General features: G+C 67.9%; 195 protein-coding genes, 3 rRNA genes and 7 pseudogenes (2 of these 205 only partly in view). 106 read left to right on the forward strand and 99 right to left on the reverse strand.

Translation table 11 applies throughout. From position 1 onward, the window contains the following. The 3 genes in view from BKK81_RS09955 to BKK81_RS09965 are tightly spaced (at most 15 nt apart) and all read right to left on the reverse strand, a layout consistent with a single transcriptional unit that may run on beyond the window. Positions 1-182, reverse strand: partial view of a DHA2 family efflux MFS transporter permease subunit gene (locus BKK81_RS09955; RefSeq protein WP_083384035.1) — the 5' end (the start) only. Its footprint begins 1474 nt before the window's first position; 182 of the gene's 1656 nt are visible here — the first part of the coding sequence; it begins with the start codon at positions 180-182; its stop codon lies off the left edge, out of view. Beyond that, entirely contained in the window at positions 179-1300 is a 1122-nt protein-coding gene (locus BKK81_RS09960; protein ID WP_071012512.1) for an HlyD family secretion protein, read from the reverse strand. Before BKK81_RS09960 ends, BKK81_RS09955 begins: the two co-directional genes overlap by 4 nt. A gap of 15 nt (positions 1301-1315) precedes the next feature. Next, a complete protein-coding gene (locus tag BKK81_RS09965) occupies positions 1316-1885 on the reverse strand; it encodes a winged helix-turn-helix transcriptional regulator (RefSeq protein ID WP_071012518.1) in 570 nt (189 codons plus the stop codon). Between the two features lie 129 nt (positions 1886-2014). Between BKK81_RS09965 and BKK81_RS09970 the strand changes: the two genes are divergently transcribed. Continuing rightward, positions 2015-3475: an efflux transporter outer membrane subunit gene (locus BKK81_RS09970; protein WP_071012520.1), complete on the forward strand. Its 1461-nt coding sequence runs from the start codon at positions 2015-2017 to the stop codon at positions 3473-3475. Positions 3476-3598: 123 nt separating this feature from the next. Here the strand turns inward: BKK81_RS09970 and BKK81_RS09975 are convergent, their stop codons facing one another. Then, a complete protein-coding gene (locus BKK81_RS09975; protein ID WP_071012522.1) occupies positions 3599-4399 on the reverse strand; it encodes an SDR family NAD(P)-dependent oxidoreductase in 801 nt (266 codons plus the stop codon). 123 nt (positions 4400-4522) lie between these two features. Here BKK81_RS09975 and BKK81_RS09980 point away from each other — a divergent pair, with 123 nt between their 5' ends. The 4 genes from BKK81_RS09980 (at position 4523) to BKK81_RS09995 (ending at position 10356) form a co-directional block, all read left to right on the forward strand. Beyond that, positions 4523-5485, forward strand: coding sequence for a GlxA family transcriptional regulator (locus tag BKK81_RS09980; protein ID WP_071016296.1), 963 nt, complete (start codon positions 4523-4525; stop codon positions 5483-5485). Between the two features lie 220 nt (positions 5486-5705). Then, positions 5706-7433 (forward strand): diguanylate cyclase domain-containing protein, encoded by a 1728-nt coding sequence (locus BKK81_RS09985; RefSeq protein ID WP_071012523.1) that lies wholly within the window; start codon positions 5706-5708, stop codon positions 7431-7433. Positions 7434-7970: 537 nt separating this feature from the next. Then, the gene (locus BKK81_RS09990; protein ID WP_071012525.1) at positions 7971-9515 is read left to right on the forward strand and encodes a methyl-accepting chemotaxis protein; all 1545 of its coding nucleotides are present in this window, start codon (positions 7971-7973) and stop codon (positions 9513-9515) included. A 181-nt stretch (positions 9516-9696) separates the two neighbouring features. Further along, positions 9697-10356, forward strand: coding sequence for a response regulator transcription factor (locus BKK81_RS09995; protein WP_071012527.1), 660 nt, complete (start codon positions 9697-9699; stop codon positions 10354-10356). Here BKK81_RS09995 and BKK81_RS10000 read toward each other — a convergent pair. After that, positions 10323-12353: a sensor histidine kinase gene (locus BKK81_RS10000; protein WP_231907893.1), complete on the reverse strand. Its 2031-nt coding sequence runs from the start codon at positions 12351-12353 to the stop codon at positions 10323-10325. The two genes, BKK81_RS09995 and BKK81_RS10000, sit on opposite strands and share 34 nt — an antisense overlap. A gap of 298 nt (positions 12354-12651) precedes the next feature. Between BKK81_RS10000 and BKK81_RS34180 the strand changes: the two genes are divergently transcribed. Further along, on the forward strand, positions 12652-13710 hold the full coding sequence (locus tag BKK81_RS34180; RefSeq protein WP_156811195.1) for an EAL domain-containing protein: 1059 nt from the start codon (positions 12652-12654) through the stop codon (positions 13708-13710). Positions 13711-14038: 328 nt separating this feature from the next. Next, a complete protein-coding gene (locus BKK81_RS10010; RefSeq protein WP_071012528.1) occupies positions 14039-15004 on the forward strand; it encodes an SOS response-associated peptidase family protein in 966 nt (321 codons plus the stop codon). Positions 15005-15067: 63 nt separating this feature from the next. Here BKK81_RS10010 and BKK81_RS10015 read toward each other — a convergent pair whose 3' ends face one another. Continuing rightward, entirely contained in the window at positions 15068-15472 is a 405-nt protein-coding gene (locus BKK81_RS10015; RefSeq protein WP_071012530.1) for a hypothetical protein, read from the reverse strand. 237 nt (positions 15473-15709) lie between these two features. Between BKK81_RS10015 and BKK81_RS10020 the strand changes: the two genes are divergently transcribed. The 8 genes from BKK81_RS10020 (at position 15710) to BKK81_RS10055 (ending at position 23787) form a co-directional block, all read left to right on the forward strand. After that, the gene (locus tag BKK81_RS10020) at positions 15710-17101 is read left to right on the forward strand and encodes an MFS transporter (protein WP_071012532.1); all 1392 of its coding nucleotides are present in this window, start codon (positions 15710-15712) and stop codon (positions 17099-17101) included. Positions 17102-17291: 190 nt separating this feature from the next. After that, positions 17292-18140 carry a D-amino acid aminotransferase gene (locus tag BKK81_RS10025; RefSeq protein WP_071012534.1) on the forward strand — a complete coding sequence of 283 codons (849 nt, stop codon included), beginning with the start codon at positions 17292-17294 and terminating at the stop codon, positions 18138-18140. A gap of 131 nt (positions 18141-18271) precedes the next feature. Next, positions 18272-18778 carry a DUF1993 domain-containing protein gene (locus tag BKK81_RS10030; RefSeq protein WP_071012535.1) on the forward strand — a complete coding sequence of 169 codons (507 nt, stop codon included), beginning with the start codon at positions 18272-18274 and terminating at the stop codon, positions 18776-18778. 251 nt (positions 18779-19029) lie between these two features. Next, complete coding sequence (gene queE, locus BKK81_RS10035) at positions 19030-19665, forward strand: 7-carboxy-7-deazaguanine synthase (protein WP_071012537.1); 636 nt, start codon at positions 19030-19032, stop codon at positions 19663-19665. Between the two features lie 66 nt (positions 19666-19731). Further along, positions 19732-20208 (forward strand): 6-pyruvoyl trahydropterin synthase family protein, encoded by a 477-nt coding sequence (locus BKK81_RS10040; RefSeq protein WP_071012539.1) that lies wholly within the window; start codon positions 19732-19734, stop codon positions 20206-20208. A 12-nt stretch (positions 20209-20220) separates the two neighbouring features. After that, positions 20221-20865, forward strand: coding sequence for a tRNA adenosine(34) deaminase TadA (tadA, locus tag BKK81_RS10045; protein ID WP_083384038.1), 645 nt, complete (start codon positions 20221-20223; stop codon positions 20863-20865). An 80-nt stretch (positions 20866-20945) separates the two neighbouring features. After that, positions 20946-21908: a muramoyltetrapeptide carboxypeptidase gene (gene ldcA / locus BKK81_RS10050; protein WP_071012540.1), complete on the forward strand. Its 963-nt coding sequence runs from the start codon at positions 20946-20948 to the stop codon at positions 21906-21908. Between the two features lie 256 nt (positions 21909-22164). Continuing rightward, complete coding sequence (locus tag BKK81_RS10055) at positions 22165-23787, forward strand: ABC-F family ATPase (RefSeq protein WP_071016300.1); 1623 nt, start codon at positions 22165-22167, stop codon at positions 23785-23787. Between the two features lie 161 nt (positions 23788-23948). Here BKK81_RS10055 and BKK81_RS10060 read toward each other — a convergent pair whose 3' ends face one another. Further along, a complete protein-coding gene (locus BKK81_RS10060) occupies positions 23949-24509 on the reverse strand; it encodes a hypothetical protein (protein WP_071012542.1) in 561 nt (186 codons plus the stop codon). Between the two features lie 252 nt (positions 24510-24761). Here BKK81_RS10060 and BKK81_RS10065 point away from each other — a divergent pair, with 252 nt between their 5' ends. Both BKK81_RS10065 and BKK81_RS10070 read left to right on the forward strand, forming a co-directional pair. Then, on the forward strand, positions 24762-26195 hold the full coding sequence (locus tag BKK81_RS10065; RefSeq protein ID WP_071012543.1) for an aldehyde dehydrogenase family protein: 1434 nt from the start codon (positions 24762-24764) through the stop codon (positions 26193-26195). A 204-nt stretch (positions 26196-26399) separates the two neighbouring features. Beyond that, on the forward strand, positions 26400-28862 hold the full coding sequence (locus BKK81_RS10070) for a penicillin acylase family protein (RefSeq protein ID WP_071012545.1): 2463 nt from the start codon (positions 26400-26402) through the stop codon (positions 28860-28862). Positions 28863-28930: 68 nt separating this feature from the next. Here BKK81_RS10070 and BKK81_RS10075 read toward each other — a convergent pair whose 3' ends face one another. The 3 genes from BKK81_RS10075 to BKK81_RS10085 all read right to left on the reverse strand — a co-directional run bounded on the left by BKK81_RS10075 (position 28931) and on the right by BKK81_RS10085 (position 32079). Beyond that, entirely contained in the window at positions 28931-30355 is a 1425-nt protein-coding gene (locus BKK81_RS10075; protein WP_071012546.1) for an amidase, read from the reverse strand. A gap of 132 nt (positions 30356-30487) precedes the next feature. Further along, positions 30488-31522 carry a helix-turn-helix transcriptional regulator gene (locus tag BKK81_RS10080; RefSeq protein ID WP_071012548.1) on the reverse strand — a complete coding sequence of 345 codons (1035 nt, stop codon included), beginning with the start codon at positions 31520-31522 and terminating at the stop codon, positions 30488-30490. Between the two features lie 302 nt (positions 31523-31824). Next, positions 31825-32079 (reverse strand): DUF1289 domain-containing protein, encoded by a 255-nt coding sequence (locus BKK81_RS10085; RefSeq protein WP_071012550.1) that lies wholly within the window; start codon positions 32077-32079, stop codon positions 31825-31827. A 218-nt stretch (positions 32080-32297) separates the two neighbouring features. Here BKK81_RS10085 and BKK81_RS10090 point away from each other — a divergent pair, with 218 nt between their 5' ends. Beyond that, a complete protein-coding gene (locus BKK81_RS10090; RefSeq protein ID WP_071012552.1) occupies positions 32298-32753 on the forward strand; it encodes a PaaI family thioesterase in 456 nt (151 codons plus the stop codon). 369 nt (positions 32754-33122) lie between these two features. Here BKK81_RS10090 and BKK81_RS10095 read toward each other — a convergent pair whose 3' ends face one another. The 10 genes from BKK81_RS10095 to prpB form a co-directional block, all read right to left on the reverse strand. Then, on the reverse strand, positions 33123-34253 hold the full coding sequence (locus BKK81_RS10095; RefSeq protein ID WP_071012554.1) for an asparaginase: 1131 nt from the start codon (positions 34251-34253) through the stop codon (positions 33123-33125). Between the two features lie 541 nt (positions 34254-34794). Further along, positions 34795-35169, reverse strand: coding sequence for a hypothetical protein (locus BKK81_RS10100; protein WP_071012555.1), 375 nt, complete (start codon positions 35167-35169; stop codon positions 34795-34797). 36 nt (positions 35170-35205) lie between these two features. After that, positions 35206-35658 (reverse strand): hypothetical protein, encoded by a 453-nt coding sequence (locus BKK81_RS10105; RefSeq protein ID WP_071012557.1) that lies wholly within the window; start codon positions 35656-35658, stop codon positions 35206-35208. A gap of 138 nt (positions 35659-35796) precedes the next feature. After that, positions 35797-36249: a hypothetical protein gene (locus tag BKK81_RS10110; RefSeq protein ID WP_071012559.1), complete on the reverse strand. Its 453-nt coding sequence runs from the start codon at positions 36247-36249 to the stop codon at positions 35797-35799. Between the two features lie 143 nt (positions 36250-36392). Next, complete coding sequence (locus tag BKK81_RS35300) at positions 36393-36845, reverse strand: hypothetical protein (RefSeq protein WP_156811197.1); 453 nt, start codon at positions 36843-36845, stop codon at positions 36393-36395. Between the two features lie 12 nt (positions 36846-36857). After that, positions 36858-39182 (reverse strand): DUF6531 domain-containing protein, encoded by a 2325-nt coding sequence (locus BKK81_RS10120; protein ID WP_071012562.1) that lies wholly within the window; start codon positions 39180-39182, stop codon positions 36858-36860. 380 nt (positions 39183-39562) lie between these two features. Next, positions 39563-40753, reverse strand: a complete 1191-nt coding sequence (gene prpF, locus BKK81_RS10125; RefSeq protein WP_071012564.1) for a 2-methylaconitate cis-trans isomerase PrpF — start codon at positions 40751-40753, stop codon at positions 39563-39565. A 141-nt stretch (positions 40754-40894) separates the two neighbouring features. Further along, complete coding sequence (gene acnD, locus BKK81_RS10130) at positions 40895-43492, reverse strand: Fe/S-dependent 2-methylisocitrate dehydratase AcnD (RefSeq protein WP_071012566.1); 2598 nt, start codon at positions 43490-43492, stop codon at positions 40895-40897. A gap of 78 nt (positions 43493-43570) precedes the next feature. Then, positions 43571-44725 carry a bifunctional 2-methylcitrate synthase/citrate synthase gene (gene prpC, locus BKK81_RS10135; protein ID WP_071016301.1) on the reverse strand — a complete coding sequence of 385 codons (1155 nt, stop codon included), beginning with the start codon at positions 44723-44725 and terminating at the stop codon, positions 43571-43573. A 122-nt stretch (positions 44726-44847) separates the two neighbouring features. Then, positions 44848-45756, reverse strand: a complete 909-nt coding sequence (prpB, locus tag BKK81_RS10140) for a methylisocitrate lyase (RefSeq protein WP_071012567.1) — start codon at positions 45754-45756, stop codon at positions 44848-44850. Positions 45757-46040: 284 nt separating this feature from the next. Between prpB and prpR the strand changes: the two genes are divergently transcribed. Next, positions 46041-48068 carry a propionate catabolism operon regulatory protein PrpR gene (prpR, locus tag BKK81_RS10145; protein ID WP_083384216.1) on the forward strand — a complete coding sequence of 676 codons (2028 nt, stop codon included), beginning with the start codon at positions 46041-46043 and terminating at the stop codon, positions 48066-48068. A gap of 21 nt (positions 48069-48089) precedes the next feature. Here prpR and BKK81_RS10150 read toward each other — a convergent pair whose 3' ends face one another. Together BKK81_RS10150 and BKK81_RS10155 are read right to left on the reverse strand one after the other, a co-directional pair. Further along, positions 48090-49088: a cysteine synthase A gene (locus tag BKK81_RS10150; RefSeq protein WP_071012569.1), complete on the reverse strand. Its 999-nt coding sequence runs from the start codon at positions 49086-49088 to the stop codon at positions 48090-48092. A 147-nt stretch (positions 49089-49235) separates the two neighbouring features. Continuing rightward, positions 49236-49529 carry a putative quinol monooxygenase gene (locus tag BKK81_RS10155; protein WP_071012571.1) on the reverse strand — a complete coding sequence of 98 codons (294 nt, stop codon included), beginning with the start codon at positions 49527-49529 and terminating at the stop codon, positions 49236-49238. A gap of 482 nt (positions 49530-50011) precedes the next feature. On the opposite strand from BKK81_RS10155, the gene BKK81_RS10160 reads away from it, so the two are divergent. Both BKK81_RS10160 and BKK81_RS10165 read left to right on the forward strand, forming a co-directional pair. Beyond that, positions 50012-51247, forward strand: a complete 1236-nt coding sequence (locus BKK81_RS10160; RefSeq protein ID WP_071012573.1) for an HD-GYP domain-containing protein — start codon at positions 50012-50014, stop codon at positions 51245-51247. A 1153-nt stretch (positions 51248-52400) separates the two neighbouring features. Further along, positions 52401-52964 carry an XpsR family transcriptional regulator gene (locus BKK81_RS10165; protein ID WP_231907894.1) on the forward strand — a complete coding sequence of 188 codons (564 nt, stop codon included), beginning with the start codon at positions 52401-52403 and terminating at the stop codon, positions 52962-52964. Between the two features lie 57 nt (positions 52965-53021). Here BKK81_RS10165 and BKK81_RS10170 read toward each other — a convergent pair whose 3' ends face one another. From BKK81_RS10170 to BKK81_RS10180, 3 genes are all read right to left on the reverse strand, one after another. After that, on the reverse strand, positions 53022-53477 hold the full coding sequence (locus BKK81_RS10170; protein ID WP_071012576.1) for a universal stress protein: 456 nt from the start codon (positions 53475-53477) through the stop codon (positions 53022-53024). A gap of 157 nt (positions 53478-53634) precedes the next feature. Further along, positions 53635-54345 (reverse strand): acetoacetyl-CoA reductase, encoded by a 711-nt coding sequence (gene phbB, locus BKK81_RS10175; protein WP_071016304.1) that lies wholly within the window; start codon positions 54343-54345, stop codon positions 53635-53637. 34 nt (positions 54346-54379) lie between these two features. Further along, the gene (locus tag BKK81_RS10180; protein WP_071012578.1) at positions 54380-54901 is read right to left on the reverse strand and encodes a phasin family protein; all 522 of its coding nucleotides are present in this window, start codon (positions 54899-54901) and stop codon (positions 54380-54382) included. Positions 54902-55367: 466 nt separating this feature from the next. Here BKK81_RS10180 and BKK81_RS10185 point away from each other — a divergent pair, with 466 nt between their 5' ends. Further along, entirely contained in the window at positions 55368-55895 is a 528-nt protein-coding gene (locus tag BKK81_RS10185; protein WP_071012579.1) for a flavodoxin family protein, read from the forward strand. Between the two features lie 47 nt (positions 55896-55942). Next, positions 55943-57301 carry an MBL fold metallo-hydrolase RNA specificity domain-containing protein gene (locus BKK81_RS10190; RefSeq protein ID WP_071016306.1) on the forward strand — a complete coding sequence of 453 codons (1359 nt, stop codon included), beginning with the start codon at positions 55943-55945 and terminating at the stop codon, positions 57299-57301. On the opposite strand, the gene BKK81_RS10195 is transcribed toward BKK81_RS10190, so the two are convergent. Continuing rightward, on the reverse strand, positions 57286-58470 hold the full coding sequence (locus tag BKK81_RS10195; RefSeq protein WP_071012581.1) for a GGDEF domain-containing protein: 1185 nt from the start codon (positions 58468-58470) through the stop codon (positions 57286-57288). The two genes, BKK81_RS10190 and BKK81_RS10195, sit on opposite strands and share 16 nt — an antisense overlap. 310 nt (positions 58471-58780) lie before the next feature. Here BKK81_RS10195 and BKK81_RS35305 point away from each other — a divergent pair, with 310 nt between their 5' ends. The 13 genes and pseudogenes from BKK81_RS35305 to BKK81_RS10255 all read left to right on the forward strand — a co-directional run bounded on the left by BKK81_RS35305 (position 58781) and on the right by BKK81_RS10255 (position 76170). Next, on the forward strand, positions 58781-59017 hold the full coding sequence (locus BKK81_RS35305; RefSeq protein WP_071012582.1) for a hypothetical protein: 237 nt from the start codon (positions 58781-58783) through the stop codon (positions 59015-59017). 113 nt (positions 59018-59130) lie between these two features. Further along, positions 59131-59544, forward strand: a complete 414-nt coding sequence (locus BKK81_RS10205; protein WP_071012584.1) for a VOC family protein — start codon at positions 59131-59133, stop codon at positions 59542-59544. A gap of 673 nt (positions 59545-60217) precedes the next feature. Then, a complete protein-coding gene (locus BKK81_RS10210; protein ID WP_071012586.1) occupies positions 60218-61744 on the forward strand; it encodes a diguanylate cyclase in 1527 nt (508 codons plus the stop codon). A gap of 333 nt (positions 61745-62077) precedes the next feature. Next, the gene (locus tag BKK81_RS10215; protein WP_071012588.1) at positions 62078-63493 is read left to right on the forward strand and encodes a circularly permuted type 2 ATP-grasp protein; all 1416 of its coding nucleotides are present in this window, start codon (positions 62078-62080) and stop codon (positions 63491-63493) included. A 92-nt stretch (positions 63494-63585) separates the two neighbouring features. Then, positions 63586-64527, forward strand: coding sequence for an alpha-E domain-containing protein (locus BKK81_RS10220; RefSeq protein ID WP_071012590.1), 942 nt, complete (start codon positions 63586-63588; stop codon positions 64525-64527). A 9-nt stretch (positions 64528-64536) separates the two neighbouring features. Continuing rightward, positions 64537-65340, forward strand: a pseudogene (locus tag BKK81_RS10225) (transglutaminase family protein); the annotation flags it as partial. Next, a pseudogene (locus BKK81_RS36990) lies at positions 65332-65541 on the forward strand (transglutaminase family protein); the annotation flags it as partial. The pseudogenes BKK81_RS10225 and BKK81_RS36990, both read left to right, overlap by 9 nt. A gap of 172 nt (positions 65542-65713) precedes the next feature. Then, positions 65714-69178: a transglutaminase family protein gene (locus BKK81_RS10230; RefSeq protein WP_071012594.1), complete on the forward strand. Its 3465-nt coding sequence runs from the start codon at positions 65714-65716 to the stop codon at positions 69176-69178. Between the two features lie 175 nt (positions 69179-69353). Further along, entirely contained in the window at positions 69354-71999 is a 2646-nt protein-coding gene (locus BKK81_RS10235) for a circularly permuted type 2 ATP-grasp protein (RefSeq protein WP_071012596.1), read from the forward strand. Then, entirely contained in the window at positions 71990-73141 is a 1152-nt protein-coding gene (locus BKK81_RS10240) for a transglutaminase-like domain-containing protein (protein ID WP_083384041.1), read from the forward strand. The genes BKK81_RS10235 and BKK81_RS10240 overlap by 10 nt, the downstream gene beginning before the upstream one ends. Before the next feature lie 332 nt (positions 73142-73473). Further along, on the forward strand, positions 73474-74502 hold the full coding sequence (locus BKK81_RS10245) for a glycosyltransferase family 9 protein (RefSeq protein ID WP_071012598.1): 1029 nt from the start codon (positions 73474-73476) through the stop codon (positions 74500-74502). A 174-nt stretch (positions 74503-74676) separates the two neighbouring features. Then, positions 74677-75153 (forward strand): adenylyltransferase/cytidyltransferase family protein, encoded by a 477-nt coding sequence (locus BKK81_RS10250; RefSeq protein ID WP_071012600.1) that lies wholly within the window; start codon positions 74677-74679, stop codon positions 75151-75153. A gap of 12 nt (positions 75154-75165) precedes the next feature. After that, entirely contained in the window at positions 75166-76170 is a 1005-nt protein-coding gene (locus tag BKK81_RS10255; protein WP_156811199.1) for a hypothetical protein, read from the forward strand. A 65-nt stretch (positions 76171-76235) separates the two neighbouring features. Here the strand turns inward: BKK81_RS10255 and BKK81_RS10260 are convergent, their stop codons facing one another. Both BKK81_RS10260 and BKK81_RS10265 read right to left on the reverse strand, forming a co-directional pair. Continuing rightward, on the reverse strand, positions 76236-77309 hold the full coding sequence (locus BKK81_RS10260) for a hypothetical protein (protein WP_071012604.1): 1074 nt from the start codon (positions 77307-77309) through the stop codon (positions 76236-76238). 152 nt (positions 77310-77461) lie between these two features. After that, positions 77462-80245, reverse strand: coding sequence for an autotransporter outer membrane beta-barrel domain-containing protein (locus BKK81_RS10265; RefSeq protein WP_231907895.1), 2784 nt, complete (start codon positions 80243-80245; stop codon positions 77462-77464). Positions 80246-80554: 309 nt separating this feature from the next. On the opposite strand from BKK81_RS10265, the gene BKK81_RS10270 reads away from it, so the two are divergent. Then, on the forward strand, positions 80555-81439 hold the full coding sequence (locus BKK81_RS10270) for an alpha/beta hydrolase (RefSeq protein ID WP_231907896.1): 885 nt from the start codon (positions 80555-80557) through the stop codon (positions 81437-81439). A gap of 259 nt (positions 81440-81698) precedes the next feature. On the opposite strand, the gene BKK81_RS10275 is transcribed toward BKK81_RS10270, so the two are convergent. Beyond that, a complete protein-coding gene (locus BKK81_RS10275) occupies positions 81699-82643 on the reverse strand; it encodes a LysR family transcriptional regulator (RefSeq protein ID WP_231907897.1) in 945 nt (314 codons plus the stop codon). Between the two features lie 91 nt (positions 82644-82734). Here BKK81_RS10275 and BKK81_RS10280 point away from each other — a divergent pair, with 91 nt between their 5' ends. Then, positions 82735-83739 (forward strand): Bug family tripartite tricarboxylate transporter substrate binding protein, encoded by a 1005-nt coding sequence (locus BKK81_RS10280; RefSeq protein WP_071012609.1) that lies wholly within the window; start codon positions 82735-82737, stop codon positions 83737-83739. A 7-nt stretch (positions 83740-83746) separates the two neighbouring features. Then, positions 83747-84877: a CaiB/BaiF CoA transferase family protein gene (locus tag BKK81_RS10285; RefSeq protein ID WP_071012610.1), complete on the forward strand. Its 1131-nt coding sequence runs from the start codon at positions 83747-83749 to the stop codon at positions 84875-84877. A 127-nt stretch (positions 84878-85004) separates the two neighbouring features. Here BKK81_RS10285 and BKK81_RS10290 read toward each other — a convergent pair whose 3' ends face one another. After that, on the reverse strand, positions 85005-85802 hold the full coding sequence (locus BKK81_RS10290) for an AraC family transcriptional regulator (protein WP_071012612.1): 798 nt from the start codon (positions 85800-85802) through the stop codon (positions 85005-85007). A 317-nt stretch (positions 85803-86119) separates the two neighbouring features. Here BKK81_RS10290 and BKK81_RS10295 point away from each other — a divergent pair, with 317 nt between their 5' ends. The 3 genes from BKK81_RS10295 to BKK81_RS10305 all read left to right on the forward strand — a co-directional run bounded on the left by BKK81_RS10295 (position 86120) and on the right by BKK81_RS10305 (position 89939). Further along, a complete protein-coding gene (locus BKK81_RS10295; protein WP_071012614.1) occupies positions 86120-87799 on the forward strand; it encodes a 2-isopropylmalate synthase in 1680 nt (559 codons plus the stop codon). 168 nt (positions 87800-87967) lie between these two features. Continuing rightward, positions 87968-88780, forward strand: coding sequence for an AraC family transcriptional regulator (locus BKK81_RS10300; protein ID WP_071012615.1), 813 nt, complete (start codon positions 87968-87970; stop codon positions 88778-88780). Positions 88781-88904: 124 nt separating this feature from the next. Beyond that, complete coding sequence (locus BKK81_RS10305) at positions 88905-89939, forward strand: alpha/beta hydrolase family protein (RefSeq protein WP_071012617.1); 1035 nt, start codon at positions 88905-88907, stop codon at positions 89937-89939. Positions 89940-90213: 274 nt separating this feature from the next. Here BKK81_RS10305 and BKK81_RS36355 read toward each other — a convergent pair whose 3' ends face one another. The 3 genes from BKK81_RS36355 to BKK81_RS10315 form a co-directional block, all read right to left on the reverse strand. Continuing rightward, positions 90214-90402: a hypothetical protein gene (locus tag BKK81_RS36355; RefSeq protein ID WP_442873397.1), complete on the reverse strand. Its 189-nt coding sequence runs from the start codon at positions 90400-90402 to the stop codon at positions 90214-90216. Next, positions 90330-91307 (reverse strand): LLM class flavin-dependent oxidoreductase, encoded by a 978-nt coding sequence (locus BKK81_RS10310; RefSeq protein ID WP_442873377.1) that lies wholly within the window; start codon positions 91305-91307, stop codon positions 90330-90332. Before BKK81_RS10310 ends, BKK81_RS36355 begins: the two co-directional genes overlap by 73 nt. 201 nt (positions 91308-91508) lie before the next feature. Then, entirely contained in the window at positions 91509-92345 is an 837-nt protein-coding gene (locus BKK81_RS10315) for a hypothetical protein (protein ID WP_071012619.1), read from the reverse strand. Between the two features lie 330 nt (positions 92346-92675). Between BKK81_RS10315 and cydP the strand changes: the two genes are divergently transcribed. From cydP to BKK81_RS10335, 5 genes are all read left to right on the forward strand, one after another. Beyond that, positions 92676-92828, forward strand: a complete 153-nt coding sequence (cydP, locus tag BKK81_RS35980; protein ID WP_335582875.1) for a cytochrome oxidase putative small subunit CydP — start codon at positions 92676-92678, stop codon at positions 92826-92828. After that, positions 92825-94381 carry a cytochrome ubiquinol oxidase subunit I gene (locus BKK81_RS10320; RefSeq protein WP_071012620.1) on the forward strand — a complete coding sequence of 519 codons (1557 nt, stop codon included), beginning with the start codon at positions 92825-92827 and terminating at the stop codon, positions 94379-94381. The genes cydP and BKK81_RS10320 overlap by 4 nt, the downstream gene beginning before the upstream one ends. Positions 94382-94391: 10 nt before the next feature. Next, positions 94392-95534 carry a cytochrome d ubiquinol oxidase subunit II gene (gene cydB, locus BKK81_RS10325; protein ID WP_071012623.1) on the forward strand — a complete coding sequence of 381 codons (1143 nt, stop codon included), beginning with the start codon at positions 94392-94394 and terminating at the stop codon, positions 95532-95534. 123 nt (positions 95535-95657) lie between these two features. Next, positions 95658-95771: a cytochrome bd-I oxidase subunit CydX gene (cydX, locus tag BKK81_RS10330; protein ID WP_071012625.1), complete on the forward strand. Its 114-nt coding sequence runs from the start codon at positions 95658-95660 to the stop codon at positions 95769-95771. Continuing rightward, the gene (locus BKK81_RS10335) at positions 95768-96058 is read left to right on the forward strand and encodes a cyd operon YbgE family protein (protein ID WP_231907898.1); all 291 of its coding nucleotides are present in this window, start codon (positions 95768-95770) and stop codon (positions 96056-96058) included. The genes cydX and BKK81_RS10335 overlap by 4 nt, the downstream gene beginning before the upstream one ends. Positions 96059-96302: 244 nt before the next feature. Here the strand turns inward: BKK81_RS10335 and BKK81_RS10340 are convergent, their stop codons facing one another. Then, positions 96303-97229, reverse strand: coding sequence for a LysR family transcriptional regulator (locus tag BKK81_RS10340; protein ID WP_071012627.1), 927 nt, complete (start codon positions 97227-97229; stop codon positions 96303-96305). Between the two features lie 193 nt (positions 97230-97422). On the opposite strand from BKK81_RS10340, the gene BKK81_RS10345 reads away from it, so the two are divergent. The 5 genes from BKK81_RS10345 to BKK81_RS10365 all read left to right on the forward strand — a co-directional run bounded on the left by BKK81_RS10345 (position 97423) and on the right by BKK81_RS10365 (position 102087). Beyond that, positions 97423-97746, forward strand: coding sequence for a MoaF-related domain-containing protein (locus BKK81_RS10345; protein ID WP_071012628.1), 324 nt, complete (start codon positions 97423-97425; stop codon positions 97744-97746). A 13-nt stretch (positions 97747-97759) separates the two neighbouring features. After that, positions 97760-98728 (forward strand): LLM class oxidoreductase, encoded by a 969-nt coding sequence (locus tag BKK81_RS10350; RefSeq protein ID WP_071016312.1) that lies wholly within the window; start codon positions 97760-97762, stop codon positions 98726-98728. Positions 98729-98979: 251 nt separating this feature from the next. Further along, the gene (gene dkgB / locus BKK81_RS10355; protein ID WP_071012630.1) at positions 98980-99786 is read left to right on the forward strand and encodes a 2,5-didehydrogluconate reductase DkgB; all 807 of its coding nucleotides are present in this window, start codon (positions 98980-98982) and stop codon (positions 99784-99786) included. Positions 99787-99884: 98 nt separating this feature from the next. Beyond that, positions 99885-101000: an alkene reductase gene (locus tag BKK81_RS10360; RefSeq protein ID WP_071016314.1), complete on the forward strand. Its 1116-nt coding sequence runs from the start codon at positions 99885-99887 to the stop codon at positions 100998-101000. An 82-nt stretch (positions 101001-101082) separates the two neighbouring features. After that, a complete protein-coding gene (locus BKK81_RS10365; protein WP_071012633.1) occupies positions 101083-102087 on the forward strand; it encodes an aldo/keto reductase in 1005 nt (334 codons plus the stop codon). A 2-nt stretch (positions 102088-102089) separates the two neighbouring features. Here the strand turns inward: BKK81_RS10365 and BKK81_RS10370 are convergent, their stop codons facing one another. The 3 genes from BKK81_RS10370 to BKK81_RS10380 all read right to left on the reverse strand — a co-directional run bounded on the left by BKK81_RS10370 (position 102090) and on the right by BKK81_RS10380 (position 105229). After that, the gene (locus BKK81_RS10370; protein ID WP_083384044.1) at positions 102090-103190 is read right to left on the reverse strand and encodes a helix-turn-helix domain-containing protein; all 1101 of its coding nucleotides are present in this window, start codon (positions 103188-103190) and stop codon (positions 102090-102092) included. Between the two features lie 286 nt (positions 103191-103476). Beyond that, positions 103477-104586: an alkene reductase gene (locus tag BKK81_RS10375; protein ID WP_071012635.1), complete on the reverse strand. Its 1110-nt coding sequence runs from the start codon at positions 104584-104586 to the stop codon at positions 103477-103479. Positions 104587-104593: 7 nt separating this feature from the next. Beyond that, positions 104594-105229, reverse strand: coding sequence for a TetR/AcrR family transcriptional regulator (locus tag BKK81_RS10380; protein WP_071012637.1), 636 nt, complete (start codon positions 105227-105229; stop codon positions 104594-104596). A 491-nt stretch (positions 105230-105720) separates the two neighbouring features. On the opposite strand from BKK81_RS10380, the gene BKK81_RS35310 reads away from it, so the two are divergent. Beyond that, positions 105721-106101, forward strand: coding sequence for a hypothetical protein (locus tag BKK81_RS35310; RefSeq protein ID WP_156811201.1), 381 nt, complete (start codon positions 105721-105723; stop codon positions 106099-106101). A 50-nt stretch (positions 106102-106151) separates the two neighbouring features. On the opposite strand, the gene BKK81_RS10390 is transcribed toward BKK81_RS35310, so the two are convergent. The 3 genes from BKK81_RS10390 to BKK81_RS10400 form a co-directional block, all read right to left on the reverse strand. Next, entirely contained in the window at positions 106152-107117 is a 966-nt protein-coding gene (locus BKK81_RS10390; protein WP_071012641.1) for a helix-turn-helix transcriptional regulator, read from the reverse strand. 188 nt (positions 107118-107305) lie between these two features. Beyond that, positions 107306-108307 (reverse strand): Bug family tripartite tricarboxylate transporter substrate binding protein, encoded by a 1002-nt coding sequence (locus BKK81_RS10395; RefSeq protein ID WP_071012642.1) that lies wholly within the window; start codon positions 108305-108307, stop codon positions 107306-107308. 29 nt (positions 108308-108336) lie between these two features. After that, complete coding sequence (locus BKK81_RS10400) at positions 108337-109290, reverse strand: esterase (protein WP_231907899.1); 954 nt, start codon at positions 109288-109290, stop codon at positions 108337-108339. Between the two features lie 87 nt (positions 109291-109377). Here BKK81_RS10400 and BKK81_RS10405 point away from each other — a divergent pair, with 87 nt between their 5' ends. Beyond that, entirely contained in the window at positions 109378-110283 is a 906-nt protein-coding gene (locus BKK81_RS10405) for a LysR family transcriptional regulator (RefSeq protein ID WP_071016319.1), read from the forward strand. 123 nt (positions 110284-110406) lie between these two features. On the opposite strand, the gene BKK81_RS10410 is transcribed toward BKK81_RS10405, so the two are convergent. After that, a complete protein-coding gene (locus BKK81_RS10410) occupies positions 110407-111543 on the reverse strand; it encodes a GGDEF domain-containing protein (RefSeq protein WP_071012644.1) in 1137 nt (378 codons plus the stop codon). Next, positions 111527-112009, reverse strand: a complete 483-nt coding sequence (locus BKK81_RS35315; RefSeq protein ID WP_156811203.1) for a hypothetical protein — start codon at positions 112007-112009, stop codon at positions 111527-111529. The genes BKK81_RS10410 and BKK81_RS35315 overlap by 17 nt, the downstream gene beginning before the upstream one ends. 632 nt (positions 112010-112641) lie before the next feature. Between BKK81_RS35315 and BKK81_RS10415 the strand changes: the two genes are divergently transcribed. Together BKK81_RS10415 and BKK81_RS10420 are read left to right on the forward strand one after the other, a co-directional pair. Beyond that, on the forward strand, positions 112642-115707 hold the full coding sequence (locus BKK81_RS10415) for an acetoacetate--CoA ligase (RefSeq protein ID WP_071012646.1): 3066 nt from the start codon (positions 112642-112644) through the stop codon (positions 115705-115707). 107 nt (positions 115708-115814) lie between these two features. Beyond that, the gene (locus tag BKK81_RS10420) at positions 115815-116552 is read left to right on the forward strand and encodes a 4'-phosphopantetheinyl transferase family protein (protein WP_231907900.1); all 738 of its coding nucleotides are present in this window, start codon (positions 115815-115817) and stop codon (positions 116550-116552) included. A gap of 137 nt (positions 116553-116689) precedes the next feature. On the opposite strand, the gene BKK81_RS34200 is transcribed toward BKK81_RS10420, so the two are convergent. The 4 genes from BKK81_RS34200 to BKK81_RS10435 form a co-directional block, all read right to left on the reverse strand. Then, on the reverse strand, positions 116690-116953 hold the full coding sequence (locus BKK81_RS34200) for an Ada metal-binding domain-containing protein (protein ID WP_071036995.1): 264 nt from the start codon (positions 116951-116953) through the stop codon (positions 116690-116692). 18 nt (positions 116954-116971) lie between these two features. Continuing rightward, the gene (locus BKK81_RS10425; RefSeq protein ID WP_071016321.1) at positions 116972-117622 is read right to left on the reverse strand and encodes a DNA-3-methyladenine glycosylase family protein; all 651 of its coding nucleotides are present in this window, start codon (positions 117620-117622) and stop codon (positions 116972-116974) included. 2 nt (positions 117623-117624) lie between these two features. Beyond that, entirely contained in the window at positions 117625-118176 is a 552-nt protein-coding gene (locus tag BKK81_RS10430) for a methylated-DNA--[protein]-cysteine S-methyltransferase (protein WP_071016323.1), read from the reverse strand. 120 nt (positions 118177-118296) lie between these two features. Beyond that, positions 118297-119238, reverse strand: coding sequence for a LysR family transcriptional regulator (locus BKK81_RS10435; RefSeq protein WP_071012648.1), 942 nt, complete (start codon positions 119236-119238; stop codon positions 118297-118299). A gap of 137 nt (positions 119239-119375) precedes the next feature. Here BKK81_RS10435 and BKK81_RS10440 point away from each other — a divergent pair, with 137 nt between their 5' ends. Beyond that, the gene (locus BKK81_RS10440) at positions 119376-120593 is read left to right on the forward strand and encodes an FAD-dependent monooxygenase (RefSeq protein ID WP_071012649.1); all 1218 of its coding nucleotides are present in this window, start codon (positions 119376-119378) and stop codon (positions 120591-120593) included. Positions 120594-120776: 183 nt separating this feature from the next. Here BKK81_RS10440 and BKK81_RS10445 read toward each other — a convergent pair. The 3 genes and pseudogenes from BKK81_RS10445 to BKK81_RS35320 all read right to left on the reverse strand — a co-directional run. Next, positions 120777-121281, reverse strand: a pseudogene (locus BKK81_RS10445) (IS5/IS1182 family transposase); the annotation flags it as partial. 857 nt (positions 121282-122138) lie between these two features. Continuing rightward, entirely contained in the window at positions 122139-122570 is a 432-nt protein-coding gene (locus BKK81_RS10450) for a GNAT family N-acetyltransferase (RefSeq protein WP_071012651.1), read from the reverse strand. A 212-nt stretch (positions 122571-122782) separates the two neighbouring features. Beyond that, a pseudogene (locus tag BKK81_RS35320) lies at positions 122783-122908 on the reverse strand (ISNCY-like element ISCARN63 family transposase); the annotation flags it as partial. A 295-nt stretch (positions 122909-123203) separates the two neighbouring features. Here BKK81_RS35320 and BKK81_RS10455 point away from each other — a divergent pair. Together BKK81_RS10455 and BKK81_RS10460 are read left to right on the forward strand one after the other, a co-directional pair. Next, the gene (locus BKK81_RS10455) at positions 123204-123623 is read left to right on the forward strand and encodes a lipocalin-like domain-containing protein (RefSeq protein WP_197523905.1); all 420 of its coding nucleotides are present in this window, start codon (positions 123204-123206) and stop codon (positions 123621-123623) included. A 41-nt stretch (positions 123624-123664) separates the two neighbouring features. Then, a complete protein-coding gene (locus BKK81_RS10460) occupies positions 123665-124198 on the forward strand; it encodes a DUF2867 domain-containing protein (RefSeq protein WP_071012655.1) in 534 nt (177 codons plus the stop codon). Between the two features lie 93 nt (positions 124199-124291). Here the strand turns inward: BKK81_RS10460 and BKK81_RS36995 are convergent. Further along, a pseudogene (locus BKK81_RS36995) lies at positions 124292-124429 on the reverse strand (ISNCY family transposase); the annotation flags it as partial. A gap of 570 nt (positions 124430-124999) precedes the next feature. Here BKK81_RS36995 and BKK81_RS10465 point away from each other — a divergent pair. Next, a complete protein-coding gene (locus tag BKK81_RS10465; protein WP_083384048.1) occupies positions 125000-126859 on the forward strand; it encodes an amidohydrolase in 1860 nt (619 codons plus the stop codon). 249 nt (positions 126860-127108) lie between these two features. On the opposite strand, the pseudogene BKK81_RS36365 reads toward BKK81_RS10465, so the two are convergent. Both BKK81_RS36365 and BKK81_RS10470 read right to left on the reverse strand, forming a co-directional pair. Beyond that, positions 127109-127363: pseudogene (locus tag BKK81_RS36365) on the reverse strand (helix-turn-helix domain-containing protein); the annotation flags it as partial. 135 nt (positions 127364-127498) lie between these two features. Beyond that, positions 127499-127798: a hypothetical protein gene (locus BKK81_RS10470; RefSeq protein WP_071012657.1), complete on the reverse strand. Its 300-nt coding sequence runs from the start codon at positions 127796-127798 to the stop codon at positions 127499-127501. A gap of 300 nt (positions 127799-128098) precedes the next feature. Between BKK81_RS10470 and BKK81_RS10475 the strand changes: the two genes are divergently transcribed. The 9 genes from BKK81_RS10475 to BKK81_RS10510 all read left to right on the forward strand — a co-directional run bounded on the left by BKK81_RS10475 (position 128099) and on the right by BKK81_RS10510 (position 133934). Continuing rightward, positions 128099-129190, forward strand: coding sequence for a replication initiation factor domain-containing protein (locus BKK81_RS10475; protein WP_083384049.1), 1092 nt, complete (start codon positions 128099-128101; stop codon positions 129188-129190). Between the two features lie 3 nt (positions 129191-129193). Next, positions 129194-129502: a hypothetical protein gene (locus tag BKK81_RS10480; protein ID WP_071012659.1), complete on the forward strand. Its 309-nt coding sequence runs from the start codon at positions 129194-129196 to the stop codon at positions 129500-129502. Continuing rightward, positions 129499-129669: a hypothetical protein gene (locus BKK81_RS35330; RefSeq protein WP_156811215.1), complete on the forward strand. Its 171-nt coding sequence runs from the start codon at positions 129499-129501 to the stop codon at positions 129667-129669. The genes BKK81_RS10480 and BKK81_RS35330 overlap by 4 nt, the downstream gene beginning before the upstream one ends. A gap of 14 nt (positions 129670-129683) precedes the next feature. Then, positions 129684-129917 (forward strand): hypothetical protein, encoded by a 234-nt coding sequence (locus tag BKK81_RS10485; protein WP_156811217.1) that lies wholly within the window; start codon positions 129684-129686, stop codon positions 129915-129917. Positions 129918-129919: 2 nt separating this feature from the next. Further along, positions 129920-130135, forward strand: a complete 216-nt coding sequence (locus BKK81_RS10490; protein WP_071012663.1) for a hypothetical protein — start codon at positions 129920-129922, stop codon at positions 130133-130135. A 151-nt stretch (positions 130136-130286) separates the two neighbouring features. Then, positions 130287-131660: a hypothetical protein gene (locus tag BKK81_RS10495; protein WP_156811219.1), complete on the forward strand. Its 1374-nt coding sequence runs from the start codon at positions 130287-130289 to the stop codon at positions 131658-131660. Next, positions 131657-131980 (forward strand): DUF2523 domain-containing protein, encoded by a 324-nt coding sequence (locus BKK81_RS10500; RefSeq protein ID WP_071012666.1) that lies wholly within the window; start codon positions 131657-131659, stop codon positions 131978-131980. Before BKK81_RS10495 ends, BKK81_RS10500 begins: the two co-directional genes overlap by 4 nt. 4 nt (positions 131981-131984) lie before the next feature. Next, positions 131985-133187, forward strand: coding sequence for a zonular occludens toxin domain-containing protein (locus BKK81_RS10505; RefSeq protein ID WP_083384050.1), 1203 nt, complete (start codon positions 131985-131987; stop codon positions 133185-133187). 84 nt (positions 133188-133271) lie between these two features. Then, on the forward strand, positions 133272-133934 hold the full coding sequence (locus tag BKK81_RS10510) for a hypothetical protein (RefSeq protein WP_071012668.1): 663 nt from the start codon (positions 133272-133274) through the stop codon (positions 133932-133934). 637 nt (positions 133935-134571) lie between these two features. On the opposite strand, the gene BKK81_RS36895 is transcribed toward BKK81_RS10510, so the two are convergent. The 11 genes from BKK81_RS36895 to BKK81_RS10565 all read right to left on the reverse strand — a co-directional run bounded on the left by BKK81_RS36895 (position 134572) and on the right by BKK81_RS10565 (position 146334). Continuing rightward, positions 134572-134898: a hypothetical protein gene (locus BKK81_RS36895; RefSeq protein WP_197523906.1), complete on the reverse strand. Its 327-nt coding sequence runs from the start codon at positions 134896-134898 to the stop codon at positions 134572-134574. A 116-nt stretch (positions 134899-135014) separates the two neighbouring features. Continuing rightward, positions 135015-135878, reverse strand: coding sequence for an ABC transporter ATP-binding protein (locus BKK81_RS10520; protein WP_083384051.1), 864 nt, complete (start codon positions 135876-135878; stop codon positions 135015-135017). A 3-nt stretch (positions 135879-135881) separates the two neighbouring features. Further along, positions 135882-137249, reverse strand: a complete 1368-nt coding sequence (locus BKK81_RS10525) for an ABC transporter substrate-binding protein (RefSeq protein ID WP_071012671.1) — start codon at positions 137247-137249, stop codon at positions 135882-135884. A gap of 22 nt (positions 137250-137271) precedes the next feature. Then, positions 137272-138597, reverse strand: a complete 1326-nt coding sequence (locus BKK81_RS10530; protein ID WP_231907901.1) for an ABC transporter substrate-binding protein — start codon at positions 138595-138597, stop codon at positions 137272-137274. A 41-nt stretch (positions 138598-138638) separates the two neighbouring features. Continuing rightward, the gene (locus BKK81_RS10535) at positions 138639-139700 is read right to left on the reverse strand and encodes a branched-chain amino acid ABC transporter permease (RefSeq protein WP_071012673.1); all 1062 of its coding nucleotides are present in this window, start codon (positions 139698-139700) and stop codon (positions 138639-138641) included. 7 nt (positions 139701-139707) lie between these two features. Beyond that, positions 139708-140589 (reverse strand): branched-chain amino acid ABC transporter permease, encoded by an 882-nt coding sequence (locus tag BKK81_RS10540; RefSeq protein WP_071012674.1) that lies wholly within the window; start codon positions 140587-140589, stop codon positions 139708-139710. A 16-nt stretch (positions 140590-140605) separates the two neighbouring features. Beyond that, entirely contained in the window at positions 140606-141403 is a 798-nt protein-coding gene (locus tag BKK81_RS10545) for an ABC transporter ATP-binding protein (RefSeq protein ID WP_071012676.1), read from the reverse strand. Next, positions 141400-142350, reverse strand: a complete 951-nt coding sequence (locus BKK81_RS10550) for an AMP-binding protein (protein ID WP_071012678.1) — start codon at positions 142348-142350, stop codon at positions 141400-141402. Before BKK81_RS10550 ends, BKK81_RS10545 begins: the two co-directional genes overlap by 4 nt. A gap of 16 nt (positions 142351-142366) precedes the next feature. Further along, positions 142367-143563 carry an acyl-CoA dehydrogenase family protein gene (locus tag BKK81_RS10555; protein WP_071012679.1) on the reverse strand — a complete coding sequence of 399 codons (1197 nt, stop codon included), beginning with the start codon at positions 143561-143563 and terminating at the stop codon, positions 142367-142369. Then, positions 143560-144909, reverse strand: a complete 1350-nt coding sequence (locus BKK81_RS10560; RefSeq protein WP_071012681.1) for a styrene monooxygenase/indole monooxygenase family protein — start codon at positions 144907-144909, stop codon at positions 143560-143562. The genes BKK81_RS10555 and BKK81_RS10560 overlap by 4 nt, the downstream gene beginning before the upstream one ends. A 36-nt stretch (positions 144910-144945) precedes the next feature. Then, positions 144946-146334, reverse strand: coding sequence for an LLM class flavin-dependent oxidoreductase (locus BKK81_RS10565; protein ID WP_071012683.1), 1389 nt, complete (start codon positions 146332-146334; stop codon positions 144946-144948). 916 nt (positions 146335-147250) lie between these two features. Between BKK81_RS10565 and msuE the strand changes: the two genes are divergently transcribed. From msuE to ssuD, 11 genes are all read left to right on the forward strand, one after another. Next, a complete protein-coding gene (gene msuE, locus BKK81_RS10570) occupies positions 147251-147835 on the forward strand; it encodes an FMN reductase (RefSeq protein WP_071012685.1) in 585 nt (194 codons plus the stop codon). Positions 147836-147893: 58 nt separating this feature from the next. Continuing rightward, the gene (gene sfnG, locus BKK81_RS10575; RefSeq protein ID WP_071012686.1) at positions 147894-149006 is read left to right on the forward strand and encodes a dimethylsulfone monooxygenase SfnG; all 1113 of its coding nucleotides are present in this window, start codon (positions 147894-147896) and stop codon (positions 149004-149006) included. Between the two features lie 90 nt (positions 149007-149096). Continuing rightward, the gene (locus BKK81_RS10580; RefSeq protein ID WP_231907902.1) at positions 149097-150077 is read left to right on the forward strand and encodes an ABC transporter ATP-binding protein; all 981 of its coding nucleotides are present in this window, start codon (positions 149097-149099) and stop codon (positions 150075-150077) included. Beyond that, positions 150077-150973, forward strand: coding sequence for a branched-chain amino acid ABC transporter permease (locus tag BKK81_RS10585; protein WP_071012687.1), 897 nt, complete (start codon positions 150077-150079; stop codon positions 150971-150973). Before BKK81_RS10580 ends, BKK81_RS10585 begins: the two co-directional genes overlap by 1 nt. Positions 150974-150976: 3 nt before the next feature. Beyond that, entirely contained in the window at positions 150977-152050 is a 1074-nt protein-coding gene (locus BKK81_RS10590) for a branched-chain amino acid ABC transporter permease (protein WP_071012689.1), read from the forward strand. 64 nt (positions 152051-152114) lie between these two features. Beyond that, a complete protein-coding gene (locus tag BKK81_RS10595; RefSeq protein WP_071012691.1) occupies positions 152115-153446 on the forward strand; it encodes an ABC transporter substrate-binding protein in 1332 nt (443 codons plus the stop codon). Positions 153447-153515: 69 nt separating this feature from the next. Further along, on the forward strand, positions 153516-154802 hold the full coding sequence (locus BKK81_RS10600; RefSeq protein ID WP_071012692.1) for an acyl-CoA dehydrogenase family protein: 1287 nt from the start codon (positions 153516-153518) through the stop codon (positions 154800-154802). A gap of 11 nt (positions 154803-154813) precedes the next feature. After that, entirely contained in the window at positions 154814-155584 is a 771-nt protein-coding gene (locus BKK81_RS10605; protein ID WP_071012694.1) for an ABC transporter ATP-binding protein, read from the forward strand. 71 nt (positions 155585-155655) lie between these two features. Next, positions 155656-156837: an acyl-CoA dehydrogenase family protein gene (locus BKK81_RS10610; protein WP_071012695.1), complete on the forward strand. Its 1182-nt coding sequence runs from the start codon at positions 155656-155658 to the stop codon at positions 156835-156837. Between the two features lie 12 nt (positions 156838-156849). Continuing rightward, a complete protein-coding gene (locus tag BKK81_RS10615; RefSeq protein ID WP_071012697.1) occupies positions 156850-157989 on the forward strand; it encodes a sigma-54 interaction domain-containing protein in 1140 nt (379 codons plus the stop codon). Beyond that, positions 157986-159110, forward strand: a complete 1125-nt coding sequence (gene ssuD / locus BKK81_RS10620; protein WP_071012699.1) for an FMNH2-dependent alkanesulfonate monooxygenase — start codon at positions 157986-157988, stop codon at positions 159108-159110. The genes BKK81_RS10615 and ssuD overlap by 4 nt, the downstream gene beginning before the upstream one ends. A gap of 27 nt (positions 159111-159137) precedes the next feature. Here the strand turns inward: ssuD and BKK81_RS10625 are convergent, their stop codons facing one another. From BKK81_RS10625 to BKK81_RS10650, 7 genes are all read right to left on the reverse strand, one after another. Then, on the reverse strand, positions 159138-160400 hold the full coding sequence (locus BKK81_RS10625; protein ID WP_071012701.1) for an MFS transporter: 1263 nt from the start codon (positions 160398-160400) through the stop codon (positions 159138-159140). 1 nt (position 160401) lies between these two features. Beyond that, a complete protein-coding gene (locus tag BKK81_RS34210) occupies positions 160402-160707 on the reverse strand; it encodes a hypothetical protein (RefSeq protein ID WP_083384054.1) in 306 nt (101 codons plus the stop codon). Between the two features lie 71 nt (positions 160708-160778). Beyond that, positions 160779-161405, reverse strand: coding sequence for a LamG domain-containing protein (locus BKK81_RS10630; RefSeq protein ID WP_071012703.1), 627 nt, complete (start codon positions 161403-161405; stop codon positions 160779-160781). 21 nt (positions 161406-161426) lie between these two features. Then, on the reverse strand, positions 161427-161888 hold the full coding sequence (locus BKK81_RS10635; protein WP_071012704.1) for a chromate resistance protein ChrB domain-containing protein: 462 nt from the start codon (positions 161886-161888) through the stop codon (positions 161427-161429). Continuing rightward, entirely contained in the window at positions 161885-162235 is a 351-nt protein-coding gene (locus BKK81_RS10640; protein ID WP_071012706.1) for a hypothetical protein, read from the reverse strand. Before BKK81_RS10640 ends, BKK81_RS10635 begins: the two co-directional genes overlap by 4 nt. 18 nt (positions 162236-162253) lie before the next feature. Next, the gene (locus tag BKK81_RS10645; RefSeq protein WP_071012708.1) at positions 162254-163468 is read right to left on the reverse strand and encodes a chromate transporter; all 1215 of its coding nucleotides are present in this window, start codon (positions 163466-163468) and stop codon (positions 162254-162256) included. A gap of 456 nt (positions 163469-163924) precedes the next feature. Continuing rightward, complete coding sequence (locus tag BKK81_RS10650) at positions 163925-164305, reverse strand: cupin domain-containing protein (RefSeq protein WP_071012710.1); 381 nt, start codon at positions 164303-164305, stop codon at positions 163925-163927. A 141-nt stretch (positions 164306-164446) separates the two neighbouring features. Between BKK81_RS10650 and BKK81_RS10655 the strand changes: the two genes are divergently transcribed. Next, positions 164447-165337: a LysR family transcriptional regulator gene (locus tag BKK81_RS10655; RefSeq protein ID WP_071012712.1), complete on the forward strand. Its 891-nt coding sequence runs from the start codon at positions 164447-164449 to the stop codon at positions 165335-165337. Between the two features lie 353 nt (positions 165338-165690). Continuing rightward, entirely contained in the window at positions 165691-166242 is a 552-nt protein-coding gene (locus tag BKK81_RS10660) for a cytochrome b (protein WP_083384055.1), read from the forward strand. Positions 166243-166259: 17 nt separating this feature from the next. Here BKK81_RS10660 and BKK81_RS10665 read toward each other — a convergent pair whose 3' ends face one another. From BKK81_RS10665 to BKK81_RS36375, 3 genes and pseudogenes are all read right to left on the reverse strand, one after another. Further along, on the reverse strand, positions 166260-166865 hold the full coding sequence (locus BKK81_RS10665; protein ID WP_071012714.1) for an ABC-type transport auxiliary lipoprotein family protein: 606 nt from the start codon (positions 166863-166865) through the stop codon (positions 166260-166262). Continuing rightward, a complete protein-coding gene (locus tag BKK81_RS10670) occupies positions 166862-167686 on the reverse strand; it encodes an MlaD family protein (protein WP_071012716.1) in 825 nt (274 codons plus the stop codon). Before BKK81_RS10670 ends, BKK81_RS10665 begins: the two co-directional genes overlap by 4 nt. A gap of 22 nt (positions 167687-167708) precedes the next feature. Continuing rightward, positions 167709-167902 (reverse strand): annotated as a pseudogene (locus BKK81_RS36375) (hypothetical protein); the annotation flags it as partial. A 328-nt stretch (positions 167903-168230) separates the two neighbouring features. On the opposite strand from BKK81_RS36375, the gene BKK81_RS10675 reads away from it, so the two are divergent. The 5 genes from BKK81_RS10675 (at position 168231) to BKK81_RS10695 (ending at position 174072) form a co-directional block, all read left to right on the forward strand. After that, the gene (locus BKK81_RS10675; protein WP_071012719.1) at positions 168231-168686 is read left to right on the forward strand and encodes a CBS domain-containing protein; all 456 of its coding nucleotides are present in this window, start codon (positions 168231-168233) and stop codon (positions 168684-168686) included. Between the two features lie 420 nt (positions 168687-169106). Continuing rightward, on the forward strand, positions 169107-169403 hold the full coding sequence (locus BKK81_RS10680) for a YtcA family lipoprotein (RefSeq protein WP_071012721.1): 297 nt from the start codon (positions 169107-169109) through the stop codon (positions 169401-169403). Continuing rightward, positions 169400-170449, forward strand: coding sequence for a multidrug transporter subunit MdtN (gene mdtN, locus BKK81_RS10685; protein WP_071012723.1), 1050 nt, complete (start codon positions 169400-169402; stop codon positions 170447-170449). The genes BKK81_RS10680 and mdtN overlap by 4 nt, the downstream gene beginning before the upstream one ends. Further along, positions 170430-172490 (forward strand): FUSC family protein, encoded by a 2061-nt coding sequence (locus tag BKK81_RS10690; RefSeq protein ID WP_071012725.1) that lies wholly within the window; start codon positions 170430-170432, stop codon positions 172488-172490. Before mdtN ends, BKK81_RS10690 begins: the two co-directional genes overlap by 20 nt. Continuing rightward, positions 172477-174072, forward strand: a complete 1596-nt coding sequence (locus BKK81_RS10695; protein ID WP_071012727.1) for a TolC family protein — start codon at positions 172477-172479, stop codon at positions 174070-174072. Before BKK81_RS10690 ends, BKK81_RS10695 begins: the two co-directional genes overlap by 14 nt. A 124-nt stretch (positions 174073-174196) precedes the next feature. Here BKK81_RS10695 and BKK81_RS10700 read toward each other — a convergent pair whose 3' ends face one another. Next, positions 174197-174820: a TetR/AcrR family transcriptional regulator gene (locus tag BKK81_RS10700; protein ID WP_071012729.1), complete on the reverse strand. Its 624-nt coding sequence runs from the start codon at positions 174818-174820 to the stop codon at positions 174197-174199. 144 nt (positions 174821-174964) lie between these two features. Between BKK81_RS10700 and BKK81_RS10705 the strand changes: the two genes are divergently transcribed. Together BKK81_RS10705 and BKK81_RS10710 are read left to right on the forward strand one after the other, a co-directional pair. Then, positions 174965-176260 carry an NAD(P)/FAD-dependent oxidoreductase gene (locus BKK81_RS10705; protein ID WP_071012731.1) on the forward strand — a complete coding sequence of 432 codons (1296 nt, stop codon included), beginning with the start codon at positions 174965-174967 and terminating at the stop codon, positions 176258-176260. Then, positions 176257-177099: a DUF1365 domain-containing protein gene (locus tag BKK81_RS10710; protein ID WP_071012732.1), complete on the forward strand. Its 843-nt coding sequence runs from the start codon at positions 176257-176259 to the stop codon at positions 177097-177099. The genes BKK81_RS10705 and BKK81_RS10710 overlap by 4 nt, the downstream gene beginning before the upstream one ends. A 112-nt stretch (positions 177100-177211) precedes the next feature. On the opposite strand, the gene BKK81_RS10715 is transcribed toward BKK81_RS10710, so the two are convergent. Both BKK81_RS10715 and BKK81_RS10720 read right to left on the reverse strand, forming a co-directional pair. Further along, the gene (locus tag BKK81_RS10715; RefSeq protein ID WP_156811225.1) at positions 177212-177721 is read right to left on the reverse strand and encodes a chalcone isomerase family protein; all 510 of its coding nucleotides are present in this window, start codon (positions 177719-177721) and stop codon (positions 177212-177214) included. A gap of 55 nt (positions 177722-177776) precedes the next feature. Beyond that, complete coding sequence (locus BKK81_RS10720) at positions 177777-178340, reverse strand: lipocalin family protein (RefSeq protein ID WP_083384056.1); 564 nt, start codon at positions 178338-178340, stop codon at positions 177777-177779. 54 nt (positions 178341-178394) lie between these two features. Between BKK81_RS10720 and BKK81_RS10725 the strand changes: the two genes are divergently transcribed. Then, entirely contained in the window at positions 178395-178955 is a 561-nt protein-coding gene (locus tag BKK81_RS10725; protein ID WP_071012734.1) for a DUF2878 domain-containing protein, read from the forward strand. On the opposite strand, the gene BKK81_RS10730 is transcribed toward BKK81_RS10725, so the two are convergent. Genes BKK81_RS10730 through BKK81_RS10740 form a run of 3 tightly spaced genes read right to left on the reverse strand, consistent with a single transcriptional unit; the run spans position 178945 to position 182041 of the window. Next, a complete protein-coding gene (locus tag BKK81_RS10730; RefSeq protein WP_071012736.1) occupies positions 178945-180042 on the reverse strand; it encodes an SAM-dependent methyltransferase in 1098 nt (365 codons plus the stop codon). The two genes, BKK81_RS10725 and BKK81_RS10730, sit on opposite strands and share 11 nt — an antisense overlap. Next, positions 180039-180836: a DUF1295 domain-containing protein gene (locus BKK81_RS10735; protein WP_071012738.1), complete on the reverse strand. Its 798-nt coding sequence runs from the start codon at positions 180834-180836 to the stop codon at positions 180039-180041. Before BKK81_RS10735 ends, BKK81_RS10730 begins: the two co-directional genes overlap by 4 nt. A gap of 2 nt (positions 180837-180838) precedes the next feature. Further along, entirely contained in the window at positions 180839-182041 is a 1203-nt protein-coding gene (locus BKK81_RS10740; RefSeq protein WP_071012740.1) for an SAM-dependent methyltransferase, read from the reverse strand. Positions 182042-182553: 512 nt separating this feature from the next. On the opposite strand from BKK81_RS10740, the gene BKK81_RS10750 reads away from it, so the two are divergent. Then, entirely contained in the window at positions 182554-183519 is a 966-nt protein-coding gene (locus BKK81_RS10750) for a TIGR01777 family oxidoreductase (RefSeq protein ID WP_083384057.1), read from the forward strand. Between the two features lie 141 nt (positions 183520-183660). Here BKK81_RS10750 and BKK81_RS10755 read toward each other — a convergent pair whose 3' ends face one another. The 3 genes from BKK81_RS10755 to BKK81_RS10765 form a co-directional block, all read right to left on the reverse strand. Then, a complete protein-coding gene (locus tag BKK81_RS10755) occupies positions 183661-186798 on the reverse strand; it encodes an efflux RND transporter permease subunit (protein WP_071012743.1) in 3138 nt (1045 codons plus the stop codon). Further along, positions 186795-187934: an efflux RND transporter periplasmic adaptor subunit gene (locus tag BKK81_RS10760; protein WP_071012745.1), complete on the reverse strand. Its 1140-nt coding sequence runs from the start codon at positions 187932-187934 to the stop codon at positions 186795-186797. The genes BKK81_RS10755 and BKK81_RS10760 overlap by 4 nt, the downstream gene beginning before the upstream one ends. Positions 187935-188019: 85 nt before the next feature. After that, on the reverse strand, positions 188020-188634 hold the full coding sequence (locus BKK81_RS10765; RefSeq protein WP_071012747.1) for a TetR/AcrR family transcriptional regulator: 615 nt from the start codon (positions 188632-188634) through the stop codon (positions 188020-188022). 88 nt (positions 188635-188722) lie between these two features. Between BKK81_RS10765 and BKK81_RS10770 the strand changes: the two genes are divergently transcribed. Further along, on the forward strand, positions 188723-190183 hold the full coding sequence (locus tag BKK81_RS10770) for an efflux transporter outer membrane subunit (RefSeq protein WP_071016340.1): 1461 nt from the start codon (positions 188723-188725) through the stop codon (positions 190181-190183). A 121-nt stretch (positions 190184-190304) separates the two neighbouring features. On the opposite strand, the gene BKK81_RS10775 is transcribed toward BKK81_RS10770, so the two are convergent. The 10 genes from BKK81_RS10775 to BKK81_RS10820 form a co-directional block, all read right to left on the reverse strand. Continuing rightward, positions 190305-190679, reverse strand: a complete 375-nt coding sequence (locus BKK81_RS10775; RefSeq protein WP_071012749.1) for a calcium-binding protein — start codon at positions 190677-190679, stop codon at positions 190305-190307. Between the two features lie 283 nt (positions 190680-190962). Beyond that, a complete protein-coding gene (locus tag BKK81_RS10780) occupies positions 190963-192333 on the reverse strand; it encodes a M20/M25/M40 family metallo-hydrolase (protein WP_071012751.1) in 1371 nt (456 codons plus the stop codon). 187 nt (positions 192334-192520) lie between these two features. Continuing rightward, complete coding sequence (gene shc, locus BKK81_RS10785) at positions 192521-194530, reverse strand: squalene--hopene cyclase (RefSeq protein WP_083384058.1); 2010 nt, start codon at positions 194528-194530, stop codon at positions 192521-192523. Beyond that, positions 194527-195102, reverse strand: coding sequence for a TetR/AcrR family transcriptional regulator (locus BKK81_RS10790; RefSeq protein ID WP_071012753.1), 576 nt, complete (start codon positions 195100-195102; stop codon positions 194527-194529). Before BKK81_RS10790 ends, shc begins: the two co-directional genes overlap by 4 nt. Before the next feature lie 94 nt (positions 195103-195196). Beyond that, complete coding sequence (locus BKK81_RS10795; RefSeq protein ID WP_071012754.1) at positions 195197-195619, reverse strand: PaaI family thioesterase; 423 nt, start codon at positions 195617-195619, stop codon at positions 195197-195199. Between the two features lie 183 nt (positions 195620-195802). Further along, a 5S ribosomal RNA gene (gene rrf, locus BKK81_RS10800) occupies positions 195803-195916 on the reverse strand. 122 nt (positions 195917-196038) lie between these two features. Further along, a 23S ribosomal RNA gene (locus BKK81_RS10805) occupies positions 196039-198917 on the reverse strand. A gap of 329 nt (positions 198918-199246) precedes the next feature. Further along, positions 199247-200778, reverse strand: a 16S ribosomal RNA gene (locus BKK81_RS10810). Together the 16S, 23S and 5S rRNA genes form the textbook arrangement of a ribosomal RNA operon. An 864-nt stretch (positions 200779-201642) precedes the next feature. Continuing rightward, positions 201643-202212 carry a hemerythrin domain-containing protein gene (locus BKK81_RS10815; protein WP_071012756.1) on the reverse strand — a complete coding sequence of 190 codons (570 nt, stop codon included), beginning with the start codon at positions 202210-202212 and terminating at the stop codon, positions 201643-201645. A gap of 885 nt (positions 202213-203097) precedes the next feature. Continuing rightward, on the reverse strand, positions 203098-203316 hold the full coding sequence (locus BKK81_RS10820; protein ID WP_197523907.1) for a tripartite tricarboxylate transporter substrate-binding protein: 219 nt from the start codon (positions 203314-203316) through the stop codon (positions 203098-203100). Between the two features lie 122 nt (positions 203317-203438). Here BKK81_RS10820 and BKK81_RS10825 point away from each other — a divergent pair, with 122 nt between their 5' ends. Both BKK81_RS10825 and BKK81_RS10830 read left to right on the forward strand, forming a co-directional pair. Continuing rightward, positions 203439-203690: a GlsB/YeaQ/YmgE family stress response membrane protein gene (locus BKK81_RS10825; RefSeq protein WP_071012759.1), complete on the forward strand. Its 252-nt coding sequence runs from the start codon at positions 203439-203441 to the stop codon at positions 203688-203690. Positions 203691-203918: 228 nt separating this feature from the next. Continuing rightward, positions 203919-204200: a hypothetical protein gene (locus BKK81_RS10830; RefSeq protein WP_071016343.1), complete on the forward strand. Its 282-nt coding sequence runs from the start codon at positions 203919-203921 to the stop codon at positions 204198-204200. Positions 204201-204252: 52 nt separating this feature from the next. Here BKK81_RS10830 and BKK81_RS10835 read toward each other — a convergent pair whose 3' ends face one another. The 4 genes from BKK81_RS10835 to BKK81_RS10850 all read right to left on the reverse strand — a co-directional run bounded on the left by BKK81_RS10835 (position 204253) and on the right by BKK81_RS10850 (position 209920). After that, positions 204253-206226 carry a methyl-accepting chemotaxis protein gene (locus BKK81_RS10835; RefSeq protein ID WP_231907904.1) on the reverse strand — a complete coding sequence of 658 codons (1974 nt, stop codon included), beginning with the start codon at positions 206224-206226 and terminating at the stop codon, positions 204253-204255. A gap of 183 nt (positions 206227-206409) precedes the next feature. Continuing rightward, positions 206410-208242 (reverse strand): NAD(P)-binding protein, encoded by a 1833-nt coding sequence (locus BKK81_RS10840; RefSeq protein WP_071012762.1) that lies wholly within the window; start codon positions 208240-208242, stop codon positions 206410-206412. Between the two features lie 15 nt (positions 208243-208257). Then, positions 208258-209613 carry a cytochrome c gene (locus BKK81_RS10845; RefSeq protein WP_071012764.1) on the reverse strand — a complete coding sequence of 452 codons (1356 nt, stop codon included), beginning with the start codon at positions 209611-209613 and terminating at the stop codon, positions 208258-208260. Between the two features lie 121 nt (positions 209614-209734). Beyond that, on the reverse strand, positions 209735-209920 hold the full coding sequence (locus BKK81_RS10850; protein ID WP_071012766.1) for a DUF2970 domain-containing protein: 186 nt from the start codon (positions 209918-209920) through the stop codon (positions 209735-209737). 178 nt (positions 209921-210098) lie between these two features. On the opposite strand from BKK81_RS10850, the gene BKK81_RS10855 reads away from it, so the two are divergent. After that, the gene (locus tag BKK81_RS10855) at positions 210099-211508 is read left to right on the forward strand and encodes an aminotransferase-like domain-containing protein (RefSeq protein ID WP_071012768.1); all 1410 of its coding nucleotides are present in this window, start codon (positions 210099-210101) and stop codon (positions 211506-211508) included. A gap of 24 nt (positions 211509-211532) precedes the next feature. On the opposite strand, the gene BKK81_RS10860 is transcribed toward BKK81_RS10855, so the two are convergent. After that, positions 211533-213164 carry an ABC transporter permease/substrate-binding protein gene (locus tag BKK81_RS10860; RefSeq protein ID WP_231907906.1) on the reverse strand — a complete coding sequence of 544 codons (1632 nt, stop codon included), beginning with the start codon at positions 213162-213164 and terminating at the stop codon, positions 211533-211535. A gap of 232 nt (positions 213165-213396) precedes the next feature. On the opposite strand from BKK81_RS10860, the gene BKK81_RS10865 reads away from it, so the two are divergent. The 11 genes from BKK81_RS10865 (at position 213397) to sigJ (ending at position 226370) form a co-directional block, all read left to right on the forward strand. Further along, positions 213397-214413: a LysR family transcriptional regulator gene (locus BKK81_RS10865; RefSeq protein WP_071012770.1), complete on the forward strand. Its 1017-nt coding sequence runs from the start codon at positions 213397-213399 to the stop codon at positions 214411-214413. Beyond that, the gene (locus BKK81_RS10870; RefSeq protein WP_071012772.1) at positions 214410-215906 is read left to right on the forward strand and encodes a flavin-containing monooxygenase; all 1497 of its coding nucleotides are present in this window, start codon (positions 214410-214412) and stop codon (positions 215904-215906) included. The genes BKK81_RS10865 and BKK81_RS10870 overlap by 4 nt, the downstream gene beginning before the upstream one ends. Further along, complete coding sequence (locus BKK81_RS10875; RefSeq protein ID WP_071016348.1) at positions 215903-216877, forward strand: ABC transporter permease; 975 nt, start codon at positions 215903-215905, stop codon at positions 216875-216877. The genes BKK81_RS10870 and BKK81_RS10875 overlap by 4 nt, the downstream gene beginning before the upstream one ends. After that, the gene (locus BKK81_RS10880; protein ID WP_071012773.1) at positions 216874-217812 is read left to right on the forward strand and encodes an ABC transporter permease; all 939 of its coding nucleotides are present in this window, start codon (positions 216874-216876) and stop codon (positions 217810-217812) included. Before BKK81_RS10875 ends, BKK81_RS10880 begins: the two co-directional genes overlap by 4 nt. Then, positions 217809-218846, forward strand: coding sequence for an ABC transporter ATP-binding protein (locus tag BKK81_RS10885; protein WP_231907907.1), 1038 nt, complete (start codon positions 217809-217811; stop codon positions 218844-218846). Before BKK81_RS10880 ends, BKK81_RS10885 begins: the two co-directional genes overlap by 4 nt. Positions 218847-218902: 56 nt before the next feature. Next, positions 218903-219949 (forward strand): ABC transporter ATP-binding protein, encoded by a 1047-nt coding sequence (locus BKK81_RS10890; RefSeq protein WP_071016352.1) that lies wholly within the window; start codon positions 218903-218905, stop codon positions 219947-219949. 68 nt (positions 219950-220017) lie between these two features. Then, positions 220018-221610: an ABC transporter substrate-binding protein gene (locus tag BKK81_RS10895; RefSeq protein ID WP_071012775.1), complete on the forward strand. Its 1593-nt coding sequence runs from the start codon at positions 220018-220020 to the stop codon at positions 221608-221610. Next, positions 221607-222950, forward strand: a complete 1344-nt coding sequence (locus BKK81_RS10900; protein ID WP_071012776.1) for an acyl-CoA thioesterase/bile acid-CoA:amino acid N-acyltransferase family protein — start codon at positions 221607-221609, stop codon at positions 222948-222950. The genes BKK81_RS10895 and BKK81_RS10900 overlap by 4 nt, the downstream gene beginning before the upstream one ends. Before the next feature lie 56 nt (positions 222951-223006). Next, the gene (locus BKK81_RS34220; protein ID WP_083384060.1) at positions 223007-224176 is read left to right on the forward strand and encodes a CMD domain protein; all 1170 of its coding nucleotides are present in this window, start codon (positions 223007-223009) and stop codon (positions 224174-224176) included. Positions 224177-224370: 194 nt separating this feature from the next. Continuing rightward, positions 224371-225444 (forward strand): alpha/beta fold hydrolase, encoded by a 1074-nt coding sequence (locus BKK81_RS10910; RefSeq protein ID WP_197523908.1) that lies wholly within the window; start codon positions 224371-224373, stop codon positions 225442-225444. Beyond that, a complete protein-coding gene (sigJ, locus tag BKK81_RS10915; protein WP_071012780.1) occupies positions 225441-226370 on the forward strand; it encodes an RNA polymerase sigma factor SigJ in 930 nt (309 codons plus the stop codon). Before BKK81_RS10910 ends, sigJ begins: the two co-directional genes overlap by 4 nt. 13 nt (positions 226371-226383) lie before the next feature. Here sigJ and BKK81_RS10920 read toward each other — a convergent pair whose 3' ends face one another. Further along, positions 226384-226719, reverse strand: a complete 336-nt coding sequence (locus BKK81_RS10920; protein WP_071012782.1) for a cupin domain-containing protein — start codon at positions 226717-226719, stop codon at positions 226384-226386. Positions 226720-226774: 55 nt separating this feature from the next. Beyond that, on the reverse strand, positions 226775-230146 hold the 3' portion of the coding sequence (locus tag BKK81_RS36830; RefSeq protein WP_083384062.1) for a DNA translocase FtsK 4TM domain-containing protein. 600 nt of this gene lie beyond the right edge of the window; 3372 of the gene's 3972 nt are visible here — the last part of the coding sequence; the start codon falls outside the window, past its right edge; its stop codon occupies positions 226775-226777.

Consider the following 230146-nt stretch of genomic DNA (forward strand, 5'->3'; position numbering starts at 1 on the left):
ATGTCGAGCAGGGCGATGAACATGCCGACGCACATGGTGGCGAAGGCCAGCACCCTGGCGCTCAGCGGCATCTGCGCTGGCGAATGGGCGGGCAAGGGGGCCGGCGGGCGGGTCGGCGCGGTGGGCGGCACGGAGGCCGCCGCGCTGGGGTCGGCCGGCCCGGCGGTGACGGCGGCGCTCATGATTGGTCCGCCTCCTTGGCGGCCTGGGTGTCGATTTCCGCCACGACCGACAGGCCGGGGCGCAGCAGGCCGAGCCTGGCATCCGCATCGTCGAGCACGATGCGCACCGGAACGCGCTGCACGATCTTGGTGAAGTTGCCGGTGGCGTTCTCGGGCGGAAGCACGCTGAACTGGGCGCCGGTGGCCGGCGCCAGGCTCTCGACGCGGCCGTGGAAGACCTTGCCGGGCATCACGTCGGCGACGATGGTGGCGCGCATGCCGGGGCGCATGCGGGCGAGTTGTCCTTCCTTGAAGTTGGCGTCGATCCACAGGCCCCTGGCCGGGACGATCGACAACAGCTGGCTGCCGCTGGCGGCATAGGCGCCGACGCGCGCGCGGCGGTTGCCGATGGTGCCGTCGATGGGGGCGCGCAGTTCCGTGTACTGGAGGTTGAGGCGCGCCAGGTCGCGTTCGGCTGCGGCCTGTGCCAGCGCGGCTTGCGCCTGCTGCTTCTGCGTGGCGATCACCTCCAGCTGCCGCTGCGCGGCTTCGACGCTGGCCTTGGCCTTCTGGCTGTTGGCCAGCGACTGCTTGTAGTCGGCGTCGGCCTTCTGCGAGCTCTGCACCGACACCGCCGATTTCGCCACCAGGCTGGCATAGCGCGCCTGGTCGTCGCGCGAGCGGGCCGTCTCGGCGTCGGCGGCGGCCACGCCGGCCCTGGCTTCGGCGATCACGGCCTCCTGCAGCCTGGCGCGCGCATCCAGGTTGGCGAGCAGCGCCTGCTCGGAGGCCACGGCACCTTCGGCCTTGGCCAGCGCGGCGCGGTAGTCGCGATCGTCGATACGGGCCAGCAGGTCGCCGGCATGGACCTGCTGGTTGTCGGTCACCAGTACCGCCGCCAGGTAGCCGGGCACCTTGGCGGCGAGCAGGGTGACGTCGCCGCCCACATAGGCGTCGTCGGTGTCTTCGACGAAGCGCGCATGCGTCCACCAGTGGTAGCCGTATGCCGCCGCGGCCAAGGCGATCAGCGCGCCGCCGGCACGGACCGCCGCAGCCTTGCGGCCGAGCCGGGGCCTGGACACGGTGCCCTCCGAGGGGGCGCGGCTGGCTGTGTCGGCGACGCTGGTGGTGTTGCTCATGGCATTGCTCCGAGATTAGAGGGCGTCCGTGGCGGACGCCGCAGGGTTGACTTCATGGGCTTGTGCGTGCGCCGCCGCGCGGCCGGATGCCGGCAGCGGCGCCGTGGCCGGCGCGGCGAGACGCGCGGGCGGTGCCTCGCTGGCCGCCGGACCGGGCGCGATGCGGTGCCTGGCTTCGGTGATCCGTTCGCCGGTGTCGGCATCGATCAGCGCGACGCGCACGGGCCGCCCGCTGCTGAGCTCGACCAGCCGCATGGTTTCCCCGGCGCCGGGAAAGTGCCGGTTTCCCCAGGCCAGCAGTGTCAGCAGGACCGGGCGGAAATCGCGCCCGAGCTCGGTGAGCACATAGTCGTCGCGTGGCGGATGGGTGCTGTAGGGGCGCCGGACCATCAGCCCGTCGTCGACCAGGGCGTTCAGCCGGCGCGTCAGCATATTGGGCGCGATGCCCAGCGCCTTCTGGAAGGCATCGAAGCGGGTGGCGCCATAGAAGGCCTCGCGCAGGATCAGCACGCTCCATGCGTCGCCGACGCGCTCCATGCTGCGCGCCACGGGACACACGGCATTCCGGTGTGACTTTCTTTGCATGTTGCTCCTCGCTAAAAAGAGGTTGCTATCAACATGAAAGTTAGTCTAGGCTAGTAACTAGCATCGTGCAAGTAAATGTTGGGCAAGACCTGCCAGCGCCTTGCATGAGCCATCACGAAAGGAACCGAGATGTCGAACCCTGCTTTTCCTGTACCGGTCCGCCGTGCCGTGACGGTCGCCGCGGCGATGCTGGCGGCGCTTGGCCTGGCGGCGTGCGCCGTGGGCCCGGACTACCATGCGCCCCAGGCCGCCATGCCGGCGGCCTATGCGCACGCGGCCGCGCTGGCGCCGATCAATGCCGCGCGCGCGCCGGTTGCGCTCGATACCTGGTGGGACGGCTTCAACGACCGCGCGCTGTCGGCCATCGTGCAGCGCGCCCTGGCGCAGAACCTCGACCTGGCCGCCTCGGTGGCCCGGGTCGAGCAGGCACGCGCGGCCGCCCGGTTCGCGGGGGCGGCGCTGCTGCCGCAGGGGAGTGCGTACGGCGATGCCAGCAAGCAGCGACAGTCGCTGGAAAGCCCGCTGGGCAAGATCGGCAGCGCGCTGCCGGGCTACCAGCGCGGCCAGTCGCTTTATTCGCTGGGTGCCGCCGCGACGTGGGAGATCGATATCGCCGGCGGGCTGCGGCGCGGCGCCGAGGCCGCGGATGCGGAGCGCGAGGCCGCCGAGGCGAACCACCTCGGCGTGCGTATCCTGGTCGCCGCCGAAGCGGCGGATGCCTACTTCCGCGTGCGCGGCGCGCAGAACCGTATCGCCATCGCCCAGGCGCAGGTCAAGACCGACGAGCGGCTGCTGGAGCTGGTGCGGCTGCGCCTGGCCGATGGCATCGGTGCCGAGCGCGAGCAGGCGCAGGCCGAGGCCCGGCTGGCACAGACCCGCGTGACCATCCCGCCCCTGCAAAGGGAGCTGGAGACGCAGCTCAACCGCCTCGACGTCCTGATGGCCGCGCAGCCGGGAACCTACGCGGCGGAACTGCAGGCGTCGCCGGGCGACCCGGTGGTGCCGCAGCTGGCCCTGGCCCAGGGGCCGGCCAACCTGCTGCAGCGCCGTCCCGACGTGATCGCCGCGGAGCGCCGCCTGGCCGCCTCGAGCGCGCGCATCGGCGCAGCGGTCGCCGAGTACTACCCCAAGGTCTCCCTGTCGGCCCTGCTGGGCTTCGAGAGCCTGTCGGCCGGCAAGCTGCTGACGGCGCAGGCGTTCCAGCCGGCGGCCACGGCCGGGCTGCGCTGGCGCCTGTTCGACTTCGGCCGTGTCGACGCCGAGGTGGCGAGCGCCAAGGGCGCCTATGCCGAAGCCCTGGCCAACTATCGGAAGTCGATGCTGCAGGCGACGTCGGATGTCGAGGACGCCCTGATCGCGCTGACCCAGCTCGAGGCGCAGAGCCGGGAACTGGACCGGGAGGTCGGCGCGCACCAGCGCGCGCGTGACGCGTCGGAGGAAGCCTACAAGGGGGGAGCGGTCAGCCTCTACGAGGTGCTCGACGAGGACCGCCAGCTGCTCGCCTCGCGCGACCAGCTGGCCAAGGTGAAGGCGGACAACGCGCGCGCGGCGGTCGCGGCATTCCGGGCGCTGGGGGGCGGATGGTCCTGATGTGATCCCGGGGCGCTCCCGGGAATCGATCGCTCTGCCGCGGGGCACCCCGGCCATGTGCAGGGATGCCGCTTGCGGGCCGGAGATGCGGCCCGGCCCGGGCGTGGCGCGGCAGTGCCCGGCTCAACGCGTTTCGCGATACCTGTCCGCCGGGACGTCGCTGGACAGGTGCGTCGACATCGAGCGGCGCGCGGCTTCATAGGCCTCCCACTCTTCGACCGCATGCAGCGACGGGATCGTGACCAGCTCGCCGCGGTCGAATCCCGTCAAGGCCGCGTCGACCAGGTCAGAGGCCGACATGACGATCTCCTTGGGCAGGTGCGCCAGCGGCAGGCCCCCGGTCTCCCAGAAGTCGGTGGCCGTGGCGCCGGGGAGCACGGCCTGGACCCGCACGCCCTTGTCGGCGAGTTCGTGGTGCAGCGACTGGCTGAATGCGAGGACAAAGGCCTTGGTGCCGCCGTAGACACCATTGAGCGTCTCCGGCGCGATCGCGACGATGGAGGCGATATTGATGACGGCGCCCCTGCCGCGCGCGACGAAGGCCGGTACGGCGGCGTAGGTGAGGCGTGTGAGGGCGCTGACGTTCAGGTCGATCATGCGGCTCATGGCATCGGCATCGCTGTCGAGCAGCGGCGTATGCGTGCCGACGCCGGCATTGTTGACCAGCAGGGTCAGGCTGGCGTCCTGCCTGAGCTTGGCCTCGATGCGGGCCAGCGCGGCGCGGTCGTTGAGGTCGGCGTCGAGGATTTCGACGCTGCGGCGCGTCTGGTCGGTGATGCGGTCGGCGAGAGCCAGCAGGCGGTCGCGCTTGCGCGCAACCAGGATCAGGTCGTAGCCGCGACGGGCCAGCCGGTCCGCATAGACGGCGCCGATGCCGGACGAGGCGCCGGTGATGAGGGCGGTGCCGGGATGTGCTTGGGTCATGACGTCACTCCGTGGTGTGGTGGATGAAGGTGAAGACGGTGTGAGGGCATTGTGGACGCCGGCAGGAGAGACCGAAATGACGTATATAGGTAGGATTCAGGCCATGGCTTGGCGGAGGTGGGCATGCATCGGATCGGATTCCTGGTCAGCGAGGGCTTCCAGATCATGGCGCTGGCCCCGCAGTCGGTGTTCGAGTACGCGAACATCGTCGCGGGCGAGCCGTTCTATGCGCTGGAGAATTTCTCGGTTGCCGGCGGCGCGGTGCCGTCCTCGCTCGGCGTAGCGGTGGGGACCCGCTCGCTGCGTGGGCGCGTGGAAGTCGATACATGGATGGTGGCGGGGGTGAACGACCCGCTCCAATCCCCGGCGCCGCAGAAGATCCTCGATTTCCTGCGCAAGGCGGTTCATCGGGCCAGGCGTGTCGCGGGGATCTGTACCGGCGGCTTCGTGCTGGCCGAGGCGGGTTTGCTGGCGCAGCGCCGCGCCACCACGCATTGGGCGTTCGGGCGGGCATTGCAGCAGCGCTTTCCGGACATCCATGTGGAGCCGGACCGGATCTATATCGTCGACGGTCCGATCTGGACCTCGGCCGGCATGACGGCGGGGCTCGACCTGGCGCTGGCAATGGTGGAAAAGGACCTGGGCGCGGACGTGGCCCGCTCCGTCGCACACAAGCTCGTGATGCCGCAACGCCGCGCGGGCGGGCAGTCGCAGCATTCCGAGATGCTCGAGCTGGCGCCCAAGTCAGACCGCATCCAGAGCGCGCTGGACTATGCGCGCCGCAACCTGCACCGTCCGCTCACGGTGGAGGCGCTGGCCTCCAGCGTTCACTTGAGTCCGCGCCAGTTCAGCCGTGTCTTCACGCTGGAGACCGGCCAGTCGCCGGCCAAGGCCGTGGAGCGGCTGCGCCTGGAGGCAGCCCGGCTGATGATCGAACAGAGCCGCCATGCTCTCGAGGTGGTCGCGCGGGAGACCGGATTCCGCGATCGCCGCCATCTGCGCGAGGCCTTCATGCGGGGATTCGGCATGCCGCCGCAGGCGATCCGGCGCGACGCCCGCATCGACTCCCGGATCGATACCCGCTGAACCGCCCTGGCGCCTGGCGGGCTTGCCGCCGGCGCCCCGTCCGTGGCCCGGCCGGAGCGGCCGCCCCTGGGCGATGGAGCCGAAGCGGCGCCGCAGGAGAGGGGGCAGGCTCCCCGGGGTGGGGCACGGATTCGTGGAAGAATCCGCTGGCTTGGTCAATAATGTCTCCTCCTGGTGACATGTTCCGATCCGACCGGCCTCAACTCGACTCGAGCGCGCCATGCCCCTGCACAGCCTGCAATCGTTCGCCGACCTGCTCGACGAGTTGGACATCGCCTTCTGCCTGTTCGACTCCCAGGACGTGACGCGGGGCTGGAACCGGACCTTCCTGCGCTTCTTTCCCGAACACGACGGCAAGATCTTCGCCGGCGAGCATTACCGGCACAATCTGCGCCGCTTCTACTCGGCCCGTCTCGACGCAAGCGAACTCGACAAGGTCGACCTCTACGTGGAACGCGGCATCCTGCGCCACCAGTCGCAGACGCGCCCATTCCAGTTCGAGCACCGCGGGCGCGTGCTCAAGGTGGTGGCCCAGTCGATTCCGGATGTCGGCCGGGCACGCCTCTGGCGGGAAGTGGACTCCGGCACGTGCTACCGCACCGACCCTCCCCAGGGTGACCACGGCGGCTGGATCGAAGAACTGCCCGACGGTTTCTCGATCGAGGACGCGGCGGGCCGGCTGCTGCAGGCAAACAGCCGGTTCCGCGGTATCTACGGGCTGCCCGCGGGGGCGGAGGTGGAGGGCCGCACGCTCGAAGAGATCGTCACCGCGGCGTGGCGGGCGCAGGCTTCCCGGCGCCACGGGGCGGGCGAGGAGGCCGAACTGATCCGGGAGTGGAAACGCTTCGCGGGCGCGCCCTATGAGATTGCCTTGCCGCACGGGCGCTGGGTGCGCGTGATCGACGAACGGGCCGGCAATGGATGGATCAAGTCGGCCCATTTCGACATCACGGTGTTCAAGCAGCAGCAGGCCAGCCTGATCGCCTCCGAGCGCACCGCGCGCGATCGCGAAGCGCGCCTGCACGCCGTCATCGAGCAGTCGCCGTCCGGCGTCATGATCGTCGACCGCTACGGCCGCATCCTCGAGGCCAACCGGCTGCTGGCGTCGATGCTGGGCACCAGCGCGGCGATCCTGGGCGGCGATACCTTGTTCCGCTACCTGCACGAAGATGACCTGCAGCCGGCGCGGCGGGCCCTGGAGGCGATCGCGGCGGGCGAGCAGGCGACCTTCGAGCACGAAGGCCGTTTCCGTGCCGTGGACGGCACGTTTATCTGGGCCTTGAGCTCGATGGCGCCGCTGCAAACCCCTTCGATCGAAGGCATCGCCGCCATTGTCCAGGTGCAGGACATCCGCGCCCGCAAGCGCGCAGAAGCCGAACGCGACCAACTGCTGGCGCGCCTGGAGTACATGGCTTTCCATGACGCGCTGACCGGGCTGGCCAACCGCGCCCGCTTCGACGAGGCGCTCGAAGACCTCGATGCCCTCGATGCGCCCGCCGGCGGCGATGCCAGGGCGCATGCTATCTGCCTGATCGACCTCGACGGTTTCAAGCAGGTCAACGACGTCGGCGGGCATGGCGCCGGCGATGCGCTGCTGGCGGAGGTCGGCAGGGTCCTGCTGGCAGCGGAAGGGCGGCATGTGCTGCCGGCCCGGCTGGGCGGCGACGAGTTCGGCTTGCTGCTGGGTGCCGAGGCGGTGGCTGAGGCGCGCGCCATCATCGAGCGGATCCTGGCCGGCATTGACGCGGTCCGCATCGGCCGCGACGGCCGGGTCTTCTCGGTCAAGGCGAGCGCCGGCATGGCACTGTTCAGGCCCGGCAGCGATGTCAAGCAGGTGCTGCGCGACGCGGATGCCGCCTGCTACCGGGCCAAGCGCAACGGCGGGGGCGGCGTGGTGATGGCGGATCCGGTGCCGGCGGCGGCGCAGGGTGGCCTGCCGGCCCGCTGAGGGCGCGAGAGCGCGGACGGCCACGCGCCGCCGACGGGCGCCAGCCCTGTCCCGAAAGAAAAGAGCCGACCGGGTGACGCCGGTCGGCCCCGCGCAAATGCGCTTGGGAATGGCAGCGGTTACTGCACCGGTATTTCATCATCTCGCGAGGGGAATAGTTGCGCGAAACAGATGTGATGTTTCCCACTATTTCGACTCTTGCATTCTCTTCGTTCCCTGGGCCGGGTCGTGCCGGCGCCGCGCACCGGCTGCGTTCATTGCGAGTTCATTGCAAGTTCAGTGCGAATGCGCTTGTCAAATCGAGTGATCATCAGCATGGCATCGCATGCACATACTGTGATAACTCAATGTATTCATCGAGAGACAATGGGAGTGTGAAACTGCTCGCAAAATGCGCTGAATGTGCGTCGTTCTTTACACATCATCGTCTTTTTTCCGCATCCCCCTCATTGGTGGGGTGAGGGCTGGGGCAGGCCTGCCGTTAGCGCGCCCCAAGCTACCTCGTAGCGACCATTCATCCAGGGAAGGGAGAAGCGCATGCGCAATAACCAGCCAGTGACGCAGCACGAGTACGAGTTGCCGGACAACGCGACCCTGATGTCGACCACGGACGCCCACAGCCACATTGCCTACGCCAATGCCGCGTTCGTCGAGGTGAGCGGTTTTACCCGCGAAGAGCTGCAGGGCCAGCCGCACAATATCGTGCGCCATCCCGACATGCCCACGGAGGCCTTCGCCGACATGTGGGCCACGCTCAAGCGCGGCGAGCCGTGGACCGCGCTGGTCAAGAACCGGCGCAAGGACGGCGACTACTACTGGGTGCGCGCCAATGCGATGCCGGTGGTGCGCGATGGCCGGCCGGTGGGCTACCTGTCGGTGCGCACCAAGGCCTCGCGCGAGGAGATCGGTGCCGCCGAGGCCTGCTACCGCGATTTCCGCGAAGGCCGTGCCAAGGGCTGGCGCTTCCACAAGGGACTGGTGCTGCGCGCGGGCTGGCTGGGCTGCCTGTCGCTGCCGCGCACCCTGCCGGTGCGCTGGCGCATCCGGCTCGGCCTGGCCGGCGTGCTGCCCGTGTCGCTGGCCGGCGCGCTGGCGCTGGGCGCCGGCGGCACAACGCTCTGGGGCGGCGGCGCGGTGCTCGCCGGCGCGCTGGGGCTGGCTTCGCTGTGGCTGGAGGCGCAGGTCTCGCGGCCGCTCGAGCGCATGCTGACGCAGGCGCTGCGCGTGGCCTCGGGCGAGAGCCAGAAGGTCGAGCACATGGACCGTGTCGACGAGATCGGCATGGCGCTGCGCACCATCAGCCAGCTCGGCCTGATGTTCCGCTGGCTGATCGACGACGTCAGCGAGCAGGTGCTGAGCGTGCAGAGCGCGAGCGGGGAGATCGCCCAGCGCAACAGCGACATGAGCGCGCGCACCGGGCGCGCCGCGGCGAGCGTGCAGGACACGGTGTCGTCGATGACGCAGGTGACCGAGGCGGTCCGCAACAATGCCGAGACGGCGGCCCAGGCCAATGCCATCTCGGGCGACGTCAGCCAGGCGGCGGCCAAGGGCGGGCAGGCCATGTCCGAGGTGGTGGCGACGATGGACGAGATCTCGGGCAGCTCGCACCGTATCGCGGACATCATCGGCGTGATCGACGGCATTGCCTTCCAGACCAATATCCTGGCCTTGAATGCCGCGGTGGAGGCCGCGCGCGCCGGCGAGCAGGGGCGCGGCTTCGCGGTGGTGGCGGACGAGGTGCGCCGGCTGGCGCAGCGCAGCGCCGGGGCGGCCAAGGAAATCAAGGCCCTGATCGATGCCAGCGCCGGCAAGGTCGAGCAAGGCACCCGCATCGTGCACGATGCCGGCGCGACCATGGACGATCTGGTCAGGCAGGTGCAGCGCGTCTCCGACCTGATCGCGGAGATCAGCGCCTCCACGGCCGAACAGTCGAGCGGGGTAGGCCGGGTTGGCCAGGCGATCGGCGAGATCGACCAGGTCACCCAGCAGAATGCCGAACTGGTCGGGCAGGGCGCGCAGGCCGCGCAGGCGCTGCGGCAGCAGGCGAACCGGCTGGCGGAGGCGGTCGGGGTGTTCTGCTGAGCGTGGCGCGCGCGGCGGTGCCGGCCCGGGATTACAATGCCGCCCTGACGGAACGGGCGGCAGGGGCGCCGGAGCCGCCGCGCGCGGTACGCCGCCCGGCCGGCCCGGGTGCGTACGGCCGCGCCGCCCTGATGCCCACGGGTCCGGGACGGGCCGGTCTTTGTCCTTCCAGGATCCAGGTATGCGGACAATCCTCTTGCTCGAGGATGAGAGCGAATTGCGCGACGAAATCGCCGCCTTCCTGCAGAAACGGCAGTGGGCGGTGCTGCAGGCGGGCAGCCTGGCCGAATTCGCGCCCTTGTGCGAACAGGCCGACATCGCGGTGATCGATGCCATGCTGCCCGATGGCTCCGGCTTCGACGCGGTGCGGGCCTTGCGCCGCCAGCGGCCCGGTTGCGGCATCGTCATGCTGACGGCGCGCGGCGAGACCCACGACAAGCTGCAGGGCTTCGACGGCGGCGCCGACCATTACCTGGTCAAGCCGGTCAAGCTGCTGGAGTTCGATGCGGTGCTGCGTGCCTTGAGCCGGCGCGTCGCCACCAGCTGGCGGCTGGACCGGCAGGCCGGCCGGCTCAGCTCGCCGGACGGCGCCGCCATCGCCGTGTCCGTCAACGAAGGCAGCCTGCTCGAGCTGCTGGCGCGCCATCCCGGCCAGCCGGCGAGCCGCCGCGAGATCGTCGAGAGCTTCGGCGAGGACTGGCGGCACTACGACGAGCGCCGCCTCGAAACCCTGGTCAGCCGGCTGCGCCAGCGCTGGCGCGGCGAGACCGCCAGCGAACTGCCGCTGCGTGCCGCCCACGGCGTCGGCTACGTGTTCGCGGCGTCGCTGTCTTTGGCTTGAGTTCCGGCCGGGTTGCCGGCCTCCTGGTGGTTGGCTGGAACACCGGCTTGAGCCCCGGGCAGGGCGCCCGGCGGCTGCGCCGGCAGGAAGATGACGGCCCGGCAGCCCTGGCCGGGCTGGCTGTCCAGCGTCAGCGTGCCGCCTTGCATCTCGACCATGCGCAGCGCGAGCGACAGCCCGAGCCCGGTGCCGGGCACGCGCCCGACGCCCTGTCCGCGGTAGTAGCGCTCGAAGACGCGCGGCAGGTCGGCCGGCGCGATACCCGGCCCGTTGTCCTCCACCTCCAGTACGACGCCGTGCTGCACCAGGCGGCCGCGCAGCAGCACGCGGGTGCCGGCGGGCGTGTACTTCACCGCGTTATCGGCCAGCGTACGCAGGGCCAGGCGCAGCAGGCTGCCGTCGCAATCGAAGGCGGGCGGCAGGCGGCTGCCGTCGACGTCGAGACGATGTGCCTCCGATAACAGGCGGGCGGCGGCGGCGGCGTCGTGCAGCAGGGCCGCCAGGTCGACCGGGCCGGGGCGCGAGCCGTGGCGCAGCAGCTCGAAGCCGTCTTCGTGCAGCGACTCGTTGATCAGCATGGTCAGGCGCTGGGTGGCGCGCAGGATCTTGCGGTAGCGTGCCGAGGTGCGGGGATCGTCCTGTTCATCGTCCAGTTCCAGGTTCTGGGCGGTCGCGTCGATGACCGCCAGCGGTGTGCGCAGCTCGTGCGAGACCGTGGCCAGGAACTGGCGCTGTTCCTCCTGGGCCCGCCGTTCCAGCGAGAGCGAGGCCTCCACCTGGGCCATGGCCTCGCGCAGCGCCCGGGTGCGGCGCGCCACCTTGGCTTCCAGGTCGCGCTCGGCCTGGCGTGCCACGCGCAGGGCTTCGGCCTGCGCGGCTTCCTTTTCCGCCCGCATATCCGTATAGCGCCAGCTGATCGCCGAGTTCATGATCAGCAGGAAGGCGACCATGCCGAGATAGTTGCCATTGTCGACGATGGGGCCGGGGTCGATCCATCCCACATTGCGTGCCAGGCGCGCCGCCGTTCCGCCGAGCAGGAGCAGCAGCACGAGGAAGAGCACGCGCGCGGCCTTCTGTCCCCGCCAGCTCATCACCGCGGCCACGCCCATCAGGATGGCGAGGGTCAGCACGCTCCACAGCAGGTAGAACGGCCGCAGCCAGCGTGCGACCGACAGCAGCAGCCAGGGCGCGCACAGCAGCGAGACGGCCCAGTTCAGCGCCGAGAAACGGATGGCCCAGCGGCGCCATGGCGAGTCGAACAGGTCGAGGTAGTTCGCCATGAACAGCACGCCGAGCGGGATCGCGCACAGCCAGCTGACCATGTAGACGGCATCGCTGGCAAGCGGATGCTGGGGCATCAGGTACTGGTAGGTGAAGCCTTCGGCGGACAGCGAGGTGAACAGGTTGGCCAGCACCGTCAGGCTGAACAGCAGGAAGGAGCGGTTGCGCGTGACCCAGTAGAACCAGCCGCTGGTCAGCAGCAGCACGATGTGCGCCGCATAGAACAGGCCGAACAGGAACAGTTCGGTGCCCATGAAGGAAATAAAGGCATCCGGCGACCACAGCAGCAGCGGGAAGGTCATGGTGCTGGTGCTGCGCACCCGCACGTAGACCGTGACCGGCTGGTCCGGCGGCAGGGAGAGCCGGAACACCGGGCTGCGGTAGGCGATGTCGCGCCCCGCCACCGGCTGGCGGTCGCCTGCCACGCGCCGCTCGAAGCCGCCCCCGGCGCGCGGCAGGTACAGCGTGACGTCATCGAGCAGCGCCGAGCGCAGGTCCAGCAGCCAGATCGGCTCGGCCGCCGCCGGGCGCCTCAGGGTGAGCCGCAGCCAGGCCGTGCCGTCGACGTAGCCCAGCGCGGGCGGGGTGTGCTGCTGATGGAAGGCAGCGGCCATGTCGGGCCGCGCGACCTGCTCGATCGTCAGGGTATCGCCCGGGTCGCGCATCAGCGCCCAGTCGTGGCCCAAGGCCACCTCGCCCGACGCCGGCAGGCGCACCTCGGCCCACGCCGCGGGCCATTGGCAGAGGCAAAACAAGACAATGCACAGGATCCGCGACATCACCGTAAACGGGAGAAAAGAGCCAGGCCGGCACGTGCCGCATCGGAGGCGGCCGTCGGCATAGGGGGCGATTGGAGCCAATCGGGGGCAGCAGAGGGCAAGACTATAGCCCAGCGCGGCCCGTTTTCCCGCCACGGCGAGGGGATGTCAGGATTTGTCAGCTTTACGCGCGCGATGTGCTGTAGCATCGCCGAAGCAATACTTGGACTTGGCCGACCACCCGCAGCCCGAACCCATGCAACGCGACGAACTACTCAAGCGCCTGGCGCAGGGCGCGCGTCTCTACCTGACTTCCACGCCCTGGGGTTCACGTGTCCAGGGCGCGCTGCTGCGCGACGAGACGGCTCCCGACGGCCACCAGCTGATTCCCGGCAGCAAGGTCGAGCGCCTGCTGGAGATGCGGCTGCTGCGCCATGGTCCGGTGGACGAGCATGGCAATATCGACCTGATCCTGACCCGCATCGGGCTGGCGGCCGTCTATGGCCGGCGCGCGGTCGCGGCCGGGCTGCCGTTGGCGGCGAACGGTACCACCGGCGCCGCCGCCCCGGCAGCGCCTGCCGCCGCCGCTGTCCCCGCGCCGCGGCAGCCGGAGGCCGGGATTCCGGATTATTCCTTTGCCTTCCAGCCTATCGTCGACGTCGAGCGCGGCGCGGTGGTGGCCTACGAGGCGTTCGCGCGCCGGCGTGGCGACCGTTCGTCCGCCCACCTGATGCGTGCCTTGCCGACCGATGCCATCCATCGCTTCGACGATGAATGCCGCGTTGCGGCAATGACCGTGGCAGAGCGGCTCGGCATCCGCCATCGCCTGCACGTCAACTGCTTCCTGCCGGAACAGGCGGAAACCCAGCTCTCGCTCGAACAGACGGCGGCGGCGGCTCTCCGGCTCGGCTACCAGCGCGGCCGCCTGGTCCTGGAAAACAAGGCCGACGAGATCATCGACCGCCCCGAGGCCTACGCCGCGCGCATGCAGCCGCTGCGCGACCAGGGGCTCAAGCTGGCGCTCAGCGAGATCGGCGCCAGTTCGGCCGGCCTGAACCTGGTGGCGGCCATCCGGCCCGATATCGTCAAGCTGAGCCGCAAGACCGTGCACGGCGTGGGCAAGGACGGGCGCCAGCAGCGCTTCGTGCCGCAGGCGGTCCAGCTCTGCCGCAATCTCGGCATCGCCGTCATCGCGGAGTGCGTCGAGACCCTGGAGCAATACCGCTGGCTGCGCAACGCCGGCGTGCACCTGTTCCAGGGCAATCTGTTCGCCGCGCCGGCGTTCGAGGCGGCGCCGCCGGCACGGCTGCCCTGAGCGCGGGCGGCCGGGCCGGCAGAACCGCCGGAGCGGGGGGCAAAAAAAGACGCCCCGGTGGTGGACTGGGGCGGTTGATTTGGGAATGTGGGGCAAGGTGAGAGCCCCGGTACCCATGCTACGGCGGGTGCCGGCGGGCCACCATCCTCCCGACGGCTGACATCCCGATGGCTGATGCCGGCCGCACCCGGCCGCACCCGGCCGCACCCGGCAGCGCGAGGCCGCGGCAGGGTGGCGTGCCAGCGCCTATGGTGGAAGCAGGGCCGGGCGCCTGCCTGCTGGAGCTGGCGCCACCGGGCAGCCGAGCCAACCACGCCGAGGGGCCGCGATGTGCTATTCCGCCATGATCCGATCCGAACACCGCCGCTACGAGAGGGAGTACGGCGTGCAGGTGAGCCTGCGGCGCTATGTCGAACTGTTCTGGGAAAAGCGCCGCGATGGCGGCTGGCTGCGCATCCCCAAGGCGATGCGCGCCGATTTCGCCGAGGCACGCACGCCGGCTGAACGGGAGCTGGCAGAACTCGCCGCCGCCGCCGACGGGGAGCAGGCCCGTGTCCTCGAGGCCGAGCTGTTCCGTCAGAAGGCGCGGCTGGCGGAGGCCGAGCGCGCGCTGGCTGTGCGCGCCAGCCGCAAGGCGGAGGATGAGCAGCGCATCGCCACCGACAAGATCGCACGCGCCCAGCGCAACCTGGCGGACCTGCAGCGCAGCCACCTGATGCAGCGCGACGCCCGCATCTTTCCCGGCCACTATGCGCCGCTGATCATCTGGCAGGACGGGGGCCGCGTACTGGTGCCGATGCGCTACCAGTGCCGGCTGCCGGGCTGGAGCGAAGCGGACGAGCGCAGGCGGCCCGGTACCTACAATGCCCGGCGCGACAACCTGGGGCATGCCTGGCGCAAGCTGTTCGGCCACCAGCACGGCGTGCTGGTGGTGACGGCCTTCTTCGAGAACGTGGCGCGGCACAAGCTGGAGCACCGGCCGCTGCCTGCGGGGGAGGCCGAGGAGAATGTGGTGCTGGAGTTCAGCCCGCAGCCGCCGGCCGACATGCTGCTGGCCTGCCTGTGGTCATACAGCCCGGGCGAGGGCGGCGGGCCCGGGCTCTACTCGTTCGCGGCCATCACCGACGAGCCGCCGCCCGAGGTCGCGGCCGCCGGCCACGACCGTTGCATCATTCCCCTGCGTCCCGGGCATCTCGACGCCTGGCTCCAGCCGGATCCCCACGACCTGGCCGCGCAGCAGGCCATCCTCGACGACCGCGCGCCGCTGCATTTCGCCCATCGGCTCGCGGCCTAGCGGCCTGGCGGCCCGAAGCGCTGGCCCTGAAGCGCTGAATCCTGGAACCACCGAAAGCGGTCGTCAGGTGCCGGACAGCAGGTCGCGCGCGTTCAGCAGCGCATAGGCGATCTCGGGCCGGGCTTCCATGCTGCGCCGGATCGCGGCCGGGATGGCCTGCCGTGTCTTGCGGCACAGGCCCGGCTGCTCCGCCACCTGGATGGCGATGCCGCGCGTGGTGCGCACCTCGTTGGCACTGGGCGTGACGGTCAGCACGATGCCCAGTTGCTCGAACATGCGCTGTTCCATGCGCCGCAGGTCTTCCAGGCTGGCCAGGCTTTCGAGGCGGGCGATCAGCCGCTTTTCCTCTTCCCGTGTCAGCCGCAGGATGCGCAGGTCGGCCCGCGGATCCTCCAGCAGCGCATCGCGGCCGCAGATGCAGGCGCCGGGCGGGCAGCCGGTGCGGATCGGGAACGGTGGGGCGTTCATGTCGTGGAGGGGGCGGGCGCGTCCGGCGCGGGATGCGTGGCGCTGCCGGCAATCATAAACCAGGCGGCGCCGCCTTCGCCCGGCCGGCGCGGCCGGAGGCCGGCCGGGTTTACGCCGATGTCGAGCACCTTGTCACCTCCTTATTATCTGTTCCTTAGGAGAACGCGAGTTCTTATAGCGAACAATCGGGCCGGCAGCAGGATGATCCGGCCTCGGCGCAAACCGGCAGGAGACAGCATGCAAGATCCCGCAGCAACCCGCGTCGTCGACGTCCAGGCCTTTATCGACGGCCAGCGTTTTTCCGCTTACCAGTGGCTGATCCTGCTGCTGTGCTTCCTGATCGTGGCGATCGACGGCTTCGATACCGCGGCGATCGGCTATATCGCTCCCGCGCTGGTGCAGGACTGGGGCATCGACAAGGCCACGCTCGGCCCGGTCATGAGCGCGGCGCTGTTCGGCCTCGCTGGCGGCGCTATCTTTGCCGGGCCGCTGGCCGACCGGGTCGGCCGCAAGGCGGTGCTGGTGCTGTCGGTGTTCTTCTTCGGCGCCTGGAGCCTGGCCACCGCCTTCGCCGGCTCGCTCGAATCGCTGACGGTGATGCGTTTCCTGACCGGCCTGGGCCTGGGCGCGGCCATGCCCAACGCGGTCACGCTGATGTCCGAGTTCGCCCCGGCGCGGCGCCGCGCGGTGCTGGTCAACACCATGTTCTGCGGGTTCCCGCTGGGCTCCGCCGCCGGTGGCTTCGTGGCCGGCTGGATGATCCCGCACTACGGCTGGCACAGCGTGCTCGTGCTCGGCGGCGTGGTGCCGCTGGTGCTGGCGGTGCTGCTGGTGCTGCTGCTGCCGGAGTCGGTGCGCTATATGGTGATGCGCGGCCAGCCGGCCGGGCGGATCCGCCGGGTGCTGGCCCGCCTGACCGGCTCGGTCATCGACCCGGCGCTGCGCTTCACGCTGGACGAGGCGGCGCCGCGCGCGGGCTCGGCCATCGGCACGGTGCTGTCGCGACGCTACCGCCTGGGCTCGGCCATGCTGTGGCTGACCTACTTCATGGGCCTGGTGATCTTCTACCTGCTGACCAGCTGGATGCCCACGCTGATGAAGGACGCCGGCTTCAGCATCGAGCGCGCCGCCTTCCTGACCGCACTGTTCCCGCTCGGCGGCGGCGTCGGCACCATCCTGGCCGGCTGGCTGATGGACCGCATGAATCCCAACAAGGTGATCGCCTTCACCTATGCGCTGACCGGCGTGCTGGTCTATGCCGTGGGGCGGGGCAGCGGCGGCCCGCTGCTGCTGCTGGGCGTGCTGATCTTCCTCGCCGGCACGGCGATGAACGGTGCGCAGTCGTCGATGCCCTCGCTGGCCGCGGGCTTCTACCCGACCCGGGGGCGCGCCACCGGGGTGGCCTGGATGCTGGGCATCGGCCGCTTCGGCGGCATCGCCGGCGCGTTGCTGGGCGCCGAGCTGATGCGCCGCCACCTGAGCTTCGACGCCATCTTCACCTTGCTGGCGGTGCCCGCGCTGGTGGCCGCGGTGGCGCTGGTCGTCAAGCACCTGGGCGAGGCCGGCCGGCCGCGGGCGGACGAGGACGGCGATGCACCGGCGGGGGCGGGCATGGTTTCCGGGCACTGATCGCCGATCCCGGGCGGCGGCGAGGGCCGCCGGGCAAGCGGCTTCATGCCGAATTTGCATGAGGCCGCGCGCCAGGCTGTGAAAGAATGACGAGGATGGCACAAGCGGCTGAGGCCGCGGCGCCATCCTCTTTTTTTTGGGGCGGCACCGCCGCCCCACGTTTCCGCTCCCGAGCGCAGCCCCAGCCACCATGCAAGACGCTACCGTTTACCTGAACGGCGAATTCACGCCGTTGTCCGAAGCCCGTATCTCCGTCCTCGACCGCGGCTTCATCTTCGGCGATGGCATCTACGAAGTCATTCCCCTTTACGGCGGCAAGCCGTTCCGTGCCGCGCAGCACCTGGCGCGGCTGGCGCGCAGCCTGGAGGCGATCGGCATGCGCAATCCGCATGACGAGGCCGGCTGGATGGCGCTGATCGGACGGGTGGCCGAGGCCAACGGCGCGCGCGCCGACCAGATGATCTACCTGCAGGTGACGCGCGGCGTGGCCAAGCGCACCCATGCCTTTCCGCGCGAGGCCGAGCCCACCGTGTTCATCATGAGCAGTCCGATGGCGCTGCCGCCGGCCCAGGCGCGTGAACGCGGCGTGGCCTGCGTGACGATGGAAGACCGGCGCTGGCTGCACTGCCACATCAAGTCGACCTCGCTGCTGGGCAATGTGCTGGCGGCGCAGTATGCCGCCGAGCAGGAAGTCACCGAGGCGATCCAGTTCCGCGACGGCTGGCTGACCGAGGCTTCCTCGTCCAACGTCTGGATCGTCAAGGATGGCACGGTCAGCGCGCCGCCCAAGGATGCGCTGATCCTGGAGGGCATCCGTTATGGCCTGATCGAGGAGCTGTGCGCGGCGGCGGACATTCCCCTGGTGTCCCGGCGCATCGCGCGCGAGGAAGTCTTTGCTGCGGACGAGGTGCTGCTGTCATCGGCGAGCAAGGAGATCCTGCCGGTGGTCTCCATCGATGGCAAGACGGTCGGGGCGGGCGTGCCCGGCCCGGTATTCGCCCGCCTTTACGCTGGCTACCAGGCAGCCAAGGCGGCCTGAGCCGCGCTCCCGCCCGCACGGCCTGACGCACCGGCGCGCCAGGGTCTATGCTTCGGGAGCGGCCGCTGGCCGTCCCGGCATCCTTCCCGGCAGGGAGGCGCCGGCCACGACAGGCAAGAGGAGGATCAGCCATGTCTCTGCCGATGTACGACGTTTCCATCCCGGCCTTCCTGCGCGGCTTCCGCAACCTGCGCGCCGTGCTCGACAAGGGCGTGGCGCATGCGGAATCGACCGGATTCAATCCCGCGGAACTGCTGCAGGCCCGGCTCTACGTCGATATGTATCCGCTGGTCGGGCAGGTGCAGCGTGCCAGCGATACCGCCAAGGGATGCGCCGCGCGGCTGGCGGGCATCGAGGCGCCGGCCTTTGCCGACAACGAAGCGAGCCTGCACGATCTGCACGCGCGCATCGACAAGACGGTCGCCTTCCTCGAAAGCGTGACGCCGATGCAGCTGGAGGGCAGCGAGGAGCGCATCATCGAACTGAAGCTGCGCCCCGAGCCGGTGCGTTTCAGCGGCAAGGCCTATCTGCTGGAGTTCGCGCTGCCGAACTTCTATTTCCACCTGACCACGGCCTACGACATCCTGCGCCACCGGGGCGTGCCGCTCGGCAAGCGCGATTATCTCGGGCTGCAGTAGTCTGGGCGGCATCAACCGCGCGTGGCGTACGCGGCGCCTGTGCCGGCGAAGCCCCGCCGGCACAGGCGCCTTACCGGCCCCTCTGGTATACTCTCTGCCTTCGCAGCGATCGGAGGCGACCGGCGCATGCCGAGGAAACGCCCCACGGCAAGGCCCTGGCGTGCCGCGCTGCCATTCTCCGACGATCACCGAGGACCGCCGCCCTGGCGCCGGTCGCCGACAACACGTGACGGCCCTGCGGGCCGCTAAGCATGACCTACGCTGTCAAGGAAATCTTCTATACGCTGCAGGGCGAAGGCGCCAATGCGGGCCGCGCGGCGGTGTTCTGCCGTTTCGCGGGCTGCAATCTCTGGAGCGGCCGTGAAGAGGACCGCGGCAGCGCCGTCTGCCAGTTCTGCGACACCGATTTCGTCGGCACCGACGGCACGCTCGGCGGCAAGTACCGCGATGCCGCAGCGCTGGCCGCGGCCGTCGCCTCCGAATGGCCGCAGGGCAAAGGCGGGCGGCCGCTGGTCGTCTGCACCGGCGGCGAGCCGCTGCTGCAGCTGGACGCGCCGCTGATCGCCGCGCTGCATGCGCAGGGCTTCGAGATCGCCATCGAGACCAATGGCACCATCGCCGTGCCGGACGGTATCGACTGGGTTTGCGTCAGCCCCAAGATGGGTTCGGAACTGGTCGTCACGCGCGGCCACGAACTCAAGGTGGTGATCCCCCAGGACGGCCAGGATTTCGCGGCATACGAGCGGCTGGATTTCCAGCATTATCTGGTGCAGCCGATGGACGGCCCGCTGGCGAGAGAGAATACGGCCGCCGCGGTGGCGTTCTGCCAGCGGCATCCGCGCTGGCGCCTGTCGCTGCAAACGCATAAGCTGCTCGGCATCCGCTGAGCGCCGCCCCTGGATCGCTGGCGCGGGCCGCGCCGCGACCGGGTCGCGGCCAAGTCCCAGGAACCCATGAACAAGCAAGTCTCGATCACCCGCCGGCTGGAATTCGATTCCGGCCACCGCATTCCCAACCACTGCGGGCAATGCCGCAACATCCACGGGCACCGCTATCGCCTCGACCTCACGCTGTCGGGCGAGGTCCTGCATCGTGAAGGCGCGTCCGACGACGGCATGATCCTGGATTTTGGCGACATCAAGACGCTGGCCAACGAGCATCTGGTGTCCCAATGGGACCACGCCTTCCTGATCTACCGCGGCGACACGGCCCTGCTGAATTTCCTGCAGTCGATGGAAGGCCACAAGACCGTGGTGCTGGACGCCATCCCGACCGTGGAGAACCTGGCCCAGATCGCCTTCGACATGCTCGCCCCGGTGTTTAAGGACTGCTTCGGCCATCACCTGCAGCTGACGCGCCTGGTCCTGTTCGAGACGCCGAACTGCTGGGCCGAGGTGACTGCGGCGATCAGCCTGCCGGCGCAGGACTGAGGCAGCCCGGTCATGGATGAGGCGGCCCTGAGCAGCAGCCCGCAAGGGCCGCAAGCCGATGCCGAGCGCGACCGCCACTATATGCGTGCCGCGCTGGAAGAAGCGCGCCTGGCCGAAGCGGCCGGCGAGGTGCCGGTGGGCGCCGTGGTGGTGTGGAACGACACCATCATCGCGCGCGGCCACAACCTGCCGATCCGTTCGGTCGATCCCTCCGCGCACGCCGAGATGCAGGCGCTGCGTGCAGCCGCCAAGGTGCTCGACAACTATCGGCTGCCCGAGTGCGAGCTTTATGTCACGCTCGAGCCCTGCGCCATGTGCAGCGGCGCCATCCTGCACGCGCGCCTGCGCCACGTGGTGTTCGGCGCCAGCGATCCCAAGACCGGCGCGGCCGGCAGCGTGGTCAACCTGTTCGAGCAGGCGCTGCTGAACCACCAGACCACTGTGACCGGAGGCGTGCTGGCCGAGGAGTGCGGCGGCATGCTGAAGGACTTCTTCGGGGCGCGCCGGCGTGCCCAGAAGGCTGCGCAGAAAGCGGCGCAGAAGGCCGCCCAGGCGGCCGCGGGGCAGGGCGCGCCGGAAGCCGGCGGCGGGTCCGTGCCGCAGCCGTGTGCACATTGCGCTGCGCCGGATGCTGCCGAGGCGCCGCCTGAGCCCTGAGCCCTGAGCCCTCGCCGCGCACGCGGCCACGTCCCACGCATCTCCAACGACACCACCGACGCTACCGACGCTACCGACGCATGAGCCTGCCCGACACCACGCCGCATACTGAAGTCAGACTGATCGCCTCCTCGGGATATCCGCACGACGTGGCCATCGCCGCGCGCGGCTGCGCCTGGCTCAAGGCGCACGGCTACCATGTCGGCAATCCCGATATCCTGGCGCGCCGCTACCTGCGTTTCGGCGGCACCGACGAGGAGCGTCTGGCAGACCTGCACGCGATCGGCACCGGCGCCGCCGGTGAACTGACGCTGGCGGTGCGCGGCGGCTACGGCATCGCGCGTCTGCTCGACCGCGTCGATTTCACCCGCATCGCCGCGCAGGCGGGCGCCAGCGGCACGCCCATCGTCGGCCACAGCGACTTCACCGCATTCCAGCTGGCCTACCTGGCCCGCACCGGCGGCGTGACCTTCGCCGGCCCGATGCTGCTGGCCGATTTCGGCGGCGAGCAGGTCGACCCCTTCATGTGGCGCCACTTCGAGGGCGTGCTGCACGACCCGGCCTATCGCATCGAGGTGGCCGCGCCCCAGCATCAGCCCCAGGGCCAGGCCTTCACCGGCAGCGTGTCGGGCATGCTGTGGGGCGGCAACCTCGCCATGCTGTGCAGCCTGCTCGGCACGCCCTACATGCCGGCGGTGCAAGGCGGCATCCTGTTCCTGGAGGATGTGAACGAACCGCCTTACCGCGTCGAGCGCATGCTGATCCAGCTGATGCAGGCCGGCGTGCTGGGGGCCCAGCGGGCCGTGCTGCTGTGCGACTTCTCCAACTATCGCGTGACCGACTACGATAACGGCTACGACATGCCCGCCGTGGTGTCCTACCTGCGTGAGCAGCTGGCGCTGCCGGTACTGACCGGATTGCCCTTCGGTCACTGCGCGCGCAAGCTGACCCTGCCGGTCGGCGGGCAGGCGACGCTGGAGGCGGGTGCCGAGGGCTTCACCCTGTCGCTGTCGGACTATCCGACCCTGGCGCCGCGGGCCTGAGCGCTCGGCACGGGCAGCGTTCCGGTTCCCGCCGCCGCCCGCCACTGCTCGCCATTGGCCGCCGGACACCTGCGGCCCGCGTCCGGCAATGGTAGAATTACAGGTTGTTCTTCATATGCCGCTATCCGGCGCGCCAGGTTGCTGAACCGGCCGTCCGATCGGCGTGGCCGCCGGCGGTGCGACGCGCGCACCGCCCATTCCGGCAGGCCAGGCAAACCAGGCGCCGCGCGCCATCTCTCCCTACAAGGTTCCAGACGTGCTCTCTACCGCAAACATCACCATGCAGTTCGGCCCCAAGCCGCTGTTCGAGAATATCTCGGTCAAGTTCGGCGAAGGCAACCGATACGGCCTGATCGGCGCGAACGGTTGCGGCAAGTCCACCTTCATGAAGATCCTGGGCGGCGACCTCGAACCCAGCTCGGGCAACGTCATGCTCGAGCCGGGCGTGCGCCTGGGCAAGCTGCGCCAGGACCAGTTCGCCTATGAAGACATGCGCGTACTGGACGTGGTGATGATGGGCCATACCGAGATGTGGGCCGCCGCGCAGGAGCGCGACGCCATCTACGCCAATCCGGAAGCCACCGACGAAGACTACATGAAGGCCGCCGAGCTGGAAGCCAAGTACGCCGAGTATGACGGCTACACGGCCGAAGCGCGTGCGGGCGAGCTGCTGCTGGGCGTCGGCATCCCGACCGAGCAGCACCAGGGCAAGATGAGCGGGGTCGCGCCGGGCTGGAAGCTGCGCGTGCTGCTGGCACAGGCCCTGTTCTCGAACCCGGACGTGCTGCTGCTCGACGAACCGACCAACAACCTGGATATCAACACGATCCGCTGGCTGGAGACCGTGCTCAACGAGCGCAACTCCACCATGATCATCATCTCCCACGATCGCCACTTCCTGAACTCGGTCTGCACCCACATGGCCGACATGGACTACGGCACGCTCAAGGTCTACCCGGGCAACTACGACGACTACATGGAAGCGTCGATGCAGGCTCGCGAGCGCCAGATGGCCGCCAACGCGCGCGCCAAGGAGCGCATCAGCGAACTGCAGGACTTCGTGCGCCGCTTCTCGGCCAACAAGTCCAAGGCGCGCCAGGCGACCTCGCGTGCCAAGCAGATCGAGAAGATCAAGGTCGAGGACATCAAGCCGTCGTCGCGCCAGAACCCCTTCATCCGCTTCGAGTTCGAGAAGAAGCTGCACAACCTGGCAGTGGAGGTGGAAGGCATCACCAAGTCCTACGATCGCAAGATCATCGACAACCTGTCGATGGCGATCCAGGCCGGCGAGCGCGTGGCCATCATCGGCGAAAACGGCGCGGGCAAGACCACGCTGCTGCGCAGCCTGCTGAACGGCGCCGTCCAGACCGGTGTGCAGCGTGGCGTCGAAGTCGATCGTGGCGCGGTCAAGTGGGCCGAGAACGCCAATGTGGGCTACATGCCGCAGGACACCTACGAGGAATTCCCCGAGGACCGCGACGTGATGGACTGGATGAGCCAGTGGACGCAGGCCGGCGACGACGAAACCTCGCTGCGCGGCACGCTCGGCCGCCTGCTGTTCTCGGCCGACGACATCAAGAAGTCGGTCAAGGTGCTGTCCGGTGGCGAGAAGGGCCGCATGATCTGGGGCAAGCTGATGCTGGGCCGCCACAATGTGCTGGCGCTGGACGAGCCGACCAACCACATGGACATGGAATCGATCGAGTCGATGCAGATCGCGCTGGACAAGTTCCAGGGCACGCTGATCTTCGTCTCGCACGACCGCGAATTCGTCAGCGGCCTGGCCACGCGCGTGATCGAAGTGCGCACCGACGGCACGCTGACCGACTACCTGGGTACGTATGACGAGTACCTGGAGTCGCAGGGTATCAACGGCTGAGCGCGGGGCCGCACGATCTGCCGCTGGTCCGGCGGATCGCCGCCGCAAGAAGAAGGGTCGCCTCGGGCGGCCCTTTTTTCATGGCTTCGCTACAATCGCGGACACGCCCGCCACCCCGTCCGTGGCAGCGCGGCCTGCGCTGCCTTGCCGAGGGGCCGGCGCTAGCCGCCGGATGGCGGCGCCACGCCGACGGCCAGCAGGCGGTCCAGCTCCGCCATCAGTGCCAGCGCGGCCGGCGCGCCGCGCGCCTTCTCCAGCGCGACGTGGAACGGCTCGCGCAGGGCGGCCAGTTCCTGCAGGTTGGCCGCCTTCTCCACCTTGACCTGCAGCAGATAGCCGCGCAGGCCCAGTTGCTGGCCGATGGTCTCGGTGTAGAAGCGGTAGAGGCGGCGATAGCCGTCGGCGGCGGCCGGTTCGCTGCCGGCATGCGCCGCGGGCCTGGCCGCGGCGACTCCGGGGACCGGCGGGTTCGCGGGCGGGATGTCAGGGGCAGGGTCCGGGGCGGGGTCCGGCGCGGCGGGCGCGATCAGGCCGGCTTCGAGCAGCGCGGCGAGGGCGCCGGCATCGATGCCGAGGCTGCCCAGCTGTGCCAGCAGTTCGCTGCGCGGCCGCTGGCCGTTGACCAGCAGCAGCAGCGCGCGCAGCCTGTGCTCCAGCCGGCGCTCCCTGGTACGGATCTCGTCGTGCCCCGCGGCGGTCTTGAGGTAGACCGGATCATCCATGCCGGCGTCTCCTTCGGCGTTGAGTCTGGCGGCCTCGCCGGGCGGTGCGGGCAAGCCCGGGCTTGCCGTGCCATCCGGGGGCGGAATTCTGTTGTTCGATAACCGGCTGCCTGCGCACGTCGGAGTGCTTTTTGATTATCTTATGGGGCTGGCGCGCCGGAAAATCCGAACGGCTTTCCGCTCTACAATGAGGTGCTCCATAAAAGTAACAAAGATTGCGATCGCCGATTCACTTACCTGAGAACTGTGGCCATGCAACAACGAGACAAACTCTTCATCAATGGTAAATGGGTGGCCCCGCACGGCGCGGGCCACATCGATGTCATCCATTCCGCCACCGAGGCGGTGATGGGCCGGATTCCCGAAGGCAGCACCCGTGATGCCGAGGACGCCATCCTGGCGGCCCGTGCCGCGTTCGATGGCTGGGCCGCCACGCCGGCGGCGGTGCGCGCCGAGTACATCCGCAAGATTGCCGAGGGCCTGAAGGCCCGCAGCGAGGAACTGGCGCAGCTGATCGCCGGCGAGGTGGGCATGCCGATCAAGATGGCGCGCGCGATCCAGGTCGGCGGCCCGGTCTACAACTGGGGCCAGGCGGCCAAGCTGCTGGAGAACTTCCACTTCGAGGAGGAGGTCGGCAATTCCCTGGTGGTGCGCGAGCCGGTCGGTGTGGTGGCGGCGATCACGCCGTGGAACTACCCGCTCAACCAGATCACGCTGAAGGTCGCACCGGCGCTGGCGGCGGGCTGCACGGTGGTGCTGAAGCCGTCCGAGGTGGCGCCGCTCAACGCCTTCGTGCTGGCCGAGGTGATCGAGGCCGCCGGCCTGCCGCCGGGCGTGTTCAACCTGGTGACCGGCTTCGGTCCGGTGGTCGGCGAGGTGCTGGCCAGCCACCCGGAAGTCGACATGGTGTCCTTCACCGGTTCCACCCGCGCCGGCAAGCGCGTGTCGGAACTGGCCTCCCAGACGGTCAAGCGGGTCGCGCTGGAGCTGGGTGGCAAGTCGGCCTCGGTGATCCTGGACGATGCCGACCTGGCGGCCGCGGTCAAGGGCAGCGTCAGCGCCTGCTTCCTGAACTCCGGCCAGACCTGTTCGGCCCACACCCGCATGCTGGTGCCGCGCGCCCGCTACGAAGAGGCCAAGACCATCGCCAAGCAGGTGGCCGAAGCCTTCACCGTGGGGGATCCGCTGCAGGAAAGCACCAAGCTCGGACCGCTGATCTCCGCCACGCAGCGCGAGCGCGTGACCGGCTACATCCGCCGCGGCGTCAACGAAGGTGCCGAACTGGTGACCGGTGGTCCGGATGCGCCGGCGGGCCTGGACAAGGGCTTCTACGTCAAGCCGACGGTCCTGGGCAACGTCGATCCGCGCGCGACCGTGGCACAGGAGGAAATCTTCGGACCGGTGCTGTCGATCATCTGCTACGACACCGAGGAAGAGGCCGTGCGCATCGCCAACGACAGCATCTACGGCCTGGGCGGCGGCGTGTGGTCGGGTGACGAAGCGCGCGCCGTGCGCGTGGCGCGCCGCATCCGTACCGGCCAGGTCGACATCAACGGCGGCCCCTTCAATATGTCGGCGCCGTTCGGCGGCTACAAGCAGTCGGGCAACGGCCGCGAGGCCGGCAAGTACGGCCTGGAGGAGTTCCTCGAGTACAAGTCGCTGCAATTCAAGAAGCCGGCGGCCTGAGTCCCGCCCCGGGGACGCGGGTGTGCCGCCCCGGCGGCGCGTCCACCGTGCCCCTCCCGCTCCGATGCCCGGCTTGTCCGGGCATTTTTCCTGGACCGGGCCTGGGCGATAATGCGCGGACGAGAAATAGTGTCCCGATTCTGCAATTCGTCAACGAACTTGTGATTCAGGACATCGAACAGGTCCGCAAGGGGAGGGCGATCGATGCGCTGGTGGAGACGGCTGGGCTGGCTGATGCTGGCGATGGTGGTGCTGGGCCTGGTCGGGGCGCTGTGCGCCTATGTCTGGTACCGGCAGGCCTCGCAGCCGCAGGTGGCGGGCACGCTGCGCCTGCCCGGCCTGCGCGACACCGTCAGCATCGTGCGCGATCGCCATGGCGTGCCCCATATCGAGGCCGCCGATTCCCTCGATGCCTACTTCGGGCTGGGCTACGCCCATGCGCAGGACCGCCTGTGGCAGATGCAGATGAGCAAGCGCATCGTGGCCGGCCGGCTGGCCGAGGTGCTGGGCCCGTGGGCGCTGGATACGGACCGCTTCCTGCGCACGCTGGGCGTGCGCCGCAACGCGGAAGCCATCCTGGCGCAGAGTTCCGCGCCCACCCGCGCCGCGCTGCAGGCCTATGCCGATGGCGTCAATGCGTTCATCGACCACGGCAAAGGGCCGCTGCCGCCCGAGTTCCTGATCCTGCGCACCCGCCCGGAGCACTGGGAGCCCGCCGACAGCCTGGGCTGGCAGACCATGATGGCCTGGGACCTGGGCGCCAACTGGACGCAGGAAGTCCTGCGCATGGGGCTGTCGCAGGCCTTGCCGGTCTCGCGCATCAATGAACTGCTGGCCCCCTATCCCGGCGAGGCGCCGCTGCGCACGCTCGACTACGGTGCGCTGTACCGCCGCCTGGCGCCGCTGCAGAGCGCCATGGCGTCGGTGGTCGCGCGCGCGCCGGCCGGCTTCGTGGAGGGGATGGGATCGAACAACTGGGTGGTGTCCGGCGCCCACACGCGTTCGGGCAAGCCGCTGCTGGCCAATGACCCGCATCTCGGCCTGCAGGCGCCCGCCCTGTGGTACCTGGCCCAGCTGCGCGCGCCCGGCCTCGACGTCAGCGGGGCCACGCTGCCCGGGGCCCCGGTGGTGGTGCTGGGCCACAACCAGCGCATTGCCTGGGGCTTTACCAATACCGCGCCGGACGTGCAGGACCTTTATATCGAACACGTCCAGCCGGGGGACCCGGGCCGCTACCAGACTCCGACCGGCTGGGCCGAGTTCGACAAGCGGCAGGAAGTGATCCACGTGAAGGGCGCGGCGGATGTCGTGCTGACCGTGCGCACGTCGCGCCACGGCCCGGTGATCTCCGACGTGGCCGAGCCGCTGGCCACGGCCGCGGCGCCGCTGGGCGCTCAGTTCGTGGTGGCCATGCAGTGGACCGCGCTGCGCCCGGACGACCGCACGCTGCAGGCCGGCCTTGCCATCAATACCGCCAGCGACTGGAACGGCTTCGTCAATGCGCTGCGCGACTTCCACTCGCCGCAGCAGAACATCGTCTATGCCGACGTGGACGGCAATATCGGCTTCATCGCGCCGGGACGGGTGCCGATCCGCCGGCCCGACAACGACCTGCACGGGCTGGCGCCGGCGCCGGGATGGGACCCGCGCTATGACTGGGTCGGCTTCATCCCCTTCGACAAGCTGCCGCGGCGCTACAACCCGCCCGAGGGCGTGATCGTCACCGCCAACCAGAAGATCGTCGAGCCGGACTATCCGTACTTCATCACCAGCGAATGGACCGTGCCCTACCGCGCCCAGCGCATCCGCACGCTGCTCGATGCCACCGCGCGGCATACGCCTGACAGCTTCGCGGCGATCCAGAAGGACCAGGTCTCGCTGGCGGTGCGCGATGCGCTGCCGCTGCTGCTGGCCTCGCGCGCGGCCACCGATGCCTGGCGCGTGCCGCGCGAACGCGCGCTGCTGGACGCGCTGCGCAAATGGGATGGCGACATGCAGGCGGACCGTGCCGAGCCGCTGGTGGCGACGGCCTGGATGCGCGAGCTGTCGCGCGTGCTGTTCGAGGACAAGGTAGGCCAGGCCCTGTTCCGCCGCCTGTGGGAGCAACGCAACGTGCAGCAGGCCACGCTCAATATCCTGCGCGATCCCGAAGGCCTGGGCGCGTTCTGGTGCGATGCCGTCGCCAGTCCCGAGAGGCAGAGCTGCGACGACGCGATCTCGACCGCCTGGCAGCGCGCGATCGACGATCTGGACCGGCGCTACGGCGACAAGCCGGAGCGCTGGCAATGGGGCATCGCGCATACGGCGCGCGCCGAACACCGGCCGTTCGGCAAGGTGCCCTACCTGGCCGACCTGTTCGATATCAAGGTGCCGACCGGCGGCGACACCTATACGGTCAACGTCGGCCGCCACAGCCTGCGCAACGAGGCTGCGCCCTTCGAGAGCGTGCACGCGGCGAGCCTGCGCGCCATCTACGACCTGTCCGACCTGGGCGCGGCGCGTTTCATCGATTCGACCGGCCAGTCGGGCAATGTGCTGTCGCGGCACTATCGCGACTGGACCGACAAGTGGGCAGCGGTGCAGTACATCTCGCTGGACCCCGGCCAGTTCAAGCGCGGCAGCACGGCCTTCGATACCTTGATCCTCAAGCCGGAGGCGCGCCGCTGACCTGGCGCGTGCGCGCCGCGGCCTGCCTGGCGCCGATTGCCTGGCGCCCGGGCGGCCCCAGGCTGCGCTCAGGCGGCATACAGGCGCGGACGGCGCTCGCGCCAAGGCATCGCCTGTTCCAGCGCGGCCGCCACCTGCAGCAGCGTGGCTTCATCGCACATCGGCGCGGCGAACTGCACGCCGAGCGGCAGCCCGCCCGACATGCCGAGCGGCAGCGACAGCGCCGGCGTGCCGGTGACATTGAACAAGGGCGTGAAGGGGCAGTAGTCGAACACCTTGTCACACCAGCCGCGCGCATCGAGCGTGGCATCGTCCTGGTCCAGGTAGCCGAGCGGCACGGTCGGCACGCGCGTGACGGGGGTGACCAGCAGGTCGTAGCGCTCGAAGAAGCCGCCGAGCGCGCGTGAAACGGCGTTCATGCCGGCCAGGGCCAGTTCCAGGTCGAGCGCCTTCAGTGCCAGGCCGTGCTCGATGCAGGCGCGCGTGCAGGCTTCCACGCCGCTGCCGTCGTAGGGCCGGCCGATGGCCTGGCCGGTGCCTAGCGCCGCGGCGGCCAGGAACGACGTCCAGGCCGTCCGGTTGGCGCTGGCCAGTGATTCCGCACAGTACTCCGGGCTGGCGAACTCCACGTGGTGGCCCATCGATTCCAGGGTACGCGCCGCTTGCAGCGTGGCGGCAATGCAATCGGGGTGGGTTTCGGCGCTGCCCGGGAAGCGCGTCGAGACGGCGACGCGCAGGCGCCGCAACGGGGCGGCAATGGCGTCCGCGTAGGGCAGCGCCGGTGCTTCGATGCGGAACGGCGCGCCGCTGTCGGGTCCGCTCACGGCATCGAGGACCGCGGCGCAGTCGCGCACGGTGCGCGTCAGCACGAACTCGATGCCCAGGCCCAGCAGGGGCAGGCCGTAGTCGGGCCCGGCGGGCGTGCGCCCGCGCGAGGGTTTGAGACCGACCAGCCCGCAGGCGGCCGCCGGGATGCGGATCGAGCCGCCACCGTCATTGGCGTGCGCCACCGGGACGATGCCGGCGGCCACGGCGGCGGCCGCGCCACCGCTGGAGCCGCCCGCGCTGTGCCCGGGTTCCCAAGGATTGCGGGTGGGGCCGTGCAAGCGGCATTCGGTGGTGGCATTGAAGCCGAACTCCGGCGTGGCGGTGCGGCCGAAGGCAGCGAAGCCGGCGCGGCGGAAGCGCGCCATCAGCTCGGAATCGGCGGCCGGGACGATGCCCCCGCCCGTCATGCGCGAACCGCTGTCGCAGGGAATGCCGCGCGCATGCAGCACCAGGTCCTTGAGCAGGAAGGGGACGCCGGCGAAGGGGCCCTCGCTCGCATGTTCCAGCGCGGCGGGGAAGATGTCGATCAGGGCGTTGAGCGCTGGATTGAGCTGCCGGGCCGCGGCCCGCGCCGCTTCCATGACTTCGCTTGCGGACACATGTCCGGCACGGATCTGCTGCGCGAGCGCGGTCGCGTCCAGGCTTGCGTAGTCGCTGATTTGCATTGGGTGTCGCCTCCAGTCGTTGTCGTGAGCGGGCCGGTGCGGCCGCCGCAGGCATTGAAGCAGCGCGACGCGAGGGCGCCTACCGTTCAATTGGAGGAGGGAGGGCCGGCCCGGCCGGCGCAGCGGCGGCGGTCAGCCCAGCAGGCGCGAGGCGAGGGCGCCCTTGTCCGATACCTCCAGCTTGGCGTAGGCCTGGCGCAGGTGGTGCCTGACCGTGGTCGGCGCGATGCCGAGCCGGCGCGCGACTTCCTTGTGCGACAGCCCGCTGCCGAACAGGCGCGCCACCGCCAGCTCGCGCGGTGCCAGCAGGTCGCCGGGCGCCGGTGGACTGGCGCGCACCAGCAGCAGGTCGCCTTCCGGCTCCCAGCTGAGCCGGATGCGCGCGTTGGCCAGGTGGCCGCCGGTGCCCGGCTGCAACCGCAGCCGCAGCGGCTCTGGCAGGGCGGCCCCGTGCCACCCCGGCCACGCCTGCTGCAATTGCGCGAGGAAGCTGGCATCCGCATGCAGGATGCGGCCCCAGGCATCCGCCAGCGCTGCCGCCTGTGGCACCGCGGCCGTATCGTGCACGGCGCGCATGGCACGCAGGCGGCATTGGCGATTGTGGTCGAGCGCGGCGTCCAGGTGGCCGATCACGCAAGCCATCAGGCGCACATCGCGTTCGGCGTAGGGCCGGCGGCCCGGCGCGCGGTAGAGCGACAGATGCGTGGCGCGGCGCGCCGGCAGCGCGACCTGCGCGCCGCACAGCACGTGGCGGATGCGTTGGCGCGCGCACAGGATCCGCATCGGCGCCGGCAGGGGCGCGTGGCGCACGCACAGCGCGACCGCGTGGCCGGCATGTCCGGCATGCCCGCCAGGCCCTGCGGCGAGCGCGACCAGGGGGTCGTCGGCCTTGCATTGCTCCCACTCGGCCACGAAGTCCGGCGCGGTGTCCAGCGTCTGGCTGCTGTGCAGCGACGGCCCGCCCGGCGTGAGGGTCGAACAGCCCAGCCAGGCGCTGTCGAAATCGATGAACTCGCGCAACAAGCCCAGCACCTGCCGTTCGAAGGCACCGATCGGCTCGTGCAGGGCCAGGCGGTAGAGCGGCAGCAGCAGGCGGCTGACACTCGCGGCAAGCCGCAGCTCGCGCGAGGTTTCACCAACGGCCGGGCCGGCAGGGTGCTGGATCATCGTGGTCTCCCGCGGGCACTCGTTCGGTGCCGCTTGGTCATGGTGCGTGGGCGGCTGGCACGGAACGGCGGGCGTTCAACAAGCGGTGCGCGCCGCGGGCCCTGCCGGAACGGCGCTCCCGCATGCCGGCCGGCGTCGACGCCGGTGGCACCACCGGGCGGCGTCTATGCCGTTTCCCACTGGCAGGATTCTGCCCCATCCGGCGGCGGCGCATACCGTTTTCGGCACGATGACGGTGCCAGCGCGCAGCTTGGGCGCCGGCCGGGCCGCCGCGCGCAGGGGGGCGCGGCGACGGAGCCGGCTCAGCGCGGGCGGAAGCGCCGTGCGGTGCCCTCACGCGTGATGCGCTCCCACACCACCTGCTTTTCCCCGTCGCTCAGGAAGACCCAGTTGCTGACCTCGGCGGCGGTCCGTCCGCAGCCCTGGCAGATCTCGTCGAACAGGGTCGAGCAGATGCCGATGCACGGACTGTCCGGCCGGTCGAACAACTGCTCGTCACCCGCGGCGTGCGGAGCGACGGGGGAAAGCGGCTGGAGATCTTGTGAATCGGACGGCATGCGGAAGACGGGGAGGGCGGGTGCCGGAGTGGATCGGGGGCACATTATACGTGCCCCGGCGTCAGGGGCCGCCTCGCGCAGGGCAGGACAAGCCCGAGCCAGGCGCGGCCAGGGGCACCGGTCCGCGCCGTCCGGCGGGATGACTTCGCGGGTAATTGAGAGCAGTTCGGGGCAGGCCTAGGCTGTAGCCATCCGCCAAGCCAACCTGGAGACACATCATGCCCCACGATTCCGCCGCGATCGATGCCGCGCCAGCCGTCGACGACCGCATCCGCTCCGTGGTCGACACCGTCCTGCTGGGCTCGCCGGTGGCGCGCGCCCTGGGCGTGCGGCTGCACCGGCTGGAAATCGACCACGTGGAACTGCTGCTGCCGTTCCATGCCGACCTCGTCACCCATGGCGATACCGTGCACGGCGGCGTGATCGCCACGCTGGTGGACATCTGCGGCGCCGCCGCGGCCGGCTCCGGCGCCGATGCCGGGACGCTGCAGGGCGGGGCGACCAGTTCGCTGGCGCTGCAGTACCTGGCGCCAGCGCGCGGCACCGACCTGCTGGCGATCGCGCGGGTGCTGCGCCGTGGCCGCAAGCAGGTCGCCACCGATATAACGGTCCATGCGGGCGGCAGCGACGGCGAACTGGTGGCGAAGGCGCTGATGGGCAGCGTGCTGTTCTAACCCGACGCCCGCGTGGCCTCCGCTCGGCGGCCACCGCTCGGAGCCTCTCGATTTCGCATATTAAGCAATTAACGGCCAGCCTTTTTTCAACACATCGGAAACGGCTACGCCGGGGCTCACAGACAAGGCAGGGCAGGATCAGGCCGGGTTTTGGGGAAGCTTGGGAAGGTGGGGACACTGTTAGAGCGGGCATCGGCCGCTCTCCGGGCGCGAATGGCGCCGGTGGCCGTCACCGGCTGTCCCGGATGGGGGCAGTCGGCCGCGAACGGCTATCAGTCAGCAAGCGTTCGCGGCCATGTCCGGCCTGCGCCGGGGCCTGGCCTCAGGCCCGCCAGCCGCCCTCGAGGCAGGCGAGGGCGGCCGCTACGATCAGTACTTCCACAGGATCTTCTGCAGTTCCTTCGGATCGTTGGTCTTGGTCAGCGCCAGCGCCATCAGGATGCGGGCCTTCTGCGGCAGCTGGTCGTCGGTGACGATCCAGTCGTACTTGTCGTCCGGCTGCTCGGCATTGCGGATCACCACGCCGCTGCCGGTGCGCGAGGCGCGCACGATCTGCACGCCCTTGGCACGCGCGGCCTTGAGCGGCTCGACCATGTAGTCGCCCACGCTGCCATTGCCGGTGGCCGCGAAGACGATGGCCTTGGCGCCGTTCTTGACGGCCGCGTCGACGCTGGCCGGGTTCACGTTGCCGTAGGCGTAGACGATGGCGACTTCGGGCAGCTTGTCCAGCTTGTCGATGTCGAACTCGGTCTGCATGGTGTGCGGACGCGCCGGCAGGCGGAAGAACAGGGTGCGGCCCTCGACCACGTAGCCCAGCGGGCCGAACGGCGAGCGGAAGGTCTCGGTCTTGAAAGTATTGCTCTTGGTGACGTCGCGGCCGGTATGGATCTCGTCGTTCAGCACCACCAGCGTGCCCTTGCCGCGCGAATCCGGGTTCGAAGCGACCAGCACCGCGTCATACAGGTTGAGCGCGCCGTCGGCGCCCAGTGCCGTGCCCGGGCGCATCGAGCCGACCACCACCACGGGCTTGTCGCTCTTCAGCGTCAGGTTGAGGAAATAGGCGGTCTCCTCGATGGTGTCGGTGCCGTGGGTGATCACGATACCGTCCACGTCCGGCTGCTTGAGCAGCTCGGACACGCGCTTGCCCAGCTTCAGCAGGCGCTCGTTGTTGAAGCTCTCCGAACCGATCTGGAAGATCTGCTCGCCCTTCACGTTGGCGACCTTGCTGATCTCCGGCACCGAAGCGATGATCTTGTCGACCGGAACCACGGCCGACTGGTAGGCAGCGGTATTGGTGGCCGAGGCGCCGGCGCCGGCGATGGTGCCGCCGGTGCCGATGATGACGATATTCGCCTTGCGGGCTTCGCTCTGCGCACTGGCCGGCGCGGTCGTGGCAGCGGCCGGGGCCAGTTGCGCCTGCGCGGTGCCGGCGTTCAGGCCGGCGGCCAGCAGCAGGGCGCTGAGGGTGGTGAGACGGGTGAAACGGGTAAAACGCTTCATGATTCTCCTCGTATAGGCATGCGCGGCGGCACCTTGTGGGTGGCCGTCCGCGTCGACTATCGGTCTGGGCAAACCGCACTCCGGCCTGTCTTACAGGAGCCGGTCCGCGCGGAGCCGGAACTATACGGGAGCAGGGGCAAATGTGTCGACATTTGGTAACACGGGGTTTTCCCGTAAAGATGTCGGCGGGGATTGTCGCGCCCGTGGGCGCGGCGCCGACTGTCGGCGCGCCGGTCGCGTCGGCGGCGGCCCGTCATTCGATCCCATCGCGCCATGAGCGATCCCTGCTTCCGCCTCGCCGTGCCGGACGGCCTCGAACCGCTGTTGTGCGGCGCACAGCGGGATGCCGCGCACCGGTTTACCTGGCAGCGGGCTTCGATGAGGACGGGGCGAGGCTTCGTCAAAGCGAGCCGAGCCCAAGGCTATCTATCGCAACTCCTGGCCAATAGCGAGCAGTCCTGTCGAGCCTAGGGAGGTGGTGGAAGGATTCGCGGTGGCGGCAGGTCTGATTCCAGAGAGTCGTGTGGGCGCCTGCGGCGACTCAAAGAGCCTCGACCGTCGGCTCGCCGACAGCAAGCACGTCGACACACAGTGTCTCGGTGATGACGGCGAAGTGCTGCAAGCCGTCGAACTGCCGACAGGTATCCGCGGCGAAGCGAGCGAGATATTCAGATTGTCGAACGCGATAGAAGCAGCCGCGGCCGAGTCCAGTGGACCGGGCGGCTTCGCCGTCGAGATCGCTCTCGTCACGTCGCTGATAGGCCGCGGGCGATGCGAAGGCAAGACGCAGGATGCGGTCGGTCTCATGGTTGCGCAGCAGCAGACGAAATCCTTCCCAGTCTTCGAGAACGCTTTCGATGGATACGCGGGGGGAGCCATCGGGAAGGATCTCCCAAATCTCATACCTTTGCTGCATGGCCGTCCTTTCAGAGATGGCGAATCTTGAACACCTTCATATCAGCTTGCGTGGTGGAGGGCGATCGTACTCCGGATAAGCGTGGCGCCAGTCCGCCCCGCCAACACGCTTGCCCTCTTCCATGATCATGAGCGTATTCCCGGGCTTCGGATACGCAGTGAGTGGGCGCCCGTCCATTCGATCGATATCAAAGATATCGATCAGGTAGTCCGTGGGCGTCTTCATCAGGATCGCATAGATGAGGACTGGTATGCCCTGATCCAGGGCGATCAGATCCCGTCCAAGGGTGATCGCATCGCAGCCGCTTTTCTCGGTTTCCTCATCATGCACGACCGCGAGATAGTAGGGATCTCCGATCTCACGTACTCGACAGGTTTTGATCTGTGTTTGCCACTGCGACGTTCGCTTTCCGTCTAGCGGCTCGCAGGTTTCAATCAGAAAGTCCAACAGGGCGCGCTCGTGGGGAGCCAAGGGGCGAGAAAGTGCCATATAGCCTCCTGAGGCAGAGGTGGTCGGATCGAACCGATGCGGATCCGCGGGGATTCCGGATGTGCGGTCCCTGGCTTCCGTGGTACGAGGATTCGTCCATGCGGTCTACCACTTCTTGTCATCCATCCGACGTCTGGGTCAAAGTAGCTTTCCGGGCGGGGTGAGATCGGTGTCCTGATAGAAACGGGTCCAGTCCGCCCCGCCGACATGCTTGCCTGATTCCATGATCATGAGGCTATCGCCCGGCTTCGGATAGGCAGTGAGTGGGCGCCCGTCCATTCGATCGATATTGAAGATATCAATCAGGTAGTCGGTTGGCGTCTTCATCAAGACTGCATAGATAAGGACTGGCACGCCCTGATCCACGGCGATCAGTTCCCGTCCGAGCGTGATGGCGTCGCAGCCGCTTTTCTCAGTTGCTTCATCATGAACGACCGCAAGATAGTAGGAATCTCCAATTTCACGTACTCGGCAGGTTTTGATCTGTGCTCGCCATTGCAGCGTCCGCTTCCCGTATAGGGGCTCGCAGACTTCAATCAGGAAGTCCAACAGGGCGCGCTCGTGGGGAGCCAGGGGGCGAGAAAGTGCCATTCAGATTCCTGAGACAGAGGTAGTCGGATAGAGCCGACGCGGACCCGCGGGGATTCCGGAGGTGCGGTCCCTGGCTTCCTCGGCAAGAGCGTGCGTCCGCGTGGTCTGCCACGGCTTGTCATGTCAATCGGGCAACGTCTGAATCAAAGCAGCTTGCGGGGTGGGGCGAGAACAGTGTCCTGATAGAAGCGACTCCAGTCTGCCCCGCCGACACGCTTGCCCGCTTCCATGATCATCAGGCTATCGCCCGGCTTCGGATAGGCCGTGAGTGGGCGCCCGTCCATTCGATCGATATCGAAGACATCGATCAGGTAGTCGGTTGGCGTCTTCATCAGAGTCGCATAGATGAGGACTGGCACGCCCTGATCCACCGCAATCAGATCCCGTCCGAGGGTGATGGCGTCGCAACCGCTTTTCTCAGTTGCTTCATCATGAACGACCGCAAGATAGTAGGGATCTCCAATTTCACGTACTCGGCAGGTTTTGATCTGTGCTCGCCATTGCAACGTTCGCTTTCCGTATAAGGGCTCGCAGACTTCGATCAGGAAGTCCAGTAAGGCAAATTCGTGCGGAGCTAGAGGTCTAGGTTGTGACATATCAGGTCAGCTTCATTGGCGCGGTGGTCGTATCGATCCGACACGAATCTCACCTGCTGAAGGTCTATACGACGAATACTCGATCGGAATGCCGTCGACTAAAACCGTGAAGGTCTTCCCGTCGCCGCCGATCGGTAACTGATGTCCATTTTCCTCCAGGTCTTTCTCGATCGCTCGCTTGACCGGTTCTCTGGGGATACCTTTCGCATCAAGGTGGCGGTATGTGTGATTGATCTGATTGGCATTCCGCCCCCAATTGACCTCGAACCCCTTGTTCGGCGCCGGCTTGCACTTGCTGCCCGCCATTGCGGCGATGCCCCAGGCGGCGCCGACGATCGGGCGCAGGCCTGGAACCATGCACTCGAGGCATACCGGGTCAAGTCCGGCTTCCGTCGGGCGCTCCCGTTGCAGCCCGTCCCGTTGAAGGAGCGGTGGCGCCCGGGCTGGATGCCGGTCGTCTAGTGGTTGCCAGAACCAGCCATCCAGCGCCTCGCGCGACACGGGCTGCGGCGGCCCCCCCTTGAGGGAGACCATCGCCTTACGCGACACCACGCGCCCATCCGGTGCGAACGCATAGTCCACCGTCAGCTTGTAGCCGAGTCCGAAATACTGGAACTGGCTGACGCGGCCACGCGCATCGTAGGCAAGGCGGACTTCGTCATCGAAGCCGTTGAGCAGGTGCGTGATGCGCTGCGCCGCATCCCTGCACAGGACACGGATGGGCCAGAATCCCGGCGGGTTGTTCTCCTGCAGTAAGCGCAGGTTCCCTGCTCCGTCGTACAGGAATACGGAGGACATGGTCCGCGCGCCGTTGACTGCGTCTACCTGGTATGAAACGCGGCCATTGGCGTCGTAGGACCATCCAAGCGTCGTCTTGGATCCGGTGGACTGCGCGCCGAACCCCTTCGCCCCGGTCGGATCATCCGTCGCCAGGTCGCTGAAGCCACCCAGGCGACCCTGCTCGTCATAGGCATAGGCGCGCAAGGCGCCCGGTGCGGCGATCAGCGCCGGACGGTCGCTGCCCGCCTGCGCGTACTGGAAGCTGGTGCGCCGCGCTCCATCGGTCGCGCTGGTGTAGACCTGGGTGATGACACGGCCGAGGGCATCGTATTGGTAGTCAGTGCGGGCGCCACCGGCATCGGTCTCGCTGGTGATGCGGCCTGCCGTCTCGTACACCGTACGGGTGGTTTCGCCGCTGCTTGCGCTGCTGCCGGTCGGGCGCAGCTGTCCGGCGATCTTGCTGAAGCGGAGCGTCGTGCTGCTGCGGCTGTCGGTCAGCGTCGTGGTGCCATGGCCATAGCTGAACTGGACGTTGCGAGCACTGTCCGGGTGGCTGACCGCGATGGCGCGGCCCTGCATGTCGTACGTATAGCTGGCGATGCGCAGGCCGCTCTCATCGATGACGCCGGTCAGCACATAGGGGAAGCGGGCATCGCCATATTCGAAGCGCCGCACATAGCCATCCGGCCAAGTCACCGTGACGAGATTGCCGCGTGAGTCATAGCCATAGCGCGTGGCCGCGCCACCAGGGCTGGTCATCTGTGCCAGCCGGTTCTGGCCGTCGTAGGTGAATTGCAGCGTGACGCCGAACCCGTCAGTCAAGGCGACCAACAGGCCCGGCGAGGTATTGCTGTACTGCAGTGTGGTGGTGCGCCCGGCGCCGTCCGTGACCGACTCAAGCCGGCCGGAGGCCGTATAGGATTCGGTCTCTCCGCTGATGCGGTCGTACAGTGACCAGCCGCCTCCGCCCGCGGCCGGAGAGAGCGTCAGCGGCTCCCCGCCGCTGGTACGCCACGCGCCGCCGGCCTGTTCGAACGTCGCGCGCTTGCCATCCGGCCGATAGGCTTGGACTCGCGCGGGATTCGACGTTGCCCTTGACAGCCCGAGCTGGCGCTGCCACGGATGCATCCAGTTCGGCCCGAACCCGCTCTGCGGGCGGACATAGGGCGCGGAGCGGAAGGTGCGCGTAAACCGCAGCGGCACGTCGCTACCGCTGGTGAAGTCTGTTTCGGTAAGCGTGACCACCCCGCTGGCCGGATAGACCGGGTCGGCCACGGGGCAGCTCGATTCCGTGTCGCCAGCCGCAGGCGCACCGCAGTACTGGTCGATGAGCTCCCGCCGGTTCGGGCAATGATAGCTGCCCATCCCGACCGGCGTGTTGCCGGCGACGTCCAGGGGACAATTTCGCGAACCCGGGATGGCGCCCGAGAGCGGATAGAGGGCAAAGCAGGTGTCCTCGGCACGCGCAGCGGTGACGGCCATCAGAAGCGCGAGGACGGCGAAGATGCGCAGCAGTGCGTTGCGCCCCGAAACTAGGCGCGGGAAGGAAAACCCCATCGGAACCTCCCTTGTCTGGTTGACTGGCCTGTCATTACAGGCGGGCAACCGGGAGGCTGTGAATCAGCTGCGTCTGATTTTCTGCAACAGAGTGTGCCGTCTGGCCTCAACGTGCCGGGAAGCGCAGGGCGGCGGGATCGATTGCTGATTTAATGCGGGAGACAGCAGACGTTTCGTCTTGCGAGGGGTGGTGATGCCGAGGCAACGGTGAGGAAGGAAGCTGTGCGGGCATACGAGACATGCCGGTGCAGCGAAGGCGCCCCAGCCGCCGGCACCTTGCATGCCGGCCGCTTCGACTCTGGCGCCTCGCGATGCCGCCCCGGGGCAGGGGCGGTGCGGCACCGGCCCGCAACAGGGGCCGGTGCGCCATGGACGATCGCTTAGAACGCGTCGCCCGGCACGCGCACCCAGCCTTCCATCAGCACGCGCGCGCTGCGGCTCATGATGGCCTTGGTCACGACCCATTCGCCGTCGACCTGGCTGGCTTCCGCGCCCACGCGCAGCGTGCCGGAGGGGTGGCCGAAGCGCACCGCGTTGCGCTCGCCGCCGCCGGCGGCGAGGTTGACCAGCGTGCCGGGGATGGCGGCAGCGGTGCCGATAGCGACGGCGGCGGTGCCCATCATGGCGTGGTGCAGCTTGCCCATCGACAGCGCGCGCACCAGCAGGTCGACGTCGCCGGCGGCCACGCGCTTGCCGCTGGAGGCGGTGTAGTCCTTGGGCTTGGAGACGAAGGCGACCTTGGGCGTGTGCTGGCGCTTGGCCGCTTCGCTGCTGTCCTGGATCAGGCCCATGCGCACCGCGCCCCAGGCGCGGATGGTCTCGAAGCGGGCCAGTGCCTTGGCGTCGCCGTTGATGTCGTCCTGCAACTCGGTGCCCTGGTAGCCGATCGCTTCGGCTTCGAGGAAGATGGTCGGGATGCCGGCGTTGATCATGGTGGCCTTGAAGGTGCCCACGCCGGGCACTTCGAGGTCGTCGACCAGCTTGCCGGTGGGGAACATGGCGCCGCCGGCGCCTTCTTCCTCGGCGGCCGGGTCCATGAACTCGAGCTGCACCTCGGCGGCGGGGAAGGTCACGCCGTCGAGTTCGAAGTCGCCGGTTTCCTGCACTTCGCCGTTGGTGATGGGCACGTGGCCGATGATGGTCTTGCCGATATTGGCCTGCCAGATGCGCACGGTGGCGACGCCGTTGTGCGGGATGCGGGCAGGGTCGACCAGGCCGGCGCTGATGGCGAAGGGGCCGACCGCGGCGGACAGGTTGCCGCAGTTGCCGCTCCAGTCGACGAAGGGCTGGTCGATCGCGACCTGGCCGAACAGGTAGTCGACGTCGTGATCGGGCCGGATGCTCTTGGCGATGATCACCGTCTTGCTGGTGCTGGAGGTGGCGGCGCCCATGCCGTCGATCTGCTTGCCGTAGGGATCGGGGCTGCCGATCACGCGCATCAGCAGTTTGTCGCGTGCCGGGCCGGGCACCTGGGCTGCCTCGGGCAGGTCCTGCAGGCGGAAGAACACGCCCTTGCTGGTGCCGCCGCGGATGTAGGTGGCGGGAATCTTGATCTGGGGTACGTGGGCCATGGAATGGGTATCCTGGAAAAACGGGCGGTGCGTTGCCGCACCGCCCGATAGATTACGCCTGGGATGACGCGCGCAATGATGCCTGCGCCAGCGCCTGGGATGGCGCCTGCGCGCCGGCGCGGTCCCGGCGCATGCGCATGCTCAGGCCGCGGCCTTGGAAGACTCGAGGAAGTCCTGCGCGAAGCGCTGCAGCACGCCGCCGGCTTCGTAGATCGAGACTTCTTCGTCGCTGTCCAGGCGGCAGGTCACCGGCACTTCGACGCGCTCGCCGTTCTTGCGGTGGATGACCAGGGTCAGGTCCGCGCGCGGCTTGCGCGCGCCGATCACGTCGTAGGTCTCGGTGCCGTCCAGGCCCAGCGTCAGGCGGTTCACGCCCGGCTTGAACTCCAGCGGCAGCACGCCCATGCCGATCAGGTTGGTGCGGTGGATGCGCTCGAAGCCTTCCGCCACGATGGCTTCCACGCCGGCCAGGCGCACGCCCTTGGCGGCCCAGTCGCGCGAGGAGCCCTGGCCATAGTCCGCGCCGGCGATGATGATCAGCGGCTGCTTGCGGTCCATGTAGGTCTCGATGGCCTCCCACATGCGCACCACCTTGCCTTCCGGCTCGATGCGCGCCAGCGAACCCTTCTTGACCTGGCCGTCGACCACGGCCATTTCATTGATCAGGGTCGGGTTGGCGAAGGTCGCGCGCTGTGCCGTGAGGTGGTCGCCGCGGTGGGTCGCGTAGGAGTTGAAGTCCTCCTCCGGCAGGCCCATCCTGGCCAGGTACTCGCCGGCCGCGCTGTTGGCCAGGATGGCGTTGGACGGCGACAGGTGGTCGGTGGTGATGTTGTCGCCCAGCACCGCCAGCGGGCGCAGGCCCTGCAGCGTGCGCTCGCCGGCCAGCGCGCCTTCCCAGTACGGGGGGCGGCGGATATAGGTGCTCTGCGCGCGCCAGTCGTACAGCGGGCTGGTCTGCGGGCCGGACTCGACGGCGAAGCTGAACATCGGGTCGTAGACCTTGCGGAACTGCTCCGGCTTGACGCTGCGCGCGACGATGGCGTCGATTTCCTCGTCGCTCGGCCAGATGTCCTTCAGGTAGACCGGCTTGCCGTCCTGGTCGGTGCCCAGCACGTCCTGCTCGATGTCGAAGCGGATGGTGCCGGCGATGGCGTAGGCGACCACCAGCGGCGGCGAGGCCAGGAAGGCCTGCTTGGCATACGGGTGGATGCGGCCGTCGAAGTTGCGGTTGCCGGACAGCACCGCGGTGGCGTACAGGTCGCGCTCGATGATCTCCTGCTGGATCTTGGGATCCAGCGCGCCCGACATGCCGTTGCAGGTAGTGCAGGCAAAGGCGACGATGCCGAAGCCGAGCGCTTCCAGGTCGGGCAGCAGGTCGGCTTCTTCCAGGTAGAGCTGCACGGCCTTCGAGCCGGGCGCGAGCGAGCTCTTGACCCAGGGCTTGCGCGCCAGGCCGCGTGCCTTGGCATTGCGCGCCAGCAGGCCGGCGGCGATCACGTTGCGCGGGTTGCTGGTGTTGGTGCAGCTGGTGATGGCGGCGATGATGACGGCGCCGTCGGGCATCTGCCCCGGCACTTCCTCCCACTTGCCGGCGATGCCGCGCGCGGCCAGGTCGGAGGTGGGCAGGCGCTTGTGCGGATTGGACGGGCCGGCCATGTTGCGCACCACGCTCGACAGGTCGAACTTGAGCACGCGCTCGTACTCGGCGTCCTTGAGCGTGTCGGCCCACAGGCCGGCGGTCCTGGCGTAGGTCTCGACCAGCTTGACCTGTTCGTCGTCGCGGCCGGTCAGGCGCAGGTAGTCGAGGGTCTGGCCGTCGATGAAGAACATCGCGGCGGTGGCGCCATACTCGGGCGCCATGTTGGAGATGGTGGCGCGGTCGCCCAGGGTCAGGCTGGCGGCGCCTTCGCCGCGGAATTCGAGGTAGGCGCCGACCACTTTTTCCTTGCGCAGGAACTCGGTCAGGGCCAGCACGATGTCGGTGGCGGTGATGCCGGGCTGGCGGCGGCCGCTCAGCTCGACGCCGACGATGTCGGGCAGGCGCATCCACGAGGCGCGGCCCAGCATCACGTTCTCGGCTTCCAGGCCGCCCACGCCGATGGCGATCACGCCCAGCGCGTCCACGTGCGGGGTGTGGCTGTCGGTGCCGACGCAGGTGTCGGGGTAGGCCACGCCGTTCTGCGCCTGGATCACCGGAGACATCTTCTCCAGGTTGATCTGGTGCATGATGCCGTTGCCCGGGGGGATCACGTCGACGTTCTGGAAGGCCTTCTTGGTCCAGTTGATGAAGTCGAAGCGGTCTTCGTTGCGGCGGTCCTCGATGGCGCGGTTCTTGGCGAAGGCATCGGGGTCGAAGCCGCCGCATTCCACCGCCAGCGAGTGGTCGACGATGAGCTGCACCGGCACCACCGGGTTGACCTTGGCGGGATCGCCGCCCTGGTCGGCGATGGCGTCGCGCAGGCCGGCCAGGTCGACCAGCGCGGTCTGGCCGAGGATGTCATGGCACACCACGCGGGCGGGGAACCAGGGGAAATCGAGGTCGCGGCGGCGCTCGATCAGCTGCTTCAGCGAATCGGTCAACGTGGCCGGATCGCAGCGGCGCACGAGGTTCTCGGCCAGCACGCGCGAGGTGTAGGGCAGTTTGTCGTAGGCACCCGGCTGGATTGCCTCGACCGCGGCGCGCGCGTCGAAGAAGTCCAGCTTGGTGCCCGGCAGAGGTTTGCGGTTTGCAGTATTCATGGCGTGGGGAGGATGCAGTGCGGTGACCGGTGGCCCGAGGGCCGGCCCGGCATGGCGCCGGGTCGGCCTGGCTGCGTATCAGCGCTTCTCGATCGGCACGAACTTCAGGTTATCCGGCCCGGTGTAGTTGGCGCTGGGGCGGATGATCTTGTTATCGATGCGCTGCTCGATGATGTGCGCGGCCCAGCCCGAGGTGCGCGCGATGACGAACAGCGGGGTGAACATGGCGGTGGGCACGCCCATCATGTGGTAGCTGACGGCGCTGAACCAGTCCAGGTTGGGGAACATCTTCTTGATGTCCCACATCACGGTCTCCAGGCGCTCGGCGATGTCGAACATCTTCATCGAGCCGGCGTCCTTGGACAGATTGCGCGCGACTTCCTTGATGACCTTGTTGCGCGGGTCGCCGATGGTGTACACCGGGTGGCCGAAGCCGATCACCACTTCCTTGTTCTCCACGCGGCGCGTGATGTCGGCCTGGGCCTCGTCGGGGGTGTCGTAGCGCTTCTGGATCTCGAAGGCCACTTCGTTGGCGCCGCCGTGCTTCGGGCCGCGCAGCGCGCCGATGGCGCCGCAGATCGACGAGTACATGTCCGAGCCGGTGCCGGCGATGACGCGGCCGGTGAAGGTCGAGGCGTTGAACTCGTGCTCCGCGTACAGGATCAGCGAGGTGTGCATGGCGCGCTCCCACAGGGCCGAGGGCTTCTCGCCGTGCAGCAGGTGCAGGAAGTGGGCGCCGATGGAGTCGTCGTCGGTCTCGACCTCGATGCGGCGGCCGTTGTGGCTGTAGTGGTACCAGTACAGCAGCATCGAGCCGAGGCTGGCCATCAGGCGGTCGGCGATGTCGCGCGCGTCGGGGGTGTTGTGGTCGTCCTTCTCGGGCAGCACGGTGCCGAGCACGGACACGCCGGTGCGCATCACGTCCATCGGGTGGGCGCTGGCGGGCACCCATTCGAGGGCGGCCTTGACGTTGGCGGGCAGGCCGCGCAGGGCCTTGAGCTTGGTCTTGTAGGCGCGCAGCTCGGCCTTGGTGGGCAGCTTGCCGTGCACCAGCAGGTGGGCGATCTCCTCGAATTCGCAGGCATCGGCGATGTCGAGGATGTCGTAGCCGCGGTAGTGCAGGTCGTTGCCGCTGCGGCCGACCGTGCACAGCGCGGTGTTGCCGGCGGTCACGCCGGACAGGGCCACGGACTTCTTGGGCTTCGGAGCGACTTGCGGTTGCGCTTCGGACATGTTGTGGGTCTCCTTGGTTTCCTGGTGCGGGAATGTCTGGTGCGGGAATCGTCCGGGCACCGCCGCCGCGCCATCGCGCGGCACGCCGGCCCCCCGGAGCGGATACAAGCGGATATGAGAGCTTACTTGGCCTTGCCTTGGGCGAACAGGGCGTCGAGCTTCTGCTCGAAAGCATGGTAGCCGATGCTCTCGTACAGTTCAGCGCGCGTCTGCATGGTGTCGACCACGTTTTTCTGGGTGCCGTCGCGGCGGATGGCCAGGAAGACGTTCTCGGCGGCCTTGTTCATGGCACGGAAGGCCGACAGCGGGTAGAGCGCCATGGCGATGCCGACGCCGCGCAGGTCGTCCACGGTGAACAGCGGCGTGGCGCCGAACTCGGTCAGGTTGGCCAGCACCGGCACCTTCACCGCCTCGACGAACTGCCGGTACATGCCCAGCTCGGTCATGGCTTCCGGGAAGATGGCGTCGGCGCCGGCTTCCACGCAGGCCACGGCGCGCTCGATGGCCTTGTCCAGGCCTTCCACGGCGAGCGCGTCGGTGCGGGCCATGATGACGAAGTTGGGGTCGGTGCGGGCGTCGACGGCGGCCTTGATGCGGTCGACCATCTCGCCCTGGCTGACGATTTCCTTGTTGGGACGGTGGCCGCAGCGCTTGGCGCCGACCTGGTCCTCGATGTGCATGGCGCCGGCGCCCGCCTTGATCAGGGAGCGGGTGGTGCGCGCCACGTTGAAGGCCGAGGAGCCGAAGCCGGTGTCGACGTCGACCAGCAGCGGCGTATCGCACACATCGGTGATGCGGCGCACATCGGTCAGCACATCGTCCAGGCCGGAAATGCCGAGATCGGGCAGTCCCAGCGAGCCCGCGGCCACGCCGCCGCCCGACAGGTAGATGGCGCGGTAGCCGGCGCGCTTGGCCAGCAGGGCGTGGTTGGCATTGATGGTGCCGACGATCTGCAGCGGCTGCTCGTCGGCCAGGGCCTGGCGGAAGCGGGCGCCGGCGGAGCGGGCCAGTTCGGAAGCGGTGAAAGTCATGGGCGGTTGCCTGGGTTGCCTATTGGGACGGAACGATATGTACGAATCTCGGCGAGACACCCATCCAGCGCAAAGCCTGTGCCAGGGCCGTCCACGGCGCTGCGGGAATACCCGCCAGCCCTTGCCGGTGCTGGGTTGGCGCCATTGCGGGTGGGCTCGCGGGACGCTCCGGGCGAGCGCGGATGCAGTCTCCGGCATTGCAAGCTGGAAATTTGCATTTCAATATTGAAATGCTGGAGGGCAAGGCGGACAATGGCCGCATGCAGCCGCCTTCCGGACCCGCCATGAGCAGCATCCTTCCCCCCAACGCCCGCCCGCGCATCTGGGCCATCGGCATCAGCCGCCTGTCGCGCGCCTTCGCCGACCTGATCCCCGCCTATGGCGGCCGGGCCGAGTTCCGCATCGTCGGCAAGGGCTACGAGGCCGCCGCCAGCGCCATCGTCCGCGAGGCACGCGAGGGCCGGCTCGACGCGGTGGTGGCGGGCGGCTCCAACGGCGCCTACCTGCGCCAGCACGTCGACGTGCCGGTGGTGCTGGTCAAGGTGACCGGATTCGATGTGATGAGCGCGCTGGCCACGGCCCGCCGCATCTCGCCCCAGGTGGCGCTGGTGACGCATGCCTCGACCTACGCCGAGGTCGACGAGTTCGTGCGCGCCTTCTCGCTCTCGATCCCGGCCTACACCTACCTGACCGAAGACGACGCCACGGCGCGCGTCAAGGCCCTGCGCCAGGAAGGCATCAAGGTGGTGGTGGGGCCCGGCCTGGTCACCGACCTGGCTGACAAGCACGGCCTGGTGGGCGTGTTCCTGTACTCGGGGGTATCGGTGCGCGGTGCGCTGGAAGATGCCATCGAGGCTGCCCGGCTGCGCCGCATCGAGGCGGCCCGTCGCGACTACGTCAACACCATCCTGGCGCACCTGAACGAAGGCGTGGCCGCGGTCGACGCGGAAGGGCGCATCCAGTCCTTCAACCCGGCCATGGAGCGTTTTCTCGGCACGCCGGCCGGCAACGCGGTGGGGCGCCGGCTGCAGCTGCTGGCGCCGGGCTTGTCGCTGGACGGCGTGATGCACAGCGGCGAAAAGGAGCTGGAGGCCATCCACAAGCTCGGCGACAAGATGGTGGTGGTCAACCGTATCCCCATCGCCGGCGAGGGCGGGGTGACCGGCGCGGTGCTGACCATCCAGGATGCCAATGCGATCCAGCGGGTCGACCGCAACCTGCGCTCGCGCAACCGCGCGCGGCCGGTCGGCGTGCGCTACAGCCTGGACGACCTGGCCGGCGCCTCGGCCGCCATGCAGCACCTGCGCGAGCTGGCGCGCCGCTACGCGGTGGTCGACTCCACCGTGCTGATCGGCGGCGAAAGCGGCACCGGCAAGGAAGTGCTGGCGCAAGGCATGCACGATGCCAGCCCGCGCCGTGCCTTTCCCTTCGTCGCGGTCAACTGCGCGGCCTTTCCAGAAGCCTTGCTCGAAAGCGAGCTGTTCGGCTACGAGGAGGGCGCTTTCACCGGCGCGCGGCGCGGCGGCAAGGCCGGCCTGTTCGAGTCGGCCCACAACGGCACGCTCTTTCTGGACGAGGTGGGCGACATGCCGCCTTCGCTGCAGACGAGGCTGCTGCGCGTGCTGCAGGAAAAGCAGGTGCTGCCGATCGGCGGGCTGGAGCCGGTGCCGGTCAATGTGCGGGTGATCGCCGCCACCCACCGCGACCTGGCCGCGATGGTGCGGGAAGGGGGCTTCCGCCAGGACTTGTACTACCGGCTCAATATCCTGCGCATCGAGATGCCGCCGCTGCGCGCGCGTGCCGGCGACCTGCCCGAACTGGCGGAACTGCTGTACCGCCGTGCCCAGGAGCGCCTGGGCCTGGCGCATCCGGGCGCGCTGCCCGCGCCGGTGCGGGCGCGCCTGGCGCACTACGGCTGGCCGGGCAATATCCGTGAGCTGGAGAACGTGACCGAGCGCATCGCCGTCCTGGTCGGCGGCCGCCGCCTGGCGGCCGGCGAACTGTTGCATGAGGTGCAGGGCGCGGTGCCCGAACTGTTCGCCGGGGCGGACGTGGCCGACCCGTCCGGCGCCGCCGCGCCCGCCGTGCCGGCCGAGGCGCCGCCGGCCGCCGCGCCCGCGCGGGTGGAGCGTCAACGGCAGGCGCCGCCGCAGTCGCTGGCGGGCGTGGCGCGCGCCAGCCAGGCCGAGCATATCCGCCAGGTGCTGGCCCAGTGCGGCGGTAATCGCACGCAGGCCTGCCACCTGCTCGGCATCAGCCCGACCACGCTCTGGCGCCGCCTGCGCGACGCGCCGGCGGACGAGGCTGCCTAGGCTGCCTGGACCGCTGACTCACTAATCCGGCGCGGCCCCGCTGGCCGGCGGCGGCTCGAGGCCCTTCGCGGCCAGCCATTCGGCATTGAACAGGCGGCCGAAGTACAGGTCGCCACGGTCGCACAGCAGGGTCACGATGGTGTGGCCGGGCCCCATCTGGCGCGCCAGCGCCACCGCCGCCGCCACATTGATGCCAGACGAGCCGCCGACGAACAGGCCTTCCTCGCGCAGCAGCCGATAGACCATGTCCACGCAGGCGCGGTCGTCGACGCGGATGGCGTCGTCGATCGGCGTGCCCTCCAGGTTGGCGGTGACGCGGCTCGAGCCGATGCCCTCGGTGATCGAGCTGCCTTCGACCTTGATTTCGTGGTGCTTGACGTAGTGGTAGAGCCCGCTGCCATGGGGGTCGGCCAGCACGATGCGCACATGCGGGCTGCGCTCCTTCAGGTAGCGCGCCACGCCGGCCAGGGTGCCGCCGGTGCCGGTGGCGCAGACAAAGGCGTGCAGGTGGCCGGCGGTGGCCTGCCAGATCTCGGGACCGGTGGTCTCGTAGTGGGCCTGGCGGTTGGCCAGGTTGTCAAACTGGTTGGCCCAGATGGCGTTCTCGATCTGCGCTGCGAGCCGCCCGGCGATCTTCTGGTAGTTGTCGGGATCGGCATAGGGCTTGGCCGGCACGGCCCGCACCTCGGCGCCGAGCAGGCGCAGCCGCGCCATCTTCTCCGGCGACTGGGTGTCGGGAATCACCACGATGCAGCGGTAGCCGCGCGCCGCGCAGAGGTGGGCCAGGCCGATGCCGGTATTGCCGGCCGTGCCTTCCACCACGGTGCCGCCGGGGCGCAGCGTGCCGCGGTGCTCGGCGTCGCGCAGGATGTAGAGCGCGGCGCGGTCCTTGACCGAGCCGCCCGGGTTGAGGAATTCCGCCTTGCCGAGGATATCGCAGCCGGTCTCGGCGCTGAGGCTTGCCAAGCGGATCAGCGGTGTATTGCCGATGGTGCCGACGAAGCCGTCCCTGACGCCCATGATGCACTCCCGGGCACGCCCGATGCGCGCCGTCCTCAGTGTGTGATAGGCGGCGGACCGGGCCTTGACAAGGGCGAGGTGGCGCGGGCGGGCGCCTGGGAGAGAGGACGTGCGGAGGAAAGGGTGCGCGCGGCGGGCGGGCCTGCCTCAGGCGGCCTGCAGCCAGCGGAAATGGATGTCGCCATCCAGGTAGTCGTCGCGCATGGCGTGGAAGTCACGCACATACTCGCTGTTCAGGTGGGATTCGAGCGCCCGCTTGGAATCCCACACCATGTAGAGCACGAAGACTTCGTGGTCTTCCGCGTCCTGGCCGACGTGGTAGCGCAGGCAACCGGGTTCGCTGGCCCCGCGCTGGCGCATCGAGGTCAGCTTGTCGACCAGCACTTCCCGGCGGTTGGCCTTGGCGCGGGCGATACCGACGAGCGTATAGGTTCCGGACATGGTGGGTCAGCGGGCTATCCAATCTCAGGGCGGCCGATTGTAGCGCCGCCGCCGCCTGCCGGTCCAATGCCCGAGGCCGGCGAACGGACATTGTGCAGAGCGCCTTGACAAGGCGCCGGCGCGGCGTTCCGGCACCAGAGTGCCGTCGGCGCCGCAGCGGGGGTGGCGGCGCCGGCCTTCTCAGGCCGCTTCCATCCACCGTGATGCCGGCCTGGCGGATGAAGGCGCCGTAGTGCGTGCGATCGGCGCGCTGGCGCTCGGCGAAGGCGCCGACAGGCATCGGCGCCAGGGCATCCTGCCGGAGCCCGCCGGACGCGGCTGGAGCCGCTGCGGCACGTTACCGCTTGAAGTGCCGCGCCCCACCGCGCCGCCGCGCCGCCGCGCTTGCGAGGCTAAAGACCGCATGCATCCTGCCGTTAATCGAGACCGGCGAAAACCACATGAAATGCCGGTTTGCCAGCAGATAGCCTAGGGGAGCATGCATGCTGAAACGGATCAGGGCGGAGCAGTTGGGGGTCGGGATGTTCGTCGCCAGGCTCGGCGGCCCGTGGATCAACCATCCATTCTGGCGCTCGCGCTTCCTGATCACCGAGGAAGATCAGATCCAGCAGATCGTCGGCGCGGGCGTGCAGGACGTCTGGATCGATATCCTCAAGGGGCGCAACGTGGCGGCCGCCGAAGCACCGCCACCGCCATCGCCGACGCCGGTGACGGGCGGCGAGAGCAGGGCGGTGCCACTGGAAGCCGAACTGGCGCGGGCACGCGAGATCGTCGCCAACGGCAAGTCCGTGGTCGGCTCCATGTTCGCCGCGGCGCGCATGGGCAAGGTGATGGAAGTGAGCGGCGCGCTGCTGCTGGTCGATTCGGCCTCCAGTTCGCTGTCGCGCCACGCGCAGGCGCTGATCGCGCTCGCCCGGCTCAAGACCAGGCATGACTACACCTATCTGCACTCCTTCGCCGTCTGCGCCCTGATGATCGCCACCGGCCGCGCGCTGGGCCTGCCGGATGCCGAAGTGCGCCAGCTCGGCCTGGGCGGACTGGTGCACGACATCGGCAAGGTCGCCGTGCCGGACACCATCCTGAACAAGACCGCGGCGATGACGGCGGCCGAGGAGGAGACCATGCGCCGCCATCCATCCGCAGGCTACCGCATCCTCAACGAGGCGCGGCTCTACACCCACATCCCGCTCGACGTCTGCATCCATCACCACGAGCGGGTCGACGGCCGGGGTTATCCTTTTGGCCTCGCCGCCCATGAGATCAGCCTGCACGCCAAGATTGCCGCGGTCTGCGACACCTACGATTCGCTGACCTCCAACCATCCCGGCCACCAGGCCTGGTCTCCGGCCCGCGCGATGGAGTACATCGCGGTGCGGGTCGATACCTTGTTCGACCGTACCGCCTTCCAGGCCTTTGCACGCTCAGTCGGCATCTATCCGGTCGGCACCGTGCTGCGCCTGGCGTCGAACCGGCTGGCCGTCGTGTGTGAGCAGAACCCCGCGGCACCGCTGCAGCCGGGCGCCATCGTCTTCCACTCGATCGCCGACGCGGCACCGCTGCCGGCGGAGCGCATCGAGCTGATCGACGGCAACGACAGCGTGCTGGCCTTCGAGAATGCGCGCGACTGGGGCTACACCGACGAGCAGATGCTGGCGCTGTGCGCCGATCCCGCGGGCGGCGCGCTGGGGCGCGAGCTGGCCGAGATCGCCGGGGGCTGACGTCCTGGGTCCACGAACTTATGATGCGGGGCACCGGCGTCCCACCGCCATCATCGGCGTCGCCCCTGCGGATGGGCAGGCGCGTCTGGCCTTCCGCATCATGACCGGCGTGTGACAGGCACAGGGGCAGGGCCGCTGCCGTGCCGCGTGCCGGGACGGCGGCCCGCGCTCCCTCGGGCTGGCGGGCCCGCCGCAGCGCGGGCGCGACGGGTGCGCGCGCGAGAACTTTTCCCCACCAAAGCGTGGCACCTACCGAAGCAGGGTAACGCCGGATTCCCCGGCACTCAATAATCCACACCAGCAAGCGTTGACCCCTTGCTACTTCCCGGTAGGGTGTAGGCACTCCCCGCGCCTACACCCTCTTTTTTCGCGGTGATCGCACCTTTCTCACCTGGTGCGCGAAGACCGCGCGGAAGACTGCCGCTACGCGCTGCGGGCGGCATTGGCACGGATCGACGCCGTCTTGTCTCGTGCGCATTCTCTCGCTGACCTACCCCGCTTGAGAAGGGAAAAGGTGCGGGCATCGATCCCCCAAAAGAGGGGAGCGATGAAATCTATTCTCACGCAGAATCTTCGACCGCCTAGCAAGTGTTTCGCGCATACGCGATCCGTTACGCGATCAGTCGATTCGGATCCTGGTCCCGCGCCGGCAGCGGTCCGGCGCCGTCCTCCCTGGGATTCACCGATGCGGATCGACTGGTTCCAGGCTTTCCCCGCCATCGGCGAAGGGATTTCCGGCGCGGCCTGCCGCCGCCCCCGCCAGGGCGCACTGCGGATATCGCGGAGTTTGGGATTGCCAGCGAATGCTGCTTGTTCTTGTTGCCGTTCTACCCATCATTGTTGTGCCGATGCATTTGCGGGTATCTCACCGCCCGCGGCGCAGCCGGGGCCTTGGGTTCCGATGCGAGGGCATCTCAAGTTCCACCAAGCGGTAAAAGGTATGGAAATAGAACAGAAGATAATATTCTCTGGTGAGCAATTGGATGTTTATTTTGCTTCTTATGTGGGTATGGAAGGGGGTAATCCCGCTGCGGCGATCTGGTTTTGCGATAGCACACCGCATCCCTGGACCGAATCGCTGCTGGCACCGCTGATTCCACGGCGGCATCCCGGCGCATGGGATGCCGCATTCCGCGCGACTAACCGCGAAGCCATGGAACGCTGGCAGTCGCACCAGAAGGTGGCGCGCATCATGTGCGCCGCGCGCACCCAGGTCCTCGGCCCGTCCCGAGAAATCAGCAGTTGGCAGGACTACTACGCCAATCATCTCTACGCACCGGGTGGCGCCGAATTCAAGCTGAGCCTGTTCCCGTTGCCGGCTCATCTGGTCGGCGACCAGCCCTGGTCGAAGGCCTTCCGCGGACAGCCCGAACTCGTGCCCAAGCAGCGCTACCTGGAGCGCTGCCGCAACGGCGGGCGTTTCCGCTTCATCAGCGAGATCCGGCGACGCTGGCGGCCCAAGCTCGTGGTCTGCCTGGGCGAGCGGCACCGTGAGGATTATGTGCGCGCCTTCGGCCTCGAGCGCGCCAGCGCACGCGACTACGTGCTGCAGCCCGCCGACCTGGCCAAGACCCTGCGCCTGTTCGAGGCCGACGGCACCACCTGGGTGATCTGTCCGGCGCTGGCGGGCGCGTCGGGGCTGACCTCGGACGTGCTGCTCGAGGCCATGGGCCGCTATATCGCGCGCTGGCTCGAGCCGGGCGATTTCCCGAACTGACGGCCGATCGGCGGCCGGCCCCGGCTCGCGGGACTGTCCGCCGCCGGCGCGCTGCGCTCAGTCGGGGGCTTCGCTGCGGATCAGCAGCACGGGCTTGCCGCTCTTGTGCAGTACGCCTTCGGCCACGCTGCCCATCACCAGGCGCTTCACGCCGCGTCGGCCATGGGTGCCGAGCACCAGCAGGTCGGCATCCCAGCGCACAGCCTCCTGGATGATGGTGTCGGAAATCATGCCGGGACCCACCGGCTTGTCGATCAGCCTGGTGCTGTGGCGCACGCCCTCGGCGGCAAGGCGCGCCGCGGCAGCCGACAGCGCTTCGTTGCCGGCAGCCATGATGCTGTCCATGATCTTGGACGGGTCGAAGTAGCCGACGTCGAAGAACAGATCGCTGTTGTCGGCGATGAAGATCGCCTCGACCTCGGCGCCGGTGGCCTTGGCGACCGTGATGGCCTGGCTCAGGGCCAGATCCGAGGAACGGCTGCCGTCGACGGCAAGCAGGATGCGCTGGTACATGGCAAGTCTCCAGGAAACGGGCAGGTTGTTGGGGGCGGGGCATCCCCGTGCCCCAAGGTTAGGTGATCGGGCGGCTGGCACATTGATGCCCGTCAAGACCGGCGGGGCCCGCCCGGGCGGACAAGCGCTTGCGCCGGCGAGGTGCCGGCGCGTGCGGTCATTGCATATGCTGGCCGCCGTTGATGGCGATATTGGCGCCGGTCACGTAACCGGCGTCATCGGAGCACAGGTAGGCGATCAACGCCGCCACTTCGTCCGGGCGCCCCAGGCGCCCGACCGGGATCTGCGGCAGGATCTTGGCCTGCAGGATCTCGGCCGGCACATCGGTCACCATCTTGGTCGCCAGGTAGCCCGGTGACACCGTGTTGACGGTCACCCCCTTGCCGGCCAGTTCCAGCGCCAGGGATTTCGTGAAGCCATGCATGCCCGCCTTGGCCGCGGCGTAGTTGGCCTGGCCGAAGGCACCCTTGGAACCGTTGACCGAAGAGATATTGATGATCCGTCCCCAGCCGCGTGTGCTCATGCCGTCGGTGAAGGGCTTGGTCATATGGAAGACCGAATCCAGGTCGGTGCGCAGCACGTCATCCCACTCCGCCTTCTCCATGCGCTTGAAGGTCCGGTCGCGCGTGATGCCGGCATTGTTGACGAGGATGTCGACCGTGCCGAAGCGCGCCAGGATCTCGCTGGCGCAGCGCTGGCAGTCGTCATAGTCGGCCACGTCGACACCGAAGGCGGCGAAGTCGCGGCCCTCCGCGCGCTGGCCGTCCAGCCACGCCTGCACATGATCGTTGACGGGCGAGTGGGTCACGATGACGCGGTGGCCGGCGGCATGCAGGCGGGCGGCGATGGCCTCGCCGAGGCCGCCCATGCCGCCCGTCACCAGGGCGATACGCGCATTCCGCTCATTCGCCACGGCGGCTCCTTGCGCGCGCCGCCGCTTCGTGGCCGGCCGCGCCGTTGCCATGCGCCGCGTTCGGCTGCAGGAAGGCATTGGTCAGCACCGAATTGAACTGGCCGAAGCGGTCGAACCACTCCTGCACCGGCGCGGGCATCGGCATCGCGAACTGCGGGCCGGCGGTGGCATTGCCCTGCAGTTTCTGCCAGCTATCGCCGGCTTCGCGCAGATGCTCGGCCAATTCGGCCTGGTTGTGGCTGGCCAGCGCCGTGTATTCCTCGCAGAGGCGCGTGTACTGCTCGGTCTGCTGGCGCATCAGCGCCGCCGGCAGCGCCGCCAGGTCGGCGACGGTGCCGGCGTGCGATACCTCGTTGACGATTTCCTTCGAGCCGGCGATGGCCTGGTCGACCGCCTTGAGCTGGAACGCCAGCAGGCGCTGCTGGCGCTCCAGCATCAGCAGGGTGCCGCGTAGCGCAGCCTGCATGCCGGTGCGGAATACTTCCAAGGGAATGTCGTTGGGATTTGCCATGGAGGCCTCCTGGTTGGCTTGGCGACGTGGACGGGGCATTGCGCGGCGGCGATGCCGCCGTGGCGCATGGCCGCATGCCCCGGAGGGCGCGGGCCGCGTGGTAAGGAATGACTCATTCTAGGCAGTGTGGCCGGCGGCGGATTGATACGTATCAATTTCATTGCCAAGGAGCGGCACCGCACGGCGTGGCAAGGCGCGGATCGCGGCAGAAGGCGCCGCCAGCCCGAAGAAAGAGGGGAATGCCACAAGCTACGCGGCAAGGTGCGGCGAGGTGCGGCGAGGTGCGGCGAGGTGCGGGGGCGTCGGCCGGCTTGATGTGTATCAAGCTCGTGCCGGGCGCAATGCCTAGACTATCGGCAAGGTGCGCGCCGCGCAGGTAAGGTTCCGCCCGTCCCGGGCCGCGCGCCGCGTTGCAGCCACCCGCGTTGCGGCCACTTATCCAACGCTTCGGCAAGGCAGGACAGACATGGAAAACACCGTCATCGTCTTCTACTCGCGCACCGGTACCACGCGCCAGGTGGCCGAGCAGCTGGCGGCCCAACTCGGCGCCGAGGTCCATGAGGTGCGTGACGTGAGCAGCCGCGCCGGCCTGGCGGGAGACGTGCGCTGCGTGGTCGATAACCTGCTGCAACGCCATGTCGCCTACGCCTACGACGGCCGGCCGCTCGCGGCTTATGACCAGGTGGTGCTGCTCACGCCGATCTGGATCGGCCGGCTGGCCGCGCCGATGCGCAGTTTCCTCGCCGACCAGGGGCGCGTGCAGGGACGGCTCGCGGTGGTCTGCCTGATGGCCTCGCGCGGCGCTTTCAACGCCATCGAGGAAGTGGCGCGGCTGAGCGGCAAGGTGCCGCAGCCGGTGCTGGCCCTGCTGCAACGCCAGGTGCAGACGGGCGAGGCGCGCGAGATGCTGGATGGCTTCGTCGGCCAGATCGCGGCCGCCGCGCAGGCGGACGGCGGCGCACGGCGCGCCTGGCTGTCGCCGCACGAGGCCTGAGCCTGGCGCCGGCCTGACCGCCGCGGCCTCCCTTCGCACGGATGGCGATGCAACTCCGCTTCCTCGGTGCCACCGATACCGTGACCGGCTCGAAGTATGTGCTGGAAGCGGGTGATCGCCGCGTCATGATCGACTGCGGCCTGTTCCAGGGCTACAAGGCGCTGCGCCTGCGCAACTGGGACCCGCTGCCGCTCGACCCTGCGAGCCTGGACGCGGTGGTGCTGACCCATGCCCACCTGGACCACAGTGGCTACCTGCCGTTGCTGGTGCGCCGGGGTTTCCGCGGACGTGTCTACTGCACCGAAGGCACGGCACGACTGTGCGAGATCCTGCTGGCAGACAGTGCGCGGCTGGCCGAGGAAGACGCGCACGACGCCAACCGGCACGGCTACTCCAAGCACAAGCCGGCGCTGGCACTGTATGGTATGGCCGACGCCGCGCGCGCGCTGCGGCATCTGCAGCCGACCGGATTCGGCGCGCGCTTTCCCGTCGCACGGGGGATCGAGGTGGAATTCCGCCATGCCGGCCACATCATCGGCGCCGCCATCGTCGTGCTCCACGTCGACGGCCGGCGCCTGGTGTTCTCCGGCGACCTCGGCCGCCAGCACGACGTGGTGATGCAGGCGCCGGAGACCGTGGGCGAAGGCGACTGCCTGCTGGTCGAATCCACCTACGGCAACCGCCAGCACAGTACCGAGGACCCGCTCGACACCATCTCGCGCATCGTCGAGCGCACCGCCGCCCAGGGCGGCACGCTGCTGATCCCGACCTTCGCGGTCGGGCGCGCGCAGAGCCTGCTGTACTGCCTCCACCGCCTGCAAGTGCAGGGCCGCCTGCCCGACGTGCCGGTCTACCTGAACAGCCCGATGGCGCGCGACGCCACCCAGGTGTTCTGGCTGCATCAGGACGAACTGCGCATCGGCCGGGCCGAATGCAATGCGGCCTGCTCGCTGCCCATCTATGTGCGCAGCGTGGAAGAGTCGATCCGCCTGAACGAGAATCGCGCCGCCAAGATCATCCTGGCCGGCAGCGGCATGGCGACCGGCGGACGCATCCTGCATCACCTGGAGGCTTTCGGGCCGGACCCGCGCAACTGCATCCTGCTGTCGGGCTTCCAGGCCGGCGGCACGCGCGGGGCGGCGCTGGCCGGCGGCGCCCGCTTGCTGCGCATCCACGGCAAGGAAGTGCCCATCAACGCCAATGTCGAGCAGTTGACCAGCCTGTCCGCGCATGCCGATGCCGACGAGATCCTGGCCTGGCTGCGCGGCTTCGCCAGGGCACCGCGGCGCACCTTCATCGTCCATGGCGAGCCGGATGGCGCCGATGCGCTGCGCCAGCGCATCGAACACGAACTAGGCTGGCCCGTGACGATGCCCGAATACCGGGGCGTCTATCCGCTCGAGTGAGCCAAGGTGCCCGGCGCCGCATCGAGCGTCGAGGCGACAGCGTTGCGGCCGCCGCGCTTGGCCGCGTAGAGCAGGGCGTCGGTGCGCTTGAGCAGCGCATCCAGTCCTTCGCCGTCCTCGAGCGCGGCCACGCCGAAGCTGGCCGTCACGCGCTCCGACGCCGGCAGCATGGGCCACGGCATGGTTTCGAACGCGCGGCGCAGCCGCTCGGCCAGGCTGCCGGCGCCCGCGGCGTCGGTGTCCGCCAGCAGCACGGCGAACTCCTCTCCGCCGATGCGGGCGGCGACGTCGCGCTGGCGCACGCATTGGGCGATGACCGCGCCGAAGCCCGCCAGCACGGCATCGCCGGCGGTGTGGCCGTAGGCATCATTGATGCGCTTGAAGTGATCGATGTCGGCCAGCACCAGGCTCAGCGGCCGGCCGCCGCGCGGCGGGATGGCCTGCCGCGCCAGGTTCTCGAAGCCGCGGCGGTTGCGCAGTTGGGTCAAGGCGTCGGTGTCGCGCTCGCTGCGCAGCGCATCGAAGACGTCGGACACCGCTGCCGCGAAGATGGCCAATGACAGCGCCACATTGAGCAGAGCCTGGCCCAACAGGAAGAAGAGCCAGTACGGCGCCTGGCTGAAGGCGCAGGGATCCTTCCCGATCGGTGACAACAGGTTCAGCACCAGGCGCGGCACGAAGCTGAAGGCGAACAGGAGGAAGATCCAGTACAGCACGCGGTCGACCTGACGGCCATGGCGCAGCTTGCCGAGCCGGGCCGCACCGCTCAGCAGGACCAGGGCCGCGGCACCGTTGTGGATGTAGGTGCGCGCCACCACGTGGGGATCGATGAAGTGGAAATAGGCCAGGGCGGCAAGCTGCAGCAGCGCCACCGCCAGCACCGGCACCGCATCGAAGCGTGCCCCGGCGCGCAACAGCATGCCCCGTTGCAGCAGTACCGTGCTGCAGGCATAGAGCAGGCCCGCGGGCATGGTGTTCCAGGCGAAGTCGCGCGGCGGCCAGAATACCTGGGAGGTGGCGGCCAGTCCGTAGAGGAAGAAGGCAGCGCACACCGACAGCAGATAGCGGTGCGTGCGCTGGCAGGCCCACGCCACCAGACAGCATGAGGAGAAGATCAGCGCGACCGCTGGATTCCCGAGCGCCAGAGCCTGGCCGGTGCAAAGCAACACGATGGCTCCCGTCCCCGTATTCCCGAATTTCCGTTGACCCGTATTTGTGCGCGCGTTGGCGCGTCTGTTCTGCTCGCCCGGCTTGCGGCTGCCGGGCGAGAGGTCGATCCGGTACGTGCGCGGTGCCGCCCGGTCTCGGCCATGCACGGCATTCTAGCGGCATGTGCCACTTCCGTTGCACCACCTCGGCGCCGGAACGGTAAGGAATGGCAAACGATGGTAAGAGCCGGGCGCGAAATTGCTTCTTTTGCCCCCTGTTGGAGGGGTATGCAATGGATGGGGCCGGCGCAACGACGGCTGCCGGCGTCCGATGACTGGCTACCAGCGCGACAGCTTGGCCAGGATGGAAGCTGGAAGCGCGGATATTGTCGACGTGCCCGGCCGTGCGCGCCGCGGCATCGGCGGTGTCGCCGCGCGCGAGCGCATCGATCATGGCGAGGTGTTCGCGGCAGACCGGCTCCAGCCGGCGCTCCAGCCGCTTGAGCGAGAACATGCGGGTCTTGCGCCGCAGCTCGGCGATGCTGGCGGGGCCGCGCATCGTCCATAATCCCATGCCAAACGCGGCGCGCCCGGGCCGCAGCGCATCCGACCATTGTTCCGGCCACCGGTCGACAAGCCATCCGATCACCTATCCGACAACCAGAACGAGGATCCTCCAGCATGCAATCCGTCTTCCATCTCGCCTTCAACGTCACCGATCTCACCGAGGCACGCCGCTTCTACGGTGACGTGCTGGGCTGCCGCGAAGGCCGCAGCACCGAGACCTGGGTCGACTTCGACTTCTTCGGCCACCAGATCTCGCTGCACCTGGGCCAGCCTTTCCAGACCGCGCGCACCGGCCACGTCGGCGACGCGCTGGTGCCGATGCCGCACTTCGGCATCATCCTGCTGCTGCCTGACTGGCAGGCACTGGCGGCGCGCCTGCAGGCGGCCGGCACCGACTTCGTGCTCGCGCCGCAGGTGCGTTTCGAAGGCGAGCCGGGCGAGCAGTGGACCATGTTCTTCACCGATCCCTTCGGCAACCCGATCGAGGTCAAGGGCTTCCGCGACTGGGAGGCGGTGTACGCGCACTGAAACCCTGGCGGCGGGCAGCGCCGGCATTGCTTGATGCCGCGCACCAGGCGCGCGCTGTTCTCGGTCACCACGTCCCATGACACCGACCTGGTGTCGATCATGGCGCGGATCTTGGCCACCTGCGGATCGCGGTGTCCTCATTGACACGGATGCCGCGCTTTCCTGTGCGAAGGGCTTGAGCCATGCCGCGCGGATCGCATTCTGGTAGGCACCGCCCCAGCTGGCGAAATTGAGATCGGCGGCGTGTGCCGCCAGCGGTACGCAGAGGATGCGGAGGAGGCTGTGCGATGCCGGGCACGCCGCCTCGCACTGGCCCCAGCGCCCCGGAGGGCCTTGAGCCGCCTGCCGCTGCGCCCGGCGGGCGCGTGTAGAAGCGGCAAGCCGGCGTGGCGTGCGGACGGTGCGCGCACGTCCCGCGGCATGGCGCTGACACCGCCCGGCGCGCACCGTGCTGCGCGCGCCGACGCACCGGGGCGCGGCCGGAGGGCCGGGGCGGATCGATCCTGGTGCGTAGGTCCGCGATGCCGTGCGCCGGCCTGCGCCCCGAACCCGCGGCATCCCGCTTCGGTGGGGGGAACGCCGGCGGCGGGGCCCGGACGCGGAGTGCGGTGGTAAGCTCTCCGACAGACGCGGCCCTCGCCGGCCGCGTGTCGTGCCAACACCCCCGAGCTGCATGCTGAAACCGATTGTCAACAAGCCCAAGCGGCTGATCGGCGTCGCCCTGTCCTTCTCCCTCGCCGTCACTGCCGGCGCGGCCATCTCCCTCTACGAAATGCGTGTGGATGCCTTCGAGCGGGCCCAGGAGGCGGCGTCGAACATGACGGAAGTCATCGAGTACGACGTCACGCGCAATCTCGACCTTTATAGCGCGGCGCTGGAGACCGTGGCACAGCGGCTGGCGGATCCCGAGGTGGCGACGCTGTCCGACCACGTGCGCCGCATGGCGCTGTTCGGCGGCATGATCCGCGCCGAGGATCTCGGGTCCATCCTGGTATCGGACCGGCAGGGCCAGGCCATCCTGGACTCCAGGGCGGAGCCGCCGCGCCCGCTCCATTTCGGCGACCGCGACTATTTCCTGGTCCATGCGCGCGGGCAGGCCAAGGGCCTTTACGTCAGCAAGCCGTTCCAGGTGCGCACCGGATTCGGCCCCGCCATCGCGCTCAGCCTGGGTCTGAAGGATGCCGGCGGGCAGTTCGCCGGCGTGGTGGTCGGCGGCCTGCGCCTGAGCTATTTCGACCGGCTGTTCGCGCGCATGTCCCTGGGCACCCATGGCACGGTGGCGCTGCTGTATGCCGACGGCAGCGTGGTCGCGCGCCGTCCGGCGATCCCGCTGGACAGTCCCGCCGCGACGCGCAGCGTGCAGGCGGACATGCTGGCCAGGAACACGCAAGGGATCTACCTCGGACGCTCCGTGCGCGACGGCGTCGAGCGCCTCTACGTCTACCGCCGCATCGGCGCCTACCCGCTGTTCGTCGCCGTCGGGGCGGCCACCGGGGACATCTATGCCAGCTGGAAGGCCAGGGCCTGGGCGATCGGCGTACTCGGCGTCCTGTTCAACCTCGCCACGCTGGCGACGGCCTGCCTGTTCGCCAGGCAGCTCGAAGGACGGCTGGCGGAGCAGCGCCGGCATGCCGAGCTCGCGGCCACGGACGGGCTGACCGGCCTGGCGAACCGGCGCGCCCTCGACGAGCGGCTGGCCCAGGAGACGCGGCGCGCCGCGCGCGGGCAGCACTCGATCGCCGTGCTGATGGTCGATGTCGACCATTTCAAGGCCTACAACGACCACTACGGCCACCTGCGCGGGGACAGCGCCCTGCGCGCGGTCGCCGAGTGCGTGCGCGCCAATGTGCGCCGGCCGGGCGACCTGGCCGCCCGCTACGGCGGCGAGGAGTTCTGCGTGGTGCTGCCCGACACCGACCTCGCCAGCGCAGGCGTGGTGGCGGAGAACATCCGCCGCGCCATCCAGGCGCTGGCCCTTCCGCACGCGCGCAGCCCTGCCGGCATGCTGACCGTCAGCATCGGTGGCGCCGCCGGCACACCGCGCCCCGGCGACGATACCTATATGGAGGCGTTGGCCGCGGAGGCCGACGCCCGGCTCTACCGCGCCAAGGCACTGGGACGCAACCGCTGCATGCCGCAGCCTGCCACCGCCGAGGCCGGCGCCCCGCCATGTGTGCCTGTTGCACCACCCGAGGGATAGCGGGCTGCATAGCGGGATGCATACGGGCTGCATTACGGGCTGCATTACGGGCTGCCATCGCATGGTCACGGTTCCGCGTTAAGCTCGCCCATCGAGGCGTGCATCCGCCGCGCCCGCGCCAACGCCCGGAAGCCATGCCCGCCGGCACTGCGCTTGCCCGCCGCCAGGCGCCCGCGGCGGCGCGTCCCGGATGCACGGATCTGGTGCGCAGCGAAGCATCGTGGTGCCGGTCGGCGGCGCCGGCGGGCGGCGGACAAGGCATGCTCCTTGCTCAAGCCTCTTTACGCCGGCCCGGCACAGACGATGCCGCGTCCTATAAGAAGGAGAGACGCAATGAAGCCATTCGATGAGATGCTGCAATCCGGCGACTTGGTGCGGGCGCCTTACGAGCGCCTGAAGCGATGGCTCGACGTACAGGATCCCGCGAGCCTCGCCAGCAAGGCCCTGGAGGCGGAGAACGTATTCCGCCGCACGGGTATCACCTTCGCTGTCTATGGCGATGAAGAAGCCGCCGAACGGCTGATTCCGTTCGATATCGTGCCCCGCATCCTGTCGGGGCAGGAGTGGACCCGGCTGTCGCAGGGCATCGAGCAGCGCGTGATGGCGCTCAATGCCTTCCTCGACGACATCTACCACCGGCAGGAGATCGTGCGCGCCGGCATCGTGCCGAAGCACCTGATCGCGCAGAACGGTGCCTTCCTGCCGGAGATGATCGACTTCCGGCCGCCTGGCAATGTCTATACGCACATCATCGGCGTCGACATCGTGCGCACCGCCGAGAACCAGTTCTACGTGCTGGAAGACAATGCGCGCACGCCCTCTGGCGTGTCCTATATGCTGGAGAACCGCGAGACCATGATGCAGCTCTTCCCGGAGCTGTTCCAGCAGGTCAAGGTGCGCTCGGTGGAGAACTACCCGCAGATGCTGCGCCAGTCGCTGGCCGCGGTCTGCCCGCCGGGCGGCAATGCCGACAACCCGACGGTGGCGGTGCTGACGCCGGGCATCCATAACTCCGCCTACTACGAGCATGCCTTCCTGGCCGACCAGATGGGCGTGCACCTGGTCGAGGGGCGCGACCTGCAGGTGATCGACGGCCGCGTCGCCATGCGCACCACCGAAGGCTTCCAGCCGATCGACGTGCTCTACCGGCGCCTCGACGATGCCTTCCTCGATCCGCTGACCTTCCGCGCCGACTCCGTGCTCGGCGTGCCCGGCATCATGGACGTGTACCGCGCCGGCAATATCACCATCGCCAACGCGCCGGGCACCGGCATCGCCGACGACAAGGCGATCTACTCCTACATGCCGGACATCGTCGAGTTCTATACCGGACGCGCCGCGCTGCTGGAAAACGTGCCGACCTGGCGCTGCGCCGAGGCCGACAGCCTGCAATACGTGCTGGAGCACCTGGAAGAGCTGGTGGTCAAGGAAGTGCACGGCTCCGGCGGCTACGGCATGCTGGTCGGCCCGGCTGCCTCGCGCGCGGAGCGCGAGGCCTTCGCCGCCAAGCTGCGCGCGCGCCCGTCGAACTACATCGCCCAGCCCACGCTGGCGCTGTCGACCACGCCCATCCTGACCGAGCGGGGGCTGGCACCGCGCCACGTCGACCTGCGCCCCTTCGTGCTGGTCTCGGACCGCATCCGCATCACCCCCGGCGGCCTCACGCGCGTCGCGCTCAAGGAGGGCTCGCTGGTCGTCAACTCCAGCCAGGGAGGAGGAACCAAGGACACCTGGGTCCTGGCCGACTGAGCGCAGGCGTACATCGCACCGCACATCGCACGCAAGGAGTGCGGGCGCCCGCGCGGCGCCCCGCCAACGATAACGATCGGAATGGAAGAGATATGCTTCTTGGACGGACGGCAAGCGGACTCTATTGGATGTACCGCTACATCGAGCGCGCGGAGAACACAGCGCGCATCGTCGACGTGGGCCTGCGCATGGCCCTTACGCGCGCCGACGACGCCCCGGCGGAATGGTCGTCGGTGCTGGTCAGCTCCGGCGCCGACGAAGGATACCGGCAGAAGTACGAGCAGTTCTCGGTGGAGAGCGCGATCGACTTCCTGCTGCGCGACCGCGACAACGGTTCCAGCGTGCTGTCCTGCATCGAGCACGCACGCGCCAACGCGCGCATGGTGCGCACGGCGCTGACGCGGGAGACCTGGGAGAGCATCAATTGCGCCTGGCTGGAGCTCAGGCGCGGGCTGGCCCAGCCGCTGGTGCAGAGCGAGCTGCCGGCGCTGCTGGACCGCATCAAGCGCGAGACCGCGCTGATCGTGGGCAGCTTCTACAGCACCATGCTGCGCAACGAGATCTTCGACTTCGCGCAGATCGGCGCCTTCATCGAGCGCGCCGACAACACCGCGCGCATCCTCGACGTCAAGTACCACCTGCTGCTGCCGTCGGTGTCGCATGTCGGCACCATCCTCGACAATTATCAGTGGGAGGCCATCCTGCGCTCCGTCGCCGCGCACCGTTCCTACCGCTGGGTCTATGACGTGCAGTACAAGCCCATCCACATCGCCGACTATCTCATCCTCAACGGCCGCATGCCGCGTTCGCTGCGCTTCGCCTGCGGCCGCGTGGTCACCAGCCTGCAGCACCTGGCCGACGACTACGGCCTCACGCACGCTTGTCATGAAACGGCTGCCAGGATCCTGCGCACGCTGGCCGACAGCACCGTCGAACGGATCTTCAAGAGCGGCCTGCATGAATTCCTGACGGACTTCATCCACCGCAACAACAGCCTCGGCATCGAGATCGCCAACGCGTACAACTTCGACTGAGATCCCATCATGCGCCTTGCCATCCGCCATATCTCGCGCTTCCAGCTCGACGACCACGCAGCCTACGCGCTGCAACGCCTTCACCTGCGGCCGCAGAGCGGCCCGGGCCAGACGGTGCGAGCGTGGCAGGTCACCATCGACGGCATCGAGCCGATGCTGACCTATGCGGACGGGCTGGGCAACCAGACCGACCTGGTGCGGCACGAAGGCGACAAGCCCGAGGTCGTGATCGTCGCCGCCGGCGTGGTCGAGACCCACGACTGCGCCGGCGTGCTGGGGCAGGGCGATTCCTATGCCCCGCCCTGGCTGTTCGAGCGCGAGACCGAGCTGACCCGTGCCGGCGACGCGGTCGCCGCGCTGGCCGCCGAGGTGCCGGGCGAAACGCCGGGCCTCGAAGTGCTGCACTGGCTGATGACGGCCATCCACGGCCGCGTTGCCTACACGCCGGAGCGTGCCGCCGAGGCGCCGGCCGATGCCGAGGCGGCGCTGGCCAGCGGCGAAGGCTCGAGCCGCGACTACGCGCACGTGTTCATCGCCGCGGCGCGCGCGCTGAAGATCCCGGCCCGTTTCATCTCGGGCTACCTGATGACCGACAGCCCGGCGCGCCGCCTGGCGGAATCCCTGCGGCTGCCCGCCGGTGCGCTGGAAGCAGCCGCCGAGGCCGGCCGGCGGCAGCCGGCGGAGCAGGACGGCGAGGTCGCGGTCGAGGATGAGGACGAGGCGGAAACGGGCGGCACGCCGCCCGCCACGCGGGATGCCGCCGGCGAGGCGCCCGCACGGCAGCGGCCGGCGGCGGCGGTGGCGCAGCCGCCCTCGGCCCACGCCTGGGCGGAAGCCTTTGTCGAAGGACTGGGCTGGGTCGGCTTCGACCCCTTCCTGAACCGTTGTCCCGACGAGCGCTATGTGCGCATCGCGGCCGGGCTCGACTACCGCGATGCCATGCCGGTGATGGGGCCGGGCGCACGGGCGGTCGGTGTCGAGATCAGTGTGATCCCGGCGCCCGAACTGGTCTGAGCCGCCGGCGCTCCGCTGCCCGCTCCGGCGGACGGCGGAGGGACCGGCCCCTTGCCTGGCCGCTTGCCCCCAACGACCCTTCACCTGCGTACCCGCTTACCTGTTTGCCAGTTTGCCAGTTTGAACGTTTGACCGTCCGCCTTTCCGATCTTCCGTAACGCACGGCCACGCTATGCCCATTCACGTCGCGCTCCACCACGTCACCCGCTACCGCTACGACCGCTCCGTCCGCCTCGGGCCCCAGGTCGTGCGCCTGCGGCCCGCCCCGCACTGCCGCACGCCGATCCTGTCGTACTCGCTGCGCGTCGAGCCGGCGCAGCATTTCGTCAACTGGCAACAGGACCCCTTCGCCAACTACATGGCCCGGCTGGTGTTCCCGGAGCCGACACGCAGCCTGGAGATCACCGTCGACCTGGTGGCGGAGATGTCCGTCTACAACCCCTTCGACTTCTTCCTCGAAGAGAGCGCGCAGACCTTCCCGTTCCGCTACGACGAGGCCCAGCGGCAGGAGCTGGCACCGTACCTGGCCTGCGATTCCGCGACGGGGGGGGCGCCGGCGTTCCGCGCCTACCTCGACAGCATCAATCGCGAGCCCGCCCGCACCATCGATTTCCTGGTGGCGCTGAACCAGCGGCTGCAGCACGACATCCGCTACCTGGTGCGGATGGAGCCGGGCGTGCAGACGCCGGAGCAGACGCTGCAGCTCGCCTCCGGCTCCTGCCGGGACAGCGGCTGGCTGCTGGTGCAGTTGTGCCGCCACCTCGGGCTGGCGGCCCGCTTCGTCTCCGGCTACCTGATCCAGCTCACGCCGGACGTGAAGTCGCTCGACGGTCCCAGCGGCACCGAGGTCGACTTCACCGACCTGCATGCCTGGTGCGAGGTCTACCTGCCGGGCGCCGGCTGGATCGGGCTCGACCCCACCTCGGGCCTGCTGGCGGGCGAGGGGCATATTCCGCTTGCCTGCACGCCGCATCCCAGCAGCGCGGCGCCGGTGGACGGGCTGATCGATGAATGCGAGGTGGAGTTCGAGCACGAGATGCGCGTCACCCGCATCTACGAGTCGCCGCGCGTCACCAAGCCCTATACCGAGGAACAATGGCAGCAGGTGCTGGAGCTCGGTGGCCAGGTCGACGAGGCGCTGGTGAGCGGCGACGTGCGCCTGACCCAGGGCGGCGAGCCGACCTTCGTCTCGATCGACGACCGCGAAGGCGCCGAGTGGAACACCGACGCCCTCGGGCCCACCAAGCGCGGCTATGCCACCGCGCTGGTGCAGAAGCTGCGCGCCGAGTACGGCGACGGCGGCTTCCTGCATTTCGGCCAGGGCAAGTGGTATCCGGGTGAACAGCTGCCACGCTGGGCGCTGTCGGTGTTCTGGCGTGCCGACGGCGAGCCGGCCTGGCTCGACCCCGCGCGCTTCGCCGACGAGCGCGAGCCGGGCACCTGCACCAGCGCCGACGGCGAGCGCTTCCTGCGCGCGCTGGCGCAGCGCCTCGGCCTGGCCACCGATTACATCCAGGCCGGCTACGAGGATGTCTGGTACTACCTGTGGCGGGAACGCCGCCTGCCGGTCAATGTCGACCCGTTCGACGCGCGCCTCGACGACGAAATGGAGCGCGCGCGGCTGCGCAAGGTGTTCGGGCAGAAGCTCGACACGGTGGTCGGGCACGTGCTGCCGATCAAGGTCAGCGAGGGGGGCGCGGCGCTGGCCGGCAGCCGCTGGGAGACCGGGCCCTGGTTCTTCCGCGACGAGCGCATGTACCTGATGCCGGGCGACTCGCCGATGGGCTACCGCCTGCCGCTCGACTCGCTGCCGTGGGTCAGCCGGGCCGACTACCCCTATCTGGTCGAGCGCGATCCCTTTGCGCCGGCGGAGCCGCTGCCGAGCGCGGCCGCGCTGCGTGCACGCCATGCCGATGCCGGCGTGGCCGCGCAGGCCGGCTATCCATTCCCCGCCTATGCCTATGCGGCGGCGGCCGGCGGTCCGGCGCCGCTGGCGCTGCAGCCGCCGCGGCTGCGCGCGGCCCCCGGCCGCGACGGCAGCGGCGGGGCGGGCGCCTCGGCGCCGCCGTCGCACGCGGCCGCCGACCGCTTCCCCGACCGCTTCGAGTCGGCCGCCTGGATCACCCGCACAGCCTTGTGCGTGGAGGCGCGCCAAGGCGTGCTCTATGTCTTCATGCCGCCGCTGGCGCTGCTGGACGACTACCTCGACCTGCTCTGCGCGATCGAGCAGACCGCCGCGGCGCAGGGTGTCAAGCTGGTGCTGGAAGGCTACCCGCCGCCGCGCGACGCGCGCCTGAAGATGCTGCAGGTCACCCCCGACCCGGGCGTGATCGAGGTCAACATCCATCCGGCGCACGACTTCGCCGAGCTGGTGCAGCACACCGAGTTCCTCTACGACGCCGCCTGGCTGTCGCGCCTGTCGAGCGAGAAGTTCATGGTCGACGGCCGCCATGTCGGCACCGGCGGCGGCAACCACTTCGTGCTGGGCGGCGCCACGCCGGCCGACAGCCCCTTCCTGCGCCGGCCCGACCTGCTGGCCAGCCTGATCGGCTACTGGCACAACCATCCCTCGCTGTCCTACCTGTTCTCCGGGCTCTTCATCGGCCCGACCAGCCAGGCGCCGCGGGTGGACGAGGCGCGCAACGACCAGGTCTACGAGCTCGACGTGGCCTTCGCCGAAATCCACCGCAACAAGCTGCTGTACGGCCAGGACATGCCACCGTGGCTGGTCGACCGGGTACTGCGCAACATCCTGATCGACGTCACCGGCAACACCCACCGCAGCGAGTTCTGCATCGACAAGCTCTACTCGCCGGATTCCGCCACCGGCCGCCTGGGGCTGCTGGAACTGCGGGCCTTCGAGATGCCCCCGCATGCGCGCATGAGCATCGTGCAGCAGTTGCTGCTGCGCGCGCTGGTGGCGCGTTTCTGGCACGCCCCCTACACCACGCCGCTGACGCGCTGGGGCACGGAGCTGCATGACCGCTTCATGCTGCCCACCTTCCTGCGCATGGATTTCGACGACGTGCTGGAGGAAATGGGCGAGGCCGGCTTCGCTTTCGACCCGGCCTGGTTCGGCCCGCATTTCGAGTTCCGCTTCCCGCGCTATGGCGAGGTGTCGGCACGCGGCATGCAACTGACCCTGCGCGGCGCGCTGGAGCCGTGGCACGTGATGGGCGAGGAGGGGGCGGCCGGCGGCACGGTGCGCTATGTCGATTCCTCGCTGGAGCGGCTGGAGGTCCACGTCACCGGTCTCAACGACAACCGCCACGTGGTCACGGTGAACGGCGCGCCGCTGCCGCTGCAGCCGACCGGCACGGTCGGCGAATACGTGGCCGGGGTGCGCTACAAGGCATGGTCGCCGGCCTCGGCGCTGCATCCGACCATCGGCGTGCATGCCCCGCTGACCTTCGACATCGTCGATACCTGGATGGAGCGCTCGCTGGCCGGCTGCCGCTACTACGTCGCGCATCCGGGCGGGCGCAACTACGACACCTTCCCGGTCAATGCCTATGAAGCGGAGAGCCGCCGGCTGGCGCGCTTCGCCGCGCTCGGGCACACGCCGGGCCGGATGAGCGTGGCGCGCGCCCAGCCGAGCCGGGAGTTCCCCTTCACCCTGGACCTGCGGCGGACCTGATGGCGGCCACCACCGGCACCGCGGCGTGGGCGGGCGCACCCGGCGCGGCGCCGGTGCGGCCGCCCGATGATAGGATGCGCGAGGGGCGGCGCGGGCCGGGCGCAGATCCGCGCGCCTGCCGGCCGCCCCGGGCAGAAGCGATATCGTGATTCCTATTTCCCAAGACTCCCCGGCCATGGGTGACGCCGCACAGACGCCGCCTTCGCCACAGACACCGCCGACGCTGTTCGACAGCGGTGCCGACGCCGCCGAACTGGGCGCCGCGCTGGCGGCGCCCGCGGTGGCGGGCCGCTACGACGAGATGCGCGGCGCCGCCGCCGTGCTGCAATCGGCCGCGCTCGCGCCTGCCTGGCGCGAGTTCTTCAACTGGCTGGGCAGTGTCGGCTTCGCCGACCTCGACCGCCGCGCCGACGCGCTGCAGCGGCGCATGCGCGAGAACGCGCTGGCCTACCAGCTCCATGACACGCAGAAGCAGGGCGCGGCCACGCCGCCGTGGTCGCTCGACCTGCTGCCGCTGATCCTCGGCGCGCAGGACTGGAGCGTGATCGAGCGCGGCGTGCTGCAGCGCATGCGCCTGCTCAACGCCGTCCTGCGTGACGTCTACGGCCCGCAGGAGGTGCTGCGCCGCGGCCTGCTGCCGCCGGCGCTGGTCACCGGCCATCCGGGCTACCTGCGGCCCATGTGCGGCGCCCGCGTCGCCGGCGACACCTGGCTGCACGTGGCGGCCTTCGACCTGGCGCGCGGCCCCGACGGCCAGTGGTGCCTGCTGGCCCAGCACACCCAGGGCCCGTCCGGCCTCGGCTACCTGCTCGAGAACCGCGTGATCGTCTCGCGGCTGTTCCCGCGGGCCTTCCGCGGCCTGCGCGTGCAGCGCCTTGCCGCCAGCTACCGCGCGCTGCTGGAAAGCCTGCAGGAGATGTCCCCGGCGGGGCGCAACGCGCGCATCGTGCTGCTCACGCCCGGCCCCTACGCCGCCACCTATTTCGAGCATGCCTACCTGGCGCGCTACCTGGGCCTGACGCTGGTCGAGGGCGGCGACCTGACCGCGCGCGACAACCACGTCTACCTGAAGACGCTGCGCGGCCTGGAGCCGGTGCACGGCATCCTGCGCCGCGTCGACGACGACTGGCTGGATCCGCTCGAGCTGCGCTCCGATTCCGTGCTGGGCGTGCCCGGCCTGCTGCAGGCGGTGCGCGCCGGCAATGTACTGCTGGCCAACGTGCCCGGTTCCGGCTTCCTGGAGTCGCCCGGCGTGCTGGGCTTCCTGCCCGGACTGGCGCAGGCGCTGCTGGGCGAGACGCTGGCGCTGCCGGCGGTGCATTCCTGGTGGTGCGGCGAGCAGGCCGCCTGCAACGAGGCGCTGCCCCTGCTCGGGCGCAGCATCATCCGGCCGACCTATCCGGCCAGCGTGCAGGCCGGTGGCAGCTTCGACCCGGTCATCGGCGCGCGGTTGACGCCACAGCAGCTTGCCGACTGGCGCGCCCGCATCGCCGCGCAGCCGGCGCACTACACCATCCAGGCCGACCTGCCGCTGTCGCAGGCGCCGACCTGGGCCGGCCGCGCCCAGGGCGGGGACGGCGGCGCGCGCATCGTGCCGCGCCCGCTGCTGCTGCGCGTGTTCGCCCTGGTCGACGGCGCCGGCTCCTGGCGCGTGCTGCCGGGCGGGCTGGCCCGCGTCGGCAGCCGCGAGGCGCTGTTCAACGCGCCGATGCCGCGCGGCGGCAGCACCGTCGATGCCTGGGTCATGACCGACGGCGTGGTCGATCCGACCACGCTGCTGCAGACCCATCTGGGCCCCGAGGACCTGGTCGAGCGGCAGCGCACGATTTCCAGCCGCGCCGCCGAGAACCTGTTCTGGCTGGGCCGCTACACCGAACGCGCGGCCAACCTGACGCGCCTGGGGCTGGCCGCGCTCGAGCGGCTGCGTGGCGAGGACGACGTCGAAAGCCCGGCCCACCTGCACCTGATCGACGCGCTGTGCCGCGACAGCGGCCTGGTGCCGCCCGAGACTCCGCATGCCGCCGAGGCGCCGAACGCCTTCGAGCAGGCCATGTCCGACGCGCTGACGCTGGGCACCGGCAGCGGCAGCGGCGTCGGCATCGCCACCTGCCTGTCCGGCATGCGCAGCGCGGCGGCGGCGATCCGCGAGCGGCTCTCACGCGAACAGTGGCGCTTGATCGACGACGCCGCGCAACTGCTGGAAGCCCACGCCACCGCCGGGGAATCCGCCGAGGAGCGCGACGCCGATGCGCTGCAGATGCTGGAGCGGCTCAACCTGCTGCTGTCTTCCATCACCGGCGCGCAGGTCGACAACATGACGCGCGACGACGGCTGGCGGCTACTGTCGATCGGGCGGCAGATCGACCGCATCGAGTTCCTCAGCCGCGTGCTGCTGTTCGCCTTCGAGGACGGCGCCATCGAAAAGCCGGATGCCTTCGAACTGGTGCTGGAGCTGTTCGACAGCGCGATCACCTTCCGCTCGCGCTTCCAGCGCTGTTTCGACGTCGCACCGCTGCTGTCGCTGGTGCTGCTGGACAAGGACAACCCGCGTTCGCTGGCCTGGGTCGAGCAGACCCTGCGCGGGCGCCTGTCGAAGGTCGACCGCAACGAGCGCGACGCGCTGTCGGAACTGGCCGACGGCATTCCGGAAATCGGTGGCTGGCCGCTGCAGGCGCTGTGCGAGACCGACGCGCAGGGACGCCACGCCTTCCTGCTGGCGCGCCTGCGCGAAAGCAGCGAGGCGGCCTGGGAGCTGTCGAACCGGATCGGGGAGCGCTATTTCAGTCATGTCAGGGAGGCGGGCAGGGCACTATGGGGGTGAACGGCAGCACGGCGGGCAAGACGCCACGGCGGGGCAGACGGCAAGGGGGAGCGCGCACGCAGGGGGTGGCGCCAGCGCAGGAGCCGGCGGCCGCGGCGGCGCCGCGCCTGCTGCGCGTGACTCACGACACCCGCTACCAATACGCCGCCCGCGTCGAATCGGCCCAGCACCAGGCACGCCTGCAGCCGCTGGACACCGCGCGCCAGCACACCGAATCGTTCTCGCTGGAGGTCGAGCCGAAGCCGGAGGGACTGCGCACGGAACGTGACGGCTTCGGCAACCAGCGCATCTCGTTCGCGCTCAACCAGCCGCACGACGTGCTGTTCGTGCGCAGCCGCAGCGTGGTGCGTGTGACCCCGTCGCGGCTGGCGGCCGGCAAGCGCGGCGCGCCGCCGCCGGCCGTGGCGGCGCCGGCGGCCGGGCAGGCGAGCACCTGGGAGCAGGTGCGCGAGTGCTTCCGCTATCGCGCCGGGCAGCCCTACGACCCGGCCAGCGAGTTCGTCTTCGCCTCGCCCCATGTGGCTTGCCACGCGGAACTGGCGCGCTATGCGGCGGCGAGCTTCAGCCCGGGGCGGCCGCTGGTGCAGGCGGCATGGGAACTGATGCGGCGCATCCACGCCGACTTCGCCTACAAACCCGACAGCACCAACGTCAACACGACGGCGCTCGATGCCCTCGCGCTGCGCCAGGGGGTATGCCAGGACTTCGCCCATGTGATGATCGGCGCGATGCGCTCGCTGGGCCTGGCCGCACGCTATGTCAGCGGCTACCTGCTGACCCAGCCGCCGCCCGGCCAGCCGCGCCTGATCGGCGCCGACGCCTCGCATGCCTGGGTCGAGGTCTACGACCCGGCCTGGCCCGAAGACGGCGGATGGCTGCAGCTCGATCCCACCAACGACCGCGCCCCCGGCGACGACTACGTGATGCTGTCGGTGGGCCGCGACTATGCCGACGTCGCTCCGCTGCGGGGGGTGGTGCTGGGCGGCGGCGCGGACCAGCAACTGACGGTGGGGGTCACGGTGGAACCGGTCGATGCGGCAGCGGGCGGGGAAACAACGGCCGGCGCGGCCGGCGCAGCGCCGTCCACGGGCGGCACCCCGGAGCCGGGCGGAGCAATGAGAATGGACGAAAAAGCCGTCTGAATCATTTAATTTCAGAGAAGTTGACTGAAGATGGCGGCGCCGACTCCGGGGCGGCGCCCGCCCGGCCAGGCGTCTGGCACGGCGTGCCTCCGGCTGTCACATTGCCGGCGTAGGGTATCGGCGGCCGGATTGCGCTGCCATTGCGGCAGAACCGGCATCCGCCGTGTTAGGCTGCTGGCGTCCGTAATTCAGACAAGTCCTCGTCAGATGTCAGCCATTTGCCGCGAACGCGCGTTGTCAGGTTCCGGATGCTTTTGCCGTTACCCTGGGTGTCCCTCCCGCCGAGCGCGCAGCGGCAATGATGCGCCAGAACTCAAAGCGAACTCTCTCCGATGAAGAAGATCCTGGTCGCCAGGCTCGATTTCCTGGGCGACATGGTGTGCACCACGCCTCTGCTGCGCGCCCTCAAGCAGAAATGGCCGCAGGCCGAGATCCACGTGCTGGCCAACCGCTACAACCGCCAGGTCCTGGACCGCAATCCGGACGTCAGCCGTGTCCACACCTATGTCTTCAGCCGCCAGCGCAGCCAGAACGAGCGCAGCGGCCGCTTCGCCTCCATCGTCGACCGGCTGGCGCTGATCCATCGCCTCCGGCGCCAGCGCTTCGACCTGGCCATCGTGCCGAACGGCGCCCAGCACACCAGCACCATCAAGTTCATCCGGCTGCTGGGCATCCGCGACTGCCGCTGGCACACCAAGGAAACGGGCTTCGATGACCGCCGCCCCGGCGACCTGGCCAAGGTCCGCCTGCAGCACGAAGCCCTGTCCGGCTTCGCCCTGCTGCCGGAACTGGGACCGGTGGCGGCTGGTGAACTGCGGCCCGTGGTCTATCCGGATCCGGCCCAGGTCGAGGCCATGCGGGCCCGGCTGCCCGCAGGGCAGAAGCCGAAGGCCGGCATGTTCGTCTCCAACAAGGCGCAGGAGCGGCGCTGGCCGCTGCAGCGCTGGCAGGAACTGGCGGACCGCCTGCAGCCGCACTACGACGTGACCTTGTTCCGCGACCGGGCCGACCCGCACAGCGCCGAACCGGCCGCGTCCGCGCACTGCTGGCTGGCGCCGGCCGGCGTCGATGAACTGATCGGTGCCATGCGCCACCTCGACCTGGTCATCTCGGCCGACTCGGCGCCCGTCCACCTCGCTTCGGCACTGCGCATCCCGACCGTGGCCATGTTCGAGGCGCGTCCCGAGAAGTACCAGCGCTGGCATCCGCTGGGGGTGCCGCATGCCATCGTGCATGCGGGGCCGGCCATCGACACGATCGGTGTCGAGCAGATGCACGCGGCGGTGCGCTCGCTGCTGGACGCGGGCGCCGCAGCGGAGAATCCGCTCCCCGCCGGCGCGCCGGCCGCCGCGCTGGCCTGATCCGGATGGCATGCCGGGCGGCCAATCGCCCGGTCAGCGTGGTTTCCTGCCGCCAATTCGGGCCGTAGAACGGCCGTCCCCGGCCGTACAATCGGCGCCGACCCGACTCCCGACCCGACTCCCGACCTGGCCCGCACACGCTGCGCGGCCGGCGGCGCCACGCAGCCCAGCCATATGACAGCCACTTCGATCCCCGTCAGCACCGACCAGGGACTGCCCGCCCGCGGCCTGGCCGTCGGCGTCTTCGACCTGTTCCACGTCGGCCACCTGCGCTACCTGCAGTTCGCGCGGGCGCGCTGCCGTTCGCTGACCGCACTGGTCACGCGCGATGCCACCGTGCTGGCCAAGAAGGGCCGGCCGGCGGCGATGCCGGAACTGGAGCGGATGGAGATCCTGCGCGGGCTTGGCTGGCTGGACGAGGTGTCGCTGCAGCCGGGCAGCCTCGACGAGACCGAAGACGCGGTGCAGTGGCTGACCGCGCTGCGCGTCGACCATGTCTTCATCGGCGAGGACTGGCGCGACTCGGCGCGCTGGCAGCGGCTGGCGCCGCGCCTGGCCGCGCTGGGCATCGGCCTGACCTGGACCCCGCGCACGGAAACCGTCTCCACCACGGTGCTGCGCGAGCGCATCCGCGCAAGCTCGCATTCCTAGGCGGAGCGCAGGGTGCTGGCCAGGACTTCCTCGCCCCCCGTGTCGGCGGTGCTGCACGGACTCGGCCGCTTCGGCCTGCATCTGCTGCGCGCCTGGCTCGACCGGCCGGATGGCGGCATCGACATCGTCGCCATCCAGGACGCCCACCACAGCCTGGCGTCCGCCGCGGCCCTGCTGCGGCAGGACGCCAAGGTCTCCTTCGCCGATTGCCGCGTCGCTGCCGAGGACGGGGCCTTGCGCCTCGACCTGCCCGGCCGCCAGCCGCTGCGCCTGGCCTACTGGCATGGCCCGGCCGCCGGCTCGCCCTGGCTGGGCCGGGCCGACTGGTGGCTGGAATGCTCCGGCGATTTCGCCAGCGGCGAGGCGGCGCGCGCCTTCCTGCGCGGCCGGACGCGCCGCGTGATCGTCTCGGCCACCTGCCCGGGGGCCGACCAGACGCTGGTGTTCGGCTACAACCACGAGCACTTCGATCGCCGCGCCGCCGTCCTCTCCTATGGCTCCTGCACCGTCAACGCCTTCGTGCCGCTGGCCGCCTGGCTGCATGCCCGCTACGGCGTGGCGGAGGCCGAGGTCGGCGTCATCCACAATGTGCCGTCGCACCGGCTGGCGGGCCACCCGCACCCGGTGCGGCGGCCCTGCACCTTGCAGACCGAGGGGCCGCGGCTGTTGCCTTTCCTGGCGGCAGAGCGCTTTCACGTGGACTATGTGCTGATCCCGTACACCGGACCATCGTTGATCGACTTCCGCTTCGAACTCGCGCGCCCGGCCGCGGCGGCGGCACTGCTGGATGCCTTGCAGGCGTCCTGCAGCACCGGCCCGCTGCGCGGCCTGTACGCGCTCGAAGCCGGCACGCCGTCGACAGCGGCGCTGGCGCTGCGGCCGGAGTCCGCCGTGCTGTCGCGCCCGCTGGCGCGCCTGCACGGACGGCGCCTGGTGCTGCCGGCGGGCTTCGATAACGAGAATTCGGCGGTGCGCTACCTGGACCTGCTCGAGGCCGTCGCGCAACGCGGCGGCTAGCCGCCGCCGGCAATCTGCAAATCGCAGGTTCGTGGTTCGCGGTTCGCGGCGGGCAGCCCGCAGGCTCAGGCGCGCGCGGGCAGGGCCGCCAGCGCCGTCCGCAGGTGACCGGCGATGTGCAGCAGCAGGCCGTCTTCCGGGGTATGGCGCTCCAGCACCAGCCGGGTCAGGCGCAAGGCCTTCTCCCAATAGCCATTGAGCCAGGCGCCGGTGATGCGCGCGTAGGCGTACCACTGCGTCAGGGCCGAGAAGCCGAGCAGGTTGTGCGCGCCGATGATGGTGTCGAAGTCGGGGTCCGGCGTGCGCCAATCCTTGCCATAGAACGCCGCCAGCCAGGACTCCGCATGCGACAGGCGCCACACCGGGCCGGCCGGACCCTTGTGCGGCACGAGGTGGAGCGGGCCGGGGAAGCGCGTGACGCGCTGCCGGGCGGGCGGCGATCCGCCCGCGGTCCAGAAGCCGCCCAGCAGGCCGTTGCCGTCCGGCGCATCGCACAGGCCGCACAGGTCCAGCACCACCTCCAGCCGCGGGTGGGCGTAGCTGGCCAGGTTGTCGATGGCGAAACGCTGCGGCACCGGCTGCCAGCCGTGGCGCAGCAGGATCGCGCGCGCGGCCGGCAACTCCTGCACCGGCAGGCCCAGGTCGAGATCCTTGTCGAAAGGCAGCAGGCGGCCTTCGCGCACCAGCCCGAGCAGGGTGCCGGCGTGGGCAAAGGCGTGCACGCCGCCCGCCGCGAGTTGCGCCAGGGCCTCCCACAGCACGCCCTCGACGCGCGGATCCTCCAGCCGTCGTGCCGCCGGCGGCGGGTTGTAGACCAGGGGCGCCACGCACAGCGCATCGAGCGCCAGCCGTTGCGCCTGGGCGCCGGCCTCGATCTGCTGCTGGTGCAGCAGGGCGGTGCCGAGGAAATGGAGCCAGTACGGGCGCAGGGCAGGGTGGACCGCCGGTGCCGCCAGCAGGCTTTCGCAGGCGTGCCGTACCTCGGCCGCGTGGCCGAGTTCGAGGCCGAGCTGGCACCAGAGGCGGATATCGTCGGGCGCGATCGGTCTGCTTTGCCGCAAGCGTGCGGACAGGGTGGCGAAGCGCGCCGCGCCGGGATCGGTGCCCGCCGGCGCCGCGCTGTCGGGAGTTGCAGCCATGGGTGGAATTGTCGGTGGATTGCTCTGGCCAAGGCCAGCATCGCTCGCCGGCACGCGCGCGGCGGTGGCAGGAAACCGGGCGGTCCTGCGCTTACCCCGCGCGTGCCGGCGCGACGTCATGGCATCGTCGTCATGGCGTCATCCGCTTCGCATCAGAACGGCATGCGCAGCTTGAGCGAGGCGGTCTGGTTGGTGAAGCGGTCGCGAACCTCGGCATCGTAGCGGACACTGAACTCCATGGCCTTGTTGTTGACCAGCAGGAAGCCCACGCCGCCCCGCATCAGCCAGCGTGCCGGCGGCAGGCCGGGCGTGACGAACTGTCCGCCGCCGCCGACGAAGGCCGCCGTGACCGACGACCGGCTGGCGAGCGCATCGTAGCCGAGGCCCAGGTTCGCGGTGAACGAGGCCTTGTCGGTGATGGCCTGGTTCAGGCGGAAGTCGGTGGACAGGATCAGCTCGCGCGTCGAGTTCTTGCCGACCGCCAGGTTCAGCGCGTCGGCACCCGATTCGGTGTAGGCGGCGTCCTGGAAGAAGGTGTAGTCGGCACGCAGCGAGGGCGTCAGGGTGGTCTTCGAGGCCAGGTCGATGATGCGGCCGATGCCGATGCCGAAGTGGGTGTTCCAGCTGTCGTAGCTGGACGAGGCACGGTTGTTCAGGCCGCCGAAGGCGATGCTGCGCTGGCCCTGGTTGTGTCCGGTGCCGACGTCCGCCTGCACGCTGACGTCGGTGCGGGCATCGAGGCTGTAGCTGCCGTAGCCGATCAGGCGGTAGCCGTCGACACTGGCGCTCTGGCTGGCCGCCGCCGAATTGCCGTCGATGCGGCTGTGCATGTAGGAGAAGGCGGCGCCCACGCGGGTCTTGTCGCCGAGCGAGCGGTCGGCGCCGAGCAGCATGCCGTAGGTGCTGGCGCTGTAGCCCGATACGCCGTCGCGGTCGCCCTGCTTGGCCCAGGAACCCACCGGCTTGAACCAGAGCTGCTTGTCGGTGACGAAGTCATCGCCGGAGGAGAGGCCGCGGTTGGCTTCCTGGCGCGACTGGATCACCCGGTTGGTGGCGTGCATGGCCGCCGTATTGACGCTGGCCATGCCGCCGGTCAGCAGGGGCAGAGTCTGCTTGACGGCGTCGGACACGGCCTGCTCGGTCGGCAGCGTGCCCAGCGCGGTGATCACCGAGGCCATCGCCGCGGGCGCCGCGGCGCCCTGGGCGATCAGGGCGTCGAACACGCGCGCGGCCCCGAGCGCCGGCGTGTTCTGGTTGCTGAGCACACTGCTCACCACCGTGATGGCGTGGCCGGGCGCGGCCGGCGTGTCCGGGGTGGCATCGCCGCCGCCCGCCGGCGCGTCGGTGCACGAGGTGGCGCCGGAGCGCACGACGCACAGGTCGACCGCATTGCCGTTACGGGTGGCGAGGAAGTCGAACAGGGCGCTGTTGTCGGACACCGTCAGGGCGGGACCGGCGACCAGGCTGCCGGCCGAGAGCACGCTGCGCTGCACCGTGGTGCCGGCGACCAGGCTCGGCGCGCCGGCCACGTTGACCTGGAGCTTGTTGCTGGCCGACAGGTCCGCGGTGCCGGTCACCACCAGCTTGCCGTAGGAGCCGTCGTTGCCGATGCCGGTCTGGAACACGCCGCTGGCGGCCTGCACATAGTTGCCGTTGATGGTCGCCGTGGTGCCGGGTGCAACCGCGAGCGTGCCCGCGTTGGTGAGGCCGGCGGACACCGTGACCGGGTTGGCCATGTTGAACGTCGCGCCACCGGCGACGTTGAAACTGCCGACGTCGAAGCTGTTGGCCGAGGTGAAGGTGCCCTGGACGTTGACCACCGAGGCGCTGGCTCCATGCACCGCGCCGCTGATGGCGGCGCTGCTGCCTTGCAGGTTCAGGGTGGCATTGTTGAGTTCGACGGCGCCGTTCAGGGTGCCGCCGAGGTTGATGCCGTGGGTGACGGTGCTGGCCGGATCGATGTAGATGGCGGTGGCAGCATTGATGGTGCCGCCGGCCGGGATCGAGATCGCGTCCACGGTGCTGCCGACCAGGTTGATGCCGACCGCGCGGCCGTTGGCCGACGAGGCGGAGATCGTGCCGTTGTTGGTGATGGCGCCCGTGACCGTGCTGTTCTCGATATCGATGCCGTAGGCCGTGCCGCTGGTCGGCGGGAAAGGGACGATTGCCGCGCCGGCCCCGCCGGTCGCGGTGATGCTGCCGTCGTTCTGGATCGAGCCGACGGTACTGCCGGAGCCGACACGGATACCGGCGGCAAGGCCGCCCGGGGCAGGCACCATCGCCGGGGCGGCGGCGCCGCCGCTTGCCGAGATGGCGCTGGCGGCACCCTGGTTGCTCAGGCTGTCGACGCTGGCGGACTGGATATCGATGCCGATGCCTTGCCCACCCGCTCCGCCCCCGGTGATGCCGGCCGCGCCGGCGCCGCCGGTGGCGGAGATCGAGCCACCGTTGGTCATGGTTCCCACGTGCCCGTTGCTCAGCGCGATGCCGGTAGCGTTGCCGCCGGCGTACCCGATCGGCATCGGTGCGGGCAAAGCCGCGCCGCCGGTCGCGCTGATCACGCCGCCGGCTTCGTTGGTCAGGGTGGTCACCACGGGCATGCTCGCGCTTTGCCCGCTGAGGCTGATGCCCACCGCGGCGCCGCCGGGACCGCCGACAACCGCGCTGCCGGTGCTCTGGATCGTGCCCTGGTTGTCGATCAGGGTCACGGCCGGGCCCAGCGACAGGCTGGCCACCACGGCGGGGCCGCCCGCGACGCTGATCAGGCCGCCGGGAGCCAGCACGCTGAGGCTGGTGCCGGAATAGACGTAGCAGGTACTGTTGTACGTGCCCGACAGGGTCGGGACGCAACTGATGGTGGCCGATGCCGGCGCCGCGGCGAGCGCGCCGCATGCACCGACGGCGAGCAGGACGGCGGTGGTCGTGGCGCGCGGCACGGAAGGCGGCAGGTGGGAGGCGGCCGTCCGTGCGGAGAGGGGGCGGGCGCCAGTTTGCGGGTTGTGGTGCAGGTTCAGAATTCGATGGCGATGGGATCGCATGCTTGCGGGTCCTGTAGGATGCGCGTGCCGCGCCTGGCTCGGCGCAAGGTCGGTGCGCTACACTGCGGCCGCGTCCCGCGGGCTGCCGCCACGGACGCGGGTCTTGTGGTTCGTTCTTGTGGTTTGTTCTTGTTCGTTGTTCCTGGTCGTTTTTCAGCAGTCGGGCTGGTCCCCTGTCACCATCCGCTCCGGCGCGGAATCCTCACGATGCATGGCACTCTTCGCGGCCTGGCCGCCTGCACCTGCGCGGCGGCGTCTCGCTTCCGGATACGGTTCCTTGTCCTGCTGGCTGCGCTCCCCCTGCTGGCTTGTACGAATTTCTCTCCCGACGCCCGCCGCGCCAGCGCCGACGCCATGGCGCTGGCGCACGGCTGGCGCCCGCTGCGGCTGGCCACGCGCGAGTTCGTGCTGGCGGCCTATGCCCCGTCTCCGGCCCGGCCGGGCGAGACCCTGGCCGTCTATATCGAAGGGGACGGCCTGGCCTGGCTCAGCCCCTCCCGTCCTTCCGACGACCCGACCCCGCTGCGTCCGCTCGCGCTCGAACTGGCGCAGCGGCACGACCGCGGCACGGCCGTCTACCTGGCGCGGCCGTGCCAGTACGTCGAGGCAGCGGAGCGCCGAGGCTGCGAACCCGCCTTCTGGACGGACCGGCGTTTCGCCGACGCCGTGGTCGCCGCTACCAGCGAGGCTATCGATGCCTTGATGCAACGCTTGCAGGCGCGCCGTCTCGTGCTGGTCGGCTATTCCGGCGGCGGCGCCGTGGCTGCGCTGGTGGCCGCCCGCCGCCACGACGTCGTGCGCCTGGTGACCGTTGCCGGCAACCTCGCGCCACGCCAGTGGGCGCAGCAGCACGAACTGGCACCGCTGACGGGATCGCTCGATCCCGGCGACGCCTGGCGCGCGCTGCAGGACATCCCGCAATACCACCTGGTTGGCGCCGAGGACAGCAACGTCACGCCCGAGCTCGCGGCCGCCTTCGCGGCACGCTTCCCGGCCGGCAAGCGGCCGCCGGTCGAGGTCGTGGAAGGTGCTACGCACACCTGCTGCTGGGCCGACAAATGGCCCGCGCTGCTGCCGCAGGCCGTGCCCTGACGCGGCCGCCGCCCTGGCCCCAGGTCTTCTTTCCCATACATTGCTGACAGGAGCGATTTACGGCCGGCCGGCGCCTTTCTTGAGAGGCGCTGCGGGAGGGCGTCGGCGCTCAGCCGATGCCGGTATGCGGCCCGCCGCCGAGTGTGCGCAAGAGATGTGATGGGAAAGGAGCCCGGCGTGAGGCGCCGGGCCAGCCTTCAGCAGCCGTGAGCGTGGGGTATGGAGTGAGGGGCCGATTGCTGCGGCATGCGGTCCGGGATCAGGGACTTCCCACTTCCGCCAGTGCCTTGGCAAGCAAGGTGACGGCCGGGGATGCCGCCGGATCCCGGTGGGTGATGAACACCATGCGGCCGGAGGCGAATGGTGTGCGCAGGCGTACCTTGCACACCAGCGACATCGCGCTGTAGTGCGACACGGCGCTGTCCGGCGCCACGGCCAGGAAGCCGCTCGCGGCCACCATCGACAGGCTGCTGTGGAATGAAATCGATTCGATATGCGGCACCGGCGGCAATTGTCCGCTGTCGAGAAACGGCTGTTCGAATATTTCCCGCGTATGGGTGCCGCGCGGCGGCAGTATCCATGGACTGTCACGCAGCGCCGGCAGGCTCACGTCGCGGCGCCTGGCCAGCGGATGGTCCGGGGCACAGGCGATCGCCAGGTGCTCGTCCCACAGTGGCATGATGCGCAGCCGCTCCAGGGACTGCCCGGCATGGCCGGCTTCCAGCCGCCCCACCACGCAGTCGAGCTCGCCCCCGGCGAGCATGCCGAGCAGTCCGCTGACGGTGTGTTCCCGCAGCTGCAGCCGCGGCAGGATGCCTTGCCGGCTCAGCGAGGCGACCAGCTTCGGGAGGACATTGACCCCGACCAGCGGCAGTACGCCCATCCTGACCAGCGGGACTTCCGGCCGCTCCGCCAGCGCTTCCCTGGCGATATCCAGCGCGCCCAGCGCGATGCGCAGGCGCTCGAGGGCGCGCTCGCCAGCCGGGCTCAGGCGGCCGCCGCGGGTGGTGCGTTCGATCAGCGTGCAAGCGAAGGCCTGTTCCAGCTCCTGGAGCATCTTGGTCACCGCCGGCTGGCTGATGTGCATCCGCTCGGCGGCCGCGGTCAGCGAACCCGTGTGCGCCACCAGGTCCAGCAGCCGCAGATGGCGGATGCGCAGGCGGTCGAGCCGTTGAGGCAGGGCGGTGGGCGAAGTCTTTGCCATAACCAGCTGTGATGGATTCATCAGAACTGGATAATTGTCCTGAATATCCGGGCGACGCGACAATCGGGCGAAACCATAGAGGAGACCTGAGATGCCTGCATCGACCCGCCGTGCGCGTCGCCGGATGCTGAGGACCCTGCTGATGCTGCCCGTCGCGGCAGCGTCAGGCCTGCCGGCCTTTGCCCTGGCCGCGCAGGACTATCCCACCCGCCCGATCCGGCTGGTGGTTCCCTACGCCCCCGGCGGCGGCCCGGATATCCAGGCGCGCAAGCTCGCCGAGGTGCTGGGCAGGGAACTGGGCCAGCCTGTCGTCGTCGAGAACAAGGTCGGCGCGGGAGGGATCCTTGCCGCCGAATCCGTGGCACAGCAGCCGGCGGACGGCTATACCTTGCTGCTGGGCGCCTCGACCCACGTCGCGCAGAAGCTGTTGCAGCCGGGGGTCAAGTTCGATCCCGCCGCATTCACCCATGTGACGCGCATCGGTATCGCCCCGGCCGTGCTCGTGGTCAGCAGCCATTCGCCATATCGCAAGGTGGCCGACCTGGTGGCCGCCGCACGGCGCTTCCCCGGCACGCTCAACTACGCGTCGGGCGGCATCGGCTCGGCTGCGCATATCTCGAGCGCGGCGTTCGCGTCGGCGTGCAGCATCGACGTGGTGCACATCCCTTACAAGGGCTCGGTGGAAATCGTCCCGTCGCTGATCAAGGGCGATACCCAGTTCGGCTTTCCCGTGGCGACCACCGCGCTGCCGCAGATCGCCAATGGCAAGGTGCGGGCGCTCGCCGTGACCTCAGCGCAGCGGCTGGCCACGCTGCCCCAGGTCCCCACGCTGAATGAAGCGCTCGGCCGCACCGGCCTGGCGCTCGACGCATGGAGCGGCATCTGGGCTCCGCCGAACCTGCCCAGGCCTCTGGTGGCGCGCCTGCATGCCGCCTTGCTCAAGGCGCTCGCGGATCCCGGGCTGCGACGCTTCTATGCCGAGACGGGGTCGCTCGTCGAGCCGAGCCCGACCCCGGAGGACTTCTCCCGCCTGGTCACCGAGGAAACCGCCAGGATGCGGCAGGTGATCGACAAGAACCACATCACGATCGAATGAGGCTGCCATGCGAAACACCTGCGCTACCCCGTCCACCGAAGCCTCGGCATTCGCGCCGCTCGCCGGCCTGCGCGTCGTCGATTTCTCGCACGTCATCGCCGGCCCTTTTGCCACCTTCCTGCTGTCCCGGCTCGGCGCCGATGTCACCAAGATCGAAAACGCCAATGGCGGCGACGTCATGCGCCGCGCCGGTGGCAGCCGCGACGGCTTCGTCGCGCTGAACGCCGGCAAGTCCTCGCTGGCCCTCGATCTCTCCAGCGAAGACGGACGGCGCCGGGCGCGCGAGCTGGCCGCCTCCTGCCACATCTTTGTCGACAACCTGAGGCCGGGCGTGCTCGAACGCTTCGGCCTGGGCTTCGAGGCGGTGCGCGAACTCAACCCGCGCGTGGTCTACTGCAGCATCTCCGGCTTCGGGCGCGGCGCGAAGGCATGGCAGAAGCGCCCCGCCTACGATCATGTGGTGCAGGCCGCCACCGGCATGGCCTTCATGGCGGGCAACGAGGGCGATCCGCCGATCAAGACCGGCTTCCCGGTGATCGATTCCGCCACCGGCCTGCTGGCCGCCTTTGCCATCCTCGCCGGCGTGCGCGAAAGCGAGCGCACCGGGCGCGGCATGCTGCTCGATATCTCCATGGCCGGCGCCGGCATGCAATTGATGTACCCCATGACCTGCGCTGCGCTCACGCACGGCACCACGCCACCCCGGCAGGGAAACCAGGGCTACTCGGGCAGCCCCTCCGCCGACTTCTTCCGCACGCGCGATGGCTGGCTCGCCATCGGCGCGAACACGCCACGGCAGCTGCTGGCCTTGCTGGAGGCACTGGGCCTGGCTCATCTGGCAAAGGATCCGGCCTTGTTCAACCCGCCGCTGGACGGCGGCGCATTGCCTGCCTTCGTGCGCTCGCTGGACCCGGCGGCGCTGAAGGCCGCGCTGTCGGCGGTGCTCACCGATGCCGATGCCGCGGAACTGGAGGCGCGGCTCAGCGCCAGCGGCGTCCCCGCCTCGCGCTTGCGCGATATTGCCGAGTTCGCGGCCGAATCGACGGCGAACGGCAGCCTCGAAACGGTCGCGCTGCAAGACGGCGACACCACGGTGGTATCGCCGGGGCTCGGCTTCCGGGTGCGCACCGGCGAGTAGTCGATTGCCCCGGCGCAAGCGCAGCCGGGCGCCGGGGCGTTTCGAATGACGCGGCGGACAGCGTCTCCCCCGCGCCAGCATGTGGCGCGAGGCCCGTCCAGGCGGGGCGGGCAGCCCTGGCCGGCGTTCAGCCGGCCGGCAGGAACCTGGAAGGCGGCATGCCGAACTGCTTGCGGAAAGCGAGCGTGAAGGCGCTATGGCTCTCGTAGCCGCAGCGCAGCGCGACCGGCAGGATCGGCTCGCCGCGCAGCAGGTGATCGAGCGCGAGCAGCAGCCGGGCCTGCTGCCGCCAGCGGCCGAAGCTCAGCCCGGTGTGCTTGTGGAAATGGCGGTGGAAGGTCTTCTCGCTCATCGCCAGCGAGGCGGCCCAGTCGGCGGCGTGGAAAGGGTGCGCCGGATTGCCGCTCAGCTCGGCGCAGATCGCGGCGATGCGCGCATCGGCCGGCCACGGCAGGTGGAAGGGCAGCGCCTGCGGGCGCCGCAGTTCCTCCCGCAGCAGGGCCGCCACCAACCTGCCGCGCCGCGTGGCGCAGACCTCCAGGCCGAGGTGGGCAATCTCCGAGATCAGTTCCCGCAGCAAGGGCGAGACGTGGATCACGCATTCCGCCGCGGGCAGGCCGCCGGCGGCATCGGCGGCCACGAAGACGCTGCGCACCCGGACCGGGCCGCGCATCAGCAAGCGGTGTTCGACGTCCGGTCCCAGCCAGACCGCCGTGGTGGGCGGCACCACCCAGCGGCCGGTCGCGGCCTCCACCACCATCACGCCTTCCACCGCGTAGACCAGCTGGCAGCGGGCGTGGCGGTGGAAGGGCGTCTCGGCGCCCGCCGGATAGTCGGCCGCGACCCCGGTGAGCGGGGAGGGGGCCGCATCGTACAGGGCCGGATCGAACGATACGGCGGCGAGGTTCGGGGCGGCTGCGGTCATGCCGTCGCGTCGGTCCGTTCAGGACTGTCCATTTTCATACAGCAATTGTCGCTCTCGATGGAGAAAGTCAGCGGCGGCCATCGTACACTTGCCGTATCCGCTTTTCCAGAACCCTGCCTTTTCCGTCATGCGCGCTTTCCGGCTACTACGCAATGTGCTGCCGCACCTGCCCCTACATCGGGGTCTGGGCGCGCACGTGCGCGCCATGACCGGTCCTGATTCCCCCTGACCCCGATCTCGAACAGCTTGCTGCAAGCAGGGGAATCAGGACAGACCCGTCCAACCTGCATTCCCTGCATTTCCTGTTCGAGATCCCCATGCTTGCTCAACCGCATACCAAGTACCGTCCGTTCCCGGCCGTCGACCTGAGCGACCGCCAGTGGCCGTCGCGCACCATCACCCGGGCCCCCGCCTGGCTCTCCACCGACCTGCGCGATGGCAACCAGGCCCTGTTCGAACCGATGAACCGCGAACGCAAGCTGCGCCTGTTCGAGGAACTGGTGCGCATCGGCTTCAAGGAGATCGAGCTCGGCTTCCCCGCGGCCTCGCAGACCGACTTCGACATCGTGCGCGGCCTGGTCGACGGCGGGCGCATTCCGGCCGACGTCACGCCGATGGTGATCACGCAGCTGCGCGAGGACCTGATCCGCGAGACGGTGCGCAGCGTGGCCGGCGCGCGCCGGGCCATCGTGCATTTCTACAACGCCATCGCGCCGGCCTGGCGCGAGATCGTGTTCGGCATGAGCGTGCCGCAGATCGTCGCCATGGTGGAGCACCACGTGCGCCTGTTCAAGGCGTTGACCGCCGCGCACCCGGAAACCGAGTGGGTGCTGCAGTACTCGCCGGAAACGTTCTGCATGGCCGAGCTGGAGGTCTCGCTGGAGGTCTGCAATGCGGCCATCGCCGCCTGGGACGCCGGTCCCGGCCGGCCGATGATCATCAACCTGCCGACCACGGTCGAGGTGTCCACGCCGAACGTCTTCGCCGACCAGATCGAGTGGATGCACCGCCGCCTGGACCGGCGCGAGCATCTCGTGCTGTCGGTCCACCCCCATAACGACCGCGGCACCGGCGTGGCCTGCGCGGAGCTGGCACTGATGGCCGGCGCCGACCGCGTCGAGGGCTGCCTGTTCGGCAACGGTGAGCGCAGCGGCAACCTGGATCTTGTCACCCTGGCCCTCAACCTGTACACCCAGGGCGTCCCGCCCGGGCTCGACTTCTCGGATATCGCCGGGGTGGCGCGCATCGTCGAGGCCTGCACCGCGCTGCCGATCCATCCGCGCCACCCCTATGTCGGCGACCTGGTCTTCACCGCCTTCTCCGGCTCGCACCAGGATGCCATCGCCAAGGGCTTCGCCGCGCAGGATCCCCACGGCATCTGGCGCGTGCCCTACCTGCCGATCGATCCCAAGGACCTGGGCCGCACCTACGACAGCATCGTGCGCGTCAACAGCCAGTCGGGCAAGGGCGGCATCGCCTACCTGCTGGAGCGCGACCGCGGTATCGCCATGCCGCGCCGCATGCAGGTGGAGTTCAGCGCCGTGGTGCAGCGCCACGCGGACGCCAGCGAGACCGAGCTGAGCAGCGAGGACATCTGGAAGCTGTTCGTGGCCACCTACCAGGCGCCGCTGGAGCAGGGCGCCTACCGCTATCTCTCGCACGCGCTGCACGCCGCGCCGGCGGGCGACCGCATCGAACTGCGGCTCGCCGAGGGCGGAGATGGCCCGGCGCTGGCCCTGTCCGGCGAGGGCAACGGCCCCATCGACGCCGCCGTGGCCGCGCTGCCGGCGCCGGTGCGCATCGACCACTACGAGCAGCATGCGCTCGGCTCGGGCGCCGATGCCCGCGCGATCGCCATCGTGGAGATGGCGAGCCCCGACGTGGCCGGCAGCCGCTTCGGCGTCGGCATCCACGAGAGCACTACCACGGCGTCGGTGCTGGCCACGCTGTGCGCCTTCAACCGGCTGCACAACCGGCTGCAGCCGGGGCAGGACTGACGCCGGCCTGGCCGGGATGTAGCGGTGGCCTGACGGCGGCACCCAGGCCGCACCTTGGGCGGGGACGGCGGCGCAGCGCCACCCCGGCCCCTCCGGCTGTTCCGCAAGCGCTGCAACTCAGCAAGCCCGGCTAAGTCCGGTGCGGGCCGCCGTGCCATACTCGGCGCCATGAATCCAGCCCGCCCGGAAGACGTCTATCGCGCGCGCATCGCCCGCGTGCTCGCCGCGATCGTGCGCGCGCCGATGGACCCGCATCGGCTCGAAGACCTCGCTGCACTGGCGCATTTCTCGCCGTTCCATTTCCACCGCATCTACCGCAGCGTGACCGGCGAAACCGTCGCCGCCACCATCCGCCGCCTGCGCCTGGCGTGCGCCTCCCGCGAGCTCGGCCTGGGACGGCGCCCGGTCACGGCGGTGGCGCTGGAGGCAGGCTACGACAGCCCGCAGGCATTCTCGCGGGCTTTCCGCAGCTATGCCGGCACCTCACCGCGGGCCTTCCGCGACAAGCTGGCCGGCTATGGCGGCACGGTGCCGTCGGTGCGCCTGGAGACGGTGGCGCCGCAGGACCTGTGCGCGCTGCCGCACCACGGCCCGCCCGCCACCATCCCCCACACGCACCGCCGCCTGCGCCGGCTGCTCGGCGCGCGCGAGGCGGGTGCCTGGCTGGGCCTGTCCTATGGCGACGCCGAGGCGCCGCCCGGTTTCCGCTACTACGTCGCCGCGGGCGGACTCGCCGGACCGCCGCCGGCACCGACCGAGGCGCTGGCGCTGCCGGGCGGCCTCTATGCGGTGCACCGGCTGGTGGGCCCCTACACGCAGATCGACGCCACCATCACCGCGCTGTACGGGCTCTGGCTGCCCGGCAGCGGCTATGAGCCCGACCACCGGCCGACGCTGGAGCGCTACCTGTCGAGGCCGCAGGACACCCCGCCGCAGGCGCGCGTGACCGAGCTGATGATCCCGCTGCGTGCGCTGGCATGACGCCTGGCGCCTGGCACCTGACGCAGCGCCGCGGCGCCGATCCCGCTGATGCCTTTGCCTTTGCTTCTTCTTGTCTTCTCCGACCGTGAGTTCCGCTTCGACTGCCATGTCCATGCCTATGCCCATGTCCCCGATCCGCCGGCATCTTCTCCGCCTCTGCCTCGGCCTTGCCGTGCTGTGCGTCCTCGCGTCACCGGCGCGCGCCGCCGGCCTGCGCTGGTTCGAGGTGCCCGCCGATGCCGCCGGCCCGGCCTTGCAGGGTGCCCTGTGGTATCCCTGCGCGCAGCCCGCCGCGCCGCTGACGCTGGCGCCGCTGGTCATCCAGGCGGTCAAGGACTGTCCGCTGCGCGGCGAGCACCTGCCCTGGATCGTCATCTCGCACGGCACCGGTGGCTCCCGCCTCGGCCACCACGACACCGCCGCGGCGCTGGCCGACGCCGGCTTCGTGGTGGCGGCCATCGATCATCCGGGCGACAACTACCGGGACACCAGCGCGCAGCTCCACCTGTCTTCCTTCCTCACGCGTCCGCAGGACCTGCGGCGGCTGATCGATTACCTGAGCGGACAGTGGGAGGAGCGCGGCCGCCTCGATGTGCCGGCGCTCGGCCTGTTCGGTTTTTCGCGCGGCGGCTACACCGGCCTGGTGGCGCTGGGTGCGGTGCCGGACTTCCGGCTCGGCCAGGCGTTCTGTGCCGAGCGCCCCGGCCTGCCGTTCTGCCGGGAGATGGAGCGCCCCGTGCCGGCGCCGCCCGATGCCGGCGGGCGCATCCGCGCCGCGGTGATCGTCGATCCGGTCGCGCTGTTCACGCTGGCCGGGCTGCGCGGCGTCACGGTGCCGATCCAGCTGTGGTCCTCGGCCCTGGGCGGCGACGGCGTGACGCCGGCCGGCGTGGCCGGCATCCGCGATGGCCTGCCGACCGCGCCCGAGTTCCATCTCGCCGCCGGTTCCGGGCACTTCAGCTTCCTCGCCCCGTGCGCCCCTGCCCAGGCCGGGGCCATGCCGGAACTCTGCCGCGACGGCGCCGGTTTCGACCGCGCGGCCTTCCACCGCGCCTTCAACGCCGAGGTGGTGCGCTTCTTCCGCACGCAGCTGATGCCGGCCAGCAAGCGAGGCGCGACGGACAAGTCCGCCGGAGGTGGAGGAAGCGCGGGCGAATAGGGGTAGACGAGGGGTAGACGAGGGGTACGAGCGGGGCCGGGGGGGGAGGGCAGGCGCTGGCTGACCGTGGCGGGTGGATTCACACCATCGGCTTCGTCTCTGTGCTCGCGTGCTGGACTACACCGTTGGCTTCGCTTGGGTGTGGCGCCTTGCTGAACCACCCCTCTCCCCAACCCACTCCCCGTGCGGGGAGAGGGAGCCAAGACCGTGTGCCTGGCGATTGGTGTTGGCGCATCCCGTCGGCTTCGGCAAGCGCGTTGGGCTTCGGGCCGGCTCAGGCGGCGCGCGCCGCCGGGGCGGCGCCGGCGCGCCGCGCCACCAGTTCGCGCACGCGCGGAATCAGTTCGCGCCCGTAGTCGACGGCATCTTCCAGCGGATCGAAGCCGCGGATCAGGAAGGTGGTGACGCCGAGGTCGTAGTAGGCCAGCAGCGCCTCGGCCACCTGTTCGGGCGTGCCGACCAGGCCGGTGGAGTTGGAGCGGCCGCCGGTCTCCCGCGCGACCGCGGTCCACAGGCGCTGGTCGACACGGTCGCCCCGCTCGGCGGCCGCCAGCAGGCGGCGCGCGCCTTCGCTCTGCAGCGGGCCGCCGCGGCCCTGGCCCAGTTGCGCGCGCAGCGCGCGGGTGCGTTCGAGAATGCTGTCGCACGCGCCCAGGCCTTGGCCTCGGTCGCCGCCAGCACGGGCCGCAAGGACACCGAGAAACGCACCGTGCGGCCATGCTGCGCGGCCGCCTGGCGCACGCGCGTGGTCAGCTCGCGCACCTGTTCCAGCGATTCGCCCCACAGGGCATAGACGTCGGCGTGCTTGCCGGCGACCGCGATGGCTGCCTCCGAGGCGCCGCCGAAATAGACCGGAACGTGTGGCGCCTGGGCCGGCTTGACTTCCGAGAAGCCCTGGCGGAAGCGGTAGTAGCGGCCTTCATGGTCGAAGGGCCGGTCCTCGGTCCAGATGCGGCGCAGGATGCCGAGGTATTCGTCGGTGCGGGCATAGCGTTCGTCATGCCCGAGATAGTCGCCATCGCGCTGCTGCTCGTCGTCGGAGCCGCCGGAGATGAAGTGGACGCCGAGCCGGCCGCCGCTGAACTGGTCGAGCGTGGCGATCTGCCGCGCCGCGAGCGTGGGGGCGGTGAAGCCGGGCCGGTGCGCCAGCATGAAATGGATGCGCTCGGTGACCGCGGCCGCATACGAGACCGTCAGGGTGGCGGACGGGCCGGTGGAATGATGGGGAACGAGGATGCGGTCGAAGCCGGCCTGCTCATGGGCCCGGGCGAAGGCCCGCACATAATCGCGGTCCACCGCCGCGCCGGCGGCAGGGTGGATCTCGGACTGCTTGCGGCTCTGGATCATGCCGATGAAATCGACGCTCATGGGGTTCTCCGCAGGGAAGGGCGTCAGCCACCGCCGCTGCGGAGGCATGGCCAGGATGTCACTGCGAGGAGCGTACGCGAGCCCCGGTGCGGCGGGAACGAAGCAATCCGAGGCTCGATATGCGGCGGCCGGGCGGCTCGCCGGCGGAGGCGCGCAGTTGCGCCGTGGCCGGCGCATGCCCCAGGGGGAGCCGACAGCGGCTCAGGCCGTCTCCTTGAGCCCCACCGAGCGGGACGCCGAGGGCGGAAGGAACTGCGGAATGGCGGTGCCGATCATGCTGAAGATATCGCCGCGCAGCCCGCCATAGACGGTCTGGCCCGCCGGGCCGGCATAGGTCGCCGTGCCGTCCCGCATGGTGTGGGCACCTTGCATGAAGGCCAGGAAGCCGTTGGCGCTGCCGGGATCCCGCGACAGGTCGAGGCGGCTGCCGTCCGGCTGCATATAGGAAACCTGCGCCAGCAGCGTCGCGTGGGCCTGTCGGCCCAGCTTCTTGAACAGGTCCATGAAGCTCACCAGGCCGTCGGCCTGCTGGCTGACGGCGTCGAGCTGGGCAGCGGACAGCGGCTTGCCGTCGGCCTCGGCCCAGTTCGCATAGCCGGCCACCGCATCGTCGTGGAACGCCTGGGCGGCCTGCAACAGCTCCTTGTTGCCATTGAGGAAGTCCTGCAGCCAGGCGCGATCGGCGTCGTCCAGGGTGTCCGACTTGACGACCAGGGAGCCGCGGCTGAGGGCGAAATCGAAGTGCGCATTGCCAAGATCCGGCCGCTGCTGCAGCAGCGACTGCATGGCGGGCACCAGGGCCTCGGCCATCTGCTCCGCGTCGCCGCCCATCTTCAAAGGCGCACCGAGGGCGCTCAGGTATCGATCGAGGCGAGAGTGGTCGTTGGGGTCGACCGCGCTCACGATGAGCGGCGACGCGGCATGCGCCGCCGATGACGGATCGGCCTGCGCGGCCGCGTTCGCTGCCTGGGCCAGGCTGGCGCCCGCATCGGATGCGGGCCATGCCGCGACGCCCGCGGCCTGGATGCTGAGGTTCATGTCTTCCCTGGGATTGTTCTTTCTAACTTTGCCTGTCGGTACTACGGCACTTCTTCACGCGACTTGAGATCTGCACGCACCCCGCCGGGCACCGTAACGCGCACAGGACCGGCCCCCGCCCCGCCGAACGCCGTCTGCGGCAAATCGTCGCGATTCCCCCCATGCCGCGGGATAAAGGCTTTTTCTCTTGATTCGCATCAAGAGAGCGTTCGCCAGGCGGCCCATAGAATCCATGCGCCTGCCGACCGAGCCCATTCCCGCGGCGTCCGTGCGACCGGCGATGATTCGATCCGACCCCTTCCTTTCATGTCTTCTGGTAATCAACAATTGGTGCGCCATCTCGCCATCGCTGTCGCGGTGAAGCTGATGGCGCTGGCACTGCTTTGGTGGTGCTTCATCGACGGCCATCGTGTCGCCGTGGATGCGTCGCACGCCGCGGCGCACCTGGGAATGGCCTCGGCCGCGCAAGGGGGACAGCCATGATCTCCACGCACCTGGTCGACCTGTCCCGGTTGCAGTTCGCCGCCACCGCCATGTACCACTTCCTGTTCGTGCCGCTCACGCTGGGCATGGTCTGGCTGCTGGTCATCATGGAGAGCGTCTATGTGATGACCGGCAAGGTCATCTGGAAGGACATGACGCGCTTCTGGGGCAAGCTGTTCGGCATCAACTTCGCGCTCGGCGTCACCACCGGCATCACGCTCGAGTTCCAGTTCGGCACCAACTGGGCCTATTACTCCCACTACGTCGGCGACATCTTCGGCGCTCCGCTGGCCATCGAGGGCCTGATGGCCTTCTTCCTCGAATCCACCTTCATCGGCCTGTTCTTCTTCGGCTGGGACCGCCTCTCGCGCACCCAGCATCTGCTGGTCACCACCTTGATGGCGGTCGGCACCAACCTCTCCGCCCTGTGGATCCTGATCGCCAACGGCTGGATGCAGAATCCGGTCGGCGCCGCCTTCAACTGGCAGACCATGCGCATGGAGATGACCGACTTCTGGGCCGTGGTGTTCAACCCCGTGGCCCAGGCCAAGTTCGTGCACACGGTCTCGGCCGGCTACGTCACCGGCGCCATGTTCGTGCTGTCGGTCTCCAGCTGGTACCTGCTGCGCGGGCGCGACCTCGAGTTCGCCCGGCGCAGCTTCCGCGTGGCGGCGGCCTTCGGCCTGGCCAGCGTGTGCTCGGTGATCGTGCTCGGCGACGAGTCCGGCTACACCGTGGGCGAGGCCCAGCAGACCAAGATGGCCGCCATCGAGGCCATGTGGGAGACCGAGCCGGCGCCGGCCAGCTTCAACCTGGTGGCCGGCATCAACGAGGCCGCGCAGAAGAACGACTGGGCCATCGAGATCCCCTGGGTGATGGGCCTGATCGGCACGCGCTCGGTGACCAAGGAGATCCCGGGCATCCATGACATCAAGGTGCGCAACCGCGAGCGTATCCGCAACGGCATCCCGGCCGTGCTGGCGCTGGAGGCGCTGCGCGCCAACCCGGACGACGCCAGCGCGCGCCAGACCCTGGCAAGCCACCAGCAGGACCTGGGCTTCGGCCTGCTGCTGCGGAAATACACCACCGACGTGCGCCAGGCCACCCCGGCCATGATCGAGCAGGCGGTCAACGACACCGTGCCGCGCGTGTGGCCGATGTTCTGGGGCTTCCGCATCATGGTGGGCCTGGGCTTCCTGATGCTGGCGCTGTTCGGCCTGGCCTTCTGGACCACGCTGCGCCCGCAGCGGCTGGCGCCGCGCTGGCTGCTGCGCTGGGCGCTGTGCATGCTGCCCGCGCCCTGGATCGCCATCGAGCTGGGCTGGATCGTGGCCGAGTACGGGCGCCAGCCGTGGACCATCTACGGCGTGCTGCCCACCCACCTGAGCGTGTCCACGCTGAGCGTGCAGAGCCTGTACGGCTCGCTGGCCGGCTTCCTCGGCTTCTACACGCTGCTGCTGGTCGTCGAGGTCTACCTGATGGTCAGGTTCGCCCGCCAGGGCCCGGGCAGCCTGGGCACCGGCCGCTACCAGTTCGAGCCGAGCCACGCCTGAGGAGACCGCCATGCTTGACTATCCAACCCTGAAAATCATCTGGTGGCTGCTGGTGGGCGTGCTGTTGATCGGCTTCGCCATCATGGACGGCCACGACATGGGCGTGGGCACGCTGCTGCCCTTCGTCGGCCGCAGCGACGACGAGCGCCGCGTCATCATCAACACCGTGGGCCCGCACTGGGACGGCAACCAGGTCTGGTTCATCACCGGCGGCGGCGCCATCTTCGCCGCCTGGCCGCTGGTCTACGCCACCGCCTTCAGCGGCTTCTACTGGGCCATGCTGGCAGTGCTGTGGGCGCTGTTCTTCCGCCCGGTGGGCTTCGACTACCGCAGCAAGATCCACCATCCCACCTGGCGCAGCGCCTGGGACTGGGGCCTGTTCGTGGGCGGCGCGGTGCCCCCGCTGATCTTCGGCGTGGCCTTCGGCAACCTGCTGCAGGGCGTGCCCTTCCAGTTCGATGCCTTCATGGTCTCCACCTACACCGGCACCTTCTGGCAGCTGCTCAACCCCTTCGCGCTGCTGTGCGGGGTACTGTCCAGCGCCATGATCACCATGCACGGCGGCATCTACCTGGCGCACCGCACCGAGGGCGAGGTGCAGCGCCGCGCCCGGCGCGCCGCCGCCTGGGCCGCGCTGGTGGCGGTGCTGGCCTTCCTGGCCGCCGGCGCCTGGCTGCGCTGGGGCGGCATCGACGGCTACGCCATCACCTCGGCCATCGATCCGGCCGCGCCGTCCAACCCGATGGCCAAGACCGTGGCGCGCAGCGCCGGGGCCTGGTGGGCCAACTACGGCAAGGTGCCGGCGCTGTGGCTGCTGCCCGCGCTGGGCGTGGCCGGCGCACTGGCCGGAGCCGCGCTGTCCGGGGCAGGGCGCACGCTGCTGGCCTTCGTCGCCTCGGCGCTGTCGCTGGCGGGCATCATCGGCACCGCCGGAGCGGCCATGTTCCCCTTCGTGATGCCGTCCTCCAGCCTGCCGCAGGCCAGCCTGACGATCTGGGACTGCGTGTCCAGCCACTTCACGCTGGGCCTGATGTTCTGGGTGGCGCTGATCTTCGTGCCCATCGTGGTCAGCTACACCGGCTGGGCCTACCGCGTGATGCGCGGCAAGGTCACCGCCGAGCATATCCGCGCCAACGAGCATTCGGCCTACTGATACGGACAGAGACAGCCAGACCCCTTCGCCCCGCGGACGCCACGACGGCGCCCGCGGGGCGTGGCCCGGTGCCAGGCACCGGAACCATTGACATAGACAAGACGTAGACAAGAGGAAACGACGATGTGGTACTTCAGCTGGGTTCTAGGTGTCGGCTTCGCCGTGCTGCTCCCCGTACTCAATGCCATGTGGGGTGAAGCCAGCGACGCGCGCACACAGCGCGCCGAAGAGCGGTGAACGGCGCCGCCCGCGGCGGGCAGGGCGCCAGGCCGATGCGGCTGCACCTGGCCTGCCTGGCCACGGCGCTGCTGCTGATGGTGGGCGGCACGCTCTATCCGCCCGCGCTATCGAACGCGGCCGGCCAGGCCGACCACGGCTTCGCCTCGCTGATGTTCTGGGCCATGAGCGCGGGCTTCGTGCGCGGCGTCGGTTTCGTGCCGCGCTTCTGGCCGTGGCGCTGGCTGTTCTCGGGCTGGGCCTGCGCGCTGGCGCTGGTACTGGCCGTGGCGGCAAGGCTGGCCTGAGCAGACGCGGTGCGGCGCCTGCCGCGGCGGCGCTCACGCCGACCGCCCGCGGCGCCGGGGGGGGGGCAGCCATGGGCTGCCGTCGAAGGCGTCCTGCAGCAAGCGCTCCAGTTCGCGCTCTTCGAGCAATTCGATGGAGAAATGCCCGAAGCGCTCGGGCAGCCAGAGGATGCGCGGTCGCGCCGGGCGAGCGCAGGTTCCCTCGCGCCGTCCGAGGCCGACATGACGAATGCACCTCGGCGCGTCATTCTCCGGTCCACGCCGCCGCCGGCAGCGCGGGGATCCTGCCGCCGAGCGCATCGCCCAGGTAATCGACGAACGAGGCGATCCGCGCGGAAATCGCCGTGTTGCGGTAGTAGACCGCCTGGATCGGCTGCCGCATGTCCAGCGTATGGCGCGCCAGGATCTGCACGAGGCGTCCGGACTCGCGATCCTGCGCGGTCATGAAATCCGACAGGCAGGCGATGCCTGAGCCCTCCAGCGCGAGCTGCCGGAGCGTCTCTCCGCTCGACGACCAGATGGCCGGGGCGATCCGGTAGGGCTCGCCATCGGGGCCGGCCAGCGGCCACAGGTTCAGCGACTCCGGCTGGGTGAAGCCCAGCAGCGCATGCTTGCCGAGATCCTCGACCTTGCGCGGCAGCCCGTGCGCGGCGAGGTAGGCAGGGCTGGCGAGGATGCGCAGCCGGCTCTTGCCGACCAGCCGGCTGTGCAGGGTCGAATCCTTCAGGCGGCCGATCCGGATCGCCACATCGGTGCGCCGTTCGAGCAGGTCGATGATCCCTTCGTTGCTGTTCAGCTCCAGTTCGACCTGCGGGAAGCGCTCCCGGTAGCCGCGCACGAGCGGCACGATGACGTGCAGCATGAAGGGCGACGCAGCATCGACCCGCAGGCGCCCCGACGGCTTCTCGCGGCGGGCGAGCATCTGCTCCTCCGCGCTTTCCACCGAATCGATGATCGCCCGCGCACTCTGCAGGAAGGCCCGTCCTTCCTCGGTCAGCTCGAGCCGGCGCGTGGTCCGGCGCAGCAGCGTGGTCTTCAGCTTTTCCTCCAGCCGCGCGAGCGTGCGGCTGGTTGCCGACACGGTCAGGTCGAGCTGCTGGGCGGCCGCGGTGATCGAGCCGGTGTCGACCACCGAGGCGAACGCCTGGAGCTCATCGAGCGTGACTTTCATTATTGATCTGAAATCAAAATAATTTCGTTTATAGACCGGTTTTTCCGCAAAAGTAAAGTGGGCAAACTGCGCTCCAGCCCAATCGGGCCGTCGGTTCCATCGGTTCCATCGGTTCCATCGGTTCCATCGGTTCCATCGGTTCCATCGGTTCCACCGATCCGGCTCCGCCGATTTCCAGCAGGAGAGCACCCCTATGCACGCACCGAACTCTCATCCGCCGTTCGCCGGCAAGTCCTTCGAAGTCCGCTACCCGGGACTCACCGCGATCAACGCGTACGCCGGCGATGGCGTCCACATGCGCTACGAAATCACCGAAGGCGCGTTCGCGGGGGCGACCGGCGAGGTCGCCTACACATGGAAGCATGTCGCCGGGGAGCTCTACGCGATCTCGTGGCAGGAAGCCGATCGCGCCACGGTGGTCCATCTCGACGATTTCACCGCCGGCATCTCGCGCTCGCTCTTCACCGCCGCGTCGCTCGAGTTCCATCGCCTGGAGGGCAGCCTGCGGGCGCTTTGAACCGATGCCGGCCATGTCCACCCCCCTCGCAACGCTGAGGCGCGGCGGCCTCAGCATCGGCGTCGAGCTGCCGCTCGACAACGACTGGTCGCCAGCCGGCGACGCCGAGCGCCAGCGCGACGGACGCCGCCCCGGCGTGCCCGACCTCGAACACCATGCGGTACTCGCGCGGCTCACTGACACACTGGGCTTTCGCGCGCTCTGGGTACGCGACGTGCCGGTGTACGACCCTTCGTTCGGCGACGCGGCGCAGGTGTTCGAGACATTTTCCTATCTCGGCTACCTGGCCGGTGTCACGCGAGACATCCTGCTCGGCACCGCGGCGGTCGTACTGCCGCTGCGCGAACCGCTGCTGACGCTGAAATCGGCGGCGACCATACAGGAGTTGAGCGGCGGCCGCCTGCTGCTTGGCGTCGCCAGCGGCGACCGGCCGGTCGAGTATCCACTGTTCGGGCGTGACTTCGAGTCGCGCGGGGCGAGTTTCCGCGAACAGGTGGCGCTGCTGCGCGACGGCGCGCGCGGCCATTTGCCGGCCGGCCTCGACGTGCTCCCGGCCGCGCGCACGCCGACACCGTTGTTCGTCGCGGGCCTCGCGCAACAGACGCCCGCCTGGATCGGCGCGCACATGGACGGCTGCCTCGCCTATCCGGGCACGCCCGACGATCACGCGCGGCGCGCCGGCGCGTGGCGCGCGGTCGCTGGCGACAAGCCCTACGTGACCTTCTTTCATCTCGACCTCGCCGCCGATCCGCACGAACCGTTGCAGCGCCACCGCTTCGGCGCACGCACGGGACGTCACGCGCTGATCGCGGAACTGGCGGCCCTGCGCGCCGCCGGCGTGGCGCACATCGGCCTGCATTTCCGCCGCAACCGACGCCCGCTCGATGAGACGCTGGCCGAGATCGCCAGTGAAGTCCTTCCGCATTTCCATCGAGGCGAGGCCGCGGCCACGATCGCGCCCGACGCGGAAACCGCCGCGTGAATCCGACCATCCCGCCGAGGCGGCTCGCCCGCGTCGTGCCTGGGCCTGGCCGTCGCTGCCGGCGCGCCTCCAGATCGCCATGAAGCGCCAGGGACCGGGGACCACAGCCACGGCGGCAACTGCGCTCGCAGAGTCCGCCAACTCTTGATTTCATTTCAATTGTCATTCGCCATTGGCGACGTTTATCGCAATGGTTCGGCAGCGCAGAATGCGGCTGTCGAACTTTGCCTCCTCCCTGATCGGAGCACACCATGAACAAGATTCCTCCATTCGGCCTCGGCACCTTCCGCCTGCAGGGCCAGGTTGTCATCGACTCGGTCCGCAACGGCCTGGAACTCGGCTACCGCGCGATCGACACCGCGCAGATCTACGGCAACGAAGCCGAAGTGGGCGAAGCGATCGCCGCTTCCGGCGTGCGCCGCGAAGACCTTTTCCTGACGACCAAGATCTGGGTCGACAACTATGCGCCCGACAAGCTCGTGCCGAGCCTGCGGGAGAGCCTGGCGAAGCTGCGCACCGACCATGTCGACCTGACGCTGATCCACTGGCCGGCACCGGGCAACGGCGTGCCGCTCGACACCTTCATGGGCGCGCTGGCCGAGGCCAGGGCGCAGGGCCTGACGCGCCGGATCGGCATCTCGAACTTCAACATCGAGCTGGCGCGGCAGGCGATCGCGGCAGTCGGCAGGGACGCCATCGCGACCAACCAGATCGAGCTGAGCCCCTACCTGCAGAACCGCAAGCTGGTCGGATTCCTGCGAGGCGAGGGCATCCACGTGACTTCCTACATGACGCTCGCCTACGGCAAGGTGCTCGGCGATCCGGTGATCGGCGCCATCGCGCAGCGGCACCAGGCCACGCCGGCCCAGGTCGTGCTCGCCTGGGCGCTGCGGCTCGGCTACTCGGTGATCCCGTCGTCCACCCGTCGCGAGCATCTCGCCAGCAACCTGCTCGCGCAGTCGCTGTGCCTGAGCGACGACGACATGGCGCACATCGCCGCGCTCGAACGCAACGGCCGCGAAGTCGACCCGGACGGCCTGGCGCCGCAATGGGACTGACGCCGGCGCGCCCTTATTGCAACCGTACGCAACCGGACTCAACCGTACGCAACCGTGCGCGGCCCGCCGGCCGCGCCACCGAAAGGATACCCACCATGATGACCCAGGACCCTCTGTTCGAACCGCTGCGGCTGGGCGCGCTGACGCTGCCGAACCGCATCGTGATGCCGCCGATGACGCGTTCGCGCGCCAGCCAGCCGGGCGACGTCGCCAATGACCTGATGGCCACCTACTACGCGCAGCGCGCCAGCGCCGGCCTCATCGTCAGCGAAGGCACTTATATCGCGCCGCTCGGCAAGGGCTACGCCTGGACGCCGGGCATCCATACCGCCGCGCAGGTTGCCGGCTGGCGCAAGGTGACCGACGCCGTGCACGCTGCCGGCGGCCGCATCTTCGCCCAGCTCTGGCACGTCGGGCGGCTGAGCCACACGAGCCTGCTCGACGGCCGCCAGCCGGTGTCGTCATCGCCGCTCCAGGCGCAGGGCGTGAACGTGTTCATCGCCGGGGAGGACGGCAGCACGCCTGGCTTCGTCCAGGCATCCGCGCCGCGTGCGCTGAGCATCGAAGAGATCCACGAAACCGTCGACCAGTACCGCACTGCCGCCCGCCACGCGCTCGCGGCCGGCTTCGACGGCGTCGAGCTGCACGGCGCCAATGGTTACCTCGTCAACCAGTTCATCGACTCGAACGCCAACACGCGCAGCGATGCCTATGGCGGTTCGCTCGACAAGCGCCTGCGCTTCCTGCGCGAAGTCACGCAGGCGCTGATCGAGGGCACCGGCGATGCCGCGCGCGTCGGCATCCGCCTCGCGCCGTTGACCACGCTGAACGGCTGCGTCGACGATGATCCCGAGACGACCTACCTCGCCGCCGCCGGACTGCTTGCCGAACTGGGCGTCGGCTACCTCCACATCGCGGAGGCGGACTGGGACGATGCCCCGCTGATGCCGGTCGGGTTCAAGCAGAAGCTGCGCGCGGCCTACCCCGGCGTGCTGATCTACGCGGGCAAGTACACCGCCGAGCGCGCGCGCGAAGCGATCGCCGCAGGCTGGGCCGACCTGGTCGCGTTCGGCCGCCCCTTCGTCGCGAACCCTGACCTGCCGGCGCGCCTGCGCACCGGGGCGCCGCTCACGCCGCACGATCGCGGCACGCTGTTCGGCGGCGGCGCGCGGGGCCTGACCGACTATCCGGCGCTCGCACAGGCGGCGGCCTGAGCGCTGGGGGGCGACGCGCAATGAAAGCCAGGCGCGCCAGGCTTCCGTCCGCCGTGACCCATTCTTACCTTCGAGATATCGCATGAGAATCACGCTCCCGTCCCCGCTCGGCTTCGGCACCGCGCCGCTCGGCAATATGTACCGGGACATTCCGCACGAAGAGGCGCTGGCCACGGTCGACACCACGTGGCAAAGCGGCATCCGCTATTTCGACGCCGCACCGCTGTATGGCGCCGGCCTGGCGGAACTGCGGCTCGGTGAAGCGCTCGCCGGGCGGCCGCGCGATGCTTACTCGCTCGGCACGAAAGTCGGCCGCCTGATCCTCGACGAGCAGGAAGACGCCTCGCAGCGCGACCTCGGCGAGAAAGGGGGCCTGTTCCGTCACGGGCTGCCGAACAAGATCGTCTACGACTACACGGCGGACGGTACCCTGCGCTCGATCGAGGCTAGCCTGCGGCGGCTGCGCACCGACCGGCTCGACTACGTATGGATCCACGATCCGGCGGTCGACTTCCACGGCGACCGTTGGCGCGAGGTATTCGACATCGCGATGTCGGGCGCGGCCAAGGCGCTGACGCGGCTGCGCGAGGAAAAGGTCATCAGGGGCTGGGGGCTGGGCGTGAACCGTATCGAGCCCTGCGCACTGGCGCTGGAGCGTGCCGACCCCGACGGCTTCCTGCTGGCCGGGCGCTATACGCTGCTCGATCACGCCGGCGCGCTCGCGCGCCTGATGCCGGCCAGCGCAGCGCGCGGACTCGGCATCGTCGTCGGCGGCCCCTACAACTCCGGCGTGCTGGCCGGCGGCCAGCACTTCGAGTATCAGCCCGCGCCACCGGAGATGCTCGGACGCGTCGCGCGCGTCCGGCGCATCTGCGACCGCTTCGGCGTGGATGTGAAGGCGGTCGCGCTGCAGTTCCCGCTCGCCCATCCGGCCGTCGCGGGCGTCATTCCCGGCGCGAGCCGGCCAGGCCGCATCGATGAGAACCTCCGGCTGGCGGCAGCACCGATTCCCGCGGAATTGTGGGAAACGCTCAAGGCCGAGCGGCTGATCGACGTCAATGCACCCACGCCGGCCGGCAACGCATGACGCTAGGCAAAGCGCTGCCGCCTTGACTCCGGGCGCGGCAGCAACGGGGCGTACTCGTGCAATTCCCGTGGGGCGATGTCGAAGGCACGCCGAAAGGCGCGGGTAAAGCTCGAGGCGTCCTTGAAGCCCAGGCCCGAGGCGATGTCCTGGACTTCCAGGTGCGGAAAGCGCACCAGCTCATCGGCCGCCATGCGCAGCCTGCGGTTGCGGATATAGGCCGCCAGGCCACCTTCATGCTCGAACATGCGGTACACGCTGGCACGTGAGAGCTGCAGCGAGGCCAGCACGCTTTCGGGCGACAGATCCGGATCGTGCAGCCGCGCCTCGACATGCCGCCGTACCTGCCCGTAGGCCGCGGCGCGCACCGCTGCGCGGGCGCTGCCGGCAAGGCCCGCCTGGTGACTGAAGGCGGCAACGAGCAGCTCCACCGCGGTGACGAAGGCGCGCTGCGCGTCCGCCTTGCTCAGTCCGGCGATCTGCCGTTTCAGCGCCACCAGATGGTCGATCAGCAGCCGCATCAGGGGAGTGGTGGCGTGAATCCAGCGGCCATGCAGGGAAGCGGCGTCCGGGAAGGACTTTTCCACCAGCGCACGCGGCACGAAGAGGAGAAGAATCCGGCCTTGGAAACTCCGGATGGTGCAAGGCTGATCCATGTCCAGCGCGAGGATGCTCGGCCCCTGCGCTGGATGCGATGCTTGCGAGCCGTGCGCCGCATCAGGGCCCGACCGGCCGCCCAGGAACTGCGCCGGCGGCCCCTCGAGGAATACGCTGAAGCTGATGTCGCGCACGCTCTCGGTCGACACCCGGCCCAATGAGCGCACGGCCAGGTTCGGTCCGGTGAGGAAGTCGAAGAGGCTCAGGTCGTCGATGGTATAGCGGGACAGCGACGCCTTGAAAGTATCCTCGGGCCGCTTCGAAGGAGGATGTATGTCATAGACAGGACTCATGCGCTCCTGCCAGGCCAGGAAACTCCGGCGGGCGTCCCCCTGGACGCTGAAGCTGCTGCGCACGATGCCCGGCGCGAGTGCCGGCGGCTCCGGCGGCTGCGGCGGCAGCCACAACCGGCTTCGTTCTACTACGTCGTCATGCAGTGCGACGCCCATGGCTGTGTTCGTCCGGTCTTGACCCGTCCCACGCGGCCGGACCGTGACTGTCTATCGACGAGCCGATGTCCCGCATGGAATCCGTTGATGCAGAAGGCGAGCTTACCAGTAGGGGCAGGGCGGCAGTACGCAACGGACGGCCACGACTTGCCCGGGGCTCGGCCCGGGGGCTGCCGGCAGTGGGTGCCGGAAATGCCGCAGGCCGCCGCGCGCGGACGCGCCGGCGGCCTCGAGGCAAGCGCCGGCGGCCCGGCGCGTCCTCCGCTGTCAGGCGAGCATGCCGCTGTCAGGCCACCGCCGGGTAGTCGATATAGCCGTGCGCGCCATTTCCGCCATAGAGCGAGGCGTCCTCGAACGGCTTGTTCAGCGGCCTGTTCTCGCGGAAGCGGCGCGGCAGGTCGGGGTTGGTGATCATCTTGCGACCGAACGACACCATGTCGGCGCGGCCGCTGCGAATGGCTTCCTCGGCCATCTCCTGCGTATAGCCGTTATTCACCATCCACACGCCGCTGTACAGGCGATGCAGCGCCTCGTAGTCGAACGCGACGTTGTCGCGCGGGCCGCCGGTGTGGCCTTCGACGACGTGGATATACACGGGATGCAGCGTCTCCAGTTCGCGCACGACGTGCTCGAACAAGGGCTGCGGGTTGCTCTCCAGCGCGTCGTTGACCGGCGAGACCGGCGCCAGGCGGACGCCGACCCGGTCGGCGCCGATCTCCGCGATCACCGCGGCCATGACCTCCAGCAGGAAGCGGGCGCGGTTCTCGATGCTGCCGCCATAGGCATCGGTGCGCTTGTTGGTGCCGTCGCGCAGGAAGGCGTCGAGCAGGTAGCCATGCGCGCCGTGGACTTCGACGCCGTCGAAGCCTGCCCGGATGGCATTGGCCGCGGCCGTGCGGAAGTCATCGACGATGCCTGCGATCTCGGCCGTCTCGAGCGCGCGCGGCAGCGAGCATTCGACGAAGCCCTGGCCATTGATGAAGGTCTTGGCATTGGCGGCGATGGCCGACGGCGCTACCGGGGACTGGTTGTCCGGCTGGAAGTGCGTGTGCGACATGCGGCCCGTGTGCCAGATCTGCAGGAAGATCCGGCCGCCCTTCGCGTGCACCGCGTCGGTCACCTTCTTCCAGGCCGCGATCTGTTCCGGGGTGTAGATGCCCGGCGTATTGGTATAGCCCTGGGCCGTGGAGGAAACCTGGGTGGCTTCCGCGATGATCAGGCCGACGCTGGCACGCTGGCTGTAGTACTCGACCACCATGTCGGTCGGCACCAGGTCGTCGTCGGCGCGGCTGCGCGTGAGCGGCGCCATGGCCATGCGGTTGGCGAGCTCGAGCTTGCCCAGCTGGATCGGCTGGAACAGGGCATCGGTGAGGAAGGCTTCGGTCTGTGCACCCATGAGTGGCTTACTCCGTGATGGGACGATGGCTTGCGGCGGCCGGGGCCGCCGGTTGGAACAGGTGGTCGAACATCAGGTCGACGCTGCGCCGCAGCGGCTCGGTCGAGCGCTCGATCTTCATGCGCAGCAGCGCGCCCTCCCAGACATCCCAGGCCAGGCCGGAAAGATCGGAAGGGGAGATATCGGTGCGGATGGCATGGCACGCCTGGGCCTGGCCGATCATGCCGGCAAGCCGTTCGCGCCAGGCCAGCTGCGCCGCTTGCAGGGCGGCACGGCAGGCTTCGCTGGACAAGGCGATCTCCGCCGCGAAGTTGCCGATCAGGCAGCCGGCCTGCAGCGCCCTCGACTGGTGGTAGGCGATCATGCGGCTGAACACATAGCGGATCGCCTCCATCGGCTCCGGTGGCGCCATCTCGATCATGGCCTCCCACGACCGATGCAGGTAGTCCGCGTACTGCGCGATGATGGCCGCGGCGAACGCTTCCTTGCTTTCGAAGTGGTTGTAGAACGAACCCTTCGGCACGCCGGCATGATCGGTGATCTGCTGGATGCCGGTGGCGTTGTAGCCGAGGCGCGAGAACAACTCGCGCCCGGCCTTGGTCAGGCGGTTGGGGATGTCGGTCTTGTCTGCGGTGCGGGCCATGGCGGGAATAATATGACCAGTCGTCTTAAAACGCAACAGGGAAGCAGCACAGCTTTGGCGCATTCCGGGGGGAACCCGGAAATTAGCGATCAACCCAATGATTTAACAAGAAAATCCGCGGCGCAAGATGGCAGAACAGACGGTAGAACACGCCGTAGCAGAGGGTGGACGCAGTGCGATACCGATACGTTGACGCCGGTAGGTACCGCCAGCCTTCCGTAAGGGTTTCATGTGAAAAAGCGGGGCCGGCCTGCTTTCGGAGCGGCTCCGATGTGCCCAGCAAGGCATATCCCTAGCCACCATCCGACCGCCTGCGCTTCCGGCAGATACCCTCCTGCCTGCGCCCGCGTTCCTCCTGCTCCGCGATCACCTGCAACGTTGCCGCCTTCATCAAGGAGCCATCGGTCAGTACGGAGGCGAATCGTTTCAGGTCTTCAAGCGATAGCCGAAGTGGCTGTTCCTGGGGCTGCATCCCGGCGCTCCGCTCAGGTATGGTGAACAACGATGCCAGACCGGCGGCGGCGCCGTCAGCACCTCGACAGGCAGGTCTGCGCAATGCCTACGTGAATCGGATCTTCTTTGCGGAAAACCGACAGCGGCGGGGCCGACGCGGGTACCGCGGAGCAGGTATCGGCGGCACTGCCGAGCCGGCGGCACGCAAAAAAGAAGGCCTGCATCGGCAGGCCTCCTCCATTGCCTTGACGGATCCGCGGGCCCTGCATGCCGACGACGTGGAAGGGGGGGCTTCCAAGCCGTCGGATGATCCGGGCAACGGGGGAAAAACCACGCACAACGGGAAGTCGCATGGCCCTGCCAGCATAGACAGCCGCTGCCACGCGCGCAGTACGTCCGGCGCGCGCAAGCCGAATTGATGCGTGAACCCGATAGCCGTAGCGCGAACCCGCCGCGCCCTGGCTTGCGATCAACCCGCGGCGGCGCTGGCGTGCACCTGGCTGCGGGCCTCCGACGGCGACATGCCGAAGGCCTTGCGGAAATCCAGCGCGAACTGGCCAGCGTGGCAGAAGCGCCAGCGCCTGGCGACCTCGGCGATGGTCTGCGCTGGCGCGGCGGCGCGCAGGTCGGCAAGAGCGCCTTCGAGCCTTACCTGCCTGAGGTAGGCCATGGGTGTCAGTCCCTGGAACTTCGCGAAGCCCGCCTGCAGGCCGCGCACGCTCACATGAGATGCGTTGGCAATGTCGACGATGGTGATGGAGGCCTGAGCATTGGCGTGGATGAAGTCGATCGCGCGCCGGATATGCTTGGGAGACGGGCCTGACCGGCGCCGCGCCAGGTAGCTGGAATAGTTGTGAGGCACGACCTGGAGCAGGGCGCACATCGCCGCGTCCAGCAGATGCTTCAGGACCTCGCGGGGGCTGCCTCCCGGCTCACCGTCGAGTGCCGTAAGCAGCCTCGCCACCCGCACGATCTCCCGCGTCAGGCGGATGACCCGCTGATCGGCCGGCGCCTCCAGATCGAAGCGGATGCGTTGCACCACCGGCCGCTCCAGCCACTGCGCCAGGCGCGCGTGCAGGCATTCCGCCGTCACCAGGACGATCTCGTAGCTGCCCGGATGCCAGCGCCAGGTCGACACGCGGGTCGCATCAACGACGACCAGCGCGGGGGCAAGCCTCGCGTGCCAGCGCCGTCCGACTTCGATGTCGAGCCTGCCGTCGTCCAGGGCGGCGAGCATATACGCATCGGACCGCTCCGGGACGCAGAAATTGACCCCCGTGCGGGTTGCCAATTGATGGGTTACCACGCTGTCCAGGAAGTCTGTTTCGAGCGCGATGTGAAAGTCCTCGCCAGCGCCAGGTCGCACCGTGATGCCGGGATAGGAGCGATCCAGCAAGATGCGGGCTTCTTCGAGACTGTCCGTGGCGATCTTCACGGAATGAATGCTGCGATCCCGCAGGATTGCGGAAGCGGGACGATCGGGAAAGGAAGAGGAGGGGACAGGAGAGGAGGACCGGGTAAGGCGTGCTGGCATGGTAGTGGGGAGAAGCTGGCGGTGTCTGACCGCGCCGCCGCGCGGTGTGCGTTGCGCGCCGGTCCCCGGGTGAGGGAGCGGACACGGCATCAGGGTTCGGTCTGGATGCCGCTCCTGTGGAATGCCTCACGCAAGGCGCGCTCCTGCGACGCGACCGCCCGCGCGAACTGCGCCGCCGACGCAGGCTCGGCGAGTTCGACGCCCATCTGGGCGAAGCGATGGGCGACATCCGGCTGGCGCAGCATGGCGGCGATGGCGGCATGGATCTTCTGCACGACATCGGCGGGCGTGCCCTTCGGGGCAAAAACCCCGCTCCACAGATGGGAGTCGATGTCCTCGAGCCCGGGCGTCTCGGCGAAGGCCGGGATCGACCGGTCGCCCGCGTCGCGCTTGCGGCTCGTGACGCCGTAGGCCTTGACCTTTCCCTCGCGGATGAGCGGAAGCACCGCAGGCAGTCCGATGATCGCGAGGTCGATATGGCCGCCGGCTACGTCCGTCACGATCTGGGCCGCGCTTTTGTACGGCACGAAGGCGATATCGACCCCGGCGGCCCGCTTGGCTGACTCCATCGCGAGATGCTGCAGCGTCCCGGCGCCGGATGTGGCATAGCGCAGCGCGCCGGGCCGCGCCCGCGCCAGGACCAGGAGTTCGCGCAGGCTTCCGGCGGGCAGATCCGGCCGGCCGACCAGGACGATGCCGCTACGGCCGATCTCGGCGATGGCCTCCAGGTCGGTGGCGCGATAGCGGGCCTGCGGATTCGCAGTGGGCGCCAGTGCGACCTCAGACGTCGAGGCGACCAGCAGCGTATGGCCATCCGGCGCAGCGGAGGCGACGCGCCGGAACCCCAGCGTGCCGCCCGCGCCCGGGACGTTTTCCACCACCACGGGCTGGCCGAATTGCCTGGACAGTTCAGCAGCGAGCACGCGTGCGATCGCATCCAGCGATCCGCCTGCGCCATAGGAAACGACCAGTTTCACTGGCCGCACGGGGAACCTGTCGGGCTCCGCGCCTGCGGGCAAGGCCAGCATGGCGACCAAGGCGGACAGGAGTGCGCGCAGGATCGTGGCAAGGAAGGCCGGGCGGATCGGCATCGGAGGCTCCTTGGTCTTTCTGGGTCGGGTCAGCAGCCGTGCGCACGCAGCCAGGCGAGCAAGCGCTCGAAGACGCAGGCATTGTTGCGGTCCAGCATGATGAAGTGGGAGTTGCCGCGCAGGCCGGTGGCGGGCAGGTCGAGGACATCCATGCGGTTTCCCGTGCTGCCGGCCTCCGTGGCATAGCTTTCGGCCTGGCCGCGGTAGCGCGACCAGATGGGATGACAGGGGCCGAAATGGTCGCCCCAGACGAACAGGTGCGGCGGCAGGTGCCGCCCCGCATAGGCGGGCATGCCACCCGGCTCGATGACGACCACGGCGCGGACGATGTCGGGGAAGCGCTGGGCGACGGCCGCCGCATAACCCGCGCCCTGGCTGTGCGCGACGATCACGCAAGGCCCGGTCTGCTGGACCAGGGCGCCGTACGCGTGCAGGGCCATGTCTTCGTGCCCGGCCCAACGGGGTACCCACTGCTTGGCGAAATCGTCGAAGCACTCCACCGGGAACTGCTGGCCACGGTGGGCGATCCGCAGCCGGGGATCGCTGCGATAGCCGCCCGGCGGACCGATGCGGAACATCTCCCAGGCCTCGTTCTTGGTGCGGAAGAAGGGCGGCTCCGCGTAGAGCTGCGGATACATCGCCCATGAGGAGCGGCCCCTCTCCACGGCGTCGGACACCAGCGTGTCATAGCCGGCGCGGAGAAAGCGCCAGAGCCAGCCCTCGCCACCGCCCGGGGTGCTCTCCCAATGGCTTCCGGTCATGCCGCCGCCATGCCACAGCAGGACCGGCAGCGCTGAGCGGGGGCGCGCGAGGCGGAAGGCCTGCACATACATCTGGCCCAGCACGTAGTCCCCGTTCGGATCGACCAGGCGGGGCGCGCCGCGCAGCACCATGCTGCGCGAACGCAGCGGCTGATCGCTCAGGCTGCGGCACTGCCCGCCGACATAGAAGCTGCGGATCGAGCGCAGCGCGACGGTTGGCATTGAGGGCAGTGAGAGGCGAGGCATTGAAAAATGCTCGCACCGATGTATAACTTCAACAAGCGCAACTTACGCATCCATTCTTGCATCTTGAGAATCAATTACGACCTCGACGACCTGCGCGCCTTGTGCGCGCTCGACCATCACGGTAGCTTCAACCGGGCGGCCGACGCGCTGTGCATCACCGCGTCGGCACTGAGCCGGCGCGTCGCCAAGCTGGAGAGCGCGCTGGGTGGCCGGCTGGTCGAACGGACCACGCGCCGCATGACCTTCACGGCCCTGGGCATCTCGCTGCTGCAGCGCGCGCATGCCCTGGTGGATTCGCTGGACGAGTGCATGGTGGATACCGCCCGCGTCGCCCAGGGGAGCGAGGGAAGCATCACGATCGGTTGCCTGGCCTCGGTCGCCTACGCGCAATACCCGCAGGCTTTGCACGCCTTCAGGCAGCGCTATCCCGATGTCCGTGTCTTCCTGCGCGACGACAACAGCGCTCGCGTGCGCTCGATGATCCTGGAGCGCGAGGTCGATTTCGGCGTCACGAGCTTGTGGGAGCCTTGCAGCGAGCTTGCCACCCAGGGAATCGCCGACGATGCCTATGTGGCAACCATGCCGGCGAGCCATCCCCTGGCCTCCCGCCGCCGGCTCCGCTGGCGCGAACTGTCGGCCTGCCGCCTGCTCGGCTTCAAGCCGGGCAGTGCCACGCGCCAGCAGGTCGACACAGCGCTGGCGGCGGAAGACATCCATCTCGATTGGTTCGACGAGGTCGCGCAGCTCTCGTCGATGATGGCACTGCTGGGCGCAGGCGCCTTCGTCACCGTGCTGCCAGGACTGCTGGCGCCGGCATTTCCTGCCCTGGTCAGTATTCCCCTGGTGGGGCCGCGCTTGACACGCAAGATTTACCTGGCACGGCGACGGGAGCGCTCGCTGTCACTGCCAGCCGGCCTGATGTGGGAGGAAATCGCCAAGGCCGTGGGGCAGTTCCGCATGATGCGCTGAGCGCGGCCCGTGGCCCACTGCCGATGGCCTGCAGCGCCTTCGCACGGCGCCGTCGCGTTCACGCCTTCCTTCCGGCCGCCACCGCACATCGTGCCCCTCCGGTGTCGCGCTGGTGCCGGCCGGCTAAGCGCGATCGGTGGATTGCATGACCACGCGGTTGCGCCCGGTCTCCTTGGCCAGGTAGCAGGCCCGGTCGGCCACCTGCAGCCATTCCGTCCAGGTCCCCTCCGGCCGTTCGACCAAGGCGATCCCGATGCTCACGGTCAGGCGCAGATGGGGGCCGGCCTCCGGCAGTGGCATGGCCTCCACCCGCTTGCGCAAGCGCTCCGCGATCTCGACAGCGCTCAAGGAGCTGACCTGGGGCAGGTACAGGGCGAATTCCTCGCCGCCGTAGCGCGCGAACACATCGTGCTCACGCAAGGCGTGCTGGATGTTGCGGGCGAATGCGGTCAGCACCTGATCGCCGATCAGGTGCCCGAAATGATCGTTGATGAGCTTGAAGTGATCCAGGTCGAGAATCGCCACCGCGCTGCCCGGCAAGGGCTTGGCCGGCAGCCGCGACAGGAACCAGCGGCGGTTGCCGATGCCGGTCAGCGCGTCGGTGTTCGCCGCCAGCCTGAGGTTTGCCTCGACCCGCTCCTTGACCAGCACGGTCACCAGCAGAGCGATCAGGAAATGGCAGAAGGTCTGAAGGAAGAACACCAGTGCCGAGTCGAGCCATCCCGGGGCGGCAGCCAGCGAGATCACGTGGAAGGCGTAGATCGACGCGCTGACCGCCAGGCAGCCGGCCAGCGGTATCCGCGCGGGCAATGGCTCAGCCAGTCGGTCATGCCAGATCTCGATGGCCGCCGCGAGCAGGAACAGCATCGCCGTCGCCGACAGCATCGCTTGCCGGAGGCTTTCGTCGTGCGGAAGTTCGAGCCTCAGGCTGGCGGCGAGCCAAAGTGCCGGCACGGGAGACAGAATCCGGTAGCGCAGCCTGCGCCTGCCGCTGATCCGGCGCATGCTGGCCCAGAGGAGGGCGTAACCCAGGGAGCCGAGCCAGAGATTGAGTCGCGCCGACGGCCAGAACGGCAGCAGACCGTTGCCGGCCGGCGCCGTCAGCGCCGCCGCGGCGAGGACGCAGAAACTGCCGGCCAGCAGCCCCAGCCCCGCCGGGCGTGCAACCTGCCGATGGCAGTACCAGATGCCGGTCGCCCCCGCCAGTAACGACGTGTCATGAAGCAGGAGAATCGTCGCTAGATCAAAGCTCGCGTGCATAGCGCGTTCGTCGGTTGTACGAATTGTCGGGCAGTCGAGCGTGTGCTGGAAGGACCCCCATCTTCCGATGGGAATGACGCGACCACCTCGATCGCCTGCAGCCGGCACGCCGGCGCAACTCGCCGATCTCCATGGCGCGAGGCTTCGTGGCGCGCTGTCCCCTTGGCACTCGACGGTTCCTTCCGAGCCAACGCCCGTGGCAGGCCGAGCAGGCGCTCCGATCCATTCCGCGCCGGGCGCACGGTTGCGTCACCATGCCTGCAACGGCGTCAGTCACGTTCGCCGAATGGTCGAGCAGGGTTTCCACCTGGTGCAGGACGATCCCGCCAGCCGTTTCACCTTCTGCCTGCGCCCTGCCTTCCGTCCAGGCGGCAACGACCGTCAACAGCAACGGCAATACGCCGATCGCAGCAATGGACAGCCAGCGCACGCCCGTCATGCGTCGCGGGAGGATCTTCGTTGTCATGGGTTCACTCAGTCGGCGCCACGCAGGCATCCGGCGGCCCTGCCGCGACGGCAAAGATCCCGCCGGTGCGGCACGAATCGGACACGGCCCCGGGGCGGTCAGGCCCCGGCCCTGCCAGCGCGCGTGGAACGCAGTGCAGGGGAGCGCGGCGCAACGCGGACGGTTGTGGATCGGCACGCGGCAATTCAAGGAAAGAAACGGCCTGCCGAAGCAGCCCTAACCCCTATGCGGCGACGGGCACTGCCGCGCATCCATCCGACCGCCCGGTCAGGACCGTCGCGCCGAAGCTGCGCAGCCAAGGATAAGCTGCCCGGCCCTGCGCTATCCGATGCGCCGCACCTATCCGGGAAAAACCTGCACGAACCCGATAGGCGCTACGCTTTCCGGATATCCGGCCAGCGACGAACACCAGGACGCCAGCCAGAGCGGTCAGCGCAAGGACGGCCGCAGGGTCACGGACTTGCTGGCAGAAGATGCCCCGGCCACTGCTGCGCCATGCGGCCGGCCGCTGTCTGTGGATTGCCAATGGTTCGTGCGATTCCGCACGGAACAAGACATGGCCAATCGCTAGCTTTGAAGACGGGAGCACGCCGTTGCCGCGAACGGTATGCTCCGCTCGTCGGGAGCATCGCATGGACCGTCCTGACCTGGTCGACACATCGTTCCGCCCCGGTGTGACCATGGCGCGCACACCCATCTATGGCTGCGCACCCGAGCGGGCAGCGGCGTCGCAGATGACAGCATTCGCCACGGCCCTGCAGGCAGGGACCGGCCAAGTCTTCACGGACTACGAATCCCTGCACGGATTCTCGGTACGCGAGTACCGCGCGTTCTGGAAGTGCTTCCTGCAGTGGTCGGAGGGGCTCGCGTGGTCCGGCAGTGCCGAGCCAGTCTGTGTCGGCGACGACTGCGAACATGCAAGCTTCTTCCCGCACGTCCAGCTGAACTATGCGGAGAACCTGCTAAGCCAGACGATCGCGGCGCCCGACTCTCCGGCACTGACCGCATGCCACGCCGACGGTCGACATGTACGCCTGAGCCGCGGTGAACTGCGTGATCGCGTCGCGCGTCTCGCGCAGGCCCTTTCCGGCTTGGGCCTGCGCGAGGGAGACCGTGTGGTCGGCGTGCTGCGCAATGATGCCGATGCGGTCGTTGCCGCGCTGGCCGTTACCGCGCTCGGCGCGACCCTGTCGACCGCTGCAGCCGAAATGAGCGTCGAGACACTGCTCGATCGCTTCGCGCCGCTGGCACCCCGGCTGCTGTTCGCGCACGTTGCGGAGCGGGCCTTCGACAAGGGCATGTCGCTGGCGCACAATGTCGCCGGCCTGGCTGCGGCATTGCCGTCGCTGGAGGGCGTGATCCGGCTCGACGATGGCATCTTGCCGGAGGCCGTCAGGCAGCATGTCTACTCGCTTGGCGAACTGATCGACCGAGGCGATGCCGGGAGCTTCGTGTGGCGGCGCTTTCCGTTCAACCATCCGCTTTTCATCATGTTCTCGTCGGGCACGACCGGCAAGCCGAAGTGCATCGTGCATGGTGCCGGCGGCAGCCTGCTCGAGCATCTCAAGGAGCATCGGCTGCACTGCGACCTTCGGCCCGGCGATCGCTTGTACTTTCACACCACCTGCGCGTGGATGATGTGGAACTGGCAGCTCTCGGCGCTCGCGTCCGGGATCGAGATCGTGACCTATGACGGCCCGGTCTCGACGATCGATACCTTGTGGCGCCTGGTTGCCGACGAGCGTGTCACCGTGTTCGGCACAAGTCCCGCCTACCTGCGGATGTGCGAGGACGCGGGCCTGGTGCCTGGACAGCAATTCGATCTGGGCGCACTACGCGCGATGATGTCGACCGGCGCCGTACTGTTCGATGCCCAGTTCGAATGGGTGCGCGATCACGTGAAGCCACTGCCCCTGCAGTCGATCTCGGGCGGCACGGACATTCTCGGCTGCTTCGTGCTGGGGAACCCGAACCTGCCGGTCTATGCGGGGGAGGCCCAATGCAAGAGTCTTGCGCTCGATGTCCAGGCGTGGGAACAGGGTGCCCGAACCCATGGCGTCGGTGAACTGATCTGCGCGAATCCGTTTCCGTCACGCCCTCTCGGCTTCTTCGGCGACCTGGACGGCAAGAGCTTCCACGCAGCCTATTTCGCCAGCAATGCCGGGGTCTGGACACACGGCGATCGCATCGAATTCCCGCCCGAAGGTACGGCACGGTTGCACGGCCGATCCGATGGCGTGCTGAATGTCCGGGGCGTCAACGTCGGCCCGGGCGAGATCTATCGCGTGCTGAGCGATATCCGGGAGATTCGCGAGTCGCTGGTGGTCGAGCAGCGCTCGCGCGCGGAAGGGCATGTCCAGCGGATCGTACTGCTGCTGGTCTTGCAGGATGGCGTGGCGTTGACTGCCGCGCTGGCCGCCCGGGTGCGCCGCGAGCTCGCGCGCCGCGCGTCGCCGATGCACGTGCCCGACCGCATCATCGCCGTCGATGCTTTGCCTGTCACGCATAACGGCAAGCTGTCCGAGGCGGCCGCGCGCAATGCGGTCAATGGCTTGCCGGTCGGCAATGCCGCGGCCTTGCGCGATCCCGCATGTCTCGACCCGATCCGGAACCATCCCGCACTGAACCTGGCGGTTCGGGAACTGCCGCCGGTCGGCACGTCGCGCGAGCAACTGGAGCACTACTTGCAGGTGCTGTGGGAGAACATTCTCGACTTCGCGCCGATCGGTCGCGATGACAACTTCTTCGAACTGGGTGGTCATTCGCTGCTCGCGGCGCGCTTGCTCGCCGCCGTGCATCAGTCGACCGGGAAAACGATCCCGATCGCGACGCTGCAGGTCGCGCCGACGATCGCGCGCCTGGCCGAGGCGATCGACGAGGGCGTGCTGCCGCCAACATCACCGGTCCTGGTGCGCGCCGGCACCGGCACGCCGATCTTCCTGGTGCATGGATTGAGCGGCTCCGTGATGGAATGCTGGGGACTGGTGCGCGCGCTGCACAGCCCGCGCCCGGTCTACGGACTCCAGGCGCGAGGCCTCGATGGAGAGCAGGCGACGCAGCAGCATGTCGAAGAGATGGCGGCCAGCTACATCGAACAGATGCGCACCGTGCAGCCGGACGGGCCGTACGCGCTGGCCGGCTACTCGTTCGGCGGGCTGATCGCGTTCGAGATTGCGCAACAGCTGAAGGATGCTGGCGAGCGCATCGAATATCTGTGCCTGCTCGACCCCTACGTATATGAGCGCTGGCTGCCTTGGCGCGCGTGGATTCGCCAGTGCTACGGCCGCATGCGCGGCCAGTGGCACAAGCTGCGTGCGGTGCCCGCGACGCGGATGGCAGCCTACGTTGCCGATCGGCTGATCGTTGGCGCCGATCACGTGTGCATGCGCTTCGGCTACGCCAGACTGCGGCCGGACGCCACGACGGCGGCGTATCCGCAGGCGCTCAGAGACGTGCGCGAGACGCTGGTACAGGCGATGACGCGCTACCGGCCAGTCCCCTTCGACGCTGGACCGATTCTCTATGTGCGCGCAACGACCCGCTTGGAGGAGCGCGGCGATCCGATGCAGATGTGGCAGCGCATCGCGTGCGGCGGCCTGATCATCGCCGAGGTACCGGGCAGCCATTACGATCTAGTGGCCGAGCCGAACCTGCAGATCGTCGCGGCACTGCTGGACAAGGTAATGGGGATCACGTGACGGTGACACCGCGGGCACCTGGCATGCAGTACGATCCCGTCGCCGCGCCTCCTCGTCTACTACTGCCGGATCCGGGCTGTCTCTCCTTGAAGAGAGGAGCCGTGCATGTGTGGGTACTGGATGATGCGCTGATCGACCCGGCATGCTCGACGCTCGCGCACACGCTTTCGCCGGATGAGCGGCAGCGCGCCCGAGCCTTCAGGCAGGAAAGGCATCGCAATGGCTTCATGGCCAGGCGGAGCCTGCTGCGCCAGCTGATCGGCGGCTATCTGGCCTGCGCACCCGAATCCCTGCGCTTCAGTATCACGTCTTTCGGCAAGCCAGCCTTGCAGTGGCCACCCGCGGCAGGATTCGCCTTCAGTGTTTCCCATACTGAAGGGATGGCGCTGCTGGCCTTCGCATGGGATTGCCGCATCGGCGTCGATGTGGAGCGCAGGATCGACGGCCTGGACCTTGCCTGCATCGGACGCGGAGTATTCTCCCCGCCCGAGGAGGAGATGGTCGATCGGGCGGGCGCCGATCCGGCCGCAGTCCTGTTCAGCCTCTGGACCCGCAAGGAAGCGCTGCTGAAGGCGCTCGACGCAGGTCTCTCTGGTGCGCCGAGCGCCTATACGACAGAAGACGATCCTCTGCGCGGCGAGAGCCGATGGCGTGCAACACACAACGGCACAGCCATTGCCGGATGGACATGCCTGGACCTCATCCTGGGCCCGGAAGTGAGCGCAGCGCTAGCTGTTTCTCTGGAGGCTCCGAGTGTCATCCTTCATCATTGTTCCCTCTCACCTCCTGCATTTCGCTCCACCTGCCCGCGGGCCCATGCGGGCGGTGTCCCGGACCAGTGCTAGCGTCTGAGCTTCTGCTGGGTACATCGCCAGCGATCGTGCTCTCTGTGGAGAGCACCGGCACCGTCGGCGACGCGTCGGCAGGCAAGCCGATCCTTGCGCTCTCATTCACCGATGACTCGCCCGGACATTACCGGACATTATCGAGATTTCCACGCGGCGTACTCCACGGGCATGCAGACCGCACACGGCCGATAGCCGGCAGCGATGGCCGTCATCTCGTCCAGGAAGAACACGCGATGCTTCTCATAGCCACCACGGGCAATCGCTCGCAGCGCCGCACGGCAATCCAGCCGGCCGTATAGCTTGCCACCCCGATGGCCGCCGAGAGTGCCGGGCATGGCGCTGGCGTATGGCCTGCCGTCAGGCCCGATCAAAGTAAACGTTCGATCCAGGGTGGGCATGGGCGGTGTCATGTCACGTCACTGTGACGTGGCGGGAAGCCGCCACAAGTACCACGCCGCGATCGTGCGCCAGGGACTCCAGGTCTCGCCGAGCGCGCGCATCTGGCGGGGCGTGGGCGCCTGCGCCAGCCGCTTCAGGCGGCGGTACCCCTCCCGCACGCCGAAGTCGTCGACCGGCAGGATGTCGGAACGCTCCAGCGAGTAGATCAGGAACATTTCGACGGTCCAGCGTCCTACGCCGCGCAAGGGGATCAGGCGCTCGATCAGCGCGGCATCGGGGAGACGCCGCGCCTCCTCCAGGCTGGGCACGATGCCGTCGACGGCCGCCTGGGCGATGCCGCGTATGGTGGCCAGCTTGGCGGCGGAGAAGCCGCACGCGCGCTGCAACCCGGGATCGGTTGCCAGCAGTTGGCCGGGCGTTGGGAAGGAAACCTCCGGGTAAAGGGCCAGCAGTCTCGCGAGAATCGCATCGCCGGCCTTGGCATGCAGTTGCTGGTAGGCAATGGCCCGCACCAGGGCCTCGTAGGGTTCGCGGTCAGGCTTGGCCTGAAGCTTGCACGGGCCGGTCGCGGCGATATGGCGAGCCCAGTCGGCATCGAGGCCGGACAAGAACTGCGCAGCCCGCCGGTATGCGCGCGGAGACAGGTCGGCGGCGATGCTATCGGTCAAGATCACATCCCCGGCAGCATGGCGGTCCGCGCTTCGGTGCGCGCTGGCTTGATCGCCCCTTCGTGTTCCAAGAGCCAGCGCTTGCGGTGCAAGCCCCAGGCATAGCCCTTGAGATCACCATTGCTGGCGATGACCCGATGGCACGGAACGACGATGGCGATCGGGTTGGCACCATTGGCGGCACCGATGTCGATGGCCGCCCGGGGATCGTCGAAACCCAGTTCCCTGGCCAGCTTGCCATAGCTCGTGGTCGCTCCCGCGGGTATGCGGCGCAGCGCGGCCCACACCCGGCGCTGGAGCACCGAGCCCGCCGTCGATGTGCGCAGGACGCCGAGCGCCTCCAGGTCGCCCGCGAAGTAGCGTGCGATTGCCTGGGCGATCTCGGCGGGCGGCGGAATCTCGGCGAGGTCGACGATGCCATAGTGCGCGCGCAGGCCTCGCTGCAGGCGCGCTCGATGATCGGCGAAGTCGAGCGCGCGCACGTGCTGCGCCATATCCGTGACCAGGAGCAGGCCGCCCAGCGGCGACTCCAGGTGACTCTTGAACATCTGCATGATCGACTCCTTGTCGGCCAGGGATATCGCGTTCATGCGGAACCCTCGGCAATTGGCTCCACTCTAGCGACCGCATCGTAAGAAGAAACTCCGTCCCTTGCGCTCGAATTCGGAGGCCCATCACGGGTCAAGAGGATTCGCCCCTCGTCTCGAACCGCTCCCCACGCCATCCAGGCGCAGCTGTATCAGATCCAGCAAGGCCCGGACCCGCGTGGTCACGGAATGCCGGTGGCTGTACGCGCCCAGCAATTGCAGCGGCGCAGGGGACAAGTCCAGCGGCACTTCCCGCAACCGGCCCGCGGCAAGGTCTTCCTGGCATGGATAGGCCGCCACGATTGCGAAGCCGATACCTTGCCGCGCGCCCGCCAGTGCCAGCTCTCCGCTGTTGACGCGGTAGCGGCTGCGGACCGGCACCTTGACGATCTCGCCGTCAGCGTCCTGGAACTGCCAGGGCTGGCCCTTCAGCGCGCTCAGGGTGGTGATGCAGGGCAGGGACCTGAGTTCCCGCACCTGGCGCGGCATTCCGGTCTTGGCCAGCAGGGCGGGCGCCGCGACCACGATGCTGGGCAACGTAGCGAGTTCGCGGGTGATGAAGGTGCTGTCGTCCTGGCGGCCGCGATGGAAGAGGATGGAGAGATCCACGTCTTCCCGCAGCGCTTCCAGGCCGGTCAGGCGCGTGTCGCATTCCAGCTCCACGCCGGGATGGAGGCTGCAGAACTCGGCCAGGATGGGGGCCAGCAGCCTTGGCGCTTCGCCTGGCATGCACATTCGCAGGGGGCCGCGCAGTTCGCGCTGCGCCGCACCGAGTTCCTCTTCGGTGGAGAGCAAGGCGTCAAGCAGGGGCTTTGCGCGTTCGTAGAGCAACCTGCCGGCTTCCGTCATGCGCAGATGGCGGGTGCTGCGTTCCAGCAAGCGGACGCCCAGCCTGCGCTCCAGCGAGGCGACGTGGCGACTGACGTTGGACGAGGGCAGGGCCAGCAGGCGCGCCGCGCCGGCGAAGCTCTGTTCGTCGACGACCGCCGCGTAGACGCGGACGGTATTCAGGTCGAGTGAGTCACGCATGACTATCCCGTTTGGGGTATGAAAGCATCCCATTTTCACATGCTAGTTCCCAGGATTGGTGGAATCTAAGATGCCGTCTCGTCCGATGGACCGCCGCCGGCGGCTCGTCAGGACGGCCTGGACAGGAGAGATTCAACGTGGAAATCGGAATACTTGGCGGCGGCGTTGCGGGCCTCAGCGTGGCACTTGCCTTGCGCAAGCGGGGGTACCGTCCCCGCGTATATGAGCGCAGGGCAGGGCCGGCGTCCATGGGCGCTGGCGTGACACTCTGGCCCAATGCCGGCTTTGTGCTGGAGGAACTGGGGCTGCTGCAAGACATCGCGGCAGCGGGAGGGCGGCCGGTGGCGATGCGCCGCCAGGATGCCGCGGGCAACGCACTGGGGGGCCTCGATATTGCGCTGCTGGACCAGCTGATGGGATATCCGACCCATACGATCCTGCGCCGCGACCTGCAGGCTGTGCTGCTGGACCATGCGGCGCGGGCCGGGATCCCGGTGGCATACGGACATCGGACGGTGGCGATCGACCTGGATGCCGTCGGCAAGGCCGTGGCACGGTTCGAGAACGGGGTGAGCATCCGTCCGGACCTGCTCATCGGCGCCGACGGCCGCATGGATTCGGTGGCGCGCGGCTTCGTCGCGGGCCACAACACGCCGGTCTACCAGGGCTTCGTGAACTGGATAGGCGTGGCGCAGGGGCGGGGCGCGCTGGTGGACGATATCGCGATTCAGGACTTCTGGGGCTCGGGCGAGCGCTTTGGTTGCGTGGCGGTCAAGCCGGAGCTGGTCTACTGGGCGGCGGCGCAGGCGCGACCATTGCCTGCTGCGGAGCCCGCAGCGGACATGCGCAAGGAAGTCGAGGATCTGTTCGCGCCATGGCCGGAGCCTGTCGCCCGCATCCTCCGGGCGACGCCGGCGCACACCATCCGGCTGATTGCCGTGCACGACCTGGAGCCGCTGCATACATGGAGCCGGGCCAACGTGCTGCTGGTGGGTGACGCGGCGCACGCGCCGTTGCCGACGTCGGGGCAGGGCGCTTGCCAGGCGCTGGAAGACGCCTGGCATCTGGCCCGCTGCCTGGACGAGGCGGACGGCGGCCTGGATCAGGCCTTCCTGCGCTTCGCGGAAATCCGCGGGCCGAAGACCGCGCGCCTGACCGAGCAAGGCCGGGTCTTCGCACGCGGGCTGTTCGCCACCGATCCCGAAACCTGCCGACTCCGCAACCAGCGCGCCAAGGCGAGCGATCCCATGCGTGACGTGCAGGCCATCGCCGCAGGATGGGCGCAGGGCTTGCCCATGGCCGGCTGCGTGGACAACACGCCGGCGGACGGCGCCGGCAGCCTGTACCGCGTCTGAAAGAGTGGGCCAGACTGGGCAGACCCGCCACGTCACGCCGCGACAATGTTGATCTTGCCGGGTCGGCCCATGGTCGCGCTCCTGGCTGGGCAAAGAAGGGGCCCACGCCGCCTTGGCAGCGCACAATCATGTTGCTCATGTCCCGTATGCGCGCACGCCTTGATCTCCTGCGCACTGAGGTAGGTAGCCACGATCAGCTATGGCTTTAAGCCTGGTCTTACCCATCGCATCGCGATGCGGCTCGAGCCATCGAGCTGAGTTGCGCCCGATCACTGCCGATATTGGTGACCTGATGAGCGACGATCAGTTAGTGCTTGGCATCAACGGCCATCTGTACGTTGAAGCCCACCATCCCAGAGCCCTTGTCACTTGTCGCCATCGAGCGCGCATCGGGATCCGTCATCGAGTTCTGTCCATCTGGCAGCGTCTTGATTTCTTCCTCCATCTGGTCAAGGCTATACATCTGCTGGCGCAGTGGCACAAACTACCCGCGCAGTCGGGTTGTCTGGAACTCTATCTCCGCTGGCTGCGTGCGATCCGCAGTCTCCAGCGCGCTTAGATACCGCTGGATGCTTTCCTCGATCTGCTGCGGGCGCTTGTCGACCTTGCCAGCAATGAAATTGCGGTCCCGAGTGTTGACTGCCCTGAACTTGCTGCCGTCGATGGCGACCTGGGCCTGTGAGAACAGCTGACGCGCCATGTGCAACGTCGCGGGGCTGCGGTCGCGGCCGCTCACCCTGCGGCGTTCGCGAAGACCGGCCTGATGCCAGTTGTCGCGCTGCGCCTGGACCTGCGCCGCAATGGCCGGCACGTGGCCCGGCCGCTTGTGCTCGACGGTCTCGCCCTGGTCGATCTCGGCCAGCCGGTCATAGGTGGTGCAGGGTAGGGCAGTGCCGTCGGCCCACGGTTCCGCGTGCCCGCCCCGAGAGTCGGCCACTTCGATGTGGCGATGGGCGGCGATGTTCGAGGCGTTCCCCCGGCAGATACATCAGCCGGAAGCTTGCGGCCCCGAATGCGGGCCAGGTGGTGCACGTGAAATTTTTATGACATGCGACAACTCCGGCCGTTGCGGTTCGTCCTGGTAGCACGACACCGCGGAGGCTCGCGGGCGTGCGTTCGCCATGACGAAGCACTGGAGTTTCGATGCATTCCTCTCTTGATCCCCACCCGCGCGCGGCACTGGCCTTCGGCCTGGCCTCGTTCGCGCATGCGGGGGCGCTGCACGCGTGGATCGCCTTCCCGCGGGGCGCGCCCGGTCCTCGTCCCGGCGCTTGATCGGCGCGCTCGATGACACGGCAATCAGTCTGCGGGTTCCCTTTTCCACAATCGCCTTTTTCTGTGCGGTCTTGAAGGGTCGGGGCGCGGGCTCAATTCAAATGTCGGCACGAGCGTGCGCTTTGCGCGGGGTTGGTGTCTTTTGCCAGGTCGCTGTGGCGCGGTGGTGCTGGCCGGAGATGGCCAAGACCCGGGCAGGGTGGGGGCGGTGGCCTCGCGGTAGGCCAAGTTCAACTGTCCGCATGCCGTCGGTGGCCCGCGGTCGCGTGATCAGAGAATCTTTTTCATCGACGGTGCAGGGTGCAGCGCGAAATCCCGACTCTCATAGAACGAAACGGCTTCTGGTCTCGCGTCGAGAAACACCGCACTCATGTCGCGTGCGCGTGCGTCAGCTTCGGCGTAATCCATCAGGGCGTGCCCTGCGCCGCTTCCTCGCGCTTCCGCCACGACGACTAAATCATCGACGTGCAGATACGCCCCGCGTGCCAACGTGTGGACCGGCCGCATGCCCAAGACGCCGATAAGTTCGCCGCCTCTGAACGCTCCGACCAGCTCGTAGCCGGAATACGATTGCCTGAGGGTTCGCCTGAGAAACTCAGCCTCGTCCAGCTTGCGCAACTGAGAGATAACAGGGAAGGCTTGCGGCCATTCGACTGGCAAAAGCCGTCGAATGGATATAGCGGCGCGGAGACTCGCATTCATGGATCAGTCGAGTTTGAATAGACGCGTAATTCTTACACATAACCGACCATTTTCGCTCCCGTCAAATGTCCGGTATCGAGTGGCGCGAGAGGGCGCTGTGGGTCGGTAGCCGCCCTTCGGCGTCGGGCGGGCCCGGCATCCGCTATCGTGCAGCCAGCGGCCAATCAGGGCCGGGGCGTGCCCTTGATTGCCCGCTCCGGGTCCAGCCGGTTGATCCGCCGCTGACTCACCAGGCGGTCCTGCAGCGTGCCGTTCATCCGTTCGACGCGACCCTTGGCGTGACTGGAGTTGGCACAGAAGATGTCGACATTCAGCTCGCACAATGCGCGCCCGAACTGCGCGGTGGAAGTGTGTCTTTGAAGAGGGCAAACGCATCCTGCAAGAGCCTGTTGAAGCGACTGGCGTCACGTCGCGGTTCCGCCTGCTGACCACCGGGAACCAGTGGCTGCGCGTCAGCTGCTCACAGGTCTGCGCCATACAGACTGTGTATGGTGCGATCTGGATTGCTACGCTGCGAACATTAGCGTAGACCGCCGCTGCATTTTGCACTGCAGCGCTTTTCCGGGAGTTCAGCTTGAAAGGAAAAGGATTCGCACTGGTCACGTTCGACCAATTCACCGAGATGAGATGACCATGTCCGACATCGACGCCCACCCGTTGTCCGGGTGGTGGAAGATCCTATCTTTTCAGGTCGAGTTCGAGGATACAGGCGAGCGCGCGGACACATACGGTGTCGAACCACTCGGCCATATGGTCATCGAACGCGACCGGATGATGTCGATACTCACATCCAGAGAGCGCCCGAATAGCGATCCGGCGGCCCTTTTCGAGACGATGATTGCTTATTCTGGTTTCTGTCGTGTCGAGGATGAGGACAAACTCATCATCAAGGTCGACACGGCTTGGCATCCAGCCTGGATTGGCACCGAGCAGGTTCGGTTCTTCAAAGTCGATCGCGGCGTCCTGGCGATGACAACTGCGTGGCAGATCCATCCATCGTTCCCGGGGCGAGCGGCTCGCGGTGTGCTGATGGCACAGAGAAGCCATGTCTAGCGCAGGCTCGCGCTCTACCCAAACCATGGAGAGATTGGTTGATGATCAATGCCCATAAAGCTTATGCGATACCCATGCCATCCGACAGCATCCTGGCGCCGCTTTATCGGGGCGCGGACTTGCTGGACGCGTATGCGGTTCAGTTGCCGGCGGGAGCCAGCGATGATCTCGAAGTGTTGGCGCGCGCTGGATTCGAGCGGCAGGCGTGGTGGATTCGTGCGCTGACGCGGGTACGGGACACCATTATGGCGACAGTCGGCGTCAAATCGTCTCGTGCGGTCGGCGTTGCGGCGGCGGCGCGAGGGCCGGTGATCGGTTTTTTTCCGCTGCGGTCGAAGAGTGCAGGGGAACTGGTGATGGGCGAGGACGATCGCCATCTCGACTTCCGGCTCGCGATCCAGCTGCGCGCGGGTGCGGCAGGCGGCAGGGAACTCGTCTTGGTGACCGTAGTGCATTGCCATAACTTGCTGGGACGGACGTACCTCGCGGTAATTACACCGTTCCACCGTGTCATCGCGCGGGCTAGTCTGGAACAGGCGGCAAGGAAGCAAACTACGGCACGGGCGTGCCCTTGATCGCCCGCTCCCAGGTGCAGCCGGTTGATCAGCCGCGAGCGCTTCACGTACCCCGGCGGGTGCTGCGGCCGCGGCGGCTCGCCCTGCAGCGTGCGCGCGCCCGAACTGCGTGTAGCCGCAGCCTTCGGCATTGGCCTTGGCGCTGACCCGGAACACGCTGAACTGATCCGAATAGAACGCCTGCGGCTTGCCGTGCCGCTCGAGGTAGGCCCGGGTGGCGATGAAATAGGCGGGATTCGTAAGGATGCGTTCGTTGACGCCAGTGCACTGCCGACCTTTACGAGAAGCAGCGACGAACCGGCCATCTTGCAGGCGCGCGATGCCTTGTGCCGTGCCATGGCGACCGAGGTAGCTGTCTGCCCTGGCCCAGAGCATATCCGCCTGGAGGTTGATGCAAATCAAATCGCCTCGTCTCCGCAGGGAATGAGCACTAGATCATGAGATTTCCTCAGTCACAAATAGAAATCCTCTTTTACTATTGGCCAGGGATCAAAGGAAGGTCGCATCCCTTTGGCGCCGAACCCCTGCTTACCAACCGTGAGAGGCTGAACAGGTGTTCCCGTGCCATACGATGTTTGACTGTTTGAGCGCTGGAAGGCCTCATCGGGCCGCCAGCGCTGGTGATAAAGATCACGGAAGGCGGCAGCCGGATGGTGGTACCTGCCGAACAGATAGGTAATGTGCAGGCTGGCGAGATCCGAGGGATGCACCGATCAAAACCGCTACCGTCGCAGAACGATGCTGTGCGCAACGCGACCACAGGCTGTTGCGGCAGCCGCCCCTTCCGCCCCTAGGAGATAGATGATGTGTTTCGCCTGCGTAAATCTCTCATTGGTCCCGCTGTTGAACGTCGACCCCGATAGCGAAGCCGAACTCGATGGGCAACCGTTGCAGTTGTCACGGCGTCGCGCCATTGCGTTTGGACTAAGTGCTGTCGCTGGCACTCTCCTTGGCGTACCGTACCGCGCCAATGCAGCCGACCAGAGTCAAAACGATACGATAACTATCTTCCGCAACGGCAAGATCTATACGGTCGAACAATCGCAACCATGGGCTGAAGCGGTAGTCGTCAAAGGCGAGCACATTGTTTATGTTGGCGACAACCAGGGCGCGACGCAGTTTTCCGGAACGACAGCGACTGTTATCGATCTTGAAGGTCGCATGATGTTGCCTGGGTTCATCGAGTCTCACAGTCATTTGTCGACATTAGGTTTTGCTGCAGGGGTCTGGGTCAACCACGAAGACCCTGAAGAAATATATGCGGCAATACGCGAATATGCAAAAAGCCATCCGGATCAGCAGCTTATATCTGGCTTTGGCTGGATGGCCTCAAATTTTCCCGCCACAGGCCCGAAGAAGGAAGCACTTGATGCCATCGTGGCCGACCGCCCAGTCCTTTTAATCAGCAATGACCTGCATAATTATTGGGCGAATTCAAAGTTTCTCGAAATGGCCGGAATTACCAAGGACACGCCACGTGATGTCGTACCTGGCCAGTCATGGTATGAGAAAGATGACAGAACCGGCGAACCAACTGGCTTTATAAGCGAGGTCCCGGCCCTATTTTCCGCACTAGGAAAACTAAAGCGAGAGCATGGTATTGATTTTCTCCCCACCGAAAGTGTGGCCAGTGCCATCGAGGACTGGCAGCTTCGGCTGGCCAGCGCAGGAATTACCACCGTTTTTGATGCTGGATTCGTCCTCTGGCCAGATAGTCAACATATCGGATACGAAATCTTCCAGAGTATCGAGCGACGGGGAAAACTGCGCCACCGGGTCATCGGTTCGTACTATCACAACAATCCGGATGTCGATCCATTCCCTATCCTGAGGAAACATCGCCAGCGCTATCAAAGTAAGCTTGTGCAGGCCAGCGTGTTAAAGCTACTGGCAGATGGGACAGAACTAACGCGTACCGCTTACTATCTACAACCTTATGCCAATCAACCGGACTGGCGGGGAGAGCCGATATTTCCACAGGCGACCTTAGATCGCCTGATTCGAGAAGCCGATGCCGAGGGAATCGACACGCACATCCATTGCACCGGCGACGCTGCAGTGCGGATGTCGCTGGACGCAATCGAAGCCGCGCAGAATACGCGTACTGGTAAAGGCTCGCGTCATACGATCTGCCATGCTTTCCTCACCGATCCCGCAGATATTCCACGCTTTAAGAAGCTCGGCGTCGTCGCTAACACTCAGATTCAGTGGGGTGTCTACGACCCTTACCAACTAAAGGTCCGCGATATTCTAGGCGAAGAACGCTGGCATCGTATGTATTCTTTTAAGTCATTCTTCAAGGCTGGTGCCACGGTTTCACTCGGCACCGATGCCTTGGCGACAGGCTACAAGGTGGTCTACAAGCCTCTCGAAGTCATCCAATCTGGCATGACTCGGCAAACAGTAGGTCGAGAAGATGGTCCGTTTCTACCGCCAGCCACAGAGCGACTGAGCTTGGCTGAATTGATTCATGGCTATACCATCAATGGTGCTTATCAATTGCGAAGAGAGCACGAATTGGGTTCGATCAAGGCGGGAAAGCTGGCGGATCTTATTGTGCTGGAGCGCAATCTGTTTGAGGTCTCCACCCAGGAGGTCAGTAAGGTTAAGATCCAATTAACCATGATGAATGGAGGGATTACACACCGTGACGGCGTCTGATCGGGTGGTCCGGAGGCTGGCCATGCGCTACAGAGGGCATGATGCGATCGGCTACTACCACGCCTCCGATATGTGGGGCGGTTTCAAGTGCGAAGTGCAACACCCCTCAGTTATTGAACAGGAAGCCGGTCCGTGGGATTGGCCAGAACCTGCGCGAGGACTTGTAGCGGGGAGTGCCAGTTCAGGGTTTTGCGCGGCCAGCGTCGGCCCGAAGTCGGTGTAGTGCTCCCGAATGAGGTCGAGCGCCGCAGCCTCGTGCTCCGCCGGCAGTCGATTGTTGCTGGGCCGCCCGCGTCGGCGAGAAACCAATCCCGACGCGCCTTCCTGCCGGTAGCGATCCAGCAACCGCCGGAATTGCCGATCTGTGATCTCTAACCGCTCAGCGGCCACGCCAGGCCGCAATTCGCCGTCTACGACCGCCTGGACGGTCTTGAGCCTGTCCAACTCGCACATGCTTACCGTAATGACCTCAGATCTAGCCATCGCCTGGCGTCTCCATCGCATCTAACCGGGCAGGCTGGATAGCATGAACGACAGGCTAGGCGGACATTTCTACTTAGCCAGATCCGGACATTACAACTTAGCCGCTACAGTTGAATTGCGCATAATGTATAAAGCAACAAATCAAGCTTTAAGCTGCTAGCACCACGCGGAAACCCTTCTCCCGCGCGGCTTGATGAGTGCTAGCAGCGAATTAAAACCCTCGGAAATTTTTTCCAATAGACCGCGCTTTTTGGCCTCTTCCTCGACCAGCGCCAAAAACATTTCGCGCGGGTCCACACCGGCCTCCCGGGCCAGCATAAACGCGGTCACATAATCTGGCAGCACCTGTCCCTTTGCGTATCGATCCATGCTGGATTGAGACAGCCCCATTTCCTTCGCGGCGCGATTAACCGACCGACCGTGAAGCGCTTTCGCTATCAGTTCCTGATAACTCATAGAAATCTCCAATTTCCGCGTTACCCCTGCTGAGGGTAACTTTCGGATTACCCGGAACGGGGGTAACCCCGGTTCTGGGTACACGAGCCGAAATATAACGGGTAAACCGAGCGAGGGGTTAACAATGGGTGCAGGCGGGCGTAGGTGCGTTGCAAAGGCGCGGCTTGGGGTGGACCCATTCCAGAGCCTGACTCGTCCCCAATGGCTCGTAGACGTCCTGGCGCAACGCCGGGCCGAGCAGCAAGTCCGGGCCCAAGAGGCCATTTCCCAGAAGTACCGCGCGCAGAAGGGGCTCTTCTGATGGCCATGCGCGTCGATTTCCACGGTGAGGTTCTGGGCGGCGGCGGCCTGTCGGCCGCCCGCCCGCAGCGTAGCGAGGACGGACGGCCGACAGGCCGTTCCCCCCGTCCGGTAAAACGGGGGGAAAGTGGCTCGCAAGGGCCTCAACAGACGATCGTCGATTGGTTGACCTTCACCTTCCTGCCTTGCGGCAGCGTGGGCGACGCCCTGGAGCAACTGCGCGCCTACTTCCATCTCTGGTTCGGCGTGCCGGTCACGCTGAGCGCCAACGGCTACGGCTGGCGCCGGTACGAGTCGAGCATTGACGTGCTGGCCTACATCAACGGCGAGACGGTGCGCCTGGGCATCATCGGCGCGGGCGGGGAGCACGTAGCCGGCACGGTGTGCCTTGACCTGTCGGGCGTGGGCTGCGCGGCTGTCACTGACTGGGATGCGGTCTATGCGACCGTGCAGGACCTGGACGCGCGGATCACACGCTGCGACCTGGCACGCGACTTCTGCGCCGGCGAGGTCTCGGTTGACCAGGTCGAAAGCCTGTATTTCGCGGGCGAGTTCAATGCCGGCGGGCGCATCCCGGTGTATCGCAAGATCGAGAGCGGCGTGGCCGGGGCAGGGGCCTGCGGTGGCCGCACGCTGGAAATCGGCCGGCGCAAGAACGGCAAGATGCTGCGGGCCTATGAGAAGGGCCGGCAGCTCGGCAAGCAAGACAGCGAGTGGCTGCGCATCGAAATCGAGTTCCGCTGCAAGGATCGTGTGGTCGACCACCGCATCCTGATCGAGCGCGATAGCTACTTCGTCGGCGCGTACAAGGCGCTGGAAGCCTTTCTGGAGGCCGATCCGCTGCGTTTGGCGACTGATCAGAAGACGGCGCTGGAGACGCAGGACGAGATCGTGTGCGAGCGCCAGCTCGACCACGTGCAGCACCAGTACGGAAAGCTGGTGGGCTACGCCACTTCCATCGATCGATACCAAGACGTCGCCGCGCTTGTGGCCCGGATCACCCGCATTGGGGTGCCGGCGCAAGCGCAGAAATCTGCTGTGGCGCGGCACGTGTACGGCGGGCACGAACCTCCGTCGATTCATCGGGAGTAGGGCATGGAAATGATCGCACGCGTCACCATCCGGGGCGCCAAGTTTTGGGTGGGCAATCTGGACGGCCGGCAGATGGACACCGGCACGATTTACACGGACGTGGAACTGCGCGGCCAGGACTCGAAGGGCGTCTGCACGCAGGCGCTTAAGTGCGAGAACTCGGGCATCGTGAAGTCCGTCATCAACAACCCGTTCCCGTTCCTGGCGGAGATCTCGCTGATCGAGACCAGCAACGGCAAGGACGGCGGCGACGTCAAGGTGGTGACGTCGATCAAGCCGCTGCAGCGCGTCGAAGAGAAGAAGGCGGCGTGATGGACGTGTACGTTGGACTGCTGAAGATCGCCGCCTGTATTGGTGTTGCTTTCTTGCTGGGCGCCTGGGCTGGCGTTCATGGCAGCCAGCGTCTTGCTGCCGAGCGCGATCGCCGTACGCACAAGCGGGCTCTGTATGCGAAGTACAGGGCTGCGCTGGGGCGCTGATCGTGGCGCAGTGCGTGACCTGGCAGAACGGTGCCCTGGTGGCCACGGCGGACACGCCGGAGCAGTGCCAGGGCTTCATCCTGCAGACCGCGAGCGAGTACACAAGCACGCTCACGCTCGCGCAAGCTTTGCAACCTCCAGCGGGAACCGATTTAGGGTCCGCATTCCTGCTGGGGTTTTCCCTTCCGGTCCTCTGCTTCGTCGTGGCGCGGGTGGTGCGGTCCCTGGCTGGTTTTTTCGAGGAGTAGTCATGAGCCGCAAGTCCCTGTTGATCCGTCTGGCCGCCATGTCGGCCGCCGTTGCCGCCGGTTCGGCTCACGCCGTTACCACCGTGGACACGTCCGGCGTGTTGGCGAATATCGATGCGACGTCGGTGGTGGCTTCGATTGTCGCCGTGGGCGCGATCTATGCGCTGCCCGGCTTCGCCAAGTGGTCCGTGAAGAAGGTGGCGGGCTTCTTCGGCTGATCTGGCGTCTGCCGTTTTCTGTTGGCCCCTGCAGTGTCTGTAGGGGCTTTTTTCTTTCTGGGGGTGGGGTGATGCTATGGCTACTGTTCTATGCGTTGCTGGGGCTCGTGTGCGCCGCCTGCGTGGCGATTGGGTTCGGCAGGTAGGCACGGTGCTGCTGGCCTTGGTGTTAGCGCTGCTGCTGGGTCGAGCTGAAGCGGCGCCGTCCGCAAGCTACGGCAGCACGGGCGGCTGGCAACTGCTGCCGCCTGGAAGCGGTGGTGACTACGGCATGAACTATCAGGCCACCATCGACGTCGACGGGGTGTATGTCGGCAAGACAGCGTACATGCGGCGGCGTGCGCTCAATGCCGCGAAGCTGGCGGGCACGGTGCTGACCAGCGCAATTGCTTCGCCGGTCGTGGGGGTGGCGCTGGACGCGCTGATCTCGGCGGGGCTGAACTACCTCGACGGGAAGTTGGTGAAGCCAGGGCCGCCGGTGGTGTCGGATCGCCCTGGCTCGTTCTGCTATTCGTGGCAGGCGGGCTATGGGTCGTATTGCGGCACGACGATAACTCAGGTGACCGGCCTAATCGCGGCCGCGAATGACGCACAGGAGACCGGCTATACGCACTACTCATGCCAGTTAAGCGGAACCGCCTCACCGTATCAAGTGTCGTGCATGACCAAGAAGAAGTCAGACGGATCGGTGTCCGGCCCCTGGAACTATGGCAGGGTTAGCGGCACGTTCTCAGCGTGCCCATCGGGGAGCACGCTGAATGCGGACGGCGTGTCCTGCTCCTCGCCTGGCTCGCCTATTCCGGTGACGGGACCGACAGATGCGGCGGCGCTGTCGGCGATGCAGACGCAGGTGACAGGCATGACGCCGACTGCTGCGCATAACCTGGCCGAGTGGGCACGTTCGCAGGGCATCGACCTGGGCACGTTCACCGACTACAACGGCAACGTCATCGCCGGGCCGTTCGATTTTCCGTTGCCGGCGAAGACCAGCAGCAGCATCGACCCGACGACTGGATTGCGCTATGACACGAACGTGGTCCAGTCCGTGCACGTGGCACCGAATACCGATATGAGCACGTCCGAGCAGGACCCGCTTGTGCTGACGCAGAACGAGACCAAGACGGAGAAGACCACCAACCCGGACGGCAGCAGCACAACCAAGACAACGACCACGACGACGAGCGGGGCGGCCAACCAGCAACAGCAGCAGGATACGGGCACGCCGTTCCAGGGGCCGAGCGGTAGCGTGTACACCGCGAAGACCAAGACCTTCGCGGACGTGTTCGGGCGCTTCGTCAATACGATCAAGGCATCGCCCTGGTACGTGGCGTCGGCGGGCTTCTTCAGTGTGACGATCAGCGGCGGGGCGTGCCCGCACTGGAGCATTGCCGCTAGCAAGTGGCTGCCTGCGCTCGATGCCGGACAGTTTGTGTGCTCTGACACGATGACTAACCTCTACCGTATGGGCGGCGTGATCGTGCTGATCGTCGCGGCCTGGGCGGCCTTCCGCATTGCGTTCCTATGAACTTCGGTGGCGTTCTCTCTGACTTTGCGACGTGGTTGCTGAGCTTGTTCGGCAAGCTGTTCGCAGCGGCCTGGGACCTGTTCTCAGATCTGGCGATCAATATCGTCGACCTGGCGCTGACGGCGATTGCGGCACTGATCGCGGCGATCCCGGCACCCACCTTCCTGCAGGGAGTGAGCCTGCAGCAGTCGTTCGCGTCGCTGGCGGGCGACGTGCTGTACTTCCTCGGGGTGTTCAACATCGGGCCGGGCATTGCGCTGCTCGGCTCGGCCTTCGGCTTCCGCATGCTGCGGAAGGTCGTGACTCTCTTCCAATGGTGATGCGATGCTGATCGTGCATGAGGGACTGCCGGGTGCCGGCAAGACGTGGGAAGCGGTGGTGAAGCGGATCATTCCGGCGCTCAAGGAGGGCCGCAAGGTCTTCGCGCGGATCAACGGCCTGGATCACGCCAAGATCGCGGCCGTCGCCGAGCTGGAGGAGGGGAGGGTGGGCGAGCTGTTGCACGAGATCCCGGAAGGGGATGTGCTGCGATGGAACGAGCTCGTGGAGAACGATGCCCTGGTCGTGCTGGACGAGGCGCAGAACTTCTGGCCGCATGGCTCGGCGCGGGCCATGCCGGCGGACCAGATCAAGGCCGTCGCCGAGCACCGGCACCGGGGCCTGGACATCGTCCTGATGTGCCAGGTGCTGCAGGGCGCCGGCGGTGTGCATCCGGTGTGGGTGAACCGGGTCGACCAGAAGATTGTCTTCGAGAAACTCAATGCTCGCGGCAAGGACAGCTCGTACAAGTGGACCTCGTACAAGGGCATGCACGACGGTCGCAAGATCAAGTTCGTCCAGGTCAACAAGGGGACCGAGACCTATGATCCGAAGTACTTCGGTACCTATAGGAGCCATCAAGCCGAGACGACGAACACGGCGACCTACAAGGACGCCCGCACGAACATCTGGAACAACCCGGTGCTCCGCAAATGGGCGCCGTTGATGCTGATAGCACTGGTGGTGGCGGTGGGCTACCTAGTGCACATGTTCAAGGGTGGCGGCCTAGAACGGAGTCTGGTCAAGAAGAAGGCCGAGGACACGCCGCACCTGGTGACGACCACGACGGTCACGAGCTCGTCGGCGCCGTCGTCGAATGCCGCTGCGGTGCAGCCACCTCCGGTCAGTGGCCCCCCCATCAGTCAGACGCAGACACAGGACGCCATGGCGGCGGACTACGTGGCGTCGATTTCCTCCAAATGGCGGCCGCGCTTGTCCGGGATGATCTACGACGCGCGGCGCAGTCGGCTGTACGTCGAGTGGTACGACGATAGCTTCCGGCTCAAGGAGCGGCTGTCAGCGGCCCAGCTCGAAGAAATGGGGTGGGGCGTCCAACGCTCGGCCTATGGCGAGCATGTGATGCTGAACAAGGCCGGCGTGCACATCGCGGTGACGAGCTGGCCCATCGAGCCGTTCGGCAAGATCAGCGACGAGCAGAACAAGGCGATATCCGCCGCGGCTGGCGATAAGGAACGGCCGGCTGGCTAATTTTCGTTACGGTTAAAATGTAACGGAAATAGAATTTCCGTCACGCGTGACATAAAATAGAGTCGTCGGATCAAGGAGGCGAATATGCGTGACGTGACGGATAATGTGACGGGCGAGTTGGACGTGGAAGCCAAGCGGGGCCGTGGCCGTCCGCGCAAGGCGGATGCCCTGACCGGGGCGCAGCGTCAGGCCGCCTACCGGGCGCGCAAGCGTAATGCTGTTACGGTGACGGAAAATAGCCGGGCGCCTCGCCTGGTGGTCGACCAGGTCGACGCTTACGACGAGTGCCGCCTGGAGGTCGATGCGCTGCGTGCTGAGCTGGCCGAGGCGCACGAGACCATTGACGAGCTCAACGAAGATCGCACGATCCTGCTGCGGATGGGCGTTGACAAGGACCGCGACCAGGAGCGCGAGGTCGCAGCCCTGCGTCGTCAGCTCGAGCTGGCCGAGTCCGAGCGTAACAAGGCGTTCGCCGAGAATGACAAGCTGCGTGGCGAGCTGGCCGTGGTGAAGAAGGGCGCCGGGAAATCCGTCACGCGTAACGGAAATCCGGTGAGCTTTGATGCCATGGTGGAGTTGTTGGCCCGGGCCAGCAAGGCAAGCACGCGGGCCGAGCGCGGAGCTATCTTCGAGACGTCGACCTGGTCAGATGGCGTGGTGCGCGCGGATACCTCGGACGACCAGGTGCACCAGGTGCGGGTGGCGATCAACCCGGCCTCCGCAAAAGTCGTCACGCGCACGGCGTAACGAAAAAAGGCTGTCGATCGACAGCCCCTTGCGCAATATCGTGCGGCGCTGCAGCTGCGCCAACGTCGACCTGGTCGAACTTTTCTGCCGGATCCGCAGCAGGATATTGCGTCTAGCGTCAGGAGTGTCCGCGCTTGGGCAGAACTGACGAAGCACCTGGTCCTGTAACCCTCCGGACGGTTGTCGAGCGGAGCGAGGCTGGCGGGACCGAGTAGCGGGTTCAGCTGTGGGCGCTCCTGGCGGGCTCGTGGCTCGCAGGCAGGCCACCCCTCTGCAAGCTATTCAGGCGGTAGCACGCCGAACATGTTCAGATAGGCTAGCTTCGTCTCGTGTTGATGGAGGCGCAGTGTCTGGACTGTCCACGCCGGGATTGGCCGCCGTCCTGACTGCCAATCGCGGATGGTTCTGTCGCATCGGCGCAATAGACGGGATAGATGCTTTCGTGATAGGCCGCTGGCGTAGCGTTCGAACTCTGTTGCGCTGACCCAGTGCCTGGACGGATTCTTCATGGCGTCGTCTCCGGCAGTAAAAAAGCCAGCTAACGGCGCTGGCTTCTTCGTGCGAGACCCCCGACGCCGGGGGCTTGACCCTGTTTTCAGTTACTGCTTAAAACCCGATTTGTTGCGCATAATGTATATTATGTTAAATACTCGTTGCGTCGATGCTCGTGCCGCTCCCGGAGGTGCAACCACACCCCAATGCCAATGGCGCCCAGCAACAGAGCGAGGTCCGTGTTGCCTACCCCGGCAACGAGCCCCTTCAGACAGGCCATTACCAGTGCGTCGTTACTCGATGCCTTCCCGGTCAAGTTGTTGTCGACGACTAGCCAGGTTCCGACGATCAGAAACGGGCCGGTCGTCATCTGTAGCCTTCCTGGCTGCCCCGCCAAAGCGCCCACCGCCAGCGCTGACGCTTGAAGTGCTCCGGTGGCATGATCACCGAAATCGACGATCACCTGGTCCACCAGTGTTCGGACACGGCGCAGCAATTGGCGGCGATGCGGATAGATAGGTTGGCCGTATCGACGAATTCGTGCTCGAGCCACCAGCCCGTCAGGAGCGGTAGATCTCGCTGCTATTCTCACGGTGAATGAGCCTCTTGGATCGGGTGCAAAGTGGCCGAACGCACTGCCGACAGTTGCTCTGCCGACAGTTTTCTACCCAGGTAGGCATCGCGGAGGCCAGCATCATTCAGCAGGTCCTGCACCGCGCCAGCTAACACTGCCCTGCCCGTCTCTAGCACATAGGCATGATGCGCATGGCGCAGGGCCAGCGCGGTGTTCTGCTCGGCCACTAGGAAGCTCACCCCTTCCCGCACATTAAGCTGGCTGACGATTTCGAAGATCTCCTGCACGATAATCGGCGCCAGGCCCATCGAAGGCTCATCCAGCAGCACGAGGCGGGGCTCTGTCATGAGGGCACGCCCGATCGCCAGCATCTGCTGCTCGCCGCCCGAGATATAACCGGCCCGCACTCCGCGCTTCTGTTTGAGGTGCGGAAACCAGGCATAGACCCGATCCAGCCCACGCTGCAGCGCCTGTCGACTGGGGCGTCGCACGAAGCCACCGCTGAGTAGGTTCTCCTCTACGGTCAGGTGCGGGAAGACCTGGCGGCCTTCCAGCACATGCACAATGCCGGCGCGCACCAGTTGCTCGGGCGCGACTCCTTCGGTCGATTTGTCCTGGAAACGGATGCTGCCGCGGCTGACGCGGGCGCGGTCGGCGCCCAGCAGGCCGGAGATGGCCTTGAGCGTAGTGCTCTTGCCCGCGCCGTTCGCGCCCAGCAGCGCGGTGATGCCGCCCTGCCGCACCACCAGCGAGACGCCGCTGACAGCCAAGATGGCGCCGTCGTAGATGACTTCGATGTCGTCCACGCGCAATAGCTCCTGCGCCGAGACGCTAGGGGCCATCTCAACCGGAATGGCGCTGACGATGCCGTTGCTCATGGCTCAGTTCTTTCCTTGCGACGCTACGCGGGGTGTGATGCCTTTTTCCTTGGCGTAGGCGGCAGACTTGGCCTTGATGAGCGGCCACAGCAATTCGCGGTCGGCCTGGATCCAGTCGCTCACCTGATTCCACTTCTTGCCGTCCCATTGCTGCACCTTGACGGCGCCGCCGCCCTCGTGGTCCCGGGGTGACAAACGCAGCGGCTGCAGCAGGCCGTGGAAGCCGTTCGCTTTCAGGCGTGCATTATCGATGTTCAGGTTCTCCAGGCCCCACTGGCCTTCCTCTCCGGTGACGGGGCGCTTGCCGAACTTCTCCTGCGCCTTGCGCACCAGCTCGACCGAGATCACCGCATCGATCAGTCCCGAGTTGTAGTAGACGCTGCCGAACTTGCGGGTGTCGCGCAGGTCGCTCTTTCCCTTGTCGATGATGTATTGCTTCAAGCGCCTGTGGATCTCGAAGTCCGTTCCGGCCGGGTAAGGCGTGAGCGCCAGATAGCCCTTGGCGGCATCGCCCGCTGGAATCACGTCTTCCTCCGAGCTGGCCCAGACGTCGCCCACGATGCGGTTGGCCGGGATGCCGAAGCGCTGCGCTGTACGGATGGCCACCGGCGTGGAAACGCCCCAGGTGCGGATGAACACCCAGTCAGGCTGGATCTGGCGGATCTGCCGCCATTGCGCCGATTGCTCGTTGCCTGGGTCGGCAAAGGGGATCTGGATGTCCTGAAAGCCGTACTTCCCGGATAGCAGCCTGAGCGGCTCGATCGTCTCGCGCCCGTAGGCCGAGTCGTGGTAGAGCGTGACGATCTTCTTGCCCTTGAGCTTGTCATGTCCGCCTTCCTGCTGCGCGATGAAGTTGACGAGGGCCGACGCTTCGCTATAGAAGGTCAGGACAACCGGGAAGATGTAAGGGAACACCGTGCCATCCGCGGCCTCGGTGCGGCCATAGGCCAGCGTCACCTGCGGAATCTTGTCCTGCGCGGCGCGATCGGCCAGCGCGAAGGCCGCCGGCGCGCCATTGGGGAAATAGGCGGGTACCGGCGCGCCCTGGAGGCCGTGCTTGAAGCGCTCGTAGCATTCCACGCCTTTCTCCGCCGTCCATTCGGTCTCGCACTCCTGCCAGACAATGGGTACGCCGTTGATGCCGCCCTCGACTTCGTTGATGTAGCGGTAGTAGTCAATGCGGCCGGCCCAGATCTGCGCGCCCGACGAGGCGTAGGGGCCGACCCGATAGCTGGCGATCGGCAGGAACTGCTTACCGGCATCGGGACCGGGACGGGTTTCCAGCGCCAGCGCGCTGCTCGCGATGGCGCCGGCCAGGGCCAGGCTTGCTACACCCGCCAGATGGTGACGGGAACTGATGGTTGTTTTCATGGTTTTGCCTGCGAGGGTGAAATCAGTGTTCCTTGCCCGGGTCGCGCGGTGTGATGCCATGCTCCTTCGCATAGGCTGCCGACTTCTCCTTGATCAGGGGACGCAGCAGTTCATGGTCGGCCTTGATCCAGCCGGTCTGCAACACCCATCTGCTCCCGTCCCATTTCTGGATGCGCGCCGCGCCACCGCCTTCGTGGTCATACGGGGTGATGTTGAGCGGCTGCAGCAGACCGTAGAACCCGATTTCCTTCAAGCGCGCATCGTTCACCGCGAGATGCTCCCAGGCCCAGCGGCCCTCCTCGCCATTGAGCGGGCGCGCGCCGAACTTCTTGTACCCGGTGCGCAACGCTTCCACCGCCAATGCGGCATTGACCAGGCCGATGTTGTAGTTGACCGCACCGAAGTACCTGGTGTCGCGCAGGTCACTCTTGCCCTTGTCGAGGATGTGCTGCTTCAATCGTTTGTGGATCTCGAAACCGGTGCCACCGGGATACGGGGCCAGTGCCTGGTAGCCTTTGGCCGCATCGCCGGCGGGAATCACGTCGGATTCGGAGCCGGCCCAGACGTCGCCGATGATGTGGTCGGCGGGAAAGCCGAAGCGCTGGGCAGTCTTGAGCGCGACGACCGTGGAGACTCCCCAGGTGCGCAGGAAGACCCAGTCAGGCTTGATCTCGCGCACGCGGCGCCATTGCGGCGACTGCTCGTTGCCGGGGTCAGCCACCGGAATCTGGATATTCTCGAAGCCGTACTTCTTGGCCAGCAGTTCCAGGGCTGGCTGGGTGGCGCGGCCATAGGCCGAATCGTGATAGACCGTCACAATCTTCTTGCCCTTCAGCTTATCGAATCCGCCCTCCTTCTGCGCGATGAAGTTGATGCCGGTCGATGCCTGGCTGTAGTAGCTGAACAGCAGCGGGAAAGCGTAGGGGAACACCGTGCCATCGATGGATTCGGTTCGTCCGCCGGCCGGGTCGATCAGCGGAATCTTGTCCGCTGCGGCTTTCTCGATCAGCGCGTAGGTGGCCGGCGTGCCGTGGGTGAAGAAGAAGGCCAGGGGCGAACCGTCCTTGCCTTTCTTGACGCGCTCATAGACCTCCACCGTGCGGTCGGGACTCCACTCGGTCTCGAACTCCTCATACTTGATCTTCACGCCATTGATGCCGCCTTCCACTTCGTTGATGTAGCGGAAATAGTCGAGAGTGCCCGCCCACCACAGCGAACCGCTCGACGCGTAGGGTCCGACGCGGTAGGTCGGCAACGGCACGTACTGCTCCGCGGCGGACAGAGGGGCGGATGCCAGGCCCAGGGCGGCAGCAAGCGTCAGGATCAGCGTCTTTTTCATAAGAAGCATGTCAAAGGATTCCTTGAAGAGGTGTCAGGCGGAACGAAGGTTCAGAAGCGCAGCGGCCAGACCGACAGGCGAGCGCGCCAGTTGTGGAGAAGACGGGCGATGCCTTCCGGCTCCTTGATCAGGAAGCCGATGATCAGCACGCCGAAGATCACCTTCTGGATGTTCTGCAGCAGACCTGCATCCAGCCGCCCGGCGAACAGGCTCTGCGAGACGAAGTCCAGTCCCAGCGGCAGCAGGCTGATGAAGGCCGCGCCGATGAAACTGCCGCCGATGCTGCCGAGCCCGCCGATGATGATGATGAACAGGACCTGGAAGGAGCGCGCCAGGCCGAAGCTCTGCGCACCCGCCGAGCCGAGGTAGGCAAAGGCCCACAGCGCGCCGGCCACGCCCAGGTAGAAGGCGCTGACCGCGAAGGCCAGCACCTTGCTGCGGTTGACGCGGATGCCCGCCACCGCCGCGGCCGTGTCCATGTCGCGGATCGCCATCCAGTCGCGGCCCGTCTGGCTGCGCACCAGGTGGACGGCAGCCCAGGTCAGCAGGCTCACCGTGGCCAGCACCACGTAGTACTTGCCCAGCGGATGGTCGAAGTCCAGGCCGAAGACATCCAGCCGTGGCGCCGAGATGGTGGCCGACGAGCTGTGGTTGTAGAACCACGGGAACTTCAGGAACAACCACTCCAGGAAGAACTGCGCCGCCAGGCTGGTCACCATGAGGTAGAAGCCCTTGATCTTGGCACTGGGCAAGCCGAAGAGCAGCCCGGCCAGCGCTGCGGCCAAGCCGCCCAGCAGCAGCGCGACCGGAAAGCTCAGGTCTGCGCGCAACAGGAAGGCATAGGCGGCGAAGGCCCCGACGGCCATGAAGCCGCCCGACCCGAGCGAAGTCTGCCCCGCATAGCCGGTCAGCAGGTTCAGGCCCAGGCCGGCCAGCGACAGCACGAGGAAGGGCACGACGATCGCGTTGAGCCAGTACTCGCTGCCCAGCCAGGGCACGATGCCGAAAGCCAGCACGAGCAGCGCCACCTGCGGCAGCCGCGCCGGCGCCCTGCCCTTGAGCCGCAAAGGCGCCCCATAGGCGGGATGGATGGAAGGCGTAGTGTCTGTCATAGGGATCTCAGACTCGTTCGATGGCACGTTCGCCGAAGATCCCGGCTGGGCGGATATACAAGAACACCAGCGCCAGGAAGTACGCGAACCACGACGTGATGCCGCCGCCGACATAGGGGCCGACGTAGGCTTCGGCCAGGTTCTCCGCGGCGCCCACGATCAGCCCGCCGGCGATGGCGCCGCCGATCGAGGTGAAGCCGCCGATGATGAGCACCGGCAGGGCCTTCAGCACCACCAGCGACAGCGAGAACTGCACCCCCTGGCGCGCGCCCCACAGCAGCCCGGCCACCAGCCCTGTGAGGCCCGCCGCCGCCCAGACGACCTGCCAGATGCGGTGGAGGTTGATGCCGACGGACAAGGCCGCGCGAGTGTTGTCGGCCACCGCGCGCAGCGAGATACCGATGCGCGTCCTGTCGAACAGCAGGGCCAGCACGCCGACCAGCACTGCGGCAGTGATAGCCGCCACCAGGTCGAACTGGCTGATGAGCACGCCGCCGACGAAGACCGGCAGGTCAGCGATGCTCAGGTCCAGCGCATGGACGTTGGCGCCCATCACGCCCTGCGCCACGCCCTCGACCACGTAGGACAGGCCCAGGGTGGCCATGAACAACGTCATCGGGCTGCGGTTGGTCAGCGGTCGCAGCACAAGCTTCTCGATCAGCACCGCCAGCAGCACCAGCGCCGCGATGGTCAGCAGCAGGGCCAGGACGAACGGCACGCTCGACTCCCGCAGCGTGACGAACAGCAGCGCCGAGAACAGCAGGATCGAGCCCTGCGCGAAATTGAACACACCGCTGGCCTTGTAGATCAGCACGAAGCCGATCGCCACCAGCGAATACATGGTCCCCGCCAGCAAGCCGCCGACAAGGGTTTCGAGGAAGAGAAGCATAGTCGTCCACGCCTTTTCAATGCGGCGCGCCCAGGTAGGCGGCAATCACGTCCGGGTTGGCCTGCACCTGTGCCGGCGTGCCGTCGCCCACCTTACGGCCGTAATCCAGCACCACTACGTGGCTCGACAGGTTCATGATCACGCCCACGTCGTGTTCGATCAGTACCACGGTGATACCCAGATCCCGGTTGATGTCGGCGATGAAGCGGCTCATCTCCAGCTTCTCGTCGGCATTCATCCCGGCCATCGGTTCGTCCAGCAGCAGCAGGCGCGGCGCGGACACCAGCGCACGCCCCAGTTCCACACGCTTCTGCACGCCATAGGGCAGGCTGCCCACCAAGGTGTGGCGGCAAACCTGTAGTTCGAGGAACTCCAGCACCGCCTCGGCACGATCCAGGAAGTCGGCCGCCTCGCGCCTTGCACGCGGCAGATGCAGGGCCTGCTCGACCACGCTGCTGCGCGCATAGCGCGACAGTCCCGTCAGCACGTTGTCGCGCACGCTCAGCGTCTTGAACAGCGCGTTGTTCTGGAAGGTCCGTCCGATCCCGCGCCGCGCCGCATCGAGGGGATGCAGCTCGCGAAAGGTCTCGTTCTCGTAGCGGATGTCGCCGGAATCAGGCTTGTAGACGCCGTTGAGCACGTTCAGCAGCGAACTCTTGCCCGCGCCATTCGGACCGATCAAGGCGCAGATCTCGCCACGCGCCACCACGAACGACAGTTGACTGATGGCCTGGACGCCCCGGAACGACAGCGAAATGCCGCGCACTTCCAGAATGGCGTCCGGCGGGGCCGGGCTGGCGATGCCGTCGTTCATGCGGACACCTCCTTGGCAAGCACCGTCGATATCTCGCCCGGACCTTGCCGCACCGGAAGCCCGTGCAGGCGGCTGATGCGGCCCAACAGCCACCGTGCCAGCAAGCCGCCGGGCCGGGCGGCGGCACGCTCTGTCAGCCTGCGCCGCCAGCTTCCCGGCAGCGGCAGGCGGGCCTGCAATTCAGCCTGCAACTGCTGGCGCCGCGCGACCGACACGAGCAGACGCCAAGGCTGGATCTCGCGGCGGTCCCGTGTGGAGGACGCGCTGCTCTCCGGCGCGGCCATGGCGGTACCGCTGTGCAGCCAGTCCGCCAGTACCTGCTCCAGGCCCTGGTGCCATTCCGTGCCCTCGTCCACCCACAGCGCCGCGTGCCCGCGCACCTTGGCCTGACGGCCGGCGACGGCTGGCGCGGACGCCGGGCCGGCCAGCTCAGCCAGCGGTGCGATGTGCCAGGAGCCGCTGTCATGCGCGACCGACTGCGCCGAATACAAAGGCACCGGCGCGGCGTTGACATGGCCGCTGTCGATCCACTCGGAGATGGTCTTTCGCTCCTGCACGAATGCGTGCGTCGGGGCGGCAGCTCTTAGCCGTTCCTGCAAGGCCGTGCCCTGGGCGTGGCGGTCGATGGCGACCACCGTGGCACCGGTGCCATGCGCAGCCAGGACCAGCAGGATGAGCCGAGGCTCCAGCGCTCCGCTGACAGCCAGCCGGCTCCCCGGCCCCAAGCCTCGGCGCGCGAGCGCGTCGCGCAGCTGCGCCACCGTGCGGGCCACGTCGCTCCAGCGGTAAGCGCCCCAGCGGCCGTGCTGCTTGTGCAGCAATGCCAGTGCCTGCGGTTTCTGCTGCGCCCAACGCTCGACTGCCCGCAGTGCGGCCGGCGGCAGTACCACGCCTTCCGCCACGTCGATATCGCCGTCCCGCCGAGCGGTCTTCAGTGCTATCGTCATCGGCCAGCCTCCCTCCTCAGGACCGGCGCACGCCCGCGCTCCATTGATAGGGCAGCGGGTCGCCGTTCAGGAGGTTGGCGCCCAGAGCGCGCAGCTTGTAGGCCAGGGGATTATGCGCCGCGAGCGTGCGGGCATTGCGCCAGTGGCGGTCATGCGCCAGCGCGCTGCTCGTCAGGGAAGCGCCACCCAGCTCGAAGAAGCGGCTGCTGGCGTCCAGCGCCAGGGAGATCACGACGTCCTGCGCCTGCGCCGCCGCGCGTTCCGCGTTGTCCACCAGTTCCGGGTCCGAGCCACCGCCAGCGATCGCCGCATCCAGCGTCTCGGCCACGGCCAGTACCGCCGCGCGCGCGCCGAAGGCCGCCGCGGAGAGCTTGCCGATGGTTTCCTGCACCAGCGGATCGTCCTTGGGCAGGTCCGCGGGCGCATGGCTGAAGGTACGGGTGCGCGGACGCACCCACGCGATCGCCTCCTGCTCCACCCGCCGCGCGATGCCCGCCAGCGACGCCAGCAGGATCAGCTGCAGGTAGGCCGTGGCCCAGGTGCGGCCGGGCGAGCCGTAGCCCCCTTCCGAGATGTCGTCCTCCCGCACGGGAACATCGACGAAGGTCGAATGGCCGCTCACGGTCAGGCGCTGCCCGAATCCGTCCCAGTCGTCGCGCTGCGCCAGGCCCGGCGCCTCGGCCGGCACCACCACCGTGACGCGCTCGCCGTCCCTGTCGGCCGCCACGGCCAGATAATCGGCATACAGCGCGCCCGTGCTGTAGAACTTTTCCCCGTTCAACCGCCACCCCTGCGGCGTGCGGGACACCGCGGTCCTGTATCGCTGCGCTGCGCCCTCGCCCAACTCCGTCGCAGCGCCGCCGAAGAACTTGCCTTCGGCTGCCTTGGCCAGCCATTCCCTTGCCTTTGCGCTGCCTTGCAGCGCCTTCAGGCGCTGCTCTTCCACGAAGACCAGGTGCAGCCGGAAGGCTTGCGGCAGATTGGAGTCCGCCGCCCCCAGGCCGATCAGCAGGTCGAACAACTGGCGGATGGTGGCACCGGCGCCTCCCTGCTCCACGGGCGCGCGCAGGGCGCCGAAGCCTGCCTGCTGCAAGGCCTTGACCTCGTCGAAGGCCAACCGACGATTGCGCTCCCGCTCCACGGCACCGTCTGCCAGGCGGGCGAACAGCGACGCGAAGCGCGACTGCAGAGTCTTATCGCTGACGGCGCTCATAGCGCCTCCCGCGCCGGAAAGCTCTGGGCAGGCACGAAGCGTGAGAGCAGGCTCTCGACCGTTTCGCCGGTTTCCGCCTCGATGTACTTCGTCAAGGCGCCCCTGGTCTGAAGGCTCGCCAGAAGCGCAGGCTCCGACAGCAAGCGGAAGAGCGCCGCCCCGCCCTTGCCTTGGTTCACGGTCGCCGAGGGGAACAAGAGGCCGCCGTGCTCGGCGTACTTCGGATCGCCCAGGAACAGACGGGTCACTTCGGTGGCGCCATAGCCATGGCGTTCCCAGTGGGCGTCGAACTGGTCGGTGATCCACGCCGCGTCGAAGGGCCCTTGGCGCTCGGTGGCGGCGCGCACCAGCGCGGCCACCTGGATCGACACGTTCTGCGCACCCTGCCCGGCCAGCGGATCGACCGCGATCGCCGTATCACCCAGCGCCGCGACGACATGTCCGTTCCTGGTGTACCCGACGGCCTTGCGCACGGTTGGCGTGACGGCGCCCTTGAGCCAGGTGTACGGGTCGCTCTCGATCACCTGGAGCTTGTCGATCTCGGCGGCATCTTCCGGGAAGTAGTCATGGAAGAGCTTCTTGAAGATGGACAGCGCTGAAGCCGAATCCGTGGCCTCGGCAAAGCGCTTCTGCCAATCGCCGCCCGGCTTGGCGAAACCCAGCAGAATCCAGCCCCTCACCCCGTCCTTATGCAGCAGCGGCCCGGTGAAGACTTCACCTTCGGCGCCATGGATGGTGAACAAATTGTGCTTCCACCCGACCTGGCTGCGATAGTCGAAGGTCGTCTTGTCATAGTCCAGCCCCCTCACGTTGACCGTCAGCAGATGCCTTTGCGGCGCCTTGTAGACCGTACGGCCTTCATCCACCGGGAACAGGTCCGCCAGGCTCTGCTTGCCCGTGGCCACCAGCGTCAGGTCATGGGCGGCGGCAATGGCGTCCAGCGAGTCGGGCGTCACGGCCTCGACGCGGAACTCCCCCCCTTTCCCGATGAAGCGGCCGATCCGGTCATCGGCGCGCAGGCGCACGTCGACCGCCTGCGCCCGGTAGTAGTGGTAGTCGGTGTCGAAGCTCAGCAGCGGACTCTTGTCTTCGTTGTAGGCTCTCACCGAAAAGCCGTCGGCGAAGGAGTCGTCGCCGTAGAGGTTCTCGATGATCTGCGCGTCGGCGTCCTGCGACGGCTGCCCGAAATAGATGGCCGTGCCCGTAGCGGCAACGCCGTTGCGCAGGACTTCGCGCGGCTTGTCGCTGTAGAGCGTGACCGCAAAGCCTGCGTTGGCGAATCCAAGAGCGGCACTGGCTCCTGCCAGGCCCGCGCCGACAACGGCGATCTTTCTCTTCTGACTCATGTCGAAATTCCTCCGCTTGGGTGGTTGACCGATGGATTAGCTTGCCGCGCCTTCACGCTTGACGCGCTCGATATCGCGATAGCGGGCTGCCGGATGCGTCTCGGGCAGGTAGGGGCCCTCGCCGAACAATTTCTCGCGCAGCGTGCCGTCTCGATAGGCGCGTGGATAGACGCCCCGCCGCTGCAGCTCCGGCACCAGGTGCTCGACCACATCGGAGAAGGTCTCGTGCGCCACGGCGTAGGCCAGGTTGAAGCCGTCGAGGTCGGTCACCTCCACCCACTGCTGCAGCTGGTCTGCCACAGTGGCTGCCGAGCCCACGAACAGCGGCCCCAGGCCGCCGATGCTGGCCCATCTGGCGAGTTCCTCGATGGTCCAGGTCTTGCCGCCCTCGGCCAGGTGCTCGACCGCCGAGATGATGGCGTTGGTCTCCACCTTGCGCACGCTGTCGTGCGGCGCGTAGCGGCCGAAGTCGATGCCCGTCCAACCCGAAGTCAGCACCAGACCGCCGTCGTAAGAGGCGTATTGCTGGTACTCCTTGAGCTTGGCTTGCGCTTTGGCATCAGTCTCATCGACCACGATAGTCACCAGGGCATAGATCAGCAGCTTGCGCGGATCGCGGCCTGCGGCTGCCGCACGCCGGCGGATATCGCTCACGTAGTCTCGAGTGGTTTCCTGCGTGGGAGTGGAAATGAAGACGAGTTCAGCGTGCTGCGCCGCGAAGTCCTTGCCGGCATGTGAGGCACCGGCCTGGAACAGCACCGGAGTGCGCTGCGGCGAGGGCTCGCACAGGTGGTAGCCAGGCACCTCGAAGTACTTTCCCTTGTGGCCGATCTCGTGGATCTTCTCCGGGATGGCGAACACGCCCCGTTCACGGTCGCGCACCACGGCGCCCTCCTCCCAGCTGCCCTCGAACAGCTTGTAAAGCACCTCGACGTATTCGTTGGCAACCTCGTAGCGGTTGTCATGGCGTTTCAGGCCACCTTGGCTGATGTTCTTGGCGCCGCTTTCCAGATAAGAGGTGACGATGTTCCAGCCCACCCGCCCCTTGGTGTGGTGGTCTGCCGTCGAGAGCCGGCGCGCGAAGGTGTAGGGATGCTCGAAGGAAGTCGATGCGGTGATGCCGATGCCCAGGTGCTTCGTCGCCTGGGCGATCGGATTGGCCAACTGGAGCGGATCGTTCACCGGGATCTGCACGCCACCCAAGAAAGCATGGTCGTTGTTTCCCTTGTAGACGTCGTAGTAGCCGATCACATCGGCAATGAAGACCGCGTCGAAGATCCCCCGCTCCAGAATGACCGCCAGGTCGCTCCAGTACTCCACGTCCTTGTACTGCCAAGAACGATCGCGCGGATGACGCCACATGCCTGGCGACTGGTGGGCGACGCAGTTCATTTCGAACGCGTTGAAGTGGATGGTCTTGCTCATGGCTGCGATGGAAGGGAAGAAGGAGGGGTCTAGCCGCCCGCTGCAACGGCATCGGCTCACCTGTTATCGAAGCCGCGCGGCGAGCCTGCCCGCGGCGAACTGTCGGCAACGATTGTGCAGGTGAGCGCGCCGCAGACCTACCGCGAAATGCGCTCATGCATATGTGCGCAGCGCACAAGTGGTGAAGCCTTTGATTCGCAAGAGAAAAGAAGTGGTTGGCGGCGGCTGGCGGATGTTGCGCCAAGGGCCGAGCGGTACGGCATCGCATCGGCGGCCCGTCGATCTCTGATCAATTTGCTGATCGCCTGCGTTTCCAGGCGCGTTCCGGACGCTGAAGACGTCGTGGGGCGCCTCTGCGGCGTTGCGCCGGCGGCGACGGCCAGATGCGTGCGCGGGCGAGCCGTCGCCGGGCCATCCACTGCCAGCGCAGTGCGGTCGGAACATGCTGCGGCTAAACGGCCTGGAAGCGGAAGTAAGCGGGTGCCGGAACACAGGAGGAATGAGCGCACCAGGCCAGTCAATCGCCATGACCCGCGGTTCCATGCAGTCGGTGGCATACAGTCCCGGCGCCTTACCGCTGGCACGACGGCGGCGAAGGATTCTCGGGACACATCGCAACGCGTCTGGATGCGCAGGCGATCAGCAAACTGATCAAAGATCGACGGGCCGCCGGCGCCACGCCGAACCGCATTGCTTTTGGCACAACACCCGCAACACGGTGCCAGCCACTTCTTTCCTCTTGCGAATCAAGGACTTCACTGCTTGTGCGCTGCGCACATATGCATGAGCGCATTTCGCGGTAGGTCCGCGGCGCGCTCGCCTGCACAATCGTTGCCGACAGTTCGCCGCGGGCAGGCTCGCCACGCGGCTTCAATAAAGGTGAGGCCGGCTGATGCCAGCCCAAGGAGCACACGAAATGAGCCGGAGGAAGTTGAAGGTGGTCGCCGTCGCGGGCAGCGTACAGAAGCCCTCGCGCACCCTGGTCCTGGTCGAGGAATTGCTGGCAGGCATCGGTGCGGCCATACCCGTCGATCCGCACGTGATCGAGTTCGGCGCCCTCGCGCCACATCTGGCCGGCGCGCTGTACCGCAGCCAGTTGAGCGCCGCCGTGGAGGCCGAGATCCGCGCCATCGAAGAGGCCGATGTGCTGATCGTTGCCAGCCCGGTCTATCGCGGCTCGTACACCGGCCTGTTCAAGCACCTGTTCGATCTGGTCCATCACGAAGCACTGATCGACGTGCCGGTGCTGCTGGCCGCCACCGGCGGCAGCGATCGCCACGCCCTGGTGATCGACCATCAGTTGCGTCCGCTGTTCAGCTTCTTCCAGGCACGCACGCTCCCCATCGGCGTCTATGCCTCGGAACAGGACTTTGATGGCTATGCGATCCGACACGGCGCCCTGCGCGAGCGCATTGCCCTGGCAGTGGAGCGCGCCTTGCCGTCGCTCGCCGGTGCCACAGTCACCGCCGGTGCCGCGCTGCGCGAGGCCCTGCCCGCCTGAGCCCATCCGGCCACACGTCACCGCTTCGTCAACCCGACCGCATCACGAGGATCACATCATGAGCAACGCTCCCCAAGCAGACGCCATCAAATTCGCCTACTGGGTGCCGAATGTCAGCGGCGGCCTGGTCGTCAGCACGATCGAGCAGCGCACCGACTGGAGTCTCGAATACAACGAGCGGCTGGCCCAGGCGGCCGAGCAGGCCGGCTTCGAGTATGCGCTGAGCCAGATCCGCTTCACCGCGGGCTACGGCGCCGAGTTCCAGCACGAATCGGTATCGTTCAGCCAGGCGATCCTGCACGCCACCACCAAGCTGAAGGTGCTGGCGGCGATCCTGCCAGGGCCATGGCACCCGGCGGTGGTGGCCAAGCAGATCGCCACCATCGACCATATCTCGAAGGGCCGCATCGCGATCAACGTGGTCAGCGGCTGGTTCAAGGGAGAGTTCCAGGCCATTGGAGAGCCCTGGCTCGAGCACGATGAGCGCTATCGCCGCTCGAATGAGTTCATCCGCGCCCTCAAGGGCATCTGGACCCAGGACAATTTCACCTTCAAGGGCGACTTCTACCGCTTCAACGACTACACGCTCAGTCCCAAGCCAGTGCAGAAACCGCACCCCGAGATCTTCCAGGGAGGCAGCTCGCGCGCGGCGCGCGATAACGCCGCCAGCGTATCGGACTGGTACTTCACCAATGGCAACACGCCCGAAGGCCTGAAGAAGCAGATCGATGACATCCAGGCCAAGGCCAAGGCCAACGGCCACAAGGTGCGCATCGGCGTCAACGCCTTCGTCATCGCGCGCGACACCGAGGAGGAGGCGCGCCAGGTACTGCAGGACATCATCGACCACGCCCACGTGGAAGCGGTGCACGCCTTCGGCGACGCGGTCGCGCAAGCCGGCAAGGCCTCCCCGGAAGGCGAGGGCAACTGGGCCAAGTCCACGTTCGAGGACCTGGTGCAGTACAACGACGGCTTCCGCACCAACCTGATCGGCACGCCGCGCCAGATCGCCGAGCGCATCGTCGAGCTCAAGTCGATCGGTGTGGACCTGATCCTGACCGGCTTCCTGCACTTCATCGAGGAAGTCGAGTACTTCGGCCAGAAGGTGCTGCCGCTGGTACGCGAGCTGGAGGCCGCCCGCGCCGCGGAGCCCGCCGCCGCCGCTGCCTGAGCCTCCGCCAGGAGCCCTTCTCCCCGCTATCCGTCCCGCGCCCCGTACGGGCGCGCGGACGCGTGCTGCCCGTTCATTGCAGGCGATACCATGTCCCGATCCATGCTCGAATTCCAGGGTGACCCGGCCTGGGCACAGCGGCAGGCCGACGCCGCCGCGGCCGCCGCGCTGTCATCGCAGGCCGCCTGCGCGGCAGGCGCCGGCGGCATCGGCGCCGATGCCCGCAGCGCCACGCTGCCGGCGGCGCTGCGGCTCGACCGCATCGACCTGTCCTTCGGCGGCATCCACGCCCTGCGCGGTGTCGACCTGACGGTGCGGCCGGGTGAGATCCGCGCCATCATCGGCCCGAACGGCGCCGGCAAGAGTTCCCTCGTCAACGTGATCAGCGGCCTGTACCGGCCCGACCGAGGCCGCGTGCAACTGGGCGGGCACGCTTTCTCCCGGGTGCCGACGGCGCGGCTGGCCCGCCTCGGCGTGGCGCGTACCTTCCAGAACCTGGCGCTGTTCCGCGGGCTGAGCGTGCGCGACAACGTCGCCCTCGGGTGGGTGGCCCACGAGCATGCCACGGTGGTGGAGCAGCTTGCCGGACTGGGCCGGGCCCGCCGCGAGCAAGCCGCGGCACACGCGAGCGCCGCGGAGGTGATCGATTTCCTGCAACTGGCCGAGGTACAGGAGCGACTGGCCGGCACCCTGCCCTATGGCCTGCAGAAGCGGGTGGAACTCGCGCGGGCGCTGGTGGCGCAGCCGCGCCTGCTGCTCCTCGACGAACCGCTGGCCGGCATGACCGTCAACGAGAAAGCGCAGACGGCGCAGTTGGTTCGCGCCATCCGTGATCGCTGGGGCACCACCATCGTGCTGATCGAGCACGACATCGGCATCGTACTGGGCCTGTCCGACCGCGTCGCGGTGCTCGACTACGGCCGCAAGATCGCCGACGGCACACCGGCCGAGGTGCGCGACGACCCGGCCGTGATCGATGCCTACCTGGGCGTGGCACACGACGGCAACGACGACGAGAGCGACGACGAGGACAGCCTCGCCGCCGTGCCGGCACCGGCAGGGAGGGCATGATGGACGGCTTCGACCTTGCCTTCTGCGCCGAGGTGCTGATCGGTGGCCTGTTGTCGGGCGTGATGTACTCGCTGGTCGCGATCGGCTTCGTGCTGATCTACAAGACGTCCGGCGTGCTGAACTTTGCCCAGGGCGCGCAACTGCTTTTCGCGGCGCTGAGCTTCGTCAGCCTGCTCGAGCGCGGCGTGCCGTTCGCGCTCGCGCTCGGATTGACACTGGCCCTGATGCTGCTGCTGGGCCTGGCGATCGAGCGCACGGTGCTGCGCCCGCTGGTCAATCAGCCCCCGATCACCCTGTTCATGGCGACCCTTGGGCTGTCCTACGTGATCGAAGGCGTCGCCCAGCTCGCCTGGGGCACGCAGGTCCACCAGCTCGATCTAGGCATCCCCGACCAGCCGCTGGAGCTCGGCGGCGTGATGATCTCCCGCTTCGACCTGTTCGCGGCCGCCGTCGCGGCGCTGATGGTCGCCTTGCTGTCCGTCTTCTTCCGCTATACGCGCGTCGGGCTTGCCTTCCGCGCCGTGGCCGACGATACCTTCGCGGCCCTTGCGGTGGGCTTGCGCCTGCCGCGCATCTGGGCCACGGTGTGGGCCGCCGCAGGCGTGATCGCACTGGTGGCGGGCCTGCTGTGGGGCGCACGCCTGGGGGTGCAGTTCTCGCTGTCGCTGGTAGTGCTCAAGGCCTTGCCGGTACTGGTCCTGGGTGGCTTCGACTCCATCCTGGGTGCCATCGTCGGCGGCCTGATCGTCGGTGCGCTGGAGAAGCTGGCCGAAGTGTACCTGGGCCCCTTCGTCGGCGGCGGCATCGAGAGCTGGTTCGCGTACGCGGCGGCGTTGATCCTGTTGCTGGTGAAGCCGGGCGGGCTGTTCGGCCAACGGCTGGTGGAGAGGGCCTGAGCCATGAACACACTCGTCCATGCCTCCGCTGCAGCACAGACCGCCGCACGCCGCCGGTCGCGCTGGCTCGAACCGCTGCTGTGGCTGACGGTGGCCTACCTGCTGGTACCGCTACTGGCGACCGACTACTGGTTCGACGCCATCCTCATCCCCTTCCTGGCGCTGGCGCTTGCCGCGGTGGGGCTGAACCTGCTGACCGGCTATGCCGGCCAGCTTTCGCTCGGCTCGGCCGCCTTCATGGCGGTAGGCGCCTTCGCCGCCTACAACTTCAACCTGCGCGTGCCCGGCCTGCCGCTGCTGGCCAGCATCGCGCTGGGCGGGCTGAGCGCCACCGCGATCGGTGTCGTGTTCGGCTTGCCCAGCCTGCGCCTGCGCGGTTTCTACCTGGCGGTGTCGACGCTGGCGGCACAGTTCTTCGTGCAATGGGCACTGACCAAGTTCGGCTGGTTCAGCAATGACAGTGCCTCAGGCGTGATCGATGCGCCGGCGCTTGCGGTGGGCAACTGGGTGTTCGACTCGCCGCTGCGGCGCTACCTGTTCGCACTGGGCATCGTCACGGCGTTGACGGCACTGGTCTGGCGCCTGGTGCACACACCGACCGGGCACCACTTCGTCGCGATCCGTGACCACGAGCTGGCCGCGCGCGTAACCGGGGTGCCGGTGCTGCGTACCAAGCTGCTGGCCTTCGCCGTGTCGTCGTTCGTGATCGGCGTGGCTGGCGTGCTTTGGGGCTTCGTCTACCTGCGCACAGTGGAACCGGCCGGCTTCAACCTCGACCGCTCCTTCCAGATCCTGTTCATCATCATCATCGGTGGTCTCGGCACACTGCGCGGCGCCTTCCTTGGCGCCGCGCTGATGGTGGTGTTCCCACTTCTGCTGTCGCGCCTGGGCACGCTTCTGTTCGGCGCCTGGTTCGACTCCGGTGTGCTCGACCTTTGCCAGCGCGTCGTGCTCGGCACGCTGATCGTCGCCTTCCTGATCGCAGAGCCGCGCGGCCTGGCCGCGCTGTGCCAGGACGCGCTGCAGCGCTTCGGCCGTCTCGGTGCGCGCCCCAAGGCCGCCACACCACCCGCCTGAACCACTCATCGGTCCCCGTTCCCCGCTTTCCGCCTTGCATGATCCTTCCAGGAGTTCCGACCCTATGTCCATCACTCGCAGTTTCCACACCGCGCTGGTCGCCGGAGCGCTCGCGCTCGGCGCGGCACAGTTCGCGCACAACGCCACCGCGGCCCAGCCGGAACAGTTCTTCCCACTGCAGAGCTATCGCGTCGGCCCGTATGCAGCCGGTGGCACGGGATTCTTCGGCGGCTTCATCGACTACCTGAACCTGGTCAACCTGCGCGACGGCGGCGTCGGCGGTGTCAAGCTGACCTGGGAAGAAGGCGAGACCCAGTACGAGGTGGAACGCGGTGTCGAGGTCTATGAGCGGCTCAAGAATCGTCCCGGCATCGCGGCTTGGAACCCGTTGTCGGTCGGCATCGCCTACGCGCTGCTGGATCGCGTGAGCGCAGACAAGGTACCGCTGATCACCATCAACCACGGACGTACCGACACCACAGACGGGGGCGTCTTCAAGTATGTCTTCCCGCTGCTGCTGAACCCGTACAGCGAGACTTCCGGCATCGTCAACTACATCGCCAGTAAGGAAGGCGGCACCGACAAGCTCAAGGGCAAGAAGATCGTGGTGCTCTACCACGGCTCGCCGTACGGCAAGGAGACCATTCCCATCTACGAACTGCTGGCAAAGAAGTATGGCTTCACGCTGCAGCAGATCGAGGTACCCCATCCCGGCAACGAACAGCAATCGCAGTGGCTGGCGATCCGCCGCGCGAAGCCGGACTACGTGGTGCTGCGCGGCTGGGGCGTGATGAATCCGGTGGCGCTCAAGACCGCGCAGAAAACCGGCTTTCCGGCCAGCCACATCATCGGCAATGTGTGGTCCAACTCCGAGGAGGACGTGATTCCGGCCGGCGACGCCGCCAAGGGCTACACCGCCATCACCACTGTCGCGGCTGGCGCGCAGTACCCGGTGCTGCAGGAGATCACCAGGACCCTCTACGACAACGGCAAGGGAAACCTGCAGGATCGCAAGCGCATCGGCAGCGTGTACCACAACCTGGGCGTGCTCAACGGCATCCTCAATGTGGAAGCGATCCGCATCGCACAGGCCAGGTTCGGCAAGCGTGCGCTGACCGGCGATGAGGTGCGCTGGGGCTTCGAGAACCTGAAGATCGACCAGGCGCGGGCCGCCGCACTGGGCGCCAAGGGGCTGTTCCACTCGATCAACGTGACCTGGGATAACCATGAGGGCGATGGCCGCGTGGCTTTCCAGCAGTGGGACGGCAGCAAATGGAACGTGGTGTCCGACTGGATCGCGCCGGACTGGAAGCTGCTGCGCCCGATCATCGAGAAGTCCGCGCTCGAGTATGCCAGGGAGAAAAACCTCAAGGTGCGCAAGAGCATCGACGACTGAACGTGCAGCAGCGGCAATCGCCGCAGAAGCGGCGGACCGGATTCCATTCGACTCATCACGGAGCGACATATGACGCAGGCACAGCAGATCTCTTTCCTCGGCCCGGAGTATGAGGCCATCGCCACCAGGTACCGGCCCATCTTCGAGCGTATCCGCGCCAGCGCGTCGGAGCGCGAGCAGGAGCGCAGGCTCGGCGCCGACGCGATCGGCTGGCTCAAGCAGGCGCGCTTCGGCGCAGTGCGCGTGCCAAAGGCGTATGGTGGCGACGGAGCAACGCTGCCGCAGCTGTTCCAGCTGCTGATCGAGCTGGCCGAAGCCGACTCCAATATCGTGCAGGCGCTGCGCGGCCATTTCGCTTTCGTCGAAGACCGCCTCAACGCGCCGCGGGATGCCGCCACCGAGGTCTGGCTGCGCCGCTTCGCCGACGGTGACCTGGCCGGCAACGCCTGGACCGAAGTTGGTGAGGTGGCCATCGGCGAAGTCATCACGCGTGTCTCGCGCAAGGAGGGACGCTGGGTGGTCAACGGGCGCAAGTACTACAGCACCGGCAGCATCTTCGCCGACTGGATCGATCTCTATGCGCGCCGCGACGGCGACAACGCCGACGTGATCGCTGCCGTGCGCGCCCGCCAGCCAGGCGTCACGCATCATGACGATTGGGACGGCTTCGGCCAGCGCACCACCGGCAGCGGCACCTCGGTCTACGAAGACGCGGAAGTGGACCCCGAGAACGTCTTCCCGTTCAGCTCGCGCTTCAAGTACCAGACCGCCTTCTACCAACTGTTCCATCTCGCCACGCTGGCGGGCATCGCGCGGGCCATCACCCGCGACGTGGCGCAGCAGGTACGCGAGCGCAAGCGCATCTTCAGCACCGGCAATGCGCCTGCGGTGGCGCAGGATGTACAGGTGCAGCAGGTGGTGGGCGAGGTGTCGGCGGCCGCCTACGCGGCGGAGGCCACCGCGCTGCGGGCCGCCTTCGCCGCGCAGCGTGCCTACGACGCGCATTGGGGTGGCGATGAGGCCGAGGAACGGCAAGCCAATATCGCGGCGGAGCTGGAATCGGCCCAGGGCCAGGTGGTGGTCTCGGACCTGGTGCTGCGCGCGGCCACGCAGTTCTTCAACGCGCTCAGCGCATCGGCCACCAGCACCGGCAAGGCACTCGACCGGCACTGGCGCAATGCGCGCACGGTCGCCTCGCACAACCCGATCATCTACAAGGCACGCATCATCGGCGACTGGCATGTCAACGGTACCGAGCCGCCCTACGTCTGGCAGATCGGCGCCGGACCGGGCCATGCCGCGGCCAACGCACCGGCCGGCGCCGCGCAGCCGGCGACGCAGTCCCGACCGGCCTGAGAGGCGCTGCGATGACCGAGCCCACCGCACTACTGCGTGTTGAACGTGTCGAGGCCGCTTACCAGGGCACCATCGTGGCGCTGCACGAGGTCAGCCTGAACGTGCGGCGCGGCGAGATCCACGCACTGCTGGGCGCCAACGGCGCCGGCAAGTCGACCACGCTCAAGGCTGTCTCCAACTTGCTGCCGGCCGAACGCGGGCGAATCACGGCTGGCCGCATCGTCTTCGACGGCCATGACGTGACGCGTGCCACGCCGGCGCAACTGGTGAGGCTGGGCCTCGTGCCGGTGCTGGAGGGACGGCACTGCTTTCCCAGCCTCACGGTCGAGGAAAACCTCGTCACCGGTGCGCTGGGGCGCGATGCGCGCCGCGCCGAGATCGAGCAGGGACTGGAAAAGGTGTACGCCATCTTTCCCCGCCTGAAGGAACGGCGCCGCAGCCCGGCCGGGCTGACCTCCGGCGGCGAGCAGCAGATGACGGCGATCGGCCGCGCGCTGCTGGCGCGCCCCCGCCTGCTGGTGCTGGACGAGCCATCGATGGGACTGGCGCCCAAAGTCGTGCAGGACATCTTCCAGCGACTGCGGCGCCTGAACCAGAGCGAGGGCCTGAGCATCCTGGTAGCGGAACAGAACTCGACCGTGGCGCTGCGCTATGCCGACAACGCCACCGTGGTCGAGGCAGGCCACACCGTGCTGAGCGGCACCGCGCACGCACTGCGCGGGCGCGAGGATATCCGGCACTTCTACTTCGGCGGCGAGGTCGCCGCGCCGGCCGCCGCCTAGCTGCAACGGCGGCAACGGCCACCGCGCCACCGATCACATCGACAACTCCGACATCCACGACAAAACCGATCATGTCCTTGCTTGACCACCCCGACGACTCCACCCGTCCCGAAGTCAACGCGCTTGCCCGCCAGTTCGCCGAGAGCGCCGTCGAGCGCGATGCCGTGGGCGGCACGCCCAAGGCCGAGCGCGACGCGCTGCGGCGCAGCGGCCTGCTGTCGCTGGCGATCCCGAAAGACTACGGCGGCCAGGGCGCTGACTGGGCGGAAACACTGGATACGGTGCGGCAGTTCGCCCGGGTCGATAGCTCCATCGCCCATGTCTACGGCTTCCACCACCTGATGCTCGCCACCGTGCGCCTGTTCGCACGGCCCGACCAGTGGGAGCCCTGGTTTGAGCAGACTGCCCGCAAGAACTGGTTCTGGGGCAACGCGCTCAATCCGCTCGACGACCGCACCATCGTGCGCCAGTACGACCACTGGTTCGAATTCTCCGGCAAGAAAAGCTTCTGTTCGGGCGCGCTCGACTCGGAGATGCTGATCGCCTCGGGTCTGGAAGAGCACAGCCGCAAGCTGCTGATCGCCGCGGTCCCGACCGCGCGTGCGGGCATCACCATCAATGGCGACTGGAACTGCTTCGGGCAGCGCCAGACCGACAGCGGCAGCGCACTGTTCGAGAAGGTGCGGGTCGAAGACAGCGAGCTGCTGCGCGAACCCGGGCCTCTGTCGACGCCGTTTTCGGCACTGCGGCCACTGCTAGCACAACTGATGTTCGTGCATCTGTTCCTGGGTCTGGGAGAAGGCGCACTGGCCGAGGCGCGCCGCTATACGCTGCATGAAGCCCGCCCCTGGCATCGCTCGCCGGCCGAGCACGCCAGCCAGGATCCCTACACGCTGGCCCACTACGGCGAGTTCCACGTCGCCTTGGAAGGCGCGCGCCTGCTGGCGCGACACGCGGCAGCATTGTTCGACGAAGCCTGGCGGCACGGGGAAACGCTCGATGCCACAGGGCGGGGCCGCGTGGCGGTGGCGGTGGCCACCGCCAAGGTGGCATCGACCCGCGCCGGCCTGGACGTGGCGAGCCGCCTGTTCGAGACCACCGGTGCGCGGGCCACGCATGGCGCGCTGCGGCTCGACCGCTTCTGGCGCAACCTGCGCGTGCAGACGCTGCACGACCCCGTCGACTACAAGCTGCGCGAGCTGGGCGACTGGGCGCTCAACGGCGAGCTGCCGGCGCCTTCCTTCTACTCCTGAGAGGCTGCACGCATGGCGACCCTCCCCGTCTGGCCGCCGCCGCTCGCCGCGGCGCCGCCCGAAAGCCCCGCTCTCGAATGGATCTTCGCTGACGTGCGCTCCAAGGCATTGCTCGCCGAGGTCGAGCAGGTCGCGCCGAGCGATGCCAGCGTACTGATCACCGGCGAGACCGGCACCGGCAAGGAACTCATCGCGCGCCACCTGCACAGCCGCAGCGCGCGCAGTACCGGTCCCTTTCTCGTGGTCAGCTGCGGCGCCTTCTCCGAATCGCTGGTCGACGCCGAGCTGTTCGGCCACGAGAACGGTGCTTTCGCCGGCGCCTTCGGCTCGCAGGCCGGCTGGTTCGAGCAGGCCGACGGCGGCACCATCTTCCTGGACGAGGTCAACGACCTGCCGCTGCCCGTGCAGAACAAGCTGCTGCGTGTGCTGCAGGAGCGCGAGGTCATCCGCCTGGGCGGGCGCAAGCCGATCCCGGTCGACCTGCGCTTCATCGCAGCTTCCACGGTGGACCTGGAGGAACTGGTGCGCGAGAAGCGCTTCCGCAAGGATCTCTACTACCGGCTGAACGTCGTCAACCTGAACGTGCTGACGCTGAAGGAGCGGCCTGGCGATATCGTGCCGCTGGCGCGCTACTTCATCGACCTCTACAGCCGGCGCCTGGGCTATCCGCGCCTGGCCCTGGCACCGGAGGCCGAACGCCTGCTGGTCGAGGCGCCCTGGAACGGCAATGTGCGCGAGCTGGAGAACGTCATCCATCGCACGTTGCTGCAATGCGAAGGCGACCACATCGATGCGGCCAGCCTGCGGCTGTCGCAGCGCCCACCCTGCACTCCGCCCGCTCCGCGCGCGGGTGCCGCCGGCGGCGTGGCGCCGGGAGCGGTACCGACACCCGCGAACAGCGGCGAGGCCGAGCCGCTGCAGCAAGCGGTGCGCCGGCTGTGCGACGCGAGCGTGCCGAACCTGCACCAGGTGGTGGAAGACGCGCTCTTCCGCGAGGTCTTCCGCTACTGCCACTACAGCCAGAGCGAAACCGCGCGCCTGCTCGGCGTCAGCCGCAACATCGTGCGTGCGCGCCTGATCCGGCTGGGCGAGGTCGGCGCGCCGCGCCGGCCAGCCGAATACGACGACGACAACACCAACGACCTGCCATGACTCTCGATATCTTCTGGTTCCTGCCCACCTCGGGCGATACCCGCTACCTCGGCAAGTCCGGCTTCGGCCGCGCACCGACGAACGCCTACCTGCGCCAGATCGCCACCACCGCGGAAGACCTCGGCTACGACGGGCTGCTGATCCCGACCGGCAGCTTCTGCCTGGATCCATGGGTGACGGCCGCCAGCCTGGTACCTGTCACGCGCCGCATCAAGCTGCTGGTGGCGCTGCGCACCTCGCTAGGCAATCCGACCGCCTCGGCACGCCAGGCTGCCTCGCTGGACCAGGCGCTGGGCGCGGGCCGGTTACTGCTGAACGTGGTGCCCGGCGGCGACGCCACCGAGCTGGCGGCCGATGGGGTGTTCTATGACCACGACACGCGCTACGAGGCCGGCGACGAGTTCCTGACCATCTGGCGCCGGCTGCTGCAAGGCGAGACTGTGGATTTCGATGGCAAGCATCTCAAGGTGCGCGGCGCGCGGAACTATCACGCGCCCACCACGCAGCCCTATCCACCGCTGTACTTCGGTGGTTCATCCCCGGCCGCGCACGAGCTGGCGGCGAGGCACGTCGACACCTACCTGACCTGGGGCGAGCCGCCGGCAGCAGTGGCCGAGAAGATTGCCGACGTGCGCCGGCGTGCCGCGCGGCAAGGGCGCGCGCTGCGCTTCGGCGTGCGCCTGCATGTGATCGTGCGCGAATCCAGCGCCGAGGCCTGGGCCGACGCCGACCGGCTCATCAGCCACCTGACCGACGAGGACATCGCCGCCGCGCAACGCAACTACGCTGGCATGGACTCGATCGGCCAGGCCCGCATGGCCGCGCTGCACGGCGGACGGCGCGACCGGCTGGTGGTCGGTCCGAACCTGTGGGCCGGCGTCGGGCTGGTGCGCGGTGGCGCGGGCACCGCCCTGGTCGGCGACCCGCAGGAAGTGGCCGCCCGGCTCAAGGAGTACGTGGACATCGGGGTCGATACCTTTGTGCTGTCCGGCTACCCGCACCTGGAGGAAGCCATCCGCTTCGCCGAACTGGTGTTCCCCCTGCTGCCAGGCAAGCAGCCGGTGACGCTGCGCGACCAGGTCATGACCGGGGGTGCCTTCGACAGCCGCGCTACGCGGTAGTCGTTACCCCGCGAGGCAGCCGAACCTTCAGTTCAGTGGCTTGATGCGTCGGAACACGACCAGAATCGCCAGGTCATAGGCAATCTTCAGCACGCCGCAGGCGAGCAGTGGCGCGCTTGCCCATCCCATCGCCAGCAAGGCGCCCGCAAGCGTGGGGCTGATCGCTGCAGCCAGGCTTCGCGGGACGGCGGTCAGGCTCGCCGCGGCGGTGCGCTCGGGTGGCGTCACCACCGCCATCACATAAGCAGTCCGCGTTGGCACGTCCATCTGCGATAGCGCGCTTCTCCCGAGCAACAGCGCCAGCGTTAGCGTCAGCGAGGGGGAGAATGCCGCAGCGATCAGGAAGAGGCTGGAAGGAATATGTGTGAATACCATCGTGTTCAGCAGGCCGATCCTGCGGGACAACGGCACGGCGGCAAGCTGAGAGGCGGTCGTCAGCAGTCCGGCCGCGAAGAAGAACCGGCCGGCTGCGGCGAGCGATAGGCCAAAACGCTGCATCAGCCACAGCGACAGCAGCGAATTGACCACCAGGCCGCCAGCAAACGCATCCACGCTGAACAGCAATGCCAGGCGGACCACGATCGGACGCGACGGCCCCAGCGGGGTTGCTGCCGACGTTGCCTGTGGATGCGGCTCCGGAAGGCGCGAGTAGAGTACCCAGAGCGCGATGCCAGCCAGCGCATAGATGGCGAACATGGCACGCATGGCTGCGAGAAATGGCAAGCCAAGCCGCATCGACAGCCAGCTGGGCAGCGCTGCAGCCAACGCCCCGACGGCGGCAGAGAAGGCGCCGATCAGGCTGTAGCGGGCAAACAGCGCGGTGCGCGCATCGGGCGCCGCGGCCTCCGCCAGGCGTGCCTGCTCGAGCGGCAGAAACAAGCTCACATCGCCTGAACTCGGGTTCAGCGTGCCAACGAAGGCAACGATCAGCAGCGGCCAGAGGGTGGACAGTCCGGCAAAGCTCGCCCCCGTCGCGGCCATCAGGACGGCGGCCAGAATCAGCAGGCGGCGTTGCGGGAAGCGGTTGCCGAGCAATCCGACCAGGATGGTCGCCAGCGCTGAGCCGATCAGGGTGGCGCTGCTGATCAATCCGACGGCCAGTTGGGCAAAGCCGAGGCCGAGCAGATAGGCCGGCAGCAGCACGGCAATGAATCCGTCGCAGATACCACGCAGCGCTCGCCCGAGGAGCAGGAACCGGGCGCTGGCATCGACCCCCGGAGGCAACACCAGGCGGGCGAAACGGCCAGCATTTCCACCCACCGTTGAAGCCTCATGCCGTTGGTACCGCATCTCAGTCCTCGGCGGCGGCGGCGACTCGCCTGCCATCTTCGTCGATCAGAATCGTCGCGCGGCCAGCGCTCGACCCGAGCGTGACTTCATGGCGAGTTCTCCCATTTGCCGTCTGTTTCTCGATCTCGCCAACGGAGCGCGCTCCTGCTTGTCTCTCGATGGCCGCTCGCACCGGCGCCGGAACCTGTGCGATGTCAGCGGCTTCAAGCGTTCGCGGTCCCGACGGATGCCACTTGCAGTCGGCCATGGCAAGGCTCAAGGCGCTGAGAAGAAGCGTGGTAACGAGTCTTGGCGTGCGGGCAGACATGGCAAGCTCCGATCTCAGATGGGGGCATGGACTCCGTGCCTCCTGGCCGTTACCAGGCCGTTACCTGGCCGTTACCGGGCAGAACTCGACCCGAACGAGAACGCGTCGAAGACCGTTACGCTGTCGGCCTTGGTCCATACGCCAACGGCACCCGCCCCACTGATGTGCTCATCGGTCACGTCGATCCGGCGCGTGCCGTCCAGGGAGACTTGAATGTGGTTTCCCTCGAACTCCACGCGCAATGTGTGCCAGACCTGTGCGGCCACTGGTGTGCTCTGATACCGGATCGTGTGCCGGCGTCCGCCCGTCGTGTAGTACAGGGAGACGTTGTTCTCCAGCGCGTTCGCCCGCGCAACGTAGTAGTCGTTACCGTCTTTCCAGCGCCAGACGACACCACCAGCCTGGTCCTCATGGCCAGCGACTGGCTTGAATTTCACTTCCACATAGCCATCGGCAATCGAAGTCCCCTGTTTCACACACCAGGGGAAATCCCCCGAACCCGACTGCTTGAGGACGTTGCCACCGTTCGGCAGGGTCGGGTCCGGCTCAATGGTCCATTTCGGTGCGCCACGACCGGTGACGCCAGACAGCCATCCAGAAGGCGTTGCTCCCGGCTTCTCATGATTGAACATCAAGGTCTCCCCCGTTGCGGGCATCAGCCTCAAGAGCAGCAGTGGAATCAGCAGGTTCCGTTTCATGGCGCGCGCACCGTTACGCCGTCACCCCGGCATCTTGGGTGGCCACCGATGCGTCTCCGCCTGGCAGTTCTGGCACCAGGCATAGAGCGCGTCGTACATCACCATGCCGTGCTCCAGCATCTCATGGTCATCCGCGAAGATATGCGACAGCCCAAGTGACATGGCATAGAGCCCGCTTGACTGCGGCGTCAGGTCCAGTCGCGAGGTGTCTGCACCGCGCACGATGCTGGCCAGTTGCTGCAGCGCGGCGTCACGACCCAGGTCATATTTGCTGAGAAAGGCGTCGAAGCTGCACAGCTCGCCGACGTGGGACAACTCGACGCCCGGGATGTCGTACGGGATCGCACCGGTCTCGCCGGCAGATCGCAGGACCTCGCCGGCCGGCACGTAGAGAAATTCGGGTCGCTCGTCAATGAACCGTGCGATCAGCCACGGACAGGCAATCCGGTCAATCTTGGGGCGTTCCCGGGTAATCCATTTCATGATGAGCTCCGCGATGGTTTGCTGGCCGTGGGGTGAAGCTCCGCGATCCATGGTTCGATGCCGCCCTTGCGGTACACCGCTGCGATCCCTGCCCCGTCCAGCCTTGCCGCGCAGCAGACCTCGTGCTGGATCATGGAATCCATCGCAATCAGCCCTTCTCGCTTCCGGCCATTGGGAACGAAGACCGGAGCGGCCACCAGGTCCGGCACAGCGATGAGCGCCGTGATCGCGTTCAAGCACTCTGCGGCTCCGCCATCGCTCTTCTCGTCCTCGCTGACGATCAGCTTCTCCGACAAGCCGGACAGCCTCGACGGATCGCATGCGCGCGGCTTCATCGGGTGGATCATGGGCTCACCCCGCTCGATTCAGTGATGCAGCAGCGGATATGCCGCCAGACCAATCAAGGCGGCGCCGACGACGATTACGGGTTCTGACAGCTTCTTGAATTTCAGCAGCAACGCGACAGTGACCAGAGCCAGCAGTACGGTCGGAATATCGACAATGGAGCGCTTGGCCAGCACGATCACCGCGCCGGTGATGGCGCCGACGGCCGCGGCCGTGACCCCGTCGACGAAGGCCAGGATCGCGGGCAGCTTGCCGTACTTCTTGAAGTACGGTGCCGGCAGGATGGTGAACAGGTAGCACGGCAGGAAGGTTCCAGCGGCCGCCACGCAGGCACCCGGCAGGCCGGCGACCAGGTAGCCGATGAATCCGACCGTGATGACCACCGGCCCAGGTGTGATCATGGCGACGGCCACGGCGTCGACGAACTGCTTGTCGTTCAGCCAGTGGTGCTCGGTCACCACGCCGCCGTAGAGAAAAGGAACGATGGCCAGGCCCGAGCCGAACACGAAGGCGCCAGCCTTGGCGAAGAACACACCGATCTGCGACAGCAGCGGCCAGTCGATCGTGCTCAGCACGCCGCTTGCCGCCGGCAGAGGCGTTGCCGCCAGCGCGTTGACCTTGCCCTGGCGCAACCATTTGGGGGGCGCACGCCAGAACCACACCAGAACGCCGCCGGCCAGGAACAGCCACGCCACTTCCGACTCGGTGATCACGGTCACGGCCGCGAGCACGAGGTAGACGGCCCAGAGCAACTTGTCCTTGCCCACGCTCTTCTTGGTGAGCTTGTAGGCGCTGATGGCGATGATGCCGATCACGGCGGCGCCCACGCCATAGAACACCGACTGCATCCAGGTCAGTCCGCCGAAGCGGACATAGGCCCAACCGAGCGCCACCACCATCAAGAACGACGGCAGCACAAAGGCGATGCCGACCAGCGTTGCCCCCAGGATGCGGTAATGCACGTAACCGAGGTAGATGGCCAGTTGCGCGGCCAGCGGACCGGGCGCCAATTGTGCCAGTGCGAGGCCTTCCTTGTAGTCGCCGTCGGTGATCCACCGGCGTGCGTCCACCAGGTCGCGGTGCATGTAGCCGGCCAGCGCCACCGGGCCGCCGAAGCCAAAGGTGCCGAGCCGCAGGAAGTACAGCACGATCTGCCAGAGCGTGTAGTCCGGGGATTCTTGGGTTGAGCCCGGCAAACCCGGTGGGGGATTCTCGATCTGTTGGGACAAGTTCATGGTCTTTTCAATTGCCTTGGCTTGACTTCCGACTACCGGAGAATTGTGCAGAGAAGGGGGCGATGAACCGCCGGATCAGCCAGGTGCAAGCGACGCGGTCGCGGTCGCGATCGCTTCGCCGTTGCTGTCGGCAGGCCGACAACCAGCAGGAACCTGGAGTTGAGCTTGGTAGCCATGACGGCAGCTTAGGCTGCCGTATCAGCCGCTGCAATGCTGTAGCGATCGCTACAATCGACTGGCGGCCCTGCGTTGCTTGGAATGGCGCAGGCGCGTCGGCCCGGGTATGCCGAAGATCGCGGTCACTACGTCCCGATGGCCTTGCCGCGGTCATTTATGCCGAAGACCTTGGGGCAAAAGCCCGAGGTCTGGGTAGAGGACGCGCCGTGACCATGGGCGATCACGGCGGCCACGCGGCTTGCGCGGATGTCCACGGCAGCAGGCGATGCGCCCGGGGCCTCAACTGCGCCAGGGCAAGGGCAGAGGTTCGCCATCGGGCCGTCGGGTCGGCACGGGCGACTGGCCGAACATTCCCAGTACTTCCAAGGGCTCCGTGCCGATGTTGAAGATCTGGTGCACACGGCCTCGCGGCAGGATGAGGATGCTGCGGGCCCCGAAGCGTTGCTGTCTCCCTTCGGTGTGGAGCTCGCCTTCGCCACCCAGGCAGATCACTGCCTCGTCGCAGTCGTGCAGATGCGGCGGCGTTCCGGCCCCAGGTGCCAGCGACTGCCGCCACACGGACAGTTGCGCCAGGCCGTGGGCCTCACCTGCCCAGGTGGCGTGGGCAATACCCGCAATGGCGGTGGGTTCGGGCTGGCATTGTTCGATTACAGATGTCACATTGTCCTCGCATGGTCAAGAATGATCGAAGAAACCAGGTTCCGCGGCCACGGAAGAAGCAGTCTGACACCTTGTCGTCGATTCCGGAATGATCGGAATTGCCTTAACATTGCCGACAAAACTTCCTCAATCCTCGCCGCCATGACCGGACTGCAACAGCTGCTTGCGTTCTCCCGTACCGCCAGGCTCGGCAGCTTCGCCGCCGCGGCGCGCGAACTGGGATGTGCGCCATCCACCCTGGCCAAGAGCGTGGCGCGCCTGGAGGGTGCCCTGGGCGTCAAGCTGTTTCACCGCACCACGCGGCAGGTGAGCCTGACACCGGACGGAGAACATCTCTTTCACCGCTGCGAGCGCGTGCTGGCCGAAGTCGACGAACTCCAGGCCGAAGCTGCAGGCAGCCGCGGCACCGTGAGCGGCACGCTGCGGCTCGATGCCCCCCTTACCTATGGCCGGCGCGTACTCATGCCGCTGCTGGCCCGGCTGCTGCAGGCGCATCCTGGTCTGCAGCTGGATCTGCGGCTGCGCGACAGCTACGCCGATCTGGCGCGCGAAGGCCTGGACGCCGCGATCCGGGTGGGCGAGCTGCGGGATTCCTCTCTCGTGGCTCGGCGCTTCGACTGGCAGCACCAGGTGCTCGTGGCCAGCCCCGGCTACCTTGCCTCTCGCGGCAGACCGACGCACACCGATGCGCTCCGTGCGCACGCGGCAATCGTCTTCCGGCAGCCCGACACCGGACGCGGGCGGGCATGGCAGCTATCGGGACCGCACGGCGATCTGGCGTGGTCGCCGTCCCCGCGGGTGCAGGTGAACGACGGAGAAGGCATGGTGGCGGCGGCCGTGGCCGGCCTGGGGGTCGCGCAAGTGCCGGACAATATGGTGGTGGGAGAACTGGAGAGCGGCGCCCTGGTCGAGCTTCTCCCGGAGTGCCGACCGCCGGCTATGCCCATCAGCATCGTGATGCCTTCGGCGCGGCTGCAACCACCACGGGTGCGCGCGCTGGTCGCGTTGCTGGAAACCCTGCATGGCCATTGATGGCGCCTCGCCGCCCAAGGTTGCGCCAAGGCTTAGCCAGGTCGAAGGCTGCCGGGACGTCGCTGGCGTTGCTGGTACGAGGGGTTCGGTCTACGCTGGCGCGATGGACGGAGCAAAGACCCTCTTTGGGGCGGCCACCGCTTTCCGGTGGCCGTCATCCGTGTCATCAGCGCGGCAGTGCGCTGGTACTTCCGCTGAAATGCCCGAGCGGGCCATCGGCCGGGCGAACGGACTTCAGGTGGGTTCAGCGATCGCTGCCGGTCCTGCACCAGCGTCAGGCTGGCGGAGCCCGCCGGCGTCGCGGGGATGACGCTCGGGCACAGGACCAGATGGGTGAACGGAGAGCGCAAGAGATGATCCCGATCGAAAACAGCGAAGACCATTACGGCGTTGTCGCGATCCTGCTCCACTGGTCGATGGCCCTCCTTCTGGTCGGGCTTGCGGGACTGGGGCTTTACATGGTCTCGCTACCGGATGTCGGCTTCAACACCAGAAAAATCACGCTGATTCTCTACCACAAGCAATTCGGAGTGCTGGCTTTCGTTCTGTTCGCTTTGCGTTTGTGCTGGCGTGTCACCCAGGTACTGCCAAAACCGGTCGGACATCTGCCGGATTGGCAAATGATCGCCGCCCGCTTTGTTCATCTTTGCTTCTATGGCCTGATGTTCGCCTTGCCCATGACGGGCTGGCTCATGTCGTCCGCCGCCGCCATTCCGGTATCGTTTCTCGGCCTCTTTACGCTGCCCGACTTCATTCATCGCAGCGACCATTTGTTTTCCCTGCTCATCGGCGTCCACAAGTGGCTGGGATACGCGCTTATTCTCTTGTTCGCCATCCACATGGGTGCCGCCCTGCGCCATCACTTCGTCTTCAGGGATGACACTTTGCGCAGAATGTTGCCCTAGAGTCCGGCAATGGACTTCTAATGGGCATTCTCGATCACGAACCTGGAGAGTTCCTGCAACACTCGCCCAGCGGCCACGTTGGCTGCTACAACTCCCGCGTAAGGATTCCTTTCGCCGAGTCGCTCCTGTACCGAGATCTCCCTCTCCGCGATCGACCGGTCCGTCGTAGCCAGCCTGAGATCGACATGTACCTTGAACCGCACTACAGCCTGATCCGACGTGAAATCCTGCTGCAGTTCGATGAGTTCGGTGCGAAGCGAGAATGTCTGCCGACCAAAGTAGGGAGGCGCGAGAACCGCGCTGAAATAGTGCGTGCGCCGCAATGTTTCTACGATCAGCGGCAGCATCATCTGCGCGGGTGTGTCAATCCATTCGTTCTGACTGAAGTAGTCGATCTGATACTTCCGGGCCGTATAAGCCATGCGCGGCGTGGCGTAGGCCGGCGCACTCACCGGAACCAGAACCAACAGTGTCGCCGCATGTGTCCTTGCGGTAGGAATCTCGGTCGGGATCGTAGTCAGCGCATATTTCTTCGTCTCGACCTCGACCGGTGCCATCAATGTGCAGCCTGTAAGTGAAACAATACCAATGCACAACGCGCCGATTCTCATGGCGACCATCATGGCTTCTCCCCCGGTCCGCGCTGTGTTGCGGTGCCGCGGATCAGAACTGATGGGTCCCGGTTGATCTTGTTCGCGACGGCAGTGAGGGAAGTCGACAGGTTATCAAGGTCGGCCAGCACCCTGTAGGATTCGGGGAGCACCTGGGTCTGAAGTGCCCTCAGCGATTCGTCGGTCGATTCCATGAGTGGCGCAAACCGCTGACTGGCGCGCTCCGTATTGGCCACGATGGTATCCAGCTTTCTTGTGTCTTCCGCCATGGCCTGAGTGATTTTCTGCAGGCTTTCGGCGGATTGCTTCAGCGACGCGACGGTCGGTTTGTCGAGAATCGAGGTGAGCAAGGCGGTAACGGCCTGGAAATTGTCGTTGACCTGACTGATGGCCGTGTCGAGCGTCACGAGTTTCGAAGGCGCCGCCGGAATCGCGGGATAGCGGTCACCGGGCCGTGGGGCCAACTGCCCGGAATCGATACCAATGTTCTCGAGTGCAATAAAAACGTAGCCGGTGAATCCCCGTGTTGCCAGCCCGCGGGAAGTAATCGTAGCTACCGTAGCCCCATTCACCGGAGCGGTCTTGTCAATGCTCAGCAGGATGTCCACCATCTGCGCGTTGACGAGGCGTACGCTTTTGACCTTGCCCACTTCGATGCCGTGGAACTCGACCGGTGCCTGAGCCATGAGCCCCGAGACCGGCTCTCGCGTATAGACGTGGTAGGTCGCGTATTGATCGAGAGACAGCGAGTACCAGATTGCCCCGGCGATCGTCGAAGCAAGCAGGCAGGCCGCGAACAGGAGCCTTGCCTTTGTGTCGATGCCGATTGTCATTGCGAAGTCCTCCGGGCTTGCCCAGGCCGAAAGCGGAGCCGGGCGTCGGGTCGACCTGCATCGCCGCGATGAAACCCCATCGGGCGAGAACTCGATGATTTCGCTCGGATGCTGCGAACTCGGGGGGATCGCGTCGCCGCTCGCCGTCACCAGATCGCCATTGGGTGCAAGCGCCAGCCCCAGCAACCCGCGAAGGCAATCATTGTCTTGATTAATCTTAGGTTATGGCGCTATCCGATGGGTCTGCGGAGCGCTCGAGGGGAACGCGCAGACCAAGGACCACGTTTCTGCGCCGCACACCTGCACAGACATCCGGCTGAGTTCGAATCCCCGCCTGCGGGACGTGCAACGGCTGCTGGACTTCCGGCTTGCCCTGCCATCCGACGTTTCCTCTTGGCCCAAGGCGCATCCCCCTTCGGACCGCTCAAGAATCCCGCAGTGCCACCGATATCCACGTGCAACGACGGCGTCGTGGGTGATCAGCCGCTTCGCGCCCGTGAGAGCGCTGCGCGAGCCAGAACGGAGCAAGGAAACGGAGGCAGCAGTGAGCATCGATAGCATCATGTCGAAAAGAGTCGTCACCATCGGATTCGACGACACCCTGGCGACGGTCAAGCATATTTTCGACGAGGCGAAGTTCCACCACCTGCTGGTCGTCGAGGGCGACCGCCTGCATGGCGTGGTGTCGGACCGCGACCTGCTGCGGGCCATGAGCCCGTTTATCGGCAGTACGGTCGAATCGGCGCGGGATCTCAATACGCTCAACAAACGCGTGCACCAGATCATGTCGCGGCAGCCGGTGACCTTGCGGCCGGAAGCCGGAATTGCGGATGCCATCGCCTTGTTCCTGACGCACCAGATCTCATGCATTCCCATCGTGGACGAGTTGTTCCGCCCGGTCGGCATCGTCAGCTGGCGGGATGTCCTGCGGGCGCTGGCGGCCGAAAACGATGCCAGGACGGCCGGCGGTGGCGGCCGGCAGGAGGCGGCACAGCGATGATGCCGGTCCTTCGGATGACGGTCGCCAGGGACGGGATGGGGCGGGCCGGGCAATTCGGGCACCCCATTTGGGGATTCCGGTGCTCTAGGTAAATTCTTGGACAGGGCTAAGACGCAACTGTTATATTGCCTCCACTTAGCCAGATCCCGTGGCAGGAAGGCGAGCGATCCATGATCCATCCCGGCCGGCATCCTGCGCCTTCGGCGCGCCAAGTGAACGTCTCCTTCAGGCTTGCTGCCGCAGCCCCGGCCCCTGGCGGCCGCGCGGTGCGCGTGCCGACGGCGATGCGACGCCACCATGCCGGCGGACGCCCGCCCCCTCCTCCCTGCTCATCGCCCCCCACCCCAGCCTGACCCCGATCGTCAGCCGTTCCACCGCGGCCGCGCCCGGCCGGCGGTCGTTTCGCCAGGGAGCCGCGACATGTCAGATAGACCGATTCCGCGTTCCGCAGTCAGGGTGGTAACCCTGTCCCTGCCGGGACTGCTGCTGCCTGGCTGCGCCTTGCGCGGCGCGCCCGCCTTCGAGTTGTTCGGCGCCTATTTCCCGCTCTGGCTGTTGAGCGCCCTGGTCGGCATCGCCGGCGCCGTGCTGGCCTACCGCCTGTCGGTGCGTACCGGCTTCGCAGCGGCGGTGCCGTTCCCACTGCTGGTGAATACCTCGGTCGGCGTCATCGTGGCGCTGGTGGTCTGGATGCTCGGGACAGGACAGATCCTATGAAGATGGCCGGCATGCGCAAGCCTTCGCTAGGCGGAAAGTGGGTGGCGGTGATCGTCGTCGCGCTGGCCGCCTTGCTGGCGGCCTTCGTTTATTTCCGGGCGCAGCGCTACCCTGCCTCCGATGATGCGACGATCGATGCGGACGTGGTGCATGTGGCGTCGCCGGTGGGCGGGCGCATCGCACGGATCTGGGTAAGCGAGAACCAGCAGGTGGCAGCGGGTGATCCGCTGTTCGAGATCGACCCCGTGCCCTACCGGCTGGCGCTGGCGCAAGCGCGCGCCGACCTGGAACTGGCGCAAGCGGCGCTGGGCACGCGGCGGCGCACCATCACCAGCGAACGGGCTTCGGCTTCGGTGGCGTCGCAACAGGCGAGCCGGGCGGCACAGAACTATGCCTTGACGGCACGCACGGTGGAGCGCCTGCGGCCGTTGGCGGCGGACGGCTATGTCCCCACCCAGCAGCTCGACCAGGCACAGGTGGCGCAGCGCGACGCGGCAATCTCCCTCAAGCAGGCCACCGTCCAGCAGGCTGCCACGGCCCAGGCGGTGGGCGACGAAGCCGGCGCCATCGCCACGGTCCATGCGCGCGAAGCGGCGTTGGCCATCGCGCAGCGGGCGCTGGACGACACCCTGGTGCGCGCGCCGCATGCCGGCCGCGTCACCGGCCTGGCCGTGCTGACCGGCGAGGTGGTCGCGCCCAACCAGTCGCTGTTCGTGCTGGTGCATACCGGCGAATGGTTCGCGGTGGCGAACATCCGCGAGACAGCGCTCGCCGACATCCATGCAGGCGATTGCGCAACGGTCTACTCGATGATCGATCGCGGCCGGGCACTGCGCGGTACCGTGACCGGCATCGGCGCGGGCGTGCTCGATACCGACCGCGTGAGCCTGCCGCGTTCCCTGCCCTATGTGCAGCCGTCGGTGAACTGGGTCCGCGTGGCCAAGCGTTTCCCTGTCCGCATCAAGCTGGAGGCACCGCCGGAACCGCTGGTGCGGGTCGGCGCCAGCGCAACGGTCGAGATCCGGCATGGCGCGGCCTGCCGCTGAACCGGCGGCACCGGTTGATCCGGCGGGCCCCGCCGGCCCCGGCGCGGCGGGCATCCTGCGCCTGCTCGGCCCCCTGCCGGGCCGGCTGGAGCTCACCACGCGCGTGGCCGCGGCCGCTGCGCTGACCGTGCTGGTGACGTCCCTGTACGGAACCCCCGAGGCGGCAATCTCCGCCTACCTCGTGTTCTTCCTCAACCGGGCCGACCGCACCAGCAGCGTGGTGATGAGCATCGGGGCGCTGGTACTGATTTCGCTGGTGATCGGGCTGGTGCTGCTGGTTGCCATGGCCAGCATCGACTGGCCGTTGTGGCGGGTGATGTGGATGACCGTGCTGTCGGCCGGCCTGCTGTTCCTGACCTCGGCCAGCAAGTTGCGGCCGGTCGGCGCGATCCTGGCCATGATCGTCGGCTTCGGGCTCGATCAACTCGGCCTGGCGCCGGTCGGCGAAGCGGCCACGCGGGCGCTGCTCTATGCCTGGCTGATGGTCGCCATCCCGATCGGCGCCAATGTCGCGATCAATCTGCTGATGGCGCCCTCCCCGCGTCGCCTGGCCGGCCGGCGGCTGGCGGCGGGCCTGCGCCTGGCGGCGGACGAGCTTCGTGCGCCGGCGTCCACGGCGCCGGCGCTGCAGGCCTGCCTGCGGGAAGGACTCGAACCGGTGGCCGGCTGGTTGAAACTGGCCAGGCTGGAGGGCAGCGTCACGCCGGCTGACGCAGCCGCGCTGCACCAGGTCCTGGCCTCGACCACGACCATCCTGCTGGCCGCGCAACTGGCCGGCCGCGAGCCGGCGGCACGCCTTCCCGCAGCCATTGCCGCTGCGCTTGCCGACGGCCTCGAAGCCATGGCCGCGATGCTCCATGCCGGCGGCTATCCGGTGGAGATCGAGCCGCCGCTGGCGCCCGCGGCGGTCGCCGGCCTGCCGCCGCTGGCACGTGCCGTGGCGGTCGAACTGCAGCAGGCCATGGTCGGTTTCGCCGCGCCGGCACCGATGCCCGTGCCCGTGCCCACCACTGCGGCTGAGGGAGGCAGCAAGGCCGGCGCCGGTTCCGCCAGGAAGGGAGGCTTCCTGCTGCCGGACGCCTTCACCAATCCCGTGCACGTGCGTTACGCGCTGAAGACGACCGCCGCCGCCATGTTCTGCTACCTGCTGTACGCGCAGCTCGACTGGCCGGGCATCCACACCTGCTTCATCACCTGCTACGTGGTGTCGCTCAGCACCACCGCCGAGACCGTGGAGAAGCTGACGCTGCGCATTGCCGGCTGCGCCGTCGGCGCGGTGTTCGGCACCGCCGCCCTGGTCTTCGTCACCCCGGCGCTGACTTCTATCGGCGGGCTCATCGCCCTGGTCTTCGCCGGCGCCTGGCTGTCGGCCTGGGTGGCGGAGGGCTCGCCGCGCATCGCCTACGCAGGCTTCCAGATCGCCTTCGCCTTCTTCCTGTGCGTGCTGCAGGGCGCCGCGCCCGGCTTCGACCTCACCATCGCGCGCGACCGCGTCATCGGGATACTGGTGGGCAACCTCGCCGTCTACCTGGTGTTCACCCGTCTCTGGCCGGTCAGCATCGCGGCCTCCATCGACGCTGCGCTGGATGAACTGTGGCGGCAGTGGGAACGCCTGCTTGGCGGCGCCGGACCGGAGCCGCGCGGCGCCGTCGTGGCGGGCCTGCTGGCCCGGCAAGGCCAGCTCGGCGAGCACATCGCGCTGGCGCGCTACGAGCCGGCGGGGATCCGCCCGGCATCCGCCTGGCTTGCCGAGCGCCGCCTCGCCCTGGCACGGGCCGAGGCCGTGGCCGGGCCGCTGGCCTTGCTGGCTGTACGCTGGCCGGGCGATGCCGGCGCCGTCGAGCGGCTGCGGCGCGCGGCCGGACACAGCCGCGGTGCGCCGCCGTTGGAAGCCGGCGCCACGACGATGGCCTCCGGCGCGCGGTCCGACGATGGCCTCCGTGCGAGCCTGCTGGCCTTGATCGATCAACGACTGACGGCGGTCGCGCCTGCGCCCGCACCGGATGACCCGAGGGAATCGCCGATTCATGCGCCGACTTAGCTTTTCCGCGGCCTCGCTGGCCTTCGCCGTCGCCAGCGCCGGCGCGTGCCTGGGCGGGTGCGCGACCACCGCGCTGGAACTGGCGCCGCCGCGGCCCGACCGTCCATGGGAGCCCGAAACGACCGCCGCGGGCGAGATCGTCGCTGGCGCGCCGGGGCGGGCTCCGGAACGGCCTGAAGCAGGCATGGGCGAGACGACCAGGCTGCCTGCCGCGGCACCCTATACATTGCCTGCCAATACCGCGCTGGCCAATGTGCCGCCGGCGGCAGCGCTGGACCCGGCGCACGCCTACACCCTGCCCGAGCTGATCGACCTGGCGGAATCGAGCCATCCGTCGACGCGGATCGCCTGGAACGATGCGCGCAACGCGGCCCTGGCCGCCGGCATCGCCAAGAGCGCCTACCTGCCGCAGATCTCGGCCAGTGCCCTGGGGGGCTACCAGTCGGGGCATGGCACCGTCTCCACCGCGCTCGGGCCGCTGTCGTCCGGTACCTCGACGCATGGCGCCGTCTCGGTGCTGTCGCTGCAATGGCTGCTGTTCGATTTCGGCGAGCGCGGCGGCCTGGTCGAAGCCGCCGAGCAGGCATCGGTGGCAAGCAATATCGCGTTCACCGCGGCCCACCAGCGCATCATTCACGAGGTCAGCCTGGCCTTCTATGCCTACCAGGCCGCCCGTGTGCGTGCCAGTACCGCGCAGCAGGCCTGGCAGAATGCCGACGCCGTGCTGGACGCCGCGCAGGCGCGCTACCGCCAGGGCATCGGCACCGTGCTCGAGGTCGCGCAGGCGACCCAGAACCGCGCCCAGGCCAGGCTCGCGCAGGTCCAGGCGGAAGGCGCGCAGAGCGATACCTACCTGGGACTGGTATCGGCGATCGGCATCTCGCCCTTGTCCCGGCCGAAGATCGCGCAGCTTCCCGCGCGGCCGCTGCCACCGTCCCTGCGCCGCTCGGTGGAGCAGGTGGTGGAGAACGCCATGGCCAGCCGGCCGGACGTGCTGGGCGCCTACGCGCTGGAAAGGGCGAGCCAGGCCAAGGTGAAAGCGGCCGAGGCCGAGTTCCTGCCCAAGGTGTTTCTCTCCGCCAACACTTCCTACGCTTCGGGCGGCGCGGCCATCACGGCGATCCCGTCGGTCGGGCAGCAGGCGCCGACCGTCAACCTGAACGGCAGCCGCTACGGCGGCAGCGTCTTCCTCGGCGTCACCATTCCCCTCTACGACGGCGGCCTGCGCGCGGCCGTGCTGGCGCGGGCGCGCAACGATGCCGAGAGCGCGTCGGACCGGCTCACGCAAGCCAGGCAGGAAGCGGTACGCCAGATCGTGGTCAGCCAGAACGCGCTGGAAAGCCGCCTGGCTGCGCAGGAAGCCGCCACGGCACTAGCGGCGGCGGCCCAGACCACCTACGAGGCCGCCTTCGCTGCCTACCGGCGCGGCGTCGGTACCATCACGGACGCGCTGCTGGCCCAGAACCAGTTGCTGCTGGCCAGGAACGCGGCCGCCGACGCGTACAGCGGCGCGCTGGCGGCCGCGGCCACACTGGCCCTGGCGACGGGTTCCCTCGGCGGCGGCAACGGCACCGAGCGGTAGACGCGGCGGATGGAACCGCGGCTGGAAGAAAAGCTGGAAGAGAAGCTGGAAGAGAAGACGGACGATGGTGCGCGAATGCGCAGCGAAGACGAAGGTTGAATCGTAAAGCGCCGATTCACTTGTGCTACCGGTGCTCGGAAGCAGTGCAAAGGCCATCAAAGCATACCTTGAGCATCGATTCGACAATGGCGTCCGTATCCATCTTGCTGTAGAGCTGCAGGTACTCCACAGCCGGATCGCAGCTGCGCGCGTAGTAGCTGAACAGGATGACATCGGTGGGCAGGTCGGCATTGAACTCGCCGTTGCGGCGTGCCTCGTCCACCAGTCCCTCCAACTGCTTGTTGAGCTTGAGCACGCGCGTCACATAGCGCAGGTTGCGCGTCAGCATGGCGCGCACATGCGGGCTGGTCGATGGCAGGAAGGGCAGCCCGCCACCCAGGCGCACGCGCAGCGCCCACTCCAGAAGCGCACGCAGACGGCCAGCCGGTGTCAGGCCGGCCGGCTGCGCCTCGAGTTGCTCCAAGGCGCCGTCCACCAGCCTCACCATCACCTCGCCCACCAGATCCTCTTTGGACTTGAAGTGCTTGTAGAGGCTGGGCTTGGAGATGCCGACCTCGGCCGCCACGTCGTCCATCGTCATCAGGTCGAAGCCCTTGGCCGCCAAGGTGCGCGTGGCGGCATCGAGAATGGCGTCCTCGCGGAGCTTGAAAGCTTGATCCTTGAAGCTGAGCCTGCCAAAAATACTCATTAGTAAATCTCGCTACTATGTAGTAATCTTTCTTCCAAAGCGGTAGTTTTATCTTAGCACTCAATCCGGCGAGACCATGAGAAGAACTGTAAAAGTTACGCCCAAGCTTCGTGGCATACCAGGAACGAGCGCCTGGGGCTGCCGATGAGTGGCGCACCTGGCACGTATCCGCGCGGGCGGCGTATCGCGGTGGTGGGTGCCGGCATCGCCGGCCTCGCCAGCGCCTACCTGCTGGCGCGCCGCCATGCCGTCACACTGTTCGAGGCAGGCGACTACCTGGGCGGCCATGCCAACACCGCCGATATCACACTGGACGGCCGCACGCATCCCGTCGATACCGGCTTCCTGGTCTTCAACGAGCGCACCTATCCCAACCTGCTCGCACTGTTCGCCGAACTGGGCGTGCAGACGCACCCGAGCGACATGTCCTTCTCCGTATCGCTCGACCAGGGCCGCCTGGAGTGGGCAGGCAGCAACCTGAATACCGTATTCGCCCAGCGCAGCAACGCCTTCTCGCCCAGATTCCTCGGCATGCTGCGCGATATCCTGCGCTTCAACCGTGCTGCCGAGCAGCACTTGAAGGTGAGCCTGCGCGACGGCTACTCGGTCGAGCAACTGCTGGTGGCCGGCAACTACGGACAGCCCTTCCGGCAGCACTACCTGCTGCCGATGGCGGCAGCTATCTGGTCGAGCGCGCCGGCGGACATCCTGCGCTTTCCCGCCGCCACCTTCCTGCGTTTCTGCCTCAACCATGCCCTGCTGCAGGTCAACGGCCGGCCGCAATGGCAGACCGTGGCCGGCGGCTCCCGCGAGTACGTGCGCCGCATTGCCGCCACACTGGACGATGTGCGCCTGCGCACGCCGGTGCGGGCCGTGCGACGTGACGCCGACGGTGTCGACCTCTGCACGGATGCCGGCATGGAGCGCTTCGATGCCGTGGTGCTGGCCACGCACGCCCCGATCAGCGCCGCGCTGCTGCAGGACGCCGACGGCGCCGAGCGCGAAGTGCTTGACGCCGTGCGCTACCAGCGCAACATCGCCGTGTTGCATACCGATGCCGCGCTGCTGCCGCGCCGGCGCCGCGCCTGGTCCGCGTGGAACTACGTCGGCGGCCGGGACGACGCCGGGCAGCGGCCGGTCTGCGTCAGCTACCTGCTCAACCAGCTCCAGCGCCTGCCCTTCCGCCAGCCGGTGGTGGTGACCTTGAACCCGATCGTGGCGCCAGCGCCCGGCAGCGAGTTGCGCCGCTTCGTCTATCAGCATCCACTCTTAGACCTGACCGCGGTGGCAGCGCAGGCCCGCCTGCCAGCGCTGCAGGGACGGCGGCGTACCTGGTTCGCGGGCGCCTGGACCGGCTACGGCTTCCACGAGGATGGCCTGCGCTCGGCGCTGCGCGTGGCGACCGACTTCGACGTCCTGCCGGCCTGGGGCAAGCCATGAGCCACATGCCGGGCGCGGGCGGCAGCGATGCGCAACTCTTGCGCGCCGACGTGATGCACGAGCGCCTGCGCCCAGTGCGCCATCGCTTTGTCTACCCGGTGTTCTGCCTGCGCCTGAACCTCGATGCCCTGCCGCACCTGCGGCGCTGGTGGTTCGGCGTCGACCGTCTTCGCCTGCTGAGCCTGCGGAGGCGCGACTACGGCCCGCGCGACGGCAGCGAACTGGCGCCCTGGATGCGCGCCCGCCTGCGCGAGGCCGGCCTGGCCGCCGACGGCGAGATCTGGCTGCAGACCTTCCCGCGCGTACTCGGGTATGCCTTCAATCCCGTCAGTTTCTGGCTATGCCACGACCGCTCCGGCGACCTGCGTGCCCTGCTGGCCGAGGTCAACAACACCTTCGGCGAGCACCACGCCTACCTGCTGGCGGCGCCCGACGGCGGCCCCATCGAGCCCGCCACCGTCCTCCATTGCCGCAAAGTGCTGCACGTATCGCCCTTCTGCCGCGTCGAGGGTGGCTACCAGTTCCGCGTGCGCACCACGCCCGATACCGCTTTCGTAGGCATCACTTACCACGACGCCGACGGCCCGCTGATCCGCACCGCCATCGGCGGCCGCCTGCTCCCCTTCACCGCTGGCCCGGTGTTGGGCGCGCTGTGTCGCCAACCATGGATGGCGCTCGCGGTGATCGTGCGCATCCACTGGCAGGCCTTGCGGCTGTGGCGGCGCAAGGTGCCGTTCTACGGCAGCCGCCCGCCGGAGGCGGCTGTAGCGACCGCCGGCGGCACGACGCAGGCGAACGCAGCATCTCATGCCGCCTCTCGTGAACCGCCTTCGACCTGAGCATCGTGGCTTGCGCAGTGGATTGAGCAGTGGATTGAGAATAGCGATCGCGAACGCCTCCACCTGCCCCCGCAACAGCCCTTACCAGGCAGACGCCACATGCGGAACTCCTTCATCGGCCGCCGAGCAAGCGCTCCCGCAAGCTGCCGGCCCGAGTCGCGGGAGACAGCCAGATGTCGAAGAAAGCCCGCGCGAAGACGGGGTCATCAATTTCCGCGCTGGCGCGACCGTTGACGTAGAAGCGTACGCCCCGGCCAGGCAGATAGACGCCGCAGATGGCGTCGCCCGGCCGCGTGTCGATGAAAGCCGGCATCATGGCCGCACGCCAGCGTTCGAGGGTGACCTCCGGCGGCGGTGGATCGCTGAGGCGCCGGATCTCGTCGAGCGCGGTATCGATCATGCGCGCGCGAGGAATACTGCGTCGGTAGACGATGTCGAGCGCGAACGGCGCTTCATAGCTGAATCCGGGTCGAGCGGTCCACAGGCGAGCGTCGTACAGGCAGAATCCCAGAAGGCAGAGTTGCCCCTCACCGTGCAGGCGCAGCGGTGGCGGGCCGTCCTCGCAACGGCCCCAGGCCGACCCTAACCACAGCGCCGCCAGTCCGATGACAAGCCATCGCATCCCGCTTCCCCTTTGTCAGTGGCGTTGCGCGACCCGACGCGACGCCATTGCGCACTCACTCCTTGTCGCCCGGCGACTGGAAGCCCGGCTGGCCCAGCTGCGACGGGAATTGCGGAACGCGACGGAAGCGCGAGGTATCGTAGCCCATCTCGTCAAGCCGCCGCAGCAGCGCCTGATACGTACCGTCGTCCATGTCCGGCCGGCGCGCAAACACCCAGCCCAGGCTCTTGCCTGGATAGCCGAGCAGCGTGACCTGGTAGTCTGGGTCCACGTAGAGGGTGAGCTGCTGCACGGTCACCGGCCAGAACAGCCGCACGCGCCATTCGCCACCGCCCGAGCCGGGCACTGGCGTATCGAGAAAGGTCATGCGTTTGGTCGGCGCATCGAAGCTGCCGGGCCGGTAGACATAGTGGTCATCGATACGGCCGTCATCGCGCAGCACCCACTCGGCATAGCTGGCCACATTGCCGCGCTCGCCGAAGTAAGGGATGTTGGCGATGACATACCACTTGCCCATATAGCGTGGCAGGTCGACCGGCACCGTCTTCAGCGGCAGTTCCGCACGCGGGTTCGGGTTGGGTGGGGATGCACCGCAGGCGGCGACGAGCGCCAACGTCATCGCCACGGCGCCAAGTCGGATTGCCCGTCTCCAGCGGGCTGACCGGGAATCAGCATGCGTCACACCACCTCTCGCCGGCTTGCCTACGCCCTGCTCGGCCAGGCCGGCTGGTTCGCCGCGGTGCTCGGCGCCGTGCACGGTGCGGCGTGGCTGGGCCCGGCCTTCACGCTCACGGTTCTGGCACTCCACCTGTGGCAGGTGCCTCGGCCGGGCCGCGAGGCGTGCCTGCTCGCCGGCGTAGCGCTGGGCGGCGCATTCTGGGAAACGACTCTCGTCCGTCTGGGGCTCGTCCAATACGCACACGTCATCACGCTGCCGGGCGGCGCGCCGCTCTGGCTGGTCGGCTTGTGGATATTGCTCGCGTTGCAATTGAATGTCCTCTTTTCCTGGCTGCGTGGCCGGCCATGGCTGGCGGCCCTGCTCGGCGCCGTGGCCGGGCCGCTGTCGTTCCGTGCCGGCGTCGCGCTGGGCGCCGCCACGTTTCCCGATCCCGTGCACGCGCTGGCGGTGCTGGCCGCTGGCTGGGCCCTGGCCCTGCCGCTGCTGGTCCATGCGGCTGCCCGCTGCGACGGCACCGGCACACCGGAAGATCAGTGCACCCGCTTCAGCGCTTGACGAAGCGATAGTGGACCACCCCCCACTCGTTGCCGCCGCCATAGCCGAACAACTCGGCCACGGCCATGTAGAACATGCGCCAGCGCTGAAACCAGAGCGGTGCCCCGGCCTCGCCGTAGGCCTGCGCCAGGATTGGCATCAGTTGGCCGCGCGCCGCGTCAAGGCCGGCCAGCCAGTGCCCGGCGGTGCGTGCGTAATGCTCGCCGCTCAGCCACCATTGGCGCTCCACACGCAGGTCGTCCTGAAAATGCAGCAGGAGCGCTTCCGACGGCATGGTACCGCCGGTGAAGAAATGGCGGCTCATCCAGTCCGTCGCGTCGCGTACCTCGAAGTGATAAGCCAGCGTGCGGTGGGCGAACATGTGCACGAACAACATCGCATCCGCCTTCATCCAGCGCGCCACCTTGGCCAGCAGGCTGCCGTAGCTCTTCATGTGCTCGAACATTTCGATCGAGACCACCCGGTCGAAACGCCCGCCCGACGGCATGTCAGGGAAATCAAATTCCACGATGTCGCCGGTATGCACGGTCAGGTTGCCCAAGCCCAGTTCGGCCGCGCGCGCTTCGATCCATTGCCGCTGGCCGTGCGAGTTCGACAGCGCGACAATGGTCGCACGCGGATAGCGCTTGGCCATCCACAGCGACAGCGAACCCCAGCCGCAGCCCAGGTCAAGGATGGTCTGTCGATCTGCCAGCTTGGCGCGCTCCGCATAGCATTGGAACATCGCCTCCTCTGCGACCTGCAAGGACTCGGCTCCAGACGGGTAGAGACAGCAGGAATACTTCAGGTTTGGCCCCAGATGCGCGGCAAAGAAGGCCGGCGGCAACTCGTAGTGCTGCTGGTTGGCCATCTCGGTGGCAATCGCGATCGGACCCTGGCGCAGCTCGTCGAGCAGTCGACGCGTACGATCCGAGCGGAATTCGCCGTCGTCCTGCCCCTCTTCGATCAAGCGCTGCCGCATCAGTTGGCGCATTCCAAAACGGATCAGCCAATCCGGTAACCAGCCCCGCTCGGAGGCCTTGACCAGCCAGTGCTCTCCAGGTTCCGGTGCGACACGGGGGGACAAGGTCGGGGTCAGGATGCTCATGCTTTCCTCTCTTGCGTTGGGTGGCGCGGTGGCCAGGGAACCAGGGCGCTGGTGGTGCGCATGTAGTCGGCATAGCCCGAGCGGGTTGCCAGCAGGTGTGCTTCCAGCAGCGGAATGCCGGACACGTACCAGAGCAGCGCGCCCATCAGCACAGGGGCCAGCGCTGTCAGCCACCCCCACGGCGTGCCCAGCGCGAGCGGCACATAGGCCACCCAGTGCAGGCATTCGAAGAAGTAATTAGGGTGGCGCGACCATTGCCAGAGGCCGACGCGGCAGACTTCTCCACGGTTCTCCGGCTGCGACGCGAAGCGCCGCAACTGGCTATCGGCCACGCTCTCCCCGATGACGGCAATCAGCCATAAAACGATAAACGCCAGCACGGTCGCTGCCCCGGGCGAATGGTCGCGCAAGCACGGAAAAAGGAACGCAACAGATAAGGCCAGGGAGATGATGCCTTGAAGAAGAAACAGCCCCAGCAACTTCGGCTGAACGCTGTCTCCCCAGTCCTCGCGCAGCTTGCGGTAGCGCGCGTCCTCCGGTTTGCCGGCATTGCGCCGCCACAAGTGCAAGCCGAGCCTTAAGCCCCACAAACCACCACCAATGGCAACCAGCAACCGGGATAGCGGCGCGCCGCCGGCCAACGCCGCATACAGCGGCGCGAGCGCCCCCAGCGACAGGGCCCAGAGCGGATCGACCATGCCGGCATTGCCGGTGCGCAATTGCCACAGCCAAGCCCCGAGGAACACCAAGGCAAGCCCTTCGGCTGCCAGCATTAGCAAGTCTGCCGGCGCCATGGTCAGCTGCGCTCCAGCAGGAATTGCGACACCCCGATGCGACCCTCGTCGAAGCCGGCTTCGCAGTAGCACAGGTAGAGACGCCAGATACGCAGGAAGGCCTCGTCGAAGCCCTGCGCCAGCACCTGTTCCTGCGCAGCCTCGAACCCGGCGCGCCAGCGGCGCAGCGTCTCGGCGTAGTCGCGCCCGAAATCGTGGCGCTCGACGACGCGCAGCCCATGCCGCTGCGCGGCGGTGGCGAATCGTTCGCGGCTCGGCAGCATTCCGCCCGGGAAGATGAACTGCTGGATGAAGTCAGAACCGGCGCGGTAGCGCTCGAACTGCGCCTCATCGATGGTGATCGACTGCACCATTGCGCGCCCGCCGAGGCGCAGGCAGCGCTGCAGCGTGCCGAAATAGGCCGGCCAATAGGCCTCGCCGACTGCTTCGAACATTTCGATCGAGACGATGGCATCGTACTCGCCCGACACCTCGCGATAGTCGCGCAGCGCCACCTCGGCCCCGGCCCATGCCGCCAGGCGCTCGCTCGCGAAGTCGTGCTGCTGCCCGGAGAGCGTGATGCCGAGCACCGAGGCACCTTCATTGGCGGCCAATTCCATGAAGCCCCCCCAGCCGCAACCGATCTCCAGCACATGCATGCCGGCGCGCCCGCCCATCCGCTCCCAGATGCGGCGGTACTTGGCTTGCTGGGCGAGATCGAGGGACAGGCTGAAGTCACCGTCGAACAGCGCGCTGGAATAGGTCATCCCCGCGTCCAGCCAGAGCCGGTAAAAAGCGTTGCCGAGATCGTAGTGGGCCTGGATATTGCGCCGGCTGCCGGCCCGGCTGTTGCGTCGCAGCAGGTGACGCAGGCGCAGCCACAGTCGCGCCAGCCCGCTGCCGAAGATGGCCGGATCCAGGGCGGCACGGTTGACCAGGGCCAGCCGCAGCAGGCTGGTCAGGTCGTGGCAGTCGACCCAACGCTCCCGCAGCGCCTCGGCGAACCCCACATCGCCACTGGCGAGAATACGCGCGCAGGCACGCCAGTCGTGGATATGCAGTTCGGCACTTGGCAAGGCCCCAGGCTCACCGAGACGAATACTCTCGCCATGAGGGGTCACCAGCACAAGGCTGCCAGCGACGATGCGTCGCAGTAGGTTCAGCAGCAACCGTCCAGCCGAGGGCACTTGACGGAGATCCAAGGGAAGCGGGGTGGCCAGTGTCATAGCTACAGGAAGGTGACGATTTCGGTTACTCGCTTGCGACTCGCATGGATTTCTGTGCACTTCTGCCATCGTGACCGACCTGCAAAGCGCGTGGTCGTGGCACTTGAGCCCCAATGACCGGTTGCCTGAATACTATCTCGGAAGTAAAGTTACTACACAGTAGCAATATTTACCAGATAGTTTTCACCCACCCAAAGCAGATCATCCGAGGAGAAGCACGATGCGCTGGTCCACGCTTTGATGGTCGGAGCGCTTGCAGCACCATTGCGCGCCTTGGCACCAGTGCTCGATGACGTGGACGCCTTCATGCGCCGGACCTCGCAAGAACGACGCTCGTCGTGGCGCATGAGCGCCGGCGTGCGCCCGATGCTTCAGCTGGGTCGGCCGGGCCATGAGACCGACCACGTCCGCACGGAGGGGCCGCGCCGGGTCGCCCCCGCGGCGTCTGACGCGGACGCTTATCGCGTGTTGTGCAAGCCGACTCTCCTGGGTAACCACGACTTGATCAGACTATGACCGCTTATTCGATTGCCCCAGGTTCGCGGGCCGCATGCGATGCGGGAACCGCTGCGCAGCGCTTCCTCGTCACCGGCGGCAGCGGCTTTATCGGGCGCGCACTGGTATCCCGCCTGCTGATGGGAGGCCACGCCGTCACCGTGTTGTCGCGTCAACCCGCCGGCGCGGCGCGGCGATTGCCTGCGGGCGCGCGTCTTACGGCCAGCCTGCAGGCGCTGCCGGCGGACGCTGTCTTCGACGTGGTGATCAACCTGGCCGGAGCCCCCATCCTGGGCCCGCGCTGGACGGCGGGCCGCAAGCGCGTGCTGGAAGACAGCCGCATCGGCCTGACACAGCAACTGGTGGCCTGGCTGGCGACACGACAGCAGCGCCCTCGGCTGATGGTGAGTGCTTCCGCAATCGGCTACTATGGCGCCGCCGCGCCGGGTCGTCTCGACGAGACCAGCGCGCCGGGCAGCGACTACGCTGCCCGGCTGTGCCAGCAGTGGGAAGTGGCAGCGCGTGCGGCCTGCGCGCTGGGCGTCGACACGGTCTGCGTGAGACTTGGCATTGTTCTGGGCCACGGCGGCGCATTGCCGGCCTTGCGTCGGGCCTTGCAGGTGGGACTGGGGGCGGTGATCGGGAACGGGACGCAGATGCAGAGTTGGGTGCACATCGCCGATGTGCTCGGTGCGCTCGAGTGGATCGCGTGCCGCCATGGTGGCCGGGGCGGCGAGGCGTCGGTCTATAACCTGACCGCACCCAGCGCCTGCAGCCAGGCCGAGTTCGTGCGGACGGCAGCATGCGTGCTGCGACGGCCGGTCCTCCTACGCTTGCCCGCCGCGTTGTTCCACCTGGCGCTTGGCGAACAGTCGGCCTTGTTGCTAGGCAGCACGGAGGTCATCCCGACACTGCTGTTGCAGAACGGCTACCAGTTCCGATTTTGCGAATTGCGAAACGCGCTTACATCGCTTTGGCAATAGAAAAGCAATAGAAAAGCAATAGAAAGACACCCCCCTTCGCCTTGCCCTGCCTCGACGTCTCATTCGAGCAAAACAATGACCAGTTGTGCAGGCTGCAATATCGCTCAGCAAGGCCATGTGACGAAAACATGGCCTCGCAACTCAAGATGACTCAGCTGCCGGTTGTCTCGCGAGCCCTGCCGCCTGTTGCCGCTCGTGCCGAGCATCGGCTGTGCTCGTGGGCCGGATCCTGAACCAGATGGCGTACATCGCCGGCAGGAATCCCAGGGTCAGGATCGTTCCGGCAAACGTCCCGCCGATGAGCGTGTAAGCCAGCGCCCCCCAGAACACCGAATGCGTCAGCGGAATGAAGGCCAGGATGGCGGCCAACGCCGTCAGTATCACCGGCCGCGCACGCTGAACTGTGGCTTCCACCACTGCCCTGAACGGGTCCAACCCTTCGTCTTTGTTGTGCTGGATCTGCCCGATCAGGATCAACGTGTTGCGCATCAAGATGCCCGACAACGCAATCAAACCCACCAGGGCGTTAATGCCGAACGGTTGCCCGAACAGAATGAGCATTGGCACCACGCCAATCAAGCCGAGGGGGCTGGTCAGGAACACCATCACCATCGCCGGAATGGAACGCACCTGGAAGATTAGGATCAGCAACGTGACGGCCAGCATGATCGGGAAAAGCGGCAGCATGGCCTTTGTCGCCTTCCCCGATTCTTCGATAGAGCCCGCCTGTTCGATGCGGTAGCCGCTGGGCAGTTTCTCGATGATCGGCTGAAGCTGCTTGCTGATGGCCGCCGACACATCGGGCGGCTGCAGGTCCTCTGCAATGTCGCCGCGGACTGTGATCGTCGGCATGCGGTCGCGCCGGCGGACGATCGGCTCTTCCATGCGCACCTCGATCTTGCCCACCTGCGAGAGTGGAATGCGCTGCCCGTTGGCACCAGCCAGCGTCAGGTCGCCAATCCTGGCCGGATCCAGTCGGACGTCTCCGGCCGCGCGCGCGATCACCTGGACGGTGCGGATGTCCTCGCGCACCGCCGTCACCGGAATGCCGTTGAGCAGAAACTGCAATTGTTGTGCAACGGCGCTGGAGGTCAGCCCAACGGCCTGTAGGCGGTCCTGCTGCAAGGTGAAGTGCAGCGTGGGGACGCGCATCCCCCAGTCAGTGTTGACCGTGCGCATCATCGGGCTGGCGTCCATCACCTGCCGGACATCCGCCGCGATGCGGCGCAAGGTCTCTACGTCCGGGCCGGTCACGCGGTAAGCGACCGGGAACGGCGAATACGGGCCAAACACCAGTTGCGTGACACGCACGCGCGCCTCGGGGGTAAGACCATCGGCAACGGCCTGGCGCAGGCGCTGCTTCAATGCGTCGCGCTCTTCCTGGCTATTCGTGCGGATCACGATCTTGGCGAACGACGGATCGGGCAGTTCCGGCCCCATCGCGAGATAGAAACGGGGCGCACCCTGGCCAACATAAGCCGTCACGATCTTGGCTTCCTTCTGTTTGGCGAGCCAGGCTTCCAGCTTTGCGGCGGCCATGCTGGTCTGGTGGATCGACGTGCCGTACGGCATCTGCACCTCGACCAGGACTTCAGGTCGATCCGAAATCGGGAAAAACTGTTTCTTGACCACCGCCATGCCCGCGATGGCCAAGGCGAACAGGCCCACCACCGAACCCGCGACCAACCATTTGCGTGCAATCACGCGCCCGAGCAATCGACGGAAGCGGTTGTAGCGGGGCGTGTCGTAAATCGCATCATGGCCGCCTTCGACCTTCCTGAATTCGGGCAGCATCTTCACTCCCAGGTAAGGCGTGAACACCACCGCGACCACCCAGGATGCGATCAACGCAATGCCGACGATCCAGAACATGTTGCTGGTGTATTCACCGGCGGTGGATCGCGCAAAGCCATTGGGCATGAAGCCGACGGCGGTCACCAGCGTGCCCGATAGCATGGGCGCCGCAGTATGGCTCCACGCATAGGCCGAAGCGGCGACACGGCTGTAGCCCTCTTCCATCTTCACCACCATCATTTCAATGGCGATGATGGCGTCATCGACCAGCAGGCCCAGCGCCAGGATCAAGGATCCGAGCGTGATGCGGTCGAAGTTCCTGCCGGTGGCGGCCATCACCACGAAGACGACCGCCAGTGTCAGCGGCACAGCCGCAGCCACCACCAGGCCTGCACGCCAGCCCATGCTGACGAAACTCACCAGCATCACCACCAGTAGCGCGGCGAAGAACTTGAGCATGAACTCATCGACCGCAGCACTGATGTTGACCGCCTGGTCCGTCACCTTGGTCAGGCTCATGCCGAGCGGCATACCTGCGTTGATGGCGCCGACCTCCTTGTCAAGCGTCTTGCCCAGGTCCAGCCCGTTCCAGCCTTCGCGCATGACGATGCCCAGCAGCAAGGCCGGTTGACCGCCATTGCGCACCATGAACGTGGCCGGATCTTCATAACCGCGCTTGACTGTGGCGATGTCCGACAGCTTCAACGTGCGGCCTTGCGATACAACCGGCGTATCGCGGATCTTCTGCAGTTCGTCGAACGCGGCATCCAGGCGAACGAATACCTGCGGCCCTTTCGTCTCGACCGAACCGGCTGCCGTGAGGGCATTCTGGCTGTTGAGCGCGGCAAACACCTCTTGCGGACTCACGCCCAGCGTCGCCAGCCGGTCATGCGAAAACTCGACGTAGATGCGCTCCGACTGCTCGCCGATGATGTTGACCTTCTTCACGCCGGGCACATGCAGCAAGCGCTGGCGCAGCTTCTCCGCGTCGCGGACAAGAGCGCGTTGCGGCTCACCCTGCGCCTTCAGCGCAAACAGCGCAAACGTCACGTCCGCATATTCGTCGTTGACCATCGGCCCGATCACGCCGGGCGGCAGGTTGGCCACCTCGTCGCTGACTTTCTTGCGCGCTTGATAGAACTCCTCCTGAACCTCCGATGGCGGCGTGCTGTCGAGCAGGGTCAGCGTGGTGAATGCCAGGCCCGGCCGTGTGTACGTTTCCGTACGGTCGTACCAGCGCAATTCCTGCATGCGCTTTTCAAGCTTCTCGGCCACCTGGTCCTGCATCTCCTGCGCGGTAGCGCCCGGCCACGCGGTGATGATCGTCATCACCTTGACCGTGAACGCCGGGTCCTCCGCGCGCCCCAGCTTGAAGAAGGAAATGAGCCCCGCCAGAGAGATCAGGCAGATAAGGAATAATGTGACGGCGCGCTCGCGCACCGCGAGCGCGGAGAGGTTGAAGCGGCTGAAGCGGCCTTGGTTCACGGACGCACCCCCGCGATGGCAGTGCCGGCGTCCTGGCCCGCCAGGCGGACTTGCTGGCCCTCACGCAGCAGCTGCGCACCAAGCGCGACGATCCGGTCCCCCTGCTTGACCTGGCCTGCCACCCGGGCACCTTCATCGCCCAGGCGGACGATGGTGACGGATCGCCACGTCACCTTGGCGGGATCCCCCTGGATCACCCACACGCCCGAACCCTTGCCTGCATCGAACAGCGCACCCAACGGCACCTGCAGATTGCCTTGGGCGGTGGTGAGTGCATCGGCAACCTGGATCGTCACCGTGGCGCCCAGCGGCGCATTGGCCAGTTCCCCGCTCAGCACATAGCGCGCTTCGAAGGTGCGGGTAAGCCGATCTGCAGCGTCCGACAACTGCCGCAGTTGCGCCGGCACGCTGGTGCCGTCTTTTCCGAATATTGCGGCTTGTGCGACAGAGCCGATCGCCGGCCGCAATGTTTCCGGCAACTGAATGACCGCCTCGCGACGGCCCGCGTGGGCCAGGCGCACAACAGTCTGCCCCGCGTTCACGACCTGGCCGGGCTCGGCCAGCGTTTCCACCACGACGCCGTCGCCATCCGCGACCAGCTCTGCATAGCGGCTGGCGTTACGCGCCACATCGGCCTGCGCTTGCGCCGCGCTCAACTGGGCTTTGGCCGCGTCCGCCGCGGCCTTTGCCTGGTCATAGGCGGAAGCGGAGATGGCGCCGGTTCCGCGCAAATCGCGGTAACGGGCCTCGTCCTCCGCCGTCTGTTGCGCACGCGCTCGTGCAGCGCTCACGGCTTCTTGCTGCGCATGCGCGGCGAGCTTCAGATCGACCGGATCGATACGCATGAGCGGCTGCCCGCGCTTAACGGTTTGTCCCGCATCGACAAGGCGTTCCAGCACCTTGCCAGAAACACGGAAGCCGAGGTCGCTCTGCACCCGGGCAGCGACGACGCCCGTGAATGAACGCGAGACGGATCCCGCTGCCTGGACGACCGTGGCACGCACCAGCGGTGCCTCGGTGCGCGGGTCCGCAGGGGCCTTTGCGCCGCAAGCGCTCAGTGCGAGCGGTAACGCAAGAACAACGGCAAGAACAACGGCAAGAACAGCGGTAGAGGTAACGAAGCGACGCGACAGCATGAAAGCCCCATCGACGAGATGATCGTGGCTTTCATTTTGGTTCTAGTGACCGTTTTAGTCAATGGTCACCTAGAAAGAAAACGCCTCAAGGGGAAAGACTTCGAAGCACGAGGCTGGAAAGCAGTCCGGGCGCACTTTCCGTGTAATCAAAGCTGTGCTGCAAGAGCAAAGGATTCATGTACGGGCGCATGACCAGGTAGATCGCCTTGGTCGCCTCGTCCAACGGTGTCTTGCGCTCGAAGTCTCCGCTCTCCCGGCCCTCCTGCAGCACATCGCGCAGCAACGTCTGGATGCGCTCTTCATAGGCGAGCACGGCCTGCCAGCGCTCGGTTGCTGCCGAGGCTGCGATCTCGTACAGCTTGCGGTCGTGGGAAAACAGCCGAAGGCTGGCCTCGGTCATGGCTTTGAACAGACGCCGCAGCCTCTCTGGCGGAGAGTCGGCCTCCGCCATGGCGGCCTTCACGTCGGCCTCGATCTCGCGCAGGCAGTTGGCGCAGATCATCTCGCCAATGGCCTGCTTGGACTCGAAGAACTTATAGATGTACGCCTTCGAAAAACCGATGGCCTTGGCCAGATCGGACACGGCGGTCTTCTCGTAGCCGTAGCGGCGGAAGTGCTCGGTGGCGGCCGCGACGATCTGGTCTCGCACGTCGTGGTCCGCCGGGCCGCGGGCGGAAACGGGGTAAGGGGTGGTCTTCATGGGCTCCAGCTTACGCGAGTCGCGATTATTGGACAACGAGTGACCAATTTGTACTATAGTCACAGAAATTTCGATGGAAGACGCCCTCATGTCGCCAAAGCTTTCCCTTGCCGCCCTCTGCGTTGCTAGCCTGGCATCCGGGTGCGCCGTCGGCCCGGACTATGTGAAACCCGATATGCCGCTTCCCGAGCGATTCCAGGGCCAGGCGGCGGTCGAGCAGCGGGTGGCCAACACCGCAGCCGACCTGCCCGCATGGTGGGCCGGCTTCAGTGACCCACTGCTCACGCGGTTCGTACAACTCGCACTGGAGCAGAACCTGGACCTTGCACAGGCCTTCGCCCGCGTCACGCAAGCCCGAGCGGGCCTTGGCGCTGCCAATGCCGCATTGCTGCCCTCCGGCAATGTCGCAGGCCAGGCCGCGCGCGCGCACCAGTCCGTTGAAACCCCTTTGGGGCGCGTCTTGAATGCGCGGCCGGGCTTCGACCGTTACGGCAACGCTTTTGAGGCCGATCTCAATGCAAGCTGGGAGTTGGATGTATTCGGCGGCCTGCGTCGTGGCCGCGAGGCGGCGCTTGCCGACTACCAGGCCTCACAGGCGGGTGCAGTTGCCACACGGCTGGCCGTGGCCGCACAGACCGCCGATATCTACATCACCATCCGCGGCTTACAGACGCGCTTGAAGGTGGCCCGCCACCAGGTGCAGACGCAAGAGGAGTTGCTCTCCACCATCAACCGGCTGTATGGCAAGGGACTCGCGGCCGAGCTTCAAGTCCGGCAGGCCGAAGGCGCGCTCGCTCAGGTTCGCGCTTCCATCCCACCGATCGAGGTCGGGCTCGATGCAGCGATGAACGCGCTGGATGTGATGCTCGGCTCGCTGCCGGGCACCCACCGGGAGGAGCTTGCACAAGGCGGCGACATCCCGGCTGCTCCTCGCATTGCGATCGGCGCATCGCCCGGCGAATTGCTGAGGCGACGCCCTGACCTCATCGTTGCCGAGCGACGCCTGGCGGCTTCCAACGCGCGCATCGGTGTCGCCATTGCGGAGTACTACCCGAAATTTTCGTTCAGTGGCCTGCTGGGCAGCGCCACATCGGTGGGCGCCGGCAGTCTGTTCGGCGGCGGGGCCAGTCAATTCGTCGGCGCCCTCGGCCTGCGCTGGCGCCTGTTCGACTTCGGCCGTATCGATGCACAAATCGCTCAGGCCAAAGGACAAGAAGCGGAAATGCTCGCCGCGTACCGGCTCGCCGTGCTACGCGCCACGGAAGACGTGGAGGACGCCTTCTCGGCTTTGGTCAAGCGCGAGGAGCAGGCGGTCACGCTCGCGCAAGGCGTGGATTCGTTCGGCCGCGCGCGAAACGCTTCGTTCGCCGCCTACCAGAAAGGCGTCGTCAGCTTGATCGAAGTCCTGCAAGCGGATGACAGCCTGTTGCGCGCGTCCGACGCGCAAGCTCAGGCCCAAACGGAATCGGCGCGGGCCGCCGTCGCGGCATTCAAGGCGCTAGGCGGTGGCTGGCAGCCCGATGAATCGACCGCTGTTGCAGGCAGATAGCGCCCTGTGCTGGTCAACAGTGCAGGCGTCGCCCTGCTCGGCGCGACCGAAGACACGTCGGTTGCCGAGGCCCAAACGCGATGCTTCGGAGGGCGCCAAGAACACAGCCCCTCTGGCGGCCTCAGTTCAGGCTGCCAGGATCCTTCCGCTTGGCCTGCTCCTTGGTTTGCAGCGCCCACCACTGGCCGATCTGGCGCCGGGTGACGTAGCCACGCTTCTTGCGGTCGATCTGGTCGAAATGCTCGTAGACATCCGGCATGCCGGCCTGGGCCTCTTCCCGCGTCAGCTTGCCGTCGTGATTGGCATCGGCCGCCTTGAAACGCTCGGCGAACTTTGCCTTGGCTTCCTTTGCCGTCATCGGTTGCTGGGGCGGCGGTGGAGCGCCGGCACCAGGCGCGGGCGCCGCGGGTGCGGCCGGCTGTTGCGCGCCCGCATTGGCACAGGCCAATGCCGCGGCCAGTACCAGGCCGGCAATGGGCAGTTGTCGCAGGATCATGTCGATCTCCTCTTGGCTTTTCCGTGATGGCGCCATCCACCCTGATGCCAGCCCTGGCGGATTGGCGGGCAGCCGGCCGCACCAGGCCCGGCCGTGCGGAAGCGCCGGCGTCCCCAAGGGCTGCCTGGCACATCCGTGCGCCATTCTGCTACGGCGCCACCGCCCCCCGTATTGAATTTTCCTTTGTTGTCATTTGCACCGCTTCAACCGGCCAGGCGCAAGAGCAAGACAATGCAGCGATGCTGCAGCGGAGGGGCGTGCCCGCAGGCATCGCCCCAAACGTTCAGCGCGCCGCCCGACGGGCCAGCAGCGGTTCGCTCACCCCTTCCACGCCGACCAGGGACAACACGGTGGTCAGGGCGACCTGCGCGCCTTCCCAGGCCCGGGCCGGGTCGAACCACTCGTCGCGCGAATGCGCGCCACCGCTCTTGCCGCCGCTGCCGAGGATGATGGCAGGGATGCCGAGCGACATCGGCACGTTGGCATCGGTGCTGCCGCCGCGCAGGGTCGGCTCGAACTTTCCGCTGCCCCGGATGGCACGCACCGCCGCCTGCACGATGACGGCGTCCGCGGGCGTGTGCCCGGCCGGGCGGTCGCCGATCAGGCGCGTCTGGACAGTGATCCGGTCCGAGGCCTTGCCGGGTTGCCAGCGCTGGTTCTCGTCGGCCACGCCGGCCGCGATGGCGGCCATGATCTGCTTCTCGGTCTCGAGCAGCGCGTTCATGCCGTTCGAGCGGATATCGATGCGCATCTGGGCATCGCCGGCGATGGCGTTGACCGAGGTGCCGCCGCCGACCGTGCCGACCGTGAAGGTGGTCTTGGGATCCTCGGGCGGCCGCACGTCATCGATGCGGGCGATGGCGCGGCCCATCGCGTGGATGGCGCTGGGCAGGCCGAAGGCACCGAAGCTGTGCCCGCCCGGGCCGCGGAAGGTGACCTCGTAGCGGTGGCTGCCGGTACCCAGCGTCAGCACGCGACCGCCCTCGCCCGGCTCGAGACCGACCATGCCATCCAGGTCGCGGTAGTCGCGGAAGACCGCTTTCATGCCGCGCAGGTTGCCCAGCTCTTCTTCGCCGACGTTGCCGACGAAGACCAGGTCTCCCACCGTGCGGACATGGTTGTCGTTGAGCACCTTGAGCCAGGACAGCAGCACGGCCAGGCCGCGCGTGTCATCCGAGATGCCGGGCGCATAGAGCCTGCCGTCGCGCGGCTTGACGGTGACGTCCGTGCCGGCGGGAAAGACCGTGTCGAGATGGGCCGAGATCAGCAGCCTGGGGCCGTTGCCGACGCCCTTGCGCACCCCGATCACATTGCCTTCGGCGTCGATGCGGGCATCGGCCAGCCCGAGTGCCTTCAGGCGCGACAGGAAATACTCGGCACGCGCGTGCTCCTTGAACGGCGGCGCCGGGATCTCGGTCAGGGTGGTCAATTCGCGCAACGTGCGCGCGTCGTCCGCCTTGACGTCCGCCAGCACCTGCTTGAGCAGCGGCGCCGCGGTCAGGGTGGTGTAGGTCTTCTCCACGGCCGGCGAGACCGGCGCCAGCGGGATGTTCTGCGCCTGCGCCGCGGGCACGAGCACGGCAAGCATGGCGAGCGCGGCGAGGGCCGGCGCGCGGCGGGAAGTGGCTGGGGCGATGCGGGGGCAGGCAGGCATGGTGGGCGGCGGCTCCAGGGTGGGGAATGGCGACGACACGCCGGCGAACCCTGGTGGCGGGCCCTGCCGGTACCCGCCTATTCTGCCGCAGCCAGCCGCTTCGGCGCGGCGCCGGCGCCACACCGTTGCGCCGACGGTACAGGCCCTGACAAGTCCGTACCGCCCCCCTAAGTCGCCTCAGTGCACCTCAGTGCGCCGCGCGCGGCAGCGCAGGCTTCACCAGTTGCCGGTAGCGCGTCAGCGCCCACAGCGGGAAGTAGGCGGTGTAGCCGTGGTACTTCAGGTAGTAGATGCGCGGGAAGCCCGGCGCGTTGTGCGAGGGGTGCCACCACAGCCCGCCCTTCTGCTGGCAGCCGAGCAGGTAATCGATGCCGCGCCGCGCGGCCGGCGCATGCGCCTCGCCCACGGCGAACAGGGCCAGCAGCGCCCAGGCCGTGCAATTAGGCGTGCTCTCGCCGCCGTTGGTCCCCGCCAGATGCGGGGCGAAGTAGGTGTCGTTGGTCTCGCCCCAGCCGCCGTCGGCGTTCTGCACGCGCAACAGCCAGTCCACGGCCTTGCGGATATAGGGCTGGCGCACGTCCTCGCCAACCAGGGCCAGGCCCGCCAGTACGCTCCAGGTGCCATACAGGTAGTTGGTGCCCCAGCGGCCCCACCAGGATCCGTCGGCGCGCTGGGTCCGGCGCAGGTAGTCGACGCAGCGCGCCACCGCGTCGGCATGGCGGGTGCGCTCCCCGCTCAGGCCGAGGGCCAGCAGCACGCGGCCGGACACGTCCTCGGTGGGCGGGTCCAGCAAGGCACCGTGGTCGGCGAAGGGAATGCGGTTCAGGTACTCCCGGTCGCAGTTGGCGTCGAAGGCGCCGAAGCCACCGTTGCGCGACTGCAGGCCGACCATCCACTCCACCGCGCGCTCCACCTGTTGCGCATAGCGCTCGGGCTGGCCCAGGCGCCGGCCGTGCACCGCCAGCATGGCCGCGACCACCGCGCTGTCGTCGATGTCCGGGTAGTACGGGTTGGCGTACTGGAAGGCCCAGCCGCCCGGCTGCACCGTGGCCGGGACGTGGTCGGCCCAGTCGCCGCGCAGGTCCTGCACCTGCCGTTGCGCCAGCCAGTCGTAGGCGCGCTGGATGGCGTCGCGGGTACGCTCGCCGCCGCCGGCGTGCTGCAGGGCCATGATGCTCCACGCGGTATCCCAAACCGGCGACAGGCAAGGCTGGCAATAGGCCATGCCGTCGGGGCGGTGCACCACCAGCTTGCGGATGGCCGCCAGGCAGGTGGCGCGCCGCGGGTCCGACTTCGGGATGCCGAGCAGCACCATCATCTCGTACCAGTACACCATGGGCGGGAAAATGCCGCCGAGGCCGTCCTCGCCGTTCATGCGCTCGACGCACCAGGCCTGCGCGCGCTCGATGGCGCGCCGCCGCAGCCCGGCGGGGATCATCGGCTCGATGCAGCGGGCCAGCCGGTCGACCACCAGGAAAGCCTTGCGCACCAGCCCCTGGGTCGAAAAATAGCGGCGCTCCTCCTCCGGCGGCGTGACGAACAGCTCGCGGATGCTGACACGGTGCGGATTGGCGGCCTTGGCCCGCATGGAGCACAGCACCGTCAGCGGCACCAGGGTCGAGCGCGCCCAGTAGGCCATCTTGTCGAGGTGCACGGGCATCCAGCGGGGGAACAGGATCAGCTCGACCGGCACGAAGGGAGTGGCGCGCCAGGGCACCTGCTCGAAGGTGGCCAGCAGGATGCGCGTGAAGACGTTGGCGCGCGCCGCCCCGCCGGCGGCGAGGATCGCCTCGCGCGCCTGCACCATGTGCGGCGCGTCGGCGGCATCGCCGGCCGCCTTCAAGGCGAAATAGGCCTTGACGCTGCACGAAATGTCGAGCGCGCCATCGTGGTACTGGTCCCAGCCGCCGTGGCGGTCACGGCGCTGGATGGCGCGCAGGTAGACCGCCATGCGTGCCTGCAGGTCGGTGTCGATTTCATCGGCGAAGTGCATCATCAGGATGTACTCGGCCGTGATGGTGGCATCGGATTCCAGTTCGAAACACCAGTGTCCGTCGTTTTGCTGATGGCCCAGCAGGGCTTCGCGCCCGGCGTCGATGGCCGCGTCCAGGCGGGCTTCGGCGCGCGCCTCGCCGCCATGGCCTGCGCTTGCCGGCCCGCGCACCGGCTCACGCGCCAGTTCCAGGGTCGCGCTCATTGCTGCCCTCCCCGCGTCATCCCGTCGAGCTGGCGCAGCACTTCGGCGCGCAGCGATGGCGGCATCGACTGGTTGCCGAGCAGGTCCGACAGCCACAGCCCGTCTGCCGCCAGCCGGCAGATCATCAGCTGCGCCGCCTGGGCGTCCGGCAAGGGATCGGGGCGCGTGATCTCGGCGATGCGCGGCAGCCAGCGCTCGCGGGTGTCGGCGTCGGTCAGCATCAGCGCCAGCAGCAAGTGCAGATAGCTGGCCGTGGCGGCCTGCGCCGCGTCATGCAGGGTGGCGTGGATATAGGCGCGAGCGGCTCGGCCGGCGGGCTCGGCATCGGCCTCGCTGGCGGTGGCCACATCCTGGCTGAAGGTGTCGACGGCCTCGTCGAAAAGCGCGTCCAACAGGGCCTGCTTGCTGGGGAAATGGTGCTGCAAGCCACCCTTGCTGACACCGGCGCGGGAGGCGACGGCATCCAGGGTGACGGCGCGCAGGCCGGCTTCCAGGGCCAGTTGCGCGGCCGACTGCAGCAACTGCGGGCGCAGCACGTCCGGCTGCTTCTTTCTGCGGTGGGCTTCGGTCATAGCGCGCGATCATACCATCCGGACGGATTGTTTCACCATTGCGGACGAAGCGATGACATGCGCCGGTGCGGCCGCACCGGAACACGCGCCAGGATCAAGCGGCCGTCACCGAATCCTTGCGGCGGAAGGAAGCCTGGGCGGTGGCGATCAGCGTGCCCTGCCCGTCCGTCAGTTCCGCATTGGAGAAGAAGACCCGCCGCCCGCCGCCCACGCGCCGGCCCACCACCTGCATGGGCTCGAGCCGGGCCGAGGCGACGTAGTTGACGTTCAGCGAGATCGTGGTCGCCGCGCGCCGCTGTCCGTTCTCCGGGAACAGGCCGGCATAGCCGGCGGCCGCATCGAGCAGCGTGGCCAGGATGCCGCCCTGCACCACGCCGGTATTGTTGAGATGGCTCGCCTGCGGGGTGAAGGACAGGCGAACGAGGTCAGGCTGCCAGTCGACAATGGCGACTGCCAGGGACTCGAGATAGGGATTCTCCAGGGCGTGGGGGATGCTGGGGGCGTGTGAATCGGACATGAGTCTGCACTGCGGAACGTAGGAAACGGGCCCGACCGGGCACCGGGAGCCCGTATCTTAGCCGCCCTCGCCGGTTCGAGGCGCGCGGCCGCGCACGGGGATGGGCGGCATGGCGCATTCCGGCCGCAGCAAAGACAAAACCCCTCGCAGCGTTTGCTGTCGAGGGGTTTTGCGGGAGGGAGAGCCTGGCGATGACCTACTTTCACACGGGTAGTCCGCACTATCATCGGCGCAAAGTCGTTTCACGGTCCTGTTCGGGATGGGAAGGGGTGGTTCCGACTCGCTATGGTCACCAGGCATAAGGGGTTGCTGCGCCGGGGTTGAGCCGTCGCAGCGAATAGGGATGTAGTCTTGGTTGTGAGGTATCGGCACCGTCCTGGGCACACGCGATACGTCAGCCAGTGAAACACACTGGTTATAGGATCAAGCCTTACGGGCAATTAGTACTGGTTAGCTTAACGCATTACTGCGCTTCCACACCCAGCCTATCAACGTCCTGGTCTCGAACGACCCTTCAAGGAGGTCAAGCCTCCAGGGAATCCTCATCTTCAGGCGAGTTTCCCGCTTAGATGCTTTCAGCGGTTATCTCTTCCGTACATAGCTACCCTGCGATGCCTCTGGCGAGACAACAGGTACACCAGCGGTACGTCCACTCCGGTCCTCTCGTACTAGGAGCAGCCCCCGTCAAGATTCCAACGCCCACGGCAGATAGGGACCAAACTGTCTCACGACGTTTTAAACCCAGCTCACGTACCTCTTTAAATGGCGAACAGCCATACCCTTGGGACCGGCTACAGCCCCAGGATGAGATGAGCCGACATCGAGGTGCCAAACACCGCCGTCGATATGAACTCTTGGGCGGTATCAGCCTGTTATCCCCAGAGTACCTTTTATCCGTTGAGCGATGGCCCTTCCATACAGAACCACCGGATCACTATGTCCTGCTTTCGCACCTGCTCGACTTGTCGGTCTCGCAGTTAAGCACGCTTTTGCCATTGCACTTTAGGTACGATGTCCGACCGTACCAAGCGTACCTTCGAACTCCTCCGTTACACTTTGGGAGGAGACCGCCCCAGTCAAACTGCCTACCATGCACTGTCCCCGACCCGGATTCACGGGCCAAGGTTAGAACCTCAAACAAACCAGGGTGGTATTTCAAGGACGGCTCCACCGGAACTAGCGTCCCGGTTTCAAAGCCTCCCACCTATCCTACACAGATCGGTTCAAAGTCCAATGCAAAGCTACAGTAAAGGTTCATGGGGTCTTTCCGTCTAGCCGCGGGGAGATTGCATCATCACAAACACTTCAACTTCGCTGAGTCTCGGGAGGAGACAGTGTGGCCATCGTTACGCCATTCGTGCAGGTCGGAACTTACCCGACAAGGAATTTCGCTACCTTAGGACCGTTATAGTTACGGCCGCCGTTTACCGGGACTTCAATCAAGAGCTTGCACCCCATCATTTAATCTTCCGGCACCGGGCAGGCGTCACACCCTATACGTCCACTTTCGTGTTTGCAGAGTGCTGTGTTTTTATTAAACAGTCGCAGCCACCAGTTTATTGCAACCCCTTCACCCTTCTGGCGCAGGCCAGTCAAGCTACCAGGGCGTACCTTATCCCGAAGTTACGGTACCAATTTGCCGAGTTCCTTCTCCCGAGTTCTCTCAAGCGCCTTAGAATACTCATCTCGCCCACCTGTGTCGGTTTGCGGTACGGTCTCGTATGACTGAAGCTTAGAGGCTTTTCTTGGAACCACTTCCGATTGCTTCGCGACACATGGTCGCTCGCCCCACAGCCTTGAATCCCGCGCCCGGATTTGCCTAAGCGCCTTCTCCACTGCAGGGACCGGGACTTCCAACACCCGGACAACCTTCCGCGATCCGTCCCCCCATCGCATCATACGACGGTGCAGGAATATTAACCTGCTTCCCATCAGCTACGCATCTCTGCCTCGCCTTAGGGGCCGACTCACCCTACGCCGATGAACGTTGCGTAGGAAACCTTGGGCTTACGGCGAGGGGGCCTTTCACCCCCTTTATCGCTACTCATGTCAGCATTCGCACTTCTGATACCTCCAGCATCCTTTACAAGACACCTTCACAGGCTTACAGAACGCTCTCCTACCACGCGCTTACGCGCGTCCGCAGCTTCGGTGACTGGCTTAGCCCCGTTACATCTTCCGCGCAGGACGACTCGATCAGTGAGCTATTACGCTTTCTTTAAAGGGTGGCTGCTTCTAAGCCAACCTCCTGACTGTTTTAGCCTTCCCACTTCGTTTCCCACTTAGCCAATCTTTGGGACCTTAGCTGGCGGTCTGGGTTGTTTCCCTCTTGACACCGGACGTTAGCACCCGATGTCTGTCTCCCGTGATTGCACTCTTCGGTATTCGGAGTTTGCTATGGCGGGGTAATCAGCAATAGACCCCCCAACCATGACAGTGCTCTACCCCCGAAGGTGAGACACGAGGCACTACCTAAATAGTTTTCGGAGAGAACCAGCTATTTCCAGATTTGTTTAGCCTTTCACCCCTATCCACAGCTCATCCCCTAGTTTTTCAACACTAGTGGGTTCGGTCCTCCAGTACGTGTTACCGCACCTTCAACCTGGCCATGGATAGATCATCTGGTTTCGGGTCTACACCCAGCGACTGAACGCCCTGTTCGGACTCGCTTTCGCTACGCCTGCCCTAATCGGTTAAGCTTGCCACTGAATGTAAGTCGCTGACCCATTATACAAAAGGTACGCCGTCACCCGTTTCCAGGCTCCGACTGTTTGTATGCATGCGGTTTCAGGATCTATTTCACTCCCCTCCCGGGGTTCTTTTCGCCTTTCCCTCACGGTACTGGTTCACTATCGGTCGATCACGAGTATTTAGCCTTGGAGGATGGTCCCCCCATCTTCAGACAGGATTTCACGTGTCCCGCCCTACTTGTCGTACACCTAGTTCCACAACGCTGTTTTCGCATACAGGGCTATCACCTGCTATGGCCGGGCTTTCCATCCCGTTCTGCTAACAATGCTGCTAAAGAGTACAAGGCTCTTCCCATTTCGTTCGCCACTACTCTGGGAATCTCGGTTGATTTCTGTTCCTGCAGCTACTTAGATGTTTCAGTTCGCCGCGTTCGCTTCCCTTGCCTATGTATTCAGCAAGGGATGACCCATACGGGCCGGGTTTCCCCATTCGGACATCTCCGGATCAAAGCTCGTTTGCCAGCTCCCCGAAGCTTTTCGCAGGCTACCGCGTCCTTCATCGCCTGTGATCGCCAAGGCATCCACCACATGCACTTGTTCGCTTGACCCTATAACAAGTGTGTCTCAAGCTCGCGCTTGAAACGCTCATTACAGGTTGAGTTCTCGCATTTGTGCCGTATTCCAAGTCATCTTTCGATCACTTAAATACTTTGGTTGATACAATCACAACCCGGTATCACGTTAAACTACTGCGCGTCTCATCAACACGCCGTGACACCTTTACTACATCCCATATTGTTAAAGAACAGCCGAATTTCTTCGCTTGGCAATGCCAAATGCAAGCGCTCGATATCAAGCACTTGCATTTGGCCATGTCCTGGCCGCAACAACAAACAACCGATAAGTGTGAGTGCTCGACTCGGAATGCACGCTCTGGAAAGGAGGTGATCCAGCCGCACCTTCCGGTACGGCTACCTTGTTACGACTTCACCCCAGTCATGAACCCTGCCGTGGTAATCGCCCTCCTTGCGGTTAGGCTAACTACTTCTGGCAAAACCCACTCCCATGGTGTGACGGGCGGTGTGTACAAGACCCGGGAACGTATTCACCGCGGCATGCTGATCCGCGATTACTAGCGATTCCAGCTTCACGTAGTCGAGTTGCAGACTACGATCCGGACTACGATGCGTTTTCTGGGATTAGCTCCCCCTCGCGGGTTGGCAACCCTCTGTACGCACCATTGTATGACGTGTGAAGCCCTACCCATAAGGGCCATGAGGACTTGACGTCATCCCCACCTTCCTCCGGTTTGTCACCGGCAGTCTCTCTAGAGTGCCCTTTCGTAGCAACTAGAGACAAGGGTTGCGCTCGTTGCGGGACTTAACCCAACATCTCACGACACGAGCTGACGACAGCCATGCAGCACCTGTGTCCACTTTCCCTTTCGGGCACCTAATGCATCTCTGCTTCGTTAGTGGCATGTCAAGGGTAGGTAAGGTTTTTCGCGTTGCATCGAATTAATCCACATCATCCACCGCTTGTGCGGGTCCCCGTCAATTCCTTTGAGTTTTAATCTTGCGACCGTACTCCCCAGGCGGTCAACTTCACGCGTTAGCTTCGTTACTGAAGAAATGAATCCCCAACAACTAGTTGACATCGTTTAGGGCGTGGACTACCAGGGTATCTAATCCTGTTTGCTCCCCACGCTTTCGTGCATGAGCGTCAGTCACGTCCCAGGGGGCTGCCTTCGCCATCGGTATTCCTCCACATCTCTACGCATTTCACTGCTACACGTGGAATTCTACCCCCCTCTGACGCACTCTAGCCTTGCAGTCACAAGCGCCATTCCCAGGTTGAGCCCGGGGATTTCACGCCTGTCTTACAAAACCGCCTGCGCACGCTTTACGCCCAGTAATTCCGATTAACGCTCGCACCCTACGTATTACCGCGGCTGCTGGCACGTAGTTAGCCGGTGCTTATTCTTCCGGTACCGTCATCCCTCCGGGGTATTAGCCCAAAGGATTTCTTTCCGGACAAAAGTGCTTTACAACCCGAAGGCCTTCTTCACACACGCGGCATTGCTGGATCAGGGTTGCCCCCATTGTCCAAAATTCCCCACTGCTGCCTCCCGTAGGAGTCTGGGCCGTGTCTCAGTCCCAGTGTGGCTGATCGTCCTCTCAGACCAGCTACTGATCGTCGCCTTGGTGAGCCTTTACCTCACCAACTAGCTAATCAGACATCGGCCGCTCCTATTGCGCGAGGCCTTACGGTCCCCCGCTTTCACCCTCAGGTCGTATGCGGTATTAGCTAATCTTTCGACTAGTTATCCCCCACAACAGGGCACGTTCCGATGTATTACTCACCCGTTCGCCACTCGCCGCCAGACCGAAGTCCGCGCTGCCGTTCGACTTGCATGTGTAAGGCATGCCGCCAGCGTTCAATCTGAGCCAGGATCAAACTCTTCAGTTCAATCTCTGTGTGGTTCCGCGCAGTTGCCTGCGCAAACCTCGCTCTTTCGAGCGGTCGCTCACTCTCAGAAAACTGACTGGCTCCGTCCGAAGACGAAACCAAACATGTTTACTGTGCGAGCACTGATAACTTGTAAGCTAGAAGACCGGGGTCTTCCGCATTCATTATCAAGCACCCACACTTATCGGTGTTTGTTTGTTAAAGAACCACCCTTTCGGGCCGCATCCGGCTTTGCCGGTTTGCGTTGCCGCTGCGTTATGTCTGCAGCGAAGGAACGAGACTATAAAGAACTTTCCGAGATCAATCAAGCGATTTCGAGAATTTCTTTATTCGGACGCCGCACTCATTCGATCCGCGCCAATCCTGCCATTCCCTCCCCGTCACGCGGTGCGCTGCGAGCGAGGGAGCGAATACTAGTCCCTCGATGACTGACTTGCAAGCCGAAAAATGAAAAGCGCCGCTTTTGACACTTGAACGCCGGGACACCGATCCGGGTGAGAACGGCGCCGACTGGATGTATCCGACGCCAACAAGCACTGTGAGGACATGGTTTCCACTTCCGTCCGAGACAGGACGCCCGGCATGCCTGGCGCGTTCTCGTCGTCTGCACGCTGGCCTTCACCGTCCGCTTCATGGTCTGGATGATGTCCGGCGTCATCGCCCCCCCCCCCCTGAAGCAGCCTTCGGCCTGAACGACACCGAGTTCGGCCTGCTCGCTGCCGCCGTACCCTGTCGCCGAAGCGACGGATCCGCCAGGAAAGGCTGACAGCACTCCGCCAGGATCATTCTCCCGGCTCCTATGATTCAGAGGCGTTCATCGGGCCTTTCAATTGATGCCAGGCTTCTTTTCACGCGATCAAGGCCCTAGTGCACTTCCTGAATGGGCGCTCTCGCATCACGCTCGATCTGCTTGCGCAATGCCGTGAAGCGCTCCTGCACACTCTCCCCAAAAAGAGGATCGGGGCTGCCTGGAACGGTAGCCGCGACTTCCGCCCAGTCCTGCTCGGTCAGCAGTTGCGCTGCGCGCGGCATGACGTGCCTTTCCTCGGTGGAAAGATGATTGCGGTAGTACACGAGATACATGGCCACAGCCGCTTCCAGGGCCGCGCGCGACGTGATCATATCCCGCTCCGCTTCATTGAGACGGCTCAGGAATTCCTCGCCCACCGTGGCAATCACGCGATGCTCTTGCAGAAGCCGGCTGACCACGATCTGCATGCCGGGATCCCGCTCGACGAGCAGGGCGTACGCGACATCCTCGCGCGGATGGTGGACACGATCGCCAAAGTTCCGCATGTAATAGATGATCTCGCCCATCAAACCATAGTTCGGCTGCGCTCCCCGGTGAAAGGCGATCACCTGCTCTTCCAGCAGATCGAGCAGCGTGGAGAAATGGATGTGATCGGCATGCCAAACGGCAAGTTGGTCGGTCATGGCGTGCTCCAGGGAGACTGGTCAGGTAAGCGATCCGGCTCGAAGTTAACTCAACAAACCCCGATTTCAACAGTAGTCCCCCGCCACGTTTTGAGGATGATGTAGATCAACAGTGGGCCTCGCTCATTCCCCGCCCACTTCCGCTGGCGCGTTGCCCCTTGCTCGAATGTCGCCAGGCATATCGAACTGACGAAGGCTTCCAGCGCAAGCCGCGGGCGCAACAGCATCTTCCGCCCGCGGGCCGCGAATGGGGCAAAGGACAGTGGCCGCGCCGCCAGGCTCGCGGGCTCGCGTAGTGCAATGAAACACCATCGTCTCGAGACCCGGAGACCCGCCACTCCACGACAGGTCCATTGCGCCGGGCCACCTGCTGCGGCCTGCCCCTGGCGTGCCGTCGGCTCGCCACGCTGGTTGGCCGCCACCGCGCCGGCGCCTGGCGGGCACCGGGTCACTGGTCGATCTCGCGCAGCGCGCCGTTCGTTCGCAACCTCGTGGCAAGCACGGCTGGCCGGGTGGTTGCGTTGATCCGCCTTCCACTCAGGCGGCACGTGGACATCCCCAACCTTGGCGGCTCCGACGCCCCCACCCACACACGGCAGCGATTTCCCCTTCTGCGCGGCAGCGACGATGGCATCCCTCGATCCCTGGCATCCTCGCACCAATGATCATTTATTACTACGTAATACGTATTGTTTAATACTTTTCGAAACAATCTTTAGACATAATCATGCTTCTGTCTAACTATTGGCACGGATCGAGATCCATCATCGTTGCCACGACCGCCGATGGGCTCTCAGCATCCTGCAGCACGTCCTGTGGCTATGACGATCGAGGCCGCGGTGCCTCGCGCATCCCGCTTGAGCACCCGGCCCCGCTCTTCTTCCCTTACTCGGGCTTCACACCCGAATCGCGGATCACGCGCGCCCACAGCCGTGCCTGCCCTTCGATCCAGGCGGCGAACTCCTCCGGCGAATTGCCATAGGGTTCCAGCCCCTGCAGCCTCATCTTCGCCATCACATCGGGCTGCCGGAGGGCATCGGCGATCGCGGCGTTCAGTTTCTGCACCAGATCCCTTGGCGTGCCAGCCGGAGCGAACAGCGGCACCAATCTACGACGAAGACCGGGAGGCCTCCTCATTCCCGCCAGATCCCGCCACCGGCCCGCACAAATTCACCTAGAGTGATGTCTGATGCGGTGCCACATGGACAACAGCCAGGAGAACAACGATGCAACATGGCCTGATTGCTTGGCTGGTGATCGGTGCGGTCGCCGGATGGCTGGCGGGGGTGCTGGTCAAGGGCGGCGGCTTCGGACTGCTGGTCGACATCATCGTCGGCATCGTCGGCGCCATCGTCGGCGGCTGGTTGGCCGGCCTGCTGGGCATCTCGTTCGGCGGCGGCATGATCGGCTCGATCATCACGGCGGTGATCGGCGCCGTGGTACTGCTCTTCCTCCTCCGGCTGATCAAACGGGCCTAGGCGCCACCGGCGCCGGCCTCAGCGCGATTCCGTCGCGCGGAGGAGCTGCAGCCTATATCGCCGCAGGACATCGCCTGCATCGACCTCGCTCCGCGGGCATCCTGTTGCCGTCATTGCCATTCACGCTGCCTGCCGAAACTGGCAGCAGCGCGCCTTGTCGTGCTTGATTTCGCCTCGATACTGTATATATTTACAGGTACTGTATGGATATACATGTGCGAGGCCGTCATGGAACATCTGGTCCGGGTGCAGAACGAATATGACCGCCAGGTCCTGGCCTGGCTGCGCCGACGCATCGGCGACGCGGCGCTGGCCGAGGCTGCCAGGCGGCTCGGCGGCGAACGCAAGCCATATCTGTCCAGCCTCTGCCGCGCGCTGTCGATCCGGCCACCCGCACGCGTGGATTTGCGCGCCGAGGCGCGGCGTGCCGACCTCGCCGTCGGCGAGCGCTACCTGGCGCGCATCCGCACCATCCTCGGCGCATCCGGACAGGCCTCACGGGCCCATTGAGCGCCAATCGGGCGCCAATCGGGCGCCCGTGCCGTGCTCCCGGCATCCGGTGTCAGGCCTGCAGCGGTGACGCAACCGGTACCGGTGCGTGATCGAGGTGGAAGCGGCCGACCAGCGCCTCCATCCGCTCGGCCTGCTCCTTCAGCATCGCGGCGGCGGCGGCTGCCTGCTCGACCAGCGAGGCATTCTGCTGCGTCGCCTGGTCCATCTGCACCACGGCCTGGTTGACCTGGGCGATGCCGCCGCTCTGCTCGGCCGAGGCACGGCTGATCTCGGTCATGACGGTGTCGACGCGGGACACCGCCGTGATCGCCTCGCCGATGGTCTGGCTGGCCTGCTCGACCAGTCCGGCGCCGTGCGCCACGCGCTGCGCCGACTGCGCGATCAGCGCGGCGATCTCCTTGGCCGAGGTACCCGCGCGTTGTGCCAGGCTGCGGACCTCGGCCGCCACCACGGCGAAGCCGCGCCCGTGCTCGCCCGCCCGGGCCGCCTCGACGGCGGCATTGAGCGCCAGGATATTGGTCTGGAAGGCGATGCCGTCGATCACGCCAGTGATGTCCTCGATGCGGTGGGAGTCGGCCGCGATGTGCCGCATGGTGTCGAGCAGGTGCCGGATCGCGTCGCCGCCACGGCCCGCGACGCCGGCCGCCTCGGCCGCCAGCGTGCTGGCCTCGCCGGCATGGCCGGCATTCTGTTTCACGATGGCGGTCAGCTGTTCCATGCTGGCCGCGGTCTCCTGCAGCGAGGCCGCCTGCTGCTCGGTGCGCTGAGACAGGTCCAGGTTGCCTTGCGCGATCTCTCCCGCAGCCACCAGCACCTGCTCCGCGCCGGCGCGCGTCTCGCGCACGGTGTCCTGCCAGGAGCGCAGCAGGACTTGCAGGTGGCGCCGGATATCGCTGAATTCGTCGCGCCCGCGCACCACCAGTTCGGCGCGCAGGTCGCCCGCGCCGATCCGCTCGACCCAGGCGGCGATCCCGCGCAGGTCCTCGCCCACGCCACGGCAGAAGCCCGCGAACAGGTAGAAAGCGGCGCCGACGGTGAGCAGCGCCAGCGCGCACATCCACGCCAGCTTGTCCTGCACCGCGCCGATACGCGCTTCCAGCATGGCATGGGCACTGGCGCCGAAGGCGCGATTGGTCGCGCCGATGGCGTCGATGGCAGCGGTGGCCTCGTCGAAATAGGCCTTGGCCTCGATGCGGATACCGTCGCGGCCCAGCAGCCTGTCCTTCAGGGTCACCGAGAATCCATCGACCGCCGCCAGGCGCGCCTTGGCTGCCTCCACCTCGGCGCGGTAGCCTGGCGCGGCCGCGCTCACGCGCTCGGCGTCGCGCCTGACCGTCTCCACCGCCTCCTGTATCTGCTCGCTGAGCGCGCCCAGCCCGGCCTGCTGCGCGCTCTCGGCGAAACCGCCCTGGCTGATGATGGCGGTACCGCGGCCGCGCGCCAGCGCGGTGAACTCCGCCAGCCTGGGCATGGTCCCGAGCATCAGGTTGATCAGGTAGTACGACCCCGCATCCGGGTCCAGCGCCAGCTCCGAGCGGTCACCGAGATCGCCCACATAGAGCCGCAGTTGCCTGACCAGTGCGCTGTGCTGCGCGAACAGGGTGGACGCCGGTGCCTGCAGGCCTTCGGTCTTGAGGGTACGCCATGCCTCTTCGAGGGCGCCGGCCTGGGCATCGAGGCCGAAGCCGCGCGCGTCGGCCGCGAGCTGCGCCGCCTGCTCTCCGGCACGCGCGTCGGCTGCCTCGTAGGTGGCCCGGAAGGCAACGTTGCCTGCCTGCACCGCCGCGGCGGCACCACGCCGGATCTGCACCTGGCGCATCATCTCCAGCGCACGCTCGACCGCGGCGAGCCCGCGCACCTCGGCGCGCGCGGTCTTCAGCTCGGCGAGCGAGGCCTGGAAGACCAGCGACATGGCGCCGGCCAGCGGCAACAGGAACAAGAGTGCAAGCAACAGCAGCTTGCGCGAGATGCTGAGTGCCGCCATCAGGCGCACCGCGGGATTCAACCATCGGGTCATCGTCATGCCTTGATCAAGCCATCGTCGTGGCTTGTATCGGCAGCATCGGAACGAATTGAAGCAGTTTCACCCACACATTTCAGAAATCGTCAAGATGGTGCAAACACATCCCGATTTATGGGCATGAATCCCCATCCAGGTGCGTGCGCCACCTGGATTTTCGGCAATCCGGCGCAGCGCCTGGCGGACTCAGGCCGGCAGCGATTCCACCGCGCGCCAGGCCTGCTCGACCGCGGCGACCAGCGACGGGCTGCCCCCGCTGTCGGCGCCGGCCAGCGCGACATTGCCCACGCCTGCCCGCGCCGCCTGCTGCGCGGCCGTGCCCGCATCATCGCCATCGACGCTGGAAGGCCGGTAGCTGTAGCCGTGCGACCAGCGGTTGACGGTGATGGCCCGCACCAGTTGCGCCGCGCTGCTGCCGGCAGGCGCGAGCAGCCGGTCGAGCTGGGAGCGGATGGCGCGTTCCAGCTCCACGAACGGCGTGCCGAGCAGTAGCGCGCGTCCGGCGCGGAAACGCTCGCGTGCCCGCATGCCGCTGTCCGGCACCGTCGGCACATAGAGCATGTGCAGCACCACCGGGTCCTGCGGTCGCGCGCCGGGGCCGGCCTCCAGCCACAGGTCGCTGTAGGGCAGCGTCGGCGCATGGATACGCCCGGCACCGAGCGCGGCAAAGGCCTGCCAGTTGTCGAGCGCCACCTTGGTGTAGACCAGCGGCGCCTTGACTTCGTCGCGCAGGGCCGCCCGCTGCGCGGCCGGCAGCCCGGGCATCAGGAAGGGCACCATCATGTTGTAGCCGGCCAGCACCACATGGCGCGCCTCCACGCGGTGCAGGTTGCCCTGCCAGCCATAGGTGACGCGCGCGATGTGGCTGCCCGGCTCGACCGCCACGGCGGTGCTGTTCAGGCGCAGCCGCACCGGCGCGCCATCGCGATCGAGGCGGTCATAATCGAAGCGGGCCTGCGCCAGCGCCCCGGCGCCCGGCGCGACTGCGGGGATCAGGTCCCTTACCAGGCCGCGCGCGATCGACGCATTGCCATCGGCATGGAGCAGCCGGGATGCGGGCGACTTGCCCAGCCGCGCGTCCGGCGGCACCGCCGGCATGCCGGCCCCGGCGGGCAGGCTGATACCCAGCGCATCCCATATGGAGATGCCATCGGCGTCGAGCGCGTAGCTGTCGTTGCTGCGGCTGCGCAGGAAACGCACGCCCGCCAGCCCGAGGCCCGCCTTGTCGCGCAGGAAAAGCGCATAGCGCGTGCGGCGCAGATAGCCTGCCCGGTCGTCGGCCGCCATGCCCGCGAGGTAGTCGGTGCGCCCTTCGGCCAGCCGTGCCAGGGCCTCGCGCTCTGCCGCAGGCAGCGGCGCGGCGGCCAGGAAGCGGCGCACCGCGTCGGGCGCCGGCGGCCCGCCCTGCGCGGCCGGGGCCCCGCCGAAGGGCTGGCCGAAGGGATCCCCGGCCACCAGGCGATCCGCGCCGAAGTGCTCGCGATCGAAGAACACCGCCCGCCCGAGTCCCGAGCCTTGCCAGGGCTCCACCGCGGGCGCACCAGCGCCCGGGGCGAGCCCGATGCCATCGAGCAGCGTGCGCAGCGCGGCGCTGCCGGCGGCGCCGGCCGGCATCTCGGCGCTGCCGCCATAGCTGACCAGCAGGCGGCCGCGCACAGTGAACTCGTTGCGGCGCGCGTGGCCGCCGAAGTCGTCGTGGTTGTCGAGGATCAGGATGCGCGCGCCGGGTCCGTGGCGGCGCTGGTAGAACCAGGCCGCCGCCAGCCCGCTGATGCCGCTGCCGACCACCACGAGGTCATAGGCCTCGCGCGCCATCACACCGGGATAGCGCACCCCTTCGCGCGCCAGGCTGTGCGCCAGCGTGTAGCTGCCGGGCTGGCTGCCGCGCAGGCCGGTCAAGGCCGGGGGATAGCCGGCCCCGCCGTCACCGGCCTGGGCCGCGCGCAGCCAGCCGGGCGTGAACGCCGTGCCCAGCGCCAGCGCGCTGCCGTTGAGAAAGTCTCGTCGCGTGATGGTCATGGCTCGGCTTGGGTGTCAGCGGCTGGCTTCGGCTTCGAGGCGGATGCCCAGGGCAGCGCGCCGCGCCGCGACCTCGCTGTCGCGCGCCGGCGCGGCGCGGTTGCCCCAGCCGCCGCGCACGAAGCCCAGCACGTCGGCCAGTTCCTGGTCGTTGAGCGCCCAGCCGTAGCCGGGCATGTGGTAGTCGGTCGCGGCAGTGTCGACGGCCGCGGTCACGGCGCCGCCCAGCAGCAGGTTGACCAGCGAGGACGGATCGGGGTCGAGTACCGCCGGATTGCCCGCCAGCGGCGGGAACACCCGCGCGAAGCCCTTGCCGCCGGCGCCGTGGCAGGGCATGCAGTACTGCCCGTACAGCCGCGCTCCCGGCGCGTCGAAGCGCCCCTGCAGCAGCGCCTGCGCGGTGGCAGGATCGTAGCGGAACGGCGCGCTCTCCCCGCGCACGCCGGGCAGGCTCTTGAGGTAGGCGGCCATCGCGTCCAGGTCCTGCGGCGTCATATGCTGGGTGGAGGCGGCGATCACGCCCGACATGGGCCCGAAGGATGTCGCATGGATATTGCGCCCGGTACGCAGGTATTCGGCGACTTCCTCGCGCGACCAGCCGCCCAGGCCGCTCAGCTTGTCGCCGCGCAGGTTGCCGGCGGACCAGCCCTCGACGCTGGCCCCCGCGAGGAAGCTCTGGCTGCGCTCGTCGCTGCCCTGTTCCGCATGCAGCAGGCCGCGCGGCGTATGGCAGGCGCCGCAATGTCCCACGGCCTGCACTAGGTAGGCGCCGCGGCGCCATTGCGCGTCGCCGCCCGCGACGGCCGCGCGTGGCGACGCCCTGTCCGCCGGCGCTTCGAGGAAGAACAGGTTCCACACCACCAGCAGGGAACGCATGCCGAAGGGCCAGCGCAGTTGCGGCGCAGGCTGGCGCTGGCGCACCGGCCGCACTTCGGCACGCAGGTAGGCGTACAGCGCCGCGACGTCCTCGGCCGTCATGCGCGCGTAGGAGGGATAGGGCATGGCCGGATAGAGCCGCTTGCCGCCACGCGCCACGCCCTGGCGCAGCGCTCGGTCGAACTCGGCCAGCGAGTAGGCGCCGATGCCGGTGTCCGCGTCTGGCGTGATATTGGTCGACGGGATGGTGCCGAGTCCCGTGCGCAGGGCCACACCCCCGGCAAACGGCGCGCCGCCCGGCGCCGTGTGGCAGGCCGCGCAGTTGGCGATGCGCGCCAGGTAGCGGCCGCGCGCCACCTGCGCCACCGCATCGGCGGGCGCCGCGGCCGCGCCGTCGCCTGCCTGCGCCTGCGGCGCCGCCAGCAGCAGGGCGAGCAGCAGCACCAGCAGGGCGTCAGGAAAATGCTTGCGCAGCAAGGCGCGCAGCGATGGCATGCGCCGCGGTCGGTTTGCCATGGAGTTGTCTCTGCCCCCGGTTCTTCTTGTTATCTTGTCGTCTTGTCTTGCCGCCTTCCGGACCGCCAGCCGCCTGCCGCGGGGATGCGGCAGGCCGCCCTCAGGCGTGCGCCACCGCCCAGCGTGCCAGCATCAGCAGGCACAGCACCAGCACGCCGGCCAGGGCGATGCCCGTGGCCAGCAGGTGCACAGGCTTCAGGCTCTGCAGGTCGCGCTGGTGTTCGCTGCCACGGCGCAGGCCGAGAAATCCCCACAGTACGGCGCTGACCAGTCTCAACGGATGCATGACGGCTCCTTGTTCCAATGCGGCGGACCGTCCGCAGGGCACGGATACGGATACGCCCCTGCGCGCTATTCTGCCGCGCCGCCGGCCTCGGGAACAGAATCAGTTCTGCCATAATCTTGCGTATCAGATCGCAGGCAGGGCGCCTCGTCGTCCCCTGCTCCGCCCCCCCCTTGCTCCCATGAAGCGCTACGAGGAACTGGCCGAGATTCTCGCCCGCGATATCCGCGCCGGCAACCTGCCGCCCGGCACCCGCATGCCGTCGATCCGCAAGACCGTCGCGCAGTACGGCGTAAGCCCGTCGACCGCATTCCAGGCCTACTACCGGCTCGAAGAGCGAGGCCTGGTGCGCGCGCGCGAGCGTTCCGGCTACTACGTGGCCGGCGCCGCCGGCCTGCCGTTGCCGCGCCCCGCCGCGCGCCGCACGCGCCGCGCCTCCACCGAGGTGGACGTGTCCAAGCTGGTCTTCGCCGTACTGGAGGCTGCCGCCGACCAGCGCATGGTGCAGTTCGGCTCGGCCTTCCCGGCTCCCGAGCTGTTTCCCTGGGAACGGCTCGGCAAGTCGCTGGCGCGCGCCGGCCGCGAGATCGATCCCTGGCAGTCCGTCGACGACCTGCCCCCGGGCAATACCGTGCTGCGGCAGCAGATCGCGCTGCGCTATCTCGGCGCCGGCGTGCCGCAGGCGGCCGAGGACATCATCGTCACCAACGGCGCGCTCGAAGCGCTCAACCTGTGCCTGATGGCGGTGGCCCGGCCGGGCGACGTCATCGCCATCGAGTCGCCCGGCTTCTACGCCGCCCTGCAGGCACTGGAGCGGCTGCGGCTCAAGGCGGTCGAGATTCCCGTGCACCCGCAGCAGGGCATCGACCTCGCCGCGCTGGCCGAAGCGCTGCGGCGCCATCCGGTGCGCGCCTGCTGGTTCATGACCCAGTTTCAGAACCCGATGGGCGCCAGCATGGACGAGGTGCGCAAGCGCGAACTGGTGGCGCTGCTGGCGCGCCACCAGGTACCGCTGATCGAGGACGATGTCTACGGCGAGCTCTACTACGGCAGCCGCTGCCCGCTGCCGGCCAAGGCCTTCGACACACAGGGCCTGGTGATGCATTGCAGTTCCTTCTCCAAGACGCTGGCGCCCGGATTCCGCATCGGCTGGGTCGCGCCCGGCCGTTTCGGCGAGCCCATCCAGCGCATGAAACTGATGACCACCCTGTCGGCAGCGGTCCCGGCCCAGCAGGCGCTCGCCGAATACCTGCAGCACGGCGGCTACGACAAGCACCTGCGCCGCCTGCGCCATGTGCTTGAGATGCAGCAGGGCCAGATGCGCCAGGCCATCGCACGCCATTTCCCCGCCTCGGTCCGTGTCTCCCGCCCCGACGGCGGCTATTTCCTCTGGGTGGAGTTCGAGGCCGGCTTCGATGCGCTGGCGCTGCACCGGGCCGCGCTGGAGGAAGGCATCGGCATCGCGCCCGGTCCGATCTTCTCCGCGCGCCAGGGCCACCGCCACTGCGTGCGGCTCAATTTCGGGCAGCTGTGGAGCCCCCGCAGCGAAGCGGCGATCGCCACGCTGGGCCGGCTGGCCGCCGCGCAGTAGCCTTGCCGCGAACGCTGTCCCCGCTCAGCGAGGCGCCGCGCGCAGGCGCCGCTGCAGCCAGTGTTCCAGCCCCTCGAATCCGCCCTGCAGCAGCAGCGCCAGGACGGCCGCCGGGATCGCCCCGGCCAGCAGCAGCACGGTGTCGTTGAGCGCCAGCCCGGTGACGATGCGCTCGCCGTAGCCGCCCGCGCCGACGAAGGCGGCGATGGTGGCGGTGCCCACGCTGATGATGGCGGCGGTCTTCACGCCCGCCAGCAGCACCGGCAGGGCCAGCGGCAGTTCCACGTAGCGCAGGCACTGGGCGGGCGTGAAGCCCAGCGCCATGGCGGCCTCCGACATGCCGCGCGGCACCTGCTGCAGGCCAGTGCAGGTATTGCGCACGATGGGCAGCAGCGCATAGAGGAACAGCGCCACCAGGGCCGGCCACAAGCCGATGCGGCCAAGCAGCGGGATCAGCATGGCCAGCAGCGCCAGCGACGGCACCGTCTGCAGCATGCCGACCAGCGCCAGCACCACCTGGCCCAGCCTGCGCCGGCGTGCGGCGACGATGCCCAGCGGCACTCCGGCCGCAACGGCGGCACCGACCGCGCCCGCCACCAGCGCCAGGTGGCGCCGCGTCAGGCGCAGCGTCTCCGCGTCCAGCAGGGTGCCGGCCAGGCCGGCACGTTCGTGGCGCGCCGTCGCCGCGGACGCCGGCGCATGGCCCGGCAGCGTGGCAACGAAGGCGCCGGCGATGGCCGCGAACGACTGCCCGTCCAGTTCCGCCGCCGCATTCATACCGATCATGCGCGCCGCGTCGATGCGCCCCGACAAACCCTGCAAGGCCTGCCAGGCCCGCGGAAAGCGCCGCGGCACGTCCAGGCGGTACAGCACCACCGCGGCGTAGCGCGGAAAGAAGCCGCGGTCGTCCTGCAGCACGCGCAGGCCATAGCGGCGGATCTTGGCATCGGTCGAGTAGATGTCGATGACGTCGACCTGCCCGGCCGCCAGCGCCTCGTAGGCGATGCCGTGGTCGAGCCCGAGCGGGCGCTGCGGCAGCCCGTAGCGGCGGGCCAGGCCGGGCCAGCCGTCGGCGCGGCCGAGGAACTCGTGCGTCAGGCCGAAGCGCAAGGCGGGATGGCGGGCCAGGTCGCCGAGCGTGCGCAGGCCCAGTTGCTGCGCCGTGGTGTCGCGCACGGCCAGCGCATAGCCGTCCTCGAAACCGAACGGAATGGCCGCCCCCAGGCCGCGCGGCGCGAGCGCGCGGTTGATCTGCTCCAGCCCGGCATCCGGCGGCAGGCCGAGGATCTCCACGGCCACCGTGCCGGTGTAGTCCGGATAGAGGTCGATGCGCCCGGAGGCGAGCGCGGCGAACACGATGGCGGTATTGCCGAGGCCCGCCACGTGCTCGGCCGGCCCGGAGGCGCCGGCAGTGCGGGCCAGGATCTCGCCGAGCAGGTAGGACTCGGTAAAGCGCTTGGAGCCGATCCTCAGGGTTTCCCCCAGGGCGGCCGTGCACAGCAGCAGCGGGCACAGCAGGACGCACAGCAGGACCGCGAGCCGGGTCCCGTGGCACGGCGCTGGACTTCGCGGGCGGGAATCCAAGCAGAACACCTCGTCGGCTGGATGGGCGGGGCCGGCTGCCGAACCACGCATGGCGCCGGGCTTGCCGTGCATGATACGCCGCCGCAGAACGCCACGAGCCATGGCCTGTCCGATACGCCGCATGAGCACATACCGAAATAGTATTTGCATTTCGCATGCTTGCTGGATAAGAATCCAGAAAACGCATAGACCACACAGGACCACCTGTGCCGCCCCCGTGCCAAGGGATGCCCGACGACGGCTCCCGCCAGCGGCGGCCGGCCGTGGTGGCGGGACGGAATACGGAACGGGATAAGGCGACGGGATGGAGATCCGGCAACTGGAAGCCTTCGCGGCGGTGATGACGAGCGGCAGCGTGACAGCCGCCGGGCGTCTGCTCGGCCGTTCCCAGCCCGCCATCACCCGGCTGATCCAGGAACTCGAAAGCGAACTGGGTTTCGCCTTGTTCGCCCGCAGCGGCCCCCGCGTCAGTCCGACCGAGCGGGGCTTCCTGCTCTATGAGGAGGTCGAGCAGGCGCTCGCCGGCCTGCAGCAGGTACGCGCCCGCGCGGCCGAACTGGCCCAGGAGGCACGCCGCTCGCTGCGGGTGGCGGCCACCCCGGCGCTGGCCGCCGGCCTGCTGCCCGCCGCCCTGGCCGGCGGGGATGCGCCCGGCCAGGTCCACCTGACCAGCGTCTCGCCGGAGAAGGTGGTCCATGCGGTGCTGACCGGCGCCGCCGAACTGGGCGTCACCAGCCTGCCGCTCGAACACCGCGGCGTGACCGTGCACTGGATCGGCCAGGCCGCCTGCGTGGTGGCCCTGCGTGCCGACGATCCGCTCGCCGCGCATGCGGTGGTGCCGCTGGCGGCCTGCTCGGGCCGGCGCATCGTCACCATGCACAATCCCTTCCGCCTGCGCCGCCGCCTGGACGCGGCCTTCGCGCGCGCCGGCGTGGTGCCGGCCGCGCTGATCGACACCAACTCCTCGCTGAACGCGCTCAGCGCCGTGCGCGCGGGGCTGGGCATCGCCGTGCTGGAGCCGGTGACGGCGCGCGGCGTGCCGCTGGCCGACATCGTGGTGCGCCCGATCGATGCCGACATTCCCTTCTACTTCGGCGTCATCACGCCCCAGGCGCGACCGGCGGACGCCGCCGCGCAGGCGCTGATCGCCCGCCTGGCCGAAGCCGCGCGCGGGCTGCTGCCCGACTTCGTGCTGCGCGGCCCGGAACAGCATGGCACGCTGCTGCAGAGCCTCTATGGCGACGGCGTGGCCGATGCCGATGCCGAAGACGCCGACGGCGCCACCCCCAACGATCCGGAACCCGAACCCAAGACACCATGACCCAGACTTGCGCCGACGATCTCACCCCGGGCCCTGCCAGCGCGGACGCGCCGGACGGCCTGGCCGCGCTGGAAGCGCGCCTGCGCCAGGACCTGTCCTGGCTCGAACTGCCGGCCAGGCGCTGGACCATGCCGCGCCACGAGCAAGGCGCCGAAGTGCTCGATGTCGCCGTCGTCGGCGGCGGCATGGCGGGCCTGGCGGCGGCGGCCACGCTCAAGCACCTGGGCATCACGGCACACATCTTCGACCGCTCGCCGGAAGGCTTCGAGGGCCCCTGGGCCACCACCGCGCGCATGGAAACGCTGCGCTCGCCCAAGCAGCTGACCGGCCCCGCGCTGGGCTTGCCGGCGCTGACCTTCCGCGCCTGGTACGAGGCCCAGTTCGGCACGGCGGCGTGGGAAGCGCTCGACAAGATCCCGCGCCTGCAGTGGATGGACTACCTGCGCTGGTACCGCCGCGTGCTGGCGCTGGACCTCAGCAATGAACACACCGTGCTGGCGGTGCAGCCCCGCGCCGACGGCTTGGTGGCCCTGCGCCTGCGCACGCCGCAGGGCGAGCGCACCGTGCTGGCGCGCCGCGTGGTGCTCGCCACCGGCCGCGACGGCCTCGGCGGTGCCTATGTGCCGCCGTTCGCGCAGGCGCTGCCGCGCGCGCTGTGGGCGCACTCGTCCGACGCGATGGACTACGCCACCCTGCGCGGCAAGCGCGTCGGCGTGGTGGGCGCGGGGGCCTCGGCCATGGATAGCGCCGCCACCGCGCTGGAGGCCGGCGCCGCCAGCGTCGACCTGTTGATCCGCCGCGCCGACATCCCGCGCGTCAACAAGGGCAAGGGGGCCGGCAGCCCGGGCCTGACGCATGGCCACCCTGGCCTGTCCGATGCATGGAAATGGCGCATCCGCCATTACATCAACAGCCAGCAGGTGCCTCCACCGCGCGGCAGCACGCTGCGCGTGTCGCGCCACCCCAACGCGCGCTTCCACCTGGGCTGCCCGATCGAGGGCCTCGAGCCCGCCGGCGCCGGCCTGCGCGTGCAAACCCCCAAGGGCGTGTTCGAGCTGGATTTCCTCATCTTCTCGACCGGCTTCCGCATCGCCCTGGAAACCCGCCCCGAATTCGCCGCGATCGCACCCCATATCCGCTTCTGGCGCGACCGCTACACGCCCCGCGCGGGCCAGGAAGACCAGGAGTTGTCCGACTCGCCCGACCTGGGGCCGGCTTTCGAGTTCCTGGAGAACCGGCCCGGCGCCTGCCCCGGCCTGTCGCGCATCCACTGCTTCTGCTACCCCGCCGCGCTGTCGCACGGCACCGTCTCGGGCGACATCCCCGCCATCAGCGAGGGGGCGCGCCGGCTCGGGCAAGGCATCGCCGGCCTGCTCTACCAGGAAGACATCGAACTGCACTACGCGGCCATGGAGGCCTTCGCCGAGCCCGAGGTGTTCGGCGACGAATGGACACCGGCGCCCGCGCCGGGCGTCGCGGAGCAGGCCTCGTGAGCCGCTGGCTGGCGCGCCGCCTGGCGCAGGCCCTGCTGGTGGTGCTGGTGATGACGGTGATCGTCTTCGCCGGCCTGCACGCCATCGGCAATCCGGTCGACATCCTGATCGGCCAGGACGCCGACCAGGCCGACCGTGCCCGCATCATCGCCCAGCTCGGGCTGGACCAGCCGCTGTGGCGGCAATACCTGGCCTTCGTCACCGGCGCGCTGCACGGCAACCTGGGCAACAGCTTCGTCTACAGCGTGCCGGCGGTGGAGCTGATCCTGCAGCGCCTGCCGGCCACCTTCGAGCTGGCGGTGGCGGCGCTGCTGCTGGCGGTGGTGCTGGGCGTGCCGCTCGGACTGTTCGCCGGGCTCTATCCCCAGCATCCGCTGTCGCGCCTGCTGATGGCCGGCAGCATCGTCGGCTTCTCGCTGCCGACCTTCTGGGTCGGCCTGATGCTGATCATGGCCTTCAGCGTCAAGCTGGGCTGGCTGCCCTCTGGCGGGCGCGGCGAGACCGCGCAGTGGCTGGGCGTGCAGTGGTCCTGGCTGACCACCGACGGGCTGCGCCACCTCGTGCTGCCGGCGCTGAACCTGGCGCTGTTCAAGGTCTCGCTGGTGCTGCGCCTGACCTGCGCCGGCGTGCGCGAGGTGCTGCCGCAGGAGTGGGTGCGCTTCGCCCGCGCCAAGGGCCTGTCGCCGCTGCGCGTGGTGCTGGGCCACGTGCTGCGCAACACCCTGATCCCGCTGGTGACGGTGCTGGGCCTGGAGTTCGGCTCCACCATCGCCTTCGCCGTGGTGACCGAGAACATCTTCGCCTGGCCCGGCGCCGGCAAGCTGATCCTGGACAGCATCAACGCGCTCGACCGCCCGGTCATCGTCTCTTACCTGATGGTGGTGGTGTGCCTGTTCGTGACGCTGAACCTGATCGTCGACATCCTCTACAAGCTGCTCGACCCGCGCGTGCGGCTGGAGCCCACGCCATGAGCACGCCGCAAACGACAACCTCCCCGGCGGCGCCGCCGGCCGCCGCCGTGCCGGCACGGCAGCAGGCGCCCTGGCGCCGCGTGGCCGGGGACTTCTTCGGCTCGCGCCTGGCCCTGGGCGGACTGGTACTGCTGGCCGCCCTGCTGCTGGCCGCGCTGGCCGCGCCGCTGCTGTCGCCGCAGAACCCCTATGACCTGCTCCAGCTCGACGTGCTCGATGCGCGGCTGGCGCCGGGCACGCCCAACGGCGCCGGCACCTACACCTACTGGCTCGGCACTGACGGCCAGGGCCGCGACCTGTGGTCGGCGATCCTCTACGGCCTGCGCATCAGCCTGACGGTGGGCGTGGGCTCGGCCGCCATCGCCGGCGTGCTGGGCACCCTGCTGGGGCTGCTGGCGGCCTACGCGGGCGGCCGCGTCGACAGCCTGATCATGCGCACGGTCGACCTGCTGCTGTCCTTTCCCGCCATCCTGGTCGCGATGATGATGCTGGCCTTCCTCGGCAAGGGCATCGGCAACGTGATCCTGACGCTGGTGGTGCTGGAGTGGGCCTACTATGCCCGCACCGCGCGCGGCCAGGCGCTGGTCGAGAGCCGGCGCGAGTACGTCGAGGCCGCGCGCGGCCAGGGCATCCCGGGCTGGCGCATCGTCACCGGCCATATCCTGCCGAACTGCCTGCCGCCGCTGATCGTGATCGCCTCGCTGCAGGTCGCGCGCGCCATCACGCTGGAGGCCACGCTGTCCTTCCTCGGCCTGGGCGTGCCGGTCACCGAGCCGTCGCTCGGCCTGCTGATCGCCAACGGCTACCAGTTCATGCTGTCCGACGCCTACTGGATCAGCTTCTTCCCCGGCATCGCGCTGCTGCTGACCGTGGTCGCCATCAACCTGGTGGCCGACCGCCTGCGCGAGGTGCTCAACCCGAGGTGGCAGAAATGAGCGCCAGCGCCATGCCCAACCCCGCCGCGACGGCGGCCCCGACGCTCGAGGTGCGCGGGCTGCGCACCCATTTCCATACCCGCGCCGGCGTGCTGCCGGCGGTCGACGGCATTTCCTTCACGCTGGAGCGCGGCCGCATCCTCGGCCTGGTCGGCGAGTCCGGCTCGGGCAAATCGGTCACGGGCTTCTCCATCATGGGCCTGGTGGACCCGCCCGGGCGCATCGCCGCCGGCGAGATCCGCTTCCAGGGCCACGACCTGGTCGCCATGCCCGCGCCCGAGCTGCGGCGCTTGCAGGGCAACCGCATCGCCATGATCTTCCAGGACCCGATGATGACGCTGAACCCGGTGATGCGGGTGGAGGCGCAGATGATCGAGGCGGTGCGCGCGCACAGCGGCGCCAGCAAGGCGCAGGCGCGCGAACTGGCGCGCGACACGCTCGGCCTGATGGGCATTCCCAGCCCCGAGGAACGGCTGCGCGCCTACCCGCACCAGTTGTCGGGCGGCATGCGCCAGCGCGTGGCCATCGCCATTGCGCTGCTGCACCGGCCCGACCTGATCATCGCCGACGAGCCCACCACGGCACTGGACGTCACCATCCAGGCGCAGATCCTGTCCGAGGTGCAGCGCCTGGTGCGCCAGCACGGCACCTCGCTGATCTGGATCACGCACGACCTGTCGGTGGTGGCCGGCCTGGCCGACGACGTGGCGGTGATGTACGCCGGCCGCATCGTCGAGCACGGGCCGGTCGACGCCGTGCTCGACCAGCCGCTGCATCCCTACACCGCCGGCCTGATCGGCAGCCTCCCCAGCCTGAACCGCGAGCGCCGGCGCCTGCGCCAGATTCCCGGCATGACGCCGGACCTGCTGGCGCTGCCGCCGGGCTGTGCCTTCGCCGCGCGCTGCCCGCGCGCCTCGGCGGCGTGCGCACGCCAGCCGGAGCTGGAGGCGGCCGGCCCGGCCGCTGCACAGGGTGCCTTGCGCCAGGTGCGCTGCTTCCATGCCGGACAGCCGGCCGCGACGGAGCTGGCATGAACGCGGCAAGCCAACAGAGCATGGCGGCGCAGGCCGCCACGGGAGTCAAGCAGGACATGGCAAGTACGGCAGCACATGCCCCGGCCGCCGCGCCGGGGCCCGACAGCGAAGAACTGGTCCGCCTGAGCGGGATCGCCAAGCGCTTCGGCGAACGCCGCGCCGGCCCGCTCGAGCGCTGGTTGCAAGGCGCGGGCTGGTCGGCGCCGGCACCGGTCACGCACGCGGTGGACGGGGTCGACCTGGAGATCCGGCGTGGCGAGGTGGTCGGGCTGGTCGGCGAATCCGGCTGCGGCAAGTCCACGCTCGGCCGCATGGTGACCGGCCTGATGCCGCCGTCGGCCGGCGAGATCCGCTACCGCGGCCGCCCGCTGGAAACGCTCGACGCCGCCGCGCGGCGCGCGCTGCGCCTCAAGGTGCAGATGATCTTCCAGGACCCGTACGCCAGCCTGAACCCGCGCCTGCGGGTGGACCGCATCGTCGGCGAGGGCGCGCGCCTGCACGGGCTGGTCGACGGCGCCGGCTTCGACGACTACGTCAGCGCGCAGCTGCAGCGCGCCGGGCTCGATCCGGCGCTGCGCCAGCGTTATCCGCACCAGTTCAGCGGCGGCCAGCGCCAGCGCATCGGCATCGCCCGCGCGCTGGCGGTGCAGCCTGAACTGCTGGTCTGCGACGAGGCGGTGGCGGCACTGGACGTGTCCATCCAGGCGCAGATCCTGAACCTCTTCCTCGACCTGCGCGAGCAGCTCGGCCTGACCTACCTGTTCATCAGCCACGATCTCGGCGTGGTCGAGCACATGTCGGACCGGGTGGTCATCATGTACCTCGGGCGCGTGGTGGAAAGCGCGCCGGCGCGCGAGATCTTCGCGCGCGCCAACCATCCGTATACACGCGCGCTGCTGGCCGAGGTACCGCGCCTGGATGCGCGCCGCAAGACCTTCGCCGCCATCCAGGGCGAGATCCCGAGCCCGCTGGCGCCGCCCTCGGGCTGCCACTTCCATCCGCGCTGCCCGCATGCGCTGCCGCGCTGCCGCGTCGAAGTGCCGCGCCTGCGCGGCATCGCCGTGCAGCACCTGTCCGCCTGCCACCTGAACGACGCCACCTGATGCCGCGCCGTTCGCCATCCACGATCCGCCACGCCACCCAACACGCCCCCGCAACCGGAGTCCGCCCCATGAATCGCCTGCTGCGCGCCACCGGCGCCATCGCCATTGCCACCGCCGCCGCCCTGCTCTGCGCCGGCCATGCCGGCGCCCAAGCGCTGTCGATCGGCTTCGCCGACCCGCTGTCCTCGCTCGACCCGCAACTCAACAACCATGCCGGCGACCGCTCCGTCGACCTGCATTTCTGGGACCTGCTGGTGGAGAATCGCGACAACAAGCTGCAGCCCGGCCTGGCCCAGTCGTGGAAGGCCCTCGACGACAAGACCTGGGAGTTCAAGCTGCGCCGCGACGTGAAGTGGCAGGACGGCAAGCCCTTCACCGCCGAGGACGTGATCTTCTCCTACCAGCGCGCACGCAGCGTGCCGGGCAGCGTGGCGCCCTTCGCCGGCTACCTGCGCACGGTCGAGTCGGTCAGCGCGCCCGATCCCTACACGCTGCGCATCCGCACCCGCATCGCCAACCCCGACCTGCCGCTGAACCTGGCGTCGGTGCACATCGTCAGCAAGCACGTGGGCGAGAAGGCCGCCACCGAGGACTACAACGCCGGCCGTGCCATGGTCGGCACGGGCCCGTACAAGTTCGTCTCCTATGTCCCGGGCGAGCGCGTGATGATGGCGCGCAATGACGGCTACTGGGGCGCCAAGCCGCTCTGGCAGCAGGTCAACTACCGCTACATCAACAATGGCGCGGCGCGCACCGCGGCGCTGCTGTCGGGCGACGTGGACGTGATCGACAAGGTCTCGGTGGCCGACCTCGCCAAGCTGAAGCAGGCGCCCAACGTCAGCGTCTACGCCTATCCGGGCCTGCGCGTGATGCTGCTGCAGCCGAGCTTCCGTCCCGGCCCCAACCCCTACATCACCGACAACGCCGGCAAGCCGCTGGAGAAGAACCCGCTCACCGACGTGCGCGTGCGCCAGGCCCTGACGCTGGCGATCAACCGCAAGGCGCTGGTAGACCGCATCCTGCAAGGCACCGCGACGGTGGCCAACCAGTGGATGCCGGCCGGCACCTTCGGCTACAACCCGGAGGTCAAGGACATCGCCTACGACCCGGCGCGCGCCAAGGCGCTGCTGGCCGAGGCGGGTTACAAGGACGGCTTCAAGCTGACCATCCACGCGCCCAACGACCGCTATCCGCAGGGCCCCGAGACCGCGCAGGCGGTGGCGCAGTTCTGGACCCGCATCGGCGTCAAGACACAGGTGGAGGTGGTGCCCTGGTCGGTCTACTCGGGCCGCGCCAACAAGAACGAATACGCCGTCAGCATGCTCGCCTGGGGCAACGGCACCGGCGAGGCCAGCTACGCCATGGTCAATGTGCTCGCCACCGTCAATGCCGCCAAGGGCCTGGGCGCCTCCAACTGGGGCCACTACAGCAATCCCGCCGTGGACAAGGCGCTGGAAGCTTCCACCGCCGAGTTCGATGCGGCCCGGCGCGAGGCCATCCTGCGCGGCGCCGCCAAGGCGGTCAGCGATGATGCCGGCGTGCTGCCGCTCTACCACTACCAGAACATCTGGGCCGCCAAGAAGGGCCTGAAGGTGGCGCCCATGACCAGCGACCGTACCGTCGCCATGATGGTGACGCGCAGCGCGGGAGCCGGCGAATGAGGCAAGGCGGCCTGCAGGAACCGGTGCTCGAGGTCACCCCGGCCGATGCGCTGATCGACCAACCCCGCCGCATCGTCGTGCACGGGCTGCGTGCCGGCGAGCACGTCACGCTGACCGCCCAGACGACGCGCGGCCGCGGCGTCGTCTGGGCCAGCCAGGCGGTCTTCGCCGCCGACGGCGACGGCACCGTCGACCTGGGGCGCGACGCGCCGCTGTCGGGTAGCTACGCAGGCGTGGGGCCGATGGGCCTGCTGTGGTCGCAGTGCCCGCTCGACGTACCCAGCCGTGAACTGTTCCATGCCGACACCACCGAGCCGCTGCGCACGCAGCTGGTGGCGGAGGCCGGCGGCGGCGAGGCCCGTGCCGAACTGGTGCAGCGCCTGGCGGCGTCCGGCGTGACACGGCAAGAACTGCGCGAGGACGGGCTGGTGGGCTCGCTCTACCTGCCGCCGGGCCCGGGCCCGCACCCGGCCGTGATGATCCTCAACGGCTCCGGCGGCGGCATCAACGAGCCGCGCGCCGCGCTCTACGCCTCGCACGGCTATGCCGCGCTGGCGCTGGCTTACTTCAAGGCGCCGGGGCTGTCCGACTACATCTCCAACACGCCGCTGGAGTACTTCGAGCGCGGCCTGCGCTGGATGCACGCCAGGCTGCGCCCGGCCCACGGCTTCGTCGCCTTGTCCGGCCAGTCGCGCGGCGGCGAGCTGGTGCTGCTGCTGGGGGCGACCTTCCCCGAGCTGGTCTCGGCCGTGGTCGGCTACGTACCCGGCGCCGTGGTGCACAGCGCGCAGAACGCCGCCGATCCCGCCATCGGGCGCGAGGGCGCGGCCTGGCTGCTGGGCGGCAAGCCGCTTCCCCATCTGTGGGAACACAACCGCACGGCCACCTGGGCACCGTACGACGAAGGCCCGGCACCGCACCGGCATGAACGTGCCATCCTGACCGCGCTGCAGGATCCGGACGCGGTGGAGCGTGCCCGCATCGCCGTGGAACGGATCCGCGGTCCGGTCATGCTGCTGTCGGGCACCGACGACGGCTCCTGGCCGTCGAGCCTGTACTCGCGCATGGTGGCCGAGCGCCTGGCCGCGCACGGCCATCCGCACGAAGTCGCCCACCTCGACTTCGCGGCCGCCGGCCATGCCATCCTGTTCCCCTACGTGCCGACCACGCAGATGGTCTACGCCCATCCGGTCTCCGGCCGCATCAGCACCACCGGCGGCACGCCGGCCGCCAACGCCGCCGCCGACGAGGGCTCGTGGAGCGGCGTGCACGCCTTCCTGGTGCGTGCCGTGGCGGCCAAGGCTGCCGCGGCATCGTCGTCGACGCGCCGGCCGGCGTGAGACGGTATCCCCGACCTTGCATTCGAGACGCAGAAGACACCACCACAAACACCGCCATGAGCCAAGACAACGCTTCCCCCGATCTCGTCGACCACCTCGCCGGCCTCGAAGCCGGCAGCGCCACGCATACGCTGCGCCACGCGCGCGCCAAGGTGGTGGAGGCCACCCAGGGCAGCTATGCCGGCCTGTTCGATCCCGCCCTGCCCGGCCTGACGCTGCCGGAGCGGCTGCTGGTGGCGCTGTATGCCGCGCGCCTGACGCCCAGCGCCGAGCTGGCCGCCCACTACCGCGCCCGCCTGCAGCAGGCCGGCGCCGAGCCCAAGCTGGTGCAGGCCGTCGCCGAGGGCGATGCCGAGGCCACCGCGCAAGCTGCCAGCGGCCGCCTGGGCGCCATGCTGGCCTTCACGCGCAAGCTGATCGAGCGCCCGGTCGAGGGCGACGCGGCGGCGCTGCGCGCCCTGCCGGCCGCCGGCCTGTCGACGCCGGAGGTGGTCACGCTGGCGCAGCTGATCGCCTTCCTGTCCTACCAGGTGCGCCTGGTGGCGGGGCTGAAGGCCATGAAGGCCCTGGCGGGCCGCGAGATCCCGCCGGCACCCGCCTTCGTTGCGGCAGCGCCGGTGCCGGCCAGCGTGGCGGGCGCGGTGATCCAGCGCCACGGCTTCACCAACGAGGTGCTGGACTGGAAAGCGTGGCTGGACGTGGTGGCGCTGGAACGCGCCACGCCGGAGCAGATCGCCGTGCTGGAGGAGAGCCATCCGAAGGCCAAGGTGTCCGACTACTACCTGTTCCTGGTCCACCAGCCCGAGATCCTGCGCCAGCGCTCGACCGCCTTCAACGCCATCATGTACGCGCCCGGCGGCATGCCGCGCGCCGAGCGCGAGCTGGCCAGCACGGTGGTATCGCGCCTGAACGGCTGCGTCTACTGCGCCTCGGTGCACGCGCAGCGCTTCGAACAGCTCGCCAAGCGCAACGACGCCATCGTGCAGGTGTTCGAGGACCCCCGCACGGCCGGCACCAGTGCCCGCGAGCAGGCGATCAGCGCCTTCTCCATCGCCCTGACGGAACGCCCCGACCGTGTCGGCGCCGACGACCTCGTGCCGCTGCGCCAGGCCGGCATCGGCGAGGCGGAGATCCTCGACCTGGTCCACTCCATCGCCATCTTCGCCTGGGCCAACCGGCTGATGCTGAACCTGGGCGAGCCGGTGTTTCCGGCACCGGCCCGCTGACTCAGGCCAGCGCATGGGGCGGGGAGAGGAGCCGGGGGGCGCGGACGCCGCCGCCTGACGGTGCGATGTCACATCGGGCGCGGCTGATCCGTCATCAGGGTGTCGCAGCGGCATCGTTGCGGCAGACAGCGGGGCGAGGCCGCCGGTGCAGGTGCCGGCGGCACCGCTCCGATCCCTCTCAGGTACCCGAATCCATGACCCGATCGCCCGCCTTTACCACCCCGCCGCCGACGCGGCGGCCCGCTCCCCGTTGGCGCACCCGCGCTGCCCGCACAGCCGCCGCTGCAGTCGCCGGCGCCTGCGCCCTTGCCGTCCTCGCTGCAGGCAGCCGGGCCTGGCAGCAGCGGCAGGATGGCGCCATCGCCACGCATTGGCCGCCGCCTGGCCAGCGCGTGGCGGTCTCCGGCAGGTCCATCCACCTGCACTGCACCGGGCAGGGAAGCCCCACGCTGGTACTGGAAGCCGGCATGGCCGGCTGGTCGCAGGACTGGGCCTGGGTACAGGATCGCTTGTCGGCCGGCGGCCGGGTCTGCAGCTACGATCGGGCCGGCTACGGCTGGTCGGATGCGGCCTCGTCGCCACGCCTCGGCCTCGATGCCGTGGCGGACCTGCGCCAGGCCTTGCGCGCCGCCGGCGAAGCACCGCCCTGGCTGCTCGCCGGCCATTCCATGGGCGGCCTGCTGGCCGGCATGCACGCCCGCCAGCATCCGGCCGATGTGGCCGGACTCGCCTTGATCGACGCGGTCGGGCGCGACTACGCCGCGCAGTTCCCGCCCGAGCGCTATGCCCGCTTCCGCAGCGGCCTCGACCGCCTGCTTGCCCTCAGCGATGCCTTGGCGCCGTTCGGGCTGACGCGCTGGCTCGGCCTGCCGGCATCGCTGGTGGCCGCACGCCTGCCCACCGGCACGCGCGCCAGCGCCGTGGCCTGGTCCTTCTCGGCACGCCACTACCACACGCTGCGCGAGGAGAACGCGGGCTTCGACACGGTACTGCAGCAGGCGCGCCAACTGCCCGCCCTGCCGCACGTGCCTACGCTGGTGCTCAGCAGCGACGTGATGCGTGACTTTCCCGCCGGACTGGAAGATGCCGCGATGCGCGCCGCCTGGCAAGCCAACCAGCAAAGCATCGCCCAGGAAGCAGGCGTGTCACGCGTGCTGCTGGAGGGCAGCGGCCACTACCTGCACGTCGACCAGCCCGGCCGCGTCGTCGCCGAACTCTCCGCCTGGCGCGAGATGGCGCGCCGGCAGCAAGCAGGAGCCAGCCGATGAGCACGCCGCTGGCCGGGGCAGCGGATGCGCATCTGGGCCTCTTCGAAGCCCAGCGCGCCCGCCTGCTGGCGCTGGCCTGGCGCATGCTCGGCTCGCGCAGCGAGGCGCAGGACCTGGTGCAGGCGCTGTGGCTGCAGTGGCAGGGCACCTCGCTGGCCGGCCTGGAAGAGCCCGCCGCCTACCTGACCCGCATGGCCACCCATGCCTGCATCGACCAGCTGCGCAGCGCGCGGCGCCAGCGTGAGCACTACGTGGGCGTGTGGCTGCCCGAGCCGGTGATCGAGCAGGCGGACCTGCTCGCGCCGGACGATCCGCACAGCTCGGATCCCGCGGCACGCCTGTCCTATGCGCAGGATGTCTCCACGGCTTTCCTGCTGACGCTCGAACGCCTGACGCCGCTCGAGCGCGCGGCCTTCCTGCTGCACGACGTCTTCGACCTGCCCTTCGAGGAGGTGGGGGCCCGCCTGGGCCGCGATGCCGCGGCCTGCCGGCAGCTTGCCGCGCGGGCCAGGAGCCACGTCCGGCGTGGCTACGTGCGCTGCGAACTGGACCATGCCAGCACGGAAGCCCTGATGCAGGCCTTCGAGCACGCACTGCAGGCGGGAGATCCGGATGCCCTGGCGGCACTGCTGTGCGAGGACGTCCAGTTGATGAGCGACGGCGGCGGACGCGCGGCGGCCATTCCCCGCCCCGTGCATGGCGGTGTCACGGTGGCACGCCTGCTGTGCGGTCTGTTCGATGCCTGGCGGCGGCGCGAACCGGCCAGCGTGATGCGGCGCGCGCGGATCAACGGCAACCCGGGCTTCGTGGTACGCGACGCCGGCGGCGGGCTGGCGCTGGCGGCCGCGCTGCATTGGCGGGCCGACAGCCGCCTGGCGCGCGTCTACCTGGTGCGCAATCCGGACAAGCTGCGCGCCCGCGGCTGAGAAGGCGGCCGCTTCAGCACCCGTCGTAGTGCACCGCCAGCCAGACCGTCGGCCGACCGGCCTCGGTCCACGCGACCCGATGGCGGCAATGTGCCGGCAGGCGCAGCCAGGTGCCGGGTTGCAGCAGGCGCGGCGCGGCCTCGCCTTCGATCTGCACCGCCGCACTACCCTCCAGCAGCAGCACCCATTCCTCCTGCTGGCTGTCGTACCAGAAGCCCGGCGGGCTGGCCTGCCCGTTCGAGACGATGCGCTCGATCTTCAGCCCGCGGCGCTCCAGCAGCGCCGTGAACACTTCATCGGCCGCGCCGACCGGCACGCCGGCGAACAGGTTGCCCTGGTCTGCGTCCATCGCTTGCTCTCCCCGGGCCGGCGCGCCGGCCGGCCGATCGCTGCCTTCCGCTCACTCAGTCGCCACCGCCGGGCGCGATCACGTCGCGCGCGCCGTTGCGGCCCATCGGCGAGACCAGGCCCGCCACCTCCATCTGCTCGATCAGGCGGGCCGCGCGGTTATAGCCGATGCGCAGCTGGCGCTGCACCGCCGAGATCGAGGCGCGGCGCGAGGTCAGCACGAAGGCCGCGGCTTCGTCGTAAAGCGGATCGCTCTCGCCGTCGCCACCCTGCCCGCCTTCGCCGAACAGGTCGGCGGCACCCTCCGGCGCGTCGCCGGCGAGGATGGTCTCGTCGTAGTCGGGCTCGCCGAACTGCTTCCAGTGCTCGACCACGCGGTGCACCTCATCGTCCGCCACGAAAGCACCATGCACGCGCTGCGGATAGCCGGTGCCCGGCGGCAGGAACAGCATGTCGCCCTGGCCCAGCAGCGTCTCGGCACCCATCTGGTCGAGGATGGTGCGCGAATCGATCTTGGAGGAAACCTGGAAGGCCACGCGCGTGGGGATATTGGCCTTGATCAGGCCGGTGATGACGTCCACCGAGGGACGCTGCGTGGCCAGGATCAGGTGGATGCCGGCGGCGCGCGCCTTCTGCGCCAGGCGCGCGATCAGCTCCTCGATCTTCTTGCCGGCCACCATCATCAGGTCGGCCAGTTCGTCGATCACCACCACGATCAGCGGCAGCGGATTGAGCGGCTCGGGCGCATCCGGCGTCAGCGAGAACGGATTGGGCACCTTCTCGCCGGCCGCCGCCGCGGCGCGGATCTTCTGGTTGTAGCCGGCCAGGTTGCGCACGCCCAGCGCCGACATCAGGCGGTAGCGCTTTTCCATCTCGCCCACGCACCAGTTGAGCGCGTGCGCGGCCTGCTTCATGTCGGTGACCACCGGCGCCAGCAGGTGGGGAATGCCCTCGTAGACCGACAGCTCCAGCATCTTGGGGTCGATCATGATCAGGCGCACGTCTTCCGGCGTGGCCTTGTACAGCATCGACAGGATCATGGCGTTGACCGCCACCGACTTGCCGGAGCCGGTCGTGCCCGCCACCAGCAGGTGCGGCGCGCGTGCCAGGTCGGTCACCACCGGATTGCCGGTGATGTCCTTGCCCATCGCCAGCACCAGCCGCGAGGCGTGCGACTGGAAGGAGGCAGCACGCACGACCTCGGACAGCCGGATCATCTGGCGCTTCGCATTGGGCAGCTCCAGCCCCATGCAGGTCTTGCCCGGGATGGTCTCGACCACGCGGATCGAGGTCACGCCCAGCGCGCGCGCCAGGTCCTTCATCAGGCCGACCACCTGCGCACCGCGCACGCCCATCGCCGGCTCGACTTCGAAACGCGTGATCACCGGCCCGGCCGAGGCGCCGACCACCGCCACCGGCACCTTGAACTCGGCCAGGCGCTGCTCGATCAGGCCGCGGGTCTCGTCCAGGCGCGCCTGCGGCACGTGCTCGATATCATCGCCGGCGGCTTCCAGCAGCTCCGCCGGCGGCAGGCGGTAGTCGACCACGCGGGGCGGCGCGGGAGGGGGCGGCGGCACCGGCGGCGCCGGCGGTTGCAGCGAGACCACCCGTCCCACCACGGCCGGCAGCACGATGCGCGGCTTGCCGGCCGGCGCGCTGGCCTGGCTCAGCAGGGCATTGGCGTCGAAGGGTTCGGCCTCCTCGTTGCCGGCCGCATCGGCGGTGGAATCTTCGGCCTCGTCTTCGGCCTCGTCTTCGGTCGCTGCGACATCGGCTGCTTCATCGCCGGGGGCCTGCGCCATCGGATCGGCCGCGTCTACCGGTGCCAACGGCTCGGCCGCCTCGGCCGCCTCGGGTGCTTCGGCCGGATCCGCCGGCGCCGGGACTTGCGCCGCCTGTTCGGCTGCGTGCGCTCCCGCGGCTTGTTCCACGGCTTGTTCCGCGGCGGGTTCGGTGACTGGCTCTGCGGTAGCGCCCGGCGCCTCGAGCGCCTGCTCGGCCGCTTCGGCCTCCAGCGCCACTTCGGCTTCCGCCGCCAGCATCTGGTCGGCCATCGCGACGCCCGCCGTGGTCGCATTTTCGGCAGCCATCGTTGGCAGCAGATCGAGCACGGTTACGGCGTCGTCCGGATCCGGCGCCTGCGCGGCCGCGTCGATGACGGCCGGCATCTGCGCTGCTTCGTGCGGGTCGGCCGGAGACTCATCGGCCGCCGCCGGCGCCGTCTGCGCGTCGGGATGCACTTCGGCGGATACCGGCTCGGTTGACGCCGACACGACTGCCGGTACGGTAATGCTGTCGACTGCGACAGGCTCCGGCGCCGGTTCCGGTTCCGGAGCCGGCGGCGACACCACGCCTGCCTTGTCCGCCTCGCCTACCCCGCCCGGCGCCGCGCTGGCGACGGCATCGGCAGTCGTGGCCGGCGGCGCCTCGACGGATGCCGCCATCCCGTCCGGCAGGATCGGCTCGATCACCACCGGTGCCTCGGCCGGCCCGAGTGTCACGGCAGCCGCTTCCGGCGTCACGGCCGGCTCCGCCGCCGTGGCCTCCGCCGGCACCGGCGCGGACGCCATGCTGTCGGCATGAGGGAGCGGCTGCGCGGTCACCGGATGTGGCTGCCCCGATCCGGCGGCAAGCGCACGCAGTTCTGCCAGCAGGGTCTCGGCCTCCTGGCGGATGGCAGCCAGGGCAGCGGGGTCGGGCAAGGCGGGACCATCGTCGGTGGCTGCCGCGCCTTCGTCTGGTGCTGCCGGTACCGCGGCAGCCTGGCCTGCGGACCCGGTGCCGGCCGCACCGGTCGCCGGGGATGTGTCCTGCCCGACCGGCTCGCCTTGGCCCGCCGGGCTCTCAGGCGCGGCCGCACCATCGGACGCGTCGCTCGCCGACTTGGTGGCGGCAGTGGTCGCGGCGGTGGTTATCGTTGCGGCAACGGCGGGGACCTGGTTTTCGGCCATGCGGTCCGCAGCCGGCGCCTCGGCCGTTGCCACCGTTGCCGCCGCAGCAACAGCGGCCGAGGCAGCCGCGCCGCTGGCGGTGCTTGCCGCGGACGCTGCCTGCGCCCCGGGCAGGGTGGTGGCCCGGCCCTGCAGGCCGAGCTGAGGCTGGTGGAAGGGACTGCTCACCACGGTGCCGCGCGTGGCGGGCTGCGCAGTCGTCGGCGCCGGGCGGGTGATCGGAGCCTTGGCGGCTTGCCCGGCTGCCGGCGCCTGCGATGCCCGCGCAGGCTGGGCAGTCTGCGCCGGCTTGCGCGCCTGGCCCTGGACTTGCGCAGCCGCCGCGTTGCGCGGCGCCAGCGCCGCGCGTGCGGTCGCGGCACCTATGGCAGCCGGGGCCGCAGCCTGGGAAGTCGGCGGTGCGGCAGGCTTCAGCCGCGTAGGCGCGCGCACTCCGGGTGCAACCCCACCTGCCGCGGCGCGCTCGCCGGTGCCGGG

Origin of the sequence: Cupriavidus sp. USMAHM13, from assembly GCF_001854285.1 — a bacterium.
GTDB classification, from domain to species: Bacteria; Pseudomonadota; Gammaproteobacteria; order Burkholderiales; family Burkholderiaceae; genus Cupriavidus; species Cupriavidus malaysiensis.

Coding starts and splice junctions, on each gene's coding strand:
- BKK81_RS09960 (WP_071012512.1), bottom strand. CDS start 1,300: ATGAGCAACACCACCAGCGTCGCCGACACAGCCAGCCGCGCCCCCTCG.
- BKK81_RS09965 (WP_071012518.1), bottom strand. CDS start 1,885: ATGCAAAGAAAGTCACACCGGAATGCCGTGTGTCCCGTGGCGCGCAGC.
- BKK81_RS09970 (WP_071012520.1), top strand. CDS start 2,015: ATGTCGAACCCTGCTTTTCCTGTACCGGTCCGCCGTGCCGTGACGGTC.
- BKK81_RS09975 (WP_071012522.1), bottom strand. CDS start 4,399: ATGACCCAAGCACATCCCGGCACCGCCCTCATCACCGGCGCCTCGTCC.
- BKK81_RS09980 (WP_071016296.1), top strand. CDS start 4,523: ATGCATCGGATCGGATTCCTGGTCAGCGAGGGCTTCCAGATCATGGCG.
- BKK81_RS09985 (WP_071012523.1), top strand. CDS start 5,706: ATGCCCCTGCACAGCCTGCAATCGTTCGCCGACCTGCTCGACGAGTTG.
- BKK81_RS09990 (WP_071012525.1), top strand. CDS start 7,971: ATGCGCAATAACCAGCCAGTGACGCAGCACGAGTACGAGTTGCCGGAC.
- BKK81_RS09995 (WP_071012527.1), top strand. CDS start 9,697: ATGCGGACAATCCTCTTGCTCGAGGATGAGAGCGAATTGCGCGACGAA.
- BKK81_RS34180 (WP_156811195.1), top strand. CDS start 12,652: ATGCAACGCGACGAACTACTCAAGCGCCTGGCGCAGGGCGCGCGTCTC.
- BKK81_RS10010 (WP_071012528.1), top strand. CDS start 14,039: ATGTGCTATTCCGCCATGATCCGATCCGAACACCGCCGCTACGAGAGG.
- BKK81_RS10015 (WP_071012530.1), bottom strand. CDS start 15,472: ATGAACGCCCCACCGTTCCCGATCCGCACCGGCTGCCCGCCCGGCGCC.
- BKK81_RS10020 (WP_071012532.1), top strand. CDS start 15,710: ATGCAAGATCCCGCAGCAACCCGCGTCGTCGACGTCCAGGCCTTTATC.
- BKK81_RS10025 (WP_071012534.1), top strand. CDS start 17,292: ATGCAAGACGCTACCGTTTACCTGAACGGCGAATTCACGCCGTTGTCC.
- BKK81_RS10030 (WP_071012535.1), top strand. CDS start 18,272: ATGTCTCTGCCGATGTACGACGTTTCCATCCCGGCCTTCCTGCGCGGC.
- queE (WP_071012537.1), top strand. CDS start 19,030: ATGACCTACGCTGTCAAGGAAATCTTCTATACGCTGCAGGGCGAAGGC.
- BKK81_RS10040 (WP_071012539.1), top strand. CDS start 19,732: ATGAACAAGCAAGTCTCGATCACCCGCCGGCTGGAATTCGATTCCGGC.
- tadA (WP_083384038.1), top strand. CDS start 20,221: ATGGATGAGGCGGCCCTGAGCAGCAGCCCGCAAGGGCCGCAAGCCGAT.
- ldcA (WP_071012540.1), top strand. CDS start 20,946: ATGAGCCTGCCCGACACCACGCCGCATACTGAAGTCAGACTGATCGCC.
- BKK81_RS10060 (WP_071012542.1), bottom strand. CDS start 24,509: ATGGATGATCCGGTCTACCTCAAGACCGCCGCGGGGCACGACGAGATC.
- BKK81_RS10065 (WP_071012543.1), top strand. CDS start 24,762: ATGCAACAACGAGACAAACTCTTCATCAATGGTAAATGGGTGGCCCCG.
- BKK81_RS10070 (WP_071012545.1), top strand. CDS start 26,400: ATGCGCTGGTGGAGACGGCTGGGCTGGCTGATGCTGGCGATGGTGGTG.
- BKK81_RS10075 (WP_071012546.1), bottom strand. CDS start 30,355: ATGCAAATCAGCGACTACGCAAGCCTGGACGCGACCGCGCTCGCGCAG.
- BKK81_RS10080 (WP_071012548.1), bottom strand. CDS start 31,522: ATGATCCAGCACCCTGCCGGCCCGGCCGTTGGTGAAACCTCGCGCGAG.
- BKK81_RS10085 (WP_071012550.1), bottom strand. CDS start 32,079: ATGCCGTCCGATTCACAAGATCTCCAGCCGCTTTCCCCCGTCGCTCCG.
- BKK81_RS10090 (WP_071012552.1), top strand. CDS start 32,298: ATGCCCCACGATTCCGCCGCGATCGATGCCGCGCCAGCCGTCGACGAC.
- BKK81_RS10095 (WP_071012554.1), bottom strand. CDS start 34,253: ATGAAGCGTTTTACCCGTTTCACCCGTCTCACCACCCTCAGCGCCCTG.
- BKK81_RS10100 (WP_071012555.1), bottom strand. CDS start 35,169: ATGCAGCAAAGGTATGAGATTTGGGAGATCCTTCCCGATGGCTCCCCC.
- BKK81_RS10105 (WP_071012557.1), bottom strand. CDS start 35,658: ATGGCACTTTCTCGCCCCTTGGCTCCCCACGAGCGCGCCCTGTTGGAC.
- BKK81_RS10110 (WP_071012559.1), bottom strand. CDS start 36,249: ATGGCACTTTCTCGCCCCCTGGCTCCCCACGAGCGCGCCCTGTTGGAC.
- BKK81_RS35300 (WP_156811197.1), bottom strand. CDS start 36,845: ATGTCACAACCTAGACCTCTAGCTCCGCACGAATTTGCCTTACTGGAC.
- BKK81_RS10120 (WP_071012562.1), bottom strand. CDS start 39,182: ATGGGGTTTTCCTTCCCGCGCCTAGTTTCGGGGCGCAACGCACTGCTG.
- prpF (WP_071012564.1), bottom strand. CDS start 40,753: ATGGCCCACGTACCCCAGATCAAGATTCCCGCCACCTACATCCGCGGC.
- acnD (WP_071012566.1), bottom strand. CDS start 43,492: ATGAATACTGCAAACCGCAAACCTCTGCCGGGCACCAAGCTGGACTTC.
- prpC (WP_071016301.1), bottom strand. CDS start 44,725: ATGTCCGAAGCGCAACCGCAAGTCGCTCCGAAGCCCAAGAAGTCCGTG.
- prpB (WP_071012567.1), bottom strand. CDS start 45,756: ATGACTTTCACCGCTTCCGAACTGGCCCGCTCCGCCGGCGCCCGCTTC.
- prpR (WP_083384216.1), top strand. CDS start 46,041: ATGAGCAGCATCCTTCCCCCCAACGCCCGCCCGCGCATCTGGGCCATC.
- BKK81_RS10150 (WP_071012569.1), bottom strand. CDS start 49,088: ATGGGCGTCAGGGACGGCTTCGTCGGCACCATCGGCAATACACCGCTG.
- BKK81_RS10155 (WP_071012571.1), bottom strand. CDS start 49,529: ATGTCCGGAACCTATACGCTCGTCGGTATCGCCCGCGCCAAGGCCAAC.
- BKK81_RS10160 (WP_071012573.1), top strand. CDS start 50,012: ATGCTGAAACGGATCAGGGCGGAGCAGTTGGGGGTCGGGATGTTCGTC.
- BKK81_RS10165 (WP_231907894.1), top strand. CDS start 52,401: ATGGAACGCTGGCAGTCGCACCAGAAGGTGGCGCGCATCATGTGCGCC.
- BKK81_RS10170 (WP_071012576.1), bottom strand. CDS start 53,477: ATGTACCAGCGCATCCTGCTTGCCGTCGACGGCAGCCGTTCCTCGGAT.
- phbB (WP_071016304.1), bottom strand. CDS start 54,345: ATGGGCGGCCTCGGCGAGGCCATCGCCGCCCGCCTGCATGCCGCCGGC.
- BKK81_RS10180 (WP_071012578.1), bottom strand. CDS start 54,901: ATGGCAAATCCCAACGACATTCCCTTGGAAGTATTCCGCACCGGCATG.
- BKK81_RS10185 (WP_071012579.1), top strand. CDS start 55,368: ATGGAAAACACCGTCATCGTCTTCTACTCGCGCACCGGTACCACGCGC.
- BKK81_RS10190 (WP_071016306.1), top strand. CDS start 55,943: ATGCAACTCCGCTTCCTCGGTGCCACCGATACCGTGACCGGCTCGAAG.
- BKK81_RS35305 (WP_071012582.1), top strand. CDS start 58,781: ATGACTGGCTACCAGCGCGACAGCTTGGCCAGGATGGAAGCTGGAAGC.
- BKK81_RS10205 (WP_071012584.1), top strand. CDS start 59,131: ATGCAATCCGTCTTCCATCTCGCCTTCAACGTCACCGATCTCACCGAG.
- BKK81_RS10210 (WP_071012586.1), top strand. CDS start 60,218: ATGCTGAAACCGATTGTCAACAAGCCCAAGCGGCTGATCGGCGTCGCC.
- BKK81_RS10215 (WP_071012588.1), top strand. CDS start 62,078: ATGAAGCCATTCGATGAGATGCTGCAATCCGGCGACTTGGTGCGGGCG.
- BKK81_RS10220 (WP_071012590.1), top strand. CDS start 63,586: ATGCTTCTTGGACGGACGGCAAGCGGACTCTATTGGATGTACCGCTAC.
- BKK81_RS10230 (WP_071012594.1), top strand. CDS start 65,714: ATGCCCATTCACGTCGCGCTCCACCACGTCACCCGCTACCGCTACGAC.
- BKK81_RS10235 (WP_071012596.1), top strand. CDS start 69,354: ATGGGTGACGCCGCACAGACGCCGCCTTCGCCACAGACACCGCCGACG.
- BKK81_RS10240 (WP_083384041.1), top strand. CDS start 71,990: ATGGGGGTGAACGGCAGCACGGCGGGCAAGACGCCACGGCGGGGCAGA.
- BKK81_RS10245 (WP_071012598.1), top strand. CDS start 73,474: ATGAAGAAGATCCTGGTCGCCAGGCTCGATTTCCTGGGCGACATGGTG.
- BKK81_RS10250 (WP_071012600.1), top strand. CDS start 74,677: ATGACAGCCACTTCGATCCCCGTCAGCACCGACCAGGGACTGCCCGCC.
- BKK81_RS10260 (WP_071012604.1), bottom strand. CDS start 77,309: ATGGCTGCAACTCCCGACAGCGCGGCGCCGGCGGGCACCGATCCCGGC.
- BKK81_RS10270 (WP_231907896.1), top strand. CDS start 80,555: ATGCATGGCACTCTTCGCGGCCTGGCCGCCTGCACCTGCGCGGCGGCG.
- BKK81_RS10275 (WP_231907897.1), bottom strand. CDS start 82,643: ATGGCAAAGACTTCGCCCACCGCCCTGCCTCAACGGCTCGACCGCCTG.
- BKK81_RS10280 (WP_071012609.1), top strand. CDS start 82,735: ATGCCTGCATCGACCCGCCGTGCGCGTCGCCGGATGCTGAGGACCCTG.
- BKK81_RS10285 (WP_071012610.1), top strand. CDS start 83,747: ATGCGAAACACCTGCGCTACCCCGTCCACCGAAGCCTCGGCATTCGCG.
- BKK81_RS10290 (WP_071012612.1), bottom strand. CDS start 85,802: ATGACCGCAGCCGCCCCGAACCTCGCCGCCGTATCGTTCGATCCGGCC.
- BKK81_RS10295 (WP_071012614.1), top strand. CDS start 86,120: ATGCTTGCTCAACCGCATACCAAGTACCGTCCGTTCCCGGCCGTCGAC.
- BKK81_RS10300 (WP_071012615.1), top strand. CDS start 87,968: ATGAATCCAGCCCGCCCGGAAGACGTCTATCGCGCGCGCATCGCCCGC.
- BKK81_RS10305 (WP_071012617.1), top strand. CDS start 88,905: ATGTCCCCGATCCGCCGGCATCTTCTCCGCCTCTGCCTCGGCCTTGCC.
- BKK81_RS10310 (WP_442873377.1), bottom strand. CDS start 91,307: ATGAGCGTCGATTTCATCGGCATGATCCAGAGCCGCAAGCAGTCCGAG.
- BKK81_RS10315 (WP_071012619.1), bottom strand. CDS start 92,345: ATGAACCTCAGCATCCAGGCCGCGGGCGTCGCGGCATGGCCCGCATCC.
- BKK81_RS10320 (WP_071012620.1), top strand. CDS start 92,825: ATGATCTCCACGCACCTGGTCGACCTGTCCCGGTTGCAGTTCGCCGCC.
- cydB (WP_071012623.1), top strand. CDS start 94,392: ATGCTTGACTATCCAACCCTGAAAATCATCTGGTGGCTGCTGGTGGGC.
- cydX (WP_071012625.1), top strand. CDS start 95,658: ATGTGGTACTTCAGCTGGGTTCTAGGTGTCGGCTTCGCCGTGCTGCTC.
- BKK81_RS10340 (WP_071012627.1), bottom strand. CDS start 97,229: ATGAAAGTCACGCTCGATGAGCTCCAGGCGTTCGCCTCGGTGGTCGAC.
- BKK81_RS10345 (WP_071012628.1), top strand. CDS start 97,423: ATGCACGCACCGAACTCTCATCCGCCGTTCGCCGGCAAGTCCTTCGAA.
- BKK81_RS10350 (WP_071016312.1), top strand. CDS start 97,760: ATGTCCACCCCCCTCGCAACGCTGAGGCGCGGCGGCCTCAGCATCGGC.
- dkgB (WP_071012630.1), top strand. CDS start 98,980: ATGAACAAGATTCCTCCATTCGGCCTCGGCACCTTCCGCCTGCAGGGC.
- BKK81_RS10360 (WP_071016314.1), top strand. CDS start 99,885: ATGACCCAGGACCCTCTGTTCGAACCGCTGCGGCTGGGCGCGCTGACG.
- BKK81_RS10365 (WP_071012633.1), top strand. CDS start 101,083: ATGAGAATCACGCTCCCGTCCCCGCTCGGCTTCGGCACCGCGCCGCTC.
- BKK81_RS10370 (WP_083384044.1), bottom strand. CDS start 103,190: ATGGGCGTCGCACTGCATGACGACGTAGTAGAACGAAGCCGGTTGTGG.
- BKK81_RS10375 (WP_071012635.1), bottom strand. CDS start 104,586: ATGGGTGCACAGACCGAAGCCTTCCTCACCGATGCCCTGTTCCAGCCG.
- BKK81_RS10380 (WP_071012637.1), bottom strand. CDS start 105,229: ATGGCCCGCACCGCAGACAAGACCGACATCCCCAACCGCCTGACCAAG.
- BKK81_RS35310 (WP_156811201.1), top strand. CDS start 105,721: ATGGTGAACAACGATGCCAGACCGGCGGCGGCGCCGTCAGCACCTCGA.
- BKK81_RS10395 (WP_071012642.1), bottom strand. CDS start 108,307: ATGCCGATCCGCCCGGCCTTCCTTGCCACGATCCTGCGCGCACTCCTG.
- BKK81_RS10400 (WP_231907899.1), bottom strand. CDS start 109,290: ATGCCAACCGTCGCGCTGCGCTCGATCCGCAGCTTCTATGTCGGCGGG.
- BKK81_RS10410 (WP_071012644.1), bottom strand. CDS start 111,543: ATGCACGCGAGCTTTGATCTAGCGACGATTCTCCTGCTTCATGACACG.
- BKK81_RS35315 (WP_156811203.1), bottom strand. CDS start 112,009: ATGACAACGAAGATCCTCCCGCGACGCATGACGGGCGTGCGCTGGCTG.
- BKK81_RS10415 (WP_071012646.1), top strand. CDS start 112,642: ATGGACCGTCCTGACCTGGTCGACACATCGTTCCGCCCCGGTGTGACC.
- BKK81_RS34200 (WP_071036995.1), bottom strand. CDS start 116,953: ATGCCCACCCTGGATCGAACGTTTACTTTGATCGGGCCTGACGGCAGG.
- BKK81_RS10430 (WP_071016323.1), bottom strand. CDS start 118,176: ATGCAGATGTTCAAGAGTCACCTGGAGTCGCCGCTGGGCGGCCTGCTC.
- BKK81_RS10435 (WP_071012648.1), bottom strand. CDS start 119,238: ATGCGTGACTCACTCGACCTGAATACCGTCCGCGTCTACGCGGCGGTC.
- BKK81_RS10450 (WP_071012651.1), bottom strand. CDS start 122,570: ATGAATGCGAGTCTCCGCGCCGCTATATCCATTCGACGGCTTTTGCCA.
- BKK81_RS10455 (WP_197523905.1), top strand. CDS start 123,204: ATGTCCGACATCGACGCCCACCCGTTGTCCGGGTGGTGGAAGATCCTA.
- BKK81_RS10460 (WP_071012655.1), top strand. CDS start 123,665: ATGATCAATGCCCATAAAGCTTATGCGATACCCATGCCATCCGACAGC.
- BKK81_RS10465 (WP_083384048.1), top strand. CDS start 125,000: ATGATGTGTTTCGCCTGCGTAAATCTCTCATTGGTCCCGCTGTTGAAC.
- BKK81_RS10470 (WP_071012657.1), bottom strand. CDS start 127,798: ATGAGTTATCAGGAACTGATAGCGAAAGCGCTTCACGGTCGGTCGGTT.
- BKK81_RS10475 (WP_083384049.1), top strand. CDS start 128,099: ATGGCCATGCGCGTCGATTTCCACGGTGAGGTTCTGGGCGGCGGCGGC.
- BKK81_RS10480 (WP_071012659.1), top strand. CDS start 129,194: ATGGAAATGATCGCACGCGTCACCATCCGGGGCGCCAAGTTTTGGGTG.
- BKK81_RS10490 (WP_071012663.1), top strand. CDS start 129,920: ATGAGCCGCAAGTCCCTGTTGATCCGTCTGGCCGCCATGTCGGCCGCC.
- BKK81_RS10500 (WP_071012666.1), top strand. CDS start 131,657: ATGAACTTCGGTGGCGTTCTCTCTGACTTTGCGACGTGGTTGCTGAGC.
- BKK81_RS10505 (WP_083384050.1), top strand. CDS start 131,985: ATGCTGATCGTGCATGAGGGACTGCCGGGTGCCGGCAAGACGTGGGAA.
- BKK81_RS10510 (WP_071012668.1), top strand. CDS start 133,272: ATGCGTGACGTGACGGATAATGTGACGGGCGAGTTGGACGTGGAAGCC.
- BKK81_RS10520 (WP_083384051.1), bottom strand. CDS start 135,878: ATGAGCAACGGCATCGTCAGCGCCATTCCGGTTGAGATGGCCCCTAGC.
- BKK81_RS10525 (WP_071012671.1), bottom strand. CDS start 137,249: ATGAAAACAACCATCAGTTCCCGTCACCATCTGGCGGGTGTAGCAAGC.
- BKK81_RS10530 (WP_231907901.1), bottom strand. CDS start 138,597: ATGCTTCTTATGAAAAAGACGCTGATCCTGACGCTTGCTGCCGCCCTG.
- BKK81_RS10535 (WP_071012673.1), bottom strand. CDS start 139,700: ATGACAGACACTACGCCTTCCATCCATCCCGCCTATGGGGCGCCTTTG.
- BKK81_RS10540 (WP_071012674.1), bottom strand. CDS start 140,589: ATGCTTCTCTTCCTCGAAACCCTTGTCGGCGGCTTGCTGGCGGGGACC.
- BKK81_RS10545 (WP_071012676.1), bottom strand. CDS start 141,403: ATGAACGACGGCATCGCCAGCCCGGCCCCGCCGGACGCCATTCTGGAA.
- BKK81_RS10550 (WP_071012678.1), bottom strand. CDS start 142,350: ATGACGATAGCACTGAAGACCGCTCGGCGGGACGGCGATATCGACGTG.
- BKK81_RS10555 (WP_071012679.1), bottom strand. CDS start 143,563: ATGAGCGCCGTCAGCGATAAGACTCTGCAGTCGCGCTTCGCGTCGCTG.
- BKK81_RS10560 (WP_071012681.1), bottom strand. CDS start 144,909: ATGAGTCAGAAGAGAAAGATCGCCGTTGTCGGCGCGGGCCTGGCAGGA.
- BKK81_RS10565 (WP_071012683.1), bottom strand. CDS start 146,334: ATGAGCAAGACCATCCACTTCAACGCGTTCGAAATGAACTGCGTCGCC.
- msuE (WP_071012685.1), top strand. CDS start 147,251: ATGAGCCGGAGGAAGTTGAAGGTGGTCGCCGTCGCGGGCAGCGTACAG.
- sfnG (WP_071012686.1), top strand. CDS start 147,894: ATGAGCAACGCTCCCCAAGCAGACGCCATCAAATTCGCCTACTGGGTG.
- BKK81_RS10580 (WP_231907902.1), top strand. CDS start 149,097: ATGTCCCGATCCATGCTCGAATTCCAGGGTGACCCGGCCTGGGCACAG.
- BKK81_RS10585 (WP_071012687.1), top strand. CDS start 150,077: ATGGACGGCTTCGACCTTGCCTTCTGCGCCGAGGTGCTGATCGGTGGC.
- BKK81_RS10590 (WP_071012689.1), top strand. CDS start 150,977: ATGAACACACTCGTCCATGCCTCCGCTGCAGCACAGACCGCCGCACGC.
- BKK81_RS10595 (WP_071012691.1), top strand. CDS start 152,115: ATGTCCATCACTCGCAGTTTCCACACCGCGCTGGTCGCCGGAGCGCTC.
- BKK81_RS10600 (WP_071012692.1), top strand. CDS start 153,516: ATGACGCAGGCACAGCAGATCTCTTTCCTCGGCCCGGAGTATGAGGCC.
- BKK81_RS10605 (WP_071012694.1), top strand. CDS start 154,814: ATGACCGAGCCCACCGCACTACTGCGTGTTGAACGTGTCGAGGCCGCT.
- BKK81_RS10610 (WP_071012695.1), top strand. CDS start 155,656: ATGTCCTTGCTTGACCACCCCGACGACTCCACCCGTCCCGAAGTCAAC.
- BKK81_RS10615 (WP_071012697.1), top strand. CDS start 156,850: ATGGCGACCCTCCCCGTCTGGCCGCCGCCGCTCGCCGCGGCGCCGCCC.
- ssuD (WP_071012699.1), top strand. CDS start 157,986: ATGACTCTCGATATCTTCTGGTTCCTGCCCACCTCGGGCGATACCCGC.
- BKK81_RS10625 (WP_071012701.1), bottom strand. CDS start 160,400: ATGCGGTACCAACGGCATGAGGCTTCAACGGTGGGTGGAAATGCTGGC.
- BKK81_RS34210 (WP_083384054.1), bottom strand. CDS start 160,707: ATGTCTGCCCGCACGCCAAGACTCGTTACCACGCTTCTTCTCAGCGCC.
- BKK81_RS10630 (WP_071012703.1), bottom strand. CDS start 161,405: ATGAAACGGAACCTGCTGATTCCACTGCTGCTCTTGAGGCTGATGCCC.
- BKK81_RS10635 (WP_071012704.1), bottom strand. CDS start 161,888: ATGAAATGGATTACCCGGGAACGCCCCAAGATTGACCGGATTGCCTGT.
- BKK81_RS10640 (WP_071012706.1), bottom strand. CDS start 162,235: ATGATCCACCCGATGAAGCCGCGCGCATGCGATCCGTCGAGGCTGTCC.
- BKK81_RS10645 (WP_071012708.1), bottom strand. CDS start 163,468: ATGAACTTGTCCCAACAGATCGAGAATCCCCCACCGGGTTTGCCGGGC.
- BKK81_RS10655 (WP_071012712.1), top strand. CDS start 164,447: ATGACCGGACTGCAACAGCTGCTTGCGTTCTCCCGTACCGCCAGGCTC.
- BKK81_RS10660 (WP_083384055.1), top strand. CDS start 165,691: ATGATCCCGATCGAAAACAGCGAAGACCATTACGGCGTTGTCGCGATC.
- BKK81_RS10665 (WP_071012714.1), bottom strand. CDS start 166,865: ATGATGGTCGCCATGAGAATCGGCGCGTTGTGCATTGGTATTGTTTCA.
- BKK81_RS10670 (WP_071012716.1), bottom strand. CDS start 167,686: ATGACAATCGGCATCGACACAAAGGCAAGGCTCCTGTTCGCGGCCTGC.
- BKK81_RS10680 (WP_071012721.1), top strand. CDS start 169,107: ATGTCAGATAGACCGATTCCGCGTTCCGCAGTCAGGGTGGTAACCCTG.
- mdtN (WP_071012723.1), top strand. CDS start 169,400: ATGAAGATGGCCGGCATGCGCAAGCCTTCGCTAGGCGGAAAGTGGGTG.
- BKK81_RS10690 (WP_071012725.1), top strand. CDS start 170,430: ATGGCGCGGCCTGCCGCTGAACCGGCGGCACCGGTTGATCCGGCGGGC.
- BKK81_RS10695 (WP_071012727.1), top strand. CDS start 172,477: ATGCGCCGACTTAGCTTTTCCGCGGCCTCGCTGGCCTTCGCCGTCGCC.
- BKK81_RS10700 (WP_071012729.1), bottom strand. CDS start 174,820: ATGAGTATTTTTGGCAGGCTCAGCTTCAAGGATCAAGCTTTCAAGCTC.
- BKK81_RS10705 (WP_071012731.1), top strand. CDS start 174,965: ATGAGTGGCGCACCTGGCACGTATCCGCGCGGGCGGCGTATCGCGGTG.
- BKK81_RS10710 (WP_071012732.1), top strand. CDS start 176,257: ATGAGCCACATGCCGGGCGCGGGCGGCAGCGATGCGCAACTCTTGCGC.
- BKK81_RS10715 (WP_156811225.1), bottom strand. CDS start 177,721: ATGCGATGGCTTGTCATCGGACTGGCGGCGCTGTGGTTAGGGTCGGCC.
- BKK81_RS10720 (WP_083384056.1), bottom strand. CDS start 178,340: ATGACGTTGGCGCTCGTCGCCGCCTGCGGTGCATCCCCACCCAACCCG.
- BKK81_RS10725 (WP_071012734.1), top strand. CDS start 178,395: ATGCGTCACACCACCTCTCGCCGGCTTGCCTACGCCCTGCTCGGCCAG.
- BKK81_RS10730 (WP_071012736.1), bottom strand. CDS start 180,042: ATGAGCATCCTGACCCCGACCTTGTCCCCCCGTGTCGCACCGGAACCT.
- BKK81_RS10735 (WP_071012738.1), bottom strand. CDS start 180,836: ATGGCGCCGGCAGACTTGCTAATGCTGGCAGCCGAAGGGCTTGCCTTG.
- BKK81_RS10740 (WP_071012740.1), bottom strand. CDS start 182,041: ATGACACTGGCCACCCCGCTTCCCTTGGATCTCCGTCAAGTGCCCTCG.
- BKK81_RS10750 (WP_083384057.1), top strand. CDS start 182,554: ATGACCGCTTATTCGATTGCCCCAGGTTCGCGGGCCGCATGCGATGCG.
- BKK81_RS10760 (WP_071012745.1), bottom strand. CDS start 187,934: ATGCTGTCGCGTCGCTTCGTTACCTCTACCGCTGTTCTTGCCGTTGTT.
- BKK81_RS10765 (WP_071012747.1), bottom strand. CDS start 188,634: ATGAAGACCACCCCTTACCCCGTTTCCGCCCGCGGCCCGGCGGACCAC.
- BKK81_RS10770 (WP_071016340.1), top strand. CDS start 188,723: ATGTCGCCAAAGCTTTCCCTTGCCGCCCTCTGCGTTGCTAGCCTGGCA.
- BKK81_RS10775 (WP_071012749.1), bottom strand. CDS start 190,679: ATGATCCTGCGACAACTGCCCATTGCCGGCCTGGTACTGGCCGCGGCA.
- BKK81_RS10780 (WP_071012751.1), bottom strand. CDS start 192,333: ATGCCTGCCTGCCCCCGCATCGCCCCAGCCACTTCCCGCCGCGCGCCG.
- shc (WP_083384058.1), bottom strand. CDS start 194,530: ATGAGCGCGACCCTGGAACTGGCGCGTGAGCCGGTGCGCGGGCCGGCA.
- BKK81_RS10790 (WP_071012753.1), bottom strand. CDS start 195,102: ATGACCGAAGCCCACCGCAGAAAGAAGCAGCCGGACGTGCTGCGCCCG.
- BKK81_RS10795 (WP_071012754.1), bottom strand. CDS start 195,619: ATGTCCGATTCACACGCCCCCAGCATCCCCCACGCCCTGGAGAATCCC.
- BKK81_RS10815 (WP_071012756.1), bottom strand. CDS start 202,212: ATGACCGACCAACTTGCCGTTTGGCATGCCGATCACATCCATTTCTCC.
- BKK81_RS10825 (WP_071012759.1), top strand. CDS start 203,439: ATGCAACATGGCCTGATTGCTTGGCTGGTGATCGGTGCGGTCGCCGGA.
- BKK81_RS10830 (WP_071016343.1), top strand. CDS start 203,919: ATGGAACATCTGGTCCGGGTGCAGAACGAATATGACCGCCAGGTCCTG.
- BKK81_RS10835 (WP_231907904.1), bottom strand. CDS start 206,226: ATGACGATGACCCGATGGTTGAATCCCGCGGTGCGCCTGATGGCGGCA.
- BKK81_RS10840 (WP_071012762.1), bottom strand. CDS start 208,242: ATGACCATCACGCGACGAGACTTTCTCAACGGCAGCGCGCTGGCGCTG.
- BKK81_RS10845 (WP_071012764.1), bottom strand. CDS start 209,613: ATGCCATCGCTGCGCGCCTTGCTGCGCAAGCATTTTCCTGACGCCCTG.
- BKK81_RS10850 (WP_071012766.1), bottom strand. CDS start 209,920: ATGCATCCGTTGAGACTGGTCAGCGCCGTACTGTGGGGATTTCTCGGC.
- BKK81_RS10855 (WP_071012768.1), top strand. CDS start 210,099: ATGAAGCGCTACGAGGAACTGGCCGAGATTCTCGCCCGCGATATCCGC.
- BKK81_RS10860 (WP_231907906.1), bottom strand. CDS start 213,164: ATGCACGGCAAGCCCGGCGCCATGCGTGGTTCGGCAGCCGGCCCCGCC.
- BKK81_RS10865 (WP_071012770.1), top strand. CDS start 213,397: ATGGAGATCCGGCAACTGGAAGCCTTCGCGGCGGTGATGACGAGCGGC.
- BKK81_RS10870 (WP_071012772.1), top strand. CDS start 214,410: ATGACCCAGACTTGCGCCGACGATCTCACCCCGGGCCCTGCCAGCGCG.
- BKK81_RS10880 (WP_071012773.1), top strand. CDS start 216,874: ATGAGCACGCCGCAAACGACAACCTCCCCGGCGGCGCCGCCGGCCGCC.
- BKK81_RS10885 (WP_231907907.1), top strand. CDS start 217,809: ATGAGCGCCAGCGCCATGCCCAACCCCGCCGCGACGGCGGCCCCGACG.
- BKK81_RS10890 (WP_071016352.1), top strand. CDS start 218,903: ATGGCAAGTACGGCAGCACATGCCCCGGCCGCCGCGCCGGGGCCCGAC.
- BKK81_RS10895 (WP_071012775.1), top strand. CDS start 220,018: ATGAATCGCCTGCTGCGCGCCACCGGCGCCATCGCCATTGCCACCGCC.
- BKK81_RS10900 (WP_071012776.1), top strand. CDS start 221,607: ATGAGGCAAGGCGGCCTGCAGGAACCGGTGCTCGAGGTCACCCCGGCC.
- BKK81_RS34220 (WP_083384060.1), top strand. CDS start 223,007: ATGAGCCAAGACAACGCTTCCCCCGATCTCGTCGACCACCTCGCCGGC.
- BKK81_RS10910 (WP_197523908.1), top strand. CDS start 224,371: ATGACCCGATCGCCCGCCTTTACCACCCCGCCGCCGACGCGGCGGCCC.
- sigJ (WP_071012780.1), top strand. CDS start 225,441: ATGAGCACGCCGCTGGCCGGGGCAGCGGATGCGCATCTGGGCCTCTTC.
- BKK81_RS10920 (WP_071012782.1), bottom strand. CDS start 226,719: ATGGACGCAGACCAGGGCAACCTGTTCGCCGGCGTGCCGGTCGGCGCG.